This is a genomic window from Zobellia russellii, assembly GCF_044597075.1.
Classification (GTDB): domain Bacteria; phylum Bacteroidota; class Bacteroidia; order Flavobacteriales; family Flavobacteriaceae; genus Zobellia; species Zobellia russellii.
The window spans coordinates 1,506,962-1,737,647 of record NZ_CP139000.1; the positions used below are offsets into that span (position 1 = coordinate 1,506,962).

Annotated in this window: 155 protein-coding genes, 1 pseudogene and 1 riboswitch (1 of these 157 only partly in view); of the genes and pseudogenes, 89 read left to right on the plus strand and 67 right to left on the minus strand. The window is 39.8% G+C overall.

What is annotated here, in order from left to right; all coding sequences use genetic code 11:
- The first annotated feature begins 157 nt into the window (after positions 1-157).
- The 6 genes from SJY45_RS06255 to SJY45_RS06280 all read left to right on the plus strand — a co-directional run bounded on the left by SJY45_RS06255 (position 158) and on the right by SJY45_RS06280 (position 5,492).
- Positions 158-1,750: a glycoside hydrolase family 32 protein gene (locus SJY45_RS06255; RefSeq protein ID WP_400073680.1), complete on the plus strand. Its 1,593-nt coding sequence runs from the start codon at positions 158-160 to the stop codon at positions 1,748-1,750.
- Positions 1,751-1,892: 142 nt separating this feature from the next.
- Entirely contained in the window at positions 1,893-2,651 is a 759-nt protein-coding gene (locus SJY45_RS06260) for an SDR family NAD(P)-dependent oxidoreductase (protein ID WP_400073681.1), read from the plus strand.
- Positions 2,652-2,664: 13 nt separating this feature from the next.
- Positions 2,665-3,579: a helix-turn-helix domain-containing protein gene (locus SJY45_RS06265; protein ID WP_400073682.1), complete on the plus strand. Its 915-nt coding sequence runs from the start codon at positions 2,665-2,667 to the stop codon at positions 3,577-3,579.
- A 78-nt stretch (positions 3,580-3,657) separates the two neighbouring features.
- Positions 3,658-4,221: a Crp/Fnr family transcriptional regulator gene (locus SJY45_RS06270; protein ID WP_289039826.1), complete on the plus strand. Its 564-nt coding sequence runs from the start codon at positions 3,658-3,660 to the stop codon at positions 4,219-4,221.
- A 65-nt stretch (positions 4,222-4,286) separates the two neighbouring features.
- Positions 4,287-4,613: a DMT family transporter gene (locus SJY45_RS06275; RefSeq protein ID WP_400073683.1), complete on the plus strand. Its 327-nt coding sequence runs from the start codon at positions 4,287-4,289 to the stop codon at positions 4,611-4,613.
- A gap of 66 nt (positions 4,614-4,679) precedes the next feature.
- Positions 4,680-5,492 carry a pseudouridine synthase gene (locus SJY45_RS06280; protein WP_400073684.1) on the plus strand — a complete coding sequence of 271 codons (813 nt, stop codon included), beginning with the start codon at positions 4,680-4,682 and terminating at the stop codon, positions 5,490-5,492.
- 79 nt (positions 5,493-5,571) lie between these two features.
- Here SJY45_RS06280 and thiH read toward each other — a convergent pair whose 3' ends face one another.
- The 9 genes from thiH to SJY45_RS06325 all read right to left on the minus strand — a co-directional run bounded on the left by thiH (position 5,572) and on the right by SJY45_RS06325 (position 27,440).
- A complete protein-coding gene (thiH, locus tag SJY45_RS06285; protein ID WP_400073685.1) occupies positions 5,572-6,678 on the minus strand; it encodes a 2-iminoacetate synthase ThiH in 1,107 nt (368 codons plus the stop codon).
- Positions 6,679-6,688: 10 nt separating this feature from the next.
- Positions 6,689-7,459, minus strand: a complete 771-nt coding sequence (locus tag SJY45_RS06290) for a thiazole synthase (protein ID WP_215439761.1) — start codon at positions 7,457-7,459, stop codon at positions 6,689-6,691.
- Positions 7,460-7,461: 2 nt separating this feature from the next.
- On the minus strand, positions 7,462-8,115 hold the full coding sequence (gene thiE / locus SJY45_RS06295; RefSeq protein ID WP_400073686.1) for a thiamine phosphate synthase: 654 nt from the start codon (positions 8,113-8,115) through the stop codon (positions 7,462-7,464).
- Positions 8,116-8,117: 2 nt separating this feature from the next.
- Positions 8,118-8,753: a thiamine phosphate synthase gene (locus SJY45_RS06300; RefSeq protein ID WP_400073687.1), complete on the minus strand. Its 636-nt coding sequence runs from the start codon at positions 8,751-8,753 to the stop codon at positions 8,118-8,120.
- Between the two features lie 10 nt (positions 8,754-8,763).
- Positions 8,764-10,623, minus strand: coding sequence for a phosphomethylpyrimidine synthase ThiC (thiC, locus tag SJY45_RS06305; protein ID WP_400073688.1), 1,860 nt, complete (start codon positions 10,621-10,623; stop codon positions 8,764-8,766).
- Between the two features lie 84 nt (positions 10,624-10,707).
- Entirely contained in the window at positions 10,708-10,911 is a 204-nt protein-coding gene (thiS, locus tag SJY45_RS06310) for a sulfur carrier protein ThiS (protein ID WP_400073689.1), read from the minus strand.
- Positions 10,912-11,022: 111 nt separating this feature from the next.
- A riboswitch (TPP riboswitch) is annotated at positions 11,023-11,119 on the minus strand.
- Positions 11,120-11,240: 121 nt separating this feature from the next.
- Positions 11,241-13,178: an OmpA family protein gene (locus tag SJY45_RS06315; protein WP_400073690.1), complete on the minus strand. Its 1,938-nt coding sequence runs from the start codon at positions 13,176-13,178 to the stop codon at positions 11,241-11,243.
- Between the two features lie 10 nt (positions 13,179-13,188).
- Complete coding sequence (locus tag SJY45_RS06320) at positions 13,189-14,121, minus strand: type IX secretion system membrane protein PorP/SprF (protein WP_215914180.1); 933 nt, start codon at positions 14,119-14,121, stop codon at positions 13,189-13,191.
- 23 nt (positions 14,122-14,144) lie between these two features.
- Positions 14,145-27,440, minus strand: coding sequence for a gliding motility-associated C-terminal domain-containing protein (locus tag SJY45_RS06325; protein WP_400073691.1), 13,296 nt, complete (start codon positions 27,438-27,440; stop codon positions 14,145-14,147).
- Positions 27,441-27,927: 487 nt separating this feature from the next.
- On the opposite strand from SJY45_RS06325, the gene thiD reads away from it, so the two are divergent.
- From thiD to SJY45_RS06370, 9 genes are all read left to right on the plus strand, one after another.
- A complete protein-coding gene (gene thiD / locus SJY45_RS06330) occupies positions 27,928-28,728 on the plus strand; it encodes a bifunctional hydroxymethylpyrimidine kinase/phosphomethylpyrimidine kinase (RefSeq protein WP_400073692.1) in 801 nt (266 codons plus the stop codon).
- Positions 28,729-28,778: 50 nt separating this feature from the next.
- Positions 28,779-29,081, plus strand: a complete 303-nt coding sequence (locus SJY45_RS06335; protein WP_215439742.1) for a helix-turn-helix transcriptional regulator — start codon at positions 28,779-28,781, stop codon at positions 29,079-29,081.
- A gap of 45 nt (positions 29,082-29,126) precedes the next feature.
- On the plus strand, positions 29,127-29,396 hold the full coding sequence (locus tag SJY45_RS06340) for a hypothetical protein (RefSeq protein ID WP_215439740.1): 270 nt from the start codon (positions 29,127-29,129) through the stop codon (positions 29,394-29,396).
- A gap of 12 nt (positions 29,397-29,408) precedes the next feature.
- Positions 29,409-30,011, plus strand: coding sequence for a short chain dehydrogenase (locus tag SJY45_RS06345; RefSeq protein ID WP_400073693.1), 603 nt, complete (start codon positions 29,409-29,411; stop codon positions 30,009-30,011).
- Between the two features lie 161 nt (positions 30,012-30,172).
- Positions 30,173-30,907, plus strand: coding sequence for a DUF1080 domain-containing protein (locus SJY45_RS06350; RefSeq protein WP_400073694.1), 735 nt, complete (start codon positions 30,173-30,175; stop codon positions 30,905-30,907).
- A gap of 23 nt (positions 30,908-30,930) precedes the next feature.
- Positions 30,931-32,442, plus strand: coding sequence for an alpha-L-fucosidase (locus tag SJY45_RS06355; RefSeq protein WP_400073695.1), 1,512 nt, complete (start codon positions 30,931-30,933; stop codon positions 32,440-32,442).
- 19 nt (positions 32,443-32,461) lie between these two features.
- Positions 32,462-33,853, plus strand: coding sequence for a sulfatase-like hydrolase/transferase (locus SJY45_RS06360; RefSeq protein WP_400073696.1), 1,392 nt, complete (start codon positions 32,462-32,464; stop codon positions 33,851-33,853).
- Positions 33,854-33,892: 39 nt separating this feature from the next.
- A complete protein-coding gene (locus SJY45_RS06365) occupies positions 33,893-35,575 on the plus strand; it encodes a sulfatase-like hydrolase/transferase (protein WP_400073697.1) in 1,683 nt (560 codons plus the stop codon).
- Positions 35,576-35,627: 52 nt separating this feature from the next.
- A complete protein-coding gene (locus tag SJY45_RS06370) occupies positions 35,628-36,740 on the plus strand; it encodes an aldose epimerase family protein (protein WP_400073698.1) in 1,113 nt (370 codons plus the stop codon).
- A gap of 273 nt (positions 36,741-37,013) precedes the next feature.
- On the opposite strand, the gene SJY45_RS06375 is transcribed toward SJY45_RS06370, so the two are convergent.
- From SJY45_RS06375 to SJY45_RS06385, 3 genes are read right to left on the minus strand one after another with little or no spacing between them, the layout of a single operon-like run.
- Entirely contained in the window at positions 37,014-39,017 is a 2,004-nt protein-coding gene (locus tag SJY45_RS06375; protein WP_400073699.1) for a SwmB domain-containing protein, read from the minus strand.
- 22 nt (positions 39,018-39,039) lie between these two features.
- Positions 39,040-40,950 (minus strand): RagB/SusD family nutrient uptake outer membrane protein, encoded by a 1,911-nt coding sequence (locus SJY45_RS06380; protein ID WP_400073700.1) that lies wholly within the window; start codon positions 40,948-40,950, stop codon positions 39,040-39,042.
- Positions 40,951-40,961: 11 nt separating this feature from the next.
- A complete protein-coding gene (locus tag SJY45_RS06385) occupies positions 40,962-44,141 on the minus strand; it encodes a SusC/RagA family TonB-linked outer membrane protein (protein WP_400073701.1) in 3,180 nt (1,059 codons plus the stop codon).
- Positions 44,142-44,785: 644 nt separating this feature from the next.
- Between SJY45_RS06385 and SJY45_RS06390 the strand changes: the two genes are divergently transcribed.
- A complete protein-coding gene (locus SJY45_RS06390) occupies positions 44,786-49,024 on the plus strand; it encodes a two-component regulator propeller domain-containing protein (protein ID WP_400073702.1) in 4,239 nt (1,412 codons plus the stop codon).
- Between the two features lie 127 nt (positions 49,025-49,151).
- Positions 49,152-50,669 (plus strand): sulfatase-like hydrolase/transferase, encoded by a 1,518-nt coding sequence (locus tag SJY45_RS06395; protein ID WP_400073703.1) that lies wholly within the window; start codon positions 49,152-49,154, stop codon positions 50,667-50,669.
- 212 nt (positions 50,670-50,881) lie between these two features.
- Here SJY45_RS06395 and SJY45_RS06400 read toward each other — a convergent pair whose 3' ends face one another.
- Complete coding sequence (locus SJY45_RS06400) at positions 50,882-52,438, minus strand: alpha-L-fucosidase (protein ID WP_400073704.1); 1,557 nt, start codon at positions 52,436-52,438, stop codon at positions 50,882-50,884.
- Between the two features lie 362 nt (positions 52,439-52,800).
- On the opposite strand from SJY45_RS06400, the gene galB reads away from it, so the two are divergent.
- The 20 genes from galB to SJY45_RS06500 all read left to right on the plus strand — a co-directional run bounded on the left by galB (position 52,801) and on the right by SJY45_RS06500 (position 88,611).
- Positions 52,801-55,278, plus strand: coding sequence for a beta-galactosidase GalB (gene galB, locus SJY45_RS06405; protein WP_400073705.1), 2,478 nt, complete (start codon positions 52,801-52,803; stop codon positions 55,276-55,278).
- A 4-nt stretch (positions 55,279-55,282) separates the two neighbouring features.
- Positions 55,283-56,665, plus strand: coding sequence for a glycoside hydrolase family 28 protein (locus SJY45_RS06410; protein WP_400073706.1), 1,383 nt, complete (start codon positions 55,283-55,285; stop codon positions 56,663-56,665).
- 17 nt (positions 56,666-56,682) lie between these two features.
- Complete coding sequence (locus tag SJY45_RS06415; RefSeq protein WP_400073707.1) at positions 56,683-58,644, plus strand: beta-L-arabinofuranosidase domain-containing protein; 1,962 nt, start codon at positions 56,683-56,685, stop codon at positions 58,642-58,644.
- A 1-nt stretch (position 58,645) separates the two neighbouring features.
- Complete coding sequence (locus SJY45_RS06420; protein ID WP_400073708.1) at positions 58,646-60,031, plus strand: glycoside hydrolase family 28 protein; 1,386 nt, start codon at positions 58,646-58,648, stop codon at positions 60,029-60,031.
- A 4-nt stretch (positions 60,032-60,035) separates the two neighbouring features.
- Positions 60,036-61,604 carry a sulfatase-like hydrolase/transferase gene (locus SJY45_RS06425; protein WP_400073709.1) on the plus strand — a complete coding sequence of 523 codons (1,569 nt, stop codon included), beginning with the start codon at positions 60,036-60,038 and terminating at the stop codon, positions 61,602-61,604.
- Between the two features lie 35 nt (positions 61,605-61,639).
- A complete protein-coding gene (locus SJY45_RS06430; RefSeq protein ID WP_400073710.1) occupies positions 61,640-63,256 on the plus strand; it encodes a sulfatase-like hydrolase/transferase in 1,617 nt (538 codons plus the stop codon).
- A 49-nt stretch (positions 63,257-63,305) separates the two neighbouring features.
- Positions 63,306-64,571, plus strand: a complete 1,266-nt coding sequence (locus SJY45_RS06435) for a beta-porphyranase D (protein ID WP_400073711.1) — start codon at positions 63,306-63,308, stop codon at positions 64,569-64,571.
- Between the two features lie 30 nt (positions 64,572-64,601).
- Entirely contained in the window at positions 64,602-67,223 is a 2,622-nt protein-coding gene (locus tag SJY45_RS06440; protein ID WP_400073712.1) for a VPS10 domain-containing protein, read from the plus strand.
- 46 nt (positions 67,224-67,269) lie between these two features.
- Positions 67,270-68,532: a glycoside hydrolase family 117 protein gene (locus SJY45_RS06445; protein ID WP_400073713.1), complete on the plus strand. Its 1,263-nt coding sequence runs from the start codon at positions 67,270-67,272 to the stop codon at positions 68,530-68,532.
- A gap of 217 nt (positions 68,533-68,749) precedes the next feature.
- Positions 68,750-69,742: a family 43 glycosylhydrolase gene (locus tag SJY45_RS06450; RefSeq protein WP_400073714.1), complete on the plus strand. Its 993-nt coding sequence runs from the start codon at positions 68,750-68,752 to the stop codon at positions 69,740-69,742.
- A 24-nt stretch (positions 69,743-69,766) separates the two neighbouring features.
- Positions 69,767-71,428 (plus strand): DUF4038 domain-containing protein, encoded by a 1,662-nt coding sequence (locus tag SJY45_RS06455; RefSeq protein ID WP_400073715.1) that lies wholly within the window; start codon positions 69,767-69,769, stop codon positions 71,426-71,428.
- Positions 71,425-72,957 carry an alpha-L-fucosidase gene (locus SJY45_RS06460; protein WP_400073716.1) on the plus strand — a complete coding sequence of 511 codons (1,533 nt, stop codon included), beginning with the start codon at positions 71,425-71,427 and terminating at the stop codon, positions 72,955-72,957. Before SJY45_RS06455 ends, SJY45_RS06460 begins: the two co-directional genes overlap by 4 nt.
- Before the next feature lie 47 nt (positions 72,958-73,004).
- Complete coding sequence (locus tag SJY45_RS06465) at positions 73,005-75,485, plus strand: hypothetical protein (RefSeq protein WP_400073717.1); 2,481 nt, start codon at positions 73,005-73,007, stop codon at positions 75,483-75,485.
- 46 nt (positions 75,486-75,531) lie between these two features.
- Positions 75,532-77,019, plus strand: coding sequence for an arylsulfatase (locus SJY45_RS06470; protein WP_400073718.1), 1,488 nt, complete (start codon positions 75,532-75,534; stop codon positions 77,017-77,019).
- Between the two features lie 77 nt (positions 77,020-77,096).
- Complete coding sequence (locus SJY45_RS06475; RefSeq protein WP_400073719.1) at positions 77,097-78,518, plus strand: alpha-L-fucosidase; 1,422 nt, start codon at positions 77,097-77,099, stop codon at positions 78,516-78,518.
- A 327-nt stretch (positions 78,519-78,845) separates the two neighbouring features.
- Positions 78,846-81,071: a c-type cytochrome gene (locus tag SJY45_RS06480; RefSeq protein ID WP_400073720.1), complete on the plus strand. Its 2,226-nt coding sequence runs from the start codon at positions 78,846-78,848 to the stop codon at positions 81,069-81,071.
- Positions 81,072-81,107: 36 nt separating this feature from the next.
- Entirely contained in the window at positions 81,108-84,023 is a 2,916-nt protein-coding gene (locus tag SJY45_RS06485) for a sugar-binding domain-containing protein (protein WP_400073721.1), read from the plus strand.
- Between the two features lie 211 nt (positions 84,024-84,234).
- Complete coding sequence (locus SJY45_RS06490) at positions 84,235-86,028, plus strand: FAD-dependent oxidoreductase (RefSeq protein ID WP_400073722.1); 1,794 nt, start codon at positions 84,235-84,237, stop codon at positions 86,026-86,028.
- A complete protein-coding gene (locus SJY45_RS06495) occupies positions 86,025-87,143 on the plus strand; it encodes a hypothetical protein (RefSeq protein WP_400073723.1) in 1,119 nt (372 codons plus the stop codon). The genes SJY45_RS06490 and SJY45_RS06495 overlap by 4 nt, the downstream gene beginning before the upstream one ends.
- Positions 87,144-87,168: 25 nt before the next feature.
- Complete coding sequence (locus SJY45_RS06500) at positions 87,169-88,611, plus strand: carbon starvation protein A (protein WP_400073724.1); 1,443 nt, start codon at positions 87,169-87,171, stop codon at positions 88,609-88,611.
- A gap of 5 nt (positions 88,612-88,616) precedes the next feature.
- Here the strand turns inward: SJY45_RS06500 and SJY45_RS06505 are convergent, their stop codons facing one another.
- Positions 88,617-89,633: a GntR family transcriptional regulator gene (locus SJY45_RS06505; protein ID WP_400073725.1), complete on the minus strand. Its 1,017-nt coding sequence runs from the start codon at positions 89,631-89,633 to the stop codon at positions 88,617-88,619.
- Positions 89,634-90,004: 371 nt separating this feature from the next.
- On the opposite strand from SJY45_RS06505, the gene SJY45_RS06510 reads away from it, so the two are divergent.
- The 16 genes and pseudogenes from SJY45_RS06510 (at position 90,005) to SJY45_RS06590 (ending at position 117,592) form a co-directional block, all read left to right on the plus strand.
- Positions 90,005-93,112 (plus strand): SusC/RagA family TonB-linked outer membrane protein, encoded by a 3,108-nt coding sequence (locus SJY45_RS06510; RefSeq protein WP_400073726.1) that lies wholly within the window; start codon positions 90,005-90,007, stop codon positions 93,110-93,112.
- An 18-nt stretch (positions 93,113-93,130) separates the two neighbouring features.
- Positions 93,131-94,936 carry a RagB/SusD family nutrient uptake outer membrane protein gene (locus SJY45_RS06515; RefSeq protein WP_215439710.1) on the plus strand — a complete coding sequence of 602 codons (1,806 nt, stop codon included), beginning with the start codon at positions 93,131-93,133 and terminating at the stop codon, positions 94,934-94,936.
- Positions 94,937-95,134: 198 nt separating this feature from the next.
- Entirely contained in the window at positions 95,135-96,706 is a 1,572-nt protein-coding gene (locus SJY45_RS06520) for a sodium:solute symporter family protein (RefSeq protein WP_289062304.1), read from the plus strand.
- A 40-nt stretch (positions 96,707-96,746) separates the two neighbouring features.
- Positions 96,747-99,038, plus strand: coding sequence for an FAD-dependent oxidoreductase (locus tag SJY45_RS06525; RefSeq protein WP_400073727.1), 2,292 nt, complete (start codon positions 96,747-96,749; stop codon positions 99,036-99,038).
- A 9-nt stretch (positions 99,039-99,047) separates the two neighbouring features.
- Positions 99,048-99,929 carry an alpha/beta hydrolase family protein gene (locus SJY45_RS06530; RefSeq protein WP_400073728.1) on the plus strand — a complete coding sequence of 294 codons (882 nt, stop codon included), beginning with the start codon at positions 99,048-99,050 and terminating at the stop codon, positions 99,927-99,929.
- 17 nt (positions 99,930-99,946) lie between these two features.
- Complete coding sequence (locus tag SJY45_RS06535; RefSeq protein ID WP_400073729.1) at positions 99,947-101,899, plus strand: glycoside hydrolase family 97 catalytic domain-containing protein; 1,953 nt, start codon at positions 99,947-99,949, stop codon at positions 101,897-101,899.
- Positions 101,900-101,908: 9 nt separating this feature from the next.
- Positions 101,909-104,200: a glycoside hydrolase family 2 protein gene (locus SJY45_RS06540; protein WP_400073730.1), complete on the plus strand. Its 2,292-nt coding sequence runs from the start codon at positions 101,909-101,911 to the stop codon at positions 104,198-104,200.
- 29 nt (positions 104,201-104,229) lie between these two features.
- Positions 104,230-105,669: a sulfatase gene (locus SJY45_RS06545; protein ID WP_215439698.1), complete on the plus strand. Its 1,440-nt coding sequence runs from the start codon at positions 104,230-104,232 to the stop codon at positions 105,667-105,669.
- Positions 105,579-108,725, plus strand: coding sequence for a glycoside hydrolase family 2 TIM barrel-domain containing protein (locus SJY45_RS06550; RefSeq protein ID WP_400073731.1), 3,147 nt, complete (start codon positions 105,579-105,581; stop codon positions 108,723-108,725). The genes SJY45_RS06545 and SJY45_RS06550 overlap by 91 nt, the downstream gene beginning before the upstream one ends.
- A 64-nt stretch (positions 108,726-108,789) precedes the next feature.
- Complete coding sequence (locus SJY45_RS06555; protein WP_400073732.1) at positions 108,790-109,941, plus strand: glycoside hydrolase family protein; 1,152 nt, start codon at positions 108,790-108,792, stop codon at positions 109,939-109,941.
- A gap of 46 nt (positions 109,942-109,987) precedes the next feature.
- Entirely contained in the window at positions 109,988-111,289 is a 1,302-nt protein-coding gene (locus SJY45_RS06560) for a glycoside hydrolase family 117 protein (protein ID WP_400073733.1), read from the plus strand.
- 177 nt (positions 111,290-111,466) lie between these two features.
- A pseudogene (locus SJY45_RS06565) lies at positions 111,467-112,498 on the plus strand (sulfatase); the annotation flags it as partial.
- Positions 112,484-112,918: a hypothetical protein gene (locus SJY45_RS06570; protein WP_400074307.1), complete on the plus strand. Its 435-nt coding sequence runs from the start codon at positions 112,484-112,486 to the stop codon at positions 112,916-112,918. The pseudogene SJY45_RS06565 and the gene SJY45_RS06570, both read left to right, overlap by 15 nt.
- A 45-nt stretch (positions 112,919-112,963) precedes the next feature.
- A complete protein-coding gene (locus SJY45_RS06575) occupies positions 112,964-114,451 on the plus strand; it encodes a sulfatase (protein ID WP_215439688.1) in 1,488 nt (495 codons plus the stop codon).
- A 30-nt stretch (positions 114,452-114,481) separates the two neighbouring features.
- Positions 114,482-116,425: a cellulase N-terminal Ig-like domain-containing protein gene (locus SJY45_RS19150; RefSeq protein ID WP_408068263.1), complete on the plus strand. Its 1,944-nt coding sequence runs from the start codon at positions 114,482-114,484 to the stop codon at positions 116,423-116,425.
- An 18-nt stretch (positions 116,426-116,443) separates the two neighbouring features.
- Positions 116,444-117,592, plus strand: coding sequence for a lactonase family protein (locus SJY45_RS06590; protein ID WP_400073734.1), 1,149 nt, complete (start codon positions 116,444-116,446; stop codon positions 117,590-117,592).
- 91 nt (positions 117,593-117,683) lie between these two features.
- On the opposite strand, the gene SJY45_RS06595 is transcribed toward SJY45_RS06590, so the two are convergent.
- From SJY45_RS06595 to SJY45_RS06635, 9 genes are all read right to left on the minus strand, one after another.
- Positions 117,684-118,100, minus strand: a complete 417-nt coding sequence (locus SJY45_RS06595) for a GreA/GreB family elongation factor (protein WP_215914132.1) — start codon at positions 118,098-118,100, stop codon at positions 117,684-117,686.
- 11 nt (positions 118,101-118,111) lie between these two features.
- On the minus strand, positions 118,112-119,404 hold the full coding sequence (locus SJY45_RS06600; RefSeq protein WP_400073735.1) for a Glu/Leu/Phe/Val dehydrogenase: 1,293 nt from the start codon (positions 119,402-119,404) through the stop codon (positions 118,112-118,114).
- A 329-nt stretch (positions 119,405-119,733) separates the two neighbouring features.
- Positions 119,734-120,102, minus strand: a complete 369-nt coding sequence (locus SJY45_RS06605; RefSeq protein WP_246560540.1) for a hypothetical protein — start codon at positions 120,100-120,102, stop codon at positions 119,734-119,736.
- 24 nt (positions 120,103-120,126) lie between these two features.
- Positions 120,127-120,537 carry a GreA/GreB family elongation factor gene (locus tag SJY45_RS06610; protein ID WP_215439679.1) on the minus strand — a complete coding sequence of 137 codons (411 nt, stop codon included), beginning with the start codon at positions 120,535-120,537 and terminating at the stop codon, positions 120,127-120,129.
- A 195-nt stretch (positions 120,538-120,732) separates the two neighbouring features.
- On the minus strand, positions 120,733-122,058 hold the full coding sequence (locus SJY45_RS06615; protein WP_303406358.1) for a sigma-54 dependent transcriptional regulator: 1,326 nt from the start codon (positions 122,056-122,058) through the stop codon (positions 120,733-120,735).
- Entirely contained in the window at positions 122,058-123,149 is a 1,092-nt protein-coding gene (locus tag SJY45_RS06620; protein WP_215914130.1) for a sensor histidine kinase, read from the minus strand. Before SJY45_RS06620 ends, SJY45_RS06615 begins: the two co-directional genes overlap by 1 nt.
- 216 nt (positions 123,150-123,365) lie before the next feature.
- Positions 123,366-124,496, minus strand: a complete 1,131-nt coding sequence (locus tag SJY45_RS06625) for a Gfo/Idh/MocA family protein (RefSeq protein WP_400073736.1) — start codon at positions 124,494-124,496, stop codon at positions 123,366-123,368.
- A 12-nt stretch (positions 124,497-124,508) separates the two neighbouring features.
- On the minus strand, positions 124,509-125,366 hold the full coding sequence (locus tag SJY45_RS06630; protein WP_215439673.1) for a sugar phosphate isomerase/epimerase: 858 nt from the start codon (positions 125,364-125,366) through the stop codon (positions 124,509-124,511).
- A gap of 18 nt (positions 125,367-125,384) precedes the next feature.
- The gene (locus SJY45_RS06635; RefSeq protein ID WP_400073737.1) at positions 125,385-128,891 is read right to left on the minus strand and encodes a PVC-type heme-binding CxxCH protein; all 3,507 of its coding nucleotides are present in this window, start codon (positions 128,889-128,891) and stop codon (positions 125,385-125,387) included.
- A gap of 151 nt (positions 128,892-129,042) precedes the next feature.
- Between SJY45_RS06635 and SJY45_RS06640 the strand changes: the two genes are divergently transcribed.
- From SJY45_RS06640 to SJY45_RS06660, 5 genes are all read left to right on the plus strand, one after another.
- The gene (locus SJY45_RS06640) at positions 129,043-129,900 is read left to right on the plus strand and encodes an AraC family transcriptional regulator (RefSeq protein WP_400073738.1); all 858 of its coding nucleotides are present in this window, start codon (positions 129,043-129,045) and stop codon (positions 129,898-129,900) included.
- A 163-nt stretch (positions 129,901-130,063) separates the two neighbouring features.
- Positions 130,064-132,721 (plus strand): PAS domain S-box protein, encoded by a 2,658-nt coding sequence (locus SJY45_RS06645; protein ID WP_400073739.1) that lies wholly within the window; start codon positions 130,064-130,066, stop codon positions 132,719-132,721.
- Between the two features lie 4 nt (positions 132,722-132,725).
- Complete coding sequence (locus SJY45_RS06650) at positions 132,726-133,127, plus strand: two-component system response regulator (RefSeq protein ID WP_215439666.1); 402 nt, start codon at positions 132,726-132,728, stop codon at positions 133,125-133,127.
- Between the two features lie 561 nt (positions 133,128-133,688).
- On the plus strand, positions 133,689-136,892 hold the full coding sequence (locus SJY45_RS06655) for a SusC/RagA family TonB-linked outer membrane protein (protein ID WP_400073740.1): 3,204 nt from the start codon (positions 133,689-133,691) through the stop codon (positions 136,890-136,892).
- A 71-nt stretch (positions 136,893-136,963) separates the two neighbouring features.
- Positions 136,964-138,670, plus strand: a complete 1,707-nt coding sequence (locus tag SJY45_RS06660) for a RagB/SusD family nutrient uptake outer membrane protein (protein ID WP_400073741.1) — start codon at positions 136,964-136,966, stop codon at positions 138,668-138,670.
- Between the two features lie 176 nt (positions 138,671-138,846).
- Here the strand turns inward: SJY45_RS06660 and SJY45_RS06665 are convergent, their stop codons facing one another.
- From SJY45_RS06665 to SJY45_RS06690, 6 genes are all read right to left on the minus strand, one after another.
- Positions 138,847-140,691, minus strand: a complete 1,845-nt coding sequence (locus SJY45_RS06665; protein WP_400073742.1) for an arylsulfatase — start codon at positions 140,689-140,691, stop codon at positions 138,847-138,849.
- A 3-nt stretch (positions 140,692-140,694) separates the two neighbouring features.
- Positions 140,695-142,260 (minus strand): sulfatase, encoded by a 1,566-nt coding sequence (locus SJY45_RS06670; protein ID WP_400073743.1) that lies wholly within the window; start codon positions 142,258-142,260, stop codon positions 140,695-140,697.
- Positions 142,261-142,392: 132 nt separating this feature from the next.
- A complete protein-coding gene (locus tag SJY45_RS06675; protein ID WP_400073744.1) occupies positions 142,393-143,865 on the minus strand; it encodes a RagB/SusD family nutrient uptake outer membrane protein in 1,473 nt (490 codons plus the stop codon).
- A 14-nt stretch (positions 143,866-143,879) separates the two neighbouring features.
- A complete protein-coding gene (locus tag SJY45_RS06680) occupies positions 143,880-146,921 on the minus strand; it encodes a SusC/RagA family TonB-linked outer membrane protein (protein WP_400073745.1) in 3,042 nt (1,013 codons plus the stop codon).
- A 257-nt stretch (positions 146,922-147,178) separates the two neighbouring features.
- Positions 147,179-148,672, minus strand: a complete 1,494-nt coding sequence (locus SJY45_RS06685) for a sulfatase-like hydrolase/transferase (RefSeq protein WP_400073746.1) — start codon at positions 148,670-148,672, stop codon at positions 147,179-147,181.
- Positions 148,673-148,711: 39 nt separating this feature from the next.
- Positions 148,712-150,580, minus strand: a complete 1,869-nt coding sequence (locus tag SJY45_RS06690) for a sulfatase-like hydrolase/transferase (RefSeq protein WP_400073747.1) — start codon at positions 150,578-150,580, stop codon at positions 148,712-148,714.
- 474 nt (positions 150,581-151,054) lie between these two features.
- On the opposite strand from SJY45_RS06690, the gene SJY45_RS06695 reads away from it, so the two are divergent.
- A complete protein-coding gene (locus SJY45_RS06695; RefSeq protein ID WP_400073748.1) occupies positions 151,055-155,206 on the plus strand; it encodes a two-component regulator propeller domain-containing protein in 4,152 nt (1,383 codons plus the stop codon).
- 34 nt (positions 155,207-155,240) lie between these two features.
- Here SJY45_RS06695 and SJY45_RS06700 read toward each other — a convergent pair whose 3' ends face one another.
- The 8 genes from SJY45_RS06700 to SJY45_RS06735 all read right to left on the minus strand — a co-directional run bounded on the left by SJY45_RS06700 (position 155,241) and on the right by SJY45_RS06735 (position 166,832).
- Positions 155,241-155,531, minus strand: coding sequence for a chaperone modulator CbpM (locus tag SJY45_RS06700; protein WP_400073749.1), 291 nt, complete (start codon positions 155,529-155,531; stop codon positions 155,241-155,243).
- Between the two features lie 4 nt (positions 155,532-155,535).
- The gene (locus tag SJY45_RS06705; RefSeq protein ID WP_400073750.1) at positions 155,536-156,447 is read right to left on the minus strand and encodes a DnaJ C-terminal domain-containing protein; all 912 of its coding nucleotides are present in this window, start codon (positions 156,445-156,447) and stop codon (positions 155,536-155,538) included.
- Positions 156,448-156,690: 243 nt separating this feature from the next.
- Complete coding sequence (locus SJY45_RS06710) at positions 156,691-157,767, minus strand: family 16 glycosylhydrolase (protein WP_400073751.1); 1,077 nt, start codon at positions 157,765-157,767, stop codon at positions 156,691-156,693.
- 82 nt (positions 157,768-157,849) lie between these two features.
- Positions 157,850-159,463, minus strand: a complete 1,614-nt coding sequence (locus SJY45_RS06715) for a hypothetical protein (RefSeq protein WP_400073752.1) — start codon at positions 159,461-159,463, stop codon at positions 157,850-157,852.
- 65 nt (positions 159,464-159,528) lie between these two features.
- On the minus strand, positions 159,529-161,295 hold the full coding sequence (locus tag SJY45_RS06720; protein WP_400073753.1) for a RagB/SusD family nutrient uptake outer membrane protein: 1,767 nt from the start codon (positions 161,293-161,295) through the stop codon (positions 159,529-159,531).
- Positions 161,296-161,351: 56 nt separating this feature from the next.
- Positions 161,352-161,600: a hypothetical protein gene (locus SJY45_RS06725; RefSeq protein ID WP_400073754.1), complete on the minus strand. Its 249-nt coding sequence runs from the start codon at positions 161,598-161,600 to the stop codon at positions 161,352-161,354.
- A gap of 58 nt (positions 161,601-161,658) precedes the next feature.
- Positions 161,659-164,436 (minus strand): SusC/RagA family TonB-linked outer membrane protein, encoded by a 2,778-nt coding sequence (locus SJY45_RS06730; RefSeq protein WP_400073755.1) that lies wholly within the window; start codon positions 164,434-164,436, stop codon positions 161,659-161,661.
- A gap of 872 nt (positions 164,437-165,308) precedes the next feature.
- Complete coding sequence (locus SJY45_RS06735; RefSeq protein WP_400073756.1) at positions 165,309-166,832, minus strand: alpha-L-fucosidase; 1,524 nt, start codon at positions 166,830-166,832, stop codon at positions 165,309-165,311.
- 398 nt (positions 166,833-167,230) lie between these two features.
- Here SJY45_RS06735 and SJY45_RS06740 point away from each other — a divergent pair, with 398 nt between their 5' ends.
- Both SJY45_RS06740 and SJY45_RS06745 read left to right on the plus strand, forming a co-directional pair.
- Positions 167,231-168,859, plus strand: coding sequence for a hypothetical protein (locus tag SJY45_RS06740; RefSeq protein ID WP_400073757.1), 1,629 nt, complete (start codon positions 167,231-167,233; stop codon positions 168,857-168,859).
- A 122-nt stretch (positions 168,860-168,981) separates the two neighbouring features.
- The gene (locus SJY45_RS06745; protein ID WP_400073758.1) at positions 168,982-169,830 is read left to right on the plus strand and encodes a phospholipase A; all 849 of its coding nucleotides are present in this window, start codon (positions 168,982-168,984) and stop codon (positions 169,828-169,830) included.
- Between the two features lie 65 nt (positions 169,831-169,895).
- On the opposite strand, the gene SJY45_RS06750 is transcribed toward SJY45_RS06745, so the two are convergent.
- From SJY45_RS06750 to SJY45_RS06765, 4 genes are all read right to left on the minus strand, one after another.
- Positions 169,896-170,345 carry a PA2169 family four-helix-bundle protein gene (locus tag SJY45_RS06750; protein ID WP_215439641.1) on the minus strand — a complete coding sequence of 150 codons (450 nt, stop codon included), beginning with the start codon at positions 170,343-170,345 and terminating at the stop codon, positions 169,896-169,898.
- Positions 170,346-170,468: 123 nt separating this feature from the next.
- A complete protein-coding gene (locus SJY45_RS06755) occupies positions 170,469-170,690 on the minus strand; it encodes a hypothetical protein (RefSeq protein WP_400073759.1) in 222 nt (73 codons plus the stop codon).
- A gap of 208 nt (positions 170,691-170,898) precedes the next feature.
- Positions 170,899-171,420 carry a DUF421 domain-containing protein gene (locus tag SJY45_RS06760; protein ID WP_215439637.1) on the minus strand — a complete coding sequence of 174 codons (522 nt, stop codon included), beginning with the start codon at positions 171,418-171,420 and terminating at the stop codon, positions 170,899-170,901.
- A gap of 63 nt (positions 171,421-171,483) precedes the next feature.
- The gene (locus SJY45_RS06765; RefSeq protein WP_215439636.1) at positions 171,484-171,888 is read right to left on the minus strand and encodes a VOC family protein; all 405 of its coding nucleotides are present in this window, start codon (positions 171,886-171,888) and stop codon (positions 171,484-171,486) included.
- Between the two features lie 235 nt (positions 171,889-172,123).
- On the opposite strand from SJY45_RS06765, the gene SJY45_RS06770 reads away from it, so the two are divergent.
- The 6 genes from SJY45_RS06770 (at position 172,124) to SJY45_RS06795 (ending at position 179,139) form a co-directional block, all read left to right on the plus strand.
- Positions 172,124-172,537, plus strand: coding sequence for a hypothetical protein (locus tag SJY45_RS06770; protein WP_215439634.1), 414 nt, complete (start codon positions 172,124-172,126; stop codon positions 172,535-172,537).
- 88 nt (positions 172,538-172,625) lie between these two features.
- Positions 172,626-174,758 carry a catalase gene (locus SJY45_RS06775; RefSeq protein WP_400073760.1) on the plus strand — a complete coding sequence of 711 codons (2,133 nt, stop codon included), beginning with the start codon at positions 172,626-172,628 and terminating at the stop codon, positions 174,756-174,758.
- A gap of 24 nt (positions 174,759-174,782) precedes the next feature.
- Positions 174,783-175,127, plus strand: coding sequence for a hypothetical protein (locus SJY45_RS06780; RefSeq protein WP_215439630.1), 345 nt, complete (start codon positions 174,783-174,785; stop codon positions 175,125-175,127).
- Between the two features lie 194 nt (positions 175,128-175,321).
- Complete coding sequence (locus SJY45_RS06785; protein ID WP_215439628.1) at positions 175,322-175,642, plus strand: hypothetical protein; 321 nt, start codon at positions 175,322-175,324, stop codon at positions 175,640-175,642.
- Between the two features lie 218 nt (positions 175,643-175,860).
- Positions 175,861-176,928 carry a substrate-binding domain-containing protein gene (locus SJY45_RS06790; RefSeq protein ID WP_400073761.1) on the plus strand — a complete coding sequence of 356 codons (1,068 nt, stop codon included), beginning with the start codon at positions 175,861-175,863 and terminating at the stop codon, positions 176,926-176,928.
- 39 nt (positions 176,929-176,967) lie between these two features.
- Positions 176,968-179,139, plus strand: a complete 2,172-nt coding sequence (locus SJY45_RS06795; protein WP_400073762.1) for a DUF6851 domain-containing protein — start codon at positions 176,968-176,970, stop codon at positions 179,137-179,139.
- Positions 179,140-179,276: 137 nt separating this feature from the next.
- Here SJY45_RS06795 and SJY45_RS06800 read toward each other — a convergent pair whose 3' ends face one another.
- The 5 genes from SJY45_RS06800 to SJY45_RS06820 all read right to left on the minus strand — a co-directional run bounded on the left by SJY45_RS06800 (position 179,277) and on the right by SJY45_RS06820 (position 189,073).
- Positions 179,277-180,611, minus strand: coding sequence for a Gfo/Idh/MocA family protein (locus SJY45_RS06800; protein WP_215439622.1), 1,335 nt, complete (start codon positions 180,609-180,611; stop codon positions 179,277-179,279).
- A complete protein-coding gene (locus SJY45_RS06805) occupies positions 180,611-181,960 on the minus strand; it encodes a DUF1080 domain-containing protein (RefSeq protein WP_400074309.1) in 1,350 nt (449 codons plus the stop codon). Before SJY45_RS06805 ends, SJY45_RS06800 begins: the two co-directional genes overlap by 1 nt.
- A gap of 87 nt (positions 181,961-182,047) precedes the next feature.
- Positions 182,048-184,045 (minus strand): FG-GAP-like repeat-containing protein, encoded by a 1,998-nt coding sequence (locus tag SJY45_RS06810; protein WP_400073763.1) that lies wholly within the window; start codon positions 184,043-184,045, stop codon positions 182,048-182,050.
- A gap of 87 nt (positions 184,046-184,132) precedes the next feature.
- The gene (locus SJY45_RS06815; protein WP_400073764.1) at positions 184,133-185,848 is read right to left on the minus strand and encodes a RagB/SusD family nutrient uptake outer membrane protein; all 1,716 of its coding nucleotides are present in this window, start codon (positions 185,846-185,848) and stop codon (positions 184,133-184,135) included.
- Positions 185,849-185,872: 24 nt separating this feature from the next.
- Entirely contained in the window at positions 185,873-189,073 is a 3,201-nt protein-coding gene (locus tag SJY45_RS06820; RefSeq protein ID WP_400073765.1) for a SusC/RagA family TonB-linked outer membrane protein, read from the minus strand.
- Between the two features lie 660 nt (positions 189,074-189,733).
- Here SJY45_RS06820 and SJY45_RS06825 point away from each other — a divergent pair.
- From SJY45_RS06825 to SJY45_RS06845, 5 genes are all read left to right on the plus strand, one after another.
- A complete protein-coding gene (locus SJY45_RS06825; RefSeq protein WP_289063973.1) occupies positions 189,734-190,168 on the plus strand; it encodes a response regulator in 435 nt (144 codons plus the stop codon).
- A 169-nt stretch (positions 190,169-190,337) separates the two neighbouring features.
- Complete coding sequence (locus tag SJY45_RS06830; RefSeq protein ID WP_215439618.1) at positions 190,338-190,886, plus strand: YSC84-related protein; 549 nt, start codon at positions 190,338-190,340, stop codon at positions 190,884-190,886.
- Positions 190,887-191,166: 280 nt separating this feature from the next.
- A complete protein-coding gene (locus SJY45_RS06835; protein WP_400073766.1) occupies positions 191,167-192,963 on the plus strand; it encodes an alpha-amylase family glycosyl hydrolase in 1,797 nt (598 codons plus the stop codon).
- A 248-nt stretch (positions 192,964-193,211) separates the two neighbouring features.
- Positions 193,212-193,373 (plus strand): lmo0937 family membrane protein, encoded by a 162-nt coding sequence (locus SJY45_RS06840; RefSeq protein ID WP_400073767.1) that lies wholly within the window; start codon positions 193,212-193,214, stop codon positions 193,371-193,373.
- A 21-nt stretch (positions 193,374-193,394) separates the two neighbouring features.
- A complete protein-coding gene (locus SJY45_RS06845; RefSeq protein ID WP_400073768.1) occupies positions 193,395-194,276 on the plus strand; it encodes a DUF808 domain-containing protein in 882 nt (293 codons plus the stop codon).
- A gap of 137 nt (positions 194,277-194,413) precedes the next feature.
- Here SJY45_RS06845 and SJY45_RS06850 read toward each other — a convergent pair whose 3' ends face one another.
- Positions 194,414-195,517 (minus strand): adenylate/guanylate cyclase domain-containing protein, encoded by a 1,104-nt coding sequence (locus SJY45_RS06850; RefSeq protein WP_400073769.1) that lies wholly within the window; start codon positions 195,515-195,517, stop codon positions 194,414-194,416.
- A gap of 172 nt (positions 195,518-195,689) precedes the next feature.
- Between SJY45_RS06850 and SJY45_RS06855 the strand changes: the two genes are divergently transcribed.
- From SJY45_RS06855 to SJY45_RS06890, 8 genes are all read left to right on the plus strand, one after another.
- Positions 195,690-196,205, plus strand: a complete 516-nt coding sequence (locus tag SJY45_RS06855) for a DUF5004 domain-containing protein (RefSeq protein WP_400073770.1) — start codon at positions 195,690-195,692, stop codon at positions 196,203-196,205.
- A 282-nt stretch (positions 196,206-196,487) separates the two neighbouring features.
- A complete protein-coding gene (locus tag SJY45_RS06860; RefSeq protein ID WP_400073771.1) occupies positions 196,488-197,540 on the plus strand; it encodes a succinylglutamate desuccinylase/aspartoacylase family protein in 1,053 nt (350 codons plus the stop codon).
- 186 nt (positions 197,541-197,726) lie between these two features.
- On the plus strand, positions 197,727-198,149 hold the full coding sequence (locus SJY45_RS06865; RefSeq protein WP_303406095.1) for a hypothetical protein: 423 nt from the start codon (positions 197,727-197,729) through the stop codon (positions 198,147-198,149).
- Positions 198,150-198,549: 400 nt separating this feature from the next.
- Positions 198,550-199,932, plus strand: a complete 1,383-nt coding sequence (locus SJY45_RS06870) for a DUF2971 domain-containing protein (RefSeq protein WP_400073772.1) — start codon at positions 198,550-198,552, stop codon at positions 199,930-199,932.
- Positions 199,933-200,115: 183 nt separating this feature from the next.
- Positions 200,116-201,060, plus strand: coding sequence for a hypothetical protein (locus SJY45_RS06875; protein ID WP_400073773.1), 945 nt, complete (start codon positions 200,116-200,118; stop codon positions 201,058-201,060).
- Between the two features lie 2 nt (positions 201,061-201,062).
- Positions 201,063-202,202: a hypothetical protein gene (locus tag SJY45_RS06880; protein WP_400073774.1), complete on the plus strand. Its 1,140-nt coding sequence runs from the start codon at positions 201,063-201,065 to the stop codon at positions 202,200-202,202.
- Between the two features lie 267 nt (positions 202,203-202,469).
- Complete coding sequence (locus SJY45_RS06885; protein ID WP_400073775.1) at positions 202,470-202,880, plus strand: hypothetical protein; 411 nt, start codon at positions 202,470-202,472, stop codon at positions 202,878-202,880.
- 213 nt (positions 202,881-203,093) lie between these two features.
- On the plus strand, positions 203,094-203,723 hold the full coding sequence (locus SJY45_RS06890) for a hypothetical protein (RefSeq protein WP_400073776.1): 630 nt from the start codon (positions 203,094-203,096) through the stop codon (positions 203,721-203,723).
- 387 nt (positions 203,724-204,110) lie between these two features.
- Here the strand turns inward: SJY45_RS06890 and SJY45_RS06895 are convergent, their stop codons facing one another.
- The 3 genes from SJY45_RS06895 to SJY45_RS06905 form a co-directional block, all read right to left on the minus strand.
- A complete protein-coding gene (locus SJY45_RS06895; RefSeq protein WP_400073777.1) occupies positions 204,111-204,752 on the minus strand; it encodes a hypothetical protein in 642 nt (213 codons plus the stop codon).
- 2 nt (positions 204,753-204,754) lie between these two features.
- Positions 204,755-205,267 carry a hypothetical protein gene (locus SJY45_RS06900; RefSeq protein ID WP_400073778.1) on the minus strand — a complete coding sequence of 171 codons (513 nt, stop codon included), beginning with the start codon at positions 205,265-205,267 and terminating at the stop codon, positions 204,755-204,757.
- Positions 205,268-205,682: 415 nt separating this feature from the next.
- The gene (locus SJY45_RS06905; RefSeq protein WP_400073779.1) at positions 205,683-206,309 is read right to left on the minus strand and encodes a hypothetical protein; all 627 of its coding nucleotides are present in this window, start codon (positions 206,307-206,309) and stop codon (positions 205,683-205,685) included.
- 128 nt (positions 206,310-206,437) lie between these two features.
- Here SJY45_RS06905 and SJY45_RS06910 point away from each other — a divergent pair, with 128 nt between their 5' ends.
- Together SJY45_RS06910 and SJY45_RS06915 are read left to right on the plus strand one after the other, a co-directional pair.
- Positions 206,438-206,704: a hypothetical protein gene (locus tag SJY45_RS06910; protein ID WP_400073780.1), complete on the plus strand. Its 267-nt coding sequence runs from the start codon at positions 206,438-206,440 to the stop codon at positions 206,702-206,704.
- A gap of 124 nt (positions 206,705-206,828) precedes the next feature.
- Positions 206,829-207,029 (plus strand): hypothetical protein, encoded by a 201-nt coding sequence (locus tag SJY45_RS06915; RefSeq protein WP_215439595.1) that lies wholly within the window; start codon positions 206,829-206,831, stop codon positions 207,027-207,029.
- A 19-nt stretch (positions 207,030-207,048) separates the two neighbouring features.
- Here SJY45_RS06915 and SJY45_RS06920 read toward each other — a convergent pair whose 3' ends face one another.
- Positions 207,049-207,387, minus strand: coding sequence for a PA14 domain-containing protein (locus tag SJY45_RS06920; protein ID WP_400073781.1), 339 nt, complete (start codon positions 207,385-207,387; stop codon positions 207,049-207,051).
- A gap of 143 nt (positions 207,388-207,530) precedes the next feature.
- Here SJY45_RS06920 and SJY45_RS06925 point away from each other — a divergent pair, with 143 nt between their 5' ends.
- A complete protein-coding gene (locus tag SJY45_RS06925) occupies positions 207,531-209,009 on the plus strand; it encodes a sulfatase (RefSeq protein WP_400073782.1) in 1,479 nt (492 codons plus the stop codon).
- 54 nt (positions 209,010-209,063) lie between these two features.
- On the opposite strand, the gene upp is transcribed toward SJY45_RS06925, so the two are convergent.
- The 3 genes from upp to trxA form a co-directional block, all read right to left on the minus strand.
- A complete protein-coding gene (gene upp / locus SJY45_RS06930) occupies positions 209,064-209,717 on the minus strand; it encodes a uracil phosphoribosyltransferase (protein ID WP_400073783.1) in 654 nt (217 codons plus the stop codon).
- 223 nt (positions 209,718-209,940) lie between these two features.
- Positions 209,941-210,939 (minus strand): DUF3365 domain-containing protein, encoded by a 999-nt coding sequence (locus SJY45_RS06935; RefSeq protein ID WP_400073784.1) that lies wholly within the window; start codon positions 210,937-210,939, stop codon positions 209,941-209,943.
- Positions 210,940-210,970: 31 nt separating this feature from the next.
- Positions 210,971-211,270, minus strand: a complete 300-nt coding sequence (gene trxA, locus SJY45_RS06940) for a thioredoxin (RefSeq protein WP_215439575.1) — start codon at positions 211,268-211,270, stop codon at positions 210,971-210,973.
- 208 nt (positions 211,271-211,478) lie between these two features.
- On the opposite strand from trxA, the gene SJY45_RS06945 reads away from it, so the two are divergent.
- The 4 genes from SJY45_RS06945 to SJY45_RS06960 all read left to right on the plus strand — a co-directional run bounded on the left by SJY45_RS06945 (position 211,479) and on the right by SJY45_RS06960 (position 214,707).
- Entirely contained in the window at positions 211,479-212,114 is a 636-nt protein-coding gene (locus tag SJY45_RS06945; protein ID WP_400073785.1) for a hypothetical protein, read from the plus strand.
- Positions 212,115-212,208: 94 nt separating this feature from the next.
- Positions 212,209-212,637 carry a DUF1801 domain-containing protein gene (locus SJY45_RS06950; protein ID WP_400073786.1) on the plus strand — a complete coding sequence of 143 codons (429 nt, stop codon included), beginning with the start codon at positions 212,209-212,211 and terminating at the stop codon, positions 212,635-212,637.
- Between the two features lie 6 nt (positions 212,638-212,643).
- Positions 212,644-213,219, plus strand: a complete 576-nt coding sequence (locus SJY45_RS06955; RefSeq protein ID WP_400073787.1) for a YdeI family protein — start codon at positions 212,644-212,646, stop codon at positions 213,217-213,219.
- 60 nt (positions 213,220-213,279) lie between these two features.
- Positions 213,280-214,707 carry a nucleoside hydrolase-like domain-containing protein gene (locus SJY45_RS06960; protein WP_400073788.1) on the plus strand — a complete coding sequence of 476 codons (1,428 nt, stop codon included), beginning with the start codon at positions 213,280-213,282 and terminating at the stop codon, positions 214,705-214,707.
- Here the strand turns inward: SJY45_RS06960 and SJY45_RS06965 are convergent.
- From SJY45_RS06965 to SJY45_RS07020, 12 genes are all read right to left on the minus strand, one after another.
- Positions 214,688-215,545 carry a fumarylacetoacetate hydrolase family protein gene (locus tag SJY45_RS06965; protein WP_400073789.1) on the minus strand — a complete coding sequence of 286 codons (858 nt, stop codon included), beginning with the start codon at positions 215,543-215,545 and terminating at the stop codon, positions 214,688-214,690. The genes SJY45_RS06960 and SJY45_RS06965 overlap by 20 nt on opposite strands.
- A 53-nt stretch (positions 215,546-215,598) precedes the next feature.
- On the minus strand, positions 215,599-216,375 hold the full coding sequence (locus SJY45_RS06970) for an SDR family NAD(P)-dependent oxidoreductase (RefSeq protein ID WP_400073790.1): 777 nt from the start codon (positions 216,373-216,375) through the stop codon (positions 215,599-215,601).
- Between the two features lie 7 nt (positions 216,376-216,382).
- The gene (locus tag SJY45_RS06975) at positions 216,383-217,708 is read right to left on the minus strand and encodes an L-fuconate dehydratase (RefSeq protein ID WP_400073791.1); all 1,326 of its coding nucleotides are present in this window, start codon (positions 217,706-217,708) and stop codon (positions 216,383-216,385) included.
- Between the two features lie 197 nt (positions 217,709-217,905).
- Positions 217,906-219,522, minus strand: coding sequence for an arylsulfatase (locus SJY45_RS06980; RefSeq protein WP_400073792.1), 1,617 nt, complete (start codon positions 219,520-219,522; stop codon positions 217,906-217,908).
- A 263-nt stretch (positions 219,523-219,785) separates the two neighbouring features.
- Positions 219,786-220,655, minus strand: a complete 870-nt coding sequence (locus SJY45_RS06985; RefSeq protein WP_400073793.1) for an AraC family transcriptional regulator — start codon at positions 220,653-220,655, stop codon at positions 219,786-219,788.
- Positions 220,656-220,679: 24 nt separating this feature from the next.
- Entirely contained in the window at positions 220,680-222,155 is a 1,476-nt protein-coding gene (locus tag SJY45_RS06990; RefSeq protein WP_400073794.1) for a sulfatase-like hydrolase/transferase, read from the minus strand.
- A 34-nt stretch (positions 222,156-222,189) separates the two neighbouring features.
- Positions 222,190-222,954, minus strand: a complete 765-nt coding sequence (locus SJY45_RS06995) for an SDR family oxidoreductase (RefSeq protein WP_215440172.1) — start codon at positions 222,952-222,954, stop codon at positions 222,190-222,192.
- Between the two features lie 32 nt (positions 222,955-222,986).
- Positions 222,987-223,817: a 5-dehydro-4-deoxy-D-glucuronate isomerase gene (gene kduI, locus SJY45_RS07000; protein ID WP_400073795.1), complete on the minus strand. Its 831-nt coding sequence runs from the start codon at positions 223,815-223,817 to the stop codon at positions 222,987-222,989.
- Positions 223,818-223,836: 19 nt separating this feature from the next.
- Complete coding sequence (locus tag SJY45_RS07005; protein WP_400073796.1) at positions 223,837-225,150, minus strand: sugar porter family MFS transporter; 1,314 nt, start codon at positions 225,148-225,150, stop codon at positions 223,837-223,839.
- A 5-nt stretch (positions 225,151-225,155) separates the two neighbouring features.
- Entirely contained in the window at positions 225,156-226,364 is a 1,209-nt protein-coding gene (locus tag SJY45_RS07010; protein WP_400073797.1) for a DUF4861 domain-containing protein, read from the minus strand.
- 15 nt (positions 226,365-226,379) lie between these two features.
- A complete protein-coding gene (locus tag SJY45_RS07015) occupies positions 226,380-227,138 on the minus strand; it encodes a DUF6250 domain-containing protein (protein WP_400073798.1) in 759 nt (252 codons plus the stop codon).
- 99 nt (positions 227,139-227,237) lie between these two features.
- On the minus strand, positions 227,238-227,657 hold the full coding sequence (locus tag SJY45_RS07020) for a hypothetical protein (protein ID WP_400073799.1): 420 nt from the start codon (positions 227,655-227,657) through the stop codon (positions 227,238-227,240).
- Positions 227,658-227,811: 154 nt separating this feature from the next.
- Here SJY45_RS07020 and SJY45_RS07025 point away from each other — a divergent pair, with 154 nt between their 5' ends.
- Positions 227,812-228,723, plus strand: a complete 912-nt coding sequence (locus SJY45_RS07025; RefSeq protein ID WP_400073800.1) for an exopolyphosphatase — start codon at positions 227,812-227,814, stop codon at positions 228,721-228,723.
- A gap of 21 nt (positions 228,724-228,744) precedes the next feature.
- On the opposite strand, the gene SJY45_RS07030 is transcribed toward SJY45_RS07025, so the two are convergent.
- Complete coding sequence (locus tag SJY45_RS07030) at positions 228,745-229,791, minus strand: GntR family transcriptional regulator (RefSeq protein WP_400073801.1); 1,047 nt, start codon at positions 229,789-229,791, stop codon at positions 228,745-228,747.
- Positions 229,792-229,969: 178 nt separating this feature from the next.
- Between SJY45_RS07030 and SJY45_RS07035 the strand changes: the two genes are divergently transcribed.
- On the plus strand, positions 229,970-230,686 hold the 5' portion of the coding sequence (locus tag SJY45_RS07035) for a bifunctional aldolase/short-chain dehydrogenase (RefSeq protein ID WP_400073802.1). The gene runs 1,389 nt beyond the window's last position; only the first 717 of its 2,106 coding nucleotides appear in the window; its start codon is at positions 229,970-229,972; its stop codon lies off the right edge, out of view.

A 230,686-nucleotide genomic window follows, 5' to 3' on the forward strand; every position in this document is an offset into this window, starting at 1 on the left:
AGATTAAAGACAGCCCAAAGCCATTTTAAAAATGGCTCATAAGCTCCCATTCATTATAAAAATTAATGAGGAGCACATTCTAATTTTATATTCGCTTCTCATTGCTTAAATTTAGGAGTCTTAAAACTACGACACTTAACTAACTCAACTTATATCTATGAAAAATCTTATCTATTTTTCGCTTTTGGCCTTTCTAACCTTTAGCCTATCCTTAGGTTGTAAGGACGAACCTAAGGTTAAGGAATATTCTAACCCGGAAATATCGGATGTATATCAAGAAAAGCACCGGCCACAATTCCATTTCACCCCAGAAGCCAAATGGATGAACGATCCCAACGGAATGTTCTACTACAAGGGCAAATACCATCTTTTTTATCAGTATTACCCAGATAGTACCGTGTGGGGACCAATGCATTGGGGCCATGCCGAATCTAAGGATATGGTTCATTGGGAACACTTGCCCATTGCATTGTACCCAGATTCTTTAGGTCTTATTTTTTCCGGGGGTGCCGTGGTGGACCTGAACAATACTTCGGGCTTTGGCACTAAAGAAAACCCTCCTATCGTAGCTACATTTACACATCATAATATGGCAGGAGAAAAAGCAAAAACTAACGATTTTCAGACCCAAAGTATAGCATATAGCCTAGATGAAGGCACAAAATGGACCAAATATGAGCAAAATCCCGTAATTCCGAATACGGAGAAAATTAAGGATTTTAGGGACCCAAAAGTGGTGTGGCATGAGAAATCGCAAAAATGGATTCTAACCTTGGCCGCCTACGATAAGGTTAAATTCTATGCATCGCCAAACCTTATTGATTGGAGTTTCCTTTCCGACTTTGGTATTGAAGGTGATACCCGATTGTGGGAATGTCCCGATCTGTTTCCTGTAAAGGTTAAAGGCACCGATGAAGAAAAATGGGCGCTTATCGTAAGCATCCAAAAGGAAGCTCCCAATGGCGGAACTGCCACATCTTATTTTATAGGGGATTTTGATGGCAAAGATTTTAAAAGTGATATAAAAGACCAAAAATGGTTGGATTGGGGTGCGGACAATTATGCCTTTGTAACCTGGAACAATATACCAGAAAACGACGGGAGAATACTGGGCATAGGTTGGATGTCCAATTGGCAATACGCCTTAATCGTACCCACGGAAAAATGGAGAAGTGCCATGACGCTTCCACGGGAACTACAACTAGTGAAAAACAATACGGACTACAGTCTTTTGAGCATTCCGGCCCAAGAAACGCAGAGTTTACGAAAGGATTCCGTTTCCTTAGACTCTTTTAAAGTAGAAGGCACACATGCATTGGAAGGCTCGTTTTCCCCCTCGCAGTTTGAAATTGTGATGGATATTGACTTAAAGGAAACTACGGCTCAATCCTTTGGAATTGAACTAAAAAACGGACTTGGAGAGAATCTGGTAATCACTTTTGATAGGGCCGAAGAAAAACTATATGTAGATCGGACCAACTCCAGTACCACTAAGTTTTCCGAAGACTTTTTCAGTAAAAAACATTCCGCGCCGTTTAGTCTTAAAGACAATACCTTAAAAATACAGCTCTTTGTTGACGTTTCGTCCCTAGAATTATTTCTTAATGACGGAGAACTGAATTTTACGGATATTTTCTTTCCTACGGAAAAGTTTGATACCGTTTCCTTATTTGCCAATGACGGAAACTTGAACATTACCCACACGAACCTGTATTCCCTTAACGGAATTTGGAATGTTGAGGAGAAATAGCACCGCAATTATAAGAGGTTAACCTTTTAGAAATAGGTCGTAAACTCTGTTTTAGTGTTGCATTTGGATACAATAACCATAGATTTTGCTACACTTACCCTATGAATTGTACTGAACTTTGTGCAAACAAAATTTAGCGACTATGAAAAAGACTAAAATCGCATTAGTAACCGGTGGAAGCCGTGGGCTGGGTAAGGATATGGCCATCAATATTTCAAAAAAAGGGATAGATGTTATCATCACCTATCACACCAATGAACAGGCTGCCAATGAGGTGGTTTCCGAAATTGAAAAGATTGGTCAAAAGGCTAAAGCCTTTCAATTGGATACGAGCAACACCAAAGAGTTTGGAAGATTTTTCAATCGGTTATCCGCTTATCTAACTGAGGAATACGGCAATCCAAATTTCGATTTTCTTATAAACAATGCTGGTACTGGATTATACAACCCTATCACTGACACGACTGAGGAACAGTTTGACGAGCAAATGAACATTCACTTTAAAGGTGTGTACTTCTTGACCCAAAAGGCCTTATTATTTATAAATGACGGAGGGCGTATCATTAACATATCATCAGGTTTGACCCGGTTTTCATTTCCTGGTGCATCGGCATATGCCTGTATGAAGGGAGCCGTTGAAGTATTAACGCGCTATCTGGCCAAGGAATTAGGACCAAGAAAAATTACAGCTAACATTGTTGCCCCAGGTGCCATTGCTACCGATTTTGGGGGCGGTACCAACAGGGATAATAAAAAAAGACAAACCATTGCCAATATTACCGCCTTAGGTAAAGTTGGAGAACCTGAAGATATTGGTGGAGTTGTGGCTTTCCTCTGTACGGAAGATGCCCGTTGGATCAACGGCCAACGTTTAGAGGTCTCCGGGGGTATGCTGCTCTAATAACTACGTAACAATGAAAACCAACGTTCGGAAAATAGAAACCATTAGTGAATTTCATAAAATAAGAGGGCTGTCTAGCCCTCATCACCCTTTGGTGAGTTTAATTGATTACGGGCTAACCAAAATTCTTCCAGAACACATTGGAGAGCAATGGCTCTTTAATTTCTATTCCATAGGTATAAAAAGAAATGTTGGTCCGTTACGATACGGACAAAAGGAATATGATTTTGATAATGGAATACTATCCTTTATTGCGCCAGGGCAGCTATTGCGTGTGGAACCCAACAACAAGAAAAATTTGAATCCATCCGGATGGCTACTCCTTATACATCAAGATTATATCTGGAATACGTCTCTCGCAAAAACTATAAAACAATATGATTTTTTCGACTATGCGATAAACGAGGCGCTTTTTATGTCCGAAAAAGAGGAAAGCCTACTGGAAGGTATTATGCAAAACATTAAGCGGGAGATTGAAGATAACATCGATAATTTCAGCCAAAATATTATTATAGCACAAATAGAACTGTTACTTAGCTATTCCGAAAGGTTCTATGAGCGCCAATTCATTACCAGAAAGAAAAACAACCATGAAGTTCTAGTGCGATTGGAAGAAGTTATAAACCACTATATTGACGATAACACGTTAGGCGAAAAGGGCCTACCCACGGTTCAAAACGTAGCCTCTGCACTACATCTTTCCCCTAATTACCTTAGCGGACTTCTTAAAAACCTGACAGGTTTAAATACCCAACAACATATTCATGAAAAACTCATTGCAAAGGCTAAGGAAAAATTATCCTCAACAGACCTATCCGTGAGTGAAATTGCCTATGAACTGGGGTTTGAGCATTCGCAATCCTTTAGCAAACTGTTCAAGGCCAAGACAAATCTTTCACCTTCAAAATTTAGGATTTCATTTAATTGATAGAAATACTATTGTCCTAGTTCGTAAATTTGAATCGAGAATTACCTCTATACACTATGCTCGCCAAAAGGCCCTTCAATGACAATTGACGAAATAATAAACAGGATTTACCCGCTGCCACAAGATTCTAGAGAATCCCTTAAAAAGCACATTACGGAAGTGGGCTATCCCAAAGGGCACATTCTTTTAAAGGCCGAAAAAATTGAAACGAGTATTTATTTTATAAAAAAAGGAATTGTCCGGGCCTTTTCCAACTTGGCGGACCAGGAGGTTACTTTTTGGTTTGGTGCTGAAGGTGATACCATTATCTCCATGAAAAGTTATGTTGCTCTTGAAAAAGGCTATGAAGACATTGAACTCTTAGAAAATTGCGAACTCTATGAACTGAAAACACAGGATTTGCAGAAGCTCTATGATCAAGACATCCATATTGCAAACTGGGGCCGGAAATTTGCCGAACAAGAACTAATTAAAACGGAAGAGCGACTTATATTTCTTCAGTTTAAAAATGCTACGGAAAGGTATGCATCGCTCCTAAAAAATTCCCCGGACCTTATTAAACGGGTACAATTGGGGCATATAGCTTCTTATTTGGGCATCACGCAAGTGAGTTTAAGCAGAATACGGGCAGAAATAAAATAGCCTTCTTTTTTATCATTTGTAAAATGATTCCTCAGTTCAATCCCCGACTTTTACATAAAAAAGAAATGAACTGGATTCTCCTAGTTATAGCCGGCCTTTTTGAAGTAGCTTTTGCTTTTTGCTTGGGAAAGGCCAAAGAAGCATCAGGTAATGAAATGTATCTCTGGTATTTGGGTTTCATAATCACCCTTGCCGTAAGTATGGGGCTTTTGGTGAAAGTTACCCAACATTTACCCATTGGGACCGCCTATGCGGTTTGGACGGGCATTGGAGCTGTGGGCACTGTATTAATGGGTATTTTGGTCTTCAAGGAACCGGCTTCCCTGCTTCGTATATTTTTCCTCACTACTTTAATCGGTTCTATTATTGGCCTAAAAGTGGTTTCTCATTAATGAATGAGAAAGGTTAGCTTGCTATTTAAAAATTGATTTTATCTATTTTTACTTTTTAGCCGTACCATGCAAGACAACACCACCGTAGAAACCCATAAAGTTCCTCCTCTTTCCGATCCAATAAGGCTTCAAGAGTATGGGGTGGGTATTTTCAGTTCCGTGCCTACAAAATCCGCTTTAAAAAAAGTACTTAAAAAAAAGTTCGTTACGGTTAACGGGATAATAGCTTCTACGGGCACCTATATTAAAGGAGGTGAAAACATTACCTTGAAGGTAACGACCGAAACTCCCCAAGGAAAAAAACTCATTTTTGACCTAAAAGTTATTTATGAGGATGACTATCTGGCCTTAATTCATAAACCGGGCGGCATTCTGGTAAGTGGCAACGGTTTTAAGACCATTGCCCATGCATTGCCTCAAAACCTACAACCTAGTGCGTTGCCAGATACTACTAAACCCCAACCTGTACACCGGTTGGATTATGCTACAACCGGAGTGTTATTGACAGGAAAAACAGCAAGTGCCATTCGAAAGCTCAACCAACTTTTTGAGGATAAAAAAATTAAGAAAACCTATTATGCGGTAACCATTGGAACAATGCTTCCGCAAGGAAAAATCACTACTTCCATAGATGATAAGTTTGCCGAAAGTCATTTTGAGATTGTCCGGTCCGTTGTGTCCAAAAAATACGGAACCCTAAATCTAGTGAAACTGGACCCCAAAACCGGAAGACGCCATCAACTACGGAAACATCTCGGCTTCCCTAAACAACCCTATTCTTGGAGATCAAACTTATGGCAAAGAAGGTTTTATTTTAAAGGGAAAAGGACTTTACCTTCATGCATATTCCCTAGAATTCATTCACCCATTTACGGATGAGAAAATCCGTATAACGGATGATTTACCGGAACGGTTTACGAAAATATTCGGTACGCTTTAGATTGGAATTGCATACGAATCAAGCAAAAATTTCCCAATCTTTAAAAACCGGCTCATAGCCCTGTTTCTTTATCATTTCCCGGATTTCCGCCGTAGAGCGTTCATCCGAAATTTCAAATTGCTCCAAAGATTCCGGTTCTGCAGTATACCCTCCCGGATTGGTTTTTGACTCCGCGCTGATAGACGTAATTCCCAATTTTATAATGTTATTTCGGAACGTTTCACTTTCCCGAGTAGACATGGATAGCTCAACGTCTTCATCTAGCAATCGGTAAGCACAAATTAACTGAACCAAATCCGCATCCGTCATTTCTACCTTTGGTTGTACATCGCCTTGGTGTGGTCTCAACCTTGGAAACGATATACTGTACTTCGTTTTCCAATAGGTCTTTTGCAGGTATTTTAAGTGCAAGGCCGTATAAAAACTGTCAACACGCCAGTCTTCCAATCCAAACAAAGCTCCCAGTCCTATTTTATGGATGCCTGCTTTTCCTAAACGGTCTGGGGTATCCAATCGGTAATTAAAATTCGATTTTTTTCCTTTGGGGTGATGCACTTTGTAAGTAGCCTCATGATACGTTTCTTGGTATACCAAAACGGCATACAATCCCGCTGCTATCAACTCCTCATACTCCTCTTGGTCCATAGGTTGGACCTCCATACTGATATTGGAGAAATGTGACTTTATCAACTCAATAGCATGTTTGATATATGCCACGCCTACTTTTCTATTGGCTTCGCCCGTTACCAGTAAAATATGGTCATAGCCCAGTTCTTTTATATGCGCTACTTCTTTTAGTATTTCGGCATCACTCAAGGTTTTACGGGGAATTTTATTGGTCATACTAAACCCGCAATAGGTGCAAATGTTCTGGCATTCATTGGACAGATACATGGGCAGATACATCTGAATGGTGTTCCCAAAACGCTTTTTGGTCAGCTGATGGCTGCGCTGTGCCATTTCTTCAAGAAAAGGTTTGGCCGCTGGAGAAATCAATGTTTTAAAATCGTCCAAAGAAATACGTTCCTTTTTAAGAACTGCAGCTACCTCCGCTTCGGTTACGGCATAAATTTCATGCTCTAGGGTATCCCAATCGTATTCCTCAAATGTATTTCTAAAAGCCATAAGGTCTATTTTAGTTTAAAAAGGACGTTAACGGACTGCTCGCTTCCGCCACTTCTTTTACAGGTGCCAATTTTGCTCGGTAGGCCATTCTTCCCGCTTCAACGGCCATTTTAAAGGCAATGGCCATGTCAACCGGACTAGGAGATACTGCAATGGCCGTATTGACCAAAACCGCATCTGCTCCCAATTCCATGGCATAAGCCGCATGTGATGGGGCACCAATACCCGCATCTACAATTACCGGTACATTGCTCTGTTCGATTATAATTTTTAGGAAATCATCGGTTTTTAATCCTTTGTTGCTTCCTATGGGCGCACCCAAAGGCATTACACATTGTACGCCAACCTCTTCCAATCGCTTACACAAAACAGGGTCCGCATGGATATAGGGCATTACAACAAATCCCAATTTCACCAATTCTTCGGCCGCCTTTAGAGTTTCTATGGGGTCTGGCAAAAGGTACCTTGGGTCTGGGTGAATTTCTAACTTCATCCAATTCGTTTCCAAAGCCTCTCGTGCCAATTGTGCTGCAAAAACCGCTTCTTTAGCCGTTCTTACGCCTGATGTATTTGGCAATAGGTTGATATGGTCCGCATTCAGGCTTTTCAACATATCATCCGATTTGTTCTCAACCTCTACCCTTTTGAGGGCAACGGTAACCAGTTCACTTTCCGAAGCTAGGACAGCTTCCCTCATTTTTTCCGAACTGGAGAATTTACCCGTACCGGTAAATAAGCGTGAAGAAAAAGTTTTATCCGCTATGTGAAGTGCATCTGTCATATTTAAAAGTTTGTTTCCCTGTTCCAAAGTTGTTCGTTCGTAGAAGGTGCTTTCAAAAGGTGGTGAAAAGCGTTTATTATATTAAAATCCTTAGTTATTTCGCCAGAAGCCGCTATACCGTACACTCCGGTTTTTAAAATCTCCGGTACGTCTTCTATAGTAATACCGCCAATAGCAATAATGGGCATGTCCGATTTAAGCTCCTCTACAATGGCTTGATACCCCAAAAGCGGTATAATCGGACTCAAATTTTCCTTGGTTGTCGTGAACCGAAAAGGTCCTAAACCAATATAGTTAACTCCCTTTTTCACCAAAGCCAAGCAATCATCTAAAGTATTTGCCGTTCCTCCAATAATATAATAATCTCCCAAAAGCTTGCGGGCAACCGCGGGGTCGGCATCTGTTTTACCAAGATGCACACCATCTGCCTTTACTTCTTTGGCAATTTGATAATGGTCATTGATAATCAATCGCGTTTGAAAATGTGCCGTAATCTCCCTGGCTCTCTCGGCGGTCTTTAACACCACGCTTTTCTTTACGTTCTTTAAACGCAATTGCACCAGTTCCGCACCAGATGTACAGGCCTTCTGAATATGCTCCAGATGGTCTTCCGGTGTTTTCCCTTGTGAGATATAATGCAACTTTGGTATGTTCATAATCATGTGTTTCTATAAAATTCTTGCATCGCTTTAAAGTCCTCAATGGGCGTTTTGCTGTTCCAGATTCCTCCCAAAACTCCGATTCCTTGAAAACCTAATTTTTGAGTTTCATCCAAATTGTTTTTGGTTATACCACCCATACCGATTACTTTTTTATCGATATGATTTACATCAAACCCCCTGCCTTTATATCCTTTCTTTGAAATGGATGAAAATACAGGGCTCAATAAATGGTAATCAAAATTAAAATTACAGTCTTGCAACTCATTAGGTTCATGAAAGGAGGAACTTATCGTTTTGATTTTGGCGCTTTCGACTCCCAAGGATGCTAAATAATTATTCATTAGGGTTCTGACCTCCCTCTCCTTCAACTCGTTACCTGTCAGCACATCCCTTCTTTTCTGCTCTTGAAAGTGGATTCCCTTTAAATTAAAATCCGCTATCAATTCATGATACAGGTGTACTACCACGCGGTCATGGAATTTTGAATCTATTTTTTCAAGATATGCTGAATGCCCCTCGTAGTCCTTATGCGGTTTACGTAGATGATAATACGCCAAACCTTCTTGAAACAACCTATTCAGTAGTTCAAGTTCGTTGGGCACATCGGTTTCCGGGGCAATCAGAACAATCATGGACTATAATTTACAAGTACACTTCCGAGCCTTTGTCCTTAAATTCTTTGGACTTTTCTTCCATCCCTTTTTGAATGACTTCATTGTCTACAATATCATTTGTCGCGGCAAAATCACGTACTTCCTGAGATATCTTCATAGAGCAGAATTTGGGTCCGCACATAGAACAGAAATGTGCAATCTTGGCACCATCTGCAGGTAAGGTCTCATCGTGATATTCGCGAGCCAATTCCGGGTCTAAGCCCAAGTTAAACTGATCTTCCCAACGGAATTCAAATCGCGCTTTGCTCAATGCATTATCCCTATGTTGTGCACCAGGATGCCCTTTTGCCAAATCTGCCGCATGAGCCGCCAATTTATAGGTTACTACACCTGTTCTTACATCATCTTTATTAGGTAAACCTAAATGTTCTTTAGGCGTCACATAACACAACATAGCACAACCGAACCAACCGATCATAGCCGCGCCAATACCGGAAGTGATATGATCGTAACCGGGAGCTATATCCGTAGTTAAAGGCCCTAAAGTATAAAACGGAGCTTCATCACAAACTTCAATTTGCTTCTCCATGTTCTCTTTGATCATGTGCATGGGCACGTGGCCTGGACCTTCAATAAAACACTGAACTTCGTGTTTTCTAGCAATCTGGGTTAGCTCGCCCAAAGTTTCTAACTCGGCAAACTGAGCTTCATCATTGGCATCCGCTACTGAACCCGGACGTAGACCATCGCCTAGAGAAAAAGCTACATCGTACTGCTTCAGAATTTCACAGATATCCTCAAAATGCGTATATAAGAAACTTTCTTTATGATGCGCTAAACACCATTTAGCCATGATAGAACCGCCACGGGAAACAATACCCGTAACGCGTTTGGCCGTCATGGGCACATAGCGTAAAAGAACACCTGCATGAATGGTAAAATAATCTACTCCCTGCTCGGCCTGTTCAATTAGGGTATCCCTGAAAATTTCCCAAGTAAGGTCTTCTGCTACACCATTCACCTTTTCCAACGCCTGATAAATTGGTACCGTTCCCACGGGAACCGGAGAATTACGAATGATCCATTCACGCGTTTCATGAATGTTTTGACCGGTTGAAAGGTCCATGATGTTATCTGCTCCCCATCTGCAAGCCCAAACCGCCTTTTCCACCTCTTCCTCAATAGAAGATGTAGTAGCCGAGTTCCCGATATTCGCATTGATCTTTACCAAGAAATTACGACCCAAAATCATTGGTTCCGCTTCTGGGTGATTTATGTTGGACGGAATTACCGCACGCCCACGGGCAACTTCTTCACGTACAAATTCAGGAGTAATCTTCTCCGGAATAGCCGCACCAAAATGTTCGCCTTTGTGCTGCTTTACAATCTCGGTCATTTCATCAATTCGCTGATTTTCACGAATGGCGATGTATTCCATTTCAGGAGTAATTATACCCTGCTTTGCGTAATGTAATTGCGTAACGTTCTTCCCTTTTTTGGCTCGTAACGGCTTTTTTAAGAGCGAAAAACGCATGTGATCCAAACTACTATCGCTTAAACGTTCATTGCAATACTCCGAAGAATAACTGTCTAGCTGCTCTACATCTCCTCTACCTAAAATCCACTGCTCCTTAATTCTTTCAATTCCACTATGTACATCAATCTTTTTTTCGGGATCCGTATAAGGCCCTGACGTATCATACACTGTAACCGGTTCATTGGGTGTTAACTTTCCGGTTAAAGAATCCTTAGTGTCGCTCAATGTAATTTCTCGCATTGCAACTTTAATCTCTGGGTGGATTTTTCCACTTACATAGATTTTTTTTGAATTGGGAAAAGGTTGTCTTGTAATGTGGTCTTGTTTTGGGGCAGTGTCTTTACTTTTCATATTTAGTGGCTATGTGCGCTAAGCTATTGCTCGTTGCAGGTTTAACTATATTATTTTAACTCCGGATTTAACTTTAAAAATTCATTAACCACCTTGCGCGGCTTGAATAACGAGAACCGTATCATTGTCTTGAAGAAAACGGGTTTGCCAATTGGCACGTGGTACAACCTGGTCGTTAATGGCCACAGCAACGCCGTTTCCGGAAGAATCTATTTGTTGTAAAAATTGATGGATAGTAGTTTCGGCACCAAGCTGCAACTGCTTTTGGTTCATGTTTATCGTTATCATACAGAATAATTTTATGCTGTAACGATAGAGGCCCGTACGTCTTTGAAAAGAAAGTGCTCCGCTAGAAAACCTCGGACACTTTAATGAAAAGTGTTGTAAACATATATTTCAAAATGTTTTTCAACTTTTCCCTTCGTCGGTACTAACCGCATCAGGTTCAAAGGGTATGTCTCAGTCCCAATAAATAGGAACACCCCTAAAGTTTACATTTACAAATGTATAGAATGAAGATTAAAAAAAAGAATTTTAGTTGAGTCAAATTAGTTAAAACAAAAAAAGGGAAAAAGCTATGCTCTTTCCCTTTCTTCCCTTCAAATATATATTTTACTTTATTCTACCACTATGAACTCCGATCGTCTGTTCATTTGGTGCTGCTCCTTGGTACAAGGCACCCCGTTGCTACAATCATTTGTTAGCTGCGTCTCGCCAAAACCTTCAAAGGAGATGCGATCCTGGGCAATGCCCTGCCCTACTAGGTACTCTGCAGTAGACTTGGCCCGGTTGGCAGACAATTGCATATTATAATTATCGTTCGCGCGGGAGTCCGTATGTGATCGCACCTGTACCTTCACGTTCGGGTATTCGTTCAAATACGCCAGTACTTTATTGATGCTCACCTTGGCATCTTCACGGATGAAGTGTTTATCAAAATCAAAATAAATCGGTTCTATGTTAAGGTACTTAGCTAAATCCGTACCAACGGGAGCCGATTTATCCGCTTGCGCCAATACAACTTCTATTCCGGTTGCATCCTGCGCATTCACCGTGGCAAACATCTTGTCGCCCTCATCATAATCCGTTTTAGTGGCTACGATTTTGTAGTTCCCATCCGTACAATCGCCCTCCATGGCAAACGCACCGTTGGCATCCGTTTCCGAACTGGCAATTAGGTTCTTCTTACTATCATATACTTTAATGGATGCATTGGCAAGCAAAGCTCCCGTCTTTTTATCCTTGACCGTGCCCGTAATATTAGTATGACAAGTAAAATCTAAAGGCTCCGTTTCTAAGAAACCATAAATATCATCATTGCCCACTCCTCCTTCGCGGTTAGAGGCGAAGTATCCTTTTTTCGTTTCTTCGTTTACTATATATGAAAAATCATCCTCTTCCCCATTCAACGGTCTTCCTACGTTAATGACCCTGCCACTATCGTTCTTTAGATCTGTAGCGAATACATCAAGACCGCCCAGACCGGGATGCCCGTCCGAAGAAAAATAAAGGATATCGGATTCGGTTACAAAGGGAAAAGTCTCCCTAGCTTCCGTATTGATTTGCAGGCCCATATTCTGTGGGGCTCCAAAAGTACCGTCCTTGTTAATCTCTACCGAGAATATATCCGATTCCCCGGCCGATCCCGGCATATCGGATGCGAAATACAATTTGGTCTCGTCCTTGTTCAACGTTGGGTGAGCCACGGAGTAACCATCCCCGTTAAAAGGAAGTTCTACGATATTATCCCATTCGCCGTCTACCAAGTTGGCCCTGTATATTTTTAACCTGCTTATCCCTTCCTCATCTCTGGAAAATTTTCCGTTGTCCGAATTGTTACGGGTAAAGTACATGGTCTGTCCATCTTTAGTAAAGGCCGTAGAGGATTCGTGTGTTTTCTTGTTCAGTTTTCGGTCTAACTTTTCCAATGACGTAAAGTTTCCTTGCCCGTCTCCTGTTGCTTTATACAAGTTTAGAAAGGCGCCATTGTTCCATCTGTGGATGTTTTTGGATATCCGCCCACTGTCCCTTGCTGTAGAAAAGACCAAATCTTTTCCATAGAAAGAGGGCGCAAAATCGGACACCTTGGAGTTCAGTGCCAAATTTTTTAGTTCGTACCTTCCTGAGCGTTCCTCTATTTGGTCTAAGTAATCCAAGTTATTGCCATAGGCCAGCGCCCGTTGGTCATTGGACCTTGCCTTCTTGAACTTGTTCATCCAAATGTCCGATGCGTCATACTTTTCCAACGACTTTAATGTCTGGGCGTAGCGGTACATGTATTCGGGGTCGATATCCGTTACTCCCAACTGGAACAGTTGACCGTACCAATTGGCAGCTTCCTCATAGTTCGCGTTTAAATAGTTCGCGTTCCCCAAGTTTTTGAAAATCTCTTCTTCCGTATACCCATCCTCTACTAAAACCTCATATGACTGTATGGCCGAGGCATAGGAATAGTTGGTAAATTTCGTGTCCGCCTTTTTTATCTTTTTCTCTTGTGCCCGGGAAACCATTGTCATTACCGCCAGGCCACAGAATATATATCTTGCTTTTTTCATGTCTTATCTATTAAAAGAATCTTGGGGTAATCACTCGTTTGTAACGGTTCAGGAATTCGTATCTGAGAAAGATTTCAAAGGAACCATCGTTAAATCTGGTAGCTCCTAAATCCGTAATCTCCCGGTCATAGGCCAGACCCAACATCAACTGATCATTCAGTTGAAAACCGAACAGCGCACTTAGAGCTGCATCCCATCTATAGGCAAGCCCCAGTGAAAACTTATCGTTCATCAAGAAATTAGCACTAAGATCCACTTGTAAGGGAGCTCCTTTTACCGCCTTGACCAATGCCGCAGGTTTGAACTTTAACCTTTGGTTTACATCAAACACATAACCGGTAATGAAATAGAAATTCATACGCTCCTCTGCAAGAAACGAACTGGCATCTGTATTGGAGCCGTCAAAATGTTCCGTTTGCAAAAAGTTAGGAACCGATAGACCCGCGTAAAAATGGTCTGTATGGTAATATACCCCTGCTCCTATATTGGGCGAGAACTTGTTGTCTATATTAGGAAGGTTACTCTCCGCACCGTAGTTTCTTAACTTAGAGAAATCTACGTTTAGAAGATGCCCACCTGCCTTTAACCCAAAGGACAGTTTGCCCTCGCGAGAGGTATTCACGGTATAGGAAAATGCCGCATCTACATACGTATCCTGGTTGGTTCCGTTACCGATCTCATCGTTCACGATCGATAGGCCCAACCCCACTTTACCAGAAACCGGTGTATGAAAGTTGAGGGTCTGCGTTGTGGGAGCCCCATCTAAGCCTACCCACTGCGAACGGTGCAGAGCGGCTATACTGAACACCCCACGGGAACCGGCATAGGCCGGGTTTACTGATATGGTGTTATACATGTACTGCGTGTACTGTGCATCCTGCTGACTAAATACCGAGGCCAGACCGGCAAATATGAAGAGGATCGTTGTTACTACTTTTTTCATGGTTATTTCGTTTTTTGGGGAATTTATCTGTTGATATATAGGTAGCCTGCTTTGCTTAAATTATCACCTTTGTTTTCATATTTAATAATATAGAAATACACTCCTACAGGTAATTGAGAATCAGTTTGAATTGTTACTCTTCCATTAGAAATACCTCTAAAGGAATTAGCTCCGTTGTCATAACCTGACATCTCATACACGATAATACCCCAGCGGTTATAGATCTGTACGGTATTATTTGGATAGGATTCTATATTATCAATTATAAATGTATCATTGGTTCCATCATTATCCGGTGTTATGATCTCATTGGTAACAGAAACACCTGTTTCTACTAACTCCGGATCACAACCTGCTTCCAATGTAGGTACGCCGTTTAATGAGTCACACGGGTTAAGAGGGTCTGTTCCATCCACTATTTCCTGACCATCTACAATAGTATCGCCATCCGTATCTGCAACATCTGGATCTGTACCTATAGCTTCTTCCTGAGCAGTGGTTAGACCGTCTCCATCACAATCAGATATAAGATAATCCCCTTCTTGTTGTAAGGTAATACTATTTTCTATGTAATCACAAGGGTCTTCCGGATTGGTATTATCTTCTAGCTCTTGACCATTGATTACACCATCTCCATCACAATCTGCAACTAGGTAATCACCTGAGAAATCCAAGGTAACGTTCTCAATTACATAATCACATGGGTCATTCTTATCCGTGCCGTCTGCTTCCTCCTGAGTATCAAGGACTCCGTCTCCATCACTATCGCCAATTTCTCTGAAATTAACTTCAGGAGTTGTAGCATCGTCATCGTTATCCGTACCATCTGCACCTGTATCCAAATCATTGTTTACATCTGAACCTGGGGTATCGTCAAAACCGTCATCCAATCCGTCTGAATCAGAATCAACGCCTGTAAAGGTACCTTGACCAGCTTCATCAATATCTAGAACACCGTCATCTTCAGAATCAAGGTCTAAGTAATCTGGAGTTCCGTCGCCGTCCGTATCTTCTGGCACCAATCCACCTGGGTAGTTGGTATCCAAGCCTACTTCATCAAAAGCATCTGCTGGAACAACATACGCTAAGGTAGGTTGCGCTTCTACGTTATCCGGAATACCATCATCATCTGCATCAATATCCAAAAAGTTAGCTTCACGTGTACCATCTGTATTTGGTGGTACTGTTCCTTCTGAACTATCGGCTTGACCGTCAGTATTTGCATCTGCAAAACCAGCATCATCAGCGTCAATTACACCATCACCATTTGTGTCAAGTGCGCCATTACCGGCTTCCACTACATCTGTAATACCGTCATTATCGGCATCGATATCAAAATGGTTCGGGATTCCGTCACCGTCAAAATCAAATGCTGGCTCCGTTGTTCCGTTAACATCTCCGATTGCAGGGTTGTTTGGATCATCATCAGAATGGTTAGGAACACCATCATTATCATCATCTGCACTAGGGTCTGTTCCGTTGGCTTCATCCAAATCCGAAATACCATCGTTATCATCATCAAGATCGAATGTATCAGGAATACCATCGCGATCAAAATCTAAGATATCCCTAAAATCTACTTGCGTTAAATCCGCATCATCTTCGTTATCCGTGCCAATGGCACCTGTATCCAAATCATTGTTTACATCTAAACCAGGAGTATCATCGTAGGCATCGTTAAGACCGTCTCCGTCAGCATCTGCCAATGGATCAGTCATTGTGCCTTGACCTGCTTCTAAAGCATCACTTACGCCATCTGCATCTGAATCCGAATCAATATAATCAGGAGTACCATCCATATCTGTATCTGCTGGCTCTATACCCCCTGGATAATTTGTATCCAATCCAGTTGCATCAAAAGCATCCGCTGGAACTATGTACGCATCAGTTGGCTGTGCTTCCACATTATCCGGAATACCGTCATCATCTGCATCAATATCCAAGAAGTTAGCCTCACCTGTACCATCTGTATTTGGTGGTGTTGTACCTTCCGAACTATCCGCTTGACCATCATTGTTTGCATCGGCAAAACCAGTATCGTTGGTATCAATAACACCATCATTATTCGTATCAAGCGCACCGTTGCCGGCTTCCACTACATCTACGATACCATCATTATCAGCATCGATATCAAAGTGGTTAGGAATACCATCACCGTCAAAATCAAATGCCGGTTCCGTTGTTCCGTTTACATCTCCGATTGTAGGATCGTTAGGATCATCATCTGAATGGTTTGGAACACCATCATTGTCATCATCTGCACTTGGGTCGATTCCGTTGGCTTCATCCAAATCCGAAATGCCATCATTATCATCATCTAAATCTACCGTATCTGGAATACCATCTTGGTCCGTATCTAGCATTGACCTGAAATCTACCTCGGCCATATCGGCATCGTCTTCGTTATCCGTACCCTCCGCACCAGTATCCAAGTCATTGTTTACATCTAAACCAGGAGTATCATCAAAAGCATCGTTAAGTCCGTCTCCGTCGGCATCAGCCAATGGATCTGCTATTGTACCTTGGCCTGCTTCCAACACATCATCAATACCATCAGCATCTGAATCCGGATCGATGTAATCAGGCGTACCATCATTATCAGTATCTTCTGGAACCAATCCACTTGGATAGTTCGTATCCAATCCGGCTGCGTCAAAAGCATCTGCTGGAACTATGTATGCATCGGTTGGTTGTGCTTCTACGTTATCCGGAATACCATCATCATCTGCATCAATATCCAAGAAGTTAGCTTCACCTGTACCATCTGTATTTGGTGGCGTTGTTCCTTCCGAACTATCGGCTTGACCGTTATCGTCCGCATCGGCAAAGCCAGTATCATTACTATCGATTACTCCGTCATTGTTCGTATCAAGGTCGCCATTACCCGCTTCCACTACATCTACGATACCATCATTATCTGCATCAATATCAAAGTGGTTAGGAATTCCGTCACCGTCAAAATCGAACGCTGGCTCCGTTGTTCCGTTTACATCTCCGATTGCAGGATTACTTGGATCATCATCCGAATGGTTAGGAACACCATCGTTGTCATCATCGGCACTTGGGTCGATTCCGTTGGCCTCATCTACATCTGAGATACCGTCATTGTCATCATCTAAATCTATCGTGTCCGGAATACCGTCTTGGTCAAAATCCAATATTGATCTGAAGTCAACCTCGGCCATGTCCGCATCATCCACATTATCCGTGCCGTCAGCACCAGTATTCAAGTCGTTGTTTACGTCGTTGCCCGGAGTATCATCAAAAGCATCATTAAGTCCGTCTCCATCAGCATCTGCCAAAGGATCCGTTAAGATACCTTGACCTGCTTCGAGCATATCGGAAATACCGTCATTTTCAGAATCCAAGTCTAAATAATCTGGCGTTAAATCACCATCCGTATCTTCAGGAACCAGGCCTGTTGGATAATTGGTGTCTACACCGTCTCTATTGAAAGCATCCGCAGGAGCTACATAACCAATTGTAGGTTGTGCCTCTACATTATCCGGGATACCATCATCATCTGCATCGATATCCAAGAAATTTGCATTTCCAGCTGTATCCGTATTTGGTAAGGGTAATGGGTCTGCTGCCGTATCGTCATCTAGACCATCATCATTAGCATCCGTGAAGCCATCAACACGACCATCATTATCCGTATCGGTTCCTCCAGCCTCAACAATATCAAGAATTCCGTCATTATCAGAATCTAGATCAAACGGGTTTGGTATACCGTCTCCATCAAAATCACAGGATTGTGTCAAAGAAATACCATCAATTCCAAAATCGTTTCCAATACCTCCGCCTGTATTATTATCTATAGCGAAAGTCATACTTGTTTCCGTAGCCGTAAAAATCAATGAAACTACTTTCCATTCCCCATCGTTAGGAATATCTCCTGAATTAAACTGATCCACCACAGCACCTCCACTGTTAAGCACTAACATTGAAACATTTGGTGCAATAGGTGTGTTTCCTAAGAATTGTTCCGTACCGTTATCTGCATACCCAGGGTTGAACAAGTTGATAATTGCCGTTTTAAACTCATAGGTTTCACCTACTGTTAAATCTGTTATTGTCTGTTCATAGAAACGACCTGCTGCACCATCTGCGTTAAAAAGAGCAAAGTATCCCAACTCGCCCGGAGCATCAGTAGTATAATCTTCTATATCTAACCAAAAGTTAGGAATAGGTTCACCTGCTACATATGAAAGACCTACGGAGTTCGTGACCAATGCATAGTTGCCATCAGATGGTCTAGGTGCATCATTCCCATACGTGGTTGTAATGCCCGCTGGCATCGGTTTCGTGTAGGTATCGTAATTGTCCGGGTTACCCGCACCATCACCGGCTCCATTAAAGTACGTGTCGTTAGCAGTATCCGCTACTCCAAAGTCACCATCGGGAATTAAGGAAACACTTCCCATTCCGCTACACTCCTCTAGATCAGGGATTCCGTCATTGTCATCATCCAAATCAACAATATCCATAATACCATCTTGGTCACGATCTAGAATAGACCTGAAATCAACCTCAGCTGGATCTACGTCATCTTCGTTATCCGTACCGTCAGCACCCGTATCCAAATCATTGTTTACATCTAAACCAGGCGTATCATCAAAGGCATCGTTCAATCCGTCTCCGTCTGTATCCGCCGTAGCATTTGTAATTGCTCCCTGACCAGCCTCCACAACATCTGAAGTTCCATCATCATCCGAATCAAAATCTATATAATCCGGAGTTAAATCCCCATCTGTATCCTCTGGTCTTAAACCGTTAGGGTAGTTTGTATCTACACCATTGAAATCAAAAGCATCAGCTGGAGCAACATAACCTGATGTAGGCTGTGCCTCCACATTATCTGGAATACCATCATCATCTGCATCTATATCCAAGAAATCTGCATTGCCCGTAGTATCTGTAGTTAAAGGAATTGTTCCCTCGGAACTATCTGCTTGTCCATCTGTATTTAAATCTGCAAAACCGGTATCGTTAGTGTCAATAACACCATCATTGTTGGTGTCTAAAGCATCATTACCTGCTTCATATACATCATATATACCGTCATTATCTGCATCGATATCGAAGTGGTTAGGAATACCGTCTCCATCAAAATCAAATGCTGGCTCTATCGTTCCGTTCACATCACCAATTAATGGGTCAGCAGGAGCATCATCTAAATAGTTTACAATACCATCATTATCATCATCGGCACTCGGATCCATTCCGTTTGACTCATCTAAGTCTGAAATTCCATCATTGTCGTCATCTAGATCAACGATATCCATAATACCATCCTGGTCACGGTCTAGGATAGACCTGAAATCTACCTCGTCAGTATCCAAATCATCCTCGTTATCCGTACCCTCTGCACCTGTATCCAAATCATTTTTTACATCTGTACCGGGCGTATCATCAAAGGCATCGTTTAATCCGTCATTATCAGCATCGGCTAAAGGATCAGTCATAGTTCCTTGTCCGGCTTCAATAATATCCGGTGTACCATCATCGTCAGAATCTGGGTCTAAATAATCGGGAATTAAATCGCCATCCGTATCTTCTGGTGTAATACCACCTGAATATTGAGTATCTAAACCTTCAGTATCAAAAGCATTATCTGGAGCAACATAAGCTGCAGTTGGTTGTGCTTCTACATTATCTGGAATACCATCATCGTCTGCATCTATATCCAAGTAGTTTGCACCACCTGTTGTATCTGTATTTAATGGTGCTGTACCTTCTGTAGCATCAGCTTGACCATTATCATTTGCATCTGCAAAGACATCATCGTTACTGTCAATAGCTCCATCATTATTGGTATCTAAAGCACCTGTCCCATTTTCAACTACATCTAGAATACCATCATTATCGGCATCTATATCTAAGTGGTTAGGATTTGCATCACCATCAAAATTATCTATTGGTAAAGCCGTACCTGGACCATCTGTAGCCGTAGGCGTTGTATTATCATCTGTATCTGCAATATCTGAAAGTCCGTCACCATCTGCATCGGCAATGGGACCTGTACCAATAACACCATCATTATCTGGATCAGAACCACCAGCTTCTGTTACATCTGGAATACCATCATTATCAGAATCCGTATCTATTCTATCGTCAAATCCGTCACCATCCGTATCAGGGTTTTCAAGAGGTGTACCAGGAGTAGTTGCATCAACTGGGTCTACACTATCTGCTAAACCATCACGGTCTGTATCTGTTGCGAAAGTGTCAATAACACCATCATTATCCGCATCTGGACCACCAGCTTCCGTAACATCTGGAATACCATCATTGTCAGAATCTAAATCTATTCTATCTTCTATACCATCACCATCTGAATCTTCATCTGGTAAAGGAGTCGTTGCAATTTCATCTGCAAGACCATCATTATTCGTATCCGTCATTGAAGTTGGGTCACCAGCAATTGGGTAGTCTATATGACCATCACCATCTGTATCTGTACCACCAGCTTCTATTGAATCTGGAATACCGTCGTTATCTGAATCTAAATCAATACTATCTGGAATACCATCACCATCTGTATCTCCTGTTTCATCGGTATCCAAGATTCCATCATTATCATCATCGATATCAACCGTATCCATAATACCATCGTTATCCGAATCTAATATGGACCTAAAGTCAACTTCAGTAGGGTCTAGGTCATCTACATTATCCGTGCCGTCTGCACCTGTATCCAAATCATTGTTTACATCATATGCAGGAGTGGTATCATCAAAGGCATCGTTTAAGCCATCTCCATCTGCATCGGCCAAAGGATCTACCATTGTACCTTGACCTGCTTCCTCAACATCACTAACACCATCGGCATCAGAATCCGTATCCAAATAATCCGGCACTAAATCACCATCCGTATCTTCAGGGGTTAACCCTACAGGATAATTGGTATCTAATCCGTTAGCTGCTTCAGCATCTGCAGGGGCAATATACCCAGCAGTTGTTTGTGCTTCTACGTTATCTGGAATACCATCATCATCCGCATCAATATCCAAGTAATCTGGACCGCCTGCAGTATCTGAATTAGGAATTGGAAGTGGAGATGCTGCGGTAGCATCATCCCAACCATCTGTTGTTGCGGTATCATCAAAACCATCTACAACACCATCACCATTAACATCTAGACCACCAGCTTCTGTAGTATCTGTAATACCATCATTATCTGAATCTATGTCTAAGTGATTTGGAACACTGTCTCCATCAAAATTATCGATTGGTAAAGGTGTACCTGGACCATCGTCTAGTGTACCTGTTGTATTATCATTTGGATCTACTATATCCGAAAGTCCGTCTCCGTCTGTATCTGCAATTGGACCTGTACCGATTCTACCATCGTTATCAGGGTCAGAACCGCCAGCTTCAATTACATCTGGAATACCATCATTTTCAGAATCCAGATCCAACCTATCATCCAATCCGTCATTATCTGTGTCTGGGTTTGGAATTGGCGTTCCCGGTGTAGCAGGGCCAACTGGGTCAACACTATCCGCAAGTCCGTCATTATCGGTATCGGTCATGAACGTATCAATGATACCGTCCTTGTCACCATCTATACCACCAGCTTCGGTAGTATCCGTAATTCCGTCGTTATCAGAATCTAAATCTAAACGGTCTAAAACTCCGTCGTTATCGGAATCTTCATCCGGTAAAGGCGTAGCATCAACACTATCGGCAACACCGTTACCATCAGCATCCGCAAAACCATCTACCGCACCATCACCATCAGCGTCTTCGCCTCCAGCTTCTAAAGTATCTGTAATACCATCGTTATCGGCATCTAAATCTAGGTAATCCGGATTGCCATCACCATCAGTATCAATTGGGTCTATACCATCAGTATCTGCACCAACTGCAGGTATACCTGTTAAAGGATCTATAGCACCTGGTGTATTAAAGCCACTTGTAGTTTGTGCTTCAACCGTATCTAGAATGCCGTCATTATCACTATCCAAATCGTAGGCGTTTATTATTCCGTCTCCATCAAAATCACCGCTTTCATCAGTAGCCCCATCTCCATCTGTATCAAAAACATTTGATGTAGAGTTTACTTGAACACAACCATTTTGCGGAGTACAGGGCGCACTACCTTCTGGACCGTCCGTAGTATCATTATCTACTACATCTGCAAGACCATCATTATCTACATCTGTAAGAATATCTATGACACCATCACCATCCGCATCTATATTACCAGAACCGGTCTCAACAAGGTCAGTAATACCATCATTATCAGAGTCTAGGTCCAACTGATTTGGAATACCATCGCCATCAGTATCAAAATTGATACATACACCATTGGCATTTAATCCGCCACAAGTTGGGAAATCCGTATCATAGTAATTTGGAGTACCGTCTCCATCTAAATCATCATCTGGATCAGGTAAGCCCATTGTTGCACAATCCCATCCGTTTACACCATCAAAATTAGCTGTACAGAAATCAGGATCTTCGTAATCTAAAATTCCGTCACCATCTGCATCTCCATTATAAACTTCAATAACATCAGGGATACCATCATTATCATCATCTAAATCTAATGGCGCACCTGAAGCCACAGAAACCTCAACCAAGATAGCCTCACATTGACAGTTGGTGCTAGAAGGTAAAAATTCTACTATATAATTAGTACCAGTACAAGCGGCACCAGAAGTAGTAAACACAATTTCATCTGTAATTGTTGATGTACTTGGGATTGCTTCGGATACCGTACCAGTAGCTATAGCGGCACCATCAATATCACCATTTACATCTGCGCAGTATACACTGTACGCATAACCAGCGTCCGCATCTACAAGAGCCGTGTTCTCAATATCAAGAGATAAATGGTATTCGTAGTTATTACTCGTATCTACTGAAAAGAAACTATCGTTAGCCGTGCCGACCAAAATTGGTTTTTCCAATGGCATTACCTCATAGGAAGAACCTGTAGCTACTTGAAAATCCGCACAGTTAGTAGTAGAGCAAGTTATACCGCTTACTGTAACATAGTTTACTATCTGAACTTCTGCCGAATCATCACAAATACCCTCGTTGGTGGTTATAAAATTAAAGTCGAAATTTATTGTAGAACCAGCAGTTACACCGGCCGGATATTGTAAAATGAGTTCTTCATGGTCTCCTACAGTTGCTACACTTACAAATGAGGCACCGTCTGCACTTGAAAAAGATGATGGTACATATTCAATGCCTGATCTTAAGGTTACTTTTCCAAAATCAGAACTCCCCGTTGTGCCACCTGTTATTGTAGTTACTACACTAATTTCATCAGTAATACCACAACCTTGAATTGGTGCTCCAAAACCAGGTAAGTTAATATTACTTATGGCATTATAAGGAGCTACAGCTCCTAGTGCCTGTATAGAATTTGATACAACTCTTGAACCGTTACCCGCGGCGAGATCACCACATGGTTCTTCCCCATACACCTTAAAAGTAAATTCTGAATTTGAAATGAAATCACACTCCAATTGAATTTCAAGATCAACATGTGCCGTTCTTTCATCTATTGAATTTTCCGCTGGATTACCCGCAATACCATTTAAGGCAAGGATATTGGTATGTTCCAATAAATTTACTTTGGCAATACCATTTTCTATAGTAACCGTTACCGCTTGAGTATCTGCTGGATCAAGCGAACCCTTGGGGTAAGTAACATCTGTACTAACTATAGTTATACCACCGTCCCCGCCAGGAATAGCAAACTGCAACGACGGATTAATTAAATCCCCTAATTGTGCGCTAATGACATCAACCCCTATATTAAATGGTGTACACAGAGCTTGTGCCGTGCTAGGTTGGTCAGTAATGGCCACTTGAACCTGTGAACCTTTAGGTTCTAAAGTTATAGATGTAGAGTTCTGGTAACAAGTTGCACCAACTGCCTGAAAATCTGAAACGGTTATACTAGTATCGGGATACCCAGGATAACCAGAACAATCCCAACCATGTTCCACTAGGACAGTTTGATCTTGACAGTCATCAAAGTCAGCTTTAAAACGTATAGATTTTGTAGATCCGGCTGCAATGGAACCAGCCTCTATCCATGTTTTATCTCCTGATTGATAGAAATTTACCGGAGTTTCAACCCCTGCGGCTACTGAGAATGCACCTGTTATATTAAGACCCTCTGGAGAGGTAACCTGCAACCAGTTATAATCCACATCATCTGGACTTTTGTTATCTATATTAGTATCAAAATCTACAGTATAGGCATCACCATTAACTGTAGGTAATGGAGATTGAATTTGAAAGCTAGGTTGCGTATAGCTAAATGTATTGGTATAAGAGAAACTTGAAGGTACCGGAGTTGCATAAGCAAAATCATCATAATTGACCGTAAAATCATACTGCGCAGATGCAGGTGACTCGCAAGTACCCATGAACTCTACGTAAAATCTAGGTATAATAGAACCTCCTTGATCTCTATTTCTGAAATTAGGGCCAGGGGTAATAGTTATTTGATTTCCACTTTCTGTTGCTATAAACTCTCCTGTTGTTGTTGAATAAGCCCCTTGAAACTGAATTGACGTTACATTTCCCGTAAATCTAGCACCTTCTGGAATATCTACTACCGTAGATGTCCAATTGGTCAATGGTCTATATTCATCACCATGCATGTCATCAGGAGCCATTTGGTGCCTAAAGAATATAATACCATTTGAAGGGGTACAACCATCAGTTGCATGAGCAAGATTGGAACCGTATATTCTAGGTCTTGAATAATATGCTCTGTCTCCCCAAGTATCACAACCTACTCTATTAGGCGCCGTGTTTGCCGGGTAATCAGTAAAAGCAAAGAATTCACCTCTTAAATTAGTAAGTTCAAAATAGGCAATATCTTGAAAATCTTTACTGAACTCAAAAGTCAATTCAAGTTCTACAATATCCCTATCAGTAGCATCGCCTTCAAACAAATAAGCCGCACTTATCAAGTCTTTTTCATCGCTTAAATCAAAACTAAGCATATGCTCAGTTGAATTATTGGTAGTTAAGACGGGTGCATTAGTAAGGGTACGTGAATTAGACGTACCTGCGCTATTATCATTGATGGTAATTTTAGAATCAACTAAAGTTATAATACCAGGACCACCTGCAGCAGCACTAGCTGTATCATATGTCAAATCGAAATATAGGTTATCTAATGAAATATTATTTATTGATGCCGTAGTGGTAATCTTCATTTGATCACCAGCTAAATATTTCTTAATACCATCTGTATTGTCATCTAGAACAACTTTGGTTGTCATGGTGTCATCTGTCCAACCAGCAGTAAGCCTTCGAGCTTTAAAACCTTCAATTGCAGGACCCACACAGCCACCAGGGCAATGTGTATATATATTTACAGTACCGCAATGAATATCTTGAGACCAACAAACACCAGCTGAACTTGTGGCCGTATAATTAGTTGTATACGGTATAGATTGTATACCATTGGGGCCACATGTGAAAGTCATAGGAAAATCTACCCATTCTTTGAATCTTCCTGCGTACATGTCCGTTGTTGAATACGTTACTTCGTTACCACTTTGCGTAAAACCAGCCGGTAAAGGTGTTTGCAACGCCATACCTGTAGGCACAGTAAGTGTTATACTCCATTCTGAAGAGGCATCATTAGAAAACATAGCGGTACCGTCTATAGTAGGTAAACCTGCTCCACCTGCATAAAATGCCGGGGCGATACTCACAACAAAATCTTCATTGTTTACAATATCCGTAGGTGCTTCAACTTCTGTAACATCTTGGTAATCTCTAATAATATTGAAATACCCAATATCAATACGTTCTGGAATACGGTCGCTCTTACATTGATCTTTAAAATAGGTATCTATATAAGTATGTTCCCAACCCATATAATCAAACCTTGCAACACCACAATTATCTTTAGGTGTTACCGTAAAGTCAAAAGATAGTTCTGTAGCTTCGCCTGGTGGTAAGTCATCATAATAGCCGTCATTATCCAAATCATCAAAACCTCCCGGTCCATCTGGATCAGAATTGAAAAAGTTTGGCGGTATAGAAACTGAAGTACCATTATCCCCTCTAGTCGGATAAATAGTACTTGGTCTATCTTCTGGTGTAAAAGAAATACCCGAAGCAAATCTAAAATTAGAAACACTTCTTGTGTCAAAATAGGTAAAATCCCAAAGAGGGTTAGTAGCAGCAGTAGTAACTGGAGATGTATTATGTCCACTACCAATATTAATACCCAAGTCTAAAGCCATAGAACCTACAGCGGTGTTCGTATTTTCTATTCTAATAGTGTAGGTAACCGCACCACATAAATCCGGTGTAGTAGAACCAACTTTTGAAATAGCTATATCAGGTACATTGGCGCCAAAATTTAACGAACCGGTTTGCTGTTCTGCAGCTTGGCAAATCTCACCCGGATTACAACCCCAATACGTATTATGGATAATTGCGGTATCCAAACAATCATCAACTCTAAAAGCTTCTTCAAAAATAATAACCTCTCCATTGTCAAAGCAATTGTCATTATTACCTACAGCACCTGCGAAAGGTGCTGCATTTAAATCTATTAAATAGGTCAAAACCTGCCCATTAATTGATGAAGGGGTTAACTCCGTACCAGCATAAGACAATGTATATTCATCATCTACATCTACTCCCAAATCAACATAGTATGTGAATGTTTCCGTACATCCGTTACCACCTTGTGCTAGTGTAATATTTCTAGTGTATGATTCGCCAACATTTGCATCAACAGTCGGTATTGCCGAAATATTTAAAGAAGCAGCCAATAAGGGATAAGAAGATATGGTTTCTAATGTATCTGAGTCTGAATTGGCACCACCTGCATCCTGAAAGTTAATCGTATGCGCGTCTTTAAACAGCCCGCCAGAATTTGAATGAACTACTGCGGCGCAATTAGCACTACGCTCAAAAGTAAAAATTACTTCATCGCCAACATCCCAATTTGCGTTACTTGGTCGCAAAATGGTAAAAACAGGATCAGAAGGCGTACCGCCTTCTCCTATAGAATATTGATTTGCAACTATGGGGTCCCCAGATGAATTTACCTGAGAAGTTATACTTGCTGTACCTGAGACATACTCTACGCCAGGAGGCAAATCAAAAGTGATGCTAAAATCGTTACAGCTCCCATTTTCTCCTCTTATAAATACTTCTTCAAGAGAATTATTGACTCCCCCACAGGTAGCTAAACTTTGAGGTGTGAGGTTTACCGTGTATCGATTACTACTGATTTGAGCATCTGCCTTAATAGCATAGAATAGCACAACTATCAATGTAAAGACGCTACTTTTGATTGAAAAATTCATAACGTGGCGGTTAGTGTAAATATATATGGTTTACTATAAAAGTAAGTAAAAGACTACATATGTAAAGTTAATATTATCAAATATATTTGCAAACCTTAGCTTATGCCATTAATTGTTGTCTAGTAAGGGCACACTGTATGTCAAATAGCACATTTTGTATATGACACTATTTTCAAAAACGCACTTCATCGATAAAGCCTTTATTTACGGTATTTTAAAGAGTATCATTTTTCAACATACAAATCAAAATTTAACTACAACGTTGTAGTGAGCTTCTATGTTTTCTTGTTTTCACCTTAAAAAAACTCTAAAACTACAATGACCAAAAAGCACGTGACCAAGTGTATAACACAGGCAGGAAAGAGAATCTGCAATTTATTTTTTTGTAAGAATTAATACCTGAATAACCCAACTTCTGCTCTAGTCTGTTTTAAAATAATTTTGATACATTTGGTTTTCTTAGGCTCACCCTTGTTTTACCGCATCTATGAATTCAGTATACCCTTGTGTTCTAACTATTGCCGGAAGTGATTCGGGTGGTTGTGCAGGCATTCAGGCAGATATAAAAAGTATTAGTGCCAATGGCGCTTTTGCTGCTTCGGTCATTACGGCTACTACAGCTCAAAACACCCGTGGTGTTTTTGATATTCATGCAATACCCGTCTCCCACATACGCAAACAGCTAATTGTAGTTTTGGAGGATATTGAGTTTGGAGCAATAAAAATTGGTATGCTACACTCTGCTGAGGTCATTGAAACGGTAAAAAAAACACTAAAAGAATATTCTGTAAAGAACATTGTTCTAGACCCGGTAATGGTGGCTACATCCGGAGATAGACTTCTAAACAAAGCCGCATTAGATAGCCTAAAATCTTTTTTGGGCGATGCTTATCTCATTACCCCTAATATTCCCGAAGCAGAAATCCTCATTGATAAAAAAATTGATTTTAACAGTGTTGCCGAAGCTGCAAAAGAAATTGGTAACACCTTTAAAACCTCGGTTTTGCTAAAAGGAGGGCATCTGGAAGGTTCTGACCAAATGACCGATACCTTGTTCGTGTACGATACACAGAAAACAGTGTTCGTTTCCAATAAACGCATACATACCAAAAATACACATGGTACGGGATGCACCTTATCTTCCGCTATTGCCGCACAATTAAGTTTGGGACACGACCTTGAAGAAGCAGTAAAAAAAGCCTGTTCTTATTTAAACAAAGCCATTTTACAGGGTAAAGACAGGGTTTTGGGTATGGGGCATGGTCCCGTTCAACATTTTCCTGAATAAAATTTCAATATTTTTTTGATACATATCGATATTTTTCGATATTTGTATATATGGATATTAAAGAAGCTGTTGAAATAAGTAAATGTTTATCTAACAACACCCGAATGCAGATAATGGAGTGGCTCAGGGAACCTGAAAAGAACTTTCCGCCACATGTAAGCATAAAGCATTTTAATGATGGGGTCTGTGCTTCCTATATATTTGAGAAATCCAAACTGTCGCAATCAACCATATCCAATTATTTGACCAGCATGGAAAAATGTGGCTTATTGATTATGACGCGTCATGGAAAATGGTCCTATTTTAAAAGAAACGAAGCTATAATTACCGAATTTGCAAAATTTTTGCTCTAATTTTTTAACCTATCAAATCGACATATATAGATATTACTATTTAAAATGAAATTGTTAATCGATATTTTCGGATGGACGGGCTCGGGGCTCATCATCTTGGCCTACGCCATCACAATGATGGAAAATAAAAAGTTTCTAGGCTATAGTAAGTACTTAAACCTACTTGGAGGATTATTAATTGCAACCAACTGTTATTATTACAGTGCCATTCCTCCATTTGTATCTAATATGTTGTGGAGTATCATTGCCACCCTAACTATTTACAAAACCAGAAAAAAAGGACCAAAACAGAACAATAGAAAACGTTTAACCTAAAAATAAGAAACTATGAAAATCTTGATTATTGGAGGACACGGAACTATAGGAAAAAAAGTAGTGGCCCATTTTTCTAAAAAAAATAAAGTAGTCATAGCCGGTAGAACGTCCGGTGATTTTCTCGTGGATATTAAAGATAGTTCCTCTATAGTGAATATGTTTGAGCAAGCTGGCAAATTTGATGCTATAATCTGTATTGCGGGCGAAGCAAAATGGGACAATTTTGACCGTCTTACGGAAGATGATTTTCATATAGGACTGAACAGTAAATTAATGGGGCAGGTCAACTTGGTTCGCATAGGCCAAAAATTTCTTGCACCACAAGGTTCCATAACCCTTTCCACAGGTATTTTGGCAGATGACCCCGTGGCCATGACCACTAGTGCCGCCATGGTAAACGGAGCTATCCATAGCTTTGTACAAGCTGTAGCATTAGAAATAGAAAACGGTATAAGGGTAAATGCCGTTTCTTCCGGCATGGTAGAAGATGCCTATGAAAAATATAAGGATTATTTTCCTGGGCACAACCCTATTCCCATGAATAAAGTAATAAACGGGTATGTAAGAAGTGTTGATGGAAAAGGCAATGGCGAAATTATTCGTATTTACGATTAAGGCCGGTTTATTTTCCAGGACTTAGCTATTTGGTCTATATAAGGGCCTAATTATGCTAAAATTAATCTAGATTAAACATTTGTGGTAGTATTAAGAATGTCCGTTGCTTATCAACGGACATTTTTTTTAGAATTTGCCACCGTATTACTAGACCGGACCCTATGAAAACTAAAATCAATTCAATTCTAACGTTGACACTTTTTTCTTGTGTCCTATTTTCTCTTTCAGCTCAAGAATCCAAGCTAGAATGGACCAATCCATTTCCGAAAAATGAACTCGGTTCTAGCTACACTATCACTCCAAGTGAGCTGCCCTCCAATCAAAAATTATTCGAAATAAAAAAGAACAAAATAGAAGTACTCTATGCCTGGAAAGGAGAAAAAGCCCCTTTTGGCATGATCACCACTACCAAAGAATACAGTCACTTTAATTTGGAACTAGAATATACGTGGGGAGAGCGCAAATTTGCCCCTCGCCTAGAAGCCAAACGCGATGCCGGAATCGTATTCCACGTACAAGGCGAAAAAGTAATTTGGCCTACCTGTCTGGAATGTCAGATTCAGGAAGGAGACACAGGGGACCTCTGGGTCATTAAAGGACCAAAAGTAACATGGTATCAAAAGGACGGCTCTGAAAAACTATTGGATTCCAGCGGAAAAAAAACCTATATAGAAGGTGATAAATATGGTAATTACGAAGTTGATGGTTGGAACAAAGTTCGCGTAGAGGTAAGAGGCTCAAAAAGCGCCAAATTCTATGAAAACGGACAATTGGTCAATGAACTGAAAGACTTCTTAAATGCCAACGGAAGGCCTTTAGAAAAAGGAAACATTGCCCTTCAGGCCGAAGGCTCCGAGATTACCTACAGAAATATAAAAATTCAAGAACTAAAATAAACCAGCATACTTACATTATTTAAATGAAAAACAAGATTACCTTTTTTTTGGTATTGGCCTTTATGGGCACATGCTACGCCCAAGACAAATTTGGTCCCGATTGGGAAAATTTAAAACAACACAAAGCGGCTCCCGAATGGTTTGCAGATGCTAAGTTAGGAGTCTATTTTCATTGGGGCGTTTATAATGTTCCCGCCAATGGAAATGAATGGTACGGCCGTTTTATGTACGAAAACGACAGGAGAAAGACCTGGGGAAAAGATGTTTATGACTACCATACCAAAACCTACGGGCGAGATGTAGATTATCACGACTTTATACCGGAATGGAAAGCCGAAAAATTCTCAGCAAAACGGTGGGTGGATATGTTTGAAAACATGGGTGCAAAATTCATAGGAACCATTGCGGAACACCATGATGGTTTTTCGCTTTGGGAAAGTGAAGTCAATCCTTGGAACTCCTTTGACAAGGGACCTAAAATTGATGTAGTTAAGCAAATTGGTGACGAAGTAAAAAAGCGAAATTTAAAATTCATGACCACGTTTCATCATGGTTTTCACATGCACTTTTATCCTAAAAAAGAGAATAGCTTTCTTCGTCCGGTAAGCACACACTCGGTAACCTATACTAATCCGGAAGTTCCTCAAGAAGATGAGTATCGTATTCTTTACGGAAATACCACGTACGAAGAAGAATGTGATATATGGTTGGGAAAACTAAATGAAGTAATCAATGCCTATTCCCCTGATTATATTTGGATGGATTTTGCCCAAGGCTATATTCAAGAGGACTACCGTAAGCAATTTTTGGCCAACTATTTCAATAAGGCACAAGAGCAGAATAAAGAAGTAGTGGTAAACACCAAAGGCTCATTTTTCCCAACGGATTTAGCTGTTGTAAACTTAGAAAGAGCTACAGTCATAGATATTGCCCCTGAAGTTTGGGTAACAGATTTTCAATTGGGCAGCTCGTGGGGGTATAATAAAGACAAGCGTACCGCTTTAGACCCTAAAAAAGCTATTCGGATATTGGCTGAAGTGGTGAGTAAAAACGGAGTAATGATTTTAGCTGCAGCTCCTATGGCAGAAGGGATTATTCCGGAAGAACAGGCCAAATCCATGGAAGGTATTGGGGCTTGGTTAAATCTATACGGCGAAAGTATTTACAATACACGCCCCTTTGTTGCCTACGGCCAGGGTCCTACTAAAATGAAACGGAACCCGGAAGATGAGTGGAATGATTATGGAGCCATTAAAGCCGGTTTATACGATTTAAATTCGGCAGATATTCGTTACACCAAAAAAGACAAAACCATTTACGCCATTCAATTAGGATGGCCGGGTGAGAAAGCCAACACCGTTCTTGACGTTTTTGGGAACAAGGCCAAGGATATGGAAATCAAATCGGTTTCCGTATTAGGCAGTAATCAAAAAATAAAGTGGAAAAAAACAGCGGAAGGCCTATTGGTTACCGCTCCAAGAAAAATGCCGGCAGAAGCTGACGCCGCACTTGTTTACAAAATAACATTGAAATAGAAAAGGAAAGGATATTACCATGAGCAAAAAATTCATTTACACATTGGCCATAGGTCTCATGACTACTTTAACGGGTATGGCACAAAATCAAAAACCGAATATCATAGTGGTCCTAACGGATGATCAAGGCTGGGCAGATGTTGGCTTTAACGGAGCTACGGACATACCCACTCCAAATTTGGACAAATTGGCTTCTCAAGGCGTTATTTTTGACAACGGTTATGTATCACATCCGTATTGTAGTCCATCTAGAGCCGGACTTTTAACCGGACGCTATCAAGCTCGTTTTGGACATGATTGCAATATGCCTTACGATTCCGAAAACGATGATACGGTAGGAACTCCGCTTTCGGAAAAAATGATTCCCGAAGCCCTAAAGGAACATGGGTATCGCACCAGTGCAATTGGTAAATGGCATTTGGGGGACCACCCTAGCCTACACCCCATTCATCAAGGTTTTGACCATTGGTTTGGTTTTGCAGGTGGTGGAATGAACTACTGGGGAATTCCTGACGGTCCTATCAAGACTATTGTTAGAAACGGAAAACCGGTACCACAAAATGAATTGCGTTACCTTACCGATGATTTTACGGATGAGGCCATAGACTTTATCACCAAGAAAGATGACAAGCCGTTTTTTATGTATCTGGCCTACAATGCACCGCACGCACCGGACCAAGCTACCAAACAATATCTTGAACATACCAAACATATTGAATACGGTGGACGAAGTGTGTACGCGGCCATGGTAAACGCTGTTGATGCAAATGTTGGTAGAATAGATTCTACACTTGTTGCCAACGGCATGAAAGAGAACACTATTTTAGTATTTTTAAGTGATAATGGAGGTCGTACGGAACATGCGGATAATCGTCCGTACCGCGGTCACAAGGGCATGTTGTTCGAAGGTGGTATTAAAGTCCCTTTCTTCATCACATGGCCCAAAAAACTAAAAGCCGGACAGCACTATAAAAAGCCCATTAGCTCATTAGACCTTTTCCCAACATTTTTGGAAGCAGCCGGAGGTAACGTAAAAAAGGAGACCCAATTAGACGGCACCACATTGTTGCCCTATATTTTAGAGGGAAAGACCGGTTTGCCACATATACAGTTGTTCTGGCGTTCCGTAGGTGGTTTTGAGTATGCTGTTAGAGTTGGTGATTACAAACTTTACAAAAGTGCTTATAAAAGTAAAACCCTACTTTTCAGCCTAAAGAACGACCCTTGGGAACGAACGGATATAGCGGCCGATAATCCCCAAAAAGTGGCCGAATTAGAAAAGGCATATACGGCTTGGGATGCAAAGAACCTAGAACCGGGATGGATAGACCCACATGCAAAAAATGTAATCAAAGAAGAAAAAGCTTTTGAGGCTTTTAGAAAAAAAGCTGAAGGTCCAACTGGTAAATAAATCATAAGCGGAAGCATTAATATAATTTCAACAGACAAAATGAAACATTCTAATCGGTTTAAATATTGGCTTATTGTTTTGGCCATTTACACCTACGCAACGGTTCAGGTTACGGCCCAAGAGCAACCCAATTTCATCTTCATTTTAACGGATGACCAACAGTACGGTCTTATGGGCTGCACGGGAAATACTATAGTGCAGACTCCCAATTTGGACCAATTGGCAAAAGATGGGGTTTTATTTACCAACGCCCATATCACCAGCGCTATCTGTACTCCTAGTAGAGCTAGTATTTTAACCAGTCAATTTGAACGTAAGCATGGCGTGAATTTTAATTCCGGCACCAGTATGTCTAAAGAAGGTTGGGCCAACACCTACCCTATGGTCATGCGAGAAAACGGGTATTACACCGGCTGGGTAGGAAAGAACCATGTTCCCGTTGGCGAAGGTGGTTATGATAGTGGCCTTATGGAAAAAAGCTTTGACTACTGGTACGCAGGACACGGCCACTTGGGCTTTTACCCTAAAGACCGCCATAAGATTTTTAAAGATGCTAAATATGATACCCAAGTAGAAGTTGTTGGCGAAGGTGTGCAGGACTTTTTATCCAACGAGCAAAAATTGGGCGGTGCTATAAAATTTCTGGACCAGAGACCAACGGAAAAACCTTTTATGCTTTCCGTTTGCTTTAACCTACCCCATGGTGCCGGTACCGGATCTATGCAAATGAGAGATTCGGACGATGAGATTTATAAGACGCTATATCGAGACCAGAATATTCCATTACCGGAAAATTATGTTGCAAGAAAAGATATAAAAACACCTAAACTTCCTGCCGAAATCCATCATGCCGGAGACCGCCAAACAGGCTATGACTATGTAGATACTCCAGAAGGTTTCAAAGAGCGGTATATTAGACAAATGGAAGCTATGACCGGTATAGACAGACTCATAGGCCAGCTCAGGAAAACATTAAAAGATCAAAAATTAGATAAGAATACCGTTATTGTTTTCACTTCTGACCATGGTCTTTTTATGGGGCAATTCGGTCTTGGCGGAAAGGCCTTGTGCTATGAGGAAACTACCCACGTGCCCATGATTATCTTTGACCCCAATACGAAGAAATCAAAACGAGGTAAAACTTCCGATGCTTTGGTACAGAGCATAGATATTGCTCCTACCATGATGACCATGGCCGGTGTTACCATTCCAAGCACTTATCAAGGTAAAAATCTAACCGGACTTTTAGCTGGTGAAGAACAGGCCGTACGCCCGTACCTTTACACTGAAAATTTATGGTCTACCCAATTTGGAAACCCAAGATGTGAGGCCGTACAGGATAAGGAGTGGAAATATATACGTTATTATAAAAACGAAAACTTTTCTGCATTAAAGAAAATTGCCACAGCAAAGCAAATGGGTATCAATACAAGCGCCATGCTGTACAAAGTACACGACCCGGATATTGCTGTTTACCGCGATTACGCCGAAGGACCTTTAAACGGAGAACCCGCAGTGTACGAAGAGCTCTTTAACATTAAAGACGACCCAAAAGAAACCACAAACCTAGCTTCTGACTCCAATTTGGAAAGCAAATTAAAGGAAATGAGAGAAGTTTGGAAAAAAGAAATTACCAATGCCCGTGGGGATGGGTTTCCTAAAGTATTACGTTATACTGCGGACAGCGAAGGAGAACGAGGGCATATTATAGAACCAAAGTAATAGGGTATCAATTTTCTCTAATTTTATCCGGCAAACAACAAACTAAATAGATATGAAAAAGTTGAGCAGTGTTTTATGTATGTTGGTTCTCTGTTGTGCCGTAGCACCATTGTTCGCCCAAGAACATAGTGGGGTTACCTCCAAAAATTGGGGAACGGCCAATGGTGAAAACGTATTCTTATACACGCTTACCAATGACAATGGCATGGTGGTAAAACTCACCAATTTTGGAGGCACCATAACTTCCATCCTAGCTCCTGATAAAAATGGAAAGTTTAAAGATGTTGTGCTCGGTTTTGATAATTTGGAACAATACAAAGCCGAGCACCCCTGTTTTGGGGCAACCATAGGCCGCGTTGCCAATCGGATAAGAAACGGTCAGTTTAAAATAGGTCAAACTACCTATCAACTTTCTCAAAATAGCAACGAGCATTGTTTACATGGTGGCAATGAATTTGATCGTGTAGTTTGGGCATCGAAGATCGTAGTAAATGATCAAGGACCTTCTGTTCAGCTACACCATCTCTCAAAAGATGGAACCATGGGGTTTCCGGGAACCTTGGATAGTTATGTAACCTATACCTTAAACAATGACAACCGCCTTATAGCACATTATGAAGCTACTACGGACAAAGCTACGCATGTGAACATGACGCAACACAGCTATTTTAATCTTAATGGTATGAACGATAAAATCTACGACCATATCATTACTATAGATGCGGACACCTATACTGAAATTGACGAAGAAATTATTCCCACTGGAAAATTAGCTCCCGTAAAGGGCACGGATTGGGATTTAACAACACCCACTCCACTAGGTGAGAACATTCATAAATTGGATTTTAACGGATATCATTACAACTATGTTTTTAACAAGGCCGTTGGAGAGTTAAAAAAGGTAATAGAAGTTTGGGAACCCAAATCCGGCAGAACAATGACTATTTCTACCACCCAACCCGGTGTTCAATTTTATTCAGGGAACGGAATTGGAGATACCTTTACAGGAAAAAATCATATAAAATATGCAGATCACATGGCATTCTGTTTAGAAACACAACATTTTCCGGACACGCCCAATCATGCTAATTTCCCCTCTACCTTACTTCTACCGGGAGAAAAATATGATGAAACCGCTATATTTCACTTTGGCATAAAAGACTGATTTTTGGTTGCTCAATAGAACAAAAAACAATCATAGGCTTCTTTAATATATAGCAGAAGGATGATTTAATATTCCTAACGGACGTACTCCTTATTTCAATAGAGCACTACCGAAGGTTTCTTGACCTTTTCCTCTTGTAGTTTGCATAGGTTTATCTGTAACAGATTGCGACTTTCACCCTCGTACCAATGTACTTAACCCAAAAAAACCGCCCCCATGTTTCCATGAAGAGCGGTTTTAACTAAATAATCAAAACACTACTAACAATCTTGATCAAGGTCGATTATCATCTACTTGAATTATATAATCGTCATAATAAACATCACTTATTCCTCCTGGCACGGGTTGAATTCTTACCGTTCCGTTTGAGGTGGCATCTGCGGTAAAAGTAAACTCTACCAACTGCCAAGTTCCCAATATATCTTCCGCACCGTTCCAAGAATCATCAATTTGCTGATTTCCAAAATAATGCTTAGCAAAAGCAGTTGTGGTGGTACTGCCCAAATACCTTTTAAATTTCACCCTGTATACAACACCCGCTTCAAACGGAAAAGTGCCACTGGTAACTGTATTAGGTTTGTTCCCGTCAGGAGCGGACAAGTGCATGACATTTCCTATGGGTTCTACCGTAGAAACAACATCAGGTGTTGGTGCCGCAACAATTTCTGCAGCTCCGGTTCCATTAGAACCTGTGTTTAACCAATCCGTATCTATTGCATTCTCAAAACTACCTACATCACCTATAACATTGTCTTCGTTTGCTACAACCATATCAGGACCAAAGTCTACTAATTCCCCAGCTCCAATAGAACGAATATCGCCCGGGCCTGCATAGGAAACCGTAATCTCATCATCTCTATACAATTCTTCGCCAAGTATCATTTTTAAAACGGCTGCATTGGCAGGGTCTACCTCAACTGAAGTAACAGTTGAAGCAACACCGTTTAGCATAACCGAGAAGCCCATAGTAGCATCTGCAGAAGCCGTAATGGAAGTAGGATCTAACTCTTGGTCAAAGGCCACTAAAATAGCATCCTCCTCCGTAGTTTTTTGAATCATTCCTATCCTATTCACGGGAACGGGTACATACACTTGAACGGCCACATCGGCAAACGCTTCCAAAACGCGTTCATCTACGGATTTAAGCGTAGCGTTACCACCGTCATAAGAAACCGTAACCGTATTAGCTGCATCAGCACCCTCTAATGGAGTGTCCAAGGTAAGTACAAGTACAGAGGCATCCGCAGGACGCTGTACTACAGAAGCAACAGATTTAGCCGCACCATTTACTTCAACTACAAAGTTGGCGGAAACATCTTCCGTAAGAGGTACCAATTTTGAACTTAAAGGCACTTCAATAGTATTATCTGCCAATTCTATTACATCACCGAACTGCTCTAATTTTTCGTCCAACGCGATAACGTTAAAAACTACCGGTATTTCAAAGGTCTCATCATCTGCCTTAACAGTTTCGGTCCTATCTCTTTTTGAGACCAAACGGCCTTTAAACTTACCTATACGCTTGTTAAAAGTTAGCGTATCAATAGTCTTCTCTTCGTTTACATTTATAATATTCTCCTCATCCTCTTCATTCTCCTCTATGGTGTGAATGGTCCAAACTGTAGTTGTTGGTCTGGAAGTATTGTTTTGGCGACTTAAATCTTCAAAAATAAGTTGCTCACCAAACTCAATATCGATTTCTGCTTGATTTTTAAAATCGATAGTATTCCCTTCCAAATCCCTTATCTCCATATCTGCCACGATAGTATCGTAAACATCAACAATAATGGTATAATCCAGAACCCAGGCCGAACCCTTTTGCACGGTTCTTAAGGTATCTATAATAACCGAGTTAGTTTCCGTATCCCAACCTGTGGGCAAAGCAAACTCCGTATATTCCTCATATTCATTATGCAACTTCACAGGAGTTAGGGAGTCTCCTTTGGTAAACAATACATGTACCGTTCGTTCATCAGAAACCTTACCCGCACCCTCAATGACATAGGATTCAAAACTATCTGCACTTGTAGGTAAAGGCCCCTCTAGAAAAAAGGTTCCTTCCGGTATGGTCCATTCGTGTTTGGTAGTACCATTGGACAAGTCCATGAACGATCCGTAGTTATTGATATCTATATCTTTTACCACAGCCGTACCCCAAGTTGTGGTGAATGCAGCATCAACAAAACTATTGGGCGCTACATATTCATCATCATCTTCACAGCCAACAATAATTAGCAGTAAAAAAATAAACCTAATACTATATTTTATATCTCTCATTTTATTCTATTTAGGTTTGATTTTATTGAACGAACTCGTCCCAGTTAAGGTTAGAGTCTATTTCACTTTGTGGCATTGGCAAGTAAGAATGTAAACTTTCGTTAAACTTCTCCGCACCCACTTGGCAATCTTGAACTTCAGGCGGTTGGTTAAAAACCTTTTTTGCCTCGTAGGTAGTTGGCTCTTCTCCGGATATGGTCAAATAGCATTTAAACCTTGTTCCATGTTTACCGTTCAGATTCTTCTCAAAATGCCAATAGTCATATCTTTTTGAAGCTAGGTTTACCAATTGCTCCTTAAATTTGCCCCACCGTCTTAAATCCGTAGCGCGATCGCCCTCCAAGGACAATTCCAACGGTCTTTCCGTAAAACGTAAATGTTCCATTAAATTCTGAAGCGTAACAGGTTGTTCCCCGTTAGAACTATCAAAATCAATATCATCCATATAGGTGGTCTCCAGATTGTTAAACTCTGCACCGGCTTCGGAAGACTTACCCAATAATACCAAGTGAGAACGTTTTCTAACCCTGTTGATATATCTTAAAGCTTCGGACAGATTACCGGATTCTATCATACATTCCGCATACATTAAATACACATCCGCCAGGCGAATAACAGGAATATTAATTCCGGAACGATTGTTCATTAAGGTAGACCTATCTTCTCCTGCGCCACCGCCAATAGTGTTCCAGTGCAAGAACTTCTTGAACATATTTACACGGTTTCTAGCAAACGGGGCTACCCCTGCAGCATTACCATATTCTCCACATACGGCGCCGTACATTGGGGAATCCGGGTCATCTACTTGGCCCATACAATCTCCCATTCTTTTACTGTACAACCGCATTCTGTCTTCCGTTCCAATTATTTCGCCATTTTCGTTGTACACATCTGCTCCAACGTTGATGTTCGCTGGATCAGCCGGATCAAGTTTATCCTCACGGTATTTCATGACCAACCAAGAACTAGGCTGAATATTGGCATTGTAAACGATATAAGTAATGTTCTGCGCCAAGGATTCCTCTCCTGTAGTTTCCAGATTAACATTGGTGGTAAAGTTTATTTCAAAAATAGATTCCGAATTAAATTCAGCTATACCCGTTATCGTTGTAGCAATATCCTCGGTTAATGCATAATTGTAATTTTCAATTACATTCTTAAAATATACTTCGGCATTTTGAAAATCATTTTCGCCCAAATAACTTTTACCCATTAGGGCCTCGCAAGCTCCGGCAGTAATACGGCCTAGATTGTTACTCCCCAATGACTCCCAATCCGAATAGGTTTTGGGTAGGTTATCTATACCGTACTGTAAATCATCTCTGTAAAAGGCCTGAACCGCATCCGAAGAAGACAACGCCTTTTGAAATTCTTCAAAATCCTTGGGTACGGAACTTACCAATGGCACATTACCATTGTTAAAACTGGTATTGAGAACATAGTAAAAATAGCCCCTTAAAGCACGTGCCTGAGCATATACTTCTAACCCCTTCTCTTCAGCGGCCTCGGTTTTATAACCTTCTGCCAGTCGTTCATAATTCTCTATTACCTGATTGGCCCTAAAAATACCCAGGTATAATGCATTCCACTTATTCTCTACATATTTTGTATTTGCCGTAAAGTCTTGAAAATACATCTCATCGGGTCTGGTAGCCTGTCTGAACCCACTAGGTACTGCCAAATCCGTACGTACGGATTCATTCTGAATACCCAATATATCATTATTCTTTAGGGCACTATAAACGGAATTCAACCCTTGATCAAGTTGCGTATTGTTTTTCCAAAAACTCTTGGTAGTAAGCGAGTTTGGATTGGTTTGATCCAAAAAATCGTCGCTACATGCCTGTGAAATTACCACAAGCGCACACAAGGCCATAGCCCTCTTAAAGAGGCTATTTGTTGTTCTAAATTTTGTTTTATATATCTTTTTCATCTTTTCTTGTGTTAGAATTGTAATTGTAGACCCACTTTATATTGTGATGTTACCGGATATGTACCTTGGTCAATACCCCTACTACTAAAACCGTTATTACCCACTTCAGGATCAAATCCGGAATAGTTGGTGATAGTGAGTGCATTTTGCGCCTGAACATAAATCCTAAGCTTTGCTATTTTCATCTTATCAGTAAGTTTTGATGGTATGGAATACCCTAGGCTAACATTCCTAAGCCTAATGAAAGAACCATCCTCTAGGAAATAATCCGAAGCATCCCTATAGGAATTGGTACGTGGAGAACCGTCATAATATGGAATATCCGATGTGGGGTTGGTGGTAGTCCATGAATAATAAATATCTGCATGGGTTCCCGATTGATATGCATAGGCCTTACTACCGTTCATTACTTCAGCACCTTGTGAACCGTACCAGTTCATAGAGAAGTCTACACCTTTATAGTTAGCCCCAAAATTGAAGCCCATATTAAAGTCTTCGGAACCACTGCCCTTGTACACCTTATCATCTTGATCTATTTTACCATCGCCTGCATCAGGAACACCGTCTCCATCTGTATCTACGGTTGGTTGATCAACATATCTTAACTGGCCTAAAGTGGCTGCTGGGTCTATTTCACGATATTCTTCTAGTTCTTCTTCCGTTTTTATGATACCGTCTGTTTCCCGTAAAAAGAAAGCGGCCGCCTCATAACCTTCCCGAATAACACTTACTAATTCCTGAGGTCCTCTTTGCGAGATATAACTGTTATCCAAGAATATAATAGGATTGTTAGGACTGGTCTTGGTTACCATATTTACGTTTTTGGCATAAGTAATACCTACGTTCCAACTAAATCCTTTTTTACCGTAGTGATTGAATTTCAACGCCATTTCATGACCTGTATTTCTCATATCACCAATATTAAGAATACTGCTTCTATTGGAACCAAAAACACCGGTTGACGGAGGATTGACAACCCCGAACAACAAATCTTTCTTTTCACTTACGTAGACATCATTGGAAAAGGTAAGCTTGCCATTAAAAAAGGCTAGATCAACCCCTAAGTTGCGTTCTTTGGATGTTTCCCATTTTACATTTTCATTGGCATACCTTTCTTGGGTAGTTCCCAAGGCGGGTGTCTCCGTGGTTGAATCTAAACTAGGGTCTACATCTGCACTCCCAAACACGTAATCCTGCCCTAAATCAACAACAGCCTGATTACTGTACGATGCAAACCTATCGTTACCAGTGGTTCCATATCCTACCCTGATCTTAAACGAATTAACCGTTTCTTTAATAGGTTCCCAAAAAGCTTCATCGGAAACGTTCCATCCAAACGAGGCGCTAGGAAACCATCCCCATCTGTTCTGTGGGCTAAATTGAGACGAACCGTCCCTTCTTATACTTCCACTAAAAATATACTTTCCATCATAGTTATATTGTAACCTACCCAAGTAACCAATGAGGGTTCTTGTATAGTCCCTTCCGCCGGAAGTAATCAAATCTCCTGTTGTATATCCATCAAAAACAGTAACCGCAGCATCTGCATTATCTCTTTTCTCTGCCCGGAAGTATTCATTTTCCGTACGTTCCATAGAGTTTACCAACAAAACGTTTACATCATGTTTTCCAAACGTTTTATGGTAGTTCACCATCCCCTCAAAAGTTAACTTGTTATTATCCGTAACAGCGGTCTGAATCAAAGAAATATCCCAAGGATTAGGTGGTATTAAATCTCCGGCAGTATTAAAAACGTCCAACCTTGGTATAATACGCACCCCTTTCTCATGAGAAAAATTGGCCCCGCCCCTAGCGGTAAATTTTAATGATGGAGTTGCATCCAAATCTATCTGAATGTTGGCTCCGTTACTAGTCCCATCCCTTACCTCTTTGGTATTAAGGTTTCTGGCTACACCACCCAAATTTTGAATGGGGCCTATTCCGCCCGGTTCGTCTACATCATCTTCAGTAACATCGGTTAATTCGGTTTGACCAAGTTCTATATCCGGTTGATATGGCTTATATTCCAAAATTTTGTTGAACACGCCATAATTGGGCAATGTTTTTTCGTCTCTTTTAAAAGTCAATCCTGTTGCTATCTTCCAGTTCCCTTTTACAAATTGGGTGTTGGACCTGATATTGAATCGGCTATAATCAGAATTGATCATAATACCCGCTTGATCATAAAAACTAGCATTGAAGTTATACGTAAGACCGGCTTTACCACCAGACACGTTAACCGAGTGATTTTGAATAGGCGCCAAATCGTTTAAAATTAAATCATCTAGTTGCGTATCATTCGTAAACCAAGATCGGTTTCTATGAATTTCTGCATTTACACCTCCCTGCGCCTTACCACTTGAGAGTGCCCCTCTAAGCATTTCCATATACGTAATTTGATAGGAAGACATAAGTGGCGTTCCCGAGGTAATATCCTGTACCCCATATTCGGAATTCACACGAATATCCATCTTACCTACCTTACCTTGTTTTGTTGTAATTAGGATAACACCGCCTGCACCACGCGTACCGTAGATTGATGCCGAAGCTGCATCCTTAAGTACGTCTATAGATTCTATTTCACTTATACTTAATTGTGGGTCACTGTTATATGGTATACCATCAACTACATAAAGCGGACCGTTTTGCCCATCTAAAAGTGAGCTGAAACCTCTAATAAGAATATTGGCTTCCTCACCCGGTTGTCCAGAACTGGCCGTAATATTTACACCGGCAATCTGCCCTTGTAGCGCCGTACCGATATCTGCGGTAGTTGTTTTGGCCAATTCTTCTGATTTTACCTGCACTACCGCGCCGGTAAGTTCTTTTTTTCGTTGGGTACCGTACCCTACCACAATAACCTCGTCCAGTTCAGAGGCGTCTTCCTCTAAACTAACGTTTACCGTGCTTTTACCGTTCACGGCAATCTCCCTAGTTGCAAAGCCTATATAACTAAAGACAAGTACATCCGTAGGTTTGGAGTTAATAGTATACAGACCGTCAAAATCTGTAACGGCACCCGTTTGGGTTCCTTTCACCACCACACTTACCCCAGGTAATGGTGCGCCATCTGCCGAGACCGTTCCAGAAACAGGTTGCTCTTGGGCATGAGCAAAACCAAGACACAACCCCAACATAAGCGTCATGAGCTTATGCCTGGATTTTCTAATTAATAGTAGTTTGTTTTTCATACATTCTCATTGTTAAAGTTTAGTTAAACAAATGTTCCTTTTTTATTTCAATGAGATAATCACAAATGATTTGATCCTTGAATCATATGATTAATGACCAAATAACATTGTGCCGTATATGGTTAATCAGCAATATTTTATGAAGTAAAGAATGGAGCGGCAAAAACAATCAAAAAACATCAAATTAGTGAACCCTGTACTTTTACAGATTCTTTATGAAAAATTCTAAAACGTTAATATTTTGTTAGCAAAAAGACCGTGTATACCGGGGTTTTGTACTATACCCAAATAATCGGATATAAAGGGTTATAGCACATACATTAGAAAAAAACGAATCTTGGAAGTCTCTTTAAAAACTTGCGACATTTGGCCAGAAAACACGTTAAATTAATCATATGGCTTACGGTCAAAACCATATACTCTACACCAAATCTTAGTTTTACCTTAAATTGTTATCTTAATTAAGAACAGCTTTTGGAAAGTTGGTTTTTTTAGATTGATGATAAGGTCTAAGTAAAATTCAGACTTTTACATATGCTCGTTTTCCTTCATTTTTAGATTTGGTATAACCTGTCAAAAATGGATAAATTACCCGTTATCTTAGTTGATTGAAGCGGACCCTAATTACTAATTCAATTTATTGAATGATTACATTAATACATAAAATAAAAACTACCTGCGTATTTGTACTCCTTTTGCTCTGTTATGTAACCAGTGCTTTTGGTCAAAAACAAATTGCATTTCAACACATATCAACAAAAGATGGCCTATCGCAAAGCGATGTCAATACAATCTACCAAGACAAATTTGGTTTCATGTGGTTCGGTACACATGATGGTCTTAATAAGTATGACGGTTATGAGTTTACCGTTTATAACTTAGATAACAATAGGCCCGATAGCATTAGCAGTAACTTGATTTTTGACATTGTTGCAGATGATGAAGGTAACCTGTGGATTGGAACAACCGGGAGCGGCGTTAATTTTTTTAATGTTACTACTGGAAAATTCACACAATACATACACGATAAAAACAACCCCAAAAGTTTATCAAGCAACCATATTACCAAGGTATTTCTAGATAGTAAAAATCGTTTATGGGTAGGTACCCGAAATGGCCTGGACCGTTTAGACCTTAACTCGCAATCAGAGGAAATAGAATTTGAACACTTTAATTCAGAAATAGCTTCCTCTATATCAAAGTATAGTGGATTATCCGTTAGTACAATTCACGAGGATCACAAAGGAGGCCTTCTGGTAGGGGGGAAAAACGGACTGTACAAACTCAAAAAAGATGATAGAGGTAGAGATTTTTTTGATAATATTACGGAAGACATAGGCCTACCCAAAACTACTATTAAGCACATTACCCAAGACGCCAATGACCGTCTTTTTATAGCCACTTCCAGAGGGTTGTACTGCCAAACAAATACAGACAAACAACCTTTTAAACAATTTAGACAAGGAGCCTTTAATAATATTTTATTAGACCAGGACAACCATATCTGGGCGGGTTCCGATATTGGACTGTCTTACTTTGAAAACTTCACTGATGATCGCGTACCCACGTTTTTAAAACGTTTTGAGTACGACTCTAAAGACCCTACAAGTTTGAGCAAGAATATCGTAAAATCCCTATTCATGGATAATACCGGTATTATTTGGATAGGCACAAATGGTGGTGGCATCAATACATTTGACCCAAAGAGAAAGCAGTTTCAACATGTTAGAAACACCTCTGACCCCCAAAGTCTGAGTTATGACAAAATCAGGTCTATGTTTGAGGACAGTAACGGCACTTTATGGATTGGTACGGAAGGCGGTGGACTAAATATGCTGGAACAAGAACACGACAAAGGTTCCTACAATCACTTTAAACATTTTGGTTCCATATCAAAAATATTTGCTATTGATGAAACGCTAATTGGTGGCAAGAAAACATTGCTGATCGGGTCAGAGGGGTTTCCGGGACTCTTTTTTTTAGACCTCACTAAACCAGGTGATCTTTCCAAAGACAACTTATACAAAACCGATTTAAAGTATGGGGTTTTTAGTTTACTGGCGGATAGCAATGAAAATATATGGGTAGGCACCTATAATTCCGGGGTACACCGCTGGATAAAAACGGATACCGTAGGGCATTTTAGAAAGCAGAATTTTGGGTATTACCCCGGAAAATCCAACGCTATATCTAGTGACATTATCCGGAACATACTTGAAGACCGCAATGGTAATATCTGGTTCGCAACCGGAGACGGCCTTTGTATGCTTACCGAGAAAGAGCGTTATAAAAAACGTCCAAAATTTAAAGTTTACAAACACAAGTCTGAACAAGCCAATTCTATAAGCCATAATTATATTCTTTCCCTTTTTGAAAGTAGTACAGGGGACCTTTGGATAGGTACTTTTGGCGGAGGGCTCAACAAACTTATTCCTGGAACGGATGAACAGCCCCCTACTTTTAAACACTACACTACAAAAGATGGCCTGCCCAACAATGTCATAAAGGGTATTCTTGAGGACAGTAAACAAAATTTGTGGTTATCTACCAACAAGGGTTTATCCCGTTTTGACACAGAAAAAGAAACCTTTATAAACTACAATTCAAGTGATGGTCTTCAAAACAATGAATTTCAAGAACTTGCCTGTGTGAAAAGGGCCGATGGCGAAATGCTTTTTGGAGGAATCAATGGTTTTAATGCGTTCTACCCAGAGGAGATAAAAGAAAATAAATACCCGGCAAAAACGGTTATAACAGATTTGCTTATTTCCAATAAATCAGTAGAAATTGGTGAAAAAGTAAACGGTCAGGTAATCCTTAACAAGAATATAAGTAAGAGCCAAGAAATAGAATTAAGTTACGGTAATAACAACTTTTCGTTTGAATTTGCCGCGCTACATTATGCGGCACCTTTAAAAAATAAATTCGCGTACAAACTTAAAGGTTTTGATAAAGATTGGACAGAAACCTCCGCAAAAAAACGGTACGCAACCTATACCAACCTAAAACCGGGCGATTATATTTTTAAGGTAAAAGCTTCCAATAATGACGGTATTTGGAATCCAACACCTACCTTATTGAAAATTCATATTATTCCACCTTGGTGGCTTACCAATACAGCCTATATAGTTTATGGCCTCATGGTTCTAGGACTTTTATGGCTTTTCTGGAGATATACCTTTATCCGTACCTCTAAAAAGCACCAATTAGAGCTGGAGTCCGTAGAACGGGAACGCTCGGCAGAACTCCACCGAATGAAACTGGAGTTCTTCACCAATATTTCCCATGAGTTCAGAACGCCTTTAACGCTTATTAAAGGGCCTTTGGAATATGTTCAGAACAATTTAGTTTCATTAGATCAAAAATCGTTAAAGGAACAACTTGGTCTTATGCAAAAAAACACCAATTACCTCATGAGATTGGTTACCCAGCTACTGGATTTCAGAAAAATAACCCAAGGTAAAATGAGGTTGGTCATGAGGCATAGTGATATTGTTGCATTTTTACAAGAAGTTGCTGAGCCCTTTCAATTCTTGGCCCATAAACAGTCTATTGATTTTGAGTTGGAAACCACAAGTAAAACTTTGATTACTTGGTTTGATCACGAAGCACTGGAAAAAATCATGAACAACTTGCTTTCAAACGCTTTCAAGTTTACAGAAGCCGGTCAGAAAATAAAAATAAAAATTTCGGAGGATGAAGTGGCCGAAAGAAAGGAAATTGTCATTCAGGTTAAAGATTCCGGTATAGGTATTCCTAAGTCTAAAATCTCAAAAATATTCGAACGGTTCAACTCGGTCAAAAATGGCGAAAAAAATGACAAGATAAATCCGGAAGGCATAGGAATTGGCCTTTCTTTTACCAAAAACCTAGTGGAATTACATCAGGGAACAATAGAAGTCTACAGCAAGCCCGATAAAGGCACCAAGTTTATTGTTCGCCTGCCAAAAGACAAGGAAGCCTATACCAATATTGAGGAAATAAGCTGCAAAGATGTCTCGGACAACGATTTTCTGGTTAGGTCTTCTGAAACCGAATCTTTTGCCATTGGTTTAAACGACGACCTTATTGACGAGGGTATTTCCAAAACACGCTCCAAGCTTCCCGTTTTATTAGTGGTAGATGACAACCCTGATATTAGAACGTTCATAAGCAAGGTTTTAGGAAAGCTCTACACAGTGTACCAGGCCGAAAATGGTAAAAAGGGTCTTGAAATAGCTAAAAAAATAATGCCCAATATTGTTATATGCGATATTGTAATGCCCATAATGGATGGTATTGAGTTCTCTAGAACCATGAAAAGCCAACCGGAAACCAGCCATATACCCATTATCATCCTAACCGCTAAATCCTCTCAGGAAAGCGAACTGGAAAGTTTGGAATTGGGAGTGGACGAATATTTACGTAAACCCTTTGATTTTGAACTGCTCAAGCTAAAACTATCCAATATCATAAAACGACGCGAACATTTAAGAAAACGTTTTAACCGCAAAATAACGGTACAACCCAGTGAAGTGGTAGTAACCTCAATGGATGAAATATTTCTTAGTCAAGCTATTGAAATCGTGGAAAAACACATGATGAATACCGATTTTAATGTTGAAATGCTCGTGAAGGAAATGGGCCTTAGTCGCAGCACACTGTATCTTAAGTTTAAAGAGATAACCGGGCTTTCTTCCAGCGAGTTCATCAGAAACGTTCGTCTTAAGCGTGCGGTACAGCTGTTTGACCAAAGTAACTTCTCCGTAAAGGAAATTATGTACAAAACAGGTTTCAGTACGGCCTCCTACTTCTCAAAATGTTTTAAAAAGCAATTTGGAGTGGTACCAAGTGAGTATGTTCGTCAAATCAATAAAAAAAATGAGGCTACAGATGCGTCCTAATATCCGTTTAAATACTATAAATTCATCCTAAAGAATTCGGCCAATGTAATTTTAATAAGATTCAATCCTTATTTTCACCCTGACCAAATAAACGAAATACAATAAATCATTTTTAAAATTTAATCCTTTGAAAAATTTAACACTTGCCCTCATCTCAGTGCTGCTGTTCTCTTGTAAAGCTGAGAAAAAAGAGGTTACACCATCAAAACCTAACGTAGTTTTCATATTTGCCGATGATATGACCTATTCGGCCATAAATGCATTAGGGAACAAAGAAATTCAAACTCCCAATCTAGATAAATTGGTACATAAAGGCACTACGTTCACCCATGCCTTTAACATGGGAGGTTGGAACGGTGCCATATGCGCAGCATCTAGAGCCATGATCATTTCCGGACGTAAGCTTTGGGAAGTAAACGAATTTCGCGAAAATTGGAGTAACGGTAAGGAGTTTGACAAAACTTGGGGTAAACTCATGGAAGGCGCAGGATATGACACCTATATGACAGGAAAATGGCACGTAGATGCCAAAGCCCAAAACGTTTTTCAAAATGTAGTTCACGTTCGCCCAGGTATGCCCGGCGATGCATGGGCCACGGAAAATACCGGTGCCAAATTCAAAACCTTAAAAGAAGAAGGTAAAAAACCGGAAGATATTATGCCTATAGGTTATAATAGACCTCAAAATGAAAATGATACACTTTGGACTCCTACAGATATGAAGTACGGTGGTTTCTGGCAGGGTGGTAAACACTGGAGTGAAGTACTTAAAGATGATGCCCTTGGGTTCATAGACCAGACCAAAACGAGCGAGAAGCCATTTTTTATGTATCTGGCCTTTAACGCCCCACATGACCCTAGACAGGCACCACAAGAGTTTGTAGACCTATACCCTATAGAAAAAATAAGTGTTCCTAAAAGTTTTCTTCCCCTCTACCCTTATAAAGATGGAATGGGCAATGGCCCAAGTCTCAGAGATGAAGCACTAGCTCCTTTTCCCAGAACTGAATATGCCGTAAAAAAACATACACAAGAGTATTATGCGCTCATTTCTCATTTGGATTTTCAAATAGGGCAGATTCTAGATGGATTAGAGAAAACTGGTAAAATGGATAACACCTATATCATTTTTACGGCAGATCACGGTTTGGCAATGGGCAAACATGGCCTTCTTGGAAAGCAAAGTCAGTTTGACCATAGCGTTCGTGCTCCGTTTATGATCGTTGGGCCTAAAATTCCTGCAAACCAAAAAGTTGATGCCGATATCTATTTACAAGATGCCATGGCAACAAGCTTAGAATTGGCCAACATTGAAAAACCCGAATATGTATTCTTTAACAGTGTTTTAGACCTTGTAGACGGAGAACGTAAAGAAAGTCATTATGATGCTATTTATAATGGTTACATAGACTTACAGCGTATGATACGCAAAGATGGCTATAAACTGATCGTATATCCTAAAATGGACGTTGTATTGCTGTACGACTTAACAGCTGATCCAGAAGAAATGAACGATTTGGCGGGCAAGCCTGAATTCAAAGAGAAAGTAGATACTATGTTTTCCGAGTTAATGCAATTACAAAAAGATATGGAAGACCCTCTAGATATTAGTGCTATATTAAAGAACTACAGAGCTGAAAAATAAATTTTAAATTCACTTTGTACTAAGCAAAGTTGGCCCGTTCATTACAATGAACGGGCCTTTTTTATGGTTACAGTCAAAGGTGAACTACTAAAAAGCAATACTCCTTAACCTACAAGAAAACACTTAGAGGCATAAAAAAAGTGCATCGACTATGAACAATCGATGCACTCAAAACTAACACAAAAAAAACAATCTTAAAGTAGAGCTTAATCTTAAATAGATATCTCTAACACGTGGGCGTATTCACCCGATTTTTTACCTAAATCCTTAATGGTAAGTGCTTCCTTAGTTTGCTCAAAATCTATTTTAGCATCACTACCCAATAGCTTCACTGCTTTGATATCCAAACCTTCGGCGTAGGTATTTGCACTTCCTAAAGACTCTATATCAATCTTACCGTTCTTTGGCCAAGCCAACATTATGGCGTACAACTTATCCCCTTTTTGGGTAAACCTAATGTCTTGACCCGTAAACTCTTTGTTTTTCCCTTCAGAATGATGCCCCTTTTTGACCTCTGTTGGACCTTCTCCAAAAGTTTTCCAATATCTGGTATCGTAGATAGCATCACCGTTAACAGTAAGCCAATCACCAATTTGTAATAGAATCTCTTTTTGGTCATCAGGAATAGTTCCATCTGCTTTAGGACCAACGTTCAACAATAAGTTTCCGTTTTTAGAAACGATATCCACTAAATCGTCTATCAGTTGGTTAGGCGTTTTAGAATCCCAATTCGTAACATGTGACCAAGAATTTTTACCTATTGAAGTATCGGTCTGCCAAGGCAGTTTTCTAATACCTGGAAGTTTCCCTCTTTCCAAATCATAGATAACCGTGCCTTCCGGAAAGGCTTCATGACCAAAATTCTTATCATTGATCAAAACTTCTTTTCCCCACTCACGACCTTTATTGTAATAGTAAGCTGCCAATTTTGGCCTTAAGTCTGCAAAATCATCAATATCTACATAGAAGTCAAAATAAAGGATATCAGGTTGGTACGTATCTACCAAATCAATTGTTCTATTCCACCAGCGCTCCTTAAATTTTTCGGAAACCGGTTCTTTTAAATCTTTTCCTTTGCTAGAATATAAATCGGCATACTCTGGGTCAACCGTATCAAACTTATCCTTCTTATTATAAAAAGACCAGTTAAAGGCAAAGTGGGAAGAAGCGCCCATTTTCAAACCCTGTTCGCGGCCTTCTTTAAAAAGTTCACCTAAAACATCCCTTTTCGGGCCCATATCAAATGAGTTCCAACGGGTTGTATTTGACTTGTACATAGCAAAACCATCATGGTGATCCGCTACTGGAACTACATATCTAGCACCTGATTTTTTGAAAAGGTCTATCCATTCCTTAGCATCAAATTTTTCGGCCTTGAACATGGGAATAAAATCTTTGTAGCCAAATTCTTTTTGGTCTCCCCACGTCTTTTTATGGTGTGTATATGCTGCATTAGGCCCTTTCTTTCCTGGTTTTAGGGTCGCGGAAAAAGTTGCGGTATCCATATACATCCGTCTTGGGTACCATTCGGAACCAAAAGCAGGAACCGTATAGGCGCCCCAATGGATAAAAATCCCGAATTTATCATCGCTGAACCATTTTGGATCTTTATAATTTTTCTTGATAGACTCCCAATTAGGCTGAAAGACTTTAACGGTATCGGTAGTACTGAGCTGCGCCGTATCATTTTGATTTTTTTTGTCCGAACTGCCACAGGAAGCAATACAGACAATGGCGACTGAAAGTGCCACTAGGTGTTTTAAATTCATAATGTGGTTGTTATTGACGATACCATTTTGTTTCGCCCTATTTGAGGTAGCTAAATTCTAATTTTATCGCTCATCCCCGAGCCACGAATGTGCTAAAGGGTACAACAAATGAACATTTCACTAAAGTCAACTTAGAGAATTTACAAGCTCATATTAGGTTTAAGGCCCGCAAAAAACTTGACAATATATTGACAACACCCAATCTTCTAAAAATCTTGGAAGTTGTACTGTAATGTCTTAACATGTAGACGCGCCCAGCAAACCCTAACCAAAAAAACCATCTGTTCTATTTTTTCATCAGTCCGTGGTCTTTTCCCTAGAAATTATTTTCGACTTTCACCACAATAAATATTAACGTGAAAATGATGTTGAGAACAAGCTTACTATTTACCCTTTTATTACAATTCTGTTTCTCCTTTAGCCAATTAAGTCCCGATGCCACAAATGGCGATGTTTCTTTTAATAGCAACTGGCTTTTTCAAAAGGGAGACCCTTCCGGGGCGGAAAAATCTACATTTAAAGATGCGCAGTGGCGTAAACTTAATTTGCCCCATGATTGGGCCATTGAAGGTCCTTTTGACAAAAAATACAATGCTCGTACAGGAGGTTTACCGGTACACGGTACGGCATGGTACCGCAAACATTTTACCATAGACAAAAAATATGCGGCTCAGCAAATAGCTGTCTTGTTTGATGGTGTCATGAACAATAGTAAAGTCTATATAAACGGAACCTATATTGGCGAGCGTCCTTTTGGTTATATGGGTTTTGAATTGGATTTAACCCCTTACATTAAGTTTGGGGAGGATAACGTCATTGCCGTAAGGGTTGCCCCAGAAGATTTAGCATCCCGCTGGTACTCCGGAGCAGGTATCTATAGAAACACCTATTTAAAAATAAATAACCCGGTCCACATTCCACTTTGGGGCACCTATATTACAACCCCAGAAGTATCTAATGAAAAGGCGACTGTAAAAATTGAAACCACGGTAAAGAATGCCAATGGCAAAAAAGCTTCGGTTACTTTAGAAACAAAAATAATTGACGGGCTAAATAACGTGGTAGCCTCAAGTAGTCAAAAAATCAAGCTAGAAAAATCTTCGACGAAAGTTGTTATAGATGAAATAGTAGTGAACAACCCCAACCGATGGGGAATTGAGAACCCTTTTTTATATGATGTTGTCACTCAAGTAAAAAAAGCGAATACGGTTATAGATGAGTACCATAGTACTTTAGGGATAAGAAGTATTTCTTTTGATGCTAAAAAAGGATTTCTATTGAATGAAAAACCTGTGGAATTCAATGGCGTATGCATGCACCATGACCTTGGGCCTTTGGGTGCAGCGGTAAATTACAGAGCTACGGAGCGCCAAATGCAAATTATGCAAAGTATGGGCGTAAATGCCTTGCGTACGAGCCACAATCCACCATCGCCAGAAATGCTCGAGATATGTGATAAACTGGGTATTGTTGTCCTAGACGAAGCTTTTGACGAGTGGAAAATTCCAAAAGTCATTAACGGCTATAATAAGTTTTTTGACGAATGGCACGAGCGTGATTTAAGGGATATGATCAAAAGAGACCGTAACCACCCTTCCGTAGTTATGTGGAGTATAGGTAACGAAATTATTGAGCAGCGTGAAAAGGACGGTTGGAAAGTGGCTAAAATGCTGAGCGATATCTGTCACGATGAAGATCACACCAGACCAACTACAGCAGGTTTTAACAACTACCCGGGAGCGTTCAAAAATAAATTAGCGTACCAGATTGATATTGTAGGCCTAAACTATAAGCCTTTTGATTACGGCGAAGTTATACGGGAAAATCCGGATATGATCGTTTACGGTTCCGAAACCTCATCGCAGACCAGTAGCCGAGGTTCGTACCACTTACCTATTACCTATGAACACCAAAAAGAAACACACCAAGTCTCTAGTTATGATGTAACGGTTGGCCCACCATGGGCCTACCCTCCTGATGTTGAGTTTGATGTTCAGGCAGAAAACCCTACCTTTTTAGGTGAATTTATGTGGACAGGCTTTGACTATCTTGGTGAACCTACCCCTTACGGTGGGCGCGATAATTCTACCAATGGATATTGGAACGCAGATTGGCCGGTGCACGCCTCCTATTTTGCTCCGGTAGATTTATGCGGATTTCCAAAAGACAGATATTACCTCTACCAAAGCCAGTGGACTACAGAACCTATGGTTCATGTATTGCCACACTGGAACTGGGAAGGAAAAGAAGGAGAAGAAATTCCCGTATTTGCCTATACCAATTGTGATGAAGTAGAACTGATCGTAAACGGGAAATCTTTGGGCAAAAAGGTAAAAGGAATTGATACCACTGATATTCCGGCTGAATTCCGTGGATTTGAAAATGGTATGTACACTTCAAAATATAGATTAAGCTGGAAGGTTCCTTTCCAACCGGGAAACTTACGAGTAATTGGTTATAAAGATGGAAAAGCGGTAGCCGAAAAGATAATCAATACTGCTAAGAAAGCATCTAAAATACGCTTAACGGCAGACCGTTCCCAAATTTCGGCAGATGGTAAAGACCTTTCTTTTATTGAAGTTGATATTACGGATGCTGATGGAAATCTTGTTCCTTTAGCGGACAACCAAGTACAGTTTACTGTAGAAGGCCCCGGAATCCTTGCTGCTGTGGGCAATGGAAACTCGGCATCACTAGAATCGTTTCAAGACACTAAAATAAAAACGTTTAACGGAAAATGTCTTTTAGTAATAAAATCTACCGAAGCTGCTGGCAACATAACAGTTTCAGCTACTTCTAACGGATTGGAAACTTCTAAAACTATAATCGTATCAAAATAATCAAATGAAAATATCACAATTACTCTGTTGTGCCCTTTGCCTGTTATTTTTCACACAAGCAATGGCTACAGACTTTAATGTGCTGGATTATGGCGCCAAAGCAGACGGTATTACACAAGATACAAAGGCTGTACAAAGTGCTATAGATGCTTGCACCAAAAATGGAGGTGGAAGGGTTTTGATTCCTGCAGGAAAAACCGTTATAACGGGTACCATTTACTTAAAGGATTTTGTTACCCTTCATATTGAAAATGGAGCAACGCTTCTTGGCAGCCCCAATTATGAGGATTATGCTACTGATACCCATAAAAATATGTACAAGAACGAACCGCATATGGACCGTTGCTTGATTTTTGCCAAAGATGCACGTTCTATTGCCATTGAAGGTTATGGCACTATTGATGGAAACGGGCACAAAGAAAATTTCACGAAGCAAAAAGGTGGTAGGCCAATGATGATCAGGTTTGTGAACGTAAAGGACATCCATCTTAATGATATTACCTTGATTAATCCTGCGGCATGGACTTCCGCTTGGCTCTATTGTGATAATATCTCTGTAAGCGGTATTAACATCATAAGTCGCGTAAACAATAACGGAGATGGGTTGGATTTTGACGGGTGCACAAATGTGCGCGTAAACAATAGTAATTTTGATAATAGTGACGATAGTATTTGCCTGCAAGCCTCAAGACCGGACAAACCGTGCAAGAACATAACGGTAAGCAATTGCCACTTTAGCACCAAATGGGGCGGAATGCGTATTGGCCTCTTATCCCGTGGAAATATTGAATCGGTTACCGTTACCAACTGTACTTTTAAGGATATTCAAGATTCGGGACTTAAGATTCAGCAATGTGAAGGTGGCGAAATGAAGAACATGGTCTTCAGTAACTTGGTAATGGAAAACGTACCTCGTCCTATTTTCATGACATTCGCACAACAAATTGCTTCCGTAGATACGTCCAAAGGACAGTTAGAACCACTAAAAAGCATGCACAACTTTAGTTTTAGCAATATTGTGGTAGACAATTCCAAGCTTGATAAAAACTCGGCCTTCTTTTTAACCGGGTTTCCAGGGCATCAAATTGAAGACGTAACCATTAAGGATGTTCAATTTGTAGTTTCTGGTGGAGGAACGGCTGAAGACGCCCAGAAAACAGAGATAAAAGAATACACTCAAGAAGTGCTTAAGGGCTGGTGGCCAGAATTCAGTTTAGTAGGTACCCTACCCGCTTCCGGACTTTATGCAAGACACATTAATGGCTTGGTGGTAGATAATTTTCAAATCATAACAAAAACTAAGGACCATCGAAAAAGTATTATTCTAGATGATGTTTTGAACAGTAACATAACCAATATATATCTAAACAAGATAAAAACCGACTAGTAAAAATGATAACTACAATGCTTTATACACGAGTCATTCCACTGTTGTTTGGCTATTTGATCTCTACTTACTGTTTCGCACAAGAACCTTCGCAATTTCATGATGTTTCATTGACTTCTATTGAGCCTGAAGGTTGGATAAAAGAGTTTTTAGTACGTCAAAAAAATGGTCTAGCAGGTTATCCTCATGTTTCCGGTTATCCTTTTAACACCAAAATGTGGATGCAAGATATAGATATACCTGTAGGACATTTTGGAAGGCCAGACTGGCCCTATGAACAAACCGGATATTATTTGGACGGTATATTAAGAACAGGGTATTTACTTAATGACACGACCTTAATCAATAGGGCAAAAAAGAATATAAACCACGTATTGGCTACCCCAAATATTGATGGAATTCTAGGTCCGGTAAATGCCGATGATTGGAGTAGAACAGTTTTTTTTAGAGCCATCATGGCAAAATATGACGCTGAACCCGACCCTAAGATTTTAGAACGCTTAACAGATCACTATTTGAAAAAACCAAGGTTGTTTAACGAAGGTAGAGCCTTAATGTCTATTGAGCAAATTTTGTGGCTATATAAAAAAATCAACGATCCAAGGTTGCTGAAACTAGCCGAGAATTCTTTTTCCAACAATCAATCCAACGCTGTAGGCGGTGAGTATACTGAAGAAAACAAATCTACACAACCACAATCTAAAATTTTGGACCAGCTTCTTTCCGATGCTATTCCTTCCGGTCATGGAGTAACTTTTGCAGAACAGGTTAAAATACCCGCCATTTTGTATTTACACACTGGCAAACAGAAGTATTTAGATGCCTCTATCAATGGTTTGAAAAAGCTTAAAACACATCATCTTCTTGTAGACGGGGTACCCAGTTCTGTGGAGCATTTAAACGGAAAATCGGTTTCTATGGCACATGAAACTTGTGATATTGTTGACCTGACTTGGAGCTTGGGTTATATAATGATGGCTACCAGAGAAGGTTATTGGGGAGATTGGATTGAAAAGGCATTCTTTAATGCCGGCCTAGGAGCTTTGGAAAAAAACTTTAAGGGACATCAATACTATTCCGCTCCCAACCAACCAATTGCCGCAGAGAATACCAGTCAGTTCAACATCAATTCAAATTGGGGAGGAATGGCAACGGGTAGAATGTGCTATAGAACCTCACACGACACAGAATGCTGTACGGGAAACATACAACGTATGATGCCTTCGTATGCAAGCCGAATGTGGTTAAAAGATAACGAAAACAACATAATCGTAGCCGCTCTTTATGGCCCAAGTAATTTTAAAACAGATTTAAACGGAAAACGGATTTCTATTAAGGAAACTACCCAATACCCTTTTTCAGAACAGATAAAATTTGAAATTTCTGTAGAAACCCCTACCACTTTTACACTAATGCTACGCAAACCTGCTTGGTGTAAAAAACCGATTGTACAAGTAAATGGAAAAAAAGTAAGTAAGTTTAAGATTAACAAAGGTTTTATTGAAATAAAACAAAAAATCAAGAATAGTTCTATCGTAGAACTAGAACTACCTATGCTAACCCAAATTACCCGTACTGGTATAGAACAAGAAGGTATTTCCATAGAACGAGGTCCACTATTATACGCCTTACCTATTCAGCATAAAACAACAACCTTTCCCTATATAGGGGCCGCTAACGTAGAAAATTTCCCAAACCAACTTATGTATCCAACTAGCAACTGGAGCTATGCGTTAGATACGACAGATATTTCTATTGTTGAAAATGAAATAAATGGAAAATACCCCTGGGATTTAAAAAATACACCAAACCGACTTAGGCTTCGAGCAAAACAAATAACTAATTGGAAATTAGATGGGTCCAAACACCTAACCACTTGGCCGAAAACGCCAGAATTCAAACCTGATTTTGAAACCATAGAGCTAGTTCCAATTGGTGCCACCTATTTAAGAATGAGTATTTTACCTAAAGCTGAATGACATGAAGAATAGACAATATATACCTGTAATACTCTTATTTCTATCGTTCATTGCCTGTTCGGAAAAAACAAATAAACATAAAGTAACGGATTATGGCGCCATAGGAGATGGCAAAACCATAAATACCAAAAACATTCAGGAGGCTATAGATGCCTGTAATCTTGCTGGTGGAGGTACGGTAACTATAGAAGGGGGCGATTACATTTCAGGTACGCTTCTTTTAAAGGACAACGTGACCCTGCATATAGCTGAAGATGCAAAATTGATAGGAAGTTCAAATCCGTTGGATTATCAAAGTATTGATACGTTTCAAGATGCCACTGGGCAACAACGTGGTAATTGTCTTATTGGTGCAAAAAACGCCAAAAATATTGCCGTAACCGGAAAGGGAACTATTGATGGGAGCGGAGAAGCTTTTCTATCGAAAAATATAAAGGCAAAAATTAAGGAATTGAACATTACCGAAACTAAAGGTTTTGGTACAAATAGACCTTTTCTTCTGCGGTTCGTAAACTCTTCTCAGATAAGGGTGCAGGATATTCATTTACGACAGCCGGCCGCATGGACGTGTCATTTCTATCAATCCAATGATATTTTGGTGGATAACGTTTCTATTTACAGTCACGCCCACAAGAACAATGATGGAATTGATTTGGATTCCAGCTACGATGCAGTTATTAAAAATTGCGACATCAACACAGGAGATGATGCCATTTGCATTAAAACTACGAGTCCAAAACCTACCTATAACGTACAAGTTAGCGATTGTAAGCTCAGAAGTGACTGGGGTTCGATTAAGTTCGGCACGGAGTCTATGGGAGATATGTACAACATAGATATTAAAAACTGCCAGATTTATGATACCAAAGGTGGCGGTATAAAAATCTTAAGTGTAGACGGCGCCAACATTCACGATGTAACCATAGACGGTATTCAGATGGATAGAGTAGATATGCCTATTTTCATTCGCCTAGGGGAACGCCTACGCACCTATCGCAATGCCGAAAAACAAGAGGTTGGCTCTATTACCGATGTACTCATCAAAAATGTAAAAGGCAGTGCGCGGACCCTGGATAGTTCTAGGGTAAATCCGCCTTCAGGCATATTAATTACGGGAACCCCAAATCATAAAGTTGGTAAAATAACTTTAGAAAATATAAAACTGGAGCTTCCTGGAGGAGGAACTGCACAGCACACTACCGCCAAGGTTGAAGAAGATATAGACCGCTATCCTGAGTTCAGCTTTTTTAATGTTCTTCCGGCCTATGGGATTTATGGAAGGCACATAGACAGCTTACATACGGACGGTGTTGTGTTTTCCTTGAACGGTGACGATAAGAGAGAATCTCAAATTTTAGTGGATACCCATTCAAATAAATCAGAATAACATTATGAATTTTAGAAATCGATTTTCCCATTACATTTTAATCGCTTTTTGTACATTGTTAGGTCTTCCCGCAAGCGCTCAAAAAAGTAAAACCAAAAAGAAAGACCGGCCTAATGTACTCGTTATTTACACAGATGACCACCGCTTTTCCGGGGTACATGCTTTGGGTGGTATGCAGGTAAAAACACCAAATATGGATGCTTTGGTTGCTGATGGCATTTCATTTTCCAATGGATATTTGATGGGTGCTTTTTCCGGTGCTACTTGCGTTCCAAGTAGGGCCATGTTATTAACAGGCAGAAATGTATTTGAATTACAAGGACAAGGACATACCATTCCACCCGAACATAAAACCATAGGCGAAGCCTTACAGGCCCAAAACTACAACACCCATATTGTGGGCAAATGGCACCAAGACAATAATGCTTTGGCTCGCTCTTTTGATTCAGGAGACCGTATAATGTCCAGAGGTATTTATTTGGTAGATCACTTTCGTATGCCTTCCTGGGACTGGAAAAAAGATGGTGATTATAAAAAGGAAGACGGGTATATATTAGTGTATGACAAGGATGGAAAAGTGGTTCGTAGATCGGTAACCAAAGAAGATAAAAGAGGCCCTTCTGCCACAGAAAAAGATGGTCCACATACGTCCGAAATCTATGCAGAAAGTGCTTCGGAGTATATTAAGGATTACAAAAAGAAGGACCCTTTCTTCATGTATTTAGCGTTTCATGCACCTCATGACCCAAGACAGGCGCCACAGAAATATAAAGACATGTACCCCATTGAGGATATTATCCTTCCCCCATCCTATATGGAACAACATCCTTTTGATAATGGACATATGTTTTTAAGGGATGAAGAATTGGCCGTATGGCCCCGAAAACCGGAAGTGGCCAAAGAACAACTTTCTGATTACTACGCTATTATTACGCATTTAGATGCTCAAATAGGTAAAGTCATTGCGTCATTAAAAGAAAGCGGCGCTTATGAAAATACGTTAATTGTTTTTGCCGGTGATAGTGGTCTGGCAGTTGGCAATCATGGTTTAATGGGAAAACAGAATATATATGATGAAGATGGGGTTCATATTCCATTTGTTTTTTCGGGTAATCTCATAAAAGACAAGGGCAGTAAAAGAGAGGCGTTAGCTTATAATTTTGATATTTTCCCAACGATACTGGATTTCATTGGTGTTGATGCACCTGGTTCTGTTACCGGTAAAAGTCTATTACCGGTTATCAATAAAGAAAAGAGCAGCGTTAGGGATTACACTTACCACGCTTACAGACAATTCCAAAGAGCTTATAGAAAAGGGGATTATAAACTCATTGAATACGTACGTGCCAACAATTATGACAAAAAGAGCGGAGAAACCGTAAAAGGATCCCGTGTTACCCAATTGTTCAATATAAAAAACGACCCTTGGGAAGTTTATGATCTTTCCTTCTTTCCCCAATATGCCGATCAAGTAAAGACCATGCGCAAGGAAATGAAAGAAAAAGCGAAAGAATTGGGTGATACTAAAGAAAATATTGAAGGAGAGAAATACGGATTTTGGGAATTTTATTAAATCCAGAACACTTAAGAACAAATTCAAAACTGAGCATGAAAATTATAAATCATAAAATCTTATGGGTTGTGCTAGGGTGCCTAATGATGTCCGCTTTAGGAGTAGCTCAGGACAAACCCAATATCATTCTTTTATATGCCGATGATATTAGTGCCCGTGAACTTCCCATTTACGGTTCTACAGTTTGGAGTCCTCCAAAGGGAGGTAACAGTTCGGACATGCAATACAGGGCCAAGACGCCCGTATTGAATCAACTAGCGGAAGAAGGTTTATACGTAAAGACTGCTTGGGCAGCCACAGTTTGCGGACCAAGTAGAGCCATGATGATGACAGGCAGATACGCGCATTTGCATAAATGGTGGCATAATAGCGATAAAGGTAAGGCTCCAAACGGCAAAGGCGTTTGGAACTTATATGATAGTTCGCCCCACTCAATTGCCCATGTGGCCAAAGCGGGTGGTTATGCTACCTTTTGGGCCGGAAAAACACAAATGGATATAGAAGGATTTCAGTTTGATGAAGGGTGTTTTACCCCTGGTGAAGGTTCTTATAACAAAGCTATACACACTACGGACTTCCGTTTGGAAACTAGAAAAATAAACGGAAAAAAGAAAATCTTTAATGCCGATACCAATAAAGAAATCCACAAAAAAAGCTACGTACAGTCCGGTTGGTATTGGAAACCCCATGTTCAACTTATGAACTATCCGGGTACCAACAAAAAATTGGTTTGGTGGCCCAACACTAAAAAATCAAAGAAAGAATTTGGATTGAACACTTTTGGCCCAGATGTAGAACTGGATTTTATTTTTGATTTCATGGAAAGGAAGCAAGAAGAAAAAGAACCTTTCTTTGTGTACCATACCAGTCACTTAGGTCATGACGCTTGGGACTTCCTGAACCCTGACTCCGGAAACAAATGGCCCGGAACCCCAAAAATTTCTTGGAACGGAAAGGCATATTCGCGCACACCACCTAACGTTACCGGCGACAATGGAATTCATAACACCCATGCCACGGTTACAGATAGTGGTATTCACCATCATATAAACTATTTAGATTATCAGGTATGGCAATATATGAACAAGTTAAAGGAACTTGGTATTGAGAACAACACCATTTTTATCTTCTGTGCGGATAATGGCACCAGTGGTTATGGAAAATCAAGTCCAATTTCGCAAAAAGGTACCCACGTGCCGCTTATCATTTACGCTCCGGGCATGAACCTTACCAAAAAAGGAATGCAGGATGTACTCGTAAACATGTCAGACATGCTTCCTACCATTGCAGATATTGCCAATGTAAAAATTCCCGATAGTTATGAAATTAATGGCGAAAGTTTAATGCCTTTCTTGACTACGGATAAACCAACGCATAGAGATTGGATATATGGCTACCACAAAGAAACCCAAATAGTAAGAGGAAATCTTGTCCTAAAAGATGGCAACGATGTGTGGTACGATGTAAGCAAAACACCAGATGACCTTATTAGCTTTCCTAAAATCAAGGATTGGAGCCAAGTCTCTCCAGCCCATAGGGCGGAACGTGACCAACTATTGCAAACCATTCCCCAGTTTAATTTGCATGAAACGGCCCATGACGCTCCTGAAAACGGCATAGGAAAAATTGAACCATTAAAAAAATCAAAATAAGGGTGAACATCTAGCTTTCGCTCTTAAAAAATAATACAAACGAAATAAAATGATTTTTAAACAGACCATTGCATTTTTTTTACTTGTAAGCGGCAGTGTATTTGCTCAAGAAATGCACGAAACCAAAGAAGAAACTCGCCAAGGACCACCAAAACCTCCTATGGGCAAGCGTTGGGTCTTAAATCCGGACTTTTCAGATGAATTTAATGGTACAGAATTGGACACTACAAAATGGTATGACCACCACCCTACTTGGATAGGTAGGCCACCCGGTCTTTTTATGGCCTCACAGGTTTCCGTAGGAGACGGGTTTCTTAAAATGACGAGTAAAAAGCTTGAGAAGGATACCATAGTTCATGCCTACGGTAGAGATATAACTTTTAATGTTGGTGGGGCCGCTGTGGTTTCAAAAAAATCTACAAAATTCGGGTACTATGAATGCCGTGTAAAGGCCGCAGCTACTACCATGTCCACAACATTCTGGTTTTCGAGCAGTAACAATTTTAAAGGACCTAACGATTGTGATAAATACGGTTTGGAGTGGGATATTCATGAATCTATTGGTCGTGAAGGTGATTTTAATGGAAGTTACTTTGCCAGTGGTATGCACTCCAATTCACATTTCTGGTATACGGACTGTGATGGTGAAAAACATGACTACCGAGCCCCACAAGTAAAATTTGAAGATGAAAGACTTACCTCCCAAGATTTTAATATCTACGGTGGCTGGTGGCAAAATGAAAGTACGGCCAGCTACTACTACAATGACCGGGCACCCAAACACCAAAAGTTTTATGACAAGGTAAAAGATAAGCCTTTTGATCAACCTATGTACATGCGTTTAGTGAGTGAAACCTACCCTTTTCCGTGGATAGAAATTCCCACTGCCCAAGAATTGAACGACTCAAGCAAAAACACAGTGTTCTATGATTGGGTTAGAGCCTATAAACTGGTAGATGCCAATGATTCCAACTCCCAAGAAAGAAACAACCTAAAACTTTATAACGAAAACATATCTTTTGATAGCCCCATTATTGCCCAAAAACAATCTACTTCTATAGAGATACCCCTTACCTACAAAGCTAATCAAGACCGTGAAATAGAACTAAAATTGTTCGATAACGATGGCGAAAAAGTAGCGGAATCCAAGTTTATCGCTTACGCTGGATATGCCAATATTACGGCTGTGGTCCACTCAGAAGATAAACTATCTACCGAAGCACCTTATAAGCTAACGGCCAACATTGCCCCTATAAATGGTGATAACAAAAGTATTTTAGACCATAATACCCTGTACATCAACTTGATGAAATAAATAGACTCCCGTTTTCAAAACCAAAGTGACATGAGCAAAAACTCCTTATGTAAGATAGTGCCTCTCTCCTTCCTTTTCCTAGGAATGTCTATATATGCACAAACACCGGAAAAAGGAGCTACTTTTTTCAAACGCCTAAAAACGGAAACAGTAACATCCGATCCTGCCGTGGTCTGGCAACAATTTGGTCCGGGAATGAGTGGCAACAACAAATGTGCTTTTTGGCATCCTACAGACCCAAATGCACTTTATATAAGTCCTAACATGGGCAATTCTTATGTTTCTTTTGACAAGGGAAAAACGTACAATACCATGTTGAATGCCGATGAATCCGGTTATAGGGAAGGACAACGGGGCCCTATGCAACTTTTTAGTGTAGATTTCTCGCGCCAAAACCCGGGCTTTGGTTTTTGTAGCGATGACAAAAATAAAGGGATTTTTATTACCAATGACCAAGGCCGGTCTTGGAAAAATTTAAATCATCCCGCTTTTCAAGGCAAATACGTTTCCTGTGTTACTGTAGACCCCAAGGACGACAATATTTGGTATGCCGGCGGTGGTGAAATGAGACATTTAGGTAGAATGTTGTTCCCCAATAGCAAACCCCATGGGTCCAAAGAACACGAACCAAGTTTGAATAAACTTTGGAAAAGTACGGACAAAGGCAAGAACTGGGTAGTATTAAACAAAGGGCTACATCCAAAAACCCAATTTGAAACCTTATTGGTAGACCCAAAAGACTCTAACCTTATCTACGCCAGTACCAATTATGGTTTTTATAAAAGTACGGATGCAGGAAACACCTGGGCCAAAAAAACCAAGGGTTTTGATTATGATGTAATGCGGGCCATGAGCCATCACTACAATGAAAAAAAAGATGTGCTGACCCTTTACGTTATCTGTAACCCCATGTGGAAAGCAGATGGCAAAACATTGACCAATGATAAAGGTGGAATTTTCAAAAGTATTGACCGTGGCGAAAGTTGGGAGAAACTAGAAGGTAATTTGCCTTTGGATATGCGGCAATTTCAAAAGAATGCAGATATCAAAAAAAGCTATGTACACTGTGCCGCTTATGTTTTTGATATGAAAGACAGCGAATTCAGAGAGAAATACCCTCAAATGCCTTCGGCCATTACCATTCGTTTCAACACCATTGCGGTAGACCCGAATGATGCAGATAATATTTACCTCAACAATGAATATTCCAACGCTTCCCGGAACAACTTTAAACCCGGTCAGATTTGGCGCAGTAAAAACGGAGGCAAAAATTGGCACGTTGCCCTGCGTAACGGAAAAGCTTGGAAAACTACCTCTAAGGACTATACATATTGGAAAGAAAGAGGCAACCCTATGGAAACCAACATCTCACTTCGTTACCTAAAAGATTGGGTAGATAGGGATTTCTATGAACGTAAAGGGTCCAATTTTGTCAGGTGGAATGCAGACGGTACCGTGCTTCACACTCAAATGGCAAAAATATCGCTTATGAGCTATGACAAAGGGGAAACATGGGTAGATATTGATGATGAGTATACCACCCCCGGAACGGAGAGTTATGTAGGAGCGGGAAACAGTAATTTGCCCGGCCATGGTTTCTACCAACATCCGGATATAAAAAATAAGGTATTCTGCATGGCGGGAGAAAACAGTTTATGGGTAACCAATGATGAAGGGCCTAAAGTTCGTCCTGGAGCCCAAGGTGCGGAATCCCATAATTTTCTGGACCATGAAACATCACTAAGCTGGTACGCCATACATCCCAAGGACACGCTTGTTCATTATGCTTTGTTCTTTAGGCAGGCTGCAAAAGGTAAATTATTAAAATCCGTTGATAATGGAAAAACATGGAAAGAACATGGTATTGCCATTCCAAAATGGGAGATAAAGGCACATAGTGGAGACCAAAGCGTACATCAAAATCACCTTATCATAGACCCTGAAAACCCGGACAACATGTACTCTGTAGTCCCTAAAAATTCTATTGATATGGAATGGGTAGGTAATTCCGTAACCGGATTTGGGGTACATAAAAGCCATGACGGAGGAAAAACATGGCAAGAGGCCAATACAGGTTTACCCACTTCACGTGACGCCACAAAAATTGCGTTCTCCCCAAAGGATCCCAACACCCTTTATGTTACCCTACAAAATAAAAACGGAGGTCTTTTTAAATCTGTTAACAATGGGGCTTCTTGGGTAAAAGTTTCATCTACCGAGAAGATATCCGGCAATCAAGGTATAAACGATATTCATTTTTCCCGAGACGGAAAGGCCTACATTACTGCAGGAACCAAAAAAGGCAAACCTAATGCCGGAGGGGTTTGGGTGAGCAATGATAATTTGCTTACCTGGAAACGTATTTTTGATTATCCTTGGACCAACCGTATTGAAACGGCCTATTATAACCCAAATACCATTTTGGTATCTACTCTAGGGAATGTTTCCATCGGCACAAGAAATGCTGGCACCTACCTTTCGCAAGACGCTGGAAAAACCTGGGCTAAAATTAATCTGGGCAATGGTCAAAGCGATCGCATAAACGATATTGCCATAGACAACTATACACCCGGTAAATTCTATACATCAACACGTGGTAGCGGGTGGTATGTTACACAACATCCCAAACCCAACAAGACCATTAAGCTATAATCATTTTATAAACATATTATTCAACCAGAAACACCAGAACAGTAGTATGAAACAGTATATTTTTCTAGCATTAAGTTTGAGCACTTTTGCAATGGCCCAAGCCCAAGAAAAGGCATTTCCTTATGAGTTGCCAGAAGAGAAACCCAACAGACCTTTGAGTGCCGCTTTAGAACGGAACTATGATAACTACTTAGGGGCTCGTCCCGAATCCAACGAATTGTACACCCAATTTAAATATACAGAACTTAAAGGTTTTGATTATCATGGTAATGATGGCACCATATCACGAAGAGACCCCTCAAAGGTAATTTTTGAAAATGGTAAATATTACATTTGGTACACCCACCGAGAAACCCCTGTGGCCCCGGTAGGGATTCCAAGGGTAGAGGAATCCAATGATACTATTCCCTCCGCAGATTGGGATTTGGCAGATATATTCTACGCTACCTCCAAAGATGGATTTACTTGGGAAGAGCAAGGTGTTGCCGTTCCTAGACCTCCCAAACCTCAAGTAGGATGGCGTTCCGTTACCACTACGGATATCTTAAAGTGGAAAGGCAAATACTATTTATATTATCAAGCGTTTTCTGAAGCTCCGGGAAAAAGTGGTGGAGACAATTGCCCCGTTGCCGTATCTTATGCCAATTCTCCTGATGGTCCTTGGACTCCTTTAAACAAAGAAGTTATACCTAACGGAGCTCCTGGTTCTTGGGACCAATTTTCCATTCATGACCCCTACCCTATAGTTCATAACGGAAAAATATACCTGTATTATAAATCCGATTTTGGTAAAACGAAAACCAAAGGTAATGTGCGCATGCATGGGCTTGCCATAGCAGATGACCCTTTAGGTCCTTTTGAAAAACACCCACTGAACCCGATAATGAGTTCAGGACACGAGACAACCCTATTTCCTTTCAAAAAAGGAGTAGCCGCTTTTGCAATTAGAGACGGTAACGAAATGAACACCATACAATATGCGGAAGATTGGGTGAATTTTGAGATCGCCGCCATGGTAGAAATGATGCCGGATGCCGGTGGGCCTTTTGTTGCTGATGCCTTTACAGATACCAAATATGGTCGTGGAATTACTTGGGGAATTTCACATTTTGCCAACCCTACGCGCGACTGGAAAAAGAATCATGTGGTTCTAGTTCGTTTTGATTGCGACCTAAGTTTAGATGTTGATGATCAACAAATGAAACGCCACCACAACACCCCTAAATTTGAGTATTTGTTAGAGCATGGACTCAATGCCAAACAGCGAGAACGTGCCATGAACGCTACTAAAAAGCTGAACGAAAACTAGAACTATATTCGGCTAAAAAATGAGAAAGTAACCAAACTCGTTTTCAATAATGGAATCATATTACCACACTCAAAATATTGAAAACGGGCAAGGCTATTCAACACATACACAACGCTTTCACTATAAATAACAAACCAACATAAAACCCTAGTAATCAATCTAAAACAGACATTATAACTTGAGCGTATACTCACAGACCAACCCAACACTATACCAAATGAAAACTAATACCTTTCAACTTTTAGTTATATGCTTTTTACTCTTTCACATGGGGCTAAGGGCTCAGGAGAATATATTAGTACCACAACAGGCCAATGAATATGTACGAATCTATATGCCTGATGGCGATTATTTTTTCGCACCTGATACACCTAACCTAAAAGAAGGAAAATGGTATAATGAATGGGTTCCTAACGACCACACCTTTGTAAAAGGTAATGATGGCAAGTGGCATATCTTTGGAATAACCCATCCATTGGTAGAAACAATCCCACTCAATAAAGGCATACATGAAGGCGAGCATGGTTCTTTTCATGCCGTATCAGAAGCAACAGATTTTAAAGAGACAGTAAAGGAGCACCACTATAATGACCTCCCTAAAATATTGACCCCAAAAGATCGCCCAGGAGAAATAGCTGCCAACCATGCACCTTACATTGTAAAAAAAGATGGTTTATTTCAGATGGTTTACGGCCATAGCCCAATGCGCATGGCAGTTTCCGATAATCTATATGATTGGAAGCCAAAAGGAGAACTCTTCTCGGACCCGGATGGTGCCCGCGACCCTAATTTGCTTTTATACAAAGGCACATATTATCTAACGTATTGTTCCATAAAAAGCGTCCGAATGGTAAGCTCTAAAGATTTGGTTAACTGGAGCGAGCCCAAAACCATCCTCAAAACCAACAAGTTTGATCCTGAATCGCCATCCTTACTTTTTCACAATAATACATTTTACCTTTTTGTCTGTGCTTGGGAAGATGACTGGGACGGTAAGGATATTCAAGGTGCTTATACGCATAAAGCCTACGTCTACAACTCCAATGACCTAAATGACTTTGGTGAGGACCAAGAAAAGGAAATTGCCATGTTGGATGCCCATGCCCCCGAGATTTTTCAAGGTGAGGATGGACAGTGGTACATATCAAGTATAGAGTGGCCGTACAGAGGGGTAAGTATTGACAAATTGGAATGGGTAAAACAAATGTAACTTATCGATTTAATTAAAGATAAAATGAAAAAATATCTGAGAACTATTTATATTTTTTGCTGTGTACTTTTGGTTCCGACCATAGGTATCTCACAGTCCAAAAGTTTTAAGAATCCAAAGGCAAATACGGTCATAGAATGTCAGCAATGGGAAGTTATTGATTTAATTTTCTCCATAAAGGAAAAGGTAAAGGCTCCTTTTGAAATTACTGCCACTGCTGAAGTTACCGACGGTACAGAAATGCAAAAAATTCCTCTTTTCTATAATGACAACGGCACATGGGTTTTACGATATTCTAGCGCTAGCATTGGCGAAAAATCTTTCGTAATAACTTCTGAACTAAAGGGCATAAATGGTAAAAAAGGGAAGATTTCAATCACTGAAAACCAAAAAACAGACCGTCACGGGGGAATTATTCTTAATGAAAATAATCCACAGCATCTATTTTATGAAGATGGTTCGCACTACTTTAATCTGGCTTTTGAATGCGATTGGCTCTTTGCTCTCGATTACGGGGAAGAAGACATGGCCAAAACCAAACACCTCTTGCCCTTATTAAACAAATACCGCTTTAATCAGGTGGTCATGAACGTGTATTCATACGACGTATCTTGGCCAAAAGACGAACGTCTGGCCGAGCATCCCGAACACGAATATGGGGGGCGTGAAGATATTTTTCCTTTTCTGGGGTCTAATTCCAATCCGGACTACAGTTCACTAAACATTGACTTTTTTAAACATTTTGACAAGGTTATTTCTGAAATGCACGATCAGGAAATCGTGAGTCACCTTATGATCTACGTCTGGAACAAACTAGTATCGTGGCCAGAAATGGAATCTGAGGCCGACAATAGGTATTATGACTATGTCATAAAGCGTTACCAAGCTTTTCCGAATATCATCTGGGACGTTTCAAAGGAAGCCCTGCACAAAACAAGGGCCACTGCCGCCTATATTTCAGAACGTATTGAACGAACTAGAAACCTGGATTCCTATGATAGGCTGGTATCCGTCCATGATTATGGCTTCTGTAGAAACCATGCCGATGAAGTCGATTTTATATCGATGCAAAACTGGCAACACACCTTGTACCAAAATATGTTGAATGCCCGAAACGACTTCCCCAATAAACCTATTTTCAATATCGAACACGGGGGATATGAAGAATCGCCCTATGTGGTCTTTCCGGGAGCTTACGTAAATGCCGAAGTGTGTTTAAGAAGAAACTATATGTGTCTGTTCGCAGGCGGATACACCACCTATTATTGGCAAGGCACCTCATGGAACGCACTAATACACAACCCCTTTGAACAACCTGAAGATTTTAAAAAACCCCATTTCGAATATTTCACCCACATGCGAAAACTATTTGATTCCGCACCTTTCGAGAATTTTGAACCTAATGCCAGATACAATGGTAGCGGATACAATTTGACCAATGAAAAGGATGGCATCATTTTAATATATACCCCAAAGGAAAACCACTACACCTCGGCCAAGGTTCAAATTTCAAAAGAGTTCGACTACGAAAACGCCACCCAACAATGGTTCAATACCCTTACGGGTGAATTAACTCCCGAAGAAAAATACAATATGAAGGAACTTGGTTTTTGGGATTACCGCCCTTGGCGGTACGAGGCCGATGCCATTCTTATCATTCGCAACTTAAAACCGAAAAACAAATGAAACCTTTAGCCCCCTCTTTCCCTTTTAAATTATGCACCTGCCTTCTTTTTTTCGTAACATCAGTAATTGGCTTTTGCCAAAACGCACCTAAAAAAAACGAAAAATCCGCTACGTCCTATCAAGCAGATTGGTCCTCGTTGCAAAAACACAACACACCAGATTGGTTGTACGGAATGAAATTCGGAATCTATTTTCATTGGGGACCGCAAACCGTACAAGTAGCCTCCAAAAACCCAGAAATGACCGTTCTTGAAGCTATTAAAGCTTGGAAAGGCGAAAAATTCGATGCTAAAAATTGGGTCGATTTGATGCAAGATGCAGGCGCCCAGTTCGGTGGGCCCGTAGCATGGCACGGTAGCGGGGTCGTAAATTGGGATAGCGATATAACCGATTGGAATTCCGTAAACAAAGGACCTAAAGTAGACATATTCGGAAGCCTGGCAAAAGAACTCCGCAAACGCAATATGCCTATAATATCATCTTTTCATACGGGTGATTTTTGGAGCCGTATGTGGGGCCAACTATCAAAGGAAGATCCAACTTACCTCAACCCCTATGAAGACAACTCAAAGTATGCTACGTCCAATGAGGGCCGAACAGCAGAAGTCATTTTCCAGGCGTGGTTTGATCGTATTTCTGAAGCTATTGACAAACACGAACCGGATATGATCTGGTTCGACACCGGCTTTGGCGGAACCGTAAAAGGTGAATTAAAAAAGTACACAGACCGGGGCCGCCTGTTACCTGAGGGAGATAATGAACTGATCAGTGTACCCGAAAATTATCAGCAAAAATTGATCAGTGATTATTTTAACAAGGGGCTAAAATTAGGGAAAGAAGTAGAAGTATTTTATAAAACCCATGATATTCCACCAGGAATAGGTATTCGTGATATTGAAGACGGAAACCTATTGGGAATGCAATATGACCCATGGATGGCAGACATCAATATGCAACGTCATTTTGAATGGCCCAGTCCTTGGTTCTACAACCCTGCGAACAAGGTAAAAGAGGCCGGCACATTAATAGATATGTTGATAGACATGACCAGTAAGAATGGCAGAATGCTCCTAAATGTACCCCCTAAGGCCGATGGTAGTTTTCCAGAGGAAACCAAAAAGGAACTATATGCCATGGGCGATTGGTTAAAGATCAACGGGGAAGCTATTTACAACACCATGCCCTGGATATTTTATGGCGAAGGACCTACGGAAGTAACCAATCCCGGCCATCACGGACAAGGAAAAAACCACGGTGAATTGATTCCTAAATACACTTCAGAAGATATTCGGTTTACCCAAAACGGAAAAAATTTGTACGCTATCTGTATGGAATGGCCAGGGGAACAAATTACCATTAGAACATTAGGCAGCAAAGGGAAACTCTATCCCGGAGACATTAAAAATATTTCAATGTTGGGAAGCAGTGAAAGCATCAAATGGGAACAGAAAGTGGAAGGCCTTGTTGTTCAATTTCCGAAACAAAAACCCTGCAATTTTGCCTATGTGCTAAAAATTGAACGCCGTTAAATTTTCTCGCTCAAAAGTAATAGAACACTAATATAGTAACACAGAAAATGAGACATCTAAATCACCATCGGAAAAAAGAAAAAAGTACCCCTGCATATACTTTTCTATCAATTGTATTGCTTCTTTTTTGCCACTTGAGTTTATCGGCACAAAGTGTTCTCCTTGGGGACAACGCCCCCTACCCCAATGTAAACGATGGTGATTTTAATTTGATACAGGCCGGTTCTTGGCGCCTCGGATTACAATCCCCATTCTGGACGCCCTCCAACGAACCACAAAAAGAAGGCCATTCTATGGGTCTTTTCACCGGTCGCTATTTTAGCTCTTTCGATTATGCCTATATCGATTCCAAGCCTTTGAACACGACCACTGATTATCAAGACCTAAAAGTGGACGATGAATTGAACTGGAGCTTTGGGGCCGATTTGGAATACATAAGTAACGGTTCACTTTCATTACATCTATTTTTTGGTGAACAGGAGCGCATCTTGGCCGAAAAAGTAAAACTCATAGGTTCGGACAAAACCATAGAACATTTTTCAGGCACTTATACCCTAACCCAAGAGGACGTAATGGCTGGACCTCCCCGTGTTCGGGTCGTATTTTATTCCAATGAGGATGTTAAAGTTTTTCTAGATTATGTCAACCTTAGCGTAAAAGCTCCCGAAAAAGAAGGCCCTAGCCTTTCGGGAAAAATAGTGGCCGACGGTATCCGTTTGGATTGGACGGATAAAAAAGCGAATTCAGACAGCAAGTTTTCGGTATACAGAAGCAAAAGAAAAAGCGAAGCGTACAAAAAACTGACCACGACCGCTGATTTTAGTTTTACCGATACAAACCTTATTAACGGTATAGCATATAGCTATGTTGTAACCCGCCTAGACACTTCAGAATCTGCGGGCTCTAACAAAGTGCTTCTTAAAAAAATAGACCATGAAGCCCCTGCCCCTCCTTCTGCACTAAAAATTGAGGCCCTTGAAACCGAAATTAAACTGGAGTGGAACAAAAGTTTAGATGACGATGTGGCCAGTTACTCCGTGTATAGAGGGGATGAGAATGGAAATCACCTACGCCAGATTGCTCATGACCTCACAGGTTCCGAGTATGTTGATTTTACCCCAAAAAAAGATGTCTACAACTCTTATGTAGTATTTGCTCATGATTACTCCGGGAATAAAAGTAAGGCTTCACCACAAGTAAGCGCTAAAGTAAAAGCAGTGTTTGGAACCTCATTTAGTGATCTTATTCTACCGATGCCCATTCACAAAGAACTACGAAGCAATCTTTGGGGTGCAGAAAGCATTTTACCACGCGACCCTGATAACGGCATAGAAGACCCAGAGTGGAGCTATTGGGGAGGCAGACCAGTAAAAGACCAAGACCAAAAATACCATATATTGGTTACCCGATGGCCCGCAAACGCAACCAAAGGCCATTGGGAATGGCCCAACTCAACAGTGGCCCATGTGGTCTCCGAAACCCCAACAGGACCCTACAAGGTAAAAAAAGATACGGCCTATGGTTTTGACAATGGATTGGGCCATAATCCTGATATAATATTGTTGAACGACGGCACATATATGCTCTACTCCCTCGTAAACTGGGAAGCTACCTTGTTCTCCTCTAAAACCATGAACGGCCCATGGAAACGTTTGGGAACCATGACCGTTGATTGGAAAAGCACTAATGAAGACGAAAAACTATCGTATCGTTACTATCGCAATCTTTCGGGTGTTCAATTAGAAGATGGTCGGTTTCTATTTGTAACAAAGGCCGGGGAAATGATGCGCAGTGCCACGGACGACCCGCTTGGCCCCTATAACGTACTGACCGACCAGATCAGATACAACCCTATTATCCCTGAAAAATATAGAAATAGTAATTACGAAGACCCCGTACTTTGGAAAGATGACGTACAGTATCATATGATAATCAATGCATTCTGGGATTATCGCGCAATTTACTTACGTTCACCCGATGGCATCCATTGGAAATTCAACCCCGGTACGGCCTACACTCCGGACAATACTTCCTACATAGATGGTACGCGAACCCATTGGTACAAACTAGAGCGCCCTCATATATTACAAGATGAATACGGCAGGGCCACTCATCTTTCCCTTGCTGTGATAGATGTCCCAAAAGCAGATGATCTGGCTAAGGACAAACACAGTTCAAAAAACATCATTGTTCCCCTTACTGTGCATAAACGCATTAAGGTGCTGAATAAAAGGAAGATAGATTCAACTACAAAAAAGATTAAAATTCTAATACTTTCAGAAGCAGGTTTTGACGCACAAAACGATATTGACCTTGCTTCTTTAAGATTCGGCGCTTCTGAGGAAGTCGATTTTGGAAAAGGTTCAAAAGTTATTAAAGCTAAGAAAAAAGGAAAGGACCTCATCGTGGAATTTGACGGCACCGGAAACGGAATTACAGCTATCAATTTTGCCGGAAAACTACTTGGAAAAACAAAAGAGGGTAGGCTAATAATAGCGTATTCCAAACTTTCCGCAAGCGAACAATAAGAATTAAGACATTTCAAAAAACCGATACTATAAAATCAGAACACATATGAAATCATTTACATTATTAAACAAAGTATGCTTCCTAGTTTTATTTGCTGGGTTTAGTAATTTACTGAGAGCTCAGGAACAACCCAATGTTATAATTGTCATGGCAGATGATATTGGCCTAGGTGATATCGGTTTTTATCATAAAGAAAGAACGGGTAAAGAACCGCTTGTGCCCACCCCTAACATAGATGAACTTATTGCAAATGGCATGCGTTTTTCCGATGCCCACTCCCCTGCTTCTTTATGTGCTCCTACCCGATATTCTATGATGACCGGAAACTACCCATATAGAAACACAAACAGTCCTTGGGGTGTTTGGTCTCCGTTAAGCAATGATGGTATAAATGATTCTAACACACTATCTCGTATTGCAAAAAAAGCGGGTTATAACACGGCGTTTTTTGGTAAATGGGGATTAGGAGGTGTTTGGAACGGTGCCCCTGATGATTACTCCAAAACCGAGGGAGGCGCCCAAAAATTTGATTTTAATTATTCTATTGAGCTCCCTCAGGGCATTCAAAACAAACCCTACGTCTATTATGAGAATGGGGAGTGGATGAAACTCAAAACAGATTCAGAACTGGTACACATTCCTTTTGAACAAACTGAATATGGCGAAGATAACAAAGAGCGCAATAGAGATGGCATTGGCGACTCTAACTGGAATCCTTCCTTAGCCGGGCCTATATTGGCCAACAAAGCTGTGAACTATATTGAAAAACAAAGTGAAAAACCATTTTTCATGTACTATTGTAGTCAAGCTGTACATGTTCCCCACACTCCTGCCAAGACTTTAGATGGAATAAAAATAAAGGGTTCCACATTAGGTAGTCACGGCGATATGATTGCTGAACTAGACGCTCAAGTGGGTATGATGACAAAAGCTCTAAAAAAATCCGGAAAATATAAAAATACGCTCTTCGTGTTTACTTCAGACAACGGTGGTCTTAATGAAAATAAAGCCTTAAGGCGAGCAGGACATGATTCCAGTAATGGGTTAGCCGGTAAAAAAGCATCCATCTATGAAGGTGGGCATCGCGTTCCTTTTATTGCAGTTTGGCCCGGAAAGATAGCTAAAAATTCAGAATCCCATGTGCCTATTGTGGGTCAGGATATGGTTGCCACCTTATCGGCAATTGTAGACATTCCCCTTGATAATACCAAGATTCTAGATTCCGCTAATCTTCTTCCCATCTTTCAAAAACAATCTACTAAACCACTACATAAGTATCTCATGCATAGGTCACAAGATGTAAAGGGTCCTTTTCACGCCATTCGAGAAGGTGATTTTAAACTAATTATGATTGCGGACAGTAAGAAAAACCTAAAGGGACTAAAAGCAATTGAGTTATATGATTTGAAGGATAACTTGAAAGAAAAGAAAAACAAAAACCTAATTAATGAACCCGGGCAAGCAGATCGTGTAAAGAAAATGCAAGAAACCTATCTAGAGCTATCCAATAATAGAGAAACAACACTTTTCTAGTACTAGATATCCCTTTTCAATATGGAGAAAAGATACATCCAACAACGGTTTTAAATTATATATAAATACGCTATTTAATGAGAATTATACGTTTGACCATATTAGCTATACTCTGCTGCCTAGAAGTAACGGCCCAAACCCAGGAAACAGCATCAAAACCATATAGCGAATTATTACAGGATTTTGTGGATATGCGATTTGGCATGTTCATTTGTTACAACATCATGTCTTATGGAGCCAGTTGGGGCGAAGCTAACTATGACATATCTACCTTTAATCCAAAAAAATTAGATACGGACCAATGGGCCAATGCCGCTGTTTCAGCTCAAATGAAATTTGGTTTGCTTACCACAAAACACCATGAAGGTTTTTGTTTGTGGGATAGTCAAGTAACCGATTATGACGTTGGTTCAACACCCTACAAAAAGGACATTGTAAAGCAATATGTTGAATCTTTTAGAAAAAAGGGGCTCAAGGTTGGGCTCTATTACTCTATTTGGGACAGTACGCATGGCATTGACAAAGGTAAAATAGGTACAGAGGAGATAGACTTTATAAAAACCCAGATTACCGAACTGCTTACCAATTATGGTAAAATAGACTATTTTGTTGTAGATGGCTGGTTTTGGCGTATGGGCCATCATGAAGTACCCTTCATAGAAATTCGTGAATTGATCAGAAAACTACAGCCTAATTGTCTATTAACAGACCATACCCATTTACAGGCCCCTTACCAATTAGACGTTCCGTACTTTGAAGGTCCGTTTGGTGCGTTTCCAGAGGAAAATAACCAAATGGCATCTGCATTGGGTCACTGCAGTTTTAAAGGAAACGGGTGGTTTTGGAGCCCTGAAACTCCAAATGGTATAAAAAAAAGTGAAAGTGCTGAAAAATTGGTTTCAAAATTGGAAACCTTAGAGCACAGGAACTGTAATTTTATGCTCAATTGTATGCCCAACAGAGAAGGTTTTTTAGACTCCGCCTTTATTACTCTTTTAGAAGATATTGGACAAAAATGGTCTCCCAATACGAATAGAGCAGACCTTCCCTCAAAAAAACATCTTATTTACTCTGCGCCAATTGTAAAAGCTACCGCATCAAGTGGTAAAGCTAGCAATCTCATAGATGCTACCCAATACAAAACCGATTTTAAACACTGGAGTTCAAATACTTCGTCAACCCAAACTTTAACTTTTGATTTGGGGAGTCCTCTAAATATAGATATCATCACTTTAGTACCCAACCATAAGAGCAAACCAGCTCCTGAAACTGCCCTATCAAAAGGAAATATCTTGGAATGTAAAACCTATACCAGCATTGATAATGAAAACTTTACGTTAGTTGCCACAAACTCTTGGCCTGAAAACTCCAAATATAGAAGCATTGCTTTTAATGCATCCAACGCCCGTTATGTCAAAATTGAAATTTTAAGGTGGATCGGTAAAAAAGCCATAATAGCTGAAGTAGAAATTGGAAGTTCCACTCATCCAACGAAATAAAGAATTGTAAAAACACTATTGATAATGAAAAATATACTTTCCTTACTTCTCTGTCCTGCCAAGAGTTTTAAGATAGATTATGTGTCGTTCAACCTCGCTTACCAACAAAAAGTACATTTGATATAGGCATCTGACCATTTGTATCAAACTCAACATAATGCTATGGTTAATTTTACGTCAAGCAGGATTTTTAAGCACAAAAAACGAGTATAGATCAATTTCTATATAACTCAACACCTTTAAAACATCATTTCGACCAAAAAAGACAAATAAACAAACACCAAAAAAGACATGTTCAAATTCCTTTACCAGTTTCAAAACCATTTTATGAGATGCAATTTTTTCTTTGCTATTTCGGCCTTTATTCTGATTATCCTGGGCAGTTGCAAAAAAGAGAAACCTGTTTATGCAGACGTTATTTACACCAAACCCCAATTGGTAAAAGACCCACCCGTAGTTTTTATGTCTCCTGAAGAAAGTATGAAAACCATGCATTTACCGGAAGGTTACCGTATGGAGCTGGTGGCCAGTGAACCTATGATTAACGAACCTGTAACAATTGCTTGGGGTCCTGATGGTAAACTCTATGTTGCTGAAATGATTACCTACATGCAAGACATAGACGGTACAGATGAAAACGAGCCATGGAGCAGGGTTTCGGTTCTTGAGGATATTGATGGTGATGGAAAAATGGACAAAAGCACAGTTTTTGTAGATAGCTTAATTCTCCCTAGGATTATACTCCCTTTGGATGACCGTGTTCTTATTGGTGAAACTTACAACCGTAGCCTTTATAGTTATAGGGATACCGATGGTGATAACGTAGCTGATGAAAAGAAGCTAGTGCTTGAAAACAACAAAAGGGACAATGCCAATCTGGAGCACCAATCCGCTACCATGATATGGGGTTTGGACAATTATCTTTATTTATCCAACGGTTCCTTACGGTACCGTTTTACCAAAGGTGAAATGGAAATTGATACGTTAAGGGATGCGCCTTCTGGACAATGGGGTATGACACAGGATGAAGTGGGTCAAATTTATTATTCTAGCGCAGGTGGGGAAACTCCCGCTCTAGGTTACCAACAACATCCTTATTACGGCACCTTGGAAATGGAAGGAAAATGGGAAGAAGGTTTTGAGAAAGTATGGCCCATCATTGGAACTCCAGACGTACAAGGTGGCCTCAGAAGATTGCGTGAAGACGGCACTTTAAACCATTTTACGGCCAGTTGTGGCCAATCTATCTTCTTGGGAGACAAACTGCCCATGTACGGAGACCTTTTTATTCCTGAGCCCGTAGGACGTTTAATTCGTCGTGCAAAAGTAAATATGGTTAATGGTAAGAAGGTATTGTCCAACCCTTACGGGGAAACAGAATTCCTGGCATCCACAGATACCAACTTTAGGCCTGTAGATACCCAAACAGGTCCTGACGGTTGCTTATACGTAGTAGATATGTACCGTGGCATTATTCAAGAAGGGAACTGGGTAAGAAAAGGAAGCTTTTTACGTCCTGTGGTAGAACGAAAAGGTTTTGACAAGAATATTGGGAAGGGTAGAATTTACAGAATAGTACATGATGAAATAGCTCCTTCCAAACAAGAAGACCTATTACACAAAACCTCTAATGAACTAGTAGATTACTTGCATCATCCTAACGGTTGGTATAGGCTTACGGCCCAAAAACTTCTGGTACTTAAACAGGACAAATCCATAGTTTCGGATTTAAAGGATATTGCAACTGGCGGAGATCCCTTTATAGCTTCAATGTTTGGCGATACGGATTATGCTTTGGGCAGGCTTCATGCCATTTGGACGCTAGACGGTCTTGATGCCATTGATAAAACTTTGGTTTTGGATGCTTTGCAAGATGAAGATGCCCGGATACGCATGGCAGCGGTACGTTTAAGCGAACCATTTTTGGCATCTGGTGACACGACTGTTCTTAACGCTGTTGAAACTTTAAAAAGCGATAAAAATCCTGAGGTCTTACAGCAGGTGGTACTTTCGTTACGGTCTACTAAAGACAAAAAAGGAAACGAAACCATTTCTGAAATTATAGCTGCCAACCCCAACAACGAAGCAATTGCAAATATTGGTGAAGAAAGCTTAAAGGAAGTTCCTTTAGAAATTGAACAGATTAAAAAGCAATATGTTCTTGAGAGTAGCAATACCCGAAATAGAATTGTTAACGGATATACCCATTTCAAAAACTTATGCGCTTCTTGCCATGGTATTAACGGAACGGGTATTGAGGGCATGGCCCCTTCATTGGTGGGTTCTCCACGAGTAACAGCTAAAAAATGGGATATCCCCGTAAAAATTCTTCTTAATGGTCTAACAGGGCCGGTTGACGGCAAAGAGTATTCCGGTGTTATGGCGGGCATGAAACAACAGGACGATGATTACATTGCCAGTGTACTGACTTACATCAGAATGCACTTGAACGATTCTAACGGTATTGGCTCTTGGCAGGTTAGTAAGGTTCGGAACGAAAACAAAGATCGCGAGTATTACTGGACTATAGAAGAACTGGAAAACGAGAAATAAAATCCTCTCTAATTCAAAATACAACATTGTTATCTTATGAGAACATTTAAACTAACGCTCTGCATTTTACTAATGTCAACTATAACTTGGGGGCAAAAAAGGAGTTTACCGGACGGATTTACCAAAACGGACCGTTCCAAGTTGAATATTAACCAAGGATGGAAATTCCATTTAGGCAACCCCGAAGCTGATTTCTATACATTGGCAACGGACGATTCCAAATGGGAAACGGTTAACGTACCTCACGGGTTGGAACTTACTACCATGGACCTCAACGGTGCACAAGATGATAAATACCAAGATACATTCATGAGAAAAGTAGGTTGGTACCGAAAGGAAATAGAAGTATCCAAAAATACGAACACCAAAGTATTTCTGGAGTTTGAAGGCGTCCACCAAGTAACGGATGTTTGGGTAAACGGCAAACACATTGGTCAGCATGCCGTTGGAGGATACACACCTTTTCATTTTGATATTACCGATTTTGTAAATAGAGGAGAGAAAAATCTAGTTACCGTTTTGGCCGATAATAGAAAACGAGAAGACGTTCCTCCGGACCCAGGACCTATGGACTATATTAAGTTTGCCGGTCTATATCGTGATGTGTACTTAGTAGAAACCAATCCGTTGCACATTACATTTAATTGGGAGGCCGAAAACGCAGGTCAATACATTACTACACCAACCGTAGACCCGGTTAACCTTAATGCCACCATTAACATTAAAACCACGGTTCGCAATGAAAATGGGGAACCTAAAAAGACTACTGTTTTAAACCGCGTCATAGATGATAAAGGTTTGGTTGTCCTAAAGTTAAAGCAGACCAAAACGATTCCTAGCGGAGCGGAAGTTCAGTTTAATCTTATAGGAAGTATAGAAGATAACCTAAAGCTTTGGTCTATTAACGAGCCCAATTTGTATCGTGTTCATACTTTAGTTTTTGAAGATGATAAAGCGGTAGATCAGGCAGAAGTTAAAACAGGTTTCCGTAAAATTGAAATGAACGATCATGACGGCATCGTGTTAAACGGAAAGCCTTTAAAACTCATTGGCACCAATTTACACCAACACTATGGCTTTATAGGTGATGCCATGCCCAACTCATTGCACTATAAAGATATTCTTCAATTAAAAAAATTGGGAATGAACGTGGTTCGTACCGCACATTATCCGCATGACAATTCTTTGCTCGAGGCCTGTGATGAATTAGGAATGTTGGTCTACGAAGAAGCCCCTACATGGATGTCTATAGGAAACCAAGCTTGGTTTGATAATTATGAAAAATCGGCTAGAGCCATGGTCAGAAATCATAGAAACCATACCTCTGTTTTTATTTGGGGAGCCGGTATCAATCACCGAGGTTATGTTCCAAGGGCCCATAACGTAATTAAACAAGAAGACCCTTTTAGATACACTGCTTCGCAAAGTAGCAGATGGACAGGTTGGCAAACTTCCGGTCTTACGGACATTTACGGGCAAATGGTATACGGCCCCTATTATTGGAGTGGTGATGAACCTATGCTGGCAATGGAAGGTCGCCGTGGTCCCGAGGCCGTTAATGAATATATGAACAACCCTATGAAACTGGGACTCATATCATGGACCGCCCACGCCTACTACACTTTTCACCCTACCAAAACCCCTAAAAATAGAAGTCGAGGTGGTTTTATGACCGCTTTTCGCTATCCCCGTACAGAAGAAAATTTGGCTTGGTATCCTGCGGAACTAACCAATTATCCTTATCTACATATTAATACCGAATGGAAGGAAGGTACCAAAGAAGTAGTTGTATTCAGTAATTCGGAAAAAGTAGAATTAAAAGTAAATGGAAAAACCATTGCAACGCAACACCCTTCTAAAGCGGATAAGTATAAATATTTAGAACATGCCCCTTTCGTATTTTCCATTTCCGAATTCCAAAAAGGAAAGCTTACGGCAAACGGCCTACTTGACGGCAAAGTGGTTGTTACTGAAACCAAACAGACCCCAGAAGCGGCCTATAGGCTTATTCTGGAACCGGATACGGAAGGCCGAAAATTTGTTGCAGATGGTTCCGATATTTTGGTAGCCTACGCCAAAGTTGTGGATAAAAACGGGACCCTACTTCCTGATGCCGCCCTGTCCGTTGAATTTTCGGTAAGGGGAGATGCCGAAATTATTGGAGACAAAGAAGGGATAGGCTCCAACCCTATGCCCACAGAATATGGGGTGTCACCTGTTCTGATTAGGGCTGGAAATACGCCTGGAAATATAGTCATAACAGCTAAGGCCAAAGGACTAAAAACAGCCTCTGCAACGGTTGGGACCGTAAGGGCCAACTTTGATGTGATAGCCGCAAATGCCAAACCCATATATGATTTTGAAACGCTCCGGGTTGATTTAGGCGAAGAGGAACAACTCGTACAGTTTGATTGGACGCCTTGGAACGGCAAGGATAATAAAGCTTCTACAAAAGAATTTAAAGAATTTGGAGGTTTTTCCGCCACTGTTCAAAGTAGTGAAGACCCTAGCTCAACCCGTTGGTTGGGTGAAATAAATGTTATTGGTAAATACGGATTTGCACATGGCGAAGGTGTCCTAGGTATGTCAAAAGAAGGACTTACCCTAGAATTTTCCGGATTGAAAAAGGGAAAATATAAGTTGAATACGGTTCATCATGCTCCAAGGACCAATACGGATAGTATGGATCCCAATCAAGAAAAAATGTCGACTTATAAAATCTATAAGATTCCGTACGCCAAAGAGCTTAGCGTTACTATAAACGATACAAAGGGTTCCTCAACCCAAGGGAATATTATAGTTACCGAAGGTGAAAATATGCAGACTACACCATTTCATCCTACCGACATCCATTTTGAATCAGATGGTAAAAACAAGGTGCGTTTTGTTTTTAAAGGTCTGGACGGAAAAGCGGTTTGGCTCAATAGTTTTGTGTTGAGCGAATGGTACTAGATACAACCTTTTAGGTATTTTTTAAATCCCCTTGGTATACCCTCGGGGATTTTTTTTATACGTAAGCACAATCAGCCTCACTATCAAATACTCAAAATATCACATCAAAATATATTAACATCACTTATTACGGACTAAATAATTAGATTAAAAATAATTTTATATATTTACTGAAACCGTACTAGACCGTACTAGATTTAATAACACCACTATGAAAAATGTATTTTCCCTATTATTTGTAATCTTTAGCACGTTCTATGGCTTATCGCAAGACGTACTTGTAGAGGCAGAAAGTTTTGATAACCCTGGAGGTTGGGTAGTAGACCCACAATTTGTAGAGCAAATGGGCTCGCCTTACCTAAATGCGCATGGTATGGGCAAGCCCGTAGAAAATGCGTCAACAGAGGTAAACTTTAAAAAATCTGGAAGTTATCATGTCTGGGTACGCACCATGAATTGGGTTCCTGGTGAATGGGAAGCTCCGGGAAGATTCCAATTAAAAGTCGGCGAAACGGTATTAGATACCATTTTAGGAACCCGCTCTGGTTGGGGATGGCAATATGCCGGTGAGGCCAAAATCAACAAAAAGCAAGCTACGCATATTGAACTACAAGATCTTACAGGCTTTAATGGGCGTTGTGATGCCATTTATTTTTCAACCAAAAAAGATACGCCTCCATCATCCACAAAAAAGTTGGCAGCTTGGCGTCAAGAAATTACGGCCCAGCCTAATGCTCCCAAAGAGTTAAAAACCTATGACTTAGTAGTTGTTGGTGGCGGGCTAGCAGGTTGTGCAGCGGCCATCGCCGGCGCCGAACAAGGGCTAAAAGTTGCCTTAATCCATGACCGTCCCGTTTTAGGAGGTAACGCAAGTGAGGAAATCAGAGTGCATACAGAAGGTATCTACGGAAACTTTGAGCGCATTCTTAAAAAAATAGATACCAAACATTACCCTAATGGTTCGGCAGAATCTAAACTTGATCAACAAAAAAGGGATGAAAATGTTAAGAGTTATGACAATATAGATTTATTCCTTAACTGGCGTGCTTATGATGCTATTTCTGAAGAAAATAGCGTAAAATATGTAGATGCAAGACAAACTTTTACGGGAGAAAGAAAACGGTTTACCGCTCCCTATTTTGTGGATTCTACAGGTGATGGTTGGATAGGTTTCTGGGCTGGTGCCGAATTCTCGTACGGCCGTGAAAGCGTTGATACCTATGGCGAATACTGGGAAGAGCATGGAGAACTATGGAGCCCGAAAGAAGCGGATAATGCCGTTATGGGTTCTTCCGTACTTTGGGGATCTAAAGACACGGACAGTCTTCAGAGTTTTCCAGAAGTACCTTGGGCCATGCCGGTATCTAAAGATTATGCCGAAGTTAATGGCGAATGGCAGTGGGAGTTTAGTAGAAACGATTTGAGTCAGATTGATGATGCCGAAGAAATACGGGATCATATGTTACGAGCCATTTACGGATCATTTTCCAATGCCAAAAAAGACGAGGTAAACAAAAACAGAAAATTGGAGTGGGTTTCATATTTGGTAGGAAAACGAGAATCCAGAAGATTAGTAGGCGACCACATTTTTACTTTTAACGATGCCAAAGAAGGAAGAAAATTCCCAGATGGCGTAGTTATAGAAAAAAGAGCCGTAGATGTGCATTACCAAACCGTTCTTGAAGATGAGAGCAATCCTGATTTTATTTCGGAAGCTTTATTCTACAGAGGTCCGCAGTACTATATTCCGTATAGAAGTCTATACTCCAAAAACATTAAGAACCTGTTTATGGCCGGGCGTAATTTCAGTTGCTCTCACGCTGGACTTGGAGGGCCAAGGGTTATGCTCACTACCGGACAAATGGGTGCTGCCGTAGGTTATGCTGCCTCGCTTTGTAAAAAATACGAAGTTATGCCCCGTGAAATTTATACCGGATATCTAGAAGAGTATTTAAATTTGATAGAAGATCAGAAATATGAAAAAATTCCTACTTCTAAAAAATGAGACCCATTGCATTAGTCTTCCTGTTGCTTTTTACCCACTTATGTAATGCACAATTTGGGTCGGCTATTGCATTGCCCAATACCTCTGATAAAACCGTTTTAGAAGCTAGTCCGGAATTTTTTGTCTTGGATTGGAAACCCAATACGGCTCTTTACATTTCGGAAACTCCCTTGGAAATTGTTACCGATTCCGTGGGAGCCCAAAAAGTAAACCTATTTAGGGATAATGCGGGAGCACCTGTCCTGTACGCCTCCAACATTATTACGCCGGTTTGTGCAGACGGGGATTGCAAGTTCATGCACATTATCTTGTATTGGACACTTTTAGGTGATTATGCCGGTTTTGACCGTTCTCCCCAAGAACCGTTGACCAAACATGATCATGATGAGTTCCTCTTCTCCGATTATTGGAAACTTCACGATTTGTTGAAAGACCACAATTCCATCTTAAAAAGAAGGGCTATAGATGAGTTGGTTACCAAACCTAAACCTTCAAAAATAGAGGGTGTAGATGCCCTGTCCGGTGCTACAGTAAAAGAGGTAAAAGAATCCGTTGTTTCGGGAGCGCTCTATTCCTGCTATGTAGCCTGGCACTTGGTTCATGGTAAAATTAAGGAGCAAATTAAGGCCCATACCGTTCAACGACAAAATGAAAGTATGTTGGTTCGTATGCTGAATAGTGACCATACCAATTATCAAATGTATGCCCTGGAAAATCTAAATCAAGAACAATATAAAGCTCAATTTTCAAGAATATCGAAACTCTTTAAATCCGGTATTCCATTGGTTCGATCATACATTATTAAAAATTTATCGGATTCCTTTTCGCAGTCGCCCTCTACCATGCAACCTTTTTGGGATGCACTCCCTCATATTGACATCAACACCCGAAGCCTTTTACTACAACATATAGATTTTGCTTCGGATAAGACCATAAAGGATATTTCCACACAATTAGGAGTGCTAACTAAGAATCAACTACTTAAATATTTGGCGAATCTTGAAAGCAAAAAGAAACTTTCACCGGATATTCTAAAAAATCTAGAACGGTTCGCAGCATCTACCAAAGAGAAGAATGCATATCTTGTTGCTCAGTTTTTGGCAGACAATAGCTAATCGTACCAAATAAAACCTACATTTTATGATTTCGTTTATAATTTCTGTTCTTGTGTTAGTACTAGGGTATTATACCTACGGAAAACTAGTTGAGAAAATTTTTGGTGCAGACACAAAGAGGGAAACACCAGCAGTTAGGCTCCGGGACGATATTGATTTCATGCCCCTACCCGCTTGGCGTATATTCCTTATTCAATTTTTAAATATAGCAGGCTTAGGCCCAATTTTTGGGGCAATTGCCGGTGCCATGTTCGGTCCTGCTGCATTTTTATGGATTGTATTGGGCAGTATTTTTGCCGGTGCCGTTCACGATTATTTTTCAGGTATGTTATCCGTACGCCATAACGGACTGAGCATTAGCGAAATTGTTGGTATCTATCTAGGACCAAGAATGAAACACCTGATGCGTTTTTTCACTGTTATTCTACTCATTTTTGTGGGTACGGTATTCCTCATGGGGCCGGCCAAGATTATTGATGGTATGACAGGCAATATGTGGAACTTATGGATTTGGGTCGGTATAATCCTCGCCTATTATATTCTATCCACGCTTTTGCCCATAGATAAAATGATCGGTAAAATCTACCCTGTTTTTGGAATAGCTATGCTTCTTATGGCCCTTGGGCTGGTAATTGCATTGTTCTTTGGTGATTATGCCATTCCAGAACTGGTACCCGCCAATCTAACCAATATGACTTCCGACCCCGAAGCCACGCCCCTGTTCCCTATTCTCTTTGTTACCATTGCCTGCGGCGCTATATCCGGATTTCATGCTACCCAATCACCTTTAATGGCACGTTGTATGCAAAACGAAAAATTGGGAAGAAGTATATTCTTTGGCACAATGATTACCGAAGGCATAGTTGCCCTTATATGGGCCGCTGCCGCTATGACCTTTTTTGGTGATGTTGGCGGACTTAACGATGCCATGTTAGCCAATGGGAACAATGCGGCATGGGCGGCCAATGAAATATCAATGAACATGTTGGGCAAAGTAGGTGGCGTATTGGCACTATTGGGTATTGTTGCAGCTCCAATTACTTCGGGCGATACCGCTTTCCGCTCGGCGCGACTCATTCTGTCCGATATTTTCAAAACGGACCAAAAGAAAATTAAAAACCGACTCTACATCAGTATTCCGCTGTTTATAGTAGCTTTTGCGCTTACCCAGATGGATTTTGGTATTATATGGCGCTATTTTGCCTGGAGCAACCAAACACTAGCAACCGTGGTATTATGGACGATAACCGCATATCTAATTTATGAGAACAAATTGTATTGGATAACCCTAATCCCAGCTGTGTTCATGACCATGGTCTGTTCCACTTACATTCTTATAGCACCAGAAGGATTTCAATTGGAGAATAACGTTGCCTATATGGGAGGTGCCGTTCTTACTATTCTTATTTCTTTGCTTTTCTGGTATTATGCCGTACAGCGAAAGAAAGTTTTTGCCCAGCTAATGTAACCGGTTTAAAGTGAACTCCTTAAAATAAGTTGGGTTTCATTACTCTTATGTTCGCGTCTGCCTTCCAAAATCATTTTAGCGGCTTCCTCGCCCATTTTCTTAAAATCGGTACTGATAACGGATATACCACCATCCAATATCTCTTTGGTACTGGTATCGTTATAACTGATAAGTCCTATTTCTTTACCTAGTTTCCAATTGGATTTTCGCGCTAATTTTATAATCTCTACCATATCCCTATCATAGGCATCAATGGTTACGTAAAGTGTACCTTCTTCAAAATAATCGGATGAAAAATTATAGTATACCTCGCTTTTAAAATCGTTTTTGCTGCAAAACCGCTCAAAACCTTTTTGTACAAAATCCCCATGAGGGGCATTTTTACGATTAAAAAGTACCAACCTCTCGTACTTGTTCACCAAATGGATATGCTCCGTTAACAGATTAAAAATATCATTTTCAAAATCCTGAAAAACCATTCCGCACCCGTCGTTTACATTGGGTTCGTATTTATCTAGAATAATCAATTTTTCCGGTGGAACTTTGTTCAGTACCTTTTGTACAGATTTTGCATCCTCAATGTAAGTAGTAACCACAAAGTGGGTATAGTTCTTAAGGTTATCCAAAATTAGCGAAGCAAAAAGTTCAATATTCTGGTGATGGAAATACAAGCGAACCTTTACATTCTCCCCTAAATTTGAGATGAGTGAATTGTATAGATCCTCTTTAAACGGTGTGAACTTATCCAGTAAAAAGAATACTTTAAATTCTGTCTCTACAGAAAGATCGTTTACAAAATAGCCTATTTTATCTACAGCGCGTACAATGCCTTTCTCACTAAGGTAGTTTAACGCCTTAAAAACCGTTTCACGGCTAAAGTTAAAATGGGCAGAAAGCTTGTTTACTGAGGGTAGCCTTTCATCAAGAACCAGTTGTTTTTGTTCAATTTGCGAAATAATACTATCTGCTAGCAGAAGATATTTAGGCTTTTTTGAATTCTTTTCTATACTAAGCTTTACCATCCGTTCTTTCTTGTCAATTTGGGAAAACGCAAAAATACTAAAACCAAAATTATCTATTCTGCAGCTCCATTTTTAATAATCCGCCCCACTTTTCAAAATTAAAATCGATTTTACAGATTCTAAATTAGACAAAATCAGCCTAACAGTCTTTTACCATCCTCTTTTTTAGAAGGAAAAATCTTATGAAACATCAAGATATTTAAGAGAATATCATTTGTTACCCCTTCAAATTCAACATTTAGCAAAAAAGATTTGGCAAATATATAATAATGTTATTTATTTGTTAAACAGACTAGACCAGACTAGACTTAAAACTAGTAGGGTTTAAACTAAATAACTCACTATTCACCTCTCAACAAAAACCGAAGCTTATGAAAAAAGCAGTCTTATTCTTTCTCCTATCGATTTTCGCACTTTGCGAAATATCGGCACAAATTACGGTATCAGGTACCGTAAGTGATGAACAGGGTGTCCCCATACCCGCCGCCAACATTGTAGAAAAAGGAACTACAAATGGTGTTGTAGCAGATTTCGACGGTAATTTTACTATTGAAATTTCAGAAAATGCCTCCCTGATTTTCAGTTCTATTGGTTATGGCACCGTTGAAAAAGCGGTTAACGGTCAAACTACCTTAAACGTAACTATGGCCGAAGAAGCTTCACAACTAGATGAAGTTGTAGTAGTAGGTTACGGAACCCAAAAAGCGGTTAATCTAACCGGTTCCGTAGAAACAGTAAAAGCGGAAGAAATAGCAAAGCAACCTGTTGCCCAAGCCTCTCAGGCCTTGGCAGGTCTTGTTCCCGGTCTTACCGCTACCCAGTCTAGTGGCCAGCCCGGTGCGGATGGTGCCGCAATTAGAATTCGTGGTGTTGGTACCTTAGGAAACGGTGCTAAAAACAATCCTTTGATTTTGGTAGATGGTATCCCGGATGACATCAACGGATTAGATCCCAGTGACATTGAATCCATTTCCGTTCTAAAAGATGCCTCGGCAGCGGCCATATACGGTTCACGTGCTGCAAATGGGGTAATTCTTATTACTACCAAAAGAGGTAAAGAAGGTAAAATTTCAACTACCTATAATACATATGTAGGTATCCAAAGCGTAGCGCAAAACTTAAAGTTCATGGATGCGTTAGGCTATATGGAAGCCTTTAATAGTGCAGAGCCAGGAGCATTTTCAGAAGAAACCTTAAACCAATACCGTTCAGGTAACGGTGTAGGTACGGAAGCCTTACCGGATACGGATTGGGTTGATCTTCTTTTTAACTCTGCCGCTCTACAACAATACCACAGTCTTTCTGTTCGTGGTGGTTCAGAAAAATTAAAAGTATCAAGTTCCATATCCTATACCGATCAAGAGGGAAATGTGCCCAACTTTAATTTTAAAAGATACAATGGTAGGTTCAATTTAGATTACGCTATAAACAAAAAGCTAGACCTTGCTTTTGACCTTAACTTCAGAAGAGAGATAAAAAGTCAGCCAGCAAGACTAAATAACCTTACCCGTTCGGCTTATCGTTTGCAACCTCTATTTATCGCGTTTAACGATGACGGAACCTATGGTTCTGGTTTTGGAGGAAGTAACCCAATTGCTCTAGCAAATTCTAGCGCTCAGGACGAAACTATATCAAATTACTTTAGGGCGTTGGCAAAGGTAACGTACCGTCCTTTCAATAATTTCTCCGTTTCGGCTACCTATGCCCCTCAATTTTTTGACAGGGACAGAGATGATTTTAGAGCAGGATATACCTATTACGAAGGTTCTGGCGGACCTGCCATTACAACAGTTGGCGGTGGCGTTGGCGAGAGCTCTTTGTTCAAAGAGACTTTTACCACTTTTCAAGATAACTTCAATGCCGTGGCCAATTGGGGCAAGGAATTTGGAGATCACAACATATCCGTCTTAGGTGGTTACGAATTTTTGAAATTCAATTCAGAAATATGGACGGCAAGTAGAAGAGGATTTGTTTTGGATGAATTCCGCGGATTGGATAACGGTCTACCGGATACACAATTAAACAGTGGTAGTTCTACACTTAATGGTCTAGAATCCGTTTTTGGGAGAGTTAACTACTCTTTTAAAGACAAATATCTTCTTGAGGCCAATGTGAGAAGGGATGCTTCCTCGCGTTTTGCAGAAGGTTTCCGTTCAGCAACATTTCCTTCATTTTCCGTGGGATGGGTAGTTTCCGAAGAGAAATTTTTACAGGACAGTGAAACTCTTAATTTTCTAAAATTCAGGGCTTCATGGGGGCAACTAGGCAACCAGTTCATCTATTCCAATAATCAAACGGACAATAATGGGGATGTAATTCAAGGTTCCGACGGTTCTGCCGTGGCACAAGAAGTAAACTTCCCGTATACGTCATTGTTCGGGTTGGGTAATGCCAATGCTGTTTTAGGTGGTACACCTGTTGTAGGTGGCGCCCAGACCGTATTGGCCAACTCACAATTGCGTTGGGAAACAGGAGAAACCCAAAACGTAGGTTTTGACGCCAAACTTTTTAACAGTAAACTTTCAGTAACCGGTGAGTATTATGTACGTAAAACCAAGGATATTTTGTTAGGGGTTACCATTCCTACTTCCGTTGGTCTTGACGCTCCGGTTCAAAATGCCGGTGAAGTATGGAACACAGGTTATGACATTTCCATTGGATGGAACGATATGATCGGTGAAGATTTTAGATATGGCATCAACCTTAACTATTCCGGTTTTGATAATGAAATCAAAGATTTGGGAGGGTTGGACCAATTACCTCCTGGAAATACAATAAATAGAGTTGGCGAGGAAATAGGTGCTATATACGGACTTAAAGTAGACGGACTTTATCAAGAAAGTGATTTTGATACAGATGGAAACTTAAACGGTAACCTACCTGTTCCTGGTTTTGGAGCCATTCAGGCAGGAGATATCAAATATGCCGATATTTCAGGACCGGACGGTGTTCCCGATGGAGCGATTACGAATGATGACCGTACCATTATAGGTAGTAACATTACCACTAAAAACTGGGGCCTTGAACTTTTCTCGGCGTACAAAGGTCTAGACCTTTCCGTTTCCCTATTAGGGGCAGGAGGACGTGATGTAGTATTGCAAGGTGATGCCGGTTGGGCTTTCTACAATGCCGGTAAAATCCAAGAATGGCAAGGCGATTTCTGGACCCCGAACAATACAGGTGCAGAATACCCAAGGTTAACACCTGGAAGTTCACACCCTAACTGGCGTGTTAACGAAACCTGGATGCACGATGCTTCTTATGTACGATTAAGAAACGTAACTCTGGGCTACAAACTTCCTAGAGATTTCGTTGATAAGTTCAGCATTACAAATGCTAGAATATATGTCTCCGGGCAAAACTTGGCCACTTGGGACAACATGCCAGAAGGGATAGATCCTTTAACACCCCAATTTTCTTCAGGAGATTTTTATCCCGTAACCAAGGTTTTTACCATGGGGCTAAACGTAACATTCTAACAGCATAACTACAATACAATGAAAAATATAAAATATATCATCTTAAGCGTGGGCCTTCTGATTTTAGGGTCCTGTGAAGACAATGTTCTTAATCTGGAAGACCCCGGAAGCCCTACCGATGCAACCTTCTTTAGAACGGAAGCGCAACTAGAGGTTGCCCTTACCGGAGTTTACGAGCAATTAAATTATGTAAATGCGGTTCCTTTTCCGCAATTATTGGATCATACCACAGATTACGCTTTCAATAGAGGTAATGTGGGCGGAACCATTGCGGCAACTACAGGAGGGCTCACTTCTACTGAAGGCCTTGTAAATGGTTTTTGGAATAATTTCTATACGGGAGTGCAACGCGCCAACAACCTATTGACCAATATGGACAAAGCAGTAGATGCATCGGATCCTAACCGTTTTGAGCAAATTAAGGCGGAAGCCCTTTTTCTACGTTCGCTTTTCTATAGTTACCTAACGGAACTTTACGGAGACGTTCCTTTTAGAACTGAAGTAACTTCTTTGGAAGAACTAGAAATAGTAGCCAGAACTCCAAAAGCTGAAATTGTAGCAAGTATTATATCTGATTTGCAGGAAGCTGCTGCCATACTCCCTCCTACGCAACCGGCTACGGAGAGAGGTCGTGCATCGGCAAACGCGGCAAACGCACTTATTTCACGTATCGCACTCTATAATGAGGATTATGAATTAGCGGAAAGTGCCGCTCTTAAAGTCATGAATTCGCCTGAAACGCCTTCATTGTACCCAGATTACGAGGCATTATTTACAGATGCCGGTGTAGGTTCGTCCGAAGTTTTATTCGACCTTTCTTATATAAACGGAACAAAAACCCACGGCCTATCACAAAGACAAGGCAGTAGATTTGGCGGATGGTGCCAACTAGTACCTGCTCAACAAACGGTAGACAGTTATGAGACCATAAACGGACTACCTATTGATGAGGACCCGGAATACGACCCTGCCAATCCGTTTGAAAATCGAGATCCAAGATTGGAAGCAACTATCGCCCTACCCAACAGAGTTTGGACAGGCCATATTATTCAACAACATAGTGATAGTATTGCCACATGGCGAATAGAGGACGGTGTTAAAGTAGAGCGTGTATTCAACCCAAATTCTGCCAACCCAGCAGGGCGAGCCATAGTAGACCCCTATGACGGTACGGAATACGTTACCGGAGGTGCTAACCGTTTTACCGCTTTCAGTGGTTATTTCTGGAAAAAATTCTCGGATGCCCCAAGACTATTGGGTTCTTTGTCCGGTGGACCAAGTCCGTTACAATCCGAGCAGACCATTTATTTATTGAGATATGCCGAAGTTCTTCTTAATTATGCCGAAGCAAAAATTGAAGGTGGCTCCATAGACGGTAGTGTTCTGAACGCTATTAATGCAGTACGCGAAAGAGCGTATACCAATAGTGAGGTGCCTTTTCCGGCTGTATCCACTACCGATCAGGCAGAGCTTAGAAAAATTGTTAGAAGGGAACGTAAAGTTGAGTTTGCCGATGAGGGCTTAAGATTGTTTGATATTAAACGATGGAGAATTGCCGAAAAAGTATTGAACACAACACTTTTGGGCGGTCCCGCAAACGGATTTAGCAAAATAGGAGATTTAGGTTTCGTACCAAATATTGATGATGACGGTCATATAGATTACACCGGTGCGCCCACCCAACCTAGGGTTGAACTAGGAAACTTGGACTATAGGGAACTGGAAAAGAGGGTATTTGATGCTGGAAAACATTACTTATGGCCTATACCACAAGCCGAAATTGATGCTACCGAAAATATTGTAACACAAAACCCCGGTTATTAGAAGAGAATTTTGAGTTTGTTTTTGTTAGTTTTTTAAAAATAGGGGGTACAAGTTTATCCCCTATTTATTCAATACAAAAACAAGAATAATAGTATATTCATAAAAACAAGAATGGGCAAAATAGATATCACGGTAATATTACTTTTTACACTGCTTGTATTTGTATGCGGATTAAGTTTTTCTAAATCCGGCAAAGACATGAAATCTTTTTTTGCGGCAGGGGGAGCACTACCCTGGTGGATGAGCGGCCTTTCGCTCTTTATGAGTTTCTTTTCGGCAGGTACTTTTGTCGTATGGGGCTCCATAGCCTATTCCAGTGGTTGGGTAGCCATTACCATACAGACCACGATGTGCATTGCCGGCGTGCTTATCGGATTTTTCATTGCTCCTAAATGGCAAAAAACAAAAGCACTTACCGCGGCCGAATTCATTACGGACCGTTTAGGTTACAATACACAAAAAATTTACACCTATCTGTTTTTATTGATATCCATCTTTACCACCGGTGCCTTCCTGTATCCGGTAGCTAAGATTGTGGAGGTATCTACAGGTTTCCCCATCCACACCAGCATTATTGCGCTCGGTATCCTAATCTTGATTTACACAGCTGTGGGCGGTCTGTGGGCGGTAATCGTTACGGACGTTTTACAGTTTGTGGTGCTTACTGCAGCTGTTTTAATCGTGGTTCCGCTTTCGCTGGACAAAATTGGAGGTATAGACAACTTTGTTTCAAAAGCACCCGAGAATTTTTTCAATCTGGTTAACGAGGAATATACCTGGGGTTTTATGATTGCCTTTGGCTTATACAACCTTTTCTTTATTGCAGGCAACTGGGCCTATGTTCAACGCTATACAAGTGTTGCCACTCCTAAGGATGCCAAAAAAGTGGGATGGCTTTTTGGTGGCCTTTACCTAGTCAGTCCCTTAATTTGGATGTTACCTCCAATGGCCTATAGAATCCTTAATCCGGAACTAGGTGGCTTGGCAGATGAAGGAGCTTATTTATTAATGTGCAAGGAAGTACTGCCTGTTGGAATGCTAGGTTTAATGTTAGGCGGAATGATTTTTGCCACCTCAAGCTCTGTAAACACAACCTTAAATATCTCGGCAGGTGTTTTGGCCAATGATGTTTACAAACATTTTAGACCCAACGCGGACGGAGATAAATTGGTAAAAGTAGGTAGGACCGCTACCATATTGTTAGGTATACTTACGATTCTAATTGCTCTTCTCGTTCCATATATGGGAGGTATTGTTGAAGTAGTTATGAGCTTGGCAGCCATTACAGGAGGAGCCATGTTCTTACCTCCTATGTGGGCCTTGTTCAGTAAATACCAGACTGGAAAGAGCGCTTTAATTGTTACGGTCATTACCTTGGCCATCAACGCCTTTTTTAAATTTTTAGCCCCTACCCTTCTTAACTTTTCGTTTGATAGGGCCCAAGAAATGGGGTTTGGCATGGGTATTCCCATAGTACTCCTAGCTGCATTCGAAATATATGCGCGTACCCAGAAAAAAGAGACCAAACAATATGATAACTATCAACTTATAGTAGCTGAAAAAATTTCTGAGACGGAAGAAGAAGCATCTGCCGGAAACAAAAAAGGAACGCGCGTCATCGGCATTGGTGTGGCGCTAACAGGTCTAATGATTTTAATCTTATCGTTCATTGCTAAAACTGGTGCACTCTTGGTAGGCGGCATGGGAACCTTAGTCTTATTACTAGGTAGTTATATCATCTTTAAAACCACTATAGAACGTTCCAAATAAAAAATACCCAATCTAAACACTAAAGTACAAATTACATTATATGATTTCAGAAGCCTATAGTTCCCAAAAAAGAATCACTAAAACCGTACCTCTACAAGGAGACCTTGTTGTAGTTGGAGGCGGTCTTTCAGGTGTCTGTGCCGCAATTACGGCTGCCCGTTCGGGTCTAAAAGTAATACTTCTTCAAGATCGTCCTGTACTTGGGGGCAACGCCTCTTCTGAAGTTCGTCTTTGGAGTTTGGGGGCAACTTCCCATATGGGAAACAATAACCGATGGAGCCGAGAAGGCGGTTTGATCAATGAAATTCTTTTGGATAACCTTAAACGGAACAAGGAAGGGAATCCACTAATTTTTGACACCGTACTACTCGAAAAAGTATATGAAGAAAAAAACATTACTTTATTGCTGAATACAGCCGTGTATGATGTTGAAAAAGGTGAAGATGAAAAGATAAAATCGGTTACCGCTTTTTGTAGCCAAAACTCAACCACCTACACAGCAAAAGCCCCTCTATTTTGTGATGCTTCCGGTGATGGCATTGTTGCTTTTATGGCAGGAGCTTCATTCCGTATGGGTGCCGAAACCCGAGAAGAATTTGATGAAGGTTTTGCTCCTAACATTGAGGACTATGGTAATCTTTTAGGACATTCGCTTTACTTCTATACCAAAGACGTAGGTAAACCTATATCCTACACCGCTCCCTCTTTTGCTATAAAAAATGCAGATGAACTTCCGCGAATCAAGAACTTTCAATTGGGTGACCATGGTTGTAAATTATGGTGGGTAGAGCACGGTGGACGTTTGGACACCATTCACCAATCCGAGGACATAAAATTTGAACTTTGGAAAGTGGTCTATGGTATTTGGGACTACGTAAAGAACAGCGGTAAATATCCCGAAGCCGCAAACCTTACCTTAGAATGGGTAGGAACTATTCCCGGTAAGCGGGAAAGTCGCCGTTTTGAAGGCGATTTTATGCTTACCCAAAAAGACATTGTTGAACAACGTGATTATTATGATGCGGTTTCCTTTGGAGGTTGGGCCATGGATTTGCATCCCGCCGATGGTATTTACAGTAAACACAACTCATGTACGCAGTGGCATGGCAAAGGCGTATATTCTATTCCTTACCGTTGTTATTATTCTAAAAACATAGACAACCTTTTTCTTGCTGGCAGGATTATAAGTGCTAGTCATGTTGCCTTTGGTTCATCAAGGGTAATGCTTACCTGTGCACACGGGGCGCAAGCAGTCGGTGAAGCTGCCGTGCTCTGTACAAATGAAGGATTATTGCCAAGGGATATCGCTTCCAAGGACAAAATTGAAACACTACAACTGGCCCTGAACAGAAATGGGCAAAGTATTCCCCGGTTATCCTTAAAAGATACCGAAGACTTAGCAGTTAAAGCCAACATAGAGGCTAGTTCTACTTTAGCATTTTCGGGCTTTGCCGCTTCAGATGATTGGCAGGTATTAAAATTCGGTTTGGCCCAAATGGTTCCTCTTAAGGCTAATGAAACCTATAGCTTTGAATTTGAAGTGGATGCTTTAGAAGCCACCACCTTGGAAATTCAACTTAAGAGCAGTTCAGCCTGTACCCATTTTACACCAGATGTAATCATTGATAAAAAGGAGTTCAATTTAACTAAAGGAAAACAGGAAATTACTTTTTCAACTTCAAGGACACAAACGCAGGACCACTACTCTTTCTTCTGTCTTATGAAAAACGAAAAGGTGAAAGTACGTCTTTCAGATGAGCGCATTACAGGCTTAATGACCGTTGAAAATAAAATAAACAAAGCCGTGTCCAATTTTGGAAGACAAGACCCTCCAGCGGATATTAATATCGATAGTTTTGAGTTCTGGACTCCTGAGCGACGTCCTAAAGGAAAAAATATTGCCCTTCAGATGACAAAGAATTTGCCCATTTTTGAGGTAGATAATATTAAAAACGGAGAAGTCAGGCCCAATTCAAACGGAAACACCAATGCATGGGTTGCCAAAATTGAGGACGAAAAACCCATATTACGCCTAAAATGGGAAGATAATGTTGCTATTAAAACCGTGAAACTCTTTTTTGACTGCGATTATGACCACGCTTTGGAAACTACGCTTATGGGGCATCCGGAAGACGTTATTCCTTTTGTAGTGGCCGATTATACCGTTAAAGATGCTTCCGGAAATCTCCTAAAGGAAGTCACTGGAAACCACCAGGCCATAAATACCATTGAATTGGACAAAGCTATTTCCACCAATTCATTGGTCTTTGAGTTCAACAAAAAAGAAGCTCACATACCAGTTTCTGTTTTCAAAATATCGGTTTACAACTAATTCCATAAAATGAAAAAGGTAACTGGAATCTGTATTTTTCTTATTCTAGGCACTACTCAAGTAGTAGCCCAGAAAGATGCGGTTGCCCAATTGCAGGATATCAGTTCTTTTCACCAAGACCTGTTTGTTCCCAAAATAACGGAAGGCAAACCCAAAGCCGGTAAACGTGTAAGGCAAACCTTGGTCCCGTATCAAAACACAGATGTTTACCATTTAGTTTACTTGCCTACCGACTATAAGGAAGGTAAAAAATACCCAGTCATTATAGAATTTCCGGGCAACGGACCTTACACAAGTGCTTACGGAGATGTTTCAACAGGTCAGGTAGACGGTTGCAATTTGGGGTACGGACTAAGCGAAGGCAAAGGTTTTATTTGGGTGAGTATGCCCTTTATTAGCACCAATGGCCAAGAAAACCAAAAATGGTGGTGGGGCAATATTGAAGCCACAAAAAAATACTGCATAGATGTTGTAAACGAAGTTTGCAACAAATTTGGAGGTGATGCTTCCAACCTTATTTTAGCAGGATTTTCAAGGGGAGCCATCGCCGTAAATTATATAGGGCTTCATGACAATGAAATTTCAAATCTGTGGAAAGCCTTTATTGTTAATTCTCATTACGATGGTCTAAAAACATGGGACTACCCTAATTCCGATAAGGCATCGGCCATTGAAAGATTGAAACGACTTAACGGAAGACCCCAACTTATTTGCGCCGAAGGTCAGGGAACGAGAGAAACAAAAAACTACATTGCCCAATCGGGAATAAAAGGAAACTTTACTTTTTTGGATATCCCCATTAGAAACCATACCAATTCGTGGCCCTTATATGAGCTAAAGGAACGGAAAACTATGAGAACATGGTTATCGCAAATAATTCAAAAAAACTAAAAAAACAGCAATACAAAATGAAATACCTATTCTACAAATCTGCTTTATTTTTTGGTTTCTTATTTGTGGTTTTTTCTTGTAAGACCAGTACAGGTGATGATGAAAATAATAAAACCTTAAGCCACGGCACTACGGATGTTTCTTTGTTTACCGCTACAAATGGTCAACTAGCGTTCCTAGTCACCAAAAAAAAGAAGGTAGTTTTAGACACCTCTCTTTTGGGTATTAAAGTAAACGATAAGCTCCTTGGAAAAAATGTGGAGATAACTCTTCTAGAGCAAAAAGAAATACAAACCCAATTTCCACTAAACGGAATAAAAAGTGAGGCCTCATACAAAGGAGATGTATATAGCTACAAAGTTTCAGAGGCAGATGGAACCGACTGGAAATTAGAGTTTCAACTTTCTAATGAAGGGGTAGCTTACCGTTATGTGGTTTCCGGACAAGGCACACAACATGTTCAGGGCGAAGAAAGTAGCTTTAAAATACCGAGCCAAACCAAAGTTTGGTACTTTGAGCGCGATAGCGACTGGAAATTAAAATCTCACGCAGGAGAATGGCTTTCCGCTGATATTTCCGAAATGCCAACAGTTTCTAAGATGGGCCCCATTCAAGGCTTAACGCTTACTTGCGAACTTCCGCAAGGAGGTTATGCTTTATTGGCCGAAGCCGCACTTTATAATTATAGCGGTCTGCGTTTGGAAGCAATTGGCAACAACACCTTTAAGGCCAATTTTGAAGAAGGTGATGCCGGTTTTGATATTACAGGTAATGTAACCACACCATGGCGCTGTATTCTATTGGCGGACACTTTAAACGATTTGGCTAACAATACCATGGTAGCCTCATTAAACCCTGCTCCCGACCCTAAGTTATTTGCAGACACCAACTGGTTAAAACCCGGAAAATCTGTTTGGCACTGGTGGTCCGGAAAATATGTAGATTACAAAGAAGAGCATGATATGGTAGATGATGCCGTAGAACTTAACTTTTCATATAATATGGTTGATGATGGCTGGGAAAGATGGCCTGATAAATGGACCAAAGTGACAGAACTCTCCAACTATGCCAAAGAAAAAGGGGTTGGGATCTTTGTATGGAAGCACTCCAAGGAAATCAATTTTCTTGAAGACGACTATGCGGTAATGGGGCATTTTTTGGATAGTGTAAAAAAGACAGGCGCTGTTGGAGTTAAGGTAGATTTTATGAACGGCCAGAGCAAAAACATCATATCTTTTGATGAAGCCTTATTGAGAAAAGCGGCAGAAAGACAATTGATGGTCAATTTTCATGGCTGCCAACAAAGCTCGGGCGAGTATCGCACCTATCCAAACGAAGTTACGCGTGAAGGTATACGAGGTTTAGAAGTAAACCATATGAAAGAAGGTCCTTTGACCGCTTCGCACAATGCGGCATTACCTTTTACAAGATATGTAACAGGACATGGTGATTATACCCCTCTTGGTCTTACCGAACCCGGAGAAACTACATGGGCGCATCAATTGGCCACTTTGGTTACTTTCTACTCCCCTTTTAACTGTATTGCCGAAAATACCCAATTCCTTTTAAAAACCAAGAGTGTTGCGCCAGCACTGGATTTTATTAAGACGGTGCCTTCGGTCTGGGACGAGACCTTTGTGCTGCCCCAAAGTAAAATTGGTGAACTGGCAGCCATAGCCAGACGCACGAAAAATGATTGGTATTTGGGCGTACTACGTAGTGGACCGGCCCAAGAACTACAAATTGACTGTAGTTTTTTAGGTAATGGCGAATATATCGCAGAAATTTTTACTGACGATACCGAGGCCAAACGTATTGATTTAAAAGGACTGAACAAAGAGGCAGACCTACGCCAATGGAACACGGCCGTACCCTTTAAAAAATCATCGGAAACGGTTACAAAGGACAAAACACTCACCGTTCGCCTAGCGGAGCATGGTGGTGCCGCTATAAAATTCATCAAAAAATAAAAAGTACACATGAGAAATTTTGCTTCCATAGCGCTTTTTAGCCTCCTGTTTCTAAGTTCCTGCACGGACAAATCTGCAGAAACATCACTAGAAAATGAAACTCTATCCCTTAACGGGAAATGGCACTTTTTGGCATCTAATGAAGAAAGTGAAGAAAATCTATTAACTGCCGATTATACAAAATGGGATACGCTTTCCGTTCCAGGCAATTGGGACGTTGAGAACAAATATGCCCATTTTAAGGGCAAAGGGTACTATCAACGCAATTTTAGCATTCCTCAAAACTGGCAAAAAAAGCAGATTCGTATAAAGTTCGATGCCGTTTACGAAACCTCAAAAGTTTGGCTGAACGGTAAGTTATTGGGAGCCCACGAAGGAGGCTACACCCCTTTTGAATTTAATATTACAGACCAAGTACTGACCGATAAACCGAACTCAATTTTGGTCATGGCCGATAATACGTTTAGAAGAGGCGCTTGGTGGGCTTGGGGCGGCATAAGCCGAAACGTTTCCTTGCTTGCCCATAATGATGTCCGTTTGGTTCGTCAACATATTTCCGCAGTTCCCAATTTTGATAAGGGTATGGCAGCTATAGCTATCTCCTATACAGTTGAAAATAACTCCGGCCAGGAAAAAAATATTACTGTAAACACTAAAATATCCGGTCCGGACAATGAAGCTTGGGCGCCCAAAACCCTTGAACTTACTGCTAGTAAAAATGGGATTACGACTAAGGTTCTGACTTTTCAAAAACCGTTAGAAGAAGTAAAATTATGGCATTTTGACCGTCCTAACCTTTACTCTTTAAACAGTACTATTGCTTCTGATTCCCAAGAATTGGATGCCGTTTCCGACAAATTCGGTATTCGGAAAATGGAAGCTATTGGGGAGCAATTATACCTCAACAATGAAGCGGTGCGCTTAAACGGTTTCAATCGGGTACACGACCATCGTTTTTTCGGTAATACAGAACCTTATGAACTTATTAAAAATGATATTTTGGATATTAAAGCCCTAGGCGGAAACTTTTCAAGAATCATGCACGCACCTGTATCAAAAAACCTTTTACAGTTCTGCGATAGTATCGGCTATATGCTAATTGAAGAAATCCCGGTCTGGGGTCGTGGTGCACCAAATGCCATACCCAATAACCCAAGGACAAAAAAGTGGCTGAACGAAATGATTACGCGCGATTATAACCACGCCAGTGTAGTAGGTTGGAGCATGGGCAATGAAATTGGCAACCCAGATGGCGAATGGGAAGACATGACCATGACTCCTGACCAGTATAACTATGTAAACGATATGCTGGATCACGTGGCCTCCCTTGATTCCACACGCTTAAAAACAGTGGTAAGTTTTACATCTCACCTGCCTTTGGCAAAACCCGGTAACGAACCCTATGAAAAACTGGACTTGCTATGTATGAACTCTTATGGAGAGACCTATGAAAAAGTGAGTAAGGCCCATGCCAGATTTCCGGGGAAACCTATTTTTATTTCAGAGATTGGCGACAAACAGATAGGACTCACATCCGATGCCAAGTTTAGTGATAGGCTTATTGAACAACTTGATAAAATACGAACGTTACCTTACGTAGTTGGCTCATCTCTATGGACCTATAATGATTACCGAAGCGATTATAAAGCCACGCCTCCATCAGAAAATAGAGCCTGGGGGGTTGTGGATGTATGGCGAAACAGGAAAAAAGCCTACAAACAGATTCAAGATATCTATGCACCCGTTCAAGGTTTAGAAGCAACAATAAACAAAGATGAAATAGCAATCTCTTTGCTACCTAGAAACCAACAAGATATTCCCGCTTATATTATGAATGGGTATACGTTGGCGTATGAGCTTTTTAATGATAAAGGCGAGTCAGTCAGCAAAGAACGTATTGAACTCCCAATTATAAAACCCGGAGATGATGCATTGAAATTTAACTTTAAAAATGACCCAAATGCCACTCAGATAGACGTAGGCCTATGGTCACCTATGCAAATTGAAGTTAAAACTGCCTCATCAAAAAAAGGAAGCAATCCGCCTGTAGAAAACTCCAATTTCCCCATGATAGAATTTTTGGGTAGGACCCATGATGGTGTAGGCATAGGCTATACGGTAAGCGAAAAAGATTCGATTTTCACTTTTAAATATGGAAAATCACCGGAAAATCTAACCGAAGAAACAACAACAAATTTAAAGGGAGCCTTTAAAATTGGATGGTCACAGACCGAGCCGTTTTTCGTAAAATTAAAATCAGATGTAACAGATTGGTCACCAACAAAACAACTTAAAGAATAATATTCAATTCAAAACTAGAACCTTTGTATATGAAACTCATTAAAACCCTTTGTTTAGCGGTACTTCTTATACCGTTCAACTCTATAGCCCAGAGTACATCTACTGACCGTCCCAACATTGTTTGGATCATGTTGGAAGATTGGGGTCTTGACTTAGGCTGCTATGGCACCCCGGGAATAGAAACCCCAGTTACGGACAAGCTTGCCTCGGAAGGTATACGTTACACCAATACTTTTTGTACTTCTCCCGTTTGTTCTACTTCACGTTCGGCCATGCTCACGGGCTATCACCAAAACTATATTGGTGCCCAACAGCACAGAACGGCAAAAGAAGACAGAAAACCTTTGCCGTACGATATTGAGCCAATGCCCGTACTTCTGAAAGAAGCAGGATATTTTACCGCTTTAATGCTTTACAATAAAACCGATGCCAATTTTAATGGCGATTTAGGTTTTATGGGAAAGGATTGGAAGGAACGCCAAGAAGGACAGCCTTTCTTCGCACAAATAACTTTGGGTGGTACGCATAGAAAATGGGATCGTGACCCAAAAAACCCTATAGATCCCGCCAATGTGGTACTCCCCCCCTATTATGTGGACACCCCATTTGCCAGACGTGATTGGGCCAATGGTCTGGAACAAATGCAAATCTGCGACCGAGAAATTGGAGATATCCTAAAGCGATTAGAAAAAGAAGGCCTGGCCGAGAACACATTGGTTTTCTTAATTGGAGATAACGGCCGATGCCACATTCGTGGAAAGCAATTCCTATATGACCCGGGACTTCAGGTGCCATTAATTATCAAATGGCCTGGTAAAGTTGCACCTGCACAGGTAAACACAGATATGGTTCAGACCATTGACATTACCGCAACCATTCTAGATGTAGCCGGGGCAAAACCTAAACACGAACTGCAAGGCAAAAGTCTTTTTAAAGAAGAGTCAAAAAATAGAAAGTACATTTTTGCGGCACGCGGAAGAATGGGCGGCACCCATGATGCTATGCGTACCATCCGATCTAAAAAATACAAGTTGATCCATAATTTAATGCCGGAGCGAGCATGGTTACAATACAGCGGGTACAAAGAAGATATGTACCCTATGCTGGCCGAAATGAACATCATGAATATGGAAGGAAAACTTAATGAAGACCAAGCTAAGTTTTTTGCTCCTACCAAGCCTGAGTTTGAGCTTTTTGATATTGAAAAGGACCCATTTGAGCTAAACAACCTTGCAAGCGACCCGCATTATGGCGATATTAAGGATAAACTGTTGGAAGAACTCTATGTGTGGAGAAGGTCTATAAAAGACGAAGGTGTTTCCCAAGAATTTAGAGAGGGCGGCCTCTCCTCCAAATACCCTACTAGAACACTTGAGGAGTGGAAAGAACGCTACGAAGCTTGGAAACCATGGGTATTTCGCAAACCAAAATCGAAAGAGAAACACCCGTTTGTAAAGAGCAATTACTAAACCGCTATACCCCTATGCAATTGAAATATTCGGTGTTTCATATTCTGTTTTTGATCTTTGGAATTTGTTCCGCTCAATCCACTACCGGTGAGGGGCAACTTTTACTGAGCGGAGACTGGAAGTTCCATGCCGTTTATGGCGAAGGCTCAAATTATATTGCTATTTCCGAAACACCGGAAGATATTGTAATAGACAATACCAATACCGAACGGGTAACTGTAAAAGGCAATTGGCAGACCAAAATAGAAGGAGAACGGGGTTCCGGTTTCTTTGGAGCCAATTATTTACAACGCGACTTTAAAGCTGGTGAATCCGAGGAGAACTATGTACGCTATCGTCCCCAACTAGCAGAATCAGGGTTCTACGAAGCCTTTGTTCGCTTTCCGTTCGCATCACATTTAACGGCAGAAGTAAATGTTAATCATGCTAATGGGGTTACGGCTTCTTATTTTAACCAGCGAAACCGCTGTGACCAATGGTTAAGTTTAGGAGTTTTTAGTTTTGATAAGACTTTAGACAGTTATGTTGAAGTTACCGCTATTACGGCCAAAACCGTAGCTGCGGATGCCGTAATGTTCAGACCCGTATCCACAGAGAAAATGGAAACTTCGGTTGCGGAAAAAGCAACTATTTTTCAATCTGATTTTGATGATTCCAACTGGAAAGACCTAAACGTTCCAGGACATTGGGGCATGCTTAACGAATTCTCTAATTATACCGGAAAGGCTTGGTACCGAAAAACTTTCAATCTTCCCCAAAGCTGGAAAGAAAACTCCAAGGAAAGAGTGCGCCTTAAATTTGATGCCGTTTATCACATCGCCAAGGTTTTTTTGAACGGCGAACTTGTTGGCAGTCATCAAGGTGGTTTTACCCCATTTGAATTTGATGTGACAGACAAACTCAATTTTAACGGTCAGAATGTACTGGCCGTAGAAGCGGACAATAGTTCACTGGTTGGCGCTACTTGGAACTGGGGCGGAATTATCCGTGATGTTCACCTTGTAAAAAATAACGATGTGCGCATCAGTTATCAATATATTCATGCAGACCCTGACCTAAAAAAAGGTTCGGCCAATTTGAAGCTTAAAATCCGTGTTAAAAATTCATCGGCACAAAAAAGAACAATAGCACTCACGGCTACTATAGACAAAGTATCTAAACCGGCTGACCTGCAATACACTATTACCTTACCGCCCAACAGTACAAAAGAAGTGCAATTGGCAACAGTTTTACCCGCCAACGATGTTAGGTTATGGCATTTTGATACGCCACACCTGTATCATATGACAACCATTGCCACAGAAAACGGGCAAGTGTTGGATACGCGCACAGACCGATTTGGTATCCGAAAAATAGAACTAACGGACTCTCAACTCATTTTAAACGGAGAACCGGTGCGTCTAGCTGGTTTTAACCGGGTGAGTGACCATAGATATTGGGGGTCTTCTGAACCCCAGTATTTGATAAATAAAGATGTGGACCTCATGAAGAATGCAGGTGCCAACTTTATGAGAATCATGCACGGTACCCAGAATGAAAAATTGATAGAGCGTTGCGATGAAAAAGGTATCCTGATTTTTGAGGAAGTCAATGTTCGTGAGCTTACCAATCCTGAGTTTACACCCCCACATTACCCTTTGGCCAAACAGTGGTTAAAAGAAATGATAGACCGTGATGTAAACCACCCCAGTATTATTGGGTGGAGTGTTGGCAATGAACTTAAAGACCATTTTAATTATGCCAAATTGACTATTGACTATGTCAAAAACGAGCTGGACCCCTATCGTTTGGTTACCTGTGTAAGTAATAGCGGCTGGCGCGATACTGCAACTCCCGAGAGTGACCCCAATACACTGGTAGATATAATCATGCACAATCTTTATCCCTTTCAGGGCAAACCAGATGAAGTATTTAAAACCCTTCGGTCCAAATGGCCCAACAAGCCCATTTTCATTTCGGAATATGGAATACAACCTTTGGCCACAACTTCTTTGGATGGCGACATTCCCGAAATAACCGAATGGAACAGCAGTCTACGAGGGAAGAATCCTTTTGTAATCGGAGCTTCATTATGGACATTCAACGACTACCGAAGTGGCTACGCAGCAACCTCTCCAGAGGAAAATAGAGTTTGGGGACTTGTAAATACATGGCGCCAAAAGCGTAAATTATATAACCGAATAGAAAATGAACATAGCCCTATTCAACAAATTGAAGTATCAGATGTAGATGTAAGAAAAGGAAACGCCAAGATTTCACTTACCCCCAAAAATACAGGCGAATACCCTAGCTATACTTTAAAAAATCACCGTTTATTATGGTCTATTCATGATTCAAAAGGAGACACATTGGCCCAAAATAATATAGAGATTTCTGTTTTAAAACCGGGAGCAGGTCCTACGGAAAATAACATTAACTGGAAACCGTACTTAAGTGACATATCCAGCTTAAACATAAACCTAATTTCGCCAAACGGTTATAAGCGGTTTCATAAAAGTGTTGCCATTACAGTACCTGAACAGCCTTCAATTTCTCAAATAGAGTCCGGGAACACAGCGGTTCGCATTCATTTTAATCCTGTTTTTGGTGCGGACACTTATCATGTCATCCATCAAAACTCCAATGGCCAACTGGTTAAATCCGAAAAGACCACAACCAATTTCCAAGAAGTGAAGAATTTAGAAAACGGAAAAGAATACATTTTTCAGCTTATCGCCACAAATGAAAAAGGCATAAGTAAACCTTCCGAAACACGAACCGGAAGCCCCAGTGTAAAAGAGCTACCGCCCGTAATTTGGGATGCTTTTTTAGTTGGCAACAAGCTTGTAGTTGGCTATTCTGGTGAAACAGGTGACACTAGCTACGTGGTAAGGTATGGAACTAGGTCTAGTTACCTGCCTTTCAAAAACGCCACACGAACAAAAGGAATGACAGTAATTGATTTTGAAGGTGATGACCCACATTTTGTCAGCATTATGAAAAAAACCAAAAGTGGAGAAAGTGAATGGTCCAAACCAAGGTATGTATACACATTAAGAAATATTGACAAAAAATAAACCATAACAAACAACTGGCCAAGTTTCCGTAAAAAGATGGGCCTACCAAAAGTGCTATAACAGTATGAAAAAAACGAATTTAATTGCAGCCTTTGCAATCGTATGTTTACTCGTTTCATGTAAAACTGAGAAAAAAACAGATGCAGAAAACAGTGCATCACAAGAAGAAGCATCCAACAGCAATGCAGTACCCGACTACAAAATTGAGTTTGGAAAAGTCGCTGAAAAATCCGTATTCCGCAATGACAGTCTTAGTATTTGGGGCGGCTCTATGGTAAAGGGCCAAGACGGTCTTTACCACATGTTCTATTCCAGATGGCCAAAAAATATTGGTTGGGAATGGGTAAACTATTCCGAAATTGCCCATGCAGTATCAGAATCGCCCTTTGGACCTTTTGAACACAAAGACGTTACCCTACCGGACCGTGGTGCAGAATTTTGGGATGGTTCTACGACCCATAACCCAACTGTTCATGAATTTAACGGAAAATTCTACCTGTATTATATGGGCAATACCGGAGACAAAAAAATTGTTAGTGTTCCCGGTAAACCTAAGATTAACTGGATGCACCGTAACAACCAACGTATAGGTGTTGCCGTAGCGGATTCACCCAACGGACCATGGAAAAGATTTGACAAGCCTGTTTTAGATGTTTCTCCCTACGAGGATGCACATGATGCATTAATGACATCCAATCCATCGGTCTGTCAAATGCCCGATGGCAAAATCTTAATGGTGTATAAGGCCGTTGGTAAAACCCATACGCTACCAGCAGGTGGACCTGTTGTTCACATGGTGGCCATTGCCGATTCGCCAACCGGACCCTTCAAGAAATATCCAGATCCCGTTTTTACTTTTGAAGGCGAACGTTTTCCTGCCGAAGACCCATATATCTGGTACCAGGACGGTAAATTTAGAGCCATTGTAAAACGTATAAAACATGTAGGTAAAGTACGTGACTTCTCATTAGTACATTATGACTCCGAAGATGGTATTAAATGGGAAAAGGCCAAAAATTTTGATATATCCAAGCGTATCGTGGAATGGGAAAACGGAAGAACACAACAATTTGTTCATTTGGAGCGCCCACAGGTATATACGGAAAACGGGGAACCTATAGCCCTGTTATGTGCTGCGGACACTCTTGATGCAAATGGTGTTAGAGAGTCGTTCAATATTCAGATTCCTCTGAAAATCGAGAAAACGGTCCATTAAAATGGTATTTAAAAACAAACACAATTTAAACTATAAAATCACATCTATGCAAGTCCATCCTTTTTTAAAGCGATCCACATTAAGTCTTTTTGCGGTAGCCTCGCTTATTGCTTGTTCAGACCAAAAAACGGAGGCTAATTCGGCTCCAACAGAAGATTCTGCAACTAAGGAACATAAAGTTTTCCCTCATAAAATGCCTGCCGAAAAACCGGACATGCCCTTGAGTGCAGCTGCGGAACGGATGTTCAGTTATCCTGCTCCCCGCGTTCAGGACAATGAGCTTTTCTCTCAATTCAAATACACAAAATTAAAAGGTTTTGATTATAGCAATGGGGATGGAACCGTTTCTAGACGTGACCCTTCACGGCCTATTTTTGTTGATGGAAAATATTATTTATACTATACCAAAAGAGATACCAAAACACCACCTATTGGTTGGAACAGAGCCAGCGAAGCCACCGATGAAATTCCTTCTACGGATTGGGATTTGTGCGACATTTGGTATGCCACCAGTACGGACGGCACCACTTGGAAAGAAGAAGGGATAGCCATTAAAAGACCCGAAAAACCAAAAGCTGGATGGCGTTCCGTTGCTACACCGGATATTCTGGTCTGGAAAGGAAAGTACTACCTCTACTACCAAGCCTTTAACGAACCTAGCGGGCTAAGAGGTGATTGGTGTCCGGTATCCGTATCTTATGCAGATTCACCTGATGGGCCATGGACACATGGGGGTGATTCCGTAGTTCCTTTCGGAAAGAAAGGCGAATGGGACCAAGATGCTACGCACGATCCCCAGCCTATAGTCTATAATGGCAAAATTCACCTGTATTATAAAGCCGCATACAACAAGTGGCCGGATATTCGCGATAAATATGCTGTTGGTCATGGTCTTGCTATTGCCACCGACCCATTAGGTCCATTTGAAAAACACCCTTTAAACCCCGTTATGACTTCTGGGCATGAAACCACTTATTTTCCGTTTAAGGAAGGCGTAGCTACATTGGCCATAAAAGATGGAAATGAAAGGTACACTATGCAATATGCCAAAGATGGCGTTAATTTTGAAATTGCTTCCGTAGTTTCTTTCGCCCCAACGGCCGCAGCTCCTTTTGCTGCAGATGCCTTTACTGATTCCGGGAACGGAAGAGGTATTACTTGGGGACTTTGCCATTTTACAAATGCCGGAAGTACACCCAAGAAAGGCTATTCCATTATGGCAAGATTTGACTGTGACCTAAGCCTTGATGTAGATGATCCCTTGTATAAAAAAACAGGGGTATATCATAAACCCGAAGTTTATTTTGCTCAGGCACCCAAACAAAATAAGAACCCTGAAGGAAGATAAAACAGACCTTAAAATAGAATTATAACAGTCTAATGTCCGGTTGTTAAACAGTGGTAAAAACCTAATTATTATCTTAAATTTAGCAAAGGACTTTTTTGTTGGATAGCGCCTTAATATATCCTCTTTTACACAGAAAAGTCCTTTCCATAGAATACAAACTACCAAACCACTGTTTACATGAACAACACATCTATTTTTCTCGCTTTCCTTGCGTTGCTTTCCATTAACTTTTCCATTGCCCAAAACCAAGATAAAGACCGTCCCAATGTAGTTCTGGTTTTTATTGATGACGAGGGTTATGGTGATGTGGGCGTATATGGCGCTACAGGATTTGAAACCCCTAACATTGACCAACTGGCCGCCAAAGGAACACGTTTTACTAATTATTACTCCGCACAGCCTGTATGCAGTGCTTCAAGAGCGGGAATACTAACTGGGTGTTATCCCAATAGAATTGGGTTTTCCGGTGCTCTATTTCCACGACATGAAATCGGCTTGAACAAAGATGAACTTACTATTGCAGAAATGTTCAAAGAACAAGATTATAAAACGGCTTGTTTTGGAAAATGGCACTTGGGATGGCAGAAAGAGTTTTTACCGTTACAACATGGTTTTGATGAGTTTGTTGGCCTACCCTACTCTAACGATATGTGGCCTCACGACAGTGCTACGGGAGAACACCTTTCTGCTGAGAAAAATAGAGCTCAGTTTCCTGATTTACCAATTATAGAAGGCAACAAAGCTATAGCATATGTCAAAAGTTTAAAAGACCAAGATAAATTGACCACCCTTTATACAGAAAAAGCGGTAGATTTTATAGACCGAAATGCCAGCGAACCCTTTTTCCTTTACGTGCCACATACCATGGCTCATATACCTTTAGGAGTTTCTGACAAATTTAAAGGCAAGAGCGAGCAAGGTCTTTATGGCGATGTAATGATGGAAATTGATTGGTCTGTTGGAGAAATAGATAAAGCCTTAAAACGAAATGGTGTTGCGGATAACACTATTTTTATTTTTACAACGGACAACGGGCCATAGTTAAACTACGGTAACCACGCAGGTTCTTCGGGCGGATTAAGAGAAGGAAAAACCACCAGCTGGGAAGGCGGGCAACGGGTTCCTTTTATCATTCGGTGGCCTGGAAATACTCCAGAAGGGACTGTTTCTCATAAACTGGCTTGTGCGGTAGATTTGCTTCCCACTTTCGCGGCGATAACCAACGGAAAACTATCCAACAACAAAATAGACGGCGTAGATATATCATCTCTTTGGAAAGGACAGTTTACAGAAACGCCTCGTAACACCATATTGTATTATCACGGAAAGAACAACTTAAACGGAGTTAGAAAAGGTAACTGGAAACTCGTACTTCCCCATACCTATAGCAGTTATAACACAGAAAGTGGTAATGATGGCCACGGCGGAAAAAGAATAAAAACAGTGGTAGAGCAGCCCGAACTTTACAATATGATGCGCGATCCAGGGGAAAGATATAACGTAATAGCGTATCACCCAGAAAAAGTAAAGGAACTTATGCTCATTGTAGAAAAGGCCCGTAAAGAATTGGGTGACCTAAACGTAGCTATTGAATACGGAACCGAAAATAGGGAAATAGGCAAATTGTAGAAACATTCTCCCATCATTTTTTAGAACAAATAAAATCACAACTATATGAAACTTAACAAACTTATTTGGCTAGCGGCATACCTGCTACCATTACTCTCCATTGCTCAAGAAAAGAAGCCTAACATTGTCTGGATTTTTTCCGATGATCACTCCTACCAAACTATTGGGGCCTACGGTGGTAGGTTACAAAGCCTAAATCCTACCCCAAATATTGATAAATTGGCGGCAGAAGGGATGCGGTTTGACAAAGCCTATGTTGAAAACTCAATTTGTGCTCCAAGTAGAGCCACCTTATTAACAGGGAAAATGAGCCATCTTCATAAGAAATTGGACAATACCAAGAACACCATTTTTGACCATGACCAACAGCAGTTTCAAAAAATACTGCGCACCAATGGTTACCAAACTGCTATGATCGGAAAAATTCACCTTCCCGGAAAAATGCAAGGTTTTGATTATTGGGAGGTACTACCCGGACAAGGAAAGTATTACAATCCTGACTTTATTACCGAAGAAGGTGATACCAACTACAAGGGTCAATATGTAACCGATGTAATTACGGACCGTGCCCTAAACTGGTTGGAAAACGAACGTGATCAGGACAAACCGTTTATGATGATGGTTCACCATAAGGCCCCACACCGTAACTGGGACCCCGCAGAGCGCTATATGAGCAAATATGAAGATGTAGAAATTCCCGAGCCGGACAATTTTTTTGACGATTATGCCACACGCACTACAGCTGCCCACAAACAAGAAATGGATATTGCCACAAGCATGAACACCCATATTGATTTAAAGGCCGAAGGTGATCGCTACGCGAACGACCCAAGGTATAAGGAGCGTTTTGCAAAGTTTGCCCAAGATAATTTAAAAGGTGAAGCCCTTGTTAAATGGAAATACCAGACCTACATGAAAGATTATCTACGCTGTATCTGGTCTGTTGATGAGAGTGTAGGACAGATAATGAAATCGCTTAAAGAGCAAGGGTTGGATAAAAACACTATTGTCATATACTCCTCGGACCAAGGTTTTTACATGGGAGAACATGGTTGGTTCGATAAGCGTTTTATGTATGAAGAATCATTCCGAACACCACTTATTGTGAAGTGGCCAGGTACCGTTAAACCGGGAAGCGTAAATACCGATTTAGTGCAGAACATTGATTTTGCAGAGACCTTTCTTGATTTGGCCGATGCACCCATTCCAGATGATATGCAGGGCAAAAGTGTCGTTCCTCTTTTAAAAGGGAAAGCACCTAAGGACTGGCGTAAGTCTATGTACTACCACTATTATGAGTATCCCGGAGCACATGCCGTACGCCGTCATGAAGGGATTGCCAATAAACGTTATAAACTCATTCGTTTTTATGGGGAAGATGTTCCTAATGGAGAAGAATGGGAATTTTATGATTTGGAAAAAGACCCTTCGGAAATGAATAATATATTCAACTCATCTACCATGGCGAAGCAAATTTCGGAAATGAAAAAAGAGCTTGCTCAATTAAGGGTTCAATACGCAGTAAACGAGTAAAAATTCCTAATACAAGTAATAAAAAGACTGATGAAAAGAATACTGTTAGCTGCCTTATTATGTGCCTCTACCTATTGTACCGCACAAGAAACGACCTCTGATTTAAAAAAGTATGAACCTTATGTCAACCAATTGGGTTATAATTTAGGGGAGTCCAAACGTTTTGTTTGCTATGGCGCTGAAAATGGCACTCCGTTTCAATTAATTAACACTGCTACATCCAAAGTTGTTTTTGAAGGCGAAATGCTGAATAATGAAGGGTGGTTTTCAGGATTTAATCCTACAGGCTCAAATGTAGAATATGTGATTAAAGTTGATGGTCACGGCAGTTCAGTTCCTTTTTTAGTGGCCGATCATCTTATGGAAACGGCTTCTTCAAAACTAGCATACGATTTTTTTGTAGACGCCAGAGGGTTTTCCAATTTGGAAACCTATGATATGGCTGCCGTATACGGTGGTGGTCCAACCCGCGATGGTGGAGCATACGGACTAGAAACTATCTTTGAAATATTACAATACGCCAGTAATCCCGCCCTTTTTGATAATTGGAAAACGGAATTAGGTGACAAGAAAGTGGCGGATCTTATAGACCTTATTCTTTGGCATGCCGAATTTGCCTATAAATACGTGGACTATAACGGCCCCGTAAAAACCCGTCACGGTACTTTGGGTTACCAAGGGCAACCGAGAATGACCTATGACTATTGGAATACTTTAGACCAATTGGCAGCGGTTTGTGCGGCCTACCATTCCTTTTTAAAACCGTATCTGGCGGAAGATACCTATCAAAAATACAGAAAAGTCTGTTTGGACAATTGGGAAGCCTATGACCGGCACAAGGTTGTGCGTTTTTGGACGTATAGTACTAAATGGGTAGATGAAGGTTTTCAGGAGTTTAATGAAATGGGCAATGCCTACGGGCAGTCGGTCTTTCGTAATCTGTTCATGTACGAGACCGAAAGACATGAAAAGAACGGTTCTCCTGAAAAGTTCCTAAAATATGCACAATCCGGTGCTTCTGATATTATTAGGAACTGGGACTTTAACAATCCTCGCCATATGTGGTGGATTAGAAATGCCGAACATATTACTCCACAGGCATTGTCTTTCTTTTTATTACTGGCCCCTGATAAAGCCCCTGACGGTACCCAGGAAAAATTGGAAGCTTGGACCCTACACATGAAACAAAAAAGCAATAATTTCTGGAAATACCGCAAACATAGCGAAACGGAATGGGCACACCCCAAAACCAAGGAATTAGGTGGCGCACCTGCCCTAGGCGGTTCTATGTTCGCTATAGCCCATCTATTGAAAGACCCTGAATTACGAGCATTGGGTTGGGCCCAAACCGATTTTGTTTTTGGAGTAAACCCGGTAGGAACACACCTGAGCAATAAAAGCGAAGCGCGTGTAAAAATAGACGGGTATTGGAGTGGTGTTGAAAAAGGTTGGCCACAGTCCCACCCACATGGTTATGGAGAATTAGGCAAAGTTAGAGGCACATTGGATGGTTCCCCTCTGGATAGTCAATTTCCTATTGCAGAAAAAGTTGAGGCCATTGAGGGAAAAAACGAAGGACGGGTATTTGGTAAGAATGCCTATGCAACCGAGGGCTGGGGAATTTCTAACAGGGGTTGGCAAGCCACTCTAACCTTTTCAACATTAGGCAGCCATAAACTTAAAGTTTTTGATGGTAATTTTAATAAGGAAATCTCATCTGTAGAACCTGGTCAAACCATTACCATACAACTAAATGCCGCCTTAAATATTGATAGAAATGCCATAGATAAAGGTTGGGTACTCTTGAAAAAAGGTGAGAAAGTTGAAAAAATTCAGCTTACGGAAACCGATGTAAATACCGGGAAATTCACTTCTACATTCAAAATACCAAAAAACACACAAGTAAAATTTTTAGAGCTATCTTACGGTTTCTTAGGTTTTGAAAAGAAATTAAAATTAGAAGTAAAGCAGTAAACCAACCTAAATTTTAACATGAAACATTTTTCTAATTATATCGTATTTTTTATCCTCGTAACCACATTGGTATCATGCAAGAACGAACCTAAAAAAACTACGATGAAAGAGGTTGGGCAAGAGGTTGAAAAAAACAATCTGAAGCTATTGGTAGGTACTCACGCAAGTGAAGACGAGCAAGGCATCTATCAATTAGAATTTAATACGGTGACTGGGGAATTGACAAACTTAGAGCATTTGGTAAAAGAGGACAACTCTGGTTATTTATACCTTTCAAAAGATGATAAAAGAGTATATTCTTCAAACGGAACAAAACCGGGAAGTGTATCTGCATTTGAATGGAACGACAAGGGTACTGAATTGAGCAAAGTCTCTAACTTTTCCAGCGAAGGCGATGGCGCCTGTTACATTGAACTAAGTCCTAATGAAGACTTGCTTGCCGCTGCCAATTATGGCTCTGGAGGTATAGTAATGTACAGCGTGGATCAAGATGGAAAAATAATTGGTGAGCCTACTCCTCGCCAACATGAGGGCAACGGGCCCCACAAAAATCAAAAATCGCCTCACGCACATTGTGTGAAGTTTAGCAAGGATGGAAATTTTCTTTATGCCGTAGATTTAGGAATAGATAAAATATTGGCCTACCCCATTAGTAATAACACACTGGAAAGAGAACATATTGCGCTGCAATTAGACCCAGGAGACGGCCCGCGTCACCTCATCTTTCACCCTACAAAAAACAGGGTTTTTATTATAAACGAATTGTTTAGTTCCGTTGTCTCTGCCGATGTTGACCCCAAAACGGGAACATTCAAGAAAATTGATAAGAAAAGCACACTGCCCGAAGATTTTGATGGATTTAATGCGTGTGCCGATATTCACCTAAGCAATGATGGTAAATTCTTGTACGCCAGTAATAGAGGCCATAATAGTATAGCTGTTTTTTCCGTATCGGATAATGGTATGATGAATTTGTTGGGTACGGAATCCGTTCAGGGAGATTGGCCTAGAAACTTTACTTTATCACCGGATAGTAATTTTCTACTTGTAGCCAATAGAAAAACAGATAACATTACGGTATTTAAAAGAAATGCCAACACTGGGCTTTTATCCTTTACAGGCCATACTGTAGACTTACCACAACCTGTCTGCTTAAAGTTTAGATAGCTTGTCCCCCCTTCTGGACTTTTAAAAAGTAAAAAAATTGCCGTGAATTTACATTGCCAGAAGGAGAGGACCGAATTAGCTATCTATAAAATTATATACTGTCTATATTAATGTACTTATGCTCTTGCTCTACGCGTTCAATTAGCATGCGCTGCTCACCCGCGGGAAAATCCCAAATTAGGGTATCGCCTTGAGCATATCCTATTACGGCCGCGCCCATAGGGGTCAAAATGGAAATTCTATTACTGTTCACATCACTTTCCGTGGGTATGACCAGTTTAAACTTTTTACGCCATCCATTTTCAGAAACAATGGTAATAGTGGTGTTAAACCGGATAACATCTTCCGGCATTTCTGCCTCATCATGTATTTGAGCCGATTCTAGTTCACCTACCAGTTTCTCTACAGATCTACGTAAAGTTTTATCCTTATAGTAGCCCGAAAGGTTCATAAACCTTTTCAACAGCACATATTCTTTCTTTTCTATAACCAAGCCGCCGTATTTCATTTCAACTTTTTTTATGGAAAAATTCCTCTTTGCACATAAGTTTCTTCAAGTCTTTCTATTGCTATAATAAATGCCGCCGAACGCATATCAACCTTTCTCTTGGCAGAAGTTTCTATCACTTTGGTGAAAGACTCTTTTAATTTTTTCTCCAGTTTTTCCAGAACTTCTTCCAATTGCCAGATTTCACCGTTTCGGTTTTGCAGCCATTCAAAATAACTTCCTATTACCCCACCGGAATTACAAAGAATATCCGGTAAAATGGTAACTCCTTTTTTCAGAAGAATTTCTTCAGCTTCAACATCGGTAGGTCCGTTTGCACCTTCAGCAATTAGATATGCCTTTATTTTGGGGGCATTGGCCGCAGTAATTACGTTACCCAATGCAGCTGGAATACATATGTCGCAATCCAGACCAAAGAAATCCGCATTATCCAATTTCTCAGCACTGGCAAAACCCGTAACACTGCCCTTGTTTGCCTGAGTATAAGCTAACAGGTCCTCTACGAAAATGCCATCCTCATTTACTATGCTTCCGTATGCATCCTGTACGGCAACCATTGAGGCTCCTTCTTTCTCAAGAAAATATGCTGCCCAATAGCCCACGTTACCAAAGCCTTGAACAATAAAACGTTTATCCTTTAAATCTATCTTTTTGTTCTCTGCCCAAAACTTAATATTGAGAAAAACCCCGTAACCCGTTGCCCTATCACGACCTTGAGAACCTCCGGCGCCTATGGGCTTACCAGTAACAACGTGCAGATTGGTAGACCTTTCTGCAGGAGATTTGGTAGACATATAAGTATCTAATATCCAAGCCATGGTTTGCGGATTGGTATTCACATCTGGAGCGGGAATATCCAACTCCGGGCCAATATTATCGCCCAATGCATAGGTAAACCTACGGGTTATACGCTGTAGTTCTTCATTGGAATATTTGGTAGGGTCTAGCTGTATACCACCCTTGGCTCCACCATAAGGCAGACCGGCCAAAGAAGTCTTCCAGGTCATCCACATGGCCAAAGCCCGTGCGGCATCTATATCTACTGTTGGGTGATAACGCAGACCACCTTTATATGGACCTAGAGAATTATTGTGTTGTACTCTATAGCCCGTAAATATTTCAACCTCACCGTTATCCATTCTTACAGGAAAATGAACTACAAGTTCGTTATTGGTTACTTCTAATATCTTTCTGATATTATCGTTTAAACCAATGATGTCCGCAGCATTATCAAACTGCCGCATGACATTTGAGAGCATACCTTGCTTAATAGCTTTTTTCTGCTCAGGAGTTTTTACAATCATAGATTTATACTTAAAACAAGACCTTAGTGGTCCTTCTTTTTCTAATTATTTGTTTTGAAAGCGGTTTTCTCCGTGTTAATCGGGTTTTCCTAATTGGCTTTTCATCAAAAAAATGAACATATTCACTGCAAGAACTTATAGAATTCTTATTCGTAGTAATTACACATTTACTCAGGTAACTACATGTACTGCAAATACTTCTGCTATACCCATTCATCTTATAATTTGATTGAAAATTTTAAGTATAAAATCTACCCGATATTCCTGAAAATTCAACAAAAACACTCAGGTGCGGACAATCGGGTAGATATAGATAACCAACTATCAAACTAATTCATGACCAATTCACCGGTTGCCAGTGCATTGCTTATATCTGCCGAAACAACGGTGTGGCTTCCAAAGAAACGACCACCGTCCTTACGCTTAATTTTTATTTTAGTAGAACCGTCTTTATTACTTTCTACAGAAGTAACTACTACCCTATCTCCCTTTAAAGCTTTGTAATTTGCCAAGCCTCCTCTTTTTATAATAAAATTGGCCCTTGGAAAATCTATATGTTTATAGGCTCTAGTTTCTGGAGTTCCTATTTCAAGGACATCTCCAATTTGAACATCCGAAGTTTGTATCTTAACCTCATCTTGGGCGTGTAACAAACTTGCCGAAAACAATAACGCAAATGCAAATTTCTTCATCATCATATATATATTTAAGTTAAACATTATTTATACTTCTACACTTTTGGCCCGCATCTCTTCTACCCTAGTTATTGTAAGGGAAATTCTATCGGCAGGCGGACCGTAGGTTATAATATCGCCCACAGATCGTCCAACGACCAAAGCACCCATAGTGCTCGTGACCGATATTTTTTGATTTGGGATATCCTCATACTTATGAGGTACCAATTGAAAAGTATATTCTATGTTGGATACGCTTGATACGGAAACCATGGAGTTGAGCCTAACCACATCCTGTGGCATATCTGCAGTATCAAAAACTAAAGCCGTTTTTAAATTTATATCCAAAGTTTCCAAAGCATCTTGATGCGTATAGTCAACCAAGTACAGATTGGAATTGAGGTATTTTTTCAATACCGTACAATCATTCTTTTCCAATACCAGGCTACCGTATTTCATCTGTTTTACTTTTCAATTATACCATCTATAACTGATGGTTTCATCTAAATGCAAAACACATGCCTATCAGAAGAAAACAATTACAAAAAACACTAAAAACACCTGTAAATCAGAAGATTAAAATTTTAAGTGATTTTATTTCGAACAAAAAAAGTGGGTAATAATTCCTCGATTGGGTAGATTTACCCCGGCTAGTTACTTTAATTTTTCACGTAAGGTCTTGCGGTCTATTTGAAGAATTTCTGCCGCTTTGGTCTTGTTTCCTTGAGTATGAAGGAGCACACGCTGTACGTATTCCTTTTCCATTTCGCGCAAGGGTTTGAGCTCATCATCCGGGAAATCTATTTGATATTTTAATCCTTCGGGAAGGTCTTTAAGGGTAATAGTTCCATCGCACATGATTACCGCACGCTGAATAATATTTTCCAACTCCCTAATATTGCCGGGCCAGTGATACCGTTTTAGAACCTCTAGAACATCCGGAGAAATTTTCAATAGTCGGTCTTTGTACTCTACCCCATACTTGAACAAAAACTTATCTACGAGCAAGGGAATATCACTTTTTCTATTTCTTAGTGGTGGCACTTCTATCTCTACCACGGTAAGCCTGTAATAAAGATCTTCTCTAAACCTATTTTCTTTAATGTCTATCTGTAGATCGGCATTGGTAGCCGCTATTATCCGGATATCTACTTTCTCACTTTTTCTAGAACCCACTTTTGTAATTTCCCGTTCCTGTAAAGCCCGTAACAGTTTGGTCTGGACCGTAAGTGGCGCAGTACCAATTTCATCCAAGAAAAGAGTACCTCCTTCTGCAGCCTGAAAAAAACCGGTACGGTTATCATTGGCACCCGTAAAAGCACCTTTTACATAACCAAAAAGCTCTGCCTCGAGTAAATTTTCCGGAATAGCTCCACAATTGACCGCCACAAATGGGGCCTTGTTAAATTTCCCGGAATAATGAATGGCCCGTGCCACCAACTCTTTACCCGTACCGCTCTCTCCTTTTACCAGTACAGTGGCCTTATTGTCCTTTACCCTCTCTATGACATCCGTAATTTTATGAAAGGCCTCTGATTCGCCTATCATTTCATTATGTATAGTTTTATTGGCAAGGGATGTTTTAGGTTTCACCGGTTTGCGACTTTTACCATGTTCAAAAGCCTTGTCTACCGCCTGTCTAAGTTCTTCCTTGGTAAAGGGTTTGGTCAAATAATCCGTAGCTCCGGATTTAATGACCTCTAAAGCTCCATCTACAGAAGGGTAACCCGTAATAACCAGCTTTGGGATTTCCGGATAGTGCTCATCCGTAAATTTCAATAATTGTAACCCATCTACCTCAGGCATTTGAATATCCGTTATCAACAGATCAATAAATGTATCCTTAAGAACATAGAGCGCCTCCTTTACCGAAACCGCCTTATAGGTATGATAATCCATAGACTGAAGATGACGCTGCAGCAGCTCTAAGATATTGATGTCATCGTCTACCAATAAAATGTTCTCTTTTCTAAGCATTATTACAATTTAGGGAAATCCAGAATAAAAATTGTTCCTTTTGGGGTGTTGGGCTTATGTTCAATAGTACCTTTATGACTGCTAATAATTCCGTGAACTACACTGAGGCCAAGCCCAGAACCTTCACCCAATGGCTTGGTAGTGAAAAAAGGTTCGAAAATTTTATCATCGATTTTTGGGTCTATACCTTCTCCCTCATCTGAAATGGAAATTCGTATTTTCTTTCCTTTTTCAACAATGGAAACCTCTACCGTACCTTTTACCGGAGAGTAATATATAGCATTCATCACCAAATTGAACAAAACTTGGGTTATTTGAATCTTATCTGCACGCAACCGAATATCATCCGACCCAAACTTTTTTACTAGTTTAATATTCTTTGAACGCAAGGAGGGTGTCAACAATTTTAGGGTGCTCTCTATAATGGGGTTTAGCTCTAAGGGTTGCATTTCCCTTGGCATCTCGCAAGCAAAAAACATTAATTTTTTTACTATTTCCCTACTAAATATAGTGTTCTCCACAATTTTATCTAGATCCCGTAACGCACCTGCATCCTTTACCCTATCCTTCAGAAGCTCTGTAAAGCCCAAAATATTGGCCAAAGGAGTATTAAGTTCATGGGCAATTCCCGCAGTTATCTCGCCTAGAATATGAAGTCTGTCGGTTCGTTCCATTTGGCGTTTTACTTCCGCCTCACTATCTCGTATTTGCTTTCTTTCCAACAAGTTTCCTATGGCAATGGCCACGTTATTGAGCAGGTCTTTTTCTTCCTCTAGAAAATCCGCATAAAAATACCGGTCCTCCGGGTATCCTACATTTATATATCCGCTAACCTTATTAAAAACTTTTATATCAGAATGCATCAAGGTCATAGTATCCCTATAGCCCTCCGTTTCAATAAGGTAATCCCCCAGACTTAAATGAACTTCGCTTACCTCATCAAACTGCCATGCATTTTTCAGACAATAAACAATAGCCTCCAGCGAAGTTTCCAGTTGGTCAAAGTCCGTATTACCAATGATAGAAGTTACCTCATAGAGGCATGTCAGTTCTTTTATCCGTTCTTTTAACTTGTCCTTAACTGTAGTAGCCATAATCCCAAAATAATCTATTTACAAAGATCATATTTATAAGACACTTCTGTCCATTTTTTTAAAATTCTTATCCGAAATACACAAACACCAATTTACATAAATCTAATAATCTTATTTAAACACATGGTCTTAAACTTAGAATCTCAGACAAATAAAAAAGTTGAGACCGTACAGATGGGGGCGGTCTCAACTAAAAAACAAATTGGTTGTTGGTGTTTACTCTTCAAATGTAAAATTAGGCAGTTTCATAAGCTCGCCTCCTTTTAAGGCGGACTCATGGGCCAGTATGCCTACACAAGTAATATTGGCCGATTGTCTTGCATTGGGGTAAGGCGACTTCCATTCAGTTAGGGCGTTTACGAACTCATGTACCAAATGCGGATGTGAACCTCCATGACCCGCACCTTGGGTAAAGCTAAGATGCTGATGTTCTTCCGAGTCATAAACACCTTGCGTGGTAAAATGCCGTATTTCCTCTGGTAACAACTTTGCAAAATCCGGACTTTGAATTTCTTCGGGAATTTCGGGCTCCGGTTTTTTAGCGGTATGAACCACCAAAGGTTTTCCTTCGATAAGCGGCCACTCTACGGATTTTTTTGAGCCGTACACTTCAAAACTCTCTCTGTATTGTCTGGCCACATCAAAAAGGGAGCGGTACACCTGAGCGCTCAAATCTGAATTTCTGAATTTGATATGGGTTGTTTCTACCGCAAACGGCGAGTTGTAATGTGGTATTAATTCTTCTCTGATTGTACCGGAGCCAAAACACGATACATATTCGGCCTCACCCCTTGTGAGTGCCAAAACAGGACCCACGCAATGTGTTGCATAGTGCATAGGAGGTAAACCAGGCCAATAGTTGGGCCAACCGTCCATATCTTGCTGATGGCTAGCCTTTAGGAACTGTACCTTACCTAAATCGCCATTTTTATAAAGCTCTTTCATATACAAGAACTCTCGGGCATACACTACGGTTTCCATCATCATATAGGTAAGACCACTTTCTTCTGTCAGGCGAACAATTTCCTCGCATTCCTCAATTGTAGTGGCCATGGGTACGGTACAGGCTACATGTTTCCCTGCTTTTAGGGCCAAGATAGATTGCCTGCCATGGTCAGGAATGGGTGTGTTGATATGAACCGCATCAATCTCCGAATCGCTCAAAAGTTCTTCATAAGAAGTATACCTTTTTTCGATGTGAAATGTATCTGCCAACTGATTAAGTTTTGCTTCATTTCGTTGGCATAAAGCAACAAGATTGGCATTGGGGTGTTTTTGATAGATAGGAATGAATTCGGCCCCAAAACCAAGTCCGATAAGGGCTATGTTTATTTTTTGTGTACTCATACTAATGTTATTTTATGCAAATGTTTTCTTTAAAAATTGAATGCCCTCAGAGGCAAATTGGTCCTGATTATCAGCAAGAGTTTTCCATATACAGACCGCTCCGGCAAGTTCCTCTATTTCTGGGGTAAAACTTTCTATGACCATAGACCCTTTGTAATCAATATCTTCCAATCCTTTCCTAAAATCCGACCATGGAGTGAGTCCCGTTCCTGGAATACCCCGGTGATTTTCCGATACCTGAACATGTATCAATTTATCCCCAACTAATTGTATGGCTTCTCTAATATTCTGTTCTTCTATGGTCATATGAAATCCGTCTAACAAAACCTTAGCATTTGGCTGATTAATATCATTTATTAATCGCATTACATCCTTTGACGTATTTATCAAATCGGATTCAAACCTATTTAAAGGTTCTAAGGCTACGGACAACCCATTTGCTTTAGCCATTTCACAGACACGTTGCAAATTGTTTACTGCCCTATCCCACTCTATTTTACGTTGTTCTTGGGAGACCATACGTGCCTTACCCACCGCCGAATACATTGGCCCTGCCAAAAACTCCGTTTCCAATAAGTTACAAAGCTCAAAGCAATCAGTTACGTACGTGAAACAATTCTCATGTAAAGCAACATCATCTGATGTTAAATCTTTTGTAGGTCCAAATGCACCGCAGACCGTTGCCTTAAGTCCGTTATCATCCAACGCTTTTTTCACCAGTTTTCCATCTATTTTAGAAGGAATCTCAACAGGTATCTCCACTACATCAAAACCCATTTCTTTTATTTTAGGAAAGAGGGTTATTGATTCCGAAGTAAAAGGCGATTGCCACAACCAAGTACTTACCCCAAATTCTATGCTATTGTTCACGTATTTATTTTTAAGAAATTATAAGTTAGGGACTACCTTCATAATGCCTTTCATAATGCGCCAATGCCCCGGAAATGTGCATATAAAGGGATATTCACCAGGTTCGTTTGGAGCGGTAAATTTTAAAATTACCGTCTGTTCTGGGTCAACCAACGTTGTGGCAAAAAGCACTTCGTCCATTTTAGGCACATAATTCTGTTTGGCTCCGTCAGGGTCTGCAGCAAGTTTGTCAGAAGCCAATCCTACTTTCTCCATCGCCCCCTGTTTTACGATTACCAAGTTATGCTGCATAAAATCTATGTTTTCCAATACTAGTTCTACGGATTCTCCGGCCGGCACTATAAATTCCGACAGGTCATATTTCATTTCATTCTTGACCGTGCGCATCCGTACCACCAATCGCTTCCCGTTTTCTGAAGAATTATTTTCTACATCATCAATCTTATCACGATAGGCTTCGGCAAAAACTTGTGCTATACTGGAATTCGCAAACACTTCATCTGTACTTTTGAACAGGTTTTTTTCAACTTCGTACCTCCATTTTCCGGAGAGCGATATTTTGTTGTTTCCGTATTGCAAAAACATTTTATTTTCATCGCCATAAATTCCACCGCCACCTCCGGTATCTTCTACACGAATGGATACGCGGTTCACACCTTTTTTTAAGATGCCTTTGGGTACTTTATATACACGGTCCTTATCATAGCTCTGTTCGGTAGCCCCAACTTTAAGTCCGTTTATATATACCACATCAGAATCGTCTATTGGGCCTAGAGAAATGGTTCCCGAAAGGTTTGATACATTCTTGGAAATACTAAATTGTTTACTGAACCATACGATACCATCTATTTCAAGTCCAGCGTCTTCTATAAATTGCGGAAGCTCCATAGTTTCCCAATTAGAATCGTCATAGTTTACATCAAATCGATCTAGTTGTTCAATATTAGCATCCACCACCGGTTTAACCATTTCTATATGTTGCATAAACCCTTTAGGGTGCACACTGGCAGCAGCGTAGAGTGCTTTTGAAAGCCAAATATCGTCTACGATTTCTTGGGCACTACTCATTCCATACAACATACTGCCAATTTCCTTGGAGCTTGGTCTTTCGGAAAAATAGAGCAATGCCGCCAAACGAACTTTGGGGTCTTCATCATTCAAAAGGTCTTCTTTCAAAATAGCCTTATCTGTACGGACAGATTTAGGCGCTATTTGTATAGCCGCCCTTCGTACCGATGGAGCGGGGTGCCCAAGAGCATCCATAATTACATTATATGTTTCAGGGTTGGATTCCAAAGTACCTAACCCTTCCAAAGTCCAAAGGGCATGCAAAGCCGCTGGATTCATTCCTAGCTCATCTACTTCTGTTTTGGAAACCAGATTAACAAGGGATTTTACCACATCACGGTCTGCACGTTCTACCAATAAGCGTTGTGCGGTCATTCGCCAGAACATATTGCTATGGGAAAGGGCCCTTACCAGTTCTTCCGGTTTGCCCTTATCCAAAGTCATTTTTTGTTTGCTCTTGCTATTTTTTGAAACGACCCTATAAATACGGCCTCTGGACTTATCCCTAAGTGGATTTTCATACGCATTTCCTTTTCCGTTTACCGCATCGTAACCGCCTCTTTCTTCATTAGGTGTTGGGTTATGCTGAATAATAAAATTGTACCAGTCCAAAACCCATACGGCTCCGTCCGGACCAACCTTTGCTTCCACAGGAGATACCCATTCATCTGAACTGGCCAAAAGGTTTCCACCATCGGTTTCTTCATAGCCGGCCCCTTTTTCATGTATTCTGGCCATGTGGACCAGACCACCGGTAGGTTCGCAGACAAACGCAATCTTATTAAAAAACGATTTTGGAAAATCCCGTGCTGTATAAAAGTGATGTCCTGCAGCAGCGGTGAACCCCCCAAAGACATCTACCTGTCTAATGTTTTTAGTTATGGGCCGTATATCATAATGACCATCTATTTTAACGCTTCCATTTAGCGGAATACCTTCTACACCTTTTAAGTTTTTATCCGGAATACCTAAATACACACTATGCGTATTGTTTGCCGTAGAAGCAAAAAGAGCGTTGTCTTCGGTAATACCCAACCCCCAGGTATTATTACTGGTCCTTGTTAAAAACTCAAATGTTTTCTTTTTAGGTGCAAAGCGATACATTCCCTGAGAAAACTGATGTTCCTCACCATATATTGAACCCTTAAACCCTGAATAACCTACCACTCCATATACCTTATTATCAATTCCGTTTTGAAGGTTAGAAGGGCCTGCATGGGTATCAAAAGTGCCCCATCCATCAATTATAATTTCTCTTATATCGGCTTTATCATCGCCATCAGTATCTCTTAAAAACAAAAAATGGGGCGCTTGGGAAACTATTATTCCACCATTATAAAAAGTAAAACTAGTGGGTATATTCAGCTTATCCGCAAAAACGGTAACCTTATCCGCGCGACCATCACCATTGGTATCTTCCAGAATTTTTATTCGATCATCTCCTTCTCCTTTATCATCACGAACAGTGTTTGGGTAATCTACAGTTTCAATAACCCAAAGCCTTCCTTTCTCATCCCAATTTGCCGCTATAGGATTTAAAATATCAGGCTCAGAAGCAAACAACTGAAGTTCAAAACCTGGCGGAACTTGAATAAGTTTTGCAGATTCTTCAGGCGCGAGCGGCAGTTGGTATTTTAAAGGAGAGTCTCTTTTCTCATAATTGGGAATATTATCTCTTTCCTCATATTTCAATTCCGGTATTTCTTTTACAAATGCGGCCCAATTCTGTTTGGCCCGATTACTTACCGCCCAAAGAATTCCTTCCTTTAAAAGCTTATGGAATTTAGGATTCTCCCAAGTGCGTTCATCATGGCCAAGGGCCGTATAAAAAACCTTTCCTTCTCCATATTGCTTTACCCAGGTATACGGTTCACGTTGGTTGCCTTCTACACGCTCCATTAAAACGGTAATGTCTTTGGCTATTTTATCATGAACATAAGTTTCATCCCAAGTTTCAAATTCCTCAGTATTTTTAATAGCTGGATGGGTAGAATCTATAACGGTTGCCGTAAATGTTCCCGTCTCGTGTGTAGCGAACTGGGCACCTACCAAATCTATATATTCCTCTGAATTTTTAAAACAAAAACTTGCCGAATGAATAGGTATAAATCCTTTGCCTTGTTCCACAAAATCTAACAAGGCCTCTTCTTGATCGGCAGTAATCTGTTCATGATTGGCATAGATAATTAGACCATCATAAAGACTCAAGTTTTCAGTATTAATATCGCTTACATCTTCCGTATACGTAATGTTGATTGCATCTTTGGCCAATGCCGAAGCTAAAATAGGCATATAGGCCCTGGAATTATGATTATCCTTATCATGGCCCAAAAACAGTAATTCCAATCGTCTAGGCTTATCATCCAATAGATTTTTTTCTTCACTTTTGGTCTGGCAAGAAACCATTAAAAGATTCAATGCCAGAAAGCTAAAAAACAATTTTATCTCAGTTTTCATAATGTTGGATATAAGTACACCCCAATTTTATGAAATAAATGAAGATATGGTAGACTGTCTATTGTCAGATGCCGACTGTATTATGTCATCATATGTATATTTATCACATTTTAGTGATAAATTAGTATCTATAACATCATAAATACGTTTTATGAAAACTGCCCTTAAAAAATCTCCAATACCTAAAACACATGCTTTTGTGGTACAACAACTTAACCAACCTATTTTTGACCCTAATTGGCATTTTCATCCAGAATACCAATTATTTATGGTCTTAAAAGGGCAAGGTACCCGCTTTATTGGGGATCATGTAAAACAATTCTATGTGGGTGATATAACATTTACAGGACCAAACCTTCCCCACCTGTGGAAAAGTGATACGGAAGACTCCGGAAAAAGAGCCGAAGGTATTGTGGTTTATTTTGATTACGATTTTATAGGCGAATCCTTGTTGCAAAAAGAAGAGTACATTAGACTAAGACATCTCTTTAAAAAGAGTTTACGTGGTTTTGATGTGATTGGAAAAACTGCGACCATAGTTGGAAAAAAACTAAAGGAACTACCCGATTTACAAGGTTTTGATGCCGTTTTAGGATTACTCCATATTTTAAACCTTCTTTCCAAAACCGAAGATTTAAAAGTTTTGGCAAGTTCTGGATATACCAATACTCTAAGAGAAGGTGATACAGAGCGTATGAACATGGTTTATGCCCATGTAATGAAACATTTTACCCGTAAAATTCCAATAACGGAGATGGCCGGACTAACCAATATGACCACATCATCTTTTAGCAGGTATTTTAAGACCCATGCCAATAAAACATTTTCGGAATTTGTAAGCGAAATTCGTATCGGACACGCATGCAAGCTACTTATTGATAAGAAAATGAACGCCTCACAAGCATGTTACCAAAGCGGGTTTAGAACATTGTCTAACTTTAACAGACAATTTAAAGCTGCAACCAACTGTACGCCCACTGCCTATAAAGAAAGCTATAAAATGAAATAAGTTTAAAATAGCACTCACATTATTTCACAATTCAGTACCAATACCTCCTTATAGGACATTTATTTCAGCTCCTACATCCGTTTAGTTAAAAAAATATAAAACCCTTTAAAACATCAGTAAATAATTCTTATCTTGAAAGTATATTCCTATAAACTGACCAAGTTTGAAACAAGCAACCAAAAAATCAAAAAAAAATATACCCTACCACGAAATTTTTGTTGAACAAGCACCCACTGCTATTGCGATGTTGGACAAGAATATGCGTTTCCTTGCCGTCTCCAATTGCTGGATCAAAGAATATAAACTAGAGGGAATTGAAATTATAGGTAGGTGTTACTTTGATATTTTCCCACATTTGAGCGAGGATTCTAAAGACTTGTACCAACAGTGTCTAAAAAATGCCATTAACATATACGATGAAACACCATTTACACGAAAAGATGGTACCGTACAATGGCTGTATTGGGATATACACCCTTGGTATGAATCAAAAAACCAAGTAGGAGGTCTCTTTATTCATACTATTGATATTACTCCCAATAAAGAGAGTGAATTAAAAGTAGCTAGGACACTAGATATTTTTACACAAACAAAAGAGGTTGCAAAAATAGGGACTTGGGAAATTAGTATAGCTACAAAAAAAGTTTTCTGGAGTAGAATAACCAGAGAAATACATGAAGTTTTACCGGGGTACCAACCTGTTTTAGAAGAGGCTATCAGCTTTTTTGAAGAGAAAAAAAGCCGTCCTATCCTAAGGGCCAAAGTTAACGATGTTATTGAAAATGGTATACCATTTGACTTTGATTTTGAATTAATTACTGCTAAAAACAACCTCCGTTGGGTACGGGTCATAGGAAAACCTGAAATCATAGATGGAAAAATCATTAATGTCATTGGCCTAGTTCAGGATATAAGTGACGTAAAATTCTCTAAACTACAGCTGAACATTGCCCATGCACAATTGAGAGCTATCTACAACTCAGAGTCTATTTCTATATTTTCTACAGACAGTAACGGAATAATAAATCATTTTAATAAAGGAGCCGAAAAACTTCTAGGCTATACGGAAAAAGAAATGAAGGGCAAAAGAGAACCAACTCATTTTCTGTTTCCAGAAGAGGTGATCGCATTTAGAAAAGACCTTGCCCTTACTTACAAAAAGAACCCTGACAACTTCAGTCACTATAAAGATTTAGAATATGAAAACGTAAACGATACTAGGGAGTGGAGGTATATCTGTAAAGATGGTTCTGTAGTACCTGTTCAATGCACAGTATCCTCTGTTAAAAATGACCAAGGAAAAAATACTGGCTTTATTGTAGTTTCAACAGACATATCCGATTTAAAAAAATATCAAAACGAACTTCTTGCCAAAAATCAGCTGCTCAATTTTGCCGAACAAATGACATTAATGGGACATTGGCGGCGTAATTTTATTACGAACAAAGGGTATTGGTCCAAAAGTTTACATAGAATTTTTGAAAGCGATAAAGATATCTCAGATTTTAATCAAAAAAAATTTGAAAGTCTCATACATCCTGATGATAGACAAATGATTTTCGATCATATGGAAGAAACATTGAAAACAAAATTGTTCAAGAGTTTCTCACATAGAATTATTACCCCTTCTGGAAAAATTAAAACCATTCATGTAATGGGTAAGGTTATAACTAATGAAAAAGATGAAATTTTAGAGATTATTGGTACAACTCAAGATGTAACCGAACTTAAAATGGCCGAAAAGAAATTTAAAGGCCTGTTAGAGTCCGCACCGGATGCCATGATAATAATAGATGAGCAGGGTTCCATTCAACTAGTTAATAAACAAACCGAAAGTTTGTTTCAATATTCATCTAAAGAATTGGTAAACGCTTCCGTAGAACCTTTAATACCATGTATCCTTGCATCTGTTAAAGCTGCTAAATTTTCAATCAATAACAACACAAGACAAGTTGGTATCATAGAAGAGCTTTTCGCGATAAATAAAACAGGTAAAAAAATACCTATTCAGATAAATATGGCTCCATTACAGTGGGAGGAAGGAATTTTAGTTTCTCTGGCTATACGAGACATTACCAAGCAAAAAGCAGCGGAAAGGAAACTCATTAAAGCCAAGGAAAACCTAGAGGGTTTTGCAAAAAAATTAACGGAGCAGAACAAACAACTTGCAGATTTTACCCATATTACTTCTCACAACTTACGATCGCCGGTAAGCAACCTCAACTCACTTTTAGATATCTACAAAACCACGGATAGTGAAACCTTACGTTTAAGTTTATTTGAAAAATTTGAAACAGTAATAAATCACCTCACTTTAACACTAAATACACTTGTTGAAGCGTTAAAAACAAAAAGCGAACCTTCTAGTGAAGATATTCAAGATATTTTATTTGAAGACATGCTGAATATAACTAAAGATGTTTTGGCCGGTCAAATTCTAAAATCGGGTATTACCATTACATCCAATTTCACAAAATGTCCTAAGATTGAGTATCACAGAATCTATTTAGAAAGTATTTTTTTAAACCTGATCAGTAATGCTATTAAGTATAGGTCTGAAAAACGAAAACCAGAAATAGAAATAGAATCAATGTGCCAAGATGGTAAAATAATGCTGAAATTTAAAGATAATGGCCTAGGCATTGACTTGGAACAGCATGGACATAAATTATTTGGCCTAAATAAAGTTTTCCATAGGCATCCAGATGCCAAAGGTGTTGGTTTATTTTTAACCAAATCTCAAATAGAGGCTATGGGCGGTACTATTTACGCAACCAGTAAAGTAGATCAGGGTACTACTTTTATTATAAACTTTAACTGACAGAATGAAAAATGCACCTAAAATCTGTATTATAGATGACGATTACATTTACCGCTATACAGTGGTTAAAAAAATGGAGACCATGCACTTGTCCGTAAGCACACTGGCTTTTGAAGATGGGGAAATGGCTTTGTCGTTTATACAGGAAAACCTTGATACAAACTCGGAGCTGCCCGATGTTATATTTTTGGATATTGATATGCCGGTTATGGACGGTTTTCAGTTTTTAAAAGAATATTCAAAAATTGAAAATCAGTTAAAGAAGAAAATCAACATATACATGATATCTTCCTCCTTAGACCCCGTAGACATTGATAGAGCCCAACGCATAAACTCTATACTGGACTATTTTGTAAAACCCATTAAGACAGAACAATTAGAATCTGTGTTTTTAAGTCTAAAATAAAACCTCTTCATTTTAGACCTGCCCTAACAACTTTATTTTTCTATCCCATTAAGACCTATTGAGTATTACTTTTTGCCGCAAGTAATACTGTTAGCTTCATTTGAACAGATATATAGATGACACCCCCTATGTAACATAGCCTTGCTCTATGTGACTCTTTATATTTTCTAAAATCAAGAGTTCTTCTTTTTAAGATTCAACTGATAATCATTCTGTTGAGTTTTTTCCCACAATTGGGACTTTCTTCATTATAAACTCAATTTTTGCGCATTTTTGACAACAAAACCTTAAAAATGGTAAAATAGTGCAATAGCCAGTTAAATTTCGCAAATATCCCCCCTCCTTTTTATGGTTCTTTTGTAAAAACTAAATGAATATTATCAATTTCATATACCAACCAAACAAAAATGACCCAATTCCAAAACTCTATAAAAACACAATTTAACTGACCAAAAAAAGGAGAGTGCGCCAACACCCTCCTTCGGAATTTCATGCTAGGCATGAAGTAAAGTAATACCCCATTGACCCTGGGGCATGTTTAACTCTAACTAATTCAAATTTATGAAAATTAAATGGTTCACTGATGCGGGTTGCCCAGGCAGCTCCATCAAAAGATTATTCGTTCTTAAGTTCGTGATAATCTTAGCTGTAACGATTCCAATCCAATCACATGCATTTACGACAGATAAGGAGTCGTCTTTAAAAAATAACCTTGAAACCCAACCCGTTCAGCGCACCGTAACAGGTACAGTATCGGACGCAATGGGACCACTTGCCGGTGTTACTATTCTTGTAAAAGGTAGTACAAACGGTACTTCTACAGATTTTGACGGTAATTATAGTATTGAAGTTGATGACGATCAAGCTATACTTATATTTTCATACATAGGGTACTCTTCAAAGGAAATTCCAGTTGGGGGACAATCTGAAATTAACGTCACCCTAGAAGAGGATGCGGCCAAACTTGATGAAGTAGTCGTACTTGGTTATACAACCAGAAAAAAAGGAGAACTTACAGGGTCTGTTAGTACTGTAAGTTCTGAACAGATCGCCAAGGCCGGTAACAAAGATTTGGCCAAATCACTTTCTGGTACTGTACCGGGATTAATTATAGCTGATAGAGGTGGTTTGCCCGGATCTACCAACGATGATGATCTAACCCTTCTTATTAGAGGTAAATCTACTCTAGGAAACAATTCCCCTTTAATATTGATTGACGGGATAACAGCAAGCACATTTTCGCATTTGGCTCCGCAGGACATAGAGTCCCTGACTGTACTAAAAGATGGTGCTGCTGCTATTTACGGTGCAAGAGCTGCTAACGGTGTTATTTTGATCACTACAAAAAGAGGTAAATCCGGTAAGCCTAGTATTAATTTGAGCTCTTCTTACAATGTTTCCAAATTTTCTGTCGCTCCAAACTTAATGTCTTCGCAGCAGTATGCCATTTACAATAATGAAATAGCTCAGAGAAATGGAACACCACTACCCTATACCGCTGAGCAGATTCAAAACTACGCTTCAGGAAACGACCCTATTAATTTCCCAAATACGGATTGGGCCGATCTTACTTTCGCAAAATCCTCACCGGAATCCCGTAATTCGGTTTCCATTTCTGGAGGTAGCGACAATGTAAAATATTTTGTAAGTGGCGATTTTATTAGCCAAACCGGTATGTACAAATCCGGCGACCTGAACTTCAAGCAAAAGCAGGTACGGTCTAATATCGACATTAATCTAACTGACAACTTCAAAATTGGAGTAGATCTCTCTGGTAGATTTGGAGACAGAAACGAACCCGGAGCCAGTGTAGGTGAAATATATAGCCGTATCAATACAAATGAACCAACAGAAGTTGGAATTTACCCTAACGGTTTACCTGGGTGGGGTGGTGAAAACGGAGCTAACCCTTACGTAATGGCTACACAACAGTCAGGTTTTTCAAAACAAACGGATAACGAGCTTCGCGGAAGATTCTCCTATGACTGGAACCTAGACAATTTTATTTCAGGACTTAGCTTAAAAGGTTTTGCAGGTGTAAGACGAATGAGCAATGATATTAAAGCCTGGTACACTCCATGGACCGTTTATACCTATCAAGAAAGTACGGACGACTATACTCCTTCGCAAGGTTTTGCCCAAGGGCAAGGAAGCCAGAGAACGCTTCGTGAAAGCTTTTGGAAGTTTGATGAACTACTTTTAAATTCTACACTTCACTACTCAAAGAGTTTGGGAGACAATCATTCCATTAGCAGTTTCGTAGGTGTTGAGCAGGCTACTTCCAATCAACGCTCTTTTTGGGCCGAAAGAAGAGGTTTTCCTACTTCTGAACACAGTGAACTTTTTGCAGGAAGCGACGAGGGGCAACAATCTTACGGAGAATCTCAGGAATGGGCACGTGTTAATTATTTTGGTTCGTTTTCATATGATTTTAAGAAAAAATATTTCTTGGACCTCACCATACGTCACGATGGTTCCAGCAACTTTGGCCCCGGAAAACGGTTTGGTACGTTCCCTGGTGTTGCCGCTTCATGGGCCATCAACAAAGAATCGTTTCTTGAAAATGTAGAATGGCTAAATGCTTTAAAAATAAGAGCTTCTTGGGCAAAAATGGGTAATGACCGTATTGCACCCTTCCAATATTTAACACGCTATAATTATGGTGGGCCAACAAACAACGCTCAGCCCAATTATGCCATATTTGGTACTCCTGGTGTAAGCTACAATGGTTATACCAGCGCCAATGTCCCTAACCAAGATATAACTTGGGAAACAGCGTATATGAAAAATATTGGTTTGAATTTCACCTTGTTCGATAACAAACTTTCTGGTGATATTAACTACTTCTACCAAAACAGAGAGGATATTTTGGTTACCCGTGCCGCGGCCATTCCAGATGCAGCCGGTATAACCCTTCCTGCTGAAAACATTGGAAAAGTAGACAACTTTGGTTGGGAGGTAGAACTAAGTTGGAGAGATAAAATAGGAGAAAACTTAAGTTATAACCTTGGGGCAAACTTTACCCAAGCAAAAAATGAAGTCGTATTCTTGGCCGAAGCAGCAGACGTACCTGAATGGAGAAAAAGAGAGGGTCATTCATTGGATTCTTACATTACCTATCCAACGGCCGGTATTTTCAGAGACCAAGCTCAGGTTGATGCCACCGAGGTAAAACTAGATGGTACCGTTGAAGGTGAACCTATTTATTTAGATACCGATGGAAATGGCGAAATTAACGCCAATGACCGTGTACGTGCTTACTCTTCTAATGTTCCTGAAATTCAGTTTGGTTTCTTTGGAGGTTTCAATTACAAAGATTTTGACTTTAGTTTCTTGTTTCAAGGGCAGGCCGAAGCTGAAATGTTGATTTTCTTTGAGCGTCCTGGCGCTAGACCTGATTTTCTATTTGATCAAAGGTGGACTCCAGAAAACCGAAATGCAAGATACCCTAGAGCTTATGCCACGGGAGACAAATTTAGCGGTAACCAAAGTGGAAGTTCCGAAAATTTTGAAGGTGCGGACTTCTGGTTGCATGATGCGTCATTTGTTAGATTAAAACAATTGGAATTGGGCTATACTTTCCATAAAGAAGACATTAAACTAGGGGACTTAAAGCTATTTGTACGAGGTTATAATATGTTGACTTTATTCTCTGATGTTGCTGATTTAGGTTTGGATCCTGAAGCTAATGGATACTATGATTTTAGAGAGAGTACGTATCCATCACTACAGACCTACACTTTGGGCCTTAACCTGAGTTTTTAATTTGTAATGAAAATAACAAAGTTCACATATGCTTGTAACGCTAACGAACAATAACAAAAAACTAAATAGAAATGAAACATATTAATATAAAGCAAGTCTGGGCATTGATCGCCCTATTTGCAACACTTGGTTGCGAAGATGTATTGGACACCGAAGCTTCCGATGCTTTTACGGAAGATATTATCTACAGTGAGCCTGATCAAGTAGAAAGATTAGTTTACCCTGTTTATAATAGTACCGAAAGTTGGGGTTTGAACAAGGCCCAATGGTGGTCTCGTAGATTTAATATAGAAGTGGGTTCTTTTGAAGCCAAGTTTAACTTTAATGATCTTGATCAGCTTAGATTAAGAGCAGGTTGGTCTCCTAGCAACGTGGGAGTTCTTGCCCAAAAGTGGAGCACCTATTGGGACTATATTCGTTTGGCAAATGAATTTTTAGACCGTATTGATGATAGCGAAGCCATGAAAACCGATCCTGACAAGGTTGCTATTTTAAAAGCCGAAATGAAATTTCTTCGTGCTAATATTTACAGTAAGCTTATTAAATTTTATGGTGGTGTTCCCATTATAGAAAACGCTCTAGGACTTGATGCCGATTTTGCCTTGGTAAGAAACAGCTACGAGGAGTGTGTAGATTTTGTTGTAAAGGAGCTTGATGAAGCTGCTGCTATTCTTCCGGAAACTCGTCCGGACAGTGAATTTGGACGTGCAACCAAACTATCTGCCTTAGCCGTAAAATCCCGTACTTTACTCTATGCCGCAAGTACATTACATGACCCATCTACTGAACCAAGTGGACCATTGTATGATTACACTAAAGCCAGTAAATGGCAAGATGCTTCGGATGCTGCCAAAGAAATTATAGATTTAGTTGGCGCCCGTAACCTTATTGCTGTTACCAATGCCAAAGAGTATCAAGATTTATTCTTATCGCCAAATCAAGATATTCTGTTCGCTCGCGCTTACAGTAGCCTTTATTATGATTTTGGTACCGACGCCAACTCTCTTTGGAACCAGACACAAGCCCCAAGCGGTTATGGAGGTTGGGCGCTATCCTCTCCTACCCATAATTTTGCATTACAGTTTAATATGGCAGATGGGACTAGTACGGATGAAGCGGGATATGACCCAGAAAATCCTAATGAAAATAGAGAACTTCGCTATTATGCGGATTTATTTTACCAAGGATCTACTTTTAGAGGAAGACCAGTTGATTATGCTTTAGCGGATAACCCAACCGAAGCTACTCCGCATGGTTTGGATTCTCCAGAAGGTCTTGGTAACACAGGGCATTCCTCAAAAACAGGCTATAACATTAGAAAGTTTCAAGACGAAAGCGTAGGGTTAACAGATGTTTCTCCTAACCGCCCTTATATACTTTACCGTCTTGCTGAAATTTATTTGAACTATGCCGAAGCGCAATACCATTTGGGACAAGAAGGTACAGCCCGTGAATTTGCAAGTAAAGTATCTACAAGAGCCCTTCAACCCGAAATTACAGCATCTGGTGCAGATTTACTGGAAGCCATTAAAAGGGAAAGACGTGTAGAACTAGCTTTTGAAGGTCACAATTTCTTTGACGAAAGACGATGGATGAACGAAGAGCACCTTGGCTTTGATGTTAAGGGTTTAAGATGGACAAAAGCCGCAGACGGTAATTTAACCAATGAAGAATACACCGTAGTAGAAAGACCATGGTTTGAAAGACAGTACTATCTGCCCATTCCACAGTCCGAGGTTGAAAAAGCTCCTTCAATGGTTCAAAATGCAGGGTACTAAGGCCCTTTATACCTTAGAAAAGTTGTTTGTTGAGTTAGTTTGTAACCGGAGAGCCTTAGGGCTCTCCGGTTTTTTTGTACAAACTGTAATTCTCCTAACGCAATTGAAACTAAAAAAAGGAACAATCCGTTTTACCGGTTGCTCCTTCTCTTCAATAACAATCAACATCATATGATTTATCTCGTTCGCTCTAATTTGGGTGATGCATCAACCTTTCTTAGATAGACATAGAAAGCTCCAAATCTAACATCATCCTCTCCAATGAAATCCGCATACAATCGCTTACGACCTTTTACCAAGTAGGCTTTAAAAGTTGCATTATCCGCTTTCATATTTACCGACATATCCAAATGCAATGCATCTATATCTAGACTTGCTTGTTTAATAGGAATCAAAACTCCTTCAGGCTTGGTAACATACCATTTTTCACGCTTGCCCAATTCGGGCATTGTAGCATCAAAACTGAGTTTGGATTCTTTTGGCCATCTTCTTAATTCAACTTCATAATATCCATCTTGCTGTACATCTATCAAATAGAAGCCCTTTCCAAAAGCGGGTTGCTTTCCTGATTTAGGATCACGAATATATACTTGACTCCATGCTATAGGCTCCGAGCTATGTAGATCATGAACGGTAATGGTAGTTTCGGCTATGCCCGGTTCACCCACTTTATAGGCTTCATAGTGCGAAAAATCACGCGATGTATATGCCCACCATTCCTCATAGGCATTCCTCATTTCTTTAACCTTTTCCGTGTGCTTTAATGCAATATCATTTTCTTGGCCTGGGTCTTTTTTAATATTGTACAGTTCTTTACCGTCTATAAGCCTCCATTCGTCATCCATAACAGCACTCATACGCCATTTTACAGGTTGCTGTAACCTATTATTGTCTACAACGCAATACCGATGCGGGGCGGTTTTTATTTCATTTTCCAATATAGGTGCCCAGCTTTTACCATCATAGCCAAGGTTGGGTACTTTTCCTAAGTCGCATAAATCTATTAATGTGGGCAATACATCAAAATTCATGGCCAGCTGATCAATTGAGCGACCACCGGTTAGTTTACCATCCTTCCAACGCATAAAGAACGGCACTCTATGTCCGCCTTCATATTGTGAACCCTTGTGTCCCCTCATGCCTGCATTAAAACCTTCAACTTTACCATTTGCTTCTCTATGTCCGGTAGAAGTCCCATTATCGGTCATAAAAATTAAAATTGTATTGTCCTTTAAACCTAGTTCATCCAGCTTTTTATCCAGAAGGGCCATATTATCATCAATATTGGTAATCATTCCGTAATATGCCTTTTGACCTTCGTTTATAGAAGTTTCCGCTTTATACATCTCATAATACTCTTGGGGTACATTTAAAGGGCCGTGAGGTGCATTCAATGAAATATAAACGAAGAAAGGGTTATCTTTTTTTCGTTCTATAAAATCCATAGCTTCGGAGAAAAAGACATCTGTACAATACCCTTCAAATTTTTCAGGAGTACCATTTCTCCAGTACGTATCATCAAAATAATCATTCTGCCAATAATCCGGAGTTTGGCCTACACCTCCACCACCATGGACTACAGTTTCTTGAAATCCTCTATCCTCTGGACGGTAAGGAAAAGCGTCTCCCAAATGCCATTTTCCGTACATTCCCGTAGCATAGCCATTATCCTCGAAAACCTGCGGCATTAACATGAATTTCTCCCGAAGGAAATTACCTCCTCCAATGGTATGCCATACCCCGGCACGATTACCATCCGCTCCCGTAAGCAGGCCAGAACGGCTAGGCGCACAAGTAGTACCACTATGAAAATTAGTAAAATGAACACCCTCGTGATACATTTTATCCATTGAAGGTGTTTTTATAACCTTGTTACCATGGGCAGCAACATCTCCATAACCCTGGTCATCGGTTAAAATAATAATCACATTTGGCTTATCATCGCTCTGTGCCGCTACCATAGTACTTAAAAAGCAAAAGCCAAGTACCCATTTGTACGATACCTTCTTTAGTATTTTCATTTTTTAATTTTTATGAATGTTCTTATTTTTTCTGTTTTTGGCCTCTTGCTCCAGAAGCTGACCGTAATTGAGTTTACGGTATTTTTTCTTTAGGCTTTCCGGTGCTTTTCGGTCAAACAGAACTGCATATTTTGCGTAATCATTGGTCTGCATTCCTTCTTTTACCAAGCTCATGTATCGCTCATCATACAGCTTACGCATTTTATCCAGCTCCGTTTTGTACATCTTATCCTGCGCCAGGTTGTGCATTTCTAGTTTATCTTTGGATATATGGAACAATTCTTCAGTGGGTTGCATACGCTCATCCGTATATTGCCAATAGATGTATTTGAAGTCTTTTGTAACCACGCTTAACGCCTGAATTTCATCATTGCCCCACATATTGGTCAATGCAATATGCTCTCTCTGTATACCCGCTTCCTTCTGTGCCAACGGCACCAAATTTTCACCATCCATATTATCCGGCACCTGAACACCGGCATAGGCTAAAATGGTAGGAGCCATATCTATATTGGCCGTTACGGTCTTTCGTTTTACCCCTTGTTTATTCTTTGGTACTCTTGGGTCATAGATAATGAGAGGTGATCGTGAAGCTTCCTCATAAGGAAGTACTTTCCCGCCAAGGTTATGTGCACCGCAACTATACCCATTATCACTGGTGAATATGATAATGGTATTTTTATCCACACCTTGTTCTTCCAGCGACTTACGAATCATACCGATAGCATAATCCACACCGTGAATCAGCTGATTATATTTTCTGATCGCCTCTTGATAGCTGTCTTCGGATTCTCGCCAGAAATTATATGAATTATACTGCCTACCTGATTTTGCCTGTGGCGCTAGATGTTTGGCATTTGCATCACCATAATTTTCGGGTTTTTTATACGTCTGCCCAGCATATACGTCATCAAAGAAAGGGTCTGGAGTAAAAGGTAAATGAGGTGCCTTAAAACTTATGGACATACAGAACGGTTTTCCCGAAGCTTTAGCATCCTTTATAAAGTCTCCTGCCCAAGCGCCATACGCTCGCGTGCTATGTGGATACTTTTTTGCGTACTGGGCTATAGTTGGATTCTTGGCCGTCTCATAAAGTGTCTGCCCAGGGCCTCCACCCCATTCGTCAAAATAACCTACTGGAAGTCCATCTTCTATTTTTTCTGTTTTTGTCACATCAAGAACAAAACCCACTTTACCCGCGAAACCTGTAAAATACCCTTCCTTTTGGAGTAATACTGGATAGGTGTTTTCAAATTTATCTACGGCCAAATCGCCATGCATAAAATTACAACCGGTCTTGTACTCATACATACCTGTTAGGATATTGGCCCTGCTTGCCATACAGATGGAAGTAGTATTATAATGGTTCAGGAATAGAACACCATCTTTGGCCAACTTATCCATATTCGGGGTTTTTACCTGATCATTACCGTAGCAACCTGTGGCTACACTGGTCTGATCATCGGAAAGAAGGAATATGATATTGGGTCTATCATTTTGTCCAAAAACATGTTTTCCAACCATGAACGAAATTAGAAACATTATAAAAACCGTATTTCTCTTTTTCATACCTCTATTAATTTATCTATAATCCTTACTCAGTTACAAATGGTTTCACCAAGTTATAGGTTATTCAATTTTTTTGAATAAAATGTACCCCTCTTGTTCTTTCCTAAGAGAGGTACATTCATTGTTCCGTTTTTAATACCCGGGATTTTGCACCAGTACTCCTTGTGACAAATCTATTTGAGACAAAGGTATAGGCATAATCTCGTGCAATCCTTTTTTAAAGCCCAAGGGTCCTAGCAAAGCCTCTGCTCTATCCGTTCTAATTAGGTCATGATACCGGAAGCCTTCGCCTGCCAATTCAACCCTACGCTCGTGATAAATGGCATCCAACAAAGCCTGCCCGTTTAGACTGCCGTCCAAATCCGGAACAACGGAAGCATCATTATCACCTCTTGCTCTCTGCCTTACCTTATTTACATAGTTTATTGCAGTTGTGGGGTCTGTATTGTAAATAGCTTCTGCATACATTAAATACGCATCGGATAAACGAAGGATTCTAATATTGTTACCGCTATTTCCGTTTCCTCCAACCGAAGGTTTAGGGTTTTCACTAAATGGAGTTATTGAATATTTTTTGATATACCACTCCGTTCCATACCCTCCCGGGACATTGTAAAATGAAGCATCAAACCTAGGGTCGTTAGGTTCAAATTCATTTCTTAAGTCTTCTTTAATCTGAGAGAAACCAACACCACCTTTTTTTCTTGCACCGATCATACGTGGGATTAAGGTACCCAACTTATCTGAATTGGAAGAAAAATTAATTTCAAAAATTGATCCTGTATTCCACTCACCTGAAGGTTCAAAAATAGTAGCATAATCTGCTAGTACATATGGCAATTCGATTAGTTGCTCCCCGTACGTTTTAACCTGATCCATTTTATTTTGGTAAAGCGCTACTCGCATCATTAAACCAAGGGCGGCTCCTATATCTGCATGCCCTAAGAACTCGGCTCCTTTATCAAATCTAGAAGGCAATTCTGAGATTGCTTTTTTCAAATCCTCTTCAATGAATCTGTATGTCTCTTCAGTTGAGGAACGTGCCACATTGTATTCTCCTGGCTCTAATGGCGTATCTATTATTGGTACGCCTCCAAAAGTATTTACCAGGTCAAAATAATAATAGGCCCGTAAAAAATGTGCTTCGGCAATAATGTCCTTTTTTCTCTCTTCATCCTCAAATTCAATACTAGGTACATTTGCCAAAACTAAATTGGTATAAAGCACCCCTTTGTAGTTTACTTGCCACAGTTTTTCTACAGCAGAATTAGAAGTCGTAAGACTATATATTTCTTTTTCATACAGATGTGGGCCATCATTTACTCTGGCTCCTCCCTTTAAAATATCATCTGTTCCTATATCTCCAAAGACCAGATCATTGGCATTGGCCGCTCCAAAATTCTCACGGGCATACATCTCACGCATTGGAGAATAGGCCGCTGTTAGAGCTTGTTCCGCATCTACCGGAGATTTATAAAAATTCTCAATAGTGGGCTCTCCGGAGGGCACTACCTCAAGATAATCTTTACTGCATGAACTTAACGCAAAAATCAAAGCCAAGGAACAAAACTTTAGTCCGTTATTAATTGTTCTATATGGTATCATAATAAATGTCTTTTTTAAAATTTAATGTTCAAGCCCAAAGTGAATGTTCTTGCGGATGGGTACAATCCGTTATCAATACCTATGTCCAAAGGACTGGTACCATTATCGGATGTATCTACACCTACCTCTGGATCCATACCCTCATATTTGGTAAAAGTGAGCAAGTTCTGTGCGGCCAAATAAATACGAAGACTTGAAATTGGCGTCTTGTCCAACATATCTTGCGGTAACGAATAGCCTAATTGTACATTCTTCAATCTTAGATAAGAACCATCCTTAACGTATCTACTGGATGATTTTGGCATGTTAACTCCATTGTTGGCAAAAGTTACTCTTGGCAAGGTATTGGATGTTCCTTCTCCTGTCCAACGGTTCAACATATTGGTAGACATATTGGTTCCCAAATCTGCTTCTAACCAGTAAATTGTGTGATTCAAAATATCGTTCCCTTGACTTCCTTGGAAGAACATTGAAAAATCGAACTGTTTGTAATTCATATCCAGATTCATACCATAGGTATAATCCGGAAAAGGCGAACCAATGTACTTTCTATCATCATCATTAATGATTCCGTCATCATTAAGATCTCTGTATTTTACATCACCAGGTTGGGTCTTAGGAAGTACTGCACTATTATCTACCTCATCTTGTGTCTGAAAAATACCGATCATTTCATATCCATAGAAAGAAGCAATAGGGTGGCCGGCCTCTGTACGACTATAATCTTTGGAACGGTTACTACCAATTAAGATACCGTCATCTGCTAAAGAAATAACCTTGTTCTTCACAAACGAAATGTTCCCTCCTAAGTTGAATGAAAAATCACCAAAACTCTTTCTGTAATTTGCGGTAAGTTCAAAACCTTTGTTCTCTATATCACCTGCATTTCCGTAAGGACTTGTCTTATAACCCGCTGTATTAAGAATAGGTATCGCCAAAAGCAGGTCAGTTGTATTCTTAATAAAATAATCTGCTGTAAGCGTCAGTGAGTTATTGAAAAGACCTAAATCAACCCCTACATTCTTAGTAACGGTAGTTTCCCACTTTAAATCCTGATTACCGGGTCTTAGAGGAGCTGCACCAACAGTAGTTACCTGATCTGCCCCATAAATATAATTTGTGTTTAGATTAAGGGTGTTGAAAGTTGAGGAATTAGGTATATTTTGATTACCCGTTTCTCCCCAACCTGCTCGAAACTTCAACTGATTTAAGAATCCAATATTATAAAAATGTTCGTTGTGAACATTCCAACCTAAAGCTACGGATGGAAACTTACCCCAACGTTGGTTTTCCCCAAAACGAGAAGACCCATCAAACCTATATGTAGCGGTTATTAAATAACGCTCATCATAGTTATAATTTAACCTCCCGAAAAACGAAAGTAATTTAGACTCGGATATACCACCATTGTTGGTAGAGGTAGATACATTTCCCGAACCCAATGTTGGATTGGCAACACTTGAAGGAATCTCGTTACGCTCTGCCTGAACGTTATTAGCGTTTAAATTTTGGATTTCCTGTCCCAATAAGGCGTTAAAATTATGTTTGTCCTTAAAAACCTTTAGGTAATTAAGCGTATTTGAAAGCACCATCACCCTGTTTTCCGAACGGCTCAAAGTATAACTACTTACCGGACTGTTATAGGTTGGACCCACAAAATATTCAGGCACGTAATTATCACTTTTTACATTTGTGATTTCCAACCCGTAATTAGACTTGAACTTTAAACCTTCCGCTAGGTCCAGCTCAACAAATAAGTTGCCGAAAAAACTTTCTTTCTTACGATTTCTTTTTCCATATTCTACAAGGCCCAATGCATTAATGGCACTCGAATAACCGGGAATACCTAAACTCCCATCAGGCGCATAAATTGGAGAGACCGGATCGGTAACGTAACCAACAAAGGCCGCTCGTTGCCAGGGATTACCACCCACCTCGGGAACGGATGTCCTGTCTGAATTAGAATACTGAATGTTGTGTCCTACTTTAATTTTCTTCCCTACTTGATAGGTGTTATTTACCCTGAAGTTATGACGACTATAGCCCGACTCCTTGAGTATACCATCTTGTGAAATATATCCGTAGGATATGTAATAGGTAGATTTTTCACTCCCTCCGGAAATGGATAATTGGTGGTCTTGAATAAACCCGGAACGGTAAGCGGCATCTTTCCAATTATATGTAGGCAAAGCCCCTGGATTGGCCAACTCTGGATCTATAGCGGTTCCATCATTTGTATTTGCCTCATTAACCAGCATGGCCCACTGCGGCCCCGTAAGAACATCTAAATTATCTATTTTGTTCTGTACTCCGGTATATACGTTGTAGGATACCGTAGTCTTACGTTTAGACCCTTTTTTTGTTTCAATTAAAATAACCCCGTTCGCTCCTCTTGACCCATAAATTGCAGTTGCCGAGGCATCTTTAAGAACATCTATAGAAGCAGCATCTGCCATATTAAAGTTGGCAATATCATTAATAGGTACACCATCAATAACATATAAAGGGTCTGAGTTGTTAACCGTTCCCGTTCCTCTAATTCTTACCGTTGGGCTAGCTCCCGGGGCGCCCGAAGTTCCTGAAACCGTAACACCTGCCGCCCTACCCTGTATGGCTTGATCCAAGGAAACGGTATTGGTTTTTTGAATGTCATCTGTACTAATGGAGGAAATAGAACCTGTTAAATCTTTCTTTTTCTGTACCCCGTACCCAACTACCACAACTTCTTCCAAAGCCTGTGCGTCCTCTTGCATGGTTACATTAAGGTCTGCGCCTGATACGATTACTTCTTGTGGCTTGTAACCTATGTACGAGAAGACCAAAGTGGCTCCTTTTGATACATCTTGAAGCACAAAATTACCATCAAAATCTGTAGTTGTTCCCTTTGATGATTCCTTTAAAAATACATTGACGCCAGGCAATGGACCTTGGCTATCGGAGACGGTTCCTTTTACTGTTTGGGCCTGCGCAAAAGCACTAAAAAAGGCCAACAATAAAAAGCACCAAAATTGACAAGAAAAACGTGTGTTCTTCACAATTAATCTAGTGAGTTTCATAAGCATTATTGTTTGAGTTTTTTTGAGTTGACCAAATTGATAATATTACCCACGGAAAAATGCAACAATTGTTTTTATCCATAGAACAACTTGCCATATTGCCAAATACTTATAAAAATTAGGTCTTCTCTCGGTAGTGACACTTGGGAAAGGTTACCATCTTTATCCGCCACCGTATACCTAACAATAATTCTGAAACCAAAAGAGCCTTGCTATTCTAGCAAGGCTCTTTTATTAATTCATACTAAAATTGCTTCTTAGTCTCCTTCAACCACAGGTAAATTAATTACATCTGTCGATGGTATATCCAAAGGCCTTAAAAATGGGTTGCGCATGGCAGGCATCTCATTTCTAAAATTTATGTAGGCGTCAAAAATAGTTTGCATGACCTTGGGGTTTTGCTTACTTACATTTGTAGTTTCTGCAATATCGTTTTCCAAATCAAAGAGGTAATGTTTGTTGTCCTCTACCAAGAACTTCCATTTTCCCATTCGTGCGGCACCCATTCTATTGGCATACCAAAATAGGTTTTCATGAGGTTGTGTGTCATACCCGCCCCTAATAAAGGGCAATAGGTTTACCCCATCCAATATCGTTTTATTCGGAATTTTAACATCCGCAGCCGCACATAAGGTTGGATATAAATCTAAAGTGCTAACTGGTTTTTTAAACGTTACGTTCTGTTCTAATTGCGCAGGCCAACTTATAATGTACGGCACACGTATTCCAGCTTCCCACATATTACCTTTAAAGCCTGAAAGTGGCCCTCTTTGCCCTAATAAGTGATAAGGAGTATCCTTTGGCCACCAAGTGGGCAACGACAGATGAATGGGATTGGCAGGGCCGTTATCGCTAACGAACACAATAATGGTATTATCCCGTAATTTTTCTTTCTCGAGGTAATCCAAAATACGCCCTACGTTATCATCAATAGCTAGAACCATAGCTGCGTACAATTTCATGGCCTCAGACTTAATATGGCTTACCCTGGGCAGGTCCGATTTTTTTGCCTGAAGTGGTGTATGTGGCGCATTGAAGGCTAGGTAAAAGAAAAAAGGTTTCTCTTTATTCTCTTCAATAAATTCAATGCATTGCCGTCCACAACGATCCGTTAGATATTCTTCCCCTGGCCTTTCAGGACCCCATAACATCGGTATCCAACCTCCTTTTGGTTTGGAATTCTCCCCTGGTTTATCATCTACCCCCAAATACTTTCCCGTCGGTTCCGGAAAATAATTGGAACCTGATGAAGTAAGGGAGTAATTATAATCAAATGTAGTTTTAGGATAGCCTTGAAGGTTTATTTTACCTGCCATAGCGGTAACATAGCCTGCATCCGAAAACGCTTGATTAATGAATTTTTGGGTATTAGGAACAATCTGCTCATCTTGGCGATGCTTCATTTTCCATGTATCATGGTTCCATTGTACTCCAAAGCGCTGTTGATAGGCTCCTGATAACAATCCGTGTCTACTGGGAGAACAAACCGGAGCAGAAACGTAACCGTCTGTAAAGCGTACCCCTTCTTCTACCAAACGGTCTATATTAGGTGTCGAAAAAAGTTCATTGCCATAAGAAGACAGGTCTCCATACCCCAAATCATCAACATTGATTAGAATAACATTTGGCCGTTTAACGGTCTCAATGTTCTTTTTCTTTCTTTGGGCCGTAGCTATAGTTCCAGACACAAAAAAAGCTAGCAGCAGTAAACCTGTTAAACTTTTGCCGTATGCTCTTTTTAAATGCAACATGATGCTTCTTTTAATTATGAACAAATAATTCTTGGGGAGTTATTTCATTTCAGGATTCAAAAACTCCAAACGACGAAGAACTTCTGACTTCTCAGTTCTAAACTCTGGGTTTATATTACTAATGTCAATTGGAAATTCATATCCATAATCATACGAACCAAGAAGTACTATTGAATTTAAAATTAACAAGGCTTCTGTCTCATGTTTAGCGGAATAAAGGGCTTCCAACATAACAGGAACAGGGTCTCTCGCTTTAGTGATACCTAAAAACTCCGCAGCTCTAACTTTATTTACACCTTGATCATCATTCTGTGTTATTTTTTCTATTTCCGGAGTTAAGCTTTTCAATTCATTTCCAAAGCTGCTGCAAACAATCAATGCCCAATATCGTTGCCATGGGTCCGAAGAAACCAGTAATTCCTTTAACTTGGTTTGGGCCGTTGCAGCATCTTCTAACATTATATTTGCCGTTGCCACATAATCTTGAATCTCCTTTTTATGTGCTCTACCAAACTTTACGGGATTACTAAAAGCATTTTCCACTAAATAGAACTCGGGGTAAAAAGATAAATCCGGCATACCCATTACCCAATCGTTTATAAGTCCACGCATTTCTAAAAGCTTTGTGTCAAAATTAGGGTCGGCGGCCAAATTCACGGTTTCATAAGGGTCATTCTCTACATCAAAAAGCATTTCAGGTGTACGTGATTTGAAAAAAGTAGACTGTTTATCATTTAATGCTCCTTTTTCGTACATTTTTTCCCACTCGCGATAGGCTGCTTGCTGGTAACGGTAATTATTCATTAACCCATCAAAATTAAAGGGCTGGTAGTTTCTTATGTATTTGTATTTGCCCTTACGAACGGAGCGTACCATATCATACTTTTCATCAAATCTATCGGCATAACCATAAGCAACATCTTCTTTGCTCAATTCTTCTGCGTTAACATCCTTACCCAAAAACGGTTTACCGTCTATTTGTTCCGGAATTTTAGCACCGGCTAGGTTCAGTACAGTTGGGGCCAAATCTATAAAGCTCACAAAACGGTCTGTTTGGCTTCCTGATTTTAAGTCCACCATGTCTTTGTAGTTCTCGGGAATCCTGACCACCATAGGCACATGAAGTCCGGTTTCATATAAATACCCTTTACTTCCTGGTAATACTCCACCATGGTCTCCGTAATAAAAAATGAATGTGTTTTCTAGCTGTCCATCAGCTTCCAAGGCTTTTACAACCTCCCCCAATTGACCGTCCATTTCCACAATTTTATCACGATAGCGTGCATTAGTGTACCTGAACAATTCCGTGTCCGGATGGTTAGGTTGCACCTTATAATCATTAACTCCAGCTTGCTTAGGCGAATCGCTTAAATCACTCTCTGGAAAATGTAGTCTGGATTCGTGGGTAGTTCCAATATTATGCACATAGAAAAAAGGCTGGTCCCCTGAACGGTTTTTCCAAGTTGCTTTTCCCGATGATTCATCCCATGCATCATCACTTTTAACAAAATTATAGTCTTCTTTACTATTGTTTGCGGTATAATATCCGACATCTCTTAAATAAGCAGGAAACATTCGTAACGAGTCCGGCATAGGAACCAATTCCGACCTCCTATGATACTGAGCTCCTGTCCTGGGCGCATAACACCCTGAGATTATAGTTGAACGTGCTACACTACAAACAGGAGCATTTGAAAAGGCACGGTTAAACTGTATGCCATGCTGGGCCAATGCCTCAATATTGGGAGTTTCAATACCATTTTCATCAAACATTTTTAGATAATGTTTGGAGTTATCCTCTGAAACGATCCAAACTATATTTGGTGGTTTTTGATGGGTTTCCTGTTGCCCTTTGCACGCAATATTGATTATTAAAATAAAAACTGGGAGCACATATTTAAGCTTCATAACTAGCTATAGTTTAAAAAATGAAAGTCTGGTTGTAACAATAAACAATCTCAATACTTCAAAAATGTCAATTATCTTTATAATACGGTAAGACTTTTGGCTTGAATAGTAGAACAAAAGTCTTTTGTGTAGAATTAGTTTAGTTCTTCTGGTCATATTTATCCTAGAAAAGTATCTATAACCAAAAAATATCATGTATTTGCACGGATGGTTCCCAAGTTCAACGTCTAGGAATGAAACAAATGTTTAAAAGATTAAAACTTTTGATTTTAAACTGAAAAAACCAACCTAAAACAATGGTTTCACGTTATTTTTATTTGTTTCTTATTATCCAAAGCTTTTACCCTATCTGAATTCTCTTAAAATTGAAATTCATTTAGGTGATGTTCAAAGATATATCCACATAAAAAAATAGTTATTCGTACTGCTCATATATTTTCGAAATTTAGACTTTGTTCAAGAAGACTTGGAACAATGGCAGGCGTTTTTACCCTATTGTTCTCATTGGTCCTAAACGCTCAAACTGAGACATACTTTCAGCATTTGGACAATAATGATGGTCTTTCCCAGAATGATGTGGTAGCCCTTTACCAAGACTCCTATGGCTACATATGGATCGGAACGGATGATGGTCTTAACCGCTATGACGGCAGAAATTTTAGAAAATTCAAACCATCCCCGAAAAACCCTTATGCAATAAGCGGCAACTTAATAAGTGCCATTGCCGAAGACTCTATAGGCAATCTTTGGATCGGGACGGCCGGTTACGGTATTAATTTCTACGAACGAAAAACAGGAAGATTCCACTCTTTTATGGTAGGGAAAGATAATTCCAACGGACTTATCTCAGATATTGTTAAGAGCATAATTATTGATGACGAAAATAGGCTGTGGGCACGAACGGACGGTGGTTTGCAGGTGGCTCAGATAGTAACCGGTCGTAAAACCCTCTCCTTTAATTTTCCTAATGCCGAGAACCCTGTTATTCTAAAAAAACCAACTTCTGCCTTATTCAAAGACCAACAAGGAACTATATGGGTTGGAACCTCCTCTGGAATTTTAAAAACCACCAAAGAAGATAAAGGTGAAATTCCTCAGCTTGTTCGGGTACATACAGATACGGTTGCCGTAAGAAGTATGGGGCAAAGCCCCAACGGCCAAATGGTTTTTGCAACCTCTAACGGTATTTTCACCCCCACCGAATCCGACGACCCTAATAATTTTCAACTAAAACGAATAGGAAACGAGACTATTCTAAAAATGGTAATCGACTCAAAAAATAGACTTTGGGGAGGAACCAAAAGCGGCCTGAATCAGTATCGGTTAAAAACCGATACCCTATTGTTAAAAAAACACCATGACAATAGTTTTGAAAATAGCTCAAGTTTAAGTTCCGACTATGTACGGTCTTTGTTAATCGATAAAACGGGAGTTCTATGGATAGGGACATTTGGTACCGGGATTAATAAATTAGACCTGAACGGAAAGCAGTTTAACCATTATTTGGGAGACATGCGCCCAGGAACATTGGGCCATAATATTGTAAAATCTATATACGAAGATAGCAACGGTACTCTTTGGTTTGGCACCAGGGGCGGACTAAGCTTTCTCCTAAAAGAAGAAAGTGACGGTACGTTTACAAACTTTAGACAAATAGACCGTGTAAACGCTGCTTTCTCTATGAACGAGATCAAGGTGGACGGTAAAAAAATACTGGAACTAGGAAACTCGGGTACGCAAGGTGTCTATCAAATAGACATTACCACTCCTAGCCGTAATCCAAAGGTTACGTTTAGCAATAAAATAAAGTCTACCGTGTTTAGTATGTGTACGGACAGATTTGGGCAAGTCTGGTACGGCACCTATTCTAAAGGGCTTTTTCGTGCAAAACATGCACCTTACAAGACGGTTGAAAATTTTGATAGCTCTCATAATTTTGCAAGCAAGATTATTCGAAATATAGTTGAAGATAGCAAGGGAAACTTATGGGTAGGTACTGGAAAAGGGTTGAACAAACTGCCCGCAGACCAATTACAAGAAGAAAATCCACAGTTCCAGTATTTTTCCGTAATCGCAAATGATTCAACCAGTATAAGTAATAACTATATCCTACCCATTTTTGAAAGTTCAAAAGGTACAATTTGGATAGGAACCCTTGGTGGAGGACTAAATAAACTTGTTGTAGATAAAACTACAGGGAAAGAATCTTTTAAAGCCTATACGGAAGCTGATGGGCTTCCCAACAATGTAATTAAAAGTATTGAAGAAGATGATGACGGTAACCTTTGGATTTCTACAAATAACGGTATTTCAAAATTTGACCCTTTAACCGAAACCTTTAAAAATTATGACGTTGAAGACGGTTTACAAAGTAATGAGTTTGAAGAATTAACCTCATTGAAAAAACCCGACGGGCAACTAATTTTTGGCGGCGTTAATGGTTTTAATGCCTTCTATCCAAGAAAAATCAAGCAAAATAAGATTCCGCCCGAAATTCACATAGACCGTTTCCTGCTGAACAATAAGCTGGTGCTTCCGAACAAAAAAATAGCGGATGGGGAAATACTAGACCAGACCATTTTAACCGCTAACAAGGTAAACCTTAACCATAACCAGAATAATATTTCATTGGGGTTCTCTGCGCTACATTTCTCTTCCCCTAACAAAAATGAATATCGATTTAGATTAAAAGGTTTTCAAGATGAATGGTCCGTTGCCTCCAACAACAGAAATTTAGTCACCTATACCAATTTAGAACCAGGAACTTATACTTTTGAGGTGAAAGCGGCCAATAGCGATGGTTTTTGGAATTTAGAACCAGACACATTACAAATTGTTATTGCCCCGCCATTTTGGAAAACTACTTGGGCATATGCTTTGTACACCCTTTTGGCTATTTCATTGCTTTATGCCTTTGGTAAATTTACCCTGATCCGAATAGAGGAAAAACACCAACTCACCATGAACCATCTTACCAAACAAAAGGCAGATGAGCTCAACAAAATGAAAATGGAGTTTTTCACCAATGTTTCCCATGAATTTAGAACACCCCTTTCCCTATTGAACGGCCCGTTGCAGTTCTTGGAAAAAAACAACGACATTATAGAGCCCAAAGAACGCCTGAACCAATACAGGCTTATGCAAAAAAACTCATCTTTATTGCTACGGCTTGTAAACCAATTATTGGATTTTCAGAAAATAGAACAGAAGAAAATGGTTTTAGAAGTTGGTTACTTCAACATTCTAAAAAACATACATGAGATAAAAGAATCTTTTGATTTCTTGGCTACCAATCGATCAATTCAGTTTTCGCTAATTTGTGACGAGCCCACTCTTATTACTTGGTTCAGTCCGGATGCATTGGAAAAGGTAATGAACAATTTGTTATCCAATGCTTTCAAATTTACTCCTGATGGTGGTGAAATATCCATCGTTGTAAGCAACACCTCCAAAGAAATAGACCAGACCAGAGAGGAGTACGTAAAAATAGAGGTACGCGATAATGGCAACGGCATTTCATCTGCCAGTCTAGAGAAAATATTTGACCGTTTCTTTAATGACGATAGCGCCGAAAACAGGAATACTTACGGCATGGGTATTGGCCTAGCGCTTACAAAAAGCCTTGTACAGCGGCATCATGGCGAAATTCTGGTAGAAAAAGGAACCCGGAAAGGAGCCAATTTCATTTTCTACCTTCCTAAGAAATTTGATTTTTATAAAGATGATAAAATTATAGGTTCCGAGTCTACCAAAGCTATGGTCGTTCCTAATTTGGACCACCTTAAAGAGGTAGATTTTGAAACCGAAGACGAAACAGAAGTTCTGACTTCTGATGAAAAGCCAACTTTATTGGTTGTTGAAGACAATGCAGACCTCAGGGCCTTTATAAAAAGTGGCCTCTATAGAAAGTATGAAATACTGGAAGCGGAAAACGGACAACATGGGCTTGACATTTTAAAAAACCATATGCCCAATATTATCATTAGTGATATCATGATGCCCACTATGGATGGTATATCTTTTGCAAAGGAGGTTAAGAAACAGGTGGAGTATAATCATATCCCCATTGTATTTCTTACGGCAAAAACGGATGATGACAGCCAGCTAGAAGGTCTAAAAATTGGAGTGGACGATTACCTTACCAAACCATTTAACTTAGAGCATCTAGAAGTGAAGCTGAACAATATTATGCGGTACCGAAAAGAATTACGGAACTATATGCAACGTGAAGTATCCCTTTCTCCAAGTGAAATTGAGGTTACCTCACCAGATCAAGAATTTCTGAACCGTGTTATTGAGCTTTTGGAAATGAATATTATGGATGCGGAGTTCAATGCAGAATCGCTTACGGCGGCCTTGTCTATGAGCAGAAGTGCCGTTTACAATAAATTTAAGGAATTTACCGGCCTTTCTACCGGAGAGTTCATTAGACGTTTTAGACTTAAAAGAGCCAAGCAATTATTGGAGACTACAGATCTTACCGTAAAAGAAATTCTCTACATGTCCGGATTTAATACGGCATCCTATTTTACGAAATGCTTTAAGAAAGTGTACGGAACACTGCCTAAAGAACATCAGGCAAACTATCGCCAACAAGGGAAACCCAACAATGAATTCCAAATTTAATACGTTGCTTTTCTATTGTCGTGCAACTGCTTCGCTATTCGTATACGCTTAATTTATTCCTAAGCCTTATAAGCTCTTCCTCGGTTCGTTCTATGCGTTTCAGTAATCTCGTGATTACCTCAACCCCTTCTAGGTTAATGTTGAGATCGGTATGCAATCTCAATATTTTCTCCGCCTTGGGAAGTTCTTCCATAGGAATATACAAACTATCACTACGTTGTATGATTTTTACCAGACCAAATTCATTCAGCTGACTTATGACCGTTGATGAAATGCTATGGCCGTTACAAAACTCGGTTACGGATACGTATTCTTCTTGTTGCATAATCTTAGCTTTTAAGTGATGCCAATTGTTTGAAAAGTGCCTTTTCTTGATCAGAAAGATTTGTAGGTGTTTTAACGTTATAGGTAATAAAAAGGTCCCCAAACTGACCTTCCTTCTTATAAGCAGGAAAACCTTTGCCTTTTAGCTTCACCTTGGTATTACTTTGCGTTTCCGGCTTTACCTTCAGCTTAGCTTTACCATCAAAAGTATCTACGGTAATTTCACCACCTAATATTGCGGTATACAAATCTAGGTCTACCGTCTTGTACAAATCATTACCATCTCGTTTGAACGCGGTATTATTATCTACTACAAAAGTGAGGTACAAATCTCCCTTGGGGCCTCCATTTCTTCCCGAACCGCCATGACCCGAAATTTTTATGGTCTGTCCGTTTTCAATTCCGGCAGGAATAGTTATTCTTATGTTCTTACCGTTAACCGTTAAGGTTTGCTTCTGGGTGGTGTATACGTCCCTTAATTGCAAGCGAAGTTCCGCATTCAAGTCCTGCCCTCTATATCTTACCTGCTGTCCTCTATTTGAGGTATATCCACCTTGAGAAAATCCACCTCCCCCGAACATTGATTCAAAAAAATCTGAGAAATCCCCACCGCCAAAATCCTGTTCATAGCTCTGGCCGCCACTACCCCGTGAACTTTGCTGTTGTGCTTTGGCTTTCTCAAACGTTTCGGCATGCATCCAGTCTTTTCCGTATTGATCGTATTTTTTCCGATTTTCGGCATTACCCAAGACCTCATTGGCCTCATTTATTTCCTTGAATTTCTTCTCTGCCTCAACGTCATTGGGGTTGACATCAGGGTGATATTTTCGGGCCATTTTTCTATATGCCTTCTTGATGTCCTTTTCCGTGGCATTCTTACTTACCCCCAATACTTTGTAGTAATCTATGTATTCCATATTGATGTATTATATAAGAGAAGTACTAATTACACCTTGAAATTAACTAAAAATCAACCTTAGGTCAACCGTTTTCCGTAATGTTTTTAATGCTAAAAAAAGATAATTGATATCATATGACCATTGTCACCTTTTTGAATATAAATCACAAAAAAACCATAGGTACCAATTTAATTGGGGGAACTACCTATGGTTTAATTTAAGAACGTCCATACGCTCTAACAATTCAAAAAAATGAAAAATCTATTTAGCTACAGGCTTATAGATCCTAATCCAATCTACCCTAAACGTGTTGTTATCTATATTATCTAACTCCTTATCCGTTGGGGTATACGTGTCCGATGCCAAACCAGAAGCCGGGCTAGAACGCCATGTTTGATCCTCAGTATTTATAATAATGTCCATTTCTTTACTAAGACCCGTACGGGTATCTACCTGCGTATTTCCCGGATCCTTTTCATTTGTAAAATATTTGGGATCTATAATATCCTTTCCCGAAACGGTTCTCACCAATTCTCCGTCTATATAATATTCTAAGTACCATGGGTTTTTCCAATAGATTCCATACGTATGAAAGTCCCTGTTCCAAACGGTACCGTTTTCAAACCAATTTCCTGCGTCTCTGGGCTGATAGTCCTGAAAAGGCTCCCTAATGAATACATGATGACTGATATGAATCTTCTTGGAGAAATACGAATGTTCCTTTTGCGCGCTTTCCGAATAGTCTGCACCGTAAGCCTCTAGGATATCAATTTCTTGGGTGTCATCTGGGCTCAGAAGCCATACATCCGACGCTAAAGTAGAGTTCATAACCTTTGCCCTAGCCTCAATATATACTGGATAGATTACCCTTGTTTTTGATGTAATGCAGCCCATGTTCATTTTTTTTGAACCTGGTTTTCTAGTGGCCCACATTTGTAGTTCTCCGTTTGCTACATAAGACTGTTCCCTCCTCCATTCCGTGAGGCCGGGCCCTGACCATCCGTTGTGGTAAAAGTCATCCCACTTTTCAAAAAAAACATCTCCTTTATTATCTCCCGGGGATTGGTATTCAAAATCATCTGACATTTCTTGAAACTCCCAAACCATATCCGGCCCTGCATTAGCGGGTACCGGAATTTCTTTCCAGTTGACTTCTTTAGTATCTGGTGGAACGGTTTCTTGTTCCTCTTCCTGCTGGTCCTCAACTTTCTGTTCTTGATTTACGGGCAATTCCGTAGAATTATCAAATTTTGAACCCGTACCGCAACTTCCCAACAAGACACAACAAAGCATTAATGCAAGTTGATTTCCATTCATAGTTTTTACTTTCTTGTTCATTTTTAAGTTTGATTTCTAAATGAAAAAAAAGGGAGAATCTTTCAATTCTCCCTTAAACTCAAACAAACTACTTTGTGGGGAATTATGGTCTTTCTTCTTTTTCTATGATAGAGAAATCATCATAGTATACGGTCATGTCAGTAGTTTTTTCTGCATTAGGAATAATTCTCAAATAGAACTGAGATAACGGTGTTGTACTCGTGTAATCTACAGTATGGGTTTTCCATTCTCCTACAGGATGTGCAAAATTGTTCCAAAATTGGAAACCCCAATTCTGTAACAAAAACAGACCTGTATGCGTACCACCATCTGTACCTACACCACCTGGTGCAATGTACATTTTATATGAAACGGTATAGGTTTTACCTTCTTCAAAAATTATTGGATTTTCGAACGGAGCACTGGCTTCAGCATTATCCTGACCTGCCTCAATTTTTAATTTTAAGCTATATTCACCGGTCGCTGCTTGCTCCGTAGAATACTCAACCGTTCCCTTATTACTCCAATATGGCACCCAACTGTCTGCTCCTGTTTCCAACCCTGCAATAGCTGCGGGAATTAAATTAACCGTACTCATTATTACAGGCTCATCCGTAAAAGGCAATGCCTCCCTAGTATCTGAAGATTCTATACTACCTCCTGCGTAGGAAACCGTGATTACGTCCGGACGATAGATTGGAGCCGCCAATTTGATATCCATTTTTGTTGCATCATTTGCATTTACCGCTACAGAAGCAACTTCAAAGGCTTCTCCGTTTACCATAACCGTAAAGAACTCCTCTTGTCCTCCAAATGGAGTAAACTCCCCATTATAAGGTACTTGTATGGTTTCATCTTCCAATTCGCGGATTTCTCCGGTAAGTTCAAATGGTTGAGATGAAGGGATTACCCTAATTGGTGCGTTCATAACATAGGTTTCTGAATCACCAGGAATGTTCTGACCTGAACGGGACAGGTTCATCGTAGCTCTAAAAGCTCCCAATTTATTAAAGGCAATATTGGCCAATGAATCTCCGCTACTGTTTACAACAGGATTTTCCGCAACTTCCTCACCCGGCTTCAAAGCTCTTCTTATGTTCCATGAGCGACCTGTAGGCTCGCCAATAGTAGACAGATCAGTAAACTCCATAGTATTACCTGCCTCTATATAAACTGTATCCGTTGCTTCATGATTTACTACCACATCGCCATTTCTAACCTTAATTTTAGGTACAAGTTTAGGATAGACCTTTACTAAAAAAGTAGTGTCTATAACATAAAGGTCTCCTTCTTTCTTGGCCGGCATCTCATAATCTACATCTCCGCGATTACCTTTAAAGACCACCATTTCATTAAAAGTGTTGTACAACCTTACTTTTTTCATTCCGGAGGTTTTGAATTGCACATGAACGGTTTTCTCAAACGACGTTGTGCTTCTAGGCTCTATTATGAACTGATCAAGGATTGTATCCGTTCTATCTATAGGACCTTCAAGAAAAACATCCGTTTTATCAATTCTCCACGAATGGGATACTGCACCTTGGGATAAATCCGTGAAAGACACATAATCGTCTAAATTAACCTGTATGTCATTTAACGTACCCTTGCTGGTATAGAAGCCTATATCGGAGAAAGGAAAAGGCGCCTCGTACTCATTATCGTCACATCCTACAAATAGGATGGCCAAGACGGCTAAAATTCTTATTGCGTTTTTCATTTTATACTTTTTAAGTTTCTTGCTTTTTGCATTTTTCATTGATGTCATCACTGTAACCGTCAATTTTAATTATTCAATTGCGGGTTAGCTAGGATTTCAGAGTTTGGCAATGGCCAATACGCATGTAACGCTTCGTTATAATTTGAAGATGCTTCCTGAAATTCGTTCCAGTTCTCGTCAATATCAGGATCACCAACAGGCAATTCCTTAACAATTGAAGCCCATCGGGTTACCTCTTTACCGTCTTCATCCAGCAATTTGTAGTGATCTGCCGAATAACGTCTTTGAGCCAATTCTTTAAAACGATCCGCCTTAACGCCCCATCTTCTAAGGTCTACATTCCTGTTTCCATCTCCTTCAGCAGATAGTTCCAAAGGCAATTCGGTAAACATTAAATGTTCCATCAAACTTTGAGCATCATAAGCTACATTGTCATGGTCATTTGCCGGAAACTCTCCAGTACCTGCTAAACCTAACAACTGCACTCCAGACCTTCTTCTAACCCTATTGATATAAGTTAAGGCTTCGTCTATGTTTCCTAACTTTATCTGACACTCGGCATATTGAAGATAAATTTCCGCTAGACGTATCAAACGCTCATTTACACCTGACCTTACTTTACCTGGAGAAAGCTCTTCTTCCGATCTAGTAATATCCCAGTTGGTATGCTTACGCCAAAAAGCGGTCATACGCACATTAAAGACAGACCCTTGTCCGGTCTCTTCCCTTAAGTAGTAACCCATATCCGTGTCATCCACCAAAGCTACTGACCAAGAGGTTCGCAAGCTGAACTTCCTAAAGCCTTCATTACCATCTTCATCCACAACCTTGTTACGAGGGTCAGAAAAATCCAAAGGTTCATTCCTGTATTTTAAAATAAGCCAGTTTGCAGGAATCGCTCCACGCCAAGTACCGGCACCTCCGGTAAATTGTCTTACATAAGCAGAATTTGCTACATCTCTTCCATCCCAAGGGCCCAATTCATTCTTATAATCCAATGAGTACCCTATTTCAAGAATAGATTCCTCATTAAACTCATCCATAGTTGTAAAGTTACTTCCTATGTTAGGTGTTAATGCGTAACCAAAGTCATCTATAACACTTTTAAAAAGCGTAGCTGCGGTTTCATAATCACCGGCATATAAGTATGATTGTCCCATTACGGCAACGGCCGCACCCGCAGTAACACGCCCTTTATCCTTGCCTTCCCAAGAAATAGGTAGGTTCTCTGATGCAAACTTTAAGTCTTCTAAATAGAACGCTTTAACTTCTTCTGCCGTAGCCACAGATTGATAGAACTCACTCTCTTCTACCGGTACAAAATCATAGATGGGAACTGCACCTCCGTTAAAAGAATTGTACAGGTTAAAATATATATACCCTCTTATGAACCTTGCTTGGGCCAAAATGCTAAGACCTTCTTCCTTTTCGTCTTCCGTAGTATAGGTTTCTGCTAATTTCCCAGCCGCTTCTATAACTTGATTGGCCCTAAAAATGGTTGTGTAATTAGCACTCCATTTTTGATTTATTTCATTATTGGCATCATTAAAAATCTGCAAATAATATGGGTTAGTATTAGTAGGGCGTTGGTATCCACTAGCCCAAGCTAAATCAGTACGTGCCAACTCCGCTACCAAATGAATATTCTGAGAACTCGCCAAACCTTTATAGGTAGCGGTTAGACCTTGTCCTAAGTCTTTATTATTGTTCCAGAAAGTTTCAGTAGATATTTGGTTAGGATTGGTTTGCTCCAAAAAATCATCAGAGCAGCTCCAAAAAGCTAACATGGGCACGATTATAAAAAGTAACCGTTTTGTTATCGTTGTTTTCATAACTATCATTTTTTCATTTTTTTTATCGGAATTATTCATCTTCATATCAAATTCTTTTAAAATTCAATTTGAAGTCCTGTTCGTATTTGAGAACTTACAGGATAGGTCCCTTTATCAATACCTCTTGTACTAAGACCGTTGTTCCCAACTTCTGGATCATACCCATCATACTGGGTAATGGTAAAAAGGTTTTGTGCTGCTACGTATACCCTAAACTTGGTGATACCCAACTTCTCCGTGTAATCTCTAGGTATAGTATAGCCTAAAGAAATGTTACGTAATCTGGCAAAAGTTCCATCATCCAACCAATAGTCCGTCTGCCCTCTAAAGTTGTTATGTGTGGCATTTCTGTTTACAGGAATATCAGAATGTGTTGTTCTGCGGAGTCCATTGATAGACCAAATCCTGATGGTTGGCTACCTTATAAGCCAATGCTTTGTTACCATTTATAATTTCTGCACCAAAGGCACCGTACCATTGCATTGAAAAGTCCATTGCTTTATAATAGGCCGAAAAATTAAAGCCCATTTCAAATTCAGGAGTACCACTACCCATATATTGACGGTCGTTAATATCTATTAAGCCGTTCTTATCAAAATCTACATACTTTAAATCTCCTAATTTTGCATCAGGTACAATTTCTTGGTAGGCCGCCAATTCTTCTTCGTTCTTAATAGTACCATCGGTCTCTATTAAAAAGAAAGCACCGCCTTCATACCCTTCTGCCAATGCAGATACCAAATCCTGATCGTTACTATGTCCGGAAATACTACTATCATCAAAATAGATGATCTTGTTACTACCGCTCATTTTAGTAATAACATTTTCGTTTTTAGTATATGTTAAACCGGCATTCCAAGAAAATTTACCAGAATGGCGATAGTTCATGGCGAATTCCATACCCTTATTGGTCATATCGCCCACATTTAGCGTAACCTCAGCATTTTGACCTCCACCTGCAGTAGGCGGCAATAATACTGGGAATAACATATCTTCTTTTTTGGTTTCATACATATCTGCGGACAAGGTTAACTTATTATCAAAAAAGCCCATGTCCAAACCTCCGTTCAATGAAACCGAAGTTTCCCAGCTTACCAATGGATTGGCAAAACCAGTTTGAGTAGCCCCTAACAATAAATTCTGATTGTCTCCAGCACCAAGTACATAATCATTATCTAACGTAATGGTAGGTGTATATGTGTAATCTGCGATACCTTGGTTACCTGCCGTACCTCTACTTCCTCTTAACTTAAATGAGGAAACAGTATTCTTAATAGGGTTCCAAAATTTCTCTTCGGAAACGTTCCATCCGGCAGATATAGAAGGAAACACACCCCATGGCTCTTCTTTAAATTTAGAAGACCCATCATGTCTTACAAAAGCATTCAACAGATATCTTCCTTTATAGTTATATTGTAAACGGGCCAACATACCTATTAAAGTGCTGGTACGATCTTGTGTCCATTGGTTGTTACCCGACCCCACATTAGGGTCTGCCGTAGCACCATTTAATACGGTTATATCATTGGAAGCCAAATCGCTCTTCTCCGCAAAGAATTCTGAGTAACTGTACTTTTCCGATGAATATACACCCGTTAAGTTAATGTTATGATCCCCAAAACTTTTCTGGTAATTGATAATGTTCTCCCAAGTAGACTTTTTGGCCAAAGAACTTAAATTTCTAATTCTTGAACGTTGAGATGTAACTTCTGTACCATCATCTCTATACGCGATAAATTTAGGGTTAACGGTAATTCTAGTACCGTTGTCATAACTTGAGGCCACCCTTGAAGTGAATTTAAGGTTATCTGTAATATTGTAGGTAACACTTAAATTTCCATCAAAATATTGATTCTCTTGATTATCTTCTTGCAAGAATTGGTATCCTAAAGAAGAAAGGTTGTTAGCCCCGCTACCATCTCCTGCATTTTCTAACACGCTCGTATTTGGATCTATAAGGGGTTGATAAGCGTTATACCCTATTGCATTTCTTAAAAGTCCCCAAGGCTCATACTCCCTATCTTCTATTCTAAAGGAAAGGGCCGTAGTTATATCCCATCTTCCTTTTTTAAACTGTGTATTGGCCCTAACGTTGAATCTCTCGTAACCCGATTTGATCACAACACCTTCTTGATCAAAATAGTTTCCAGTAACATTGTACGTAAGACCGTCTTTACCTCCTGATAGCCTAAGACTATGGTTTTGGATAGGTGCCATATCATTTTCCACCACACTCACCAAATCCGTATTGTTGGTCAGGAAATGAGGACTCTGTTCTATGGTAGTCCATGTATTACCATATCTTCTCTCACTTAGCGCTGCAGATTGAACAAAAGTCGTATATAGTCTATCCTCCACGTTCAACAAGGGCGTTCCAGAAGTAATATTTTGAAGACCATAATAGCTGTCTACCGCAATTTTCATTTGTCCTTCTTTACCCCTTTTAGTGGTAATCAAGATTACACCGGCTGCACCACGTGTACCATAAATTGCCGCCGAAGCTCCATCCTTTAGAACATCTATGGTTTCTATTTCATTGATACTTAATTTTGGATCTCCTTCAAAAGGGATACCGTCTACAACATATAATGGTCTATTGGCCCCGTTAATAGAAGTAAGACCCCTAATCTGTACGTTAGCTTCCGCTCCAGGAGAGCCTGAACTGGCCGTTACGTTTACCCCGGCAATCTGACCTTGTAAAGCGGCACCTATATCGGATGTTGATGTTTTCATTAACTCTTCCGACTTCACTTGTGCTACCGCACCTGTCAATTCCTTCTTTTTCTGGGCCCCGTAACCCACAACGACTACTTCATCCAACGCGGATACATCTTCTTGCATCGTTACGTTAACCGACTTTTTTCCGCTGATGGCGACTTCCTTGGTTTTGAATCCAATGTAACTGAATACCAATACGTCACTAGGTTCTGCCTTTATTGAATAAAGACCATCAAAATCTGTAACGGTCCCGGTATTAGTGCCCTTGACCACCACACTTACTCCTGGCAAAGGCGTATCATCTGCAGATACGGTACCACTAACTGTTTGAGATTGTGCTATTGCCGTACTTAGACAAAAGACCAAGAACAATCCCAACCGAAAAGCGTGGGATTTAAAATGAAAAATGTTTTTGAAATTCATATAATTTTCTTGTTAAATATTAAAAATGACCAATGAAACTATGAAGTAGGTTTAACCTTGTTAAGAAGGTTGTATTCCAATTCAAAACCTATATAATTTTCTTATTTCATTGTATCTAGACCATACATTCCACCCCTCTTGACTGAAGATTTAAAAACGAGTTGGTTTTAAGCTAAACCAATTATTTGCTCAAAAGGAAATGAACACGATGTCCATTTTGTTTAGGAATACATGTTAAGGAACACCTGTTCTAAAATGGGGGGAGGGTTGTTGAGAGGCGAGTGATTTTTTCTTTCCATAATTCGAGTTGGTTTTAAATGAGTAAAGTTTGTTTATTAGATTATCAATTAAGTGTGTTCTAAATTTTCATATACACTGTAATTGGTGTCCAAAATAGAGATATTGTTAATTTACTCCTAAAAAAAGTGCTTGACAAAAACTTGACAAAACGTATATTTTATACCAACAACACCTCCTCACTCCCCTATTTACAATAGCTTTCCATAAAATTATATGGTATAGACAACTCTACAAAAAGGTCAATTAGAGAAATGTTAAAATTAAGGGGTGTAAACCACAAAAAAAGGAGGTAAATACGTATTAAAAATGAGTAATGAAGCCTATAAACTATGGACTTTCGCTAAATTCCTATCGGCTTTAACCATTCTCTATATTACCCTAGAGCTATTGAAAAAATAAGCCAATTAACATGGCTACTTTGAGTATAACATATGGTTTAGAGTATAACATATGATCTGTAGGAGACCTCTTTAAAACCTAAAATTGAATAACATACATTAAGAAACCGCAAGCCTCTTTCAATCTAAAAATCCATTGCATTTTATTTCCAAAGGACATAAAAACAATACAGATTAGAAGGTTAGTTTAAAAACATAAGCATGTTTTCCTTTCGGTTCTTTGGGTAAATTAATGTGTAATCCGTCTTTTTCTCTATTAAATTTTAGTTTTTCCGTAGACCCTAATAATTCAACAGACTTAATTTCTCCTTTAAGAAGATTCTTCTCCCATCCCAAAGTTCTTATAATCGTCTTTCCATTTTTTGGCCAATCTAATTGTATAGCGTACAGCGTGTCTCCCTTTTTTGTAAACCTAATATCATCGGCCGTGTTATCCGGGTTCTTTCGTTCACTTAGATGACCTTCAATTACCTTTGCAGGCCCTTCCCCATATACTTCCCACGGACGCGTGCCATATATGGCCTCTCCATTATGCTTTAACCACTCTCCTATTTCCAAAAGACGTTCTTGTACCGGACCAGGTATTTCTCCGTTCGCCTTGGGGGTAATATTCAATAACAAACAACCATTTTTACTTACTACATCTACTAAAAAGTCTATGATTCGGTTGGCACTTTTGTAATCCGGGTTGCTTATATGGCTCCAAGCTTTCCAATCAATAGAATCATCAGTTAACCATGGAAAATCCTTCATTTCACTCATTCTGGCCCGCTCAACGTCCAGCACTGCGGTACCTTTTGCAAAATCATAAAATTTATACGTAGCAACTACTTCCTGATGGTTCCTTTCTGCATAATTATAGTAATAAGAAAGAAATTCTTTTCTGTACGCTTCATCAATAACATCCATTTTATTATCGAACCACACCAAATCTGGATTATAGTTATCAATGATTTCTTTTAACCTAGCCAACCATTCTTCGTTGAACTTTTTATCACCTACGGGATAATATCTATCTGAACCTTCGTCTATTTCCTTTGTGCTCAACGGATACTGAAAATCTCCTTTCTTTAATTTTGGACCATACAAATCTGCATATTCCGGATTTGATGCGTCTGTAGATTCATCCCAAGTAGGAAACCAACCAAACAACCATTGGCGGTGATAGGTTGCAATAAATTTCATGTCCCGCTTTCTTATTTCTTTTGCCAATTCTCCCATTATATCCCGTTTAGGCCCCATATTTTTAGCATTCCAACGGGTGAGTTTACTATCCCACATGGCAAAGCCATCGGCATGTTCGGATACAGGACCCGCAAACTTGGCTCCTGCTTTTTCAAAGAGATCCGCCCACTGGGCTGCATTAAACTTTTCTGCCTTGAACATGGGAATAAAATCTTTGTACCCAAACTCGTTTAAGGGGCCATAGGTTTGTGTATGATGCTCATAAAACCGTTTTCCCTGTTTGTGTTCAGGGTTATTGGGCGATGTATACATCCAATGTGAATACCATTCATTCTCATAAGCTGGCACGGAATAGGGTCCCCAATGGCAATAAATACCAAATTTTGCATCCCTAAACCAGTCTGGTGTCTCATGCTTTTTCAGGGATTGCCAATCTGCCTCATAACTTTTCTCCTGAGCAGCAACAAAATTAACAGCCATCATCCATACCAATACAAAAATCAAAGTCCTCATAGTTTCAAAATTTTCATCAACATTAGGAATACAACCTTATGCAAGTTTTTCTCTTTATAAAATTAGAACTTATGGGGTGTTTTTAATACCACAAATGTCTTCTTTAGGCTATGTTGAGTTTATGTAAAGTTCTATTTGAACAAAATACCACTAAAATAATCGTATAACTTCTATTTTAAAAGACTTATATACCCAGTTTTACAAGACTATTTAGGTCTAAAAAATTATATTTCCAATGCACCGCTAGTTAGATAGTATATCTTGATTATTTTGATAAATAGAAGAAATTAGTTACACTTGATGTTACCCATTCTTTATATCTTGAGCATTTATGATATGATTCTTGAAGAAAATTGTATTTATGATTATAGTTAAGGACATTTAAAAGTTTGAGGTATATGTTTCATACAAAAAAGCTAATGCGCTATTATATTCTTATTGGTTTTCTCGTTGTCTTTGGGATAAAACTCAGGGCCCAAGATTCTTCTATTCCTCTAAACATCCCTATTGAAGATACAGATACGCTTTCCGCTCAGCATACTACAAAACAAATAGATTCTTTAAAATCCGTTGTTTCGGCCAATTTAGTGAAGGGAGATACATTAAAGTCCGTTTGGACACTATTAAAATTGATGGATGTCTACAGTCATCAAGCTCACTATGCCCAAGCCTATGAAACTGTATGGACCGCCCTTAGCCTAGCGGACAATTCTGAAAATGTTGTGGTTAAATCCCATATATACCGCAGACTTGGAGCTATGTACAGTTATAATAAACGTAAGGAAGAAGCTCTTAAATACTTGCAGATGTCCCTTGACATTATGAAAAAAGCGGTAGAAAAAGGCACCATGCCCAAAACCTCCTTATCACAGAACTATTATACCTTTGCTTATACTTATAGAGGGCTTAATGAACCTGAAATGGCAAAAAAGTATTTGGATAGCTGCTATGCACATTATGGTGATACACCCGATAAAATTGCGCTACCATTCTTAAAATTTGAAGAATCTTATGTTCTAAGAGAGGAAAAAAAATATGATGAAGCTTTACAAATGCTTAGTGACATAGAACCCTGGTTTAAAGATAATGTACCTTCTTACTTGGTTCTCATTTACGCTTACGTGGCAGTCGTCCATAAGAGGACAGACAATATAGATAAGACCTTGGAATATTATAAAAAAGCCATTGCCATTTCGGACAAGTACCAGAGTCATATTGACTTCACTCCATTTATCTACGAAAAACTTTCCGAAAATTATAAGTTGAAAGGAGATTATAAAGCGGCATATCAATCCTTGGACAAAGCAAAAACATTGAACGCCCGGTTTTTTGATGGAAGAAGTCAAAGCAATATTCCCCTAATGGAAATTAGAAACGAATACCGGGTAGAAAAACAAAGACAACAAGAGGTTATACGCCAGCAACGTATGGAAAAGTTGGAACAGCAGGATAAAATCTTACTGCTTCAACGTATTATTTTGGGTACTTCGCTCATATTTGTGATCATTATAGGCTTTGTTTATGTAAAACATATTCGCTCCAAACACAAGGTTGAGAAGCAGTTGATGCAAAAAACAAAAGCGCTTGAAATGGAACAGGCCCACCAGCTTTTGGAAACCAAAAACAAAGAGTTGGCGGCATCTACACTACAACTAGTTGAAAAAGATGAATTTCTAAAAAAGCTAAAAACCGAATTAAAAGGCGAAAACGGTAATGTAAAAGTCTCTGAAATCAATAGGGTCTTAAAATCAATATCTGTAGGGAACGCCAATAATTGGGAAGAGTTTAAACTACGGTTTACAGATGTTAACAAGAACTTTTACGAAAAACTCAATAACGCCTATCCCAATCTTAGCCAAACAGATCAAAAGATATGTGCTTTGATCAAATTAAACCTTAGCAGTAAAGACATGGCCAGATTATTGGGGATATCTACCAAATCCGTTCATACCACAAGACATCGTTTACGCAAAAAAATGGGATTGCAACGCAGTGATAATCTGGAGGAACTAATTGCATCTTTATAAATACCGAGGTAGCGCTTTTAAGTAGTGTTACGCCGTAACAGTTATATCGGTCACGTTTCGTATTGAAAACGCTAAAACTAGCCGTTTTATAAGGTTATTTTTGCATTCTAACAAACCACACTATGAAACTGAAAATCTCCCTTTGGCTTTTATTGGGCTCGTTTTTTTTATCTGCCAATCTAAATGCGCAAGCTCTTAGCCGAGAAGAAATGCGCGACACCATGCAGCATATTCCATGGTTTACCATTCACAAAGACAATTACTTTATTACGGGTGTACCCACTAATAAACCCATTAATAGCTCTACCGCAAATGCCAAATACCAAGTTAGTTTTAAACAGATTATTACCCGTAGTATTTTACCGTGGGACACCTATCTATACTTAACCTACAGCCAAAAAGCTTTTTGGGACATCTACAAAGATTCCTATCCTTTTAAGGAAATCAATTTTAACCCCACCATAGGTGTTGGTAAAGCTTTTTATGATTCCGATGATAGAATTAAAGGACTGGCCAATCTTGTTTTTGAGCACGAGTCTAATGGTAGGGATAGTATTTTTTCTAGAAGTTGGAACCGACTTAGCCTGAAATATTCCACTCTTATTGGCAAGAAAACACTCCTTCATGTAAAAGGATGGTTGCCTTTTGGCTATAAATCAGGAAATCCGGACTTGTTGGATTACGTAGGGCTGGGAGAAGTGAGCCTATCCCATGATTTTATTCCTGACAAACTTATATTTGAGGTAAAGGTCAGAAAAGGGTTAAATTTAGACACTAGGGGGATGATTCAGACCCGGCTTCATTATCGTCCTTTCAAACACAAATCCAATCAATACATTATGCTGGAATGGTTTGCCGGCCATACAGAAAATCTAATTAACTACAAGCAGTACAACAGCATGATCCGTGTAGGATATGTTATTAAAAGTAATGAATTCAATATCCTGAAGAAAAACAGAAGAACTCCTTAAATCCGAGGTAACTTGCATAAAAAAAGCCCCTTTTCAGGGGCTTTAAATTTTCCGCAAAATAAAAACTATCTAACGTCTTCCAACGTTTTAATAGTCTTAAGGTCGTCCATCAACCAATCGCGTTGTTTTCTAATTACCGCAGCGGCTTCAAGGGGTAAATGTGTATCTCCCAATACTTCATTATACTCATCAATAGCGGCTTTGTCACCACGTATAGCTTCCTCCAACATAGACTCATCACTATCGCCCGAAAAGAATGTTTTAACATCCATCCAAGCCCTATGCATAGCTCCGGTAACACTTCCGTCTATGTCATCTCTAGTTTTTAAGGCAGGTGCCGCAGCTTTCAATTCTACAAGAAAGTTTCTACGTTCTATAGATTTATTCTGGAAATAACTCTTAAGCCCTATTTCTTCTGAATTCTCAGCTGCTTTTTCATACCCTTTAATGGCATCTTCGTTCTTTTGTATAATATCATTTATACTATCTTCAATTTCTTTTATATCGTTATTCATATCTCTTTTATTTTTCCGGTAACTTAAACGCCTACCGTTTGGCGTACATTCAAATGTAGAACAAACCTTAGCCTTTGATCAATGCAAAAGGATAAGGTTTGGACGCAATGAATTTTATACTTTCTATGCCACTTTTTGCCCGCTTCCAAACCTTATGATACATATGTAATCTTCGTTTTCAAGTTTGCATTCGCCCAAACGTTTCATTTTTGCCTCTGTAGCGATGTATTGAAAGAAACTATCCTGAGATAAACTTCCTATTTGACTAATATCATCTATCCCTGAAAAAAGTGTTTCTCCCGTAATTCTGTTCTTAATAGTGTACTTGTATTCAAAATCCTGCATAACCTTTCCTTTTAGTTAAACACTTATTATCTCAACTCATAAAATCAATGATTCTCTCTTCATCTTATGAGCTTCCTTCAAAATTATTTTATGGAATAAAATTTCATGATCACTTTCAATTGAAAAATGAACTTAATTGATATGAAATAAGAAAGGCATTCCAATATGGAATGCCTTTCTTATTTCTTTAATTTTAATTGAACCTGTACTAATTTCTTGCTACATCGCTAAGTAAGAAATCTTCTACAGGCCTATCATGCTGCTTATGGAGTACGGAAATATCTCCGGTGGTTTCAAATATTACTGCTTTAACTTCGGAGAGCTCCGTTACATTGGCCTCTCTTAATTTGGCCCTTAAATCGGATTTTGCAACACGGCCTTTCCGAAGGTTTTCTTCCAAAATAATTTCACCGTCCATAAGTAGTAATGGGGTGTTGTCCATTAACTTCTTAACAGTGTCGTTCCGTCTGGCAAAAGCCGCTCCCATTTGCAACAAATAAACTGTTACAATACCAACAATGCCATCTGTAAGACTTACAGACTTGGATAGTATTGTTGTAGCTATGATTGACCCGACGGCAACGGTCATTGCAAAATCAAAACTCGACATTTTAGAAAAACTGCGCTTGCCACATATTCGTGTCATTAAAATCACGGCTATATAAATTCCTACTGCCGTGATACAAATGGCGCCAAACGCTTCCCATGAAAATTTAAACCACTCCTCCATAAATTTAGTTTTTCAAAAAATTGATACTACCTCTTCCCTATTATTTCAAATTGCAAGTTGAATCTAATTTAAATCGCAATTTATCATCCAATTAATACCAAAACGGTCCGTAAAGCGTCCAAATAATGCGTTCCATTCGCGCTCCCTTAGTTCGTGGTGTATTCGACCTCCTGAAGACAATTGCTCATATAGACTTTCCGCTTCTTTCCTATCCTTAAGGTCTATACTCAAATGAATCTTTGTTCCTTCTGTTAGCGGTGTGTCCGGTGCGGCATCATAAGCCATAAAATGAATGCCTTTACCTTTTAATTCGGCGTGTTGCAAACGGTCACGGTAAGAAGAGGGTACATCTATCTTTTTATCGGCATAGGTCTGCCTGTTTTTTATTTCGGCGTCAAATAGGTCTGCGTAAAAATTAAGTGCTTCTTGGCAATTTCCATCAAATGCTAAATATGCTTGTATTTTCATTGTATTGAATTTTTAAAATTTACAGCAAGTTATAGGAAGTACACCTTCATGATCGATTACATCGCACTAATAGTTAACACAAAAAAATGGAGCATTGAGCTTCATACTTTTATATGATAAGGCTATTTATAAAATCGAAATTTCAGATAGCATTTGCACTAATAATGATTTTTTTACAGCCAATCAATTCTTGGCCTCTTCCCTAATTTTAGCTTGAAAATCAATAATTATAAGGATGGAATGTCTTGAGCAACTATTAAAGGTGTATGTCATTAGCGAACTGAGATGCATTGAAGGTGCGGTAAAATCCAAAACGCCCCTTATGCGAATGTTTATGGAGCAATGCGCTATTGAGCGGTCCAACTTCATTCTGGACATTTGGCATACTGCCATAAGACAGGAACAGAACGTTGAACTCTCTGAACTTTACGCATGGCATAATCAATTATACGGCAAGAATTATTTAGCTGTTACTACAGGCAGCAATGTTAATATAGACTTGCTACACAGAAAGGCTTTGGAAATTTGTGAGTGTATGATCGATATGGCCCTACCGGACAAGTTAACCATACTATTGGTAGAGCATTACACAAAAATCCAAGGAGACCTTCTTGCGTTAGCCCACATAAGAGCGCTAACAGAAAATTAGAAAACCTGATCATTCCAATGTTAAACATTACCATAATCCTTTAACTCAACAAGAACCCCATAAGAACATCCCTTAAAATGAACTTTATATGAAAGCTGATAAAAACACAAGCACAAAAAAAGAAGAGCAACTAAAGAAATCTACTGTTGATTATGAGGGCAAGCCCTTAACCACTAGGCAAGGACTCAAAGTAAACGATACAAACAACTCTTTAAAAGCCGGGCCGCGAGGAGCTACGTTATTGGAGGATTTTCTGCTACGTGAAAAAATTCACAACTTTGACCACGAACGTATTCCAGAGCGAATTGTTCATGCCCGAGGAAGCGGAGCACATGGCTATTTTGAACTCTATGAAAGTATAGAGGAATATTCCAAAGCCGGTATTTTTACCGATACATCTAGAAAAACCCCTGTTTTTGTGCGGTTTTCTACCGTTGCAGGATCAAAAGGTTCTACAGATTTGGCAAGGGATGTAAGAGGCTTTGCCGTAAAATTTTATACAGACGAAGGCACTTGGGATTTGGTTGGGAACAACATGCCCATCTTCTTTATACAGGATGCCATGAAATTCCCTGATTTAATTCATTCGGTCAAGCCTGAACCACATCAGGAAATTCCGCAAGCGGCCTCTGCCCATGATACATTCTATGACTTTGTTTCACTTACACCAGAAACACTTCACAACCATATTTGGGTAATGAGCGATAGGGCCATACCCCGTAGTTATCGTATGATGGAAGGATTTGGTATACATACATTTAGACTTGTAAATAGAGAAGGTAAGGCCCATTTTGTAAAATTTCATTGGAAACCAAAATTAGGAGTACACTCCGTTACTTGGGACGAGGCCGTTAAAATTAGTGGCGCGGATTCGGATTTTCACCGAAGAGATTTATGGAATGCCATTGAAGCTGGAGAATATCCCGAATGGGAATTAGGGTTACAAATAGTTCCAGAGGAAGATGAACACAAATATGATTTTGACCTCTTGGACCCTACCAAATTAATACCTGAAGAAATGGTACCTGTTAAAATAGTAGGTAAAATGGTCTTGAATAGAAATCCGGAAAATTTCTTCGCAGAGACAGAACAGGTTGCATTCATGCCAGGAAGTATTGTACCAGGTATAGATTTCACAAATGACCCTCTTCTACAGGGCCGGTTGTTCTCCTATAGAGATACCCAACTCTCTAGATTGGGCACACATAATTTTCACCAGATACCAATTAACAAACCGGTGGTAGAAGCTCGTAACAACCAACGGGACGGTCATATGCAAACCGAGATTCCAAAAGGACGAACTGCTTATTTCCCAAATTCAATTGGTGGTGGTTGTCCATACCTGTCATCTGTTGAAGAAGGTGGTTTTGAATCCTACCAAGAGCGTATTGATGCCAAGAAAATTAGAACTCGGAGCGAAAGTTTTAATGACCATTTCTCCCAACCTGCTCTTTTTTATAGAAGTCTTTCTGATTGGGAAAAAGAACATGTTATTAGCGCCTACTCTTTTGAATTAGGTAAATGTGACATCAAGCATATAAAGGAGCGAATGCTTTATTTGATTGATAAGATTGATTCTGACCTTGCTAAAAAAGTAGCGGGCAATCTAGGTATGAAGGTTCCTTCTTCCATCAAAGAACCCATAAATCAGGCTATTGGTGCAGATGCAGATGTAGAGGCGCAACAGCCATCGGAGAAGAAGAACTATTTGGATGAATCCCCTAAACTTAGTCAGGCGAACACTAATTTCAGTTCTATTGCCACACGGCAGATTGCGGTTTTAGTAGCCGATGGTTTTAGTATGAGCCAATTCAAGACCGTAAAAGATGCTCTGGAAAAAGAAGGCGCCATGATTAAATTAATTGCACCGCACGGAGGTACGGTCACTTGTGATGAAGATATGGAGCACCAAGTTGATGCGGCAATTATGACTACGGAAAGTGTTCTATTTGATGCTATTTATATTCCTGGAGGCAAATCATCTATTGATGGGCTATCGGCACAGTCCAAATTTACGAAGTTCGTAAACGAAAGTTATAAACACTGCAAAGCTATTGCGGTAAGCGGCGAAGCCGAAGATTTCTTAAAGAATACCGCCATTACGGATATAGAAGGTGATGAAGCCATTTTTATAAATGGCAAACCAGAAGAGTTCATTAAAGCTATTGCTAAACACCGTAACTGGAACAGAAGAGAAAAAGCGGAAAAAATACCCGCTTAAATTTAACCTTAAAAAGAAAATATTATGACTAATGAATATGCAAAGCACGAAACAGACTATATAAAGAGTTATGAGAAATTGGGGTATACCGACTCATACCGATTTGTAAAGGGAGAATTGAGAAGTACTAAGACAGATAAGGCATACGCTGCAAAAGATATTACTATCGTAAAAGAGCACCGTTATGAAGGAATGAGCAATCCCTCAGATATGTCATTGTTGTATGTCATAGAAACTAGTGATGGTGGTAAAGGTACATTGCTTGCGGGTTATGGCCCCAGCGCAGATGCGGACCTCTACGAGTTTTTAGAAACCATTCCTGAAGAAAATATCAAAGACGAAGATTTATTACCGGCAGACGCTAAGTAATTTATCTATTCCCCCATTGGAAAAGCCCGAAGTATTTTGCTTCGGGCTTTTCTTTGACTTAAACGGAAGGGCAAACATCCAGACGAAAACATCCTATTGAAACGTCTTTGGCAATAGAGATAAAATTTCTATCAATAGGATGACCTACAACTGTATGAGCTTTTTAATTTTGAAAAAAACAATCTCCTAAGAATATGCCTAGATTATTAGCTAAGAAGAAAAGTTCCATCAAAACAAATACTACAAAGAACGCCTTAAAAAGAAACCTGAATAATTTAAACAGACAGGTTAGGGAATTAAAAAGAAATTTTGAAAGCAACTTTCCCAAATACCCTTCAGCTAAATTTGAAGCAGTCAGGGAATTCAATATTAAACTGGTTCGTGTAAAATCGCGTTTAAACCGCATTGCTACGTTAGTTTCTCAAAATAGAAAAGGAGCCCGTAAAAATCTTGTTCGTGTCTCCCGAGAAATTCAGACTCTTAAAAATACTAGGCACAATCTCTACGAATCCTAACTAGATTATTGCGCTTTTTCAGCTACTATTAACAGCCTGTTTAGGCGAGTCTTTTCTGATTACCCGTCCAAACAAACTTATTTCGTGTGCGTACACAAAAACAAACCCTATAATTTTATAAGACTAGAATTATCCTTATATTTGACATACAAATAATTCAACTACAACCAACTAACCATGGTAGCTCTTAATTGCTGCTACACTCATAAATTATTGTATTGAAAACAATTAAAGATATTGCCGAAGAAGCTAAAGTTTCTACCGGTACTGTGGACAGGGTTATTCATAAACGCCCAGGGGTCTCTCCAAAAACCAGGGAAAAGGTTCAAAAATTACTTGACAAGTATGACTTTGAAAGAAATATATTGGCAAGCACCCTGGCTTTCAAGAAAAAATACAGAATTGCGACTCTAATTCCCTCTGTCGTATCTAAAAACCAATTCTGGCACGGACCACACTTGGGTATGAAGTCTGCCGCCAAGGAAATAAAAAAATATGGGGTTGAAACCCACCGCTTCTTTTTTGATCAATACGATTTAAAATCATACGAAAAGGCTCTTGATAAAATTCTGGACCTGAACCCTAACGGGGTGGTTTTTGCTCCTTTCTTTTACAACACATCTCTTGCTTTTGCCGAAAAATTAAATGCCAAGGACATTCCATTTATTTTTATAAATATTGATTTGGATACGCCTAACAAACTAACTTACATTGGCCAAAACGCACAGCGCAGTGGGTATCTGTGTGGTAAGATGATGGATTTAATCACCAAATCATCTGGACATATCGCTGTTTTGACTTCCCAAAAAAATGTGGACAGCCATTTGGCCATTGAAACAAGGATTAAAGGGTTTCATGATTACTTTGAAAACAATTCAAATACGAATCATATAAAGAAAGTTCTGATTGATGATTTTGATTCGAAAAAAGTAGAAATCGCGCTTTCCGAAGCCCTTAAGAATGATGAAGCTATCTCCGGAATCTTTGTTCCCTCCAGTGCTGTTTTTACCGTTGCCCAATACTTTGAAAAGAAGAATATTACGCATATTCGTACGGTAGGGTTTGACACACATTTGGATAATCTTAATTACATTAGAAAGGGTGCCATTGATTTTGCCATTGACCAAAATCCTTTTGAACAAGGCTATATGGGATTAAAAATACTTTGTGAGTATCTATTGTTGAACAAAACGCCCAAACCTAAATATAACTCGCCCATAAACATTGTTACCCAAGAAAATGTTGACTACTTTGATGTAGCGGAAACCATTGAATACGCTGTCTAGGTAAAGTTTACGGAAAGTATTTTTCGTACAAAATGTTACATGAAAAAAATACTGCTTTTAATCCTTTTTTGCGCTGCATGTGCCGCCAATGCACAACACTCTATTGCCAGACAATGGAATGACGTTCTTTTAGACGCTATTAGAGTGGATTATGCCAGACCCACGGTTCATGCACGTAATCTATACCATAGTTCCGTACTCATGTACGATGCCTGGGCATTGTTTGATGATACGGCCCAAACCGTATTCCTTGGCCAGACTTACGGCGGTTACAATTGTAGATTTAACGGAATTATACAACCAATAGCCATAGATCAAGCTAGGCAAGAAGTTATGAGCTATGCACTGTTCAGGTTATTAGCCCATCGTTTTGCTACTTCTCCCGGTGCAAATGAAACATTGTCCAACATAGAAAACCTGTTCCTGTCCCTTGGCTACGACCCACAATTTACCTCTACTGATTATAGTAGCGGTTCATACGCTGCGCTGGGCAATTATTTGGGTAATGAAATGATCAGGTTTGGCGAACAGGATGGAGCTAACGAAACGTTTGAATATGGTAATCAACTATACCAACCTACCAACCCTCCCTTGGTATTGGCAGAATATCAAGATATAACCAATATTGACCCAAACCACTGGCAGCCCCTGTCTTTTGACCTTTTTATTGATCAATCAGGAAATTCCGTTCCAGTTTCCATACCGGATTTTCTAGGACCCGAATGGGGTGCCGTAGTGCCGTTTGCACTAAATGAGGCCGATATGCAAATTAAGAACAACGGTTTTGATTCTCATTTATATTTCAATACTCAAGAGCCTCCCCAAATAGAAAATTCCATGGGCAACGGAATTGACGACCCTTACAAATGGAATTTCACTTTAGTGGCCGCTTGGTCTGCGCATCTAGACCCAGAAGATGACACTCAAATAGACATCTCTCCGGCCAGCTTGGGCAATGTAGATATTGACACCTACCCTACTACGTTTGAAGCTTATAAAAATTTCTATAGTCTTATGGACGGAGGGGATACCGGTCAAGGTCATGACCTCAACCCACACACCAACCAACCCTACTCCCCTCAGTTTGTAAAACGATCGGACTATACGCGAGTCCTTGCCGAATTCTGGGCAGACGGCCCCGACTCCGAAACACCACCGGGACATTGGTTTACCATACTCAATTATGTAAGTGACCATCCATTGTCGGATAAAAAACTTAAGGGTGAAGGTCCCACTTTAAATAATCTTGAGTGGGATGTAAAATGTTATTTGGCACTTGGTGGAGCCATGCACGATTCGGCTATTGCTACTTGGGGCATTAAAGGATATTTTGATTATGTTAGACCTATATCGGCAATTAGGTATATGTCAGGAAAAGGGCAAAGTAGTGATCCTTCCTTACCTAGCTTTGATCCTCAGGGGATACCGCTGATTCCAGACTTAATTGAATTAATTAAAGAAGATGACCCCTTGGCAGGCACTATGGGTGAGTTTGTGGGAGAAATTAAAATCAAGGCATGGCGAGGCCCCGATTTCATAAACAATCCCGTAAGTGATGTAGCAGGTGTGGGTTGGATTTTAGGTACGCATTGGTGGCCTTACCAACGCGGTACTTTTGTTACACCTCCATTTGCAGGTTATATATCCGGGCATTCTACCTTTTCCAGAGCGGCCGCAGAAGTAATGACCCAATTAACGGGAGATGCTTTTTTTCCTGGTGGCATGGGAACGTTTGACATTATGGCCAATCAATTTTTGGTATTTGAAAATGGCCCTTCAGAAGATTTCACCTTGCAATGGGCCACCTATAGGGATGCTTCGGACCAAACGAGCCTTTCTAGAATATGGGGCGGTATACATCCCCCAATAGACGATATTCCTGGTCGCTTAATAGGAGAGCAAATAGGAAAACAGGCTTTCGCCAAAGCGGAACTTCTTTTTGGTAACCCAACTTCGGCTGAGAAAAACGAAGCTAACACCATTCCATTTCCTATTCCGTTTGAACAAGAAATAAACCTTGCTACAGATTTGCATGGCCCGTGTACGGTGCTACTCTTTAATATGAGGGGGGAATTGGCCCATACAGAAAACATCGACTTTAATATTTCCTATAAAATTAACACTCATGGGCTTTCCTCTGGGATATATATTCTAACTATAAAGAATAGCGAGGGGGCAATTGTTCATAAGCAAAAGGTGATTAGAAGGTGAGCTTTTCTTATCATAGTCTACAACCTTTCTTTTTTCCTGAGAACAAACCAACAAAAAAGGTCCGCATAAATAAATCATACGGACCTTAAAAAAAACAAAAACAAACTGCTTACGGTATTCTTCTCTACATTGAGAAGTTATAACTTAGGTTCCCAACCTTGGGCGTATTCACGTTTCCACCAGTCTTTCATAACCTTTTCGTTATTCAAGACCTTACCTGTAGCCTTATCAATTTTAAGGGTTTCTCCGGCATCTTGTGCCATATTACCCAGATGACAAAGCATGGTAGAGATACTTGCATCTTTAATATCAGAATTGAGGGATTTATCTTCCCTGATTCCAGCAAAGAAATTACCTACATGGTTCACATCTAGACTGCCACCGCCTTGAGTATTGGTACCTGTGCTTTGATCCCCTCCTTCTTTTATATCCTTAATTTGGTTTCCACCTAAATCGTACAATTTGTAGCCTCCCCTACTTAAAGTTATAATTCCTTTACTTCCGTAAATGGTAATTCCCCTTCCTGGTTGGTTTGGAAGGATTTTTCCTCTACTATGGCCTGTCCACGTGATAAATTTATCATCACCAAACTTATAGGTTACCTGTTGGTTGTCTACAAATTCCCAATCGTCATCATATGCATATTTCCCTCCGAAGGAAGTTACACTATCCGGTAAATCAACTCCTAAAGCCCATCTACAAATATCTATTTCATGAGTACCATTGTTATGAACTTCGCCAGTACCCCAATTTTTAAACCAGTGCCAGTTGTAAGGATGAATGTTATCTCTATAATCTTCTCTAACGGCGGGCCCTTGCCACATATCCCAATCTAACGTTGAGGGTACAGGAACTTTATTGCCTACACCAATAGAGCCACGATTGTTAGAATAATAGGCTTCACCCTTAAAGACATCTCCGATAATGCCTTCGTTGATTTCTTTTACAGCTAAAGCAGAAGATTTTGCCGAACGCTGTTGGTTACCCATTTGAACTTTTTTACCATACTTTTTTTGGGCCTCTACGAGCAGGTCGTTTTCCCAAGGGTTATGGCTACAAGGCTTTTCAACATATACGTGTTTACCGGCCTGTAGCGCCATTATGGCCATTGGGGCATGCCAATGTTCCGGGGTAGCAATAAATACGGCATCTACCTTTTTATCCTCTAACACTTTTCTAAAATCCTTTTCCACTTTAGGTACGTAACCTATATTTTCTTTACACCAGAGATTATGCTCTGCTATAATATTATCATCTACATCACAGGTATATATAATTTTAGCATTCTTATCAGTATGAATGGCCGCAATATGTGCTTTTGCTCTACTTCTTACACCAATGATAGCACAATTAATATGGTCATTTGCACCAAGTATATTGGCATGGGCCATAGAAGGTAAAACAAGTCCGCTAAACGATAAAGCCATTGAACCCGTTGCGGTTTTCTTTATAAAATTTCTTCTACTAGTCATTACTTATCTTCTTTAGGTGTTTTTATTTGAATGTTTTTAAAGCTAACTCTATCGCCATGATCCTGCAATAAAATCTGACCCTTGTCCAACTCTCCAAAATTGGGCCACTTGGCGTATTTACTTTCCGAAACCAATTTTCTGTATGCATCGCTTTTACGCTCATATTCCAAAACTTTAGCTCCATTAAGATAGTGTTCTACATGGTTATCCTTGGATATAATATATGCTGTGTTCCACTCCCCTATGGGTTTGATCGGCTTCTTTGGGTCTGCTTGAATTAAATCATACAGCGAAGAAACGGTACGGCTACCATCATGGTTTCCTTTTTTTGCATCCGGATGTCTCTCATCGTCTAAAATTTGGTATTCCAATCCTATGGATGAACCTGCACCTTTATTTAATTCGGTATCTACATAGTACTTAATTCCGCTGTTGGCCCCTTCCGTCAACTTAAAATCAACTTTAAGTTCAAAATCGCTATAAGCTTCAGTGGTAACAATATCTCCTCCGGCAGCAGACTCTTCTCCACCTGAAGATAACACAGTAAGTATGCCATCTTTTATCTCCCAGCCCTTATCAGGGAAACCTTCCAACTTAGCACCTCTCCAACCTTCGGTAGTTTCTCCGTCCCAAAGTAATTCCCAACCTTGGTCCTTTTCATTTTTTGTAAGTTGGTTGGCCATATTTATAGCTGGCAACGGACTCTTTTGAGCATATTTCTGAACATCGTCCGTAATAATTTTGATATTCTTCCAAACGATTTCGGTTCCCGGAGTTTTGTCCTTTCCTATAGAATGAACCTGTAAACCAATAAAACCACTATCTGTCTGCGTATCTATCAAATGGGAAGCAGGCACCCCATTGATCCATGTTTTTAACGTATCACCAATAGCTTCAATCCGGTAATGGTTCCAGTCATTTTGCTTAAAAGCCTGTTTTGCCTTTTTATTGTCATCATCTAAAGGATGTAACCAACCCCTACGCGCCTCATCGTAAATACCGGCACTCCATGCCCGGTCTGATGGGTCAATCTCAATTTGATACCCATGGATTCTACCGTTCATATAATAGGGAAAACTATTACTACGGATTTGAATTCCAGAATTCATGGACGGGTCTACTTTATAATCCAATTCCAAGATAAAATCATCGTACATTTTATCTGTTGTCATAAATGAGTTTGGAGTGTTGCTAACCGTAGTTCCAACGATAGAATTATCCCTAATTTCATAAATGGCCTTTCCGCCTTTTTGAGTCCAACCGGTAAAAGTTTCTCCATCAAAAAGATCTGTCCATGGTAGGGTTTCTTTTTTCTGGACCTCACAGCTTACAAAAAGACTTGATGCCATTAGTAGCAGTGCACTTTTATACCCAAAGGTCCTTAGTTTACTTACGTTTAAATGCTTCATTTTAATAGTTTAAAATTGTTTTGATGTTTATGATTTTAAAATTTTTCTAAGATAAGTTGTGTTTCCACTAACGATTTTTAACATGTAAACCCCGGCCGGTAAACTCTCGTACCCACTAAGCGTAATTGAACCATTGGCGGATTTACTATTTATATATTGATTACTAACTATATTCCCCAAAACATCACTCAACACAACGTGCACCTCATCTTCAAATGCATCCTTGGAGACTATGCGCAAGGTGTTATTAAAAGGACTAGGATATACTATCATTCCCAACCCTTCCAAATTCTCTTCATATGGAACCGTTACTTGCGAACAATCTTCTGCTTCCGCAGGGTTCAATACTAATTTAGTTAATTTGATGGTGTTAATTTTGTCGTCATTAATGATTTCTTTGTAAACACCTGGATTGCTAACCGTTTCACTACCGATAACAATTTCATCACCTTCACAAATCTGAATGGTTTCAAAAACTCGTTTAAAAACACCTTCGTCTTCTTTTATATAGTAATCCGAATTAGCCTCCAAATTCTTGAATACTTCTTGTTTTAGCCCTTTTGGCCATTGTACCACCAAACTGTCTATTGTTTCAATTTGATCTAAACCAAAGTGAACCACAGAACTATGAACGGACAAATAACTACTTCCTCCGGAGACTTCTCTTATCTGTTCTTTTCCATCTGTATAAATTTTTACCAAAGCACCATACCCACTTCTATTATTCTCGGTGCCTTCTAGCTTAGCTTTTAACCAATTAGACTGTTCATTGCCTGTATTCATATAAACCTTTGTGCTGCCACGGTTTTCATCGCTCACGCGAATATTAGCTGTAACAATATCTAGTTTACCATCATTGTTCAAATCTCCATAGGCCATACCCCTAGCCTTGTTTGGCTGACCGGTTACGAGTATATCCGAAATATCCTCAAACCTTGTTTCGCTTCCAAAACCTAAATATAACAGGTTGTTCTGTGTATCGTTTAGATTTAACAATGATCCTTTTGAAGCATAGAGATCTAAATGTCCATCATTGTTTACATCTAAAAAGGCAGTACCCCAACAAACACCGGTTCCATCACTCACTTCTATATCTCTCGCCACATCTACATAGGATAGTAACCCTTGGTTTTGATACAGTTTATTATGACCGATATTGGTTACATAATAATCAAAATGTCCGTCTTCATTAAAATCGCCCACAGCTACCCCCATACTATTCATAGCTGCGTTCATACCCGATGAATCGGAGATATTACTAAAATCCTTGTTTGGGTAATTATTAACCAAAATTTTATTGGGTTCATAGAAATCTCCAAAATCATTTAGAACGAACAGGTCTTGATCGCCATCTTGATCTACATCCGAAAAAGAAGAAACTAAGGTTGTCCCTGTTTCATTGGGTGCCAATGGATTATCAATCTGTAAAAAAGTACCATCCCCATTATTCTCGTAGAAAAAATCAACTAATGGACTAGTAATATTTTGATCAAAAGGGAGGGCGTCATAAGCCACATAATTACCCACATAAATATCTAAATCACCATCTAGATCATAATCTGCCATAGTTGCCGTCATACTCCAAGCTTGTTGATTTATACCCGCTGATGGAGAAATGTTGGTGAACGATTTGCCATCCAAATTTTTTAGAAGATAACAACGTGCTCCTTCTGCCGTAGTAATAAAAAGATCGGTAAACCCGTCATTATCTATATCTCCGGCCACTACGCCCATTGTTTTTATACTTCTAAATTGGGTGATTCCCATTTCTTTGGTCACCTCACGAAATGTATCGTTTCCCAGATTTTCATAAAGTTGGTCGTTTTCATCTCCTCCCGTAAGATAAATGTCTTCCAAACCATCATTATTAAAATCAAAAATAGCAACGCCGCCTCCCATGGCCTTTGAATCCGACATATAATGCTCTATTCCAAGAACTTTTGACTTTTCCTCAAAATCTTGGGCGTGAAGAGACAAGCTCAGTAAACTGAACCAAAGACTAGGGTAAAATGTCATATCTCTCATACGTTTCCGATAACCTCAAAAATTTGACATAGGGAAAACTCCCCATGCCAAATTCCTTTAATTTACTTCTATTCTATCTAACCCTCATTAATATCCGGGGTTCTGATCTAAATTTTTGTTGGCCTCAACTTCATCTTGCGGTATAGGCTGCAACATATACCTGTCCGGAAATGAATTGCTAAAAGCTGGATCTTCAAAAACCGTAAACGTAAGCTGCGCAGGGTCAAACACATGCTGTGGACCAGAATCTCCAGAGGCCGGCACACCGTTACGTTCAATTTTTATACCATGGTATGTAGCATTCAAAACGGTAGAAGCTTCGTCCCAACGAATCAAATCAAACCACCTATGGTTTTCAAAAACCAACTCTATCCTTCTTTCCTGTCTGATTTTTTCACGCATATCCTCCTTGGAAAGTCCGGCTGGCAATTCAGGCATAAAAGCCCTTCTCCTAATTCTGTTTACAGCTTCGGTTACCGCTGCACTAGGCCCATTGGCTTCATTTTCTGCTTCGGCAAAAATCAATAATACCTCTGCAAAGCGTATTTCTTGCCAAGCCGTTTTACTCACTCCTTCAGGAGCGAATCCTAAAGATGGATCTACGAATTTTTTTACTAAATAACCCGTAATAGAAGCATTACCGTCACGTATGGTTCCCGGTCCTTCATTAAATCCGTTCCATTCCATATCTATAAAAGGTTCACCACGTGATGGAGATACCTCCGAAAACTCGGAGCCATGATAAAAAATAGAGGCGTAAAACCTGGGGTCTCTGTTTACATACGGATTATTCGGGTCATAACCAGATCCCGCATCTTCTACAGGCAGGCCGTTGGTCATTTCAAAATCATCTACAAGTTCCTGCGTAGGATCGGTCTGTCCACCGTTATCATTTCTCCAGCGTACCGGCCAGTTTCCACGATCAAATTGGTGAGATCTTTCTGGTGGCAAGAATAAAATTTCGTAAACTGTTTCTACATTGCCTCCCGTTGACAAGAATAGATCACCGTAGTTTTTAATAGCTTCTTCTATACTCGCAGGATTTGCCCCATACAGCTCTAAACCGTCATTTTCAGGACCACTGATCAATGAATTTGCCAAGGCCGAAGCGTCCTCATATCGTTCTGCGAACAACATGGCTCTTGCATTTAAGGCAATGGCTGCCTGCTTGGTTAACTGGCCTGCTTTAACTTCGGATTTATTTGGCAAGCTCGCAGCTGCAGCAGTCAGTTCTTGATTTACAAATTCATAAATTTCAGGTCTTGGTGTTCTAGACGGAAACAAATCTTCATCATCCAAACTTTGAGGTTCCGTTAATAGAGGTACACCCCCGTACCTTCTTGTTAAGTCAAAATAAAACCATGCCCTAACATATTTTGCCGAAGCTTGTGCGGTAGCTTTGTATTCCGCATCAAAATCCGACGCTTCCAAACCGATAAGAAATTCGTTTACTTGACGAATGGCCGTATAGGCCCCATCCCAAATATCCAATCCTCCTAAATCCAGTGGGTTCATAGAACCTACGCGGACTACAGAGTTAGAAGGCACCCAACCACTTTTGGAACGGGCCTCATCTGAAATGGAAGCTAGTAAGTAGTTGTTTCCATATCCTCCCCCAGGGCTGTTGTATTGCCCTGCCGGCAGTTGACCTATAATATTATTTAAAAATGCCTGAGCTAAGGATTGATCTTCAAAAACTGTTGATGCGCCCAATTGGTCCGTTGGTTCCTTATCTAGAAAATCGTCGCTACAAGAGGTCGCAAAAGCAAGACCGAGCGCTAATATTGTTACAATCTTTTTCATTTTGTTCACTTTAAGTTTTGTTTTTTAGAAGCCTACATTTACACCAAAAGAAATAACCCGTGATATAGGGTAGAATAATGAGTTCCCTTCGGTTCCTTCCGGGTCTCCTAAAGAAATGTTCGTAAAAGTCAAAAGGTTGGTTCCTGACGCGGTAAGACTTAATCTCTTAATGCCATAAGCCTCCAATTGTTCTGAAATAGATGTAAAGTCATAACTGATCTGTGCACGTCTTAATCTTAAAAAGGAAACTTCTTCCATCCAGAAATCACTGGTTTGGTTGTTGTTGGAGTTTCCATCCGGTAATATTCTTGGGTATTTGGCATCTGGGTTATCTACCGTCCATGAGTCGTTCAACGCTTTAAAATTGTTTCCAACGTCCAATAAGAATCCTCTTGGTGTTACCTGTCTGGTATAATCCGTGGCACCTTGAAAACTAAATGCTAAAGAAAAACCTTTGTACCCTAGTTCTGCATTAAGACCATAAATAACCCCTGGCGTATTACTTGAACCAATTAAGGTACGGTCATCTTGATTTACCACTCCATCTGGCTGACCTGTTAGATTTCCATCCGCATCACGACCGTTTATATCCTTATATCTGATATCTCCCGGAGCCAACTCTCCAAACTGGGCCGGACCATTAGCAATCTCTGTTTCATTCTGGTACAGTCCATCTGAAAGGTAACCTACACGGGCACCTATTTCATTTCCGGTAAGACTAGCTCCTGGAATAACATCTGCAGGCTCATCTATAAAAACAATCTCGTTTTTGGCCAATGTTAAGTTGGCATCCAGGTTATAATAAAAATGTTCTCCTATGGATTGTTTATTTCGTACGGTAAACTCCCATCCCCAGCTATCAACTATACCTAAGTTTTCACTTGGCAATTCCGCGCCAAAAGTACCTGGTACGGATAAGCTTCTTTCTGCAAGAATATCTTCGGTTCTTTTCTTATAGTAATCTACTTCAAGTCCCCATTTGCCTTCTAAAAATTCAGCTTCTAGACCAATATCCGTAGTAGTAGCGGTTTCCCAAGTAATGTTGGGGTTAGGTATTCCTGATGGACTTATCCCTTGAAGAAAAGCTCCATCGGACACATAACCACCTTGAAAATTAAATCCAGTGATATATTGGAAAGGGTCTACCCTATCATTACCGGTAATACCCCAAGAACCCCTCATTTTTAAATCCGTAATTACTTCGGAATCTTTCATGAAATTTTCCTCGGAAATCCTCCAACCGGCAGAGAATGCCGGAAAGTAACCGTCACGACCTTCTTTTGGAAAGATATAAGATTGATCTAAACGTAAGTTGGCTTGAAATAAATACCTGTTTTTATATCCATAATCCACACGGGCCACATACCCTCTTCTGGCGGTTTCCGAAGCACCTCCAAAGTTTTGGTCGTTATCTACTGCACCGGCAAAAAGCTCTTGAATGGCCGGAGAAAGAAAACCATCTCTATAAGCGTTAATGTTGTCCGACTTCTGTTCTATCTTCTCAAAAAGGGCCAAGGCCGATATTAAGTGATCACCAAACTCTTTTTTATAGTTAAGGCTTAACTGCGTCGTCTGTTGGGCAAAGTCTCCTCTGCTTTCATCCAAATAACTCAAATTATCACTAATATTTGGAATATACTCACCCGTTGCCTCGTTCAATTGGTAAGAAGTATAAGGAGTAAAGAATACCTTTTGTTTGGTAACGTTCCTATCATAAGAATACATAGCTTTTGCCGTTAGCCCGTCTATACCGGGAACTTGGTATTCCAACTGAAAATTGGTTTGAAAATAATCGCTATCTCTTCTATCACTACCATTTCTGTTGGCATCCCCAACAGAGTTACCACTAAAACCATCAAAACCAAGCGATTCTGAGGGAAGACCTTCCGCTCCTGGGCGGCCATCTACAAAGACAGGAAATAATGGATTTGCCCTCAAGGCATTGGAGAATATCTCTCCATCAACATCTGCGGAACGTAAGGTGTTTTCCAACCTTCCGGCAATATTTAAACTAAACTTTAAACGATCTGTAATATCCGCATCTACATTTGAACGGATACTACTTTGCTTAAAGCCTGCATTTTCATACAATGCTCCTTGGTCTAATAGACCATATGAGAAGAAGTAACGCAATTTTTCACTACCTCCATCTACAGAAAAATTATACTGTTGTTGAGGAGCAGAGTTTCTAAGGGTTTCGTTCCACCAATCAAAACTTTCCACTGTTCCAGCTTCCGCTTGCGCCACCAAATCATCATATGGCAAAGCATCGGGAGCAGTTCCTCTATTCAAGAAAGATTGTCTAAATGCCAATACGTACTCACTAGCATTCATAAGTTCTGGTCGTCTAGTGGGCGACTGAAACCCATATTGACTAGAAAAATTGATAGAAGGCTTTCCTATTTTACCTCTATTGGTTGTAATTAAAAGTACTCCGTTTGCAGCACGAGAACCGTAAACCGCAGTAGAAGCTGCATCTTTTAACGCCGTTACACTGGATACCTCAAATGGGTTTACCCTTTGGTAAGGACGCTCAACACCATCAATTAAAACCAAAGGACTATTGTTACCCAAGGTGCTGCGGCCCCTAATCTGGAACTGCGCATCATCTTGGCCAGGCTGACCTGTAGTTTGAACCGCTATAACTCCAGAGAGTTTACCGGAAAGTGCCGCTGATAAGTTTGGTGGAGGCGCTACGGTAAGTGTCTTACCTTCCACTTGGGAAAGAGACCCGGTAACATCTTCCTTTTTTTGCGTACCATACCCCACTACTACTACTTCCTGTAGGCTTTGCGCATCTTCGCTTAATGTAATGTTCAGGGTAGATTGTGAGCCTACCGTAACTTCTTTAGAGGCAAAACCCAATGAGCTAAAACGCAACACTGCATTTGCATCTGCTACTTGAATGGTATAGTTACCGTCAAAATCCGAGACTACGCCATTCGTTGTTCCTTTTTCAACAACGTTAACCCCTGGCAAAGGCACACCGGCATCATCTGTAATAACCCCGGAAATAGAGGTTTGTACGGCCAATGTATTTATCTCATTTTCATTAAGGTTTGGGGTTAGCCGTAAATTGTCTACCAGCGGAATATTCCTGCTGGAGGCCGTGGCATTGGCATTCCCCATTAAAAGCAAAACAAACGCAAAGGACCCTAAACGAGACGTAAAACCCGGAAAGGAACCTGTACGCAAAATTCTTGCAGATCGGTTTTTTCTTTTCATAATTTAAATTGAGTTGGTTACTAATATTACATGAGTTGTTTACTAACAATACAATTGAGTGGTATTCATAATGCATCTTGAGATTTTATTGCTGCACGCTTCTCTATTTTAAAAAATCAGCTCATAACAGCAATTTGAGATTTTACGAGTTAATTAATTGACAATCAAATAAATAAACACCCGTAATTGTTAATTAATTCCCAAAATTCATAGTAATATTTTACGAATGTAATTTTCTGAAATCAAATAACCTAGTAAATTATGCTAAAATGTGTGCGCACACATATAATAATCGTGCACGAACACGATGTAAATATTATGATTCCGCCAAATACAGTTGTATAAATTGCCGAAAATGCTAAAAGTGCTTCCTATCAAACAAGGTTATTATCAAACTTTATTATCTGGAATAACGCCCTAAAATTGTACTGAAAAATTCATTTGAGTTAATATCAAAAGTAATCTGAGTCCGTTTTTCACCACGGATTTATTATTTTGGCCCCAATCATTTCTTTTGTTAATTAAAGTCTAAATAAAGCTCCAAACCAAGTTCTTTTAACGTACATAGATTGGCTTTTAAAATTTCTAAAACAGAATGTATTCTGACAGATATTTTAAGGCAACAAATTATTTAGGACCAAATAAACTATAAAAATTACTATGACTCTCAACCTTTATTTAGCGGATGACGATACTGAAGACCGTGAACTGTTTGTTGAAGCACTTGATGAAATTGATGTTTCTACTCAAGTAACCCAGTTTGATAATGGTGTGGACCTTATGGACGACTTATTTTCTTCTACTGATTTGCCCGACGCCATCTTCTTAGACCTGAACATGCCCCTCATGAACGGTTTTGAGTGCCTTACAGATATCAGGAACTTTCCTAGGTTTGATGATATTAAGGTAATCGTTTATTCTACCTCTTACAGACAGCGAGAAGTAAACCAATTACAAACCGATGGTGCCAACCAGTATATACAAAAGCCATCTTCATTTGATGACTTAAAAGTAATGCTTCAAAAAAGTTTGGTTTCCTTAATTGAAAAAAATACTTCGGCTATAAACCCTAGTGAGTTTGTTATATTGGTCTAGCTACATATAGACCTCCGATTTTCACAAATTCCATTGACCCAAACGGTAATTATTTTACTCTAAAAACTTCCTTCTTTTTGCATCATAATTTCAATGAATAGCGGCAATTTAGGCTTAGGACGACCTGTATTTTTGTATCAGAATTTAAGTTTAATTTAAAACTATTGATATGAAAATCACAAAATCAATTTTAATAGCGGCAATGGTACTTTTCTCTTTAGGTACGTATGCCCAAGATCAAGATGACCAAAGAGTAATGGCCGATGCCGAAAAAGCTAAAGCAAAATTGCAGAAAGCGGATTATGGACTAGACCAATTTTTCAAAAACGCACCGGGATATGTCGTATTCCCTAATGTTGGTGAAGGCGGACTTATCGTTGGTGGTGCATCTGGTAACGGTGTACTTTACGAAAACGGAAAAGCCGTAGGTATGGCAGATTTAAAGAAAGTAGACGTAGGATTACAAGCTGGTGGTCAAGCGTTGACTGAAATTATATTCTTTGAAACCGAAGATGCCCTTAACGAGTTTAAACAAGGTGAATTTGAACTTTCTGCCGAAGCTACTGCAGTAGCCCTTGAAAAAGGAGTTGCAGCCAACGCTAATTATGATGACGGTGTAGTTGTATTTGCCAAGCCTAAAAAAGGGTTAATGGCAGACCTATCCGTAGGTGGTCAAAAGTTTAAGTATACGGACATGGAGCTAATTGATAAGAAATAATTAGATTGTTCACTCATATGAAAAGGGGCCTTACACTTGTAAGGTCCCTTTTTCTTTGTACACTTTTTTATTTACTCCCGTTCGTAAAGATGGACTTGTATGTACACTACCCTCTCCTGAATTTTGTTTTAAAACCTTTTCAATCTATCACATCCATAAGATTAATATTTAGGCGATTAGGGTTATTTTAAAAACCCTTTGAGACCAACTTCCAATTCAGATTCGCATTATTTTGTACTGAACAATATGAGCTCCTTTGCTTATACTAATTACAGATATTATGGAAGCTATTTTAAATAAGAGTGCGGGTATGGGAGCCATCTTAACAGAAGACGGGCCTACTACCTTTAGAGTTTGGGCGCCCAATGCAGACAAGGTTTTTGTTATTGGCGATTTTAACGATTGGAAAAAAGATGATTTTGAACTGGAACACGAAGAAAACGGCTACTGGGCCGGTGTTACGGATAAGTGTAAAGAAGGTGATGAATACAAATTCCTCATTTTAAACGGGACTAATGAGTACGAACGTAACGACCCCTATGCCGTAGAGGTTACGAATAGTAATGGGAATTCCATTGCCAGAAAGCTAGATTTTGATTGGGAAGGAGATGATTTTCAAATACCTAATTGGAACGAACTGGTTATTTACGAATTACATGTAGGAACGTTTAATCGTAAAAAACCAGATCAGGTAGGTACTTTTGAAGATGTCATTGAAAAACTGCCCTATCTAAAAAATTTGGGAATTAACTGTATTGAGTTACTGCCCGTAGCTGAATTTGCCGGAGGTATTTCTTGGGGCTACAATCCTGCACACCCTTTTGCCATTGAACAGGATTATGGCGGACCGGATGGTTTTGCAAAACTTGTAAAGGAAGCTCATAAGAATGGTATTGCGGTAATTATGGATGTGGTCTATAACCATTTTGGACCTTCGGACGTAGATCTTTGGCAATTTGATGGTTGGCATGAAAATGACAAAGGAGGAATTTATTTTTATAACGATTACCGCTCGGAAACCCCTTGGGGAGATACCCGTCCGGATTACGGTCGTCCTGAGGTTAGAAAATACATCGCTGACAATGCTATGTTCTGGATAGAACAATACCGTTGTGACGGTTTGCGTATGGACGCCACCTCGTACATTAGGTTTGAAGGCGGTGGTCTTGGACTGGATACGGAAATTAATGAAGGTAATATTCTTATGAGGGATATTAACATGCAAATTCAATCTAAATATCCACACATTCTAACCATTGCCGAAGACCTTAAAGGAGACGACAAAGTTACTGATGGGGCCGAGTACGGAGGATTGGCATACGGCTCTCAATGGGATATGAATTTTGTACATCCTGTGCGGGAAGTACTCACCATGATAAATGATGACGATAGAGACCTACAGTATATCGTAAATGCGTTAACCTATACTTATAGTGGTGATGCGTTTAAAAGAATAATTTATACGGAATCGCATGACGAGGTAGCCAATGGAAAGGCTAGGGTTCCTGAAGAAATACAGCCGGGAGATGCCGAGAGTCCGTTTGCGAAAAAACGTGCCATTCTAGGTTTGGTACTTACCTTGACAGCTCCAGGAATTCCCATGTTGTTTCAAGGTCAGGAATTTATTGAAGATGAATATTTTCAGGATACCGAAGCCTTGGATTGGGAAAAATTTGAAAAACTAAAGGGCATCAGCAAATTGTCTACGGACCTAATTGCACTTAGAACAGGAAAGGCAGATCGTACCAACGGCCTGCGAGGGCAACAGTTAGATATTGTTCATTTTAATCAGGACAATAAAATCCTTGCTTATGTGCGCAGTAGGGATTCCGACGATAACGAACCGGTATTGGTAGTTCTTAATTTTGGGGACAGGCCATTTGAGGAATACGGAATTGGGGTTGCCGAAGATGCCGATTGGAAACTAAGGTTCAACAGCACCTGGAAAGGTTATGATGATGATTTCTCGGAGTTGGAAGTAGAAGATATGGAAAAAGTAGCGGAGTCTACAGATGAAAAACCATTTACTGGTAAGATTACGATTCCTGCTTATGCCGCATTGATTTATACAAAATAGCTTTTAGTAAATTAAGAGTCAACAACTGCTCTGTAGGGATAAGGATAAGTACTTGTTTCGCAGAGCAGTTTTACTTTTCATCTGCCCTTTGCCCTACTATTTTAGAAACGATTATGATCAAAAAAGATTTGGATAGCAGCTATAGCCCATAAAAGTGTATCATATATTACCAATACTTAAAAATAAACTCTAGGGAATGGTCATATTTAAAACTTTTATGCCCTTGACCCTTTAAAACAGAAAAAAATATGAAATATCTTATATATACCCTCATAATAGTATTGATAATTGGATGGATTTTAGGATTTTTGATTTTTAAAATTCTAGGAGGCCTTATTCACCTATTATTGGTACTGGCCGTCATTCTCATAATCTATAACTGGTTTATAGAACGAAAAAAAACTAAATAACAAAACACCAACCTCTTAATTATGGCTTCAGGATTTTTTGCATTACTAGACGATATTGCCACACTCATGGATGACGTTGCTGCTATGAGTAAAATTACGGCCAAGAAAACAGCAGGTATTCTTGGTGATGATTTGGCCGTGAATGCCGAAAAAGCTTCCGGATTTATGTCCGACCGTGAGATTCCCGTGCTTTGGGCCATCTCCAAAGGTTCTATGGTAAACAAATTAATTATCCTGCCCGTAGCCTTTCTGCTCAGTGCTTTTCTGCCCTCTGCCATAATTGTCGCCTTAATTTTAGGAGGATTGTACTTGGCCTATGAAGGTGCGGAGAAAATCTATGAAATCTTTGTGCCCCATCATGACGAATCGCATGAAAAACTGAACACGAACATGACCGAAGCAGATATCCTTGCTTTGGAAAAGGAACGCGTAAAATCTGCCATTGTAACGGATTTTATACTTTCCGTAGAAATTATAATCATTGCGTTGGGCGCAGTAGCTGCAGAACCACTTTCCATACAAATACCGGTAGTTTCATTAATTGCCCTTATTGCCACCGTTGGTGTTTACGGCATAGTGGCTTTAATTGTCCGCATGGATGAATTTGGGCTAAGGCTCATCAACCTAAATGAGCGGGACAATAGCTTCTCTGACTATATGGGGAGATTCTTGGTAAACGCTTTGCCTTGGGTAATCAAAAGCCTGTCCGTTATAGGTACTATAGCCCTTCTATTGGTTGCAGGCGGTATTTTTGCCCATAACATTCATTTTTTCCATGACCTTTTACCGCAACTTCCAAGTATCGTTAAAGAATTCTTGGTAGGACTTGGTGTTGGTTTTGTGGTCTTATTGGTCGTTAAATTAGTAATGAAAATTGTAAGTCTCTTTAAAAAGAAAAAATAGGCTACTGCATCAAAACGGTGTGGGTTTTAAATCCTATCGGTATCACTGGTCTTCTTTCTGGATGACGTCCATTTCCTGTTGAAAAAAGCTACTCAGGCGGTAACTCCCGTAACGTGGTGCAATGGCATCTTTGTAGTTCACCCCTCCCGCTCCACGGTAAACAGTTCTACGGTTTCCTCTTTGCCCCTAAGTGGCGTATTTCCCATATCGCGGGGCTTTAAATGGGCTGGTAAACGTAGTGCTTTTATCAGCCTTTGGGACACTAGAAGGTCTACTTGGTAACTGTTACAAAGCCCTTGTATACGGGCCGTAGTATTGAGTACATCACCGGTAAAGATAATCTCCTTTTTTAAGGCACCGATCTCTCCGGTGGTTACCTTTCCATAATGCAGTCCGGCCTTAAAACGGGGCACTACGCCAAATTTGGTACGGTAAGCTTCGGTCTTGGCATCTAGGCTGTCTTTCATCGCAAAAAAACAACGGATACAATTGTTGTTCTTAATACCCGCTTCAAACGGCCAGGAAATCACAATTTCATCGCCTATATACTGGTAGACCTCACCTTCATGGGCCACAATGGCATCGGAGAAATCCGAGTAATAGGACTTCAGCAATTCAAAATAAGTAATATGGCCCAGCTCCTCCGCAATGGTGGTAGAAGATTTCATATCCAGAAACAGGAACACCCGTTTCTCCTCCACAGGTTTATGGTATTTCCCCGTGAAAAAATTCATGAGTACCCCATGCCCCAGGTTATCACTGATCTCTAAATAAAAGAGCGACAAAAACAGGCTGACCACCAAAGAAACTAAAGTGCTATAAAAATCCATGCTCAGTAAAAAATTCAAGAACTTCTGTAGCACGAGAGAATCCCACGGAGGCACCTCTAGTTCTATACTTGCCGCCAGCGGATAGGTCATGACTATAACGGCCAAGATAAACAGGAGGTAAAACCCCATTTTGTAAACGATTTTCTTTGCCAGACTCCGGTTCTGGAACAGCTTGCCCAACCAGAATATTTCAATACACCCCATTAACAGCCCCACGCAGCCAACGGCTATAATGGCAAAAACAAAAACCTCTAGTGTAAGCGAAATGGATGTTTCCGGGTTTATATTTTCATTACCCGTTACAGCCTCCTGAATAAAAAGAATAAACAGCCCCAAAACCATATGGATAATACCAAACGGCACAACACGCGCTAGGTTTCGCTTCATTTTTGGAGATAGGCCGGTTTTCATGGTTGGTTTGTACGATAACTGTGCACTAAAGTTATAATCTTTTTTAAAACCTGCGCCGCACAGAGCGTTCAAATAAAAGCTGAGCGGGCCCTTGGCGGATTTAACACAAGCGCATCGCAACCCTTTGGCCAATTTCACATCTATCTAAAGAACCTAAAACACATATGTACCAATGAAAAGAAAATTCATTTTTTTACTTACCGCAGTTCTTTGCAATGCATTTTTTAGTTCCTGTGAATCCGATAACAGCGTAACCTGTCCCGAAGATTATACGGGCGCTCTGGATACCGCCGAGGAAAAATTAGTGGGTAAATGGGTGCTGACCGCTATGACGGCCGATACGGAAATTGACCTTACGGACGATAGCGAAGAAAACCCCAGCGAGGACCTTTTTGCCCAGTACGGCGATTGCCAAAAAGATGCCAGTTACACCTTTAGCACCAACAGGGACTACACCTACGACCAGAGCCAAAATGCGGCCGATTGTGATAACAAGGTCGTTTTGGGCGGTACGTGGAAGTTGAGCGGAGACCTGCTTAGCCTTACCGGTAGCTGTAACGTTCAGAACATACCGCTAAATTTTAAAGATGACGACTCTGCCTATACTTTTACGGATACGTTTAATATCGTAGATGTAAACGGACAAACCACTCAGGCCAAGGTTACGTTTACCTACACGGCCCAATAACGGCTGTACGCTAAAACATACGCCTTATTTTATGGGCTCGATTTTGCCGGTTTGGAACACCCAGTTCTAGCCGGCAAATTTGTTTTTAGGTTTCTTTGGGCGGACAACGAAGTAAGTGGATTTTCAACAGAACATTATTCCCATATAAACCATTGTGCTTGCCTATAAAAGTCCCTAAATTTTTAACTTTGTCCTACCCTAAAATTTGGCGGTGCCTTGCTGCCCAATTTTAACTTTTACGCACTAGGTTCCGCATACGGACCGCATAAAATTTGCACATTCATGATCAGAACACAGCTTACAAAATTGGCCCTTGCCTTGGTACTTACCATAACCAGCTTGTCCCTTAGGGCGCAGGATAATTTTAAAGAAACCTTTGCCGAAACCAACAGACCTGCTTCCCAAAATATTAGAGTTACCCTAACCGATGCCCAAGACCGTACGGCTACCGTGCCCATTACTATCCTAAAAGGAAAAAAAGAAGGACCGGTCTTTACCATCCTTTCCGGGGTGCACGGCTATGAATATCCGCCTATTATAGCAGCGCAGGAATTGATTCAGGAACTGGAAACGGACCGGTTAACGGGCACCGTAATCATTGTGCCCATAGCCAATACCGCTTCCTTTTTCTCCCGTACGCCGTTTAAAAATCCTCAAGATGATGTGAATTTAAACCGGGCCTTTCCTGGGGATGCCTCTGGTTCCATTACCCAAAAAATAGCGGCCATGTTTACTACGGATATCATTCCAGTAAGCGATGTTCTTTTGGATATTCACGGGGGCGATGCCAATGAGGACCTCCTCCCCTTTGTCTGTTATTACAACAACGAGCAAAAACCGGAACAGACGCAATTGGCACGCAAACTGTCCAAGGCCAGTGGGTTTCAGTATATGGTTACCTATCCGTATACCTTAAAAGATACGGACCCTGCCCATTACGCCTTTAAACAGGCCGTACAGGACGGAAAGACCGCATTGAGCATTGAGAGCGGTAAACTGGGTAACGTACAAAAAGAGGCCGTTGCCAGCATAAAAAAAGGGGTGTACCAAATGCTGCATAAAATGGAGATGTACCAAACCAAAAGCAGCCCTGAAAAGCCCATTGAACTGAACGGGCAGGCTTATGTAAAGGCGGAGACCAAAGGTGTATTTTATAGCAACCTAAAAGCGGGAGATTCCGTAAAGAAGGGCGATATTCTGGGGCACACCAAAGATGAATTTGGGAATACCCTAGGCGAAATAATAGCGCCCCAATCAGGGATTATTCTTTATAAAATTGGAACCCCACCGGTAAATGTGGGCGAAACCGTATTTTGTATTGGGTACAACCGTTAAATGGCAGTAGTTTTCTACCCACCCATCTCTTTATGAATTCCAATTGCATAAAACACTAAAAGAATAAACTAAAGCTACAATTGAATCGGTTTGATAGTTCTAAAACAAACTACCTACTATTCAATATAATTGTTAGGCTTAGTTGCCGGGTTTGCGTATTTTTATAACACACTAAATCAATCTGTTATGGGACAAGATAGCAAACCTCCAACTTCCTTTTGGCTCGTATCTTCCTTTGCCATTTTATGGAATATCATTGAAATTTATTTTAGTTCCTATGAACTGAATTTTCTACAGGAACATTTAACTACTGAGGAGTTTGATAAAATGCAATCCCTTCCTAGTTGGTATATTGTTGTATTTCTCATTGCCCTATTTGCCGAAATGCTAGGTAGTTTTATGCTGTTTATGAGAAAGAAAATTGCCTCTAATTTTTTTGCCCTATCACTATTTACGCTGCTTTTTATAGAACTGTATTGGCTACTGGTTTTTGACATTAAAAAAACCTCCGTTGTATTTTATGCCATTATTCCTATGGTGGTTATTGCAATTGCCACATTCCTTTATTTCTATAGCAAACGGGCCACTAAAAAAGGTTGGCTGCAATAAACAAATTGAATTTATAGAAAACACAACGAGAACAAACGGCCCAACAGCACATTTTTCTAAAGTGGGGTGAAGAAGAACTGCCAAAAAATAATACACCTCCAGAAAACAGCAATTTAGAACCATCTTCTTTCTCTTTTTTTACAGCGCTGAGCTAAAAATAGCTTGTTTAAAAAAAGCGTTTTACCCTACCCTTTACCGATAAATTCTTACACTTAAACGAATAGTGTAATTCTTACACGATACTTACGGTTTTCTGTAATCTTATTTTGAATAGTATTGCGATATTTAAAACGTGAATCTATAGGAGAAACTTATTTGTGGATAAAGCAAAGTGTGTTTTTACCTAGAGATTGGAGATAAAGCAACTAGTTGCTTTATGCAATTGTTACTTGTAAGTTAAATGAACTCAAGAGAATCTAAAATAGAAAAAAAAATTTTCGAAAGGCTTAAACTTGATATTGGAGATAAAAGTTTGAGAATCGTAAGTCAAGATAGATGGAAAACACCTATTTTGAATAGATGGTTTGATGTCGTAATTTACAAAGGCAATAATCCTTTAGCAGTATTTGAAATAAAAAGCTCTTTAGGTAACAAAAACATCTTAGCAACAGCCACAGACCAAGTTAGGTCATCTCTTTCTATCACAAATGCCAGATTTGGAGTTGTTACCGATAATGAAACTTTTTACATTTATGACCGAAATGAGAAGGAAATTGATTTTATAGAAGCAAGTTTTGAGGATGTTATTGGTAAAATTACAAATGTCAAAAATGTACAAATTAACCAAAAGATAAAACGACAAATATTATCGATTATTAAAGAGTCTGCTCAAATCTATTTGTCCAAAAATTCTGAAATTTCTGACTTTCTAAAGGACGAAAAAATAATTAGTAAAATAAAATTCGACTCTAATAGAAACTCATTCTACTTTGAGGACAGACTTAAAAATATAAAATCATTTGAAAATCAATTTTTCAATAAAATTTTTGGAGAGTTTTTAGAAACTAAAATTTGTCGATACACAACACTTGATACACTTTTTAGTATGCTAAACTACCTTTCATTCAGAATGAATGGTCTAGTTGGTATGAATGATAAATCTGAGGTCAATTATGTGGATAATTATTTAAATGGTGTTGAAAGACCTCTATCTAAAATGCATCATACTACAGTGATTGCATTAAATAAAAGATATATCACCTCGTGTTCAAAAATAAACAGAAAAGATGAACTAACACTATGGAGGTTATATGCAGATGATGGAACTGGTGTTTGTTTAGTTTTTAATATAAAACGAGAAAACCTAAATGATAAAGTCCTTATTCAAAGAGTAAAATATGCAGACCAAAATGGAAATCACCCTGAACTTGATTTTCTAAAGCATATTCGAGAAGGAGTCGAAGCTTTGACTGGATTCACTTTTGAGTTCAGAAATATTGGGTTATGGAAACATTTTTTCAAACCTTATGATTATGCTATAGAGGAAGAAGTAAGATTACTGATAATCGAAGACCCAAGTCTTAATCCTTTAGATTCAAATTGGGTTAAAACTTTTACTCATTCAATTATAAATCCATTTATTGATTTTCAATTAAATAATAGTGTTTTCCCTATTCATTTATCCGAAATTATTCTAGGACCAAAATCACCTGAACAAGACTCAAATATTGTACAATTACAAGAAATGATTAGGAGAAAAAGAAATCATATAATCGCGAAGAAGTTGGATTCGGATTTAAAAAGACTAAAAGTTAAAACATCGAAAATTAAACATTATAGATAAAAACCTACAGCTAAGAATGGCTATAAGTAATTGCTTCTACTCGCCTACTACTGAAAATCTTTTCGGATTTTCAGTTTAGTGTGTAATTGCAAAGTTAAACGCTAAACCACGCAACTACTCATAGCCGTGCCCGTTACCTAATGCTGGAAAAAGACTTTGAAATATAAAAAACCAAAAGAATAAATGGGAGAATGGTCGAAAAAAATTGGAGAACAAGGAGAGAATATAGTCAAATATTTCTTTGAGGAGCTAATCGGCTTCAAGGATATTTATAGAACAGGTATTGAAATCCCTTGTAGCTTTAGTGAACAGCATAAAAAAGAAAAAGCCAAAAAAAGATTGACACACGGAATAGACGGCTTGGTTTCATATTCTTGTCCGCTTGTGGAAGAATTATTAGAGATTGAGGTTGTATCTGTCAAATATACTGCTGACAAATATCCATCTAACTTGAAAGATAAATTTAAAGATTGGTTTGTGGAGTTGGCTTATACAATGAAATGCTTTAGTAATTCAGAAGTATATCAAAATATAAATTATTCGATATCAGATGTTTCGGACACATCGGTTTCAGGTCTTTTATTTTGGCTATCGAATAATGACGAACATAAAGAATTCAATATATTACCTGAAATCGCTAATTCAACTTTTTCTGGAAACGAGTTAGTATATGACAAAATTATAGTTGTAGACAATGCAAGAATGAATTTTCTCTTTAATCTCATTCAGCCGATAAAGAACATTTTTGGCGAAGATAATTTTGACTTTGTTTATCATAAAACAGGAATGAATAATTCAATTACTCAAAGATTGAGTTTTGGAAAGAAATTACCTGTACAATATATAAGTTCCGACATAATACCAATTCGATTAACAAAGAACGATGATGTTATTTTAGTAATTGGCTCAAGAGACAATTTTGAGAAAAATGATTTATTACGATTAATAGCACTTTCTAAAGAGTTCAATCATTTGGAGGCAACTTCAAAAACTTTGATAAGTTTTCCAGACTATAATAAATTAGAACATCAAGACATAGTAACAAGCGTATTAGCTCAAATAGAAAATTTATCATATAAGAACCAAATTGAAGTTGTGAGACACGATTTTGACTTCAGAAATCTATAATTATGGGAGTAGAAAAAGACCAGATAAAAGAAATTTTACCGATTGGCGACCAACTTAGGGCAATGATTTCACAATCCTTTTTAACAGGAAAACATCTTAGAGACCTACTTAGTGCAAAGGGTGTGTTTATTGATGAAAACGATAAGAATAAATCTGTTCCGCTTCTAATGAATACAATTTTGAGCCCTAAAGAATTTTTGAAATTAGTAGAAAGTCAAAAAACGAAAGAAGAAAAATTTAAAGTAAACACTTTAACGCTTCCTTGTAAAACTGATAAACCTTTATTAGACATAATTCCACCAAATTTCTCGATAAATAAAATAATTAAGGAAAACATAGTTTATAAACCGAACTACAAGGTTAAAGCTAATCCACAATTTACTTATGTTGGTAAAGACAAAAAAAGTATCCAACTCGAATATGAAATTGAACGAGAAAACAGAACAAAAGATTGGGTAAATACCAAAACTACACACAAAGCACTAATCACCATTGAGAAAAAAGCTAATAATGAAATTAGCTTGGTACTCACGAAAAGCTATACATCAAAAGAAACAAACGATATTAATGAAATGGTTTTACGAAACCTTAAAGGTCATTTTAAAAATGCCCATATCGTAAAAGAAGAAGTTGATTTCGTGCGTATTTTATTTAAGGATTTTACTAATCAAAACAGAATACAATTTTTATACAGTTTTACTTCACCTGCCCTAAGTAGACATTTGGAGTTTATAGAGATAACAGACTTGAATGTCCATATAGACCCTGATGTTGACACTCCGCAAGAAATAAAAGAATTTATTACGGGAATTGACAAACTTAGAATAAATGGGAAAGAACTACAGGAGCATATATTCATAACTAAAAATGACTATCACGAAAAAATTGTTTTCTCTTCAATTTCACTCAAATACAAATTCAATTTTAATGGAATTGAAGGGAATTGCATAATTGAATACTCATTTCCAGCTTATCTTTTTAAACAAAGAACTAATGCTGAATTCCAATTTGATATAGTAATAAACGTTAATAGAAAGGTTAAGGAATTTGCAAATACTAGTGAATTGCATAAGAATATTTCTAAGATAATTGAAAACCAAAAATTGGAACAATTCGAGAAATATAAAAAAACTGTGGAGTAAGCCCCCGCTAGCGCTCCTTTGTAACGAGTGTTCCACATGAGTATACCAATACAACCTAATCTGTGTTAGACCAGTAGCTCAACCCAAAAACACCCAGTTCAATGAGCACAATGAATACTTCATTTACGCTATCTTTGCTTTTCATAACTAATCTGTCCCTAATTGAAAACGCAACCGCTACCTACCCACTTCTACAATGTATTCTTAATAGTTTTTCTAATAGCCTACAACCCTATTTTTGCACAAAAGAATTTAGAAAACAACAAGATGGTAACTACTGTATTCAAAGCCTTTAAAAAGAACAACGAAAAGAAAATTTTAAAGTGCTTGCCTACCAAAAAAGATATTGAACACCTTGTTCCGCTAATTAAAGAAGCACGACCGCAAGAAACCATTCCTGCAACAGATTCGGTATTAGCTAATTTTAAAGTGGAGCTAATTAAAAATTTTAGACAATTAATTAAAAAAGGAAACTCTTTTGGTGTGGAATGGGAAAATATAGTTTTAACGGGAGTCCGTTATAATGTTAATCCATACCGGAACGTACTTGTTGAGCGAGGAGATATTACGCTAGAATGTACTAGTGGAGCTATAGAATTTCTTTTGATCATAAAAAAGTCCATCAATATCCGCGGAAATTGGAGAATAATGAACCAAATGAAATTTAGGCTGCTGTAAACTCCCCTGCTGGCGCAAGCGGCACGCTTGTGAACCTGCGAGTAAACTAGCAACACAAATCAAAAAGGGAGATTGAAGCTGAGCAGAAAATGATTTTTGCGTATAGACAGGTGAAAAAATCAGGTTCAACCCAAAACAATCACTGTGCATGAAAGCATAGAGAACACGGCAATACACTTTTGCCTAAACCGTTATTGTATCTAAAATTAACTCTTGCAGAAACTAAAAGATAAAAAAGGCCTAATCGTTTTTTCGCTCATTTTTGGAGTTATACTAATTGGTTCTTATCATACGTGGCAAAAAGAAACCTCTTTAAGTAAACATAGAAAAATGACTATTGGAAAAGTAACCGATTATAAATATCGCAAACATGGGTATATAGATTACCAATTTTACGTGAATGGAGAGCTTTTTGATACAAGTGACCCTGACGACGCAGGCTGGCCAAACTATATTAGAAACGCAAAAGCTCAGAAACAACACTTTTATTTTGTTGAATACGACTCTACCAACCCATACAATTCTAAAATACAAATTCAACGTAAATCAATAGGAACAAACACCTTATTTAAAGATAGTATTCCTATAAAAGCTAGTATAGACCAAATAAATAGCATTTCTGATTCTTATATGGATTTGTACATTAGTTACGTTTACCAACAAGGTAGATTTAAATTCAGAACTAGAATTCATAAAGACAGTTTACCTTGCGGAACAGTTGATAATTGTGAACAAGGAGAGATTGATCTGACAATATCTAAGTACTTTCCAGATGCGAACAACCTTTATTTTAAGAGTTATGATAGAATGGCAATGAAGAGAGCCAAAGAGGAAAGAAGATGAAGCCCGTTCAACTCCCCCCGCTAGCGCTCGTTTGCAACGAGTGCTCTACACCATTCTTTGCAAGTAACAATAAGGCCTTTTGATGGTTAAGAATAGGTTAATGACATTTGCGTTCAGGCAAAAAATGAACCTAAATTATCAGGGCAAGTTGTTGACAGAATTAGAAAAAAAAGTATCGAAAAATATTTAGTCAGTATTTATGGGCAATATAATCTTAGTGATAGTGTAGATTTCAGCCGATTTGAAAATGATCTTAACTTAGAGCTTGAGGAAAACTGTGATGTTCCTAATAAGTAAGAAAATAACGTTTCTTAACCAACCCGTAATACAAATTAGGCATATATTCAATTAAAGAAATACTAATGGACATTGAACCCAATTAAGAACTCAATCCATTTCGATAAGATTATATTTTCCCCGCTCCTTTACCAAATCTATTAAATTTTGCTTTATGGTTTGCATGGGTTTAGAATCCACCACAAAGTCTGTGGAAAATATGAGGAATAATTTGTTGTTTTGTTGTACCCATATCCAACTAATGAATTGAAAATGTATTTCTCGTTCCCTATAATTTTGTAAACTCTGAAAACAAGAACTAGCGGTGTTCTCATCTTTAAAAAACCATTCTTCTACCTTGATATTTCCGTTAGGATTTTCTTCGTTTTTAGTTAAAAAAGAAACGTTTAACTGGGTTGCCTTTGTAAAATCACTATTGTCAAAATCTTGGGCTAAGGTTCCCGCAAATCTTTTGGTTTTGTAATTGTTCAGTCTTCGCTCTATATATTCTTCGCCCTTTATATCGCCAGCATCTTTATACGCTCTGTTTAAGCGTTCATTAAGCTGTGTTAATTGTTCTACAGCGTCTGTCTGAACACTATCAAATAGAACAGTGAACACCTTAATGGGAGTCTCCGTAACACTATCATTTTGTACAGTTGATTGCTCAGGAATCAATTTGCTTTGGTTGTTAGCGCTTTTACAACTACAAAACGAGAGAACACTAAATAAAGTAATTAGTACCTGTTTCATTTTTACACTGTTATTAATGAAGGACGCGTGGCACTTTCATACTCAGCAGTCAATAATTGACTATTGCTTATCTGAGTTAAGCTATTCTCTCCCGTCAGATTCCTAATTGTATCATTAAATCTGTCCCATTCACCACCGCCACAAATTTCTATGCACCCAATTGAACCATAACCACCAGAAATAGGGTTACTAGGACCTTGGTGAATAAAAAACCCATTATATACTCTCCATGCATCATCGTCCATTGTACTTATATAATCCCATGTTAGCGTATGTGTTTGAGCATCGGCTAATCCCACAACTCTAGGTCCTTCCGTAGTTGTTCTATGTACTCCAAAACGTATAGCCTCAAAATCTTCGATCACCGAATTATTTCCGGAAGTTTTACCCTCAATGCTAACACGGTATAAAGGGACTCTATATAAAATAGAAGGTCTGTTTGGTCTATAAGGATAACTCGTTATGTGTGCATTCCCTAATGTTAGATTTGTAATACGAATGGTAACGGATCTCATAAATCTACAGTTTAAAAAAGTCTACGAATTATTAGCTTGCTTACAGTAGCGAACCATAGCCCATATAACGGTTGGAATTGACTAATATACTGATTTCTGTTTACTAAAATGCGCATAGAAGACCAAAACGGGGTTAGCTTTAGATATAAAAAAAATAAATTAATCAATACCCCCAGGCACAAGCATCATGCTAGTGCCTAAGCCCCCCGCTAGCGCTCGTTTGCAACGAGTGCTATACACCGTTTTTTACCAGTAACCATAAGGCCTTTTGATTGTTAAGAACAAGTTCATGACCAGTGCAGGTATAGCTTTTCACAAGAACATTCAACCTTAAAATAGAAACTTAGATTGTGCGCCTAACTTTAACTAACAGAAAAAAGACCAACCAAACCAGGCAAAATTACACCTCTAAAACCTAATACGCCAATCCAAAATAATCCATAAGCTCCTCATAGCTCATTTTCTCAAAATTGGGCCGCTCAGAACGCCCAGCAAGAGATACGCCCCCGGGAATCATAACGTACTTGTATTGTGGTTTGGCTATAGAGGAACCGGTTAATTCGTGGTCGCTAAGGTCTGTATCGTCCGTAGAGGTGACTTGAAATCTTATTTCCCCCCTATCATCAAAATGAATAGCGACAAAATACCGTCGTATGGCAAAACCGGAGTGATCAAAAACCAAAGGTAATTGGTATACAGCATTAGAACTACTTCTATAAAAGCACAATACAAACCCACCATTGTCTAAAAACTCTCTGGTAAGCCTAACCTCATCTACTTTCATACTTTTTGACCGTGCTCCATCCAAATAACTAAAATCTTGGTCTAGCCAATCGCTATACATAACGTTTGCGGTTCCTGTTTCTCCCTGTTCACCTGTATCTCCTTTTGGTCCTTGCTCCCCTTGTACGCCCTGTGCTCCAGCAGGCCCCACGGGCCCAATATCTCCATCCGCACCATCTTTTGAACAAGATGCCAATGTTAGGGTCAACACCATTAAGCCACCTGCTAAAACTCTCAGAATAGTATTCATAATTTTCATTTCTTTAGATTTTATACCTATTTATGGCACAAAAAATAAAAGGTTAACCTGTAGAGAGGAAAAAAAGAAAAGAGTAAAATTCCTAGAAAAGAAAGGAAGTTGTGGCTTATTAAGGCCAAGCGCATGAAATGTGGCTGATAATAGAAATAAAGGGCACTAGCAGTCTGGAATATTTAATTTTCTTTGCTGCGGGTGTTAGCCTTACCGTTCTTTTAGTATTCCTGTTTTTTCCTCAAAATGAATTTAGTTTTAAACTAATACCAGCAAGTCTTCTTTTTATGGTCCTTATCATAGGAATAGGGAGAAAATCCATCAAAAATAGAATCGCCGAAATTCTTGAGGATATCGTAAAAAAACAAAACTTAAAATCTTCGTTACCATACCCCTATCATTAAAAAAGTTGTTTTGTTTTTATATGTGAAAGATATGTGCTAAATTTAAAGGAACAGCACCCTAAACTACTAGCATACAGTAGTATACACAACATCTTAATTACTTAACCACCCTAAATCTAGTCGTATGGAAAAACTTATACGCGGTAGTATCTACATAGACATTTTTCACACCATTTTTGGCGTGGCCGGAGCCATATACTATTATGCACAAGGCCGTTATGCAGCCGGTAGCGTTTTAGCACTTATAGGTATCGTATACTTGATAAAAATTTTGGACCCTTTCTTTAGAAAGCAAAAGTCTAATTTTCAGGAAACCCAAGGGTGAGCACCATCTTAAGCTCATTTTAATGAAACAAAACCGACTCTGGAATTGCTTCTTTGGCAAATGTTGGACCGTTCCATTCAAGATTAAATTGTGGCTTTCCCTTTTTACCGCTTCTGTAATACAACGAAATGGAATGCAATCCGGCTTTTAGCCTGTACTGCCCGCTCATTTTGGAGTTTCTTGTGTACCCATAATCCGCATCAATAACGGTAGATTCGTGAATACGTAGCACTCCTCCGGCATTGGCACTTAGGTAAAAAGTATAAACTCCATTTGCAGGCACCTCTATATAGCCTTCAAAATAAAGCACTTTACTATTTCCCGAAATTTGGATTTCAGGCGATATTTGCTTGGACACTCCTGTTTGATTATTTAAGGAGACAAATAATAAACACTTAACTTTTATTAAAAACTGCACAATTGTATACCTTTCTTGGACTATTGCACCCCTTGCCCCTGTAGATGAGATGTATATTTACGGCTAAGATTCAATACAACAAGATGTGTAAGATAGCATACAACATCATACACTTAACCAGAAAAGGAAAGATGATTATCCGTACTATAAAAATTTTGTTCATATCACTTCTACCCTTGGCCATACTGCAATGTAAACCGGCCAAAACAAAACTCCAAGATCTTAAAAAACCCAATATTGTTCTGATTAATATAGACGACCTTGGTTATAAGGACCTTGGCTTTAAGGGAAGTGAATATTACGAAACCCCAAATTTAGATGCATTTGCGAAAGAAGGTATGGTTTTTTATAATGCTTATGCAGGCGCGGCCAATTGTGCTCCAAGTAGGGCATGTCTCATTTCAGGTCTAAACACACCTAGACATGGTGTTTATACCGTAAGTCCATCTGATCGTGGTGATATAAAAACAAGAAAACTGATTCCAATTAAAAATACGGCTCATCTAAACGATACTATTTTCACCCTACCCCAAATGCTTAAATCTGCAGGCTATACCACCGCTAGTTTTGGCAAATGGCATATTGGAAAAGACCCTAACAAGCAAGGGATTGATTATAACATAGGTGGAAGTGAAAAAGGTCATCCAGGCAATGGCGGATACTTTTCTCCTTATAAAATAGACCATATTACGAACGGCAAAAAAGGAGAATACCTTACCGATAGATTAACGGACGAGGCCATACATTATATCAACAAAAATAAAGACACCACATTTTTCATATACATGCCTTACTATACCGTTCACACCCCCATTATGGGGAAACAGGACCTAGTCGCTAAATTTAAATCGAAAAAAGGGCAAAACGGGCAAAATAGACCCGATTACGCGGCAATGGTCTATGCTATGGACCAAAATGTGGGCAGGCTCCTAGATGCCCTAAAGCAAAACGGGCTGGAAGAAAACACGCTAGTCATTTTTACTTCGGATAATGGTGGGATACGGTCTATTTCAGAACAAAACCCATTACGCGCAGGTAAAGGCTCGTATTACGAAGGTGGTATTCGCGTTCCTTTGGTTATAAAGTGGCCCGGAAAAATTAGGCCAAACTCCACATCAACCGCAACGGTGAGCAATTTAGATTTCTACCCTACACTACAGCATATTACAAATCCTAAAGAGAAGGCCAATTTACTTGATGGTATAAACCTTGAACCTATCTTATACGGAGAACAGCCTGTTGCACGAAATCTCTATTTTCATTTCCCCATCTATCTTCAAAAATATGACCAACTAAATGATCAAGGCAGAGACCCTCTTTTTAGAACACGACCTGGTTCTGTAATTATTTCTGGGGAATGGAAACTACATGAATATTTTGAGGACGGTGCACTTGAGCTCTACAACTTAAACACGGATATTGGTGAAAAAAATAATCTGGCAAAACAAAATCCCGCTAAGACCAAAGAACTATACGAACAATTAAACAGATGGCGCAAACAAACAAAAGCGCCAATACCTACTACAGTAAATGAAGCATATGACCCTAGCGCAAACCAATAGGAATTCGTTTTAAAAAAATAAAATCAAGATATATTAATACGGTTATGGGCAGCCCTAAAGCTTAGCCCCATAGGCCAAATCGCCCGCATCACCTATTCCAGGAATAATATAACCACGTGCATTCAATTCCGGGTCTATAGCCGAAATCCACAATTGGGTGTTTTCAGGGAACACCTTTTGCACATGGTCTACCCCTTCTTTTGCCCCAATAACAGAAACAATATGTATCTGCGCCGGTGTACCATGATTTTTAAGTGCTTTTAGCACATTTTCCAAAGTTCTGCCCGTTGCCAACATAGGATCGGCAAGTACCAACACTTTACCTTCTAAAGAAGGTGCCGCAAAATAGTTCACGATTACCTCAAACTCATCTTGGTCTCCTTCATGGTGTCTATATGCCGATATAAAGGCATTCTCAGCCCCATCAAAGTAATTCAACATTCCTTGGTGTAATGGTAATCCTGCACGTAAAATAGAGCATAGAACCAATTGGTCTGTGGGCAATTGCATTTCTTTCGCGCCCAATGGGGTGATAACATTACTTTTATAAAAGTGCAAGGATTTACTCATTTCATAGCTGAGTATCTCCCCTATACGTTCAATATTTCGTCTAAAACGCATGGTATCCTTTTGCAAGTCCACATCCCTTATTTCTGAAATAAACTTGTTCATGAGCGAATTGTGTTCACCTAGATTATGGACTGTCATACTTTGTGTTTTATTGATATTGAGAAATCTATTTTAACAAAGGTATCCTACTTTTTTAATAATCTCAAAAAGTAGGATTAAATCGTCCTAGAAGAATTTAAACCAAATAAAAAAGGGCATTGCCATGCAACACCCTCTTTCCAACCATCTAATTAATACTTGCTAAAAAACCTTTATCGATTCCCCAATTCAACTCAGGTATTATTTAGCTAAATAGATATTGTTATTTGTCCGTATAAAACTCTATACTCCACATGCCCCTTACTTGATTTACATCATAGCCAAGTGCCATATCATTAGGATACAATTTGTTCAATGCTGTCATAGTCTCTGGCATTACTTGCGTATTAGGTGTTCCATGACATTGTAAACAAAGTGCATTGGTTACAATTGGGTAATAAAAAGACACCTCTCCATCTTCTGTCTCAACAACAGGCGAAATTTCATCACCAGATGCCAACACTTCTTTAAACCAGTTTATATATTCCAATTCCTTTGGAGTAGCTTTATTTTTAGGATTTCTTAGTTTGTCCGAAACTCTATTAATAGCAGCATTTTTCATCAATGAAACGCTATCCGTAATTTGTATAGCCTTAAGATTACAAAACCCAATGGCCCCAACGGTTCCTTTTTCCTGAATAGCTTTTGTAAGGCTTTGACCTAGTGCTTTTTTAGCTTCTTTTGCATAGGCCATGCCAATGGCTCCATACACTTTTTCCGCTCCTGGGTTTTCATAACAATTGCAATCTTCTAAATCTGCTCCTGCCTTGTGCGAAGATTTAAAATGTTCATCAAATCCTTCAGGTCGTTCTAATTCATTATTGTAAATGTAATCTGCTACCTGCGTCAAAGCATCCTCACGATTGGGCAAATATGGCATAGGCCCAAACTCTCTGTGTGCGGCAGGTATCTTGGTTTCTGTCTCGGGATCATTTATCCACTTAATCAGAGCTTCCGTAAATTCCTGTTGAGAAACGGTAGAATCTATATAATACCTTTTAATTGCTTCCATGGGAGGCGCAAACCTATCCGCCACTTTTGCTTTTGGATCATGACATAGGTAACATTCCCGCTCCATAATTACCTTCCCTGGGTGCGGTTCTTGAGTTTCAACGCTCTGCGTTTCTTCAATATTTTGAGCAGATTCAATTTTAACCTTCTTCGTTTCTTTACAACCAGTTAAGAAAATAATGATCAATAGAAAAATAGAGTACTTTTTCATTTTTGGTTGAATTAGATAAAATTAAATCGCATTAAGAATTCGACTTTACAATTTGTACAATGTCATTTTTTTGCAAAACACCTGATTGTCTCCATACTTGTTTTCCGTTTTTAAACAAAATCATTGTGGGTACGCCCCGAACATTATATGTGCCTGCCAGCGGTTGGTTCTTATCCACATCAATCTTTACTATCTTAACATCTTCTCCCAGCTCATCCTTGACCTGTTTTAAAATTGGCGCCAACATTTTACAAGGGCCGCACCAATCAGCAAAAAAATCTACTAATACCGGAGTGTCCGAATCTATTATGTTTTTGAAACTGCTTTTCATCTTTTTTAATTTCGATTCATAAAATTACTTAAATAATACCTCTATTTAACTGACTTTTATCATAGTTTACATAATTTAAACTTGTTATTTTTATCCAATTACAGAACGGGAAAGAGTATATAATCTAAGTCGATTTTAAATAGATTACTTTACGCTTAACACCTTAAAAAAACAACCTCTAATTATCCCTTAAAAGTTGTAGATAAACATGAAAAAAATAGCCCCATTATTGTTGCTACTGTGTCTTGGTTGTTCCTCTGCTAGTTTGGTGGAAAATTGGAAAAATCCGGATATTGTTCTGTTCGATGCTCAGAAAGTACTTATTGTAGGTATGACTCAAAACCAAAATGCAAGAGAAAGTTTTGAGGCCAAATTACAAAAGGAATTTACCAAAAGAAATGTTGAGGCCATGCAGAGCTTGGATGTCTTTGATGTTTCTTTTACCAACTCCAAAAAATCCGAAAAGGAACTTGATGCCGTAGAGCAAAGTCTTTTGGACAAAGATTTTGACGCCATACTATTTACCAAAATCACCGGTTCCGAAAATCGGGAAAGTTTTTTGAGCGCTATTTCAAAATTGGATAACTACAAGGGTAGATTTAACGATGATTATCTGGAAAATCAAGATATATCCTACGACGATAATTACTACGATGATTTTAATATTTACCATGCCGAGACTACCCTCTACTGTATTTGTGAAGGCAAGGACCGATCTATGATTTGGCGAGGAAGTATTGATATCTCCGACCCAAAGAATATTGAAAAAGCCGTGGACGACTATATTCAATTGGTCGTTACTGCAATGGAAGAGCAAGATTTAATTTTTAGGAAAGACGAATAGACCACAACGGTTTAATCTCCTCTCTATATCTATCACTTGGCATTGCCAAAACGGATTCTATTGGTTACATTTATCTACGTAACCAACTCTATCCATGCAAGACTTACAGTTAGATATCAATCCAGCGGTGGAATCTGTATTCGCCGGTTATCCGGATTATGTGCGCCCTCAGATGACAGCTTTACGAAAACTGGTCATAGACACCGCCAAAGCAACGGAAGGTATAGCCCAATTAGAGGAAACCCTAAAATGGGGAGAACCCAGTTACCTGACCAAAATAGGCAGCACCCTTCGCATAGATTGGAAAGCCAAATCCCCAGACCAATATGCGCTCTATTTTAAATGCACCAGTAGATTGGTAGAAACCTTTAAGACCGTATTTAAAGACACTTTTGAGTATGAAGGGAAGAGAGCTATAGTTTTTAAACTGAATAGTGAACTTCCCACAGAAGAACTTACTTACTGCATTAAATCTGCCTTAACCTATCATAAAGTAAAACATTTACCTACCCTTGGTATTTAATGAGGTATGGAAGAAACCGAAATCTATTGCCCAGCAAACCAACAGGAATGGCGGAAATGGTTAGAAAAAAACCATCAGCAAAAAAACTCCGTTTGGTTGGTTATCCACAAAAAGAATACAGCAAATACCAATCTATCCTGGAGCCAAGCAGTAGACCATGCTCTCTGTTTTGGTTGGATAGATAGCACAAAACGAACTATTGATGCAGAGCGGTACAAACAATACTTGTGCAAGCGAAAAGCCGTAAGCAACTGGTCTAAAATCAATAAAGAGAAAGTAACATCTCTCACCAAAAAAGGTCTTATAACCCAAGCTGGCTACAAAAGTATAGCTATAGCAAAAGCCAATGGTTCATGGACTATGTTGGACACTGTGGAGGCCTTGGAAATACCAGCTGACCTCGCCGAAGAATTAAAAAAAAGAAAAGGTGCTACAGAATTCTTTGTAGCACTGAGCAAGTCCGGAAAAAAACAGCTTCTATATTGGGTAATTTCCGCCAAAAGAAAAGAGACCCGGCAAAAACGTATTCAAGAAATCGCGGAGAACGCCGGTAAAAACCAAAAACCGAAGCAATTCTTGTAAAAGAAAAATTGCTACTTTTAAAAGCTTAGTGATTTTCCCCTACCAATAAAATACTCCGTCATGAAAAAACTCTTTTTCCTACTTTTATTTACGCTGAACTTTAGTGTTCTTATAGCACAAGAAACTTCTAAAAAGAGCAGGGTAATCATCCTTACGGATATTGAGGCTGACCCGGACGACACACAATCATTGGTGCGTTTACTCCTGTACGCCAACGAAATAGACATAAAAGGTATAGTAGCCACTACTTCTTGTTGGCTTAAAAATTCCGTACATCCGGAATCAATAAACAAAGTGCTTTCCGCTTATGCAGAAGTGCAGCACAACCTTGAATTACATCATCCGGATTTCCCAAAACCGGAAGATTTATTTCCATTGGTAAAATCCGGTCTACCTGTTTATGGGATGTTAGGTGTTGGAAAGGATAAAGATTCCGAAGGTTCTGATTGGATCATTAAAACACTTGAAGAGAAAGATGAGCGCCCTTTGTGGATTTCTGTTTGGGGAGGTGCCAATACCTTGGCTCAAGCTTTGTTCAAAATAAAGAACACCAAAACCAAGGAAGAACAAAAACGACTCATTTCCAAGTTACGGGTCTACACCATTTCCGACCAAGATGATAGCGGCATTTGGATCAGGGATAAATTTCAAGACCTCTTTTATATCGTAAGCCCAGGTGACGATTATGGTACAGCCACTTGGAATGGTATAAATAGCTTTATTAAGGGTATTGACAATACCGAAATTAGTAACTCTTGGATTTCTGAAAACATACAACAAGGACATGGTCCGCTTGGGGCCTTATACCCTGATGTTGCATGGGGAGTTGAAGGTGACACCCCAGCTTTCCTATCTCTTATCCCTAACGGATTAAACGCCCCTGAACATCCTAATTGGGGTGGTTGGGGCGGTAGGTATGAATTTCTAAGACCTACTTTTTCCGGTCGGAAGAAAGGGAATTCCGGTGTACCCTTTGAAGTTGAAACTAGGGCAATTTGGACCAATACAGAAGATAGTTTCTCTCCTTATTTAGCAAAAGATTACGGTAGAAATGTAGAATTAGACAGCACCGTTTTTAAAGGTGATAAAGTATCTCTATGGCGATGGAGAGATGATTTTCAAAATGATTTCGCAGCCCGAATGGATTGGTGCACCCTACCATTTTCCGAAGCCAATCACGCTCCGGTAATCGCTTTAAAACATGCTGACCGAATTACGGTGAAATCGGGAAAAGGCATAACACTTGATGCCTTTGACTCTACTGACCCGGACGGAGATAGCCTAAGCTTTCTTTGGTTTGATTACCCCGAGGCGGGCACGTATAAAAAACCATTAAAAATAGGAGGAACCGAAAATGCCCATTTAGTTTCCTTTGCTGCCCCAAAGGTAGAAAAAGAAATGACCGTTCATATGATTTTAAAAGTAACGGATAAAGGCACACCTGCATTATCTAGTTATAAAAGGATTATTATAACTGTAAAGCCCTAACATGCTGTTTAGAGCTGCCCAGACCTTCAATTCCTAACTCTACAACATCTCCTTCTTTAAGGTATTTAGGTGGATTAAAACCTAGACCTACACCTGATGGTGTTCCCGTAGAAATAATATCGCCGGGCAATAAGGTCATGTATTGACTGATATAACTTACCACTTCCTGTACATTGAAAATAAAATCGGAGGTGTTGCTATCTTGAAGCGTTTCTCCGTTCAGCTTTAACCATAGATCAAGATTATTAGGATTCTCGATTTCGTCGGCAGTGGCAATAAACGGACCTATAGGCGCAAAAGTATCACACCCTTTTCCCTTGCACCATTGTCCTTCTTTCTCTATTTGGAAGGCACGTTCGCTGTAGTCATTGTGCAGTACATAGCCGGCCACATGGTCCAAAGCATCCTTTTCCTCAACATAAGAGGCTTTTTTTCCGATGACAATGGCCAGTTCTACTTCCCAGTCGGTTTTTTCACTGTTCTTCGGAATGATCACATCATCATTTGGACCAACAATGGCAGAGGTTGATTTAAAGAAAAGAACCGGTTCCTTTGGGATAGCCATTCCGCTTTCGGCGGCGTGTTTAGCATAATTTAAGCCCACACACACAATTTTTGAGGGGCGTACCAAAGGGGAACCTAAACGTACATTATTAGGGACCTCTGGACAGTTTTTTTCATTTTCACTCAACCAATTGCTTAGTTTTTCAATGCCATCACCTCCAAAAAAATCTTCGTTATAGTCCGATACAAATCCGGAAACATCCAAGCGTGTGCCGTTATCCAATTGAACTCCGGGTTTTTCATTCCCTATACTTCCAAATCTTATTAATTTCATATGTATGCTGGTATTTTATTAGGTCTCTTTATTTATTTTTAATTGCAGTTGTACTACGAACCGTTTAGTGTAACAAACCCTCCATCTATTGGAAAATTGGTTCCCGTAATAAACGAAGCTTCTTCTGAGCATAGGTATACCGCTAAATTTGCGACTTCTTCTGGTTTTCCCATTCTACCAATAGGTTGAGTTTTGGATAATTTTTCAAAAATCTCCTTCTCTCTACCTGGGTAATTTTTATTGATGAAACCATCTACAAACGGCGTGTGCACTCTTCCAGGAGAAATACAATTACATCTAATTCCATCTTCCAAATAATCTTTGGCCACAGAATAGGTCATTGTTAAAACGGCACCCTTGGTCATGGAGTAAGCAAATCTATCGTTGATTCCTACCGATGATGCAATGGAAGCCATATTTATAATTACACCTCCAGTTTCCTTCAAATAACCTATACCGGCGTGCATACAATTATAAACCCCTTTGATGTTCACATCATATAAGCGATCTAAATCTTCCTCTCCACAATTTTCTAAATTCCCAATATGAGCAATACCCGCATTGTTTATAAGAATGTCAATTGGTTTTTCAGCAGTTATGGCTTCAAATGCCGTACGAACTTCTTTCCGCACCGCTACATTACAACCGTAGGTATGGGCCTTACCTCCCATATTCTCAATTAGCATTGCAGTTTCCTTTGCGTTTTCCTTGTTCATTTCCAGAATATGAAGAATTGCACCTTGCTCTGCCAGTGCCAAGCAAATGGCCCTACCAATACCGCTACCTCCACCGGTAACCACTGCCAATTTATCTTTTAAACTAAACTTCATAAATAATCTATGCTATTGTAGTTAATTCCTTTTCCCAGTAACTCCCCTTAGGAAAGCTATATTCCGCTAGGGATTCCGGCTTCATAGTTATACTATAACCTGCCATGTTTGGCGGCATGTAAGCTCCATTTTTAATCACTACCGGATCAAAAAAATGTTCGTGTAAATGGTCTACAAACTCAATAATACGATTTTCCAAAGAACCGCTTATAGCAATATAGTCGATCATTGACAAATGCTGCACATATTCACAGAGTCCCACTCCCCCAGCATGCGGACAAACCGGAATATTAAATTTTGCCGCCATGAATAAAATGGCCAATATTTCATTGACGCCCCCTACCCTACAACTATCTATCTGGCATATTTCTATGGCATTGGCCTGCATTAACTGTTTGAACATGACCCTGTTTTGGCAGTGTTCTCCCGTAGCTACTTTAATTGGCGCTACCGCCTTGGCTATCTTGGCATGACCTAAAATATCATCAGGACTTGTAGGTTCCTCAATCCAATACGGGTTGAATTTTTTCAGTTCGGCCATATTCTCAATAGCTTCATCTACATCCCATTTTTGATTCGCATCCATCATCAACCGAAGATTATCACCAATTTCTTCACGAATAATCGCGGCACGGCGCATATCATCTTGCAAATCCGAACCTACCTTTATTTTCATATGGTCAAAGCCTGCTGCTTTTGCCTCTCTACAAAGCCTGCGCATCTTATCATCCGAATAGCCCAACCATCCTGCAGAAGTTGTATAAGCAGGGTAACCATCTTGCTTTAATTTGGCTATGCGTTCTTGTTTGGTGCTTTCTTTATCCTTTAACATCGCCAAGGCCTCTTCTGGCGTAACCGCATCTGTTATGTACGTAAAGTCTACACAACGTACCAACTCTTCGGGTGTCATATCCGCCAATAATTTCCATAAAGGTTTGCCTTCCGCTTTGGCATACAAATCCCAAACAGCATTTACCATGGCGCCGGTTGCCAAGTGAATTACACCCTTTTCAGGACCCAACCATCTCAACTGACTATCGCCTGTAATCATTTTCCAAAAGGCGCCCATATCCGCTGTAAAGCTTTCTAGGGTTTTGCCAATAACAAGAGGAGCTAAAGATTGGATGGCTGCAGCACATAATTCATTACCCCTACCAATGGTAAATGTTAATCCGTGCCCTTCTAGTGCGCTGTCCGAATCGGTCTTTAAAATCACATAGGCCGCAGAATAATCCGGGTCAGGATTCATAGCATCAGAGCCGTCTAGAGACTTACTTGTTGGAAAACGGACATCTTTAATCTCGAGCCCCGTAATTGTTATCTTACTTGACATAAATTCTATATTAACAATACAAAATTAAATCCTCACTTTCTTCAAAACCACCATATAATCTACCTATAGTGATACTTTTTTTGCCTGAACGTTTATATGTCTAATTTTTATACCTATTATCTATCGAAAATAGACGCCCCACTTTCTTTTACTGGTCTTAAATGGTCTTGTAGTTTACCTATTTATCCTATTTTGAGTTATGACTTTATCCAATCAGGCATGTCCCAACCTTCTTTTACATAAGATTGAGGAGTACCTGTTGTAGTCCTACCCTCTTCAATAATTTTGGCGATTTTCTGAATAAGTCTTTTTACTACGTCCTGATTTTTAAAATAAAGGTTTGTTGTTTCTCCTGGGTCCTCTTCCATATTGTACAGCTCATATATAGCTTCACCTTCCTTGGGCTCAATAAATTTAGGGTTCAGAGAACCGCCAGAACCCCGAAACATGTTGAGTTTCCACTTCCCATCCCTTATTGCAAAATGCCCGGAAGCGGAATGATGAATTACTGCTCCCCTTACCGACTTATCATAACGCTCCCCTCGTAATATGGGTAACAAACTATAACTATCTTCTCCCGTATTATCAGGAAGTTCTACTCCAACAATGTCGGCAATAGTAGCCAAATAATCGGTCTGGCAAACGGGCACATCAGACTTTGACCCAGCTTGTATACCGTTGGGCCAACGCATAAGAAAAGGAACCCGATGACCTCCTTCATAAATATCGCGCTTTCCTCCTTTAAAATTAAGGCTGCTATAGTGTCCATATTTTTCTCGCTGATAGACGTAGTTGGTCTCTGCCCCATTATCCGATGAAAAAATAACCAAAGTATTGTCTTCAATTCCATTTGCCTTTAATGCCTCAAGTATTTGACCGATTCTATAATCGGTTTCTTCCATAAAATCGCCATAATTTCCACAATTACTCTGTCCTTGAAAATCAGGATGCGTACAATGTGGTAAATGCGGACTAGTTAATGGCAAATACAAAAAGAACGGTTTACCAGCTTTGGCCTCTGTTGCAGATTCGCTAATATAATCAACCGCTTTATCAGCAAATGTTTTTAATACCAGCTCATCGTTAAATGAGGGAGCTACTTCTACCCAGCCACTGGTACCCTCTTTACGCGTACTTCTAAAAGGAGGTGTCATTCTATACCCTTTTGGATTAATGGTATCACTAAACGTTCTAGGGTTCTTGTCCGCTTTCTTTTTCGTCCATAATACAGGAGGGTCTAACACCTTATCATTTTCCAAGTAGGTTAAAACGCCGTAATTCATAGAGGCTGGAATACCAAAATAATAATCAAATCCCTTCTCGATAGGTCCGTCTGTAAAGGGTTTTGACCAATCACGGTTTTTTCCCAAGCTCCCTTCAAATTCCATTTGAAGATGCCACTTTCCAATCATAGCGGTTTTATAGCCGTTTTCTTGAAGTAAAGAAGCAATTGTCATCCTATCCTTTTTAATCAAACAAGTCCCATCAGCTCCAAGAACCCCTTTTTTCAAAGAGGTTCTCCAACTATAACGTCCAGTAAGCAAAGAGTATCTAGAAGGTGTACATACCGCATCACTACTATGTCCATCCGTAAAGATGATACCTTCATTGGCCAATTTATCCATATTAGGCGTTCGGAATTTAGCATTTGGATTAAGCGCGCTTAAATCTCCATAACCTTGATCATCTGTATAAACAATAATGATATTGGGTTTTTGGATGTTCTGAGTACCCATGGATAATGAGAAAAGTAGAATACCCATTAAAAAGACTTTTGCTCCAGATAGAAAATATTCAAATGGATGTATACTCATTTTTAAAATTTTAAGTAAAATATTCTGCACCTTTCCTGATGCAACCATACCTGTAGACATCGAGCAGTCAGATTTTTGAAAAAAATCAATATAGACCTAGCTTAAGAATAGGGAATACCTATTAAACGAACGACTAGAGTACTTTAACCGACAAGATGTTTCTTGCTGATATTCCAATACGGATAAAACTAATAATCTCTTATGTGGCCAACTACCAAAAAAAACACTATTCCTAATACTTTTTTAGCATGAAATGGTATTTTCTAGTCATTTGAAGTATGATATTTTAAATATGCAGATGGAGCCATACCATGAATAACTTTAAACTGCCTATTAAAATTGGAGATGTTATTAAAACCGGATAAGTATGCTATAGAGGTGATGCTTTCTTTATTTTCTAGAAGTAGCCTTGAAGCATAACCTACCTTTATCTCATTGAGGTATCTAGTAAAAGGTTTTTTATGGACTTTCTTAAAAAACCGACTAAATGCCGATTTATTCATACCGGTCATTTTTGCTACATCACTGGCACTGATGCCATCATTAAAGTTTTCAAATACGTACGCATATATTTTATCCATCCGGAGATTATCCGCCTTCTGAAAAGCGGTTACAAAACTTGTACTTGACAAAAGTTGATAGCTTTCGTGCTTTGATAAATCCGATAAAATTTCAATGGTCTTAAAAACTCTGGTAGTTGAATCATATTCTATAAGATTTGTGATTCTTTTTACCAGCTCTCTGCTCAAATCCATGAACTTGACTCCTCTATCCGCCCTCATCAAAAGATTAGAAACCTGTTTCATTTCGGGTATTTCAAAAAATCCTTTTCCTAAAAAATCCCTAGTGAAATGAATGGCGAAAGCCTCAGCTTCTAACGTGCTTTCCGGTTGAAAATAGATTTCATCATTCAACCACATGTGTGGGACATTTTTACCAATGAGCACTACTTCCCCTTCCTGAAATTTTTCAATACTATCTCCTATAAAACGTGTTCCAGAACTTTTTAGAATTACTACCAATTCAATCTCAGGGTGATAATGCCAAACTCTTAAAAAATTAGGGTACTGATTATGACTGACCGAAAATGACCGGTCTGCTACAGATGCCCTATTTAATAATTGAAGTTTCATGTACCACTAATTAATACAAATAGATTATTTCGTTTGCTGGTCCCATAATCTATAAGGGTCGTCATGTGATTCCATTTCTGCCAATAATAAGGCCTCCATTTCTGCTTGTTTATCCGCATATTTAGGATTATCTGCCAAATTAGTTAGCATTTCACCTTCTTTGTTATGTTCTTTTATGTATTCATTCGGGTTTTCAGCCAAATTAAATAGTTGTGTTTCGCGCACTGCACCTTCCATTACATCATACTTGATTAATTTCCAGTCGTCCTTTTTCACCGTACGCATGCCTGGTTTTGTTCCTCCACAATATACTCCGTACAACACATCCCTAACAGTTTCTTTTTCACCTTCCAAAACAGGCTTAAAGCTTGTTCCTTCTACCGTTTCTGGAATCTCTATACCTGCCAAATCACATAACGTAGGCAAGACATCTAATAAATAAACATTCCCTTTTGTACGCTTACCTGATGGAAGTCCTGGGCCTTTAATAATCATGGGGACACGCCATGTATGCTCATATAAGTTTTGTTTTCCCATAAGCCCGTGTCTTCCTATAGACATTCCATGATCGGAAGTGTAAACGATATAAGTGTTGTTCAACTCACCCATAGCTTCCAATTTCTTGAGCACTTTGCCTAGCTGAATATCTATATTTTCGGAACAGGCATATTCCCTGCCCAACTCATTTCTAACGGTCTGCTCATCTCTGTTTTTCCAAACGCCACTCACCCGTTCTTCATCACGAAGCTCTGGGTGACCATGAAAAAAAGGATGTGCTTCTAAATAATTAGCTTGAAGTGGTGGCTGTTTATCATTAGCAAGAGGAAGACTATTTTTATCCGTATGATTGACCGCCCCATATTTCTCCAATAATTCTGGAGTACCGTCTCGAGTATCATGTGGGTGGGAAAATCCGAAATAAATGAAAAAGGGATTTTCTTCTTTATCTCTCTCTCGATCCCCCAAATATTCCAAAACTTGTTTGGAGTGCCAAGCACTTCCGGTATCTTCCGTTCCACCTCTTTTTGTGGCATCATGAACAACCGTAAACTGCTCGTTGGCCCCAGGATATGAGTTCCCTTTTTTACAGGTTCTCATAGTGTTGTAACCTGCCCTATTAAAAACAGCCCCAATGGTCTGTTTATCCAATTCATGTGGAGCCGTATTCTTTTGAAATTCTGCACTGGGTGGCAAATGCCACAGGGTTCGCCCCGTCATAATCATATGCCGAGATGGCGTGCACACCGCACCATTCATTGAGCCCATATGGTGAGCAGTTTCTATAACCGTGCCCTCGGAGGCTAGTTTTGAAATAACAGGAGTTTCTAATTTGGACTTTGGATCATACACCTGCAAATCAAAAGGTGATTGATCATCCACCAAAACAAAAAGAAAGTTTGGCCGCTTTTTAGGCTCTGTTTTTTTTTCTTCGCTTTTACATGACGATAAAATAATCACCATAGAGAAAACCCACAAAAAACTCCTGCTATTCATTTTCATGCTGCACTATATTTGAAAAAGATACTGTTTAAAATTATCTGCCCATCCATCCGCCGTCTACCAGCATTACGGTTCCGGTCATATAATTAGAAGCCTCCGAAGCCAAGAAAACAATGGGTCCCTTAAAGTCTTCCGGTTCTCCCCATCGCCCTGCAGGAATTCTTCCAAGGATGGATTTACTACGGTCTTCATCATTTCTCAAAGCTTCTGTATTATCCGTAGAAATATATCCCGGAGCAATGGCATTGACCTGTACGCCTTTGGATGCCCATTCGTTGGACAAGGCCATGGTTAACTGACCTATAGCTCCTTTTGAAGCAGCATATCCCGGTACGGTAATTCCGCCTTGGAACGTCAATAAAGAGGCCGTGAAAATAATTTTTCCCCTTCCTGCCTTTACCATTTCCTTGCCTATTTCCCTAGACAGGATGAACTGGGCATTTTGGTTCACTTCTATGACTTTGTCCCAATACTCATCTGTGTGTTCGGCAGCAGGCTGTCTTAAAATAGTGCCTGCATTGTTCACCAAAATATCAATTTTAGGGTTTTCACTTTTCACTTTTTCAATGAAAGCGTACAACGCTTTTCTATCACTAAAATCGCATTGATAGGCTTTAAAGTTTTTATTCAATTCGGTTATTCGTTTCTCAATTTTAGAACCGGAAAGTTCCAAACTTGCGGAGACACCAATAATATCCGCACCCGCTTCGGCCAATGCCTCTGCCATAGCAAAACCAATACCTCGTTTACAACCGGTTACTAAAGCCGTTTTTCCTTTTAAATTGAACTTGTTCAATATCATATTCGTTCGTCCTTGTATTTATTATAATTTTAAAGCACCCCCTGTAAAGGCTCCCCATCCATATCAGTAAAGGCTTTGTTCTCTCCTGCCATTCCCCAGATAAACCGGTAGTTGCTAGTACCTGAACCGGAATGAATAGACCACGGTGGTGAAACTACTGCTTCAAAATTTTTCATGGCAATATGGCGAGTTTCCTGCGGTTGTCCCATGTAGTGCATTACAATGTTGTCTCCGGGAATATCAAAATAAAAGTAGACTTCCATTCTACGCTCGTGGGTATGTGGTGGAAAGGTGTTCCAAACACTACCTTTTTTTAGCTCGGTATACCCCATGACCAATTGGCAACTTTGAATCCCGTCTTCATGAATGTACTGGTACAAGGTTCTTTCGTTACTAGTTTCCACTGCTCCTAGCTCTACGATATTAGCGTCTGACTGTGTCGCTTTTTTAGTTGGATACTCCTTATGTGCCGGAGCGGAATTCAAATAGAATTTAGCCGGAGCGGAACCATCCGCACTTGCAAAAATTATCTCTTTTGATCCTTTACCTACGTACAATGCCTCTAAGTTTCCTAGCTCAAACACTTCACCATCTACGGTTACGGTACCTTTTCCTCCAACATTAATGATTCCCAATTCTCTTCGTTCCAAAAAATAACTGGCTTTCAATTCGTCATAAGTTGGTAGTGTAAGGCTCTTAGACATTGGGAAAGCCGTTCCGTACATAAAGCGATCGTAATGCGTATAGATCATTTTAATGGCATCTTCGCCCATTAGGTCGGAACTATGGAACTCTTTTCTGATTCTCTGTGTGTCGTAAAATTTGGCATCATAGGGATGCACGGCATATTTAACTTCCATTCTATATTTTTTGATTTAATTATTTTGTTATCATTTTTTGAAGTTCTTCCAAAGTCTTTCCTTTGGTTTCGGGCATCATGAATATGACGAACAATAGCTGTAATACCATCATTCCGCTAAAAAAGAAAAACACAATACCAGGGTTATCAAAACTACCCATGGCTATAGGCATAAATAGGGTTATTAAAGCCGCCAACACCCAGTGTGTGGAACTTCCAAAAGACTGCCCTTGTGCACGTAAATTGGTCGGGAATATTTCGGATATAAAAACCCAAATTACAGCTCCTTGCCCTATGGCATGTGAAGCTATAAAGAGGAACAGAAAAATAGGAACCATAAGACCTTCCCATTCTAAAGCGAAAGCTACACCTACCATGGTCAATGAAATTATATAACCAATAGAGCCAATGTACATGAGTACTTTACGGCCTACTTTATCAATGAGGTAAAGCCCCAACAACGTAAAAACCAAGTTGGTTACACCAATACCAATACTGCTTAGCAAAGCGGTATTTTCTCCCAAACCGGCCGAACTGAATATTCGAGGTGCATAATAAAGAAAGGCGTTAATACCTGACAACTGATTGAAAAAAGCAATCAAAAACGCGAGCATTAACGGGAATTTATATTTCTTAACGAACAGTGTGGATTTTTCCGTTTGTTCCTCTTTTAATTGTGCTATGACCGATTCATCCAATTCGGTTCCCGTGAGTTCCAATTGAATTCTTTTTGCCGCTTCCAAATCATTTTTCTTCTCTAACAACCATCGCGGACTTTTTGGAACGCCTATCATAGCAATGGTATAGATTAAGGCAGGAAGCGCTTCTATACCAATCATCCAACGCCAAGGTTCGGACCCAAAATCTTTCAGCAAATAATTGGATACAAAAGCGATTAAAATTCCGAAAACGATATTAAATTGATACAATGCCACTAATCTACCACGGCTTTTGGCCGGTGCTATTTCAGAAACATAGGTGGGTGCGGCAACTGTTGACGCCCCTACCCCAAGACCTCCTAGAAATCGGAAAAATGAAAATAAATAAGGGTCATTTGCCAACCCTGAACCCAATGCGGAAACAAAATAGAGTATCCCAATCCAAAGAAGCGTGTTCTTTCTTCCTAATTTATCACAAGGAATGGAAGCAAAAATGGCTCCCAATACCGTACCCCATAATGCCATTGACATGATGAACGTACCATGAAAAAGGTCTGACGTACCCCATAAAGTCTGTAATTGTTGATCGGCACCTGAAATAACCACGGTATCAAAACCGAACAAGAATCCAGCTAGGGCCACAACAAAAGACGTAAAAAGTAATTTGGTTTTCATAATGTTTATTTAGTTGGTTGTATGGTTACGGTTAAGGGTTCGGCCAAAATTTGAGATTGCCTTTCCAACATGATTTCCCAGTCTTTTAAAGAACCTATTTGTCCGCTCTTATCCCAAGCAAAACCGGCATAATACGTTAGTTTTCCCTTAGGTTCAGCTATAACTAAAAGGTTACTTTGGTCTACCACGTCTGACTTATGGATAATGGCATCCTTTACGATTTTAGGGTCAATAACAATACCTTCCCCTACTTTTGAACTGTCTATGGTTTCCCAATGGCGGAACCAACCTTTTTCTTTATTTACAGCTCCTTCTCCCTTATTTTTGTGCAGGGTGATACCTACCGTGTAATTTGGAACCTCTTTATCCGAAGAAAGGCTCACATCAAACCTAGAAAAATTGGAACCTAGATCAAGTGTGATTCGTTTGGTTTCTTTTATGCCATACGGACTCCATGGCGCATAGTCCAATTCAAACACCGTACGTAACGGACCCGCGGCCAATGTTCTGGATGCCGTAAAATTATTAGAAACCAAAAGGCTATCATTTTCCCAGATACCAATACCTCCTGTTCCTCTACTACTTCCAACATGATACGGGTCATAGCCTTCACCGTGATCCTTGTGGTAAGAACCCGGGTTGGTCATATGTGCCTTGTACCATTTATTTATAATAGCCTTATCCGTACGTTTTAACCATAAATCTATTCCGCTGGAAAGTGTACTTCCAGGAACACCCGCCAATGCTTCTTTCTCCCCAGTGGGACCGTAAGTTCTAAAAGCTACTTTATCGTTCTCCCACGTATAATCGTCCGTTCTTTCCGGAACTAGACGCGAATAGGCAATAACATTACTTTCTGCAGGAGCAGTTACACTATCTACAAGAATTACATATTCGGCCGTACCGTTAGCTGGTACATGGGCCTGAAAAAGCAATTCATCATTTGTCCCGTCTTGATCATTATCTATCCATTGGGTACGCAAGTATTCTTGATCGCCTACTTTCTTGACGCGAATATTGCTTTCCGAATTATTGTCTAAAACAGCGGACAAGTCAGCAACGTTTGCGCCCACGACTTCACTCCTAGAAAAGTTAAGGTCGTTTTTTACTTCTACGGATACCGTTTTAATTTTAGTGCCAGATTCACAGGATGCCAGCAAACAGAATACTGTTAGGTACGCAAGGTTTAAAGGGTTAGTTAAGTTGATTTTCATGTTTTTCGTTTTGTGTTACTTCGCTATTTCCTCACTCTTTAGACTAAAGATTTTAAAGTTTTCTATAGTCATATGATTGTTGACCGTTCTAAAACCGAAATGTCCAGTTGTGTAGGGGTTTTGATCGTAAAAATCTATGATACGTTCACCATCTCTATAATATTGGATGATTCCATTGTAAGCTACAATTTTGATTTTGGTTTTCCTATTGGGTTTAATCAGATATTCCTTTTGAGTAAAATCATGTTCTGGTAACAAGGGCCTGTTACCATCACCCGTATACCTTCTGAAACGAGTTTTTGAATTATCATGTCCGCCAACACCCATATAATACAACCGAAGGTTATCATAATTGGAAAATTTTCCTCCCCGGTTCTCTGAATTCACGAATAAATCATTAGGATACTCCGTATCCTGTGCCATCCAAAAGCAATTGAGGTCTGACACCCGATCTTGGGGTCCCCCTTCATCAATCACATAGGCTTCGTAAGTTATCATTAATAGGCCTTCCAATTTTTTCTTTAACCAAATGGTGCAACCGGAAACATCCGTGATTTCTAGTTTTCCCTCATTTACTTGTACGGAACCTCCCGGCATTTGCTCTACCTCCCAGTTTTCCAATCCTAATTGAAAGGAATCCAAATAGGTTAAACTTGCTTTTGCCGTAAGGGTGTCATTAATTTTAACAAACTCATCTTGTGCCATGACGGACAAACACATACCCCATAAAAACACAGCTGACAACACTACCTTAATTTTTACTCTTTTACTCATAGTTCTTTATATCTTCTTCATTTTGTAATCTGGCCAACCTATATCTAACAGGTCAGCAAAATCTAGAGGCACAAAATAGAAAAAACAAGCTCTAATTCCTCACAATTTCTCCAGACTAACAAAATAAGCGCCCAAAGTGTCTTCTGTATCCAATGTAAACCAAGTCTGCAATTCTGCTTCTCCCCGCTCCAAATCTACCGTAAACTTTACGTATTCTTGAGTTGGATCTACAGGTACGGTCTTATCAAAACCCTGTACCTTTAACCTTCTACTCTTCAAAAGGGTTTCCGGGCTTACCTCTCCTACCAAATAACCGTTTTCAACACGCCAATAATTAGGATCACCTTTCCAACCGTTCAAAGTTCTTCCATCAAATATTTTTATAAAACCGCCTTTTTTTCCTAGAACTTCTAAAGTGGGTTCTCCATCAGCTTCCTGTTTTTTTTCTTTGCAAGATTGAAAACAGATGAGTAACATTAGGGGTATCATACATTGGGCAAGAAACTTTGGTATAGTCATACAGGCCGGATTTAAGAATCTCAAAATTAAATATAGATATTGGGTATACCGTCCTGTTCTATACTGTCTGGAACAGTACCTAATGATGGTTTAATCAAAAATTGAATTATCTTTTCGCCTTATAATACTTTCGCTAATATTAATTTCCATTTAAATGAAACTAGCTTCAATAGACATCGGGTCCAACGCAATACGGCTTCAAGTGGTCAAAGTTTATGAAGAAGAGGACCTAGTCAGCTTCAAAAACCTACAGCTATTACGGTTTCCTTTACGGTTGGGACACGATGTGTTCTCCCAAGGGAAAATATCGGAACCAACCAAAGAGAAGTTCATTAAACTCATGAGCACCTTTAAGCACTTGATCGACTTGTACGAAGTAGAGGGATACTATGCCGTGGCCACGTCAGCAATGCGGGAGGCCAGTAACGGTAACGAGGTTAGCGAGCTCATTCTAGACGATGTGGGCATGAAAATCAATATCATTACGGGCAAGAAAGAGGCCAGTATTCTGAACAAGGCCATAAGACCTACCCTCAAAGACCGGAAGTACGTGCATATAGATGTGGGCGGCGGTAGTACGGAGCTGAATCTTCTGGAAAGCGGTAAACTTGTTCAAAGCAAATCCTTTAAAATAGGATCAGTGCGCCAATTGGCACCAAAGGAACGCACAGACGTTTTTGCCTCTATGAAAGAGTGGGTTCGCTCCACAAGTTTCCACAAATCAAAAAACATAGTAGGGATAGGAACCGGGGGGAATATTAACCGACTTTACGGACTGGCAAACAAAGCTTCTAACATGGCCATATCCTTTGCTGAATTAAAAGCGCTTAGAGCCTATGTAAGTGAGTTTTCCTATGAACAGCGTATGTCTATTTTAAAAATGAATCCGGACCGGGCAGACGTTATTGTTCCTGCTTCCGAGATTTATCTAAGGGTACTTAAAGAAATGGGAAGCGATCAGATACTAGTGCCCAAAGTGGGGCTAAAGGACGGCCTCATCTACGAACTCTACGAACAGAAAACCCAAAAGAACCTGGACAGGATAGAATACCTGGGGTACCTCTAGACCCGCTAACGGGCATGTCTTTTATATCGAGTTCCTATCGATGAAACGGAACGGGTTCTTGACCTTCCCCTTTTTCTTGTCCATGATCATACGGGCAGCGGTCTCCCCCATGGCCTTGAAATCCGTGGAGATACAGGTAATGCCCAACAGTTGCTTCAGCGGCGTGTCGTTATAGGAGATCACCCCTATGTCGGTCCCCAGGTCGAACTCCTGGTTGCGTATCTGGTTCACCAAACTCACCAGGTCCGATTCGCTTATGGTAATGAACAGGTCGCCCTTTTTAAGGACCATATCGTCATAGATCTCGTCCAGCACCTCAAAGTCGATCCTGTGCTCCCCGCAGAACTTGCGGAACCCGTGCAGTATCCTCTTCGGGTACGGGTAGACCGATTCCTCGGGGTAGGTAATGATCAGTTTCTCGTATTTCGATATCTTCCCCAGCCCCTCCTTCAGCGCATGGTAGATATCGTTCTCGAAATCCTGGTAGATCTCTATGTAACCGCCCTTCAGTTCGGGTACGGGGTTGTCCATTATGATCAGTTTGTCCTTGGGGATACGGTCAATCGCCTTGATCGCTTCCGGGGTATGGCTGGCATGCTTCAGCTTCTCGGTCTTGAAATGCGGCATGATCACATAGTAGTCATAGGCGTTCCTGTTCTTTTCCAGAAGGTTCAGGAACAGCTCCTCCTCGCAATGGTAGATGAAAAGGCTCGTGTGCGCCGTTCCCCCTATACTCTCTATGAACGAATTGTAGATGCGCATCTTGTAGGAACTGAGCTTGTTGACCAGGAACAGGATGTTCACCTTGGATATCAGCTTGGTGCGGGCTATGTAGTACCCTTTGCCCTTTATGGAGATGATCACCTTGCGCTCCCTTAGAATACTGTAGGCCTTCTCAACGGTGTCCCGCGAGAGGAGGTACTCCTCGCTGAACCTGTTGATAGACGGGATCTTATCGTCCATCTTAAGGTTGCCCGAGGATATGTTATGGATAATGGCGTCCACGATCTGCCTGTACTTGGGCACTCGGGAGTTCTCGTCTATGTCGATGGAATTGAATATGTTCATGGGCGATGGTCTTTTCTTTATCGGTGGAACTGCCCCTTGGCGGCACAATAGTAAAGATGAAAAATTATAATCCGCCCAAAATATACATATTTATTTTTTTTGGGCCGAGCGGTACAGTACAGGACGGAAAGCTTTTCCCCATCACATAATTTTGTCCCCAAACGTAATAACCCTTCAAATGAAAAATACAGCACAACAGTTCAAGTACGTAGACCATCTTTGGGACGATAAGAAAGCCGCCGCACTGGGCGATGACCAGGTGGCCCTGTTCCTATACCGCTCCAATATCCTGGGGGCCGACCTAAGGATAACCAACTATGGCGGTGGGAACACCAGCTGCAAGACCATCGAAAAGGACCCCTTGACCGACCAGGAGGTGGAAGTGATGTGGATCAAAGGTTCCGGCGGGGACATCGGTACCCTGACCAAGGCCGGTATCGCAGGGCTCTATACCGAGAGGCTCAGGAACCTGAAGAACGTTTACGGCGGCCTGGAGGACGAGGACCGCATGGTGGGCCTTTTCAACCATTGCATCTACGACCTGGACAGCAAGGCCCCTTCCATTGATACCCCCTTGCACGGCCTGTTGCCCTTCAAGCACATAGACCACCTACACCCCGATGCCCTAATCGCGGTGGCCGCGGCAAAGGACAGCGAAAAGGTGACCAAGGAGATATGGGGCGATACCATGGGCTGGGTACCATGGCAGCGGCCGGGTTTCGACCTGGGCCTGCAACTGGAAAAATGCCTGGAGGACAACCCCGGTATCCGTGGGATAGTCCTGGGCAGCCACGGGCTTTTCACTTGGGGGGACACTTCCCATGAATGTTACATGAACAGTCTTGAGGTCATCGAAATGGCCTCCGAATATATAGAGAACAAGATCAAGGCCAAC

What these genes read in the sequence shown, in the direction of transcription:
- SJY45_RS06960 (WP_400073788.1), top strand. Translation starts at nt 213,280, where the DNA reads ATGAAAAAACTCTTTTTCCTACTTTTATTTACGCTGAACTTTAGTGTT.
- SJY45_RS06660 (WP_400073741.1), top strand. Translation starts at nt 136,964, where the DNA reads ATGAAACATATTAATATAAAGCAAGTCTGGGCATTGATCGCCCTATTT.
- SJY45_RS07005 (WP_400073796.1), bottom strand. Translation starts at nt 225,150, where the DNA reads ATGAAAACCAAATTACTTTTTACGTCTTTTGTTGTGGCCCTAGCTGGA.
- SJY45_RS06510 (WP_400073726.1), top strand. Translation starts at nt 90,005, where the DNA reads ATGAAAAAAGCAGTCTTATTCTTTCTCCTATCGATTTTCGCACTTTGC.
- SJY45_RS06435 (WP_400073711.1), top strand. Translation starts at nt 63,306, where the DNA reads ATGATTTTTAAACAGACCATTGCATTTTTTTTACTTGTAAGCGGCAGT.
- SJY45_RS06495 (WP_400073723.1), top strand. Translation starts at nt 86,025, where the DNA reads ATGAGACCCATTGCATTAGTCTTCCTGTTGCTTTTTACCCACTTATGT.
- SJY45_RS06875 (WP_400073773.1), top strand. Translation starts at nt 200,116, where the DNA reads ATGGGAGAATGGTCGAAAAAAATTGGAGAACAAGGAGAGAATATAGTC.
- SJY45_RS06895 (WP_400073777.1), bottom strand. Translation starts at nt 204,752, where the DNA reads ATGAAACAGGTACTAATTACTTTATTTAGTGTTCTCTCGTTTTGTAGT.
- SJY45_RS06980 (WP_400073792.1), bottom strand. Translation starts at nt 219,522, where the DNA reads ATGAGTATACATCCATTTGAATATTTTCTATCTGGAGCAAAAGTCTTT.
- SJY45_RS06505 (WP_400073725.1), bottom strand. Translation starts at nt 89,633, where the DNA reads ATGGTAAAGCTTAGTATAGAAAAGAATTCAAAAAAGCCTAAATATCTT.
- SJY45_RS06970 (WP_400073790.1), bottom strand. Translation starts at nt 216,375, where the DNA reads ATGAAGTTTAGTTTAAAAGATAAATTGGCAGTGGTTACCGGTGGAGGT.
- SJY45_RS06525 (WP_400073727.1), top strand. Translation starts at nt 96,747, where the DNA reads ATGATTTCAGAAGCCTATAGTTCCCAAAAAAGAATCACTAAAACCGTA.
- SJY45_RS06810 (WP_400073763.1), bottom strand. Translation starts at nt 184,045, where the DNA reads ATGAGAGATATGACATTTTACCCTAGTCTTTGGTTCAGTTTACTGAGC.
- SJY45_RS06680 (WP_400073745.1), bottom strand. Translation starts at nt 146,921, where the DNA reads ATGAAACTCACTAGATTAATTGTGAAGAACACACGTTTTTCTTGTCAA.
- SJY45_RS06360 (WP_400073696.1), top strand. Translation starts at nt 32,462, where the DNA reads ATGAGCAAAAAATTCATTTACACATTGGCCATAGGTCTCATGACTACT.
- SJY45_RS06905 (WP_400073779.1), bottom strand. Translation starts at nt 206,309, where the DNA reads ATGAAAATTATGAATACTATTCTGAGAGTTTTAGCAGGTGGCTTAATG.
- SJY45_RS06720 (WP_400073753.1), bottom strand. Translation starts at nt 161,295, where the DNA reads ATGAAAACAACGATAACAAAACGGTTACTTTTTATAATCGTGCCCATG.
- SJY45_RS06675 (WP_400073744.1), bottom strand. Translation starts at nt 143,865, where the DNA reads ATGATACCATATAGAACAATTAATAACGGACTAAAGTTTTGTTCCTTG.
- SJY45_RS06445 (WP_400073713.1), top strand. Translation starts at nt 67,270, where the DNA reads ATGAAACAGTATATTTTTCTAGCATTAAGTTTGAGCACTTTTGCAATG.
- SJY45_RS06600 (WP_400073735.1), bottom strand. Translation starts at nt 119,404, where the DNA reads ATGATTGTAAAAACTCCTGAGCAGAAAAAAGCTATTAAGCAAGGTATG.
- SJY45_RS06950 (WP_400073786.1), top strand. Translation starts at nt 212,209, where the DNA reads ATGCAAGACTTACAGTTAGATATCAATCCAGCGGTGGAATCTGTATTC.
- SJY45_RS06865 (WP_303406095.1), top strand. Translation starts at nt 197,727, where the DNA reads ATGGGACAAGATAGCAAACCTCCAACTTCCTTTTGGCTCGTATCTTCC.
- SJY45_RS06520 (WP_289062304.1), top strand. Translation starts at nt 95,135, where the DNA reads ATGAAATCTTTTTTTGCGGCAGGGGGAGCACTACCCTGGTGGATGAGC.
- SJY45_RS06335 (WP_215439742.1), top strand. Translation starts at nt 28,779, where the DNA reads ATGGATATTAAAGAAGCTGTTGAAATAAGTAAATGTTTATCTAACAAC.
- SJY45_RS06705 (WP_400073750.1), bottom strand. Translation starts at nt 156,447, where the DNA reads ATGGAATACATAGATTACTACAAAGTATTGGGGGTAAGTAAGAATGCC.
- SJY45_RS06745 (WP_400073758.1), top strand. Translation starts at nt 168,982, where the DNA reads ATGAAACTGAAAATCTCCCTTTGGCTTTTATTGGGCTCGTTTTTTTTA.
- SJY45_RS06470 (WP_400073718.1), top strand. Translation starts at nt 75,532, where the DNA reads ATGAAATCATTTACATTATTAAACAAAGTATGCTTCCTAGTTTTATTT.
- SJY45_RS06740 (WP_400073757.1), top strand. Translation starts at nt 167,231, where the DNA reads ATGTTTCATACAAAAAAGCTAATGCGCTATTATATTCTTATTGGTTTT.
- SJY45_RS06845 (WP_400073768.1), top strand. Translation starts at nt 193,395, where the DNA reads ATGGCTTCAGGATTTTTTGCATTACTAGACGATATTGCCACACTCATG.
- SJY45_RS06450 (WP_400073714.1), top strand. Translation starts at nt 68,750, where the DNA reads ATGAAAACTAATACCTTTCAACTTTTAGTTATATGCTTTTTACTCTTT.
- thiE (WP_400073686.1), bottom strand. Translation starts at nt 8,115, where the DNA reads ATGAACATACCAAAGTTGCATTATATCTCACAAGGGAAAACACCGGAA.
- SJY45_RS06820 (WP_400073765.1), bottom strand. Translation starts at nt 189,073, where the DNA reads ATGAAAAGAAAAAACCGATCTGCAAGAATTTTGCGTACAGGTTCCTTT.
- SJY45_RS06640 (WP_400073738.1), top strand. Translation starts at nt 129,043, where the DNA reads ATGAAAACTGCCCTTAAAAAATCTCCAATACCTAAAACACATGCTTTT.
- SJY45_RS06955 (WP_400073787.1), top strand. Translation starts at nt 212,644, where the DNA reads ATGGAAGAAACCGAAATCTATTGCCCAGCAAACCAACAGGAATGGCGG.
- SJY45_RS06765 (WP_215439636.1), bottom strand. Translation starts at nt 171,888, where the DNA reads ATGAAAATACAAGCATATTTAGCATTTGATGGAAATTGCCAAGAAGCA.
- SJY45_RS06275 (WP_400073683.1), top strand. Translation starts at nt 4,287, where the DNA reads ATGAACTGGATTCTCCTAGTTATAGCCGGCCTTTTTGAAGTAGCTTTT.
- SJY45_RS06375 (WP_400073699.1), bottom strand. Translation starts at nt 39,017, where the DNA reads ATGAGAGATATAAAATATAGTATTAGGTTTATTTTTTTACTGCTAATT.
- SJY45_RS06760 (WP_215439637.1), bottom strand. Translation starts at nt 171,420, where the DNA reads ATGGAGGAGTGGTTTAAATTTTCATGGGAAGCGTTTGGCGCCATTTGT.
- SJY45_RS06545 (WP_215439698.1), top strand. Translation starts at nt 104,230, where the DNA reads ATGAAACTCATTAAAACCCTTTGTTTAGCGGTACTTCTTATACCGTTC.
- SJY45_RS06885 (WP_400073775.1), top strand. Translation starts at nt 202,470, where the DNA reads ATGGTAACTACTGTATTCAAAGCCTTTAAAAAGAACAACGAAAAGAAA.
- SJY45_RS06260 (WP_400073681.1), top strand. Translation starts at nt 1,893, where the DNA reads ATGAAAAAGACTAAAATCGCATTAGTAACCGGTGGAAGCCGTGGGCTG.
- SJY45_RS06440 (WP_400073712.1), top strand. Translation starts at nt 64,602, where the DNA reads ATGAGCAAAAACTCCTTATGTAAGATAGTGCCTCTCTCCTTCCTTTTC.
- SJY45_RS06815 (WP_400073764.1), bottom strand. Translation starts at nt 185,848, where the DNA reads ATGAAAAAGATTGTAACAATATTAGCGCTCGGTCTTGCTTTTGCGACC.
- SJY45_RS06540 (WP_400073730.1), top strand. Translation starts at nt 101,909, where the DNA reads ATGAGAAATTTTGCTTCCATAGCGCTTTTTAGCCTCCTGTTTCTAAGT.
- SJY45_RS06990 (WP_400073794.1), bottom strand. Translation starts at nt 222,155, where the DNA reads ATGAAAATGAATAGCAGGAGTTTTTTGTGGGTTTTCTCTATGGTGATT.
- SJY45_RS06880 (WP_400073774.1), top strand. Translation starts at nt 201,063, where the DNA reads ATGGGAGTAGAAAAAGACCAGATAAAAGAAATTTTACCGATTGGCGAC.
- SJY45_RS06770 (WP_215439634.1), top strand. Translation starts at nt 172,124, where the DNA reads ATGGAATGTCTTGAGCAACTATTAAAGGTGTATGTCATTAGCGAACTG.
- SJY45_RS06410 (WP_400073706.1), top strand. Translation starts at nt 55,283, where the DNA reads ATGAAAATATCACAATTACTCTGTTGTGCCCTTTGCCTGTTATTTTTC.
- SJY45_RS06575 (WP_215439688.1), top strand. Translation starts at nt 112,964, where the DNA reads ATGAAACTTAACAAACTTATTTGGCTAGCGGCATACCTGCTACCATTA.
- SJY45_RS06485 (WP_400073721.1), top strand. Translation starts at nt 81,108, where the DNA reads ATGAGAACATTTAAACTAACGCTCTGCATTTTACTAATGTCAACTATA.
- SJY45_RS06370 (WP_400073698.1), top strand. Translation starts at nt 35,628, where the DNA reads ATGAAAAAGTTGAGCAGTGTTTTATGTATGTTGGTTCTCTGTTGTGCC.
- SJY45_RS06315 (WP_400073690.1), bottom strand. Translation starts at nt 13,178, where the DNA reads ATGAAAAAAGCAAGATATATATTCTGTGGCCTGGCGGTAATGACAATG.
- SJY45_RS06735 (WP_400073756.1), bottom strand. Translation starts at nt 166,832, where the DNA reads ATGAGGACTTTGATTTTTGTATTGGTATGGATGATGGCTGTTAATTTT.
- SJY45_RS06840 (WP_400073767.1), top strand. Translation starts at nt 193,212, where the DNA reads ATGAAATATCTTATATATACCCTCATAATAGTATTGATAATTGGATGG.
- SJY45_RS06320 (WP_215914180.1), bottom strand. Translation starts at nt 14,121, where the DNA reads ATGAAAAAAGTAGTAACAACGATCCTCTTCATATTTGCCGGTCTGGCC.
- SJY45_RS06755 (WP_400073759.1), bottom strand. Translation starts at nt 170,690, where the DNA reads ATGCAGGATTTTGAATACAAGTACACTATTAAGAACAGAATTACGGGA.
- SJY45_RS06300 (WP_400073687.1), bottom strand. Translation starts at nt 8,753, where the DNA reads ATGATTGTTCTGATTGCCCCGGAAACCGATGTGCCCAACGAACTTGAA.
- SJY45_RS06750 (WP_215439641.1), bottom strand. Translation starts at nt 170,345, where the DNA reads ATGAATAACGATATAAAAGAAATTGAAGATAGTATAAATGATATTATA.
- thiD (WP_400073692.1), top strand. Translation starts at nt 27,928, where the DNA reads ATGAATTCAGTATACCCTTGTGTTCTAACTATTGCCGGAAGTGATTCG.
- SJY45_RS06965 (WP_400073789.1), bottom strand. Translation starts at nt 215,545, where the DNA reads ATGAAATTAATAAGATTTGGAAGTATAGGGAATGAAAAACCCGGAGTT.
- SJY45_RS06710 (WP_400073751.1), bottom strand. Translation starts at nt 157,767, where the DNA reads ATGAACAAGAAAGTAAAAACTATGAATGGAAATCAACTTGCATTAATG.
- SJY45_RS06610 (WP_215439679.1), bottom strand. Translation starts at nt 120,537, where the DNA reads ATGAAATACGGTAGCCTGGTATTGGAAAAGAATGATTGTACGGTATTG.
- SJY45_RS06530 (WP_400073728.1), top strand. Translation starts at nt 99,048, where the DNA reads ATGAAAAAGGTAACTGGAATCTGTATTTTTCTTATTCTAGGCACTACT.
- SJY45_RS06465 (WP_400073717.1), top strand. Translation starts at nt 73,005, where the DNA reads ATGAGACATCTAAATCACCATCGGAAAAAAGAAAAAAGTACCCCTGCA.
- SJY45_RS06490 (WP_400073722.1), top strand. Translation starts at nt 84,235, where the DNA reads ATGAAAAATGTATTTTCCCTATTATTTGTAATCTTTAGCACGTTCTAT.
- SJY45_RS06775 (WP_400073760.1), top strand. Translation starts at nt 172,626, where the DNA reads ATGAAAGCTGATAAAAACACAAGCACAAAAAAAGAAGAGCAACTAAAG.
- SJY45_RS06700 (WP_400073749.1), bottom strand. Translation starts at nt 155,531, where the DNA reads ATGCAACAAGAAGAATACGTATCCGTAACCGAGTTTTGTAACGGCCAT.
- galB (WP_400073705.1), top strand. Translation starts at nt 52,801, where the DNA reads ATGATGTTGAGAACAAGCTTACTATTTACCCTTTTATTACAATTCTGT.
- SJY45_RS06625 (WP_400073736.1), bottom strand. Translation starts at nt 124,496, where the DNA reads ATGAGTACACAAAAAATAAACATAGCCCTTATCGGACTTGGTTTTGGG.
- SJY45_RS06900 (WP_400073778.1), bottom strand. Translation starts at nt 205,267, where the DNA reads ATGAGATCCGTTACCATTCGTATTACAAATCTAACATTAGGGAATGCA.
- SJY45_RS19150 (WP_408068263.1), top strand. Translation starts at nt 114,482, where the DNA reads ATGAAAAGAATACTGTTAGCTGCCTTATTATGTGCCTCTACCTATTGT.
- SJY45_RS06605 (WP_246560540.1), bottom strand. Translation starts at nt 120,102, where the DNA reads ATGATGATGAAGAAATTTGCATTTGCGTTATTGTTTTCGGCAAGTTTG.
- SJY45_RS06415 (WP_400073707.1), top strand. Translation starts at nt 56,683, where the DNA reads ATGCTTTATACACGAGTCATTCCACTGTTGTTTGGCTATTTGATCTCT.
- SJY45_RS06935 (WP_400073784.1), bottom strand. Translation starts at nt 210,939, where the DNA reads ATGAAAAAGTACTCTATTTTTCTATTGATCATTATTTTCTTAACTGGT.
- SJY45_RS07025 (WP_400073800.1), top strand. Translation starts at nt 227,812, where the DNA reads ATGAAACTAGCTTCAATAGACATCGGGTCCAACGCAATACGGCTTCAA.
- SJY45_RS06795 (WP_400073762.1), top strand. Translation starts at nt 176,968, where the DNA reads ATGAAAAAAATACTGCTTTTAATCCTTTTTTGCGCTGCATGTGCCGCC.
- SJY45_RS06515 (WP_215439710.1), top strand. Translation starts at nt 93,131, where the DNA reads ATGAAAAATATAAAATATATCATCTTAAGCGTGGGCCTTCTGATTTTA.
- SJY45_RS06480 (WP_400073720.1), top strand. Translation starts at nt 78,846, where the DNA reads ATGAGATGCAATTTTTTCTTTGCTATTTCGGCCTTTATTCTGATTATC.
- thiS (WP_400073689.1), bottom strand. Translation starts at nt 10,911, where the DNA reads ATGATAACGATAAACATGAACCAAAAGCAGTTGCAGCTTGGTGCCGAA.
- SJY45_RS07015 (WP_400073798.1), bottom strand. Translation starts at nt 227,138, where the DNA reads ATGAGTAAAAGAGTAAAAATTAAGGTAGTGTTGTCAGCTGTGTTTTTA.
- SJY45_RS06825 (WP_289063973.1), top strand. Translation starts at nt 189,734, where the DNA reads ATGACTCTCAACCTTTATTTAGCGGATGACGATACTGAAGACCGTGAA.
- SJY45_RS06560 (WP_400073733.1), top strand. Translation starts at nt 109,988, where the DNA reads ATGCAAGTCCATCCTTTTTTAAAGCGATCCACATTAAGTCTTTTTGCG.
- SJY45_RS06455 (WP_400073715.1), top strand. Translation starts at nt 69,767, where the DNA reads ATGAAAAAATATCTGAGAACTATTTATATTTTTTGCTGTGTACTTTTG.
- SJY45_RS06945 (WP_400073785.1), top strand. Translation starts at nt 211,479, where the DNA reads ATGAAAAAAATAGCCCCATTATTGTTGCTACTGTGTCTTGGTTGTTCC.
- SJY45_RS06925 (WP_400073782.1), top strand. Translation starts at nt 207,531, where the DNA reads ATGTGTAAGATAGCATACAACATCATACACTTAACCAGAAAAGGAAAG.
- SJY45_RS06800 (WP_215439622.1), bottom strand. Translation starts at nt 180,611, where the DNA reads ATGACTAGTAGAAGAAATTTTATAAAGAAAACCGCAACGGGTTCAATG.
- SJY45_RS06365 (WP_400073697.1), top strand. Translation starts at nt 33,893, where the DNA reads ATGAAACATTCTAATCGGTTTAAATATTGGCTTATTGTTTTGGCCATT.
- SJY45_RS06265 (WP_400073682.1), top strand. Translation starts at nt 2,665, where the DNA reads ATGAAAACCAACGTTCGGAAAATAGAAACCATTAGTGAATTTCATAAA.
- SJY45_RS06350 (WP_400073694.1), top strand. Translation starts at nt 30,173, where the DNA reads ATGAAAACTAAAATCAATTCAATTCTAACGTTGACACTTTTTTCTTGT.
- trxA (WP_215439575.1), bottom strand. Translation starts at nt 211,270, where the DNA reads ATGAAAAGCAGTTTCAAAAACATAATAGATTCGGACACTCCGGTATTA.
- upp (WP_400073783.1), bottom strand. Translation starts at nt 209,717, where the DNA reads ATGACAGTCCATAATCTAGGTGAACACAATTCGCTCATGAACAAGTTT.
- SJY45_RS06340 (WP_215439740.1), top strand. Translation starts at nt 29,127, where the DNA reads ATGAAATTGTTAATCGATATTTTCGGATGGACGGGCTCGGGGCTCATC.
- SJY45_RS06385 (WP_400073701.1), bottom strand. Translation starts at nt 44,141, where the DNA reads ATGAAAAACAAACTACTATTAATTAGAAAATCCAGGCATAAGCTCATG.
- SJY45_RS06910 (WP_400073780.1), top strand. Translation starts at nt 206,438, where the DNA reads ATGTGGCTGATAATAGAAATAAAGGGCACTAGCAGTCTGGAATATTTA.
- SJY45_RS06850 (WP_400073769.1), bottom strand. Translation starts at nt 195,517, where the DNA reads ATGAAAACCGGCCTATCTCCAAAAATGAAGCGAAACCTAGCGCGTGTT.
- SJY45_RS06805 (WP_400074309.1), bottom strand. Translation starts at nt 181,960, where the DNA reads ATGGCATCAAGTCTTTTTGTAAGCTGTGAGGTCCAGAAAAAAGAAACC.
- SJY45_RS06420 (WP_400073708.1), top strand. Translation starts at nt 58,646, where the DNA reads ATGAAGAATAGACAATATATACCTGTAATACTCTTATTTCTATCGTTC.
- SJY45_RS06730 (WP_400073755.1), bottom strand. Translation starts at nt 164,436, where the DNA reads ATGAATTTCAAAAACATTTTTCATTTTAAATCCCACGCTTTTCGGTTG.
- SJY45_RS06390 (WP_400073702.1), top strand. Translation starts at nt 44,786, where the DNA reads ATGATTACATTAATACATAAAATAAAAACTACCTGCGTATTTGTACTC.
- SJY45_RS06425 (WP_400073709.1), top strand. Translation starts at nt 60,036, where the DNA reads ATGAATTTTAGAAATCGATTTTCCCATTACATTTTAATCGCTTTTTGT.
- SJY45_RS06535 (WP_400073729.1), top strand. Translation starts at nt 99,947, where the DNA reads ATGAAATACCTATTCTACAAATCTGCTTTATTTTTTGGTTTCTTATTT.
- SJY45_RS06855 (WP_400073770.1), top strand. Translation starts at nt 195,690, where the DNA reads ATGAAAAGAAAATTCATTTTTTTACTTACCGCAGTTCTTTGCAATGCA.
- SJY45_RS06975 (WP_400073791.1), bottom strand. Translation starts at nt 217,708, where the DNA reads ATGTCAAGTAAGATAACAATTACGGGGCTCGAGATTAAAGATGTCCGT.
- SJY45_RS06860 (WP_400073771.1), top strand. Translation starts at nt 196,488, where the DNA reads ATGATCAGAACACAGCTTACAAAATTGGCCCTTGCCTTGGTACTTACC.
- SJY45_RS06780 (WP_215439630.1), top strand. Translation starts at nt 174,783, where the DNA reads ATGACTAATGAATATGCAAAGCACGAAACAGACTATATAAAGAGTTAT.
- SJY45_RS06290 (WP_215439761.1), bottom strand. Translation starts at nt 7,459, where the DNA reads ATGACAGATGCACTTCACATAGCGGATAAAACTTTTTCTTCACGCTTA.
- SJY45_RS06345 (WP_400073693.1), top strand. Translation starts at nt 29,409, where the DNA reads ATGAAAATCTTGATTATTGGAGGACACGGAACTATAGGAAAAAAAGTA.
- SJY45_RS06655 (WP_400073740.1), top strand. Translation starts at nt 133,689, where the DNA reads ATGAAAATTAAATGGTTCACTGATGCGGGTTGCCCAGGCAGCTCCATC.
- SJY45_RS06690 (WP_400073747.1), bottom strand. Translation starts at nt 150,580, where the DNA reads ATGAAGCTTAAATATGTGCTCCCAGTTTTTATTTTAATAATCAATATT.
- SJY45_RS06635 (WP_400073737.1), bottom strand. Translation starts at nt 128,891, where the DNA reads ATGAAAACTGAGATAAAATTGTTTTTTAGCTTTCTGGCATTGAATCTT.
- SJY45_RS06355 (WP_400073695.1), top strand. Translation starts at nt 30,931, where the DNA reads ATGAAAAACAAGATTACCTTTTTTTTGGTATTGGCCTTTATGGGCACA.
- SJY45_RS06715 (WP_400073752.1), bottom strand. Translation starts at nt 159,463, where the DNA reads ATGAAAAACGCAATAAGAATTTTAGCCGTCTTGGCCATCCTATTTGTA.
- SJY45_RS07010 (WP_400073797.1), bottom strand. Translation starts at nt 226,364, where the DNA reads ATGAAAATCAACTTAACTAACCCTTTAAACCTTGCGTACCTAACAGTA.
- SJY45_RS06255 (WP_400073680.1), top strand. Translation starts at nt 158, where the DNA reads ATGAAAAATCTTATCTATTTTTCGCTTTTGGCCTTTCTAACCTTTAGC.
- SJY45_RS06830 (WP_215439618.1), top strand. Translation starts at nt 190,338, where the DNA reads ATGAAAATCACAAAATCAATTTTAATAGCGGCAATGGTACTTTTCTCT.
- SJY45_RS06870 (WP_400073772.1), top strand. Translation starts at nt 198,550, where the DNA reads ATGAACTCAAGAGAATCTAAAATAGAAAAAAAAATTTTCGAAAGGCTT.
- SJY45_RS06590 (WP_400073734.1), top strand. Translation starts at nt 116,444, where the DNA reads ATGAAACATTTTTCTAATTATATCGTATTTTTTATCCTCGTAACCACA.
- SJY45_RS06620 (WP_215914130.1), bottom strand. Translation starts at nt 123,149, where the DNA reads ATGGCTACTACAGTTAAGGACAAGTTAAAAGAACGGATAAAAGAACTG.
- SJY45_RS07020 (WP_400073799.1), bottom strand. Translation starts at nt 227,657, where the DNA reads ATGACTATACCAAAGTTTCTTGCCCAATGTATGATACCCCTAATGTTA.
- SJY45_RS06500 (WP_400073724.1), top strand. Translation starts at nt 87,169, where the DNA reads ATGATTTCGTTTATAATTTCTGTTCTTGTGTTAGTACTAGGGTATTAT.
- SJY45_RS06325 (WP_400073691.1), bottom strand. Translation starts at nt 27,440, where the DNA reads ATGAATTTTTCAATCAAAAGTAGCGTCTTTACATTGATAGTTGTGCTA.
- SJY45_RS06595 (WP_215914132.1), bottom strand. Translation starts at nt 118,100, where the DNA reads ATGAAATACGGCGGCTTGGTTATAGAAAAGAAAGAATATGTGCTGTTG.
- SJY45_RS06915 (WP_215439595.1), top strand. Translation starts at nt 206,829, where the DNA reads ATGGAAAAACTTATACGCGGTAGTATCTACATAGACATTTTTCACACC.
- SJY45_RS06670 (WP_400073743.1), bottom strand. Translation starts at nt 142,260, where the DNA reads ATGAAAAAGAGAAATACGGTTTTTATAATGTTTCTAATTTCGTTCATG.
- SJY45_RS06555 (WP_400073732.1), top strand. Translation starts at nt 108,790, where the DNA reads ATGAAAAAAACGAATTTAATTGCAGCCTTTGCAATCGTATGTTTACTC.
- SJY45_RS06475 (WP_400073719.1), top strand. Translation starts at nt 77,097, where the DNA reads ATGAGAATTATACGTTTGACCATATTAGCTATACTCTGCTGCCTAGAA.
- thiC (WP_400073688.1), bottom strand. Translation starts at nt 10,623, where the DNA reads ATGAAAAGTAAAGACACTGCCCCAAAACAAGACCACATTACAAGACAA.
- SJY45_RS06400 (WP_400073704.1), bottom strand. Translation starts at nt 52,438, where the DNA reads ATGAATTTAAAACACCTAGTGGCACTTTCAGTCGCCATTGTCTGTATT.
- SJY45_RS06985 (WP_400073793.1), bottom strand. Translation starts at nt 220,655, where the DNA reads ATGAAACTTCAATTATTAAATAGGGCATCTGTAGCAGACCGGTCATTT.
- SJY45_RS07030 (WP_400073801.1), bottom strand. Translation starts at nt 229,791, where the DNA reads ATGAACATATTCAATTCCATCGACATAGACGAGAACTCCCGAGTGCCC.
- SJY45_RS06460 (WP_400073716.1), top strand. Translation starts at nt 71,425, where the DNA reads ATGAAACCTTTAGCCCCCTCTTTCCCTTTTAAATTATGCACCTGCCTT.
- SJY45_RS06650 (WP_215439666.1), top strand. Translation starts at nt 132,726, where the DNA reads ATGAAAAATGCACCTAAAATCTGTATTATAGATGACGATTACATTTAC.
- SJY45_RS06280 (WP_400073684.1), top strand. Translation starts at nt 4,680, where the DNA reads ATGCAAGACAACACCACCGTAGAAACCCATAAAGTTCCTCCTCTTTCC.
- SJY45_RS06695 (WP_400073748.1), top strand. Translation starts at nt 151,055, where the DNA reads ATGGCAGGCGTTTTTACCCTATTGTTCTCATTGGTCCTAAACGCTCAA.
- SJY45_RS06430 (WP_400073710.1), top strand. Translation starts at nt 61,640, where the DNA reads ATGAAAATTATAAATCATAAAATCTTATGGGTTGTGCTAGGGTGCCTA.
- SJY45_RS06685 (WP_400073746.1), bottom strand. Translation starts at nt 148,672, where the DNA reads ATGTTGCATTTAAAAAGAGCATACGGCAAAAGTTTAACAGGTTTACTG.
- SJY45_RS06380 (WP_400073700.1), bottom strand. Translation starts at nt 40,950, where the DNA reads ATGAAAAAGATATATAAAACAAAATTTAGAACAACAAATAGCCTCTTT.
- SJY45_RS06835 (WP_400073766.1), top strand. Translation starts at nt 191,167, where the DNA reads ATGGAAGCTATTTTAAATAAGAGTGCGGGTATGGGAGCCATCTTAACA.
- SJY45_RS06785 (WP_215439628.1), top strand. Translation starts at nt 175,322, where the DNA reads ATGCCTAGATTATTAGCTAAGAAGAAAAGTTCCATCAAAACAAATACT.
- SJY45_RS06665 (WP_400073742.1), bottom strand. Translation starts at nt 140,691, where the DNA reads ATGAAAATACTAAAGAAGGTATCGTACAAATGGGTACTTGGCTTTTGC.
- thiH (WP_400073685.1), bottom strand. Translation starts at nt 6,678, where the DNA reads ATGGCTTTTAGAAATACATTTGAGGAATACGATTGGGATACCCTAGAG.
- SJY45_RS06270 (WP_289039826.1), top strand. Translation starts at nt 3,658, where the DNA reads ATGACAATTGACGAAATAATAAACAGGATTTACCCGCTGCCACAAGAT.
- kduI (WP_400073795.1), bottom strand. Translation starts at nt 223,817, where the DNA reads ATGGAAGTTAAATATGCCGTGCATCCCTATGATGCCAAATTTTACGAC.